The sequence below is a fragment of the Mangrovitalea sediminis genome (assembly GCF_002514725.1).
Taxonomy (GTDB): Bacteria; Pseudomonadota; Gammaproteobacteria; order Pseudomonadales; family Oleiphilaceae; genus Mangrovitalea; species Mangrovitalea sediminis.
Genome location: NZ_NTLB01000001.1, coordinates 567500 through 798185, shown reverse-complemented (window position 1 = coordinate 798185; position 230686 = coordinate 567500). Strand labels below are relative to the sequence as shown.

General features: G+C 59.3%; 208 protein-coding genes and 1 riboswitch (1 of these 209 only partly in view). Of the genes, 103 read left to right on the top strand and 105 right to left on the bottom strand.

All coding sequences use genetic code 11. The features are described from left to right. On the top strand, nt 1–510 hold the 3' portion of the coding sequence (locus CLR77_RS03785) for a methyltransferase family protein (protein WP_227519788.1). Its footprint begins 102 nt before the window's first position; only the last 510 of its 612 coding nucleotides appear in the window; its start codon lies beyond the left edge, outside the window; its stop codon occupies nt 508–510. 15 nt (nt 511–525) lie between these two features. Here CLR77_RS03785 and CLR77_RS03780 read toward each other — a convergent pair whose 3' ends face one another. Then, complete coding sequence (locus CLR77_RS03780) at nt 526–984, bottom strand: winged helix-turn-helix transcriptional regulator (protein ID WP_097459232.1); 459 nt, start codon at nt 982–984, stop codon at nt 526–528. A gap of 135 nt (nt 985–1119) precedes the next feature. Between CLR77_RS03780 and CLR77_RS03775 the strand changes: the two genes are divergently transcribed. The 3 genes from CLR77_RS03775 (at nt 1120) to CLR77_RS03765 (ending at nt 4319) form a co-directional block, all read left to right on the top strand. Further along, nucleotides 1120–2232, top strand: a complete 1113-nt coding sequence (locus tag CLR77_RS03775) for an NADH:flavin oxidoreductase (RefSeq protein ID WP_097459231.1) — start codon at nt 1120–1122, stop codon at nt 2230–2232. Nucleotides 2233–2878: 646 nt separating this feature from the next. Further along, a complete protein-coding gene (locus CLR77_RS03770) occupies nt 2879–3355 on the top strand; it encodes a DUF6714 family protein (RefSeq protein ID WP_097459230.1) in 477 nt (158 codons plus the stop codon). 100 nt (nt 3356–3455) lie between these two features. Beyond that, nucleotides 3456–4319 (top strand): class I SAM-dependent methyltransferase, encoded by an 864-nt coding sequence (locus tag CLR77_RS03765; RefSeq protein WP_097459229.1) that lies wholly within the window; start codon nt 3456–3458, stop codon nt 4317–4319. 682 nt (nt 4320–5001) lie between these two features. Here the strand turns inward: CLR77_RS03765 and CLR77_RS03755 are convergent. Together CLR77_RS03755 and CLR77_RS03750 are read right to left on the bottom strand one after the other, a co-directional pair. Beyond that, entirely contained in the window at nt 5002–6207 is a 1206-nt protein-coding gene (locus tag CLR77_RS03755) for an OmpA family protein (RefSeq protein WP_097459227.1), read from the bottom strand. 161 nt (nt 6208–6368) lie between these two features. Beyond that, a complete protein-coding gene (locus CLR77_RS03750) occupies nt 6369–8603 on the bottom strand; it encodes an ATP-dependent helicase (RefSeq protein ID WP_097459226.1) in 2235 nt (744 codons plus the stop codon). Nucleotides 8604–8866: 263 nt separating this feature from the next. Here CLR77_RS03750 and CLR77_RS20095 point away from each other — a divergent pair, with 263 nt between their 5' ends. The 4 genes from CLR77_RS20095 (at nt 8867) to CLR77_RS03735 (ending at nt 12490) form a co-directional block, all read left to right on the top strand. Further along, nucleotides 8867–9043: a hypothetical protein gene (locus CLR77_RS20095; RefSeq protein WP_158227111.1), complete on the top strand. Its 177-nt coding sequence runs from the start codon at nt 8867–8869 to the stop codon at nt 9041–9043. An 87-nt stretch (nt 9044–9130) separates the two neighbouring features. Further along, nucleotides 9131–9517 carry a DUF2237 family protein gene (locus CLR77_RS03745; protein WP_227519787.1) on the top strand — a complete coding sequence of 129 codons (387 nt, stop codon included), beginning with the start codon at nt 9131–9133 and terminating at the stop codon, nt 9515–9517. A 39-nt stretch (nt 9518–9556) separates the two neighbouring features. Then, nucleotides 9557–11695, top strand: a complete 2139-nt coding sequence (locus CLR77_RS03740) for a tRNA(Met) cytidine acetyltransferase TmcA (protein ID WP_097459225.1) — start codon at nt 9557–9559, stop codon at nt 11693–11695. A gap of 108 nt (nt 11696–11803) precedes the next feature. Further along, a complete protein-coding gene (locus tag CLR77_RS03735; RefSeq protein ID WP_097459224.1) occupies nt 11804–12490 on the top strand; it encodes an ankyrin repeat domain-containing protein in 687 nt (228 codons plus the stop codon). 14 nt (nt 12491–12504) lie between these two features. Here the strand turns inward: CLR77_RS03735 and CLR77_RS03730 are convergent, their stop codons facing one another. Next, nucleotides 12505–13605, bottom strand: coding sequence for an enoyl-CoA hydratase/isomerase family protein (locus tag CLR77_RS03730; RefSeq protein WP_097459223.1), 1101 nt, complete (start codon nt 13603–13605; stop codon nt 12505–12507). A 380-nt stretch (nt 13606–13985) separates the two neighbouring features. Here CLR77_RS03730 and CLR77_RS03725 point away from each other — a divergent pair, with 380 nt between their 5' ends. Further along, entirely contained in the window at nt 13986–14864 is an 879-nt protein-coding gene (locus CLR77_RS03725; protein WP_097459222.1) for an AraC family transcriptional regulator, read from the top strand. Between the two features lie 3 nt (nt 14865–14867). Here CLR77_RS03725 and hemH read toward each other — a convergent pair whose 3' ends face one another. Continuing rightward, on the bottom strand, nt 14868–15911 hold the full coding sequence (hemH, locus tag CLR77_RS03720) for a ferrochelatase (protein ID WP_097459221.1): 1044 nt from the start codon (nt 15909–15911) through the stop codon (nt 14868–14870). A 307-nt stretch (nt 15912–16218) separates the two neighbouring features. Between hemH and CLR77_RS03715 the strand changes: the two genes are divergently transcribed. After that, entirely contained in the window at nt 16219–16551 is a 333-nt protein-coding gene (locus CLR77_RS03715; protein WP_227519786.1) for a c-type cytochrome, read from the top strand. A gap of 46 nt (nt 16552–16597) precedes the next feature. On the opposite strand, the gene ppnN is transcribed toward CLR77_RS03715, so the two are convergent. Further along, nucleotides 16598–17977, bottom strand: a complete 1380-nt coding sequence (ppnN, locus tag CLR77_RS03710) for a nucleotide 5'-monophosphate nucleosidase PpnN (protein WP_097459220.1) — start codon at nt 17975–17977, stop codon at nt 16598–16600. 172 nt (nt 17978–18149) lie between these two features. Here ppnN and thiI point away from each other — a divergent pair, with 172 nt between their 5' ends. Further along, nucleotides 18150–19607: a tRNA uracil 4-sulfurtransferase ThiI gene (gene thiI, locus CLR77_RS03705; protein ID WP_097459219.1), complete on the top strand. Its 1458-nt coding sequence runs from the start codon at nt 18150–18152 to the stop codon at nt 19605–19607. A 14-nt stretch (nt 19608–19621) separates the two neighbouring features. On the opposite strand, the gene CLR77_RS03700 is transcribed toward thiI, so the two are convergent. Together CLR77_RS03700 and CLR77_RS03695 are read right to left on the bottom strand one after the other, a co-directional pair. Continuing rightward, a complete protein-coding gene (locus CLR77_RS03700; protein ID WP_097459218.1) occupies nt 19622–19825 on the bottom strand; it encodes a PA3496 family putative envelope integrity protein in 204 nt (67 codons plus the stop codon). Between the two features lie 159 nt (nt 19826–19984). Continuing rightward, complete coding sequence (locus tag CLR77_RS03695; RefSeq protein ID WP_227519785.1) at nt 19985–20842, bottom strand: SIS domain-containing protein; 858 nt, start codon at nt 20840–20842, stop codon at nt 19985–19987. Nucleotides 20843–20997: 155 nt separating this feature from the next. Between CLR77_RS03695 and uvrD the strand changes: the two genes are divergently transcribed. Beyond that, entirely contained in the window at nt 20998–23154 is a 2157-nt protein-coding gene (uvrD, locus tag CLR77_RS03690) for a DNA helicase II (protein ID WP_097459217.1), read from the top strand. A 4-nt stretch (nt 23155–23158) separates the two neighbouring features. Here the strand turns inward: uvrD and CLR77_RS03685 are convergent, their stop codons facing one another. After that, the gene (locus CLR77_RS03685) at nt 23159–23572 is read right to left on the bottom strand and encodes an acyl-CoA thioesterase (protein WP_097459216.1); all 414 of its coding nucleotides are present in this window, start codon (nt 23570–23572) and stop codon (nt 23159–23161) included. Nucleotides 23573–24047: 475 nt separating this feature from the next. On the opposite strand from CLR77_RS03685, the gene phoU reads away from it, so the two are divergent. Together phoU and CLR77_RS03675 are read left to right on the top strand one after the other, a co-directional pair. Next, nucleotides 24048–24767 carry a phosphate signaling complex protein PhoU gene (gene phoU / locus CLR77_RS03680; protein ID WP_097459673.1) on the top strand — a complete coding sequence of 240 codons (720 nt, stop codon included), beginning with the start codon at nt 24048–24050 and terminating at the stop codon, nt 24765–24767. A gap of 92 nt (nt 24768–24859) precedes the next feature. Continuing rightward, the gene (locus CLR77_RS03675; protein ID WP_097459215.1) at nt 24860–25711 is read left to right on the top strand and encodes a DUF2059 domain-containing protein; all 852 of its coding nucleotides are present in this window, start codon (nt 24860–24862) and stop codon (nt 25709–25711) included. 6 nt (nt 25712–25717) lie between these two features. On the opposite strand, the gene CLR77_RS03670 is transcribed toward CLR77_RS03675, so the two are convergent. Together CLR77_RS03670 and CLR77_RS03665 are read right to left on the bottom strand one after the other, a co-directional pair. Continuing rightward, a complete protein-coding gene (locus CLR77_RS03670) occupies nt 25718–26086 on the bottom strand; it encodes a histidine triad nucleotide-binding protein (protein ID WP_097459214.1) in 369 nt (122 codons plus the stop codon). A 46-nt stretch (nt 26087–26132) separates the two neighbouring features. Then, a complete protein-coding gene (locus CLR77_RS03665; protein WP_097459672.1) occupies nt 26133–27419 on the bottom strand; it encodes an FAD-dependent oxidoreductase in 1287 nt (428 codons plus the stop codon). 194 nt (nt 27420–27613) lie between these two features. Between CLR77_RS03665 and CLR77_RS03660 the strand changes: the two genes are divergently transcribed. Continuing rightward, complete coding sequence (locus CLR77_RS03660; protein WP_097459213.1) at nt 27614–28999, top strand: DegQ family serine endoprotease; 1386 nt, start codon at nt 27614–27616, stop codon at nt 28997–28999. 74 nt (nt 29000–29073) lie between these two features. Here CLR77_RS03660 and CLR77_RS03655 read toward each other — a convergent pair whose 3' ends face one another. The 5 genes from CLR77_RS03655 to mnmH all read right to left on the bottom strand — a co-directional run bounded on the left by CLR77_RS03655 (nt 29074) and on the right by mnmH (nt 35079). Beyond that, nucleotides 29074–29607 (bottom strand): aminoacyl-tRNA deacylase, encoded by a 534-nt coding sequence (locus CLR77_RS03655; RefSeq protein WP_097459212.1) that lies wholly within the window; start codon nt 29605–29607, stop codon nt 29074–29076. A gap of 214 nt (nt 29608–29821) precedes the next feature. Then, complete coding sequence (locus tag CLR77_RS03650) at nt 29822–30655, bottom strand: mechanosensitive ion channel family protein (protein ID WP_097459211.1); 834 nt, start codon at nt 30653–30655, stop codon at nt 29822–29824. Nucleotides 30656–30845: 190 nt separating this feature from the next. Beyond that, on the bottom strand, nt 30846–33083 hold the full coding sequence (selD, locus tag CLR77_RS03645; protein ID WP_097459210.1) for a selenide, water dikinase SelD: 2238 nt from the start codon (nt 33081–33083) through the stop codon (nt 30846–30848). Between the two features lie 133 nt (nt 33084–33216). Continuing rightward, nucleotides 33217–33810 carry a hypothetical protein gene (locus tag CLR77_RS03640; protein ID WP_097459209.1) on the bottom strand — a complete coding sequence of 198 codons (594 nt, stop codon included), beginning with the start codon at nt 33808–33810 and terminating at the stop codon, nt 33217–33219. Nucleotides 33811–33975: 165 nt separating this feature from the next. After that, on the bottom strand, nt 33976–35079 hold the full coding sequence (mnmH, locus tag CLR77_RS03635; protein WP_097459208.1) for a tRNA 2-selenouridine(34) synthase MnmH: 1104 nt from the start codon (nt 35077–35079) through the stop codon (nt 33976–33978). A gap of 133 nt (nt 35080–35212) precedes the next feature. Between mnmH and CLR77_RS03630 the strand changes: the two genes are divergently transcribed. Continuing rightward, a complete protein-coding gene (locus CLR77_RS03630; protein WP_097459207.1) occupies nt 35213–35881 on the top strand; it encodes a class I SAM-dependent methyltransferase in 669 nt (222 codons plus the stop codon). A 493-nt stretch (nt 35882–36374) separates the two neighbouring features. On the opposite strand, the gene CLR77_RS03625 is transcribed toward CLR77_RS03630, so the two are convergent. Continuing rightward, complete coding sequence (locus CLR77_RS03625; protein ID WP_097459206.1) at nt 36375–36785, bottom strand: VanZ family protein; 411 nt, start codon at nt 36783–36785, stop codon at nt 36375–36377. A 106-nt stretch (nt 36786–36891) separates the two neighbouring features. On the opposite strand from CLR77_RS03625, the gene cysZ reads away from it, so the two are divergent. Beyond that, on the top strand, nt 36892–37674 hold the full coding sequence (cysZ, locus tag CLR77_RS03620) for a sulfate transporter CysZ (RefSeq protein WP_097459205.1): 783 nt from the start codon (nt 36892–36894) through the stop codon (nt 37672–37674). Nucleotides 37675–37760: 86 nt separating this feature from the next. Beyond that, nucleotides 37761–38615, top strand: a complete 855-nt coding sequence (locus CLR77_RS03615) for a response regulator (RefSeq protein WP_097459204.1) — start codon at nt 37761–37763, stop codon at nt 38613–38615. Here CLR77_RS03615 and phoR read toward each other — a convergent pair. The 6 genes from phoR to CLR77_RS03585 form a co-directional block, all read right to left on the bottom strand. Continuing rightward, the gene (phoR, locus tag CLR77_RS03610) at nt 38590–39942 is read right to left on the bottom strand and encodes a phosphate regulon sensor histidine kinase PhoR (protein WP_097459203.1); all 1353 of its coding nucleotides are present in this window, start codon (nt 39940–39942) and stop codon (nt 38590–38592) included. The genes CLR77_RS03615 and phoR overlap by 26 nt on opposite strands. A gap of 76 nt (nt 39943–40018) precedes the next feature. Continuing rightward, complete coding sequence (gene phoB / locus CLR77_RS03605; protein WP_097459202.1) at nt 40019–40711, bottom strand: phosphate regulon transcriptional regulator PhoB; 693 nt, start codon at nt 40709–40711, stop codon at nt 40019–40021. 97 nt (nt 40712–40808) lie between these two features. Further along, the gene (ubiA, locus tag CLR77_RS03600) at nt 40809–41696 is read right to left on the bottom strand and encodes a 4-hydroxybenzoate octaprenyltransferase (RefSeq protein ID WP_097459201.1); all 888 of its coding nucleotides are present in this window, start codon (nt 41694–41696) and stop codon (nt 40809–40811) included. Nucleotides 41697–41792: 96 nt separating this feature from the next. Then, nucleotides 41793–42401 (bottom strand): chorismate--pyruvate lyase family protein, encoded by a 609-nt coding sequence (locus CLR77_RS03595; RefSeq protein ID WP_097459200.1) that lies wholly within the window; start codon nt 42399–42401, stop codon nt 41793–41795. Then, nucleotides 42398–44368, bottom strand: a complete 1971-nt coding sequence (locus tag CLR77_RS03590; protein WP_097459199.1) for a cation:proton antiporter domain-containing protein — start codon at nt 44366–44368, stop codon at nt 42398–42400. The genes CLR77_RS03595 and CLR77_RS03590 overlap by 4 nt, the downstream gene beginning before the upstream one ends. Nucleotides 44369–44436: 68 nt before the next feature. Beyond that, nucleotides 44437–44994, bottom strand: a complete 558-nt coding sequence (locus tag CLR77_RS03585; RefSeq protein WP_097459198.1) for a hypoxanthine-guanine phosphoribosyltransferase — start codon at nt 44992–44994, stop codon at nt 44437–44439. A gap of 281 nt (nt 44995–45275) precedes the next feature. Between CLR77_RS03585 and rd the strand changes: the two genes are divergently transcribed. The 3 genes from rd (at nt 45276) to CLR77_RS03570 (ending at nt 47115) form a co-directional block, all read left to right on the top strand. Beyond that, nucleotides 45276–45443, top strand: a complete 168-nt coding sequence (gene rd / locus CLR77_RS03580; RefSeq protein WP_097459197.1) for a rubredoxin — start codon at nt 45276–45278, stop codon at nt 45441–45443. A gap of 38 nt (nt 45444–45481) precedes the next feature. Continuing rightward, on the top strand, nt 45482–46636 hold the full coding sequence (locus tag CLR77_RS03575; RefSeq protein WP_097459196.1) for an NAD(P)/FAD-dependent oxidoreductase: 1155 nt from the start codon (nt 45482–45484) through the stop codon (nt 46634–46636). Nucleotides 46637–46755: 119 nt separating this feature from the next. Beyond that, nucleotides 46756–47115 (top strand): TraR/DksA family transcriptional regulator, encoded by a 360-nt coding sequence (locus CLR77_RS03570; RefSeq protein WP_097459195.1) that lies wholly within the window; start codon nt 46756–46758, stop codon nt 47113–47115. Here CLR77_RS03570 and CLR77_RS03565 read toward each other — a convergent pair. Beyond that, nucleotides 47112–47531 (bottom strand): hypothetical protein, encoded by a 420-nt coding sequence (locus CLR77_RS03565; protein WP_143269359.1) that lies wholly within the window; start codon nt 47529–47531, stop codon nt 47112–47114. The two genes, CLR77_RS03570 and CLR77_RS03565, sit on opposite strands and share 4 nt — an antisense overlap. 307 nt (nt 47532–47838) lie before the next feature. On the opposite strand from CLR77_RS03565, the gene CLR77_RS03560 reads away from it, so the two are divergent. Next, entirely contained in the window at nt 47839–48735 is an 897-nt protein-coding gene (locus CLR77_RS03560; protein ID WP_097459193.1) for an acyl-CoA thioesterase, read from the top strand. Here the strand turns inward: CLR77_RS03560 and CLR77_RS03555 are convergent. After that, the gene (locus CLR77_RS03555; protein ID WP_227519784.1) at nt 48724–51294 is read right to left on the bottom strand and encodes an EAL domain-containing protein; all 2571 of its coding nucleotides are present in this window, start codon (nt 51292–51294) and stop codon (nt 48724–48726) included. The genes CLR77_RS03560 and CLR77_RS03555 overlap by 12 nt on opposite strands. 262 nt (nt 51295–51556) lie before the next feature. Beyond that, nucleotides 51557–52006, bottom strand: a complete 450-nt coding sequence (locus CLR77_RS03550; protein WP_097459192.1) for a flavodoxin domain-containing protein — start codon at nt 52004–52006, stop codon at nt 51557–51559. A 170-nt stretch (nt 52007–52176) separates the two neighbouring features. Between CLR77_RS03550 and CLR77_RS03545 the strand changes: the two genes are divergently transcribed. Then, nucleotides 52177–52656, top strand: coding sequence for an EVE domain-containing protein (locus CLR77_RS03545; protein ID WP_097459191.1), 480 nt, complete (start codon nt 52177–52179; stop codon nt 52654–52656). Here CLR77_RS03545 and CLR77_RS03540 read toward each other — a convergent pair. Beyond that, nucleotides 52616–53743: a GGDEF domain-containing protein gene (locus CLR77_RS03540; RefSeq protein ID WP_097459190.1), complete on the bottom strand. Its 1128-nt coding sequence runs from the start codon at nt 53741–53743 to the stop codon at nt 52616–52618. The two genes, CLR77_RS03545 and CLR77_RS03540, sit on opposite strands and share 41 nt — an antisense overlap. Before the next feature lie 371 nt (nt 53744–54114). Here CLR77_RS03540 and CLR77_RS03535 point away from each other — a divergent pair, with 371 nt between their 5' ends. Beyond that, entirely contained in the window at nt 54115–56643 is a 2529-nt protein-coding gene (locus tag CLR77_RS03535) for a penicillin acylase family protein (RefSeq protein ID WP_097459189.1), read from the top strand. Nucleotides 56644–56647: 4 nt separating this feature from the next. Here CLR77_RS03535 and CLR77_RS03530 read toward each other — a convergent pair whose 3' ends face one another. Beyond that, a complete protein-coding gene (locus tag CLR77_RS03530) occupies nt 56648–56998 on the bottom strand; it encodes a hypothetical protein (protein ID WP_097459188.1) in 351 nt (116 codons plus the stop codon). Between the two features lie 65 nt (nt 56999–57063). Then, nucleotides 57064–57178, bottom strand: a riboswitch (SAM-I-IV-variant riboswitch). A gap of 126 nt (nt 57179–57304) precedes the next feature. Here CLR77_RS03530 and CLR77_RS03525 point away from each other — a divergent pair. The 3 genes from CLR77_RS03525 to CLR77_RS03515 are packed head-to-tail and all read left to right on the top strand — an operon-like array spanning nt 57305 to nt 61589. Further along, nucleotides 57305–58015, top strand: a complete 711-nt coding sequence (locus CLR77_RS03525) for an ABC transporter ATP-binding protein (protein WP_097459187.1) — start codon at nt 57305–57307, stop codon at nt 58013–58015. 3 nt (nt 58016–58018) lie between these two features. Continuing rightward, nucleotides 58019–60382: an ABC transporter permease gene (locus CLR77_RS03520; protein ID WP_097459186.1), complete on the top strand. Its 2364-nt coding sequence runs from the start codon at nt 58019–58021 to the stop codon at nt 60380–60382. Nucleotides 60383–60395: 13 nt separating this feature from the next. Next, nucleotides 60396–61589, top strand: a complete 1194-nt coding sequence (locus CLR77_RS03515; protein ID WP_097459185.1) for an efflux RND transporter periplasmic adaptor subunit — start codon at nt 60396–60398, stop codon at nt 61587–61589. Nucleotides 61590–61645: 56 nt separating this feature from the next. Here CLR77_RS03515 and CLR77_RS19980 read toward each other — a convergent pair whose 3' ends face one another. From CLR77_RS19980 to CLR77_RS03505, 3 genes are all read right to left on the bottom strand, one after another. After that, nucleotides 61646–62170 (bottom strand): hypothetical protein, encoded by a 525-nt coding sequence (locus CLR77_RS19980; protein WP_143269358.1) that lies wholly within the window; start codon nt 62168–62170, stop codon nt 61646–61648. Nucleotides 62171–62397: 227 nt separating this feature from the next. Beyond that, nucleotides 62398–62874, bottom strand: a complete 477-nt coding sequence (mrtJ, locus tag CLR77_RS03510) for a JDVT-CTERM system glutamic-type intramembrane protease MrtJ (protein WP_097459184.1) — start codon at nt 62872–62874, stop codon at nt 62398–62400. A gap of 97 nt (nt 62875–62971) precedes the next feature. Beyond that, a complete protein-coding gene (locus CLR77_RS03505) occupies nt 62972–65524 on the bottom strand; it encodes a DUF11 domain-containing protein (protein WP_097459183.1) in 2553 nt (850 codons plus the stop codon). A gap of 432 nt (nt 65525–65956) precedes the next feature. On the opposite strand from CLR77_RS03505, the gene CLR77_RS03500 reads away from it, so the two are divergent. From CLR77_RS03500 to CLR77_RS03485, 4 genes are read left to right on the top strand one after another with little or no spacing between them, the layout of a single operon-like run. Beyond that, nucleotides 65957–66661 carry a class I SAM-dependent methyltransferase gene (locus tag CLR77_RS03500; protein ID WP_097459182.1) on the top strand — a complete coding sequence of 235 codons (705 nt, stop codon included), beginning with the start codon at nt 65957–65959 and terminating at the stop codon, nt 66659–66661. A 10-nt stretch (nt 66662–66671) separates the two neighbouring features. After that, a complete protein-coding gene (locus tag CLR77_RS03495; protein WP_097459181.1) occupies nt 66672–67169 on the top strand; it encodes a DinB family protein in 498 nt (165 codons plus the stop codon). Nucleotides 67170–67194: 25 nt separating this feature from the next. Continuing rightward, nucleotides 67195–67833 carry a glutathione S-transferase family protein gene (locus CLR77_RS03490; RefSeq protein WP_198962648.1) on the top strand — a complete coding sequence of 213 codons (639 nt, stop codon included), beginning with the start codon at nt 67195–67197 and terminating at the stop codon, nt 67831–67833. 36 nt (nt 67834–67869) lie between these two features. Beyond that, the gene (locus CLR77_RS03485; protein WP_097459180.1) at nt 67870–68268 is read left to right on the top strand and encodes a GFA family protein; all 399 of its coding nucleotides are present in this window, start codon (nt 67870–67872) and stop codon (nt 68266–68268) included. A gap of 30 nt (nt 68269–68298) precedes the next feature. Here CLR77_RS03485 and CLR77_RS03480 read toward each other — a convergent pair whose 3' ends face one another. After that, nucleotides 68299–68922, bottom strand: a complete 624-nt coding sequence (locus CLR77_RS03480; protein ID WP_097459179.1) for a cytochrome b/b6 domain-containing protein — start codon at nt 68920–68922, stop codon at nt 68299–68301. Between the two features lie 273 nt (nt 68923–69195). On the opposite strand from CLR77_RS03480, the gene CLR77_RS03475 reads away from it, so the two are divergent. Further along, nucleotides 69196–69747, top strand: a complete 552-nt coding sequence (locus CLR77_RS03475) for a DUF805 domain-containing protein (protein ID WP_158227110.1) — start codon at nt 69196–69198, stop codon at nt 69745–69747. Between the two features lie 45 nt (nt 69748–69792). Here CLR77_RS03475 and ggt read toward each other — a convergent pair whose 3' ends face one another. Next, nucleotides 69793–71505 (bottom strand): gamma-glutamyltransferase, encoded by a 1713-nt coding sequence (gene ggt / locus CLR77_RS03470; RefSeq protein WP_097459177.1) that lies wholly within the window; start codon nt 71503–71505, stop codon nt 69793–69795. Nucleotides 71506–71654: 149 nt separating this feature from the next. On the opposite strand from ggt, the gene CLR77_RS03465 reads away from it, so the two are divergent. Together CLR77_RS03465 and CLR77_RS03460 are read left to right on the top strand one after the other, a co-directional pair. Next, nucleotides 71655–72872, top strand: a complete 1218-nt coding sequence (locus tag CLR77_RS03465; protein ID WP_097459176.1) for a serine hydrolase domain-containing protein — start codon at nt 71655–71657, stop codon at nt 72870–72872. A 123-nt stretch (nt 72873–72995) separates the two neighbouring features. After that, nucleotides 72996–73262, top strand: a complete 267-nt coding sequence (locus tag CLR77_RS03460) for a hypothetical protein (protein WP_097459175.1) — start codon at nt 72996–72998, stop codon at nt 73260–73262. 41 nt (nt 73263–73303) lie between these two features. Here CLR77_RS03460 and panP read toward each other — a convergent pair whose 3' ends face one another. The 4 genes from panP to CLR77_RS03440 all read right to left on the bottom strand — a co-directional run bounded on the left by panP (nt 73304) and on the right by CLR77_RS03440 (nt 78057). Beyond that, a complete protein-coding gene (panP, locus tag CLR77_RS03455; RefSeq protein WP_097459174.1) occupies nt 73304–74989 on the bottom strand; it encodes a pyridoxal-dependent aspartate 1-decarboxylase PanP in 1686 nt (561 codons plus the stop codon). 418 nt (nt 74990–75407) lie between these two features. After that, nucleotides 75408–75695, bottom strand: coding sequence for a DUF503 domain-containing protein (locus tag CLR77_RS03450; RefSeq protein ID WP_097459173.1), 288 nt, complete (start codon nt 75693–75695; stop codon nt 75408–75410). Continuing rightward, the gene (locus CLR77_RS03445) at nt 75695–77383 is read right to left on the bottom strand and encodes an isovaleryl-CoA dehydrogenase (RefSeq protein WP_097459172.1); all 1689 of its coding nucleotides are present in this window, start codon (nt 77381–77383) and stop codon (nt 75695–75697) included. The genes CLR77_RS03450 and CLR77_RS03445 overlap by 1 nt, the downstream gene beginning before the upstream one ends. Beyond that, complete coding sequence (locus tag CLR77_RS03440) at nt 77380–78057, bottom strand: TetR/AcrR family transcriptional regulator (protein ID WP_097459171.1); 678 nt, start codon at nt 78055–78057, stop codon at nt 77380–77382. Before CLR77_RS03440 ends, CLR77_RS03445 begins: the two co-directional genes overlap by 4 nt. 540 nt (nt 78058–78597) lie before the next feature. On the opposite strand from CLR77_RS03440, the gene CLR77_RS03435 reads away from it, so the two are divergent. The 6 genes from CLR77_RS03435 (at nt 78598) to CLR77_RS03410 (ending at nt 85546) form a co-directional block, all read left to right on the top strand. Further along, entirely contained in the window at nt 78598–78807 is a 210-nt protein-coding gene (locus tag CLR77_RS03435) for a hypothetical protein (protein WP_097459170.1), read from the top strand. A 272-nt stretch (nt 78808–79079) separates the two neighbouring features. Next, on the top strand, nt 79080–80129 hold the full coding sequence (locus CLR77_RS03430; RefSeq protein ID WP_158227109.1) for a lipase secretion chaperone: 1050 nt from the start codon (nt 79080–79082) through the stop codon (nt 80127–80129). 212 nt (nt 80130–80341) lie between these two features. Beyond that, complete coding sequence (gene hemB, locus CLR77_RS03425) at nt 80342–81352, top strand: porphobilinogen synthase (protein WP_097459168.1); 1011 nt, start codon at nt 80342–80344, stop codon at nt 81350–81352. A gap of 44 nt (nt 81353–81396) precedes the next feature. After that, nucleotides 81397–83505 carry a polyphosphate kinase 1 gene (ppk1, locus tag CLR77_RS03420; RefSeq protein WP_097459167.1) on the top strand — a complete coding sequence of 703 codons (2109 nt, stop codon included), beginning with the start codon at nt 81397–81399 and terminating at the stop codon, nt 83503–83505. 56 nt (nt 83506–83561) lie between these two features. After that, nucleotides 83562–84602 (top strand): AI-2E family transporter, encoded by a 1041-nt coding sequence (locus CLR77_RS03415; RefSeq protein ID WP_097459166.1) that lies wholly within the window; start codon nt 83562–83564, stop codon nt 84600–84602. 5 nt (nt 84603–84607) lie between these two features. Next, nucleotides 84608–85546, top strand: a complete 939-nt coding sequence (locus CLR77_RS03410) for a cobalamin-binding protein (protein ID WP_097459165.1) — start codon at nt 84608–84610, stop codon at nt 85544–85546. 15 nt (nt 85547–85561) lie between these two features. Here CLR77_RS03410 and CLR77_RS03405 read toward each other — a convergent pair whose 3' ends face one another. From CLR77_RS03405 to CLR77_RS03375, 7 genes are all read right to left on the bottom strand, one after another. Next, nucleotides 85562–86167: a hypothetical protein gene (locus CLR77_RS03405; protein ID WP_097459164.1), complete on the bottom strand. Its 606-nt coding sequence runs from the start codon at nt 86165–86167 to the stop codon at nt 85562–85564. A 139-nt stretch (nt 86168–86306) separates the two neighbouring features. Next, nucleotides 86307–87923 (bottom strand): gamma-glutamyltransferase, encoded by a 1617-nt coding sequence (locus CLR77_RS03400; RefSeq protein ID WP_097459163.1) that lies wholly within the window; start codon nt 87921–87923, stop codon nt 86307–86309. Between the two features lie 19 nt (nt 87924–87942). Continuing rightward, nucleotides 87943–88191 (bottom strand): YfhL family 4Fe-4S dicluster ferredoxin, encoded by a 249-nt coding sequence (locus tag CLR77_RS03395; RefSeq protein ID WP_097459669.1) that lies wholly within the window; start codon nt 88189–88191, stop codon nt 87943–87945. A gap of 97 nt (nt 88192–88288) precedes the next feature. Continuing rightward, the gene (coaD, locus tag CLR77_RS03390; RefSeq protein WP_097459162.1) at nt 88289–88771 is read right to left on the bottom strand and encodes a pantetheine-phosphate adenylyltransferase; all 483 of its coding nucleotides are present in this window, start codon (nt 88769–88771) and stop codon (nt 88289–88291) included. A gap of 110 nt (nt 88772–88881) precedes the next feature. Beyond that, a complete protein-coding gene (locus tag CLR77_RS03385; RefSeq protein WP_097459161.1) occupies nt 88882–90480 on the bottom strand; it encodes a GMC family oxidoreductase in 1599 nt (532 codons plus the stop codon). Nucleotides 90481–90547: 67 nt separating this feature from the next. After that, a complete protein-coding gene (locus CLR77_RS03380; protein WP_227519783.1) occupies nt 90548–91129 on the bottom strand; it encodes a hypothetical protein in 582 nt (193 codons plus the stop codon). A 50-nt stretch (nt 91130–91179) separates the two neighbouring features. Then, entirely contained in the window at nt 91180–92625 is a 1446-nt protein-coding gene (locus tag CLR77_RS03375) for a coniferyl aldehyde dehydrogenase (protein ID WP_097459159.1), read from the bottom strand. A 333-nt stretch (nt 92626–92958) separates the two neighbouring features. Between CLR77_RS03375 and CLR77_RS03370 the strand changes: the two genes are divergently transcribed. After that, complete coding sequence (locus CLR77_RS03370; RefSeq protein ID WP_097459158.1) at nt 92959–93612, top strand: TetR/AcrR family transcriptional regulator; 654 nt, start codon at nt 92959–92961, stop codon at nt 93610–93612. Between the two features lie 166 nt (nt 93613–93778). Here CLR77_RS03370 and yihA read toward each other — a convergent pair whose 3' ends face one another. After that, a complete protein-coding gene (gene yihA, locus CLR77_RS03365) occupies nt 93779–94447 on the bottom strand; it encodes a ribosome biogenesis GTP-binding protein YihA/YsxC (RefSeq protein ID WP_227519782.1) in 669 nt (222 codons plus the stop codon). Nucleotides 94448–94697: 250 nt separating this feature from the next. Here yihA and CLR77_RS03360 point away from each other — a divergent pair, with 250 nt between their 5' ends. The 3 genes from CLR77_RS03360 (at nt 94698) to CLR77_RS03350 (ending at nt 97109) form a co-directional block, all read left to right on the top strand. Then, nucleotides 94698–95300: a c-type cytochrome gene (locus CLR77_RS03360; RefSeq protein WP_097459156.1), complete on the top strand. Its 603-nt coding sequence runs from the start codon at nt 94698–94700 to the stop codon at nt 95298–95300. A 249-nt stretch (nt 95301–95549) separates the two neighbouring features. Beyond that, nucleotides 95550–96194 carry a thiol:disulfide interchange protein DsbA/DsbL gene (locus tag CLR77_RS03355; RefSeq protein ID WP_097459155.1) on the top strand — a complete coding sequence of 215 codons (645 nt, stop codon included), beginning with the start codon at nt 95550–95552 and terminating at the stop codon, nt 96192–96194. A gap of 60 nt (nt 96195–96254) precedes the next feature. Then, nucleotides 96255–97109, top strand: a complete 855-nt coding sequence (locus tag CLR77_RS03350) for an endonuclease/exonuclease/phosphatase family protein (protein ID WP_097459154.1) — start codon at nt 96255–96257, stop codon at nt 97107–97109. Between the two features lie 120 nt (nt 97110–97229). On the opposite strand, the gene rpmG is transcribed toward CLR77_RS03350, so the two are convergent. The 3 genes from rpmG to radC form a co-directional block, all read right to left on the bottom strand. Further along, nucleotides 97230–97385: a 50S ribosomal protein L33 gene (gene rpmG / locus CLR77_RS03345; RefSeq protein WP_097459153.1), complete on the bottom strand. Its 156-nt coding sequence runs from the start codon at nt 97383–97385 to the stop codon at nt 97230–97232. A gap of 11 nt (nt 97386–97396) precedes the next feature. Then, on the bottom strand, nt 97397–97633 hold the full coding sequence (gene rpmB, locus CLR77_RS03340) for a 50S ribosomal protein L28 (RefSeq protein WP_097459152.1): 237 nt from the start codon (nt 97631–97633) through the stop codon (nt 97397–97399). A gap of 166 nt (nt 97634–97799) precedes the next feature. Further along, nucleotides 97800–98474, bottom strand: coding sequence for a RadC family protein (gene radC / locus CLR77_RS03335; RefSeq protein WP_097459151.1), 675 nt, complete (start codon nt 98472–98474; stop codon nt 97800–97802). Nucleotides 98475–98621: 147 nt separating this feature from the next. On the opposite strand from radC, the gene coaBC reads away from it, so the two are divergent. From coaBC to argB, 4 genes are all read left to right on the top strand, one after another. Beyond that, a complete protein-coding gene (gene coaBC / locus CLR77_RS03330) occupies nt 98622–99818 on the top strand; it encodes a bifunctional phosphopantothenoylcysteine decarboxylase/phosphopantothenate--cysteine ligase CoaBC (RefSeq protein ID WP_097459150.1) in 1197 nt (398 codons plus the stop codon). Between the two features lie 74 nt (nt 99819–99892). Further along, entirely contained in the window at nt 99893–100354 is a 462-nt protein-coding gene (gene dut / locus CLR77_RS03325; protein ID WP_097459149.1) for a dUTP diphosphatase, read from the top strand. Between the two features lie 66 nt (nt 100355–100420). Then, a complete protein-coding gene (locus CLR77_RS20490) occupies nt 100421–103099 on the top strand; it encodes a phosphomannomutase/phosphoglucomutase (protein ID WP_097459148.1) in 2679 nt (892 codons plus the stop codon). A 138-nt stretch (nt 103100–103237) separates the two neighbouring features. Further along, entirely contained in the window at nt 103238–104134 is an 897-nt protein-coding gene (gene argB / locus CLR77_RS03315; protein ID WP_097459147.1) for an acetylglutamate kinase, read from the top strand. A gap of 6 nt (nt 104135–104140) precedes the next feature. Here the strand turns inward: argB and CLR77_RS03310 are convergent, their stop codons facing one another. Then, entirely contained in the window at nt 104141–104605 is a 465-nt protein-coding gene (locus CLR77_RS03310) for a PilZ domain-containing protein (RefSeq protein WP_158227108.1), read from the bottom strand. Between the two features lie 284 nt (nt 104606–104889). On the opposite strand from CLR77_RS03310, the gene CLR77_RS20090 reads away from it, so the two are divergent. The 3 genes from CLR77_RS20090 to argA all read left to right on the top strand — a co-directional run bounded on the left by CLR77_RS20090 (nt 104890) and on the right by argA (nt 109040). Beyond that, nucleotides 104890–106416 carry a hypothetical protein gene (locus CLR77_RS20090; RefSeq protein WP_158227107.1) on the top strand — a complete coding sequence of 509 codons (1527 nt, stop codon included), beginning with the start codon at nt 104890–104892 and terminating at the stop codon, nt 106414–106416. Nucleotides 106417–106523: 107 nt separating this feature from the next. After that, nucleotides 106524–107687 (top strand): acetylornithine deacetylase, encoded by a 1164-nt coding sequence (argE, locus tag CLR77_RS03300; protein WP_406564944.1) that lies wholly within the window; start codon nt 106524–106526, stop codon nt 107685–107687. 42 nt (nt 107688–107729) lie between these two features. After that, nucleotides 107730–109040, top strand: coding sequence for an amino-acid N-acetyltransferase (gene argA, locus CLR77_RS03295; protein ID WP_097459144.1), 1311 nt, complete (start codon nt 107730–107732; stop codon nt 109038–109040). A 7-nt stretch (nt 109041–109047) separates the two neighbouring features. Here the strand turns inward: argA and CLR77_RS03290 are convergent, their stop codons facing one another. Continuing rightward, nucleotides 109048–110175, bottom strand: a complete 1128-nt coding sequence (locus tag CLR77_RS03290; protein WP_097459143.1) for an aminopeptidase — start codon at nt 110173–110175, stop codon at nt 109048–109050. A 334-nt stretch (nt 110176–110509) separates the two neighbouring features. On the opposite strand from CLR77_RS03290, the gene CLR77_RS03285 reads away from it, so the two are divergent. Next, entirely contained in the window at nt 110510–114292 is a 3783-nt protein-coding gene (locus CLR77_RS03285) for a DUF1631 family protein (protein ID WP_097459142.1), read from the top strand. Between the two features lie 153 nt (nt 114293–114445). After that, on the top strand, nt 114446–115312 hold the full coding sequence (locus CLR77_RS03280; protein WP_097459141.1) for a phosphoribulokinase: 867 nt from the start codon (nt 114446–114448) through the stop codon (nt 115310–115312). A 146-nt stretch (nt 115313–115458) separates the two neighbouring features. Here CLR77_RS03280 and CLR77_RS03275 read toward each other — a convergent pair whose 3' ends face one another. Together CLR77_RS03275 and CLR77_RS03270 are read right to left on the bottom strand one after the other, a co-directional pair. Continuing rightward, the gene (locus CLR77_RS03275) at nt 115459–116307 is read right to left on the bottom strand and encodes a pirin family protein (protein WP_097459140.1); all 849 of its coding nucleotides are present in this window, start codon (nt 116305–116307) and stop codon (nt 115459–115461) included. 29 nt (nt 116308–116336) lie between these two features. Then, a complete protein-coding gene (locus tag CLR77_RS03270; protein WP_097459139.1) occupies nt 116337–116939 on the bottom strand; it encodes an FMN-dependent NADH-azoreductase in 603 nt (200 codons plus the stop codon). A gap of 106 nt (nt 116940–117045) precedes the next feature. On the opposite strand from CLR77_RS03270, the gene CLR77_RS03265 reads away from it, so the two are divergent. Then, nucleotides 117046–117969 (top strand): LysR family transcriptional regulator, encoded by a 924-nt coding sequence (locus tag CLR77_RS03265; RefSeq protein WP_198962647.1) that lies wholly within the window; start codon nt 117046–117048, stop codon nt 117967–117969. 27 nt (nt 117970–117996) lie between these two features. On the opposite strand, the gene speD is transcribed toward CLR77_RS03265, so the two are convergent. After that, nucleotides 117997–118788, bottom strand: a complete 792-nt coding sequence (speD, locus tag CLR77_RS03260; RefSeq protein ID WP_097459138.1) for an adenosylmethionine decarboxylase — start codon at nt 118786–118788, stop codon at nt 117997–117999. 348 nt (nt 118789–119136) lie between these two features. Continuing rightward, complete coding sequence (locus CLR77_RS03255) at nt 119137–119559, bottom strand: OsmC family protein (protein WP_097459137.1); 423 nt, start codon at nt 119557–119559, stop codon at nt 119137–119139. A gap of 313 nt (nt 119560–119872) precedes the next feature. Here CLR77_RS03255 and crp point away from each other — a divergent pair, with 313 nt between their 5' ends. After that, on the top strand, nt 119873–120514 hold the full coding sequence (gene crp / locus CLR77_RS03250) for a cAMP-activated global transcriptional regulator CRP (protein ID WP_097459136.1): 642 nt from the start codon (nt 119873–119875) through the stop codon (nt 120512–120514). A gap of 166 nt (nt 120515–120680) precedes the next feature. Further along, a complete protein-coding gene (locus CLR77_RS03245) occupies nt 120681–121790 on the top strand; it encodes a M14 family zinc carboxypeptidase (RefSeq protein ID WP_097459135.1) in 1110 nt (369 codons plus the stop codon). A 62-nt stretch (nt 121791–121852) separates the two neighbouring features. Here CLR77_RS03245 and CLR77_RS03240 read toward each other — a convergent pair whose 3' ends face one another. Then, entirely contained in the window at nt 121853–122770 is a 918-nt protein-coding gene (locus CLR77_RS03240; RefSeq protein ID WP_097459134.1) for a LysR family transcriptional regulator, read from the bottom strand. A gap of 99 nt (nt 122771–122869) precedes the next feature. Here CLR77_RS03240 and CLR77_RS03235 point away from each other — a divergent pair, with 99 nt between their 5' ends. The 9 genes from CLR77_RS03235 to CLR77_RS03195 all read left to right on the top strand — a co-directional run bounded on the left by CLR77_RS03235 (nt 122870) and on the right by CLR77_RS03195 (nt 131125). Continuing rightward, the gene (locus CLR77_RS03235; RefSeq protein WP_097459133.1) at nt 122870–124195 is read left to right on the top strand and encodes an aminotransferase family protein; all 1326 of its coding nucleotides are present in this window, start codon (nt 122870–122872) and stop codon (nt 124193–124195) included. Further along, nucleotides 124192–124893, top strand: coding sequence for a CoA transferase subunit A (locus tag CLR77_RS03230; protein ID WP_097459132.1), 702 nt, complete (start codon nt 124192–124194; stop codon nt 124891–124893). The genes CLR77_RS03235 and CLR77_RS03230 overlap by 4 nt, the downstream gene beginning before the upstream one ends. Then, nucleotides 124883–125536, top strand: a complete 654-nt coding sequence (locus CLR77_RS03225) for a 3-oxoacid CoA-transferase subunit B (protein WP_097459131.1) — start codon at nt 124883–124885, stop codon at nt 125534–125536. Before CLR77_RS03230 ends, CLR77_RS03225 begins: the two co-directional genes overlap by 11 nt. Next, the gene (locus CLR77_RS03220; RefSeq protein WP_097459130.1) at nt 125536–126804 is read left to right on the top strand and encodes an ArgE/DapE family deacylase; all 1269 of its coding nucleotides are present in this window, start codon (nt 125536–125538) and stop codon (nt 126802–126804) included. Before CLR77_RS03225 ends, CLR77_RS03220 begins: the two co-directional genes overlap by 1 nt. Next, the gene (locus tag CLR77_RS03215; RefSeq protein WP_097459129.1) at nt 126801–127976 is read left to right on the top strand and encodes an acetyl-CoA C-acyltransferase; all 1176 of its coding nucleotides are present in this window, start codon (nt 126801–126803) and stop codon (nt 127974–127976) included. The genes CLR77_RS03220 and CLR77_RS03215 overlap by 4 nt, the downstream gene beginning before the upstream one ends. A gap of 54 nt (nt 127977–128030) precedes the next feature. Next, nucleotides 128031–128684 carry an amino acid ABC transporter permease gene (locus tag CLR77_RS03210; protein ID WP_097459128.1) on the top strand — a complete coding sequence of 218 codons (654 nt, stop codon included), beginning with the start codon at nt 128031–128033 and terminating at the stop codon, nt 128682–128684. Continuing rightward, nucleotides 128681–129403, top strand: a complete 723-nt coding sequence (locus tag CLR77_RS03205) for an amino acid ABC transporter ATP-binding protein (RefSeq protein WP_097459127.1) — start codon at nt 128681–128683, stop codon at nt 129401–129403. The genes CLR77_RS03210 and CLR77_RS03205 overlap by 4 nt, the downstream gene beginning before the upstream one ends. Nucleotides 129404–129459: 56 nt before the next feature. Beyond that, a complete protein-coding gene (locus tag CLR77_RS03200; protein WP_097459126.1) occupies nt 129460–130260 on the top strand; it encodes a transporter substrate-binding domain-containing protein in 801 nt (266 codons plus the stop codon). 250 nt (nt 130261–130510) lie between these two features. After that, nucleotides 130511–131125 carry a glutathione S-transferase family protein gene (locus CLR77_RS03195; protein ID WP_097459125.1) on the top strand — a complete coding sequence of 205 codons (615 nt, stop codon included), beginning with the start codon at nt 130511–130513 and terminating at the stop codon, nt 131123–131125. 58 nt (nt 131126–131183) lie between these two features. On the opposite strand, the gene CLR77_RS03190 is transcribed toward CLR77_RS03195, so the two are convergent. Next, entirely contained in the window at nt 131184–132953 is a 1770-nt protein-coding gene (locus CLR77_RS03190; RefSeq protein ID WP_097459124.1) for a GspE/PulE family protein, read from the bottom strand. Nucleotides 132954–133122: 169 nt separating this feature from the next. Beyond that, nucleotides 133123–133467, bottom strand: a complete 345-nt coding sequence (locus CLR77_RS03185) for a hypothetical protein (RefSeq protein ID WP_143269357.1) — start codon at nt 133465–133467, stop codon at nt 133123–133125. 303 nt (nt 133468–133770) lie between these two features. Between CLR77_RS03185 and CLR77_RS03180 the strand changes: the two genes are divergently transcribed. Beyond that, entirely contained in the window at nt 133771–134757 is a 987-nt protein-coding gene (locus CLR77_RS03180; protein ID WP_097459122.1) for a 2-hydroxyacid dehydrogenase, read from the top strand. On the opposite strand, the gene CLR77_RS03175 is transcribed toward CLR77_RS03180, so the two are convergent. From CLR77_RS03175 to CLR77_RS03155, 5 genes are all read right to left on the bottom strand, one after another. Next, nucleotides 134750–135988, bottom strand: coding sequence for an ATP-grasp domain-containing protein (locus CLR77_RS03175; RefSeq protein ID WP_097459121.1), 1239 nt, complete (start codon nt 135986–135988; stop codon nt 134750–134752). The genes CLR77_RS03180 and CLR77_RS03175 overlap by 8 nt on opposite strands. 2 nt (nt 135989–135990) lie before the next feature. Further along, nucleotides 135991–137037 (bottom strand): formylglycine-generating enzyme family protein, encoded by a 1047-nt coding sequence (locus CLR77_RS03170; RefSeq protein ID WP_097459120.1) that lies wholly within the window; start codon nt 137035–137037, stop codon nt 135991–135993. Further along, a complete protein-coding gene (locus CLR77_RS03165; protein WP_097459119.1) occupies nt 137034–137612 on the bottom strand; it encodes an NADPH-dependent FMN reductase in 579 nt (192 codons plus the stop codon). The genes CLR77_RS03170 and CLR77_RS03165 overlap by 4 nt, the downstream gene beginning before the upstream one ends. Continuing rightward, nucleotides 137609–139294: a WD40 repeat domain-containing protein gene (locus CLR77_RS03160; RefSeq protein ID WP_406564946.1), complete on the bottom strand. Its 1686-nt coding sequence runs from the start codon at nt 139292–139294 to the stop codon at nt 137609–137611. Before CLR77_RS03160 ends, CLR77_RS03165 begins: the two co-directional genes overlap by 4 nt. A 63-nt stretch (nt 139295–139357) precedes the next feature. Continuing rightward, nucleotides 139358–139732, bottom strand: a complete 375-nt coding sequence (locus tag CLR77_RS03155) for a hypothetical protein (RefSeq protein WP_097459117.1) — start codon at nt 139730–139732, stop codon at nt 139358–139360. A gap of 462 nt (nt 139733–140194) precedes the next feature. Here CLR77_RS03155 and CLR77_RS03150 point away from each other — a divergent pair, with 462 nt between their 5' ends. Further along, nucleotides 140195–140464 carry a DUF3862 domain-containing protein gene (locus tag CLR77_RS03150; protein WP_097459116.1) on the top strand — a complete coding sequence of 90 codons (270 nt, stop codon included), beginning with the start codon at nt 140195–140197 and terminating at the stop codon, nt 140462–140464. 88 nt (nt 140465–140552) lie between these two features. Then, nucleotides 140553–141365 (top strand): helix-turn-helix transcriptional regulator, encoded by an 813-nt coding sequence (locus CLR77_RS03145; RefSeq protein WP_097459115.1) that lies wholly within the window; start codon nt 140553–140555, stop codon nt 141363–141365. Here CLR77_RS03145 and CLR77_RS03140 read toward each other — a convergent pair. From CLR77_RS03140 to CLR77_RS03130, 3 genes are all read right to left on the bottom strand, one after another. Continuing rightward, entirely contained in the window at nt 141359–143119 is a 1761-nt protein-coding gene (locus CLR77_RS03140; protein ID WP_097459114.1) for a ShlB/FhaC/HecB family hemolysin secretion/activation protein, read from the bottom strand. The genes CLR77_RS03145 and CLR77_RS03140 overlap by 7 nt on opposite strands. Continuing rightward, the gene (locus tag CLR77_RS03135) at nt 143120–146305 is read right to left on the bottom strand and encodes a two-partner secretion domain-containing protein (RefSeq protein ID WP_097459113.1); all 3186 of its coding nucleotides are present in this window, start codon (nt 146303–146305) and stop codon (nt 143120–143122) included. Nucleotides 146306–146582: 277 nt separating this feature from the next. Then, a complete protein-coding gene (locus tag CLR77_RS03130) occupies nt 146583–146798 on the bottom strand; it encodes a hypothetical protein (protein ID WP_097459112.1) in 216 nt (71 codons plus the stop codon). A gap of 388 nt (nt 146799–147186) precedes the next feature. Here CLR77_RS03130 and CLR77_RS03125 point away from each other — a divergent pair, with 388 nt between their 5' ends. After that, a complete protein-coding gene (locus CLR77_RS03125) occupies nt 147187–148470 on the top strand; it encodes an acetate kinase (RefSeq protein WP_097459111.1) in 1284 nt (427 codons plus the stop codon). Between the two features lie 14 nt (nt 148471–148484). On the opposite strand, the gene CLR77_RS03120 is transcribed toward CLR77_RS03125, so the two are convergent. The 5 genes from CLR77_RS03120 to CLR77_RS03100 form a co-directional block, all read right to left on the bottom strand. Continuing rightward, entirely contained in the window at nt 148485–149009 is a 525-nt protein-coding gene (locus tag CLR77_RS03120) for a hypothetical protein (protein WP_097459110.1), read from the bottom strand. A 30-nt stretch (nt 149010–149039) separates the two neighbouring features. Further along, the gene (locus CLR77_RS03115) at nt 149040–149741 is read right to left on the bottom strand and encodes a C39 family peptidase (protein ID WP_198962646.1); all 702 of its coding nucleotides are present in this window, start codon (nt 149739–149741) and stop codon (nt 149040–149042) included. 32 nt (nt 149742–149773) lie between these two features. Next, nucleotides 149774–150127 carry a hypothetical protein gene (locus tag CLR77_RS03110; protein WP_097459109.1) on the bottom strand — a complete coding sequence of 118 codons (354 nt, stop codon included), beginning with the start codon at nt 150125–150127 and terminating at the stop codon, nt 149774–149776. A 71-nt stretch (nt 150128–150198) separates the two neighbouring features. Continuing rightward, a complete protein-coding gene (locus tag CLR77_RS20085; RefSeq protein WP_097459108.1) occupies nt 150199–151410 on the bottom strand; it encodes a hypothetical protein in 1212 nt (403 codons plus the stop codon). Nucleotides 151411–151729: 319 nt separating this feature from the next. Further along, nucleotides 151730–153055 (bottom strand): sigma-54 dependent transcriptional regulator, encoded by a 1326-nt coding sequence (locus CLR77_RS03100; protein WP_198962645.1) that lies wholly within the window; start codon nt 153053–153055, stop codon nt 151730–151732. 639 nt (nt 153056–153694) lie between these two features. Between CLR77_RS03100 and CLR77_RS03095 the strand changes: the two genes are divergently transcribed. Together CLR77_RS03095 and CLR77_RS03090 are read left to right on the top strand one after the other, a co-directional pair. After that, on the top strand, nt 153695–154165 hold the full coding sequence (locus tag CLR77_RS03095; RefSeq protein WP_097459107.1) for a DUF6942 family protein: 471 nt from the start codon (nt 153695–153697) through the stop codon (nt 154163–154165). 80 nt (nt 154166–154245) lie between these two features. Further along, nucleotides 154246–155304, top strand: a complete 1059-nt coding sequence (locus CLR77_RS03090; RefSeq protein ID WP_227519781.1) for a DUF72 domain-containing protein — start codon at nt 154246–154248, stop codon at nt 155302–155304. A 6-nt stretch (nt 155305–155310) separates the two neighbouring features. Here CLR77_RS03090 and CLR77_RS03085 read toward each other — a convergent pair whose 3' ends face one another. Next, complete coding sequence (locus tag CLR77_RS03085) at nt 155311–158007, bottom strand: bifunctional diguanylate cyclase/phosphodiesterase (RefSeq protein WP_158227106.1); 2697 nt, start codon at nt 158005–158007, stop codon at nt 155311–155313. A gap of 277 nt (nt 158008–158284) precedes the next feature. Further along, the gene (locus CLR77_RS03080) at nt 158285–159007 is read right to left on the bottom strand and encodes a substrate-binding periplasmic protein (RefSeq protein WP_158227105.1); all 723 of its coding nucleotides are present in this window, start codon (nt 159005–159007) and stop codon (nt 158285–158287) included. A 403-nt stretch (nt 159008–159410) separates the two neighbouring features. Here CLR77_RS03080 and CLR77_RS03075 point away from each other — a divergent pair, with 403 nt between their 5' ends. Beyond that, the gene (locus CLR77_RS03075) at nt 159411–159830 is read left to right on the top strand and encodes a YybH family protein (protein WP_097459104.1); all 420 of its coding nucleotides are present in this window, start codon (nt 159411–159413) and stop codon (nt 159828–159830) included. A 153-nt stretch (nt 159831–159983) separates the two neighbouring features. Continuing rightward, on the top strand, nt 159984–160406 hold the full coding sequence (locus CLR77_RS03070; RefSeq protein ID WP_097459103.1) for a globin: 423 nt from the start codon (nt 159984–159986) through the stop codon (nt 160404–160406). 78 nt (nt 160407–160484) lie between these two features. On the opposite strand, the gene CLR77_RS03065 is transcribed toward CLR77_RS03070, so the two are convergent. Both CLR77_RS03065 and CLR77_RS03060 read right to left on the bottom strand, forming a co-directional pair. Further along, nucleotides 160485–161153, bottom strand: coding sequence for an NAD(P)H-dependent oxidoreductase (locus CLR77_RS03065; RefSeq protein WP_097459102.1), 669 nt, complete (start codon nt 161151–161153; stop codon nt 160485–160487). Between the two features lie 22 nt (nt 161154–161175). Beyond that, the gene (locus CLR77_RS03060; RefSeq protein ID WP_097459101.1) at nt 161176–162024 is read right to left on the bottom strand and encodes an SDR family oxidoreductase; all 849 of its coding nucleotides are present in this window, start codon (nt 162022–162024) and stop codon (nt 161176–161178) included. A gap of 140 nt (nt 162025–162164) precedes the next feature. On the opposite strand from CLR77_RS03060, the gene CLR77_RS03055 reads away from it, so the two are divergent. Next, on the top strand, nt 162165–163106 hold the full coding sequence (locus CLR77_RS03055; protein ID WP_198962644.1) for a LysR family transcriptional regulator: 942 nt from the start codon (nt 162165–162167) through the stop codon (nt 163104–163106). A 181-nt stretch (nt 163107–163287) separates the two neighbouring features. Next, complete coding sequence (locus CLR77_RS03050; protein WP_097459099.1) at nt 163288–163497, top strand: dodecin; 210 nt, start codon at nt 163288–163290, stop codon at nt 163495–163497. A gap of 102 nt (nt 163498–163599) precedes the next feature. Here CLR77_RS03050 and CLR77_RS03045 read toward each other — a convergent pair whose 3' ends face one another. Beyond that, nucleotides 163600–164007, bottom strand: coding sequence for a DUF1398 domain-containing protein (locus CLR77_RS03045; RefSeq protein WP_097459098.1), 408 nt, complete (start codon nt 164005–164007; stop codon nt 163600–163602). A 494-nt stretch (nt 164008–164501) separates the two neighbouring features. Here CLR77_RS03045 and CLR77_RS03035 point away from each other — a divergent pair, with 494 nt between their 5' ends. The 9 genes from CLR77_RS03035 to CLR77_RS02995 all read left to right on the top strand — a co-directional run bounded on the left by CLR77_RS03035 (nt 164502) and on the right by CLR77_RS02995 (nt 175562). Then, the gene (locus tag CLR77_RS03035; RefSeq protein ID WP_097459096.1) at nt 164502–165395 is read left to right on the top strand and encodes a divergent polysaccharide deacetylase family protein; all 894 of its coding nucleotides are present in this window, start codon (nt 164502–164504) and stop codon (nt 165393–165395) included. 691 nt (nt 165396–166086) lie between these two features. Further along, nucleotides 166087–166770, top strand: coding sequence for a PEP-CTERM sorting domain-containing protein (locus CLR77_RS03030; protein WP_097459095.1), 684 nt, complete (start codon nt 166087–166089; stop codon nt 166768–166770). A 76-nt stretch (nt 166771–166846) separates the two neighbouring features. Continuing rightward, entirely contained in the window at nt 166847–167500 is a 654-nt protein-coding gene (locus CLR77_RS03025; protein WP_143269356.1) for a hypothetical protein, read from the top strand. Nucleotides 167501–167550: 50 nt separating this feature from the next. Further along, nucleotides 167551–172623, top strand: a complete 5073-nt coding sequence (locus CLR77_RS03020; RefSeq protein ID WP_097459093.1) for an RHS repeat-associated core domain-containing protein — start codon at nt 167551–167553, stop codon at nt 172621–172623. Between the two features lie 13 nt (nt 172624–172636). Then, a complete protein-coding gene (locus tag CLR77_RS03015; protein ID WP_097459092.1) occupies nt 172637–173251 on the top strand; it encodes a hypothetical protein in 615 nt (204 codons plus the stop codon). A 208-nt stretch (nt 173252–173459) separates the two neighbouring features. Beyond that, nucleotides 173460–173672, top strand: a complete 213-nt coding sequence (locus CLR77_RS03010; protein ID WP_097459091.1) for a hypothetical protein — start codon at nt 173460–173462, stop codon at nt 173670–173672. A 97-nt stretch (nt 173673–173769) separates the two neighbouring features. Then, on the top strand, nt 173770–174393 hold the full coding sequence (locus CLR77_RS03005) for a DUF416 family protein (RefSeq protein ID WP_097459090.1): 624 nt from the start codon (nt 173770–173772) through the stop codon (nt 174391–174393). Nucleotides 174394–174588: 195 nt separating this feature from the next. Then, the gene (locus CLR77_RS03000) at nt 174589–175041 is read left to right on the top strand and encodes a hypothetical protein (protein ID WP_097459089.1); all 453 of its coding nucleotides are present in this window, start codon (nt 174589–174591) and stop codon (nt 175039–175041) included. 119 nt (nt 175042–175160) lie between these two features. Beyond that, on the top strand, nt 175161–175562 hold the full coding sequence (locus CLR77_RS02995; RefSeq protein ID WP_143269355.1) for a barstar family protein: 402 nt from the start codon (nt 175161–175163) through the stop codon (nt 175560–175562). A gap of 219 nt (nt 175563–175781) precedes the next feature. Here CLR77_RS02995 and CLR77_RS02990 read toward each other — a convergent pair whose 3' ends face one another. Continuing rightward, a complete protein-coding gene (locus CLR77_RS02990) occupies nt 175782–176798 on the bottom strand; it encodes an AraC family transcriptional regulator (protein ID WP_097459087.1) in 1017 nt (338 codons plus the stop codon). Between the two features lie 170 nt (nt 176799–176968). Between CLR77_RS02990 and CLR77_RS02985 the strand changes: the two genes are divergently transcribed. Then, complete coding sequence (locus CLR77_RS02985) at nt 176969–178471, top strand: flavin-containing monooxygenase (RefSeq protein WP_097459086.1); 1503 nt, start codon at nt 176969–176971, stop codon at nt 178469–178471. A gap of 87 nt (nt 178472–178558) precedes the next feature. Then, complete coding sequence (locus CLR77_RS02980) at nt 178559–179380, top strand: alpha/beta hydrolase (RefSeq protein ID WP_097459085.1); 822 nt, start codon at nt 178559–178561, stop codon at nt 179378–179380. Between the two features lie 363 nt (nt 179381–179743). Here the strand turns inward: CLR77_RS02980 and CLR77_RS02975 are convergent, their stop codons facing one another. Continuing rightward, the gene (locus tag CLR77_RS02975; RefSeq protein WP_097459084.1) at nt 179744–182659 is read right to left on the bottom strand and encodes an Ig-like domain repeat protein; all 2916 of its coding nucleotides are present in this window, start codon (nt 182657–182659) and stop codon (nt 179744–179746) included. Nucleotides 182660–182865: 206 nt separating this feature from the next. Between CLR77_RS02975 and CLR77_RS02970 the strand changes: the two genes are divergently transcribed. Continuing rightward, entirely contained in the window at nt 182866–183717 is an 852-nt protein-coding gene (locus CLR77_RS02970) for an FHA domain-containing protein (protein ID WP_097459083.1), read from the top strand. Between the two features lie 206 nt (nt 183718–183923). On the opposite strand, the gene CLR77_RS02965 is transcribed toward CLR77_RS02970, so the two are convergent. From CLR77_RS02965 to CLR77_RS02950, 4 genes are all read right to left on the bottom strand, one after another. Then, nucleotides 183924–184310 (bottom strand): hypothetical protein, encoded by a 387-nt coding sequence (locus tag CLR77_RS02965; RefSeq protein WP_143269354.1) that lies wholly within the window; start codon nt 184308–184310, stop codon nt 183924–183926. Beyond that, entirely contained in the window at nt 184286–185308 is a 1023-nt protein-coding gene (locus CLR77_RS02960; protein WP_097459081.1) for a hypothetical protein, read from the bottom strand. The genes CLR77_RS02965 and CLR77_RS02960 overlap by 25 nt, the downstream gene beginning before the upstream one ends. 337 nt (nt 185309–185645) lie before the next feature. After that, entirely contained in the window at nt 185646–186338 is a 693-nt protein-coding gene (locus CLR77_RS02955) for a DUF2182 domain-containing protein (protein WP_097459080.1), read from the bottom strand. After that, nucleotides 186335–186931 carry a DUF1326 domain-containing protein gene (locus CLR77_RS02950; protein ID WP_097459079.1) on the bottom strand — a complete coding sequence of 199 codons (597 nt, stop codon included), beginning with the start codon at nt 186929–186931 and terminating at the stop codon, nt 186335–186337. The genes CLR77_RS02955 and CLR77_RS02950 overlap by 4 nt, the downstream gene beginning before the upstream one ends. A 251-nt stretch (nt 186932–187182) precedes the next feature. On the opposite strand from CLR77_RS02950, the gene CLR77_RS02945 reads away from it, so the two are divergent. After that, nucleotides 187183–187458, top strand: coding sequence for an alpha/beta hydrolase (locus tag CLR77_RS02945; RefSeq protein WP_198962643.1), 276 nt, complete (start codon nt 187183–187185; stop codon nt 187456–187458). A 39-nt stretch (nt 187459–187497) separates the two neighbouring features. On the opposite strand, the gene CLR77_RS02940 is transcribed toward CLR77_RS02945, so the two are convergent. The 12 genes from CLR77_RS02940 to rpe all read right to left on the bottom strand — a co-directional run bounded on the left by CLR77_RS02940 (nt 187498) and on the right by rpe (nt 197632). Further along, the gene (locus CLR77_RS02940) at nt 187498–187863 is read right to left on the bottom strand and encodes a hypothetical protein (RefSeq protein WP_097459078.1); all 366 of its coding nucleotides are present in this window, start codon (nt 187861–187863) and stop codon (nt 187498–187500) included. 22 nt (nt 187864–187885) lie between these two features. After that, nucleotides 187886–188251, bottom strand: a complete 366-nt coding sequence (locus tag CLR77_RS02935) for a hypothetical protein (protein WP_097459077.1) — start codon at nt 188249–188251, stop codon at nt 187886–187888. Nucleotides 188252–188341: 90 nt separating this feature from the next. Continuing rightward, nucleotides 188342–188713, bottom strand: a complete 372-nt coding sequence (locus CLR77_RS02930) for a hypothetical protein (protein ID WP_097459076.1) — start codon at nt 188711–188713, stop codon at nt 188342–188344. Beyond that, on the bottom strand, nt 188713–189732 hold the full coding sequence (locus CLR77_RS02925) for a hypothetical protein (RefSeq protein ID WP_097459075.1): 1020 nt from the start codon (nt 189730–189732) through the stop codon (nt 188713–188715). Before CLR77_RS02925 ends, CLR77_RS02930 begins: the two co-directional genes overlap by 1 nt. Nucleotides 189733–189939: 207 nt before the next feature. Beyond that, a complete protein-coding gene (locus CLR77_RS19975; RefSeq protein ID WP_143269353.1) occupies nt 189940–190575 on the bottom strand; it encodes a DUF6804 family protein in 636 nt (211 codons plus the stop codon). 162 nt (nt 190576–190737) lie between these two features. Beyond that, nucleotides 190738–191676, bottom strand: coding sequence for a TIR domain-containing protein (locus tag CLR77_RS02920; RefSeq protein WP_227519780.1), 939 nt, complete (start codon nt 191674–191676; stop codon nt 190738–190740). Between the two features lie 356 nt (nt 191677–192032). Beyond that, nucleotides 192033–192842: an indole-3-glycerol phosphate synthase TrpC gene (gene trpC / locus CLR77_RS02915; protein ID WP_097459074.1), complete on the bottom strand. Its 810-nt coding sequence runs from the start codon at nt 192840–192842 to the stop codon at nt 192033–192035. A 4-nt stretch (nt 192843–192846) separates the two neighbouring features. Further along, nucleotides 192847–193884, bottom strand: coding sequence for an anthranilate phosphoribosyltransferase (gene trpD, locus CLR77_RS02910; RefSeq protein ID WP_097459073.1), 1038 nt, complete (start codon nt 193882–193884; stop codon nt 192847–192849). An 11-nt stretch (nt 193885–193895) separates the two neighbouring features. Continuing rightward, the gene (locus CLR77_RS02905) at nt 193896–194501 is read right to left on the bottom strand and encodes an aminodeoxychorismate/anthranilate synthase component II (protein ID WP_097459072.1); all 606 of its coding nucleotides are present in this window, start codon (nt 194499–194501) and stop codon (nt 193896–193898) included. Between the two features lies 1 nt (nt 194502). Further along, a complete protein-coding gene (gene trpE / locus CLR77_RS02900) occupies nt 194503–195999 on the bottom strand; it encodes an anthranilate synthase component I (protein WP_097459071.1) in 1497 nt (498 codons plus the stop codon). A gap of 269 nt (nt 196000–196268) precedes the next feature. After that, nucleotides 196269–196955, bottom strand: a complete 687-nt coding sequence (locus CLR77_RS02895) for a phosphoglycolate phosphatase (protein WP_097459070.1) — start codon at nt 196953–196955, stop codon at nt 196269–196271. Continuing rightward, a complete protein-coding gene (rpe, locus tag CLR77_RS02890) occupies nt 196952–197632 on the bottom strand; it encodes a ribulose-phosphate 3-epimerase (protein ID WP_097459069.1) in 681 nt (226 codons plus the stop codon). The genes CLR77_RS02895 and rpe overlap by 4 nt, the downstream gene beginning before the upstream one ends. Nucleotides 197633–197792: 160 nt before the next feature. On the opposite strand from rpe, the gene CLR77_RS02885 reads away from it, so the two are divergent. Continuing rightward, a complete protein-coding gene (locus CLR77_RS02885; protein ID WP_097459068.1) occupies nt 197793–198875 on the top strand; it encodes a DUF3530 family protein in 1083 nt (360 codons plus the stop codon). A gap of 6 nt (nt 198876–198881) precedes the next feature. Here CLR77_RS02885 and CLR77_RS02880 read toward each other — a convergent pair whose 3' ends face one another. The 3 genes from CLR77_RS02880 to CLR77_RS02870 are packed head-to-tail and all read right to left on the bottom strand — an operon-like array spanning nt 198882 to nt 201381. Next, nucleotides 198882–199640: a co-chaperone DjlA gene (locus CLR77_RS02880; protein WP_227519779.1), complete on the bottom strand. Its 759-nt coding sequence runs from the start codon at nt 199638–199640 to the stop codon at nt 198882–198884. Beyond that, nucleotides 199637–200332, bottom strand: a complete 696-nt coding sequence (gene murU / locus CLR77_RS02875; RefSeq protein ID WP_097459067.1) for an N-acetylmuramate alpha-1-phosphate uridylyltransferase MurU — start codon at nt 200330–200332, stop codon at nt 199637–199639. Before murU ends, CLR77_RS02880 begins: the two co-directional genes overlap by 4 nt. Then, nucleotides 200329–201381 carry an aminoglycoside phosphotransferase family protein gene (locus CLR77_RS02870; RefSeq protein WP_097459066.1) on the bottom strand — a complete coding sequence of 351 codons (1053 nt, stop codon included), beginning with the start codon at nt 201379–201381 and terminating at the stop codon, nt 200329–200331. The genes murU and CLR77_RS02870 overlap by 4 nt, the downstream gene beginning before the upstream one ends. A gap of 226 nt (nt 201382–201607) precedes the next feature. On the opposite strand from CLR77_RS02870, the gene CLR77_RS02865 reads away from it, so the two are divergent. The 9 genes from CLR77_RS02865 (at nt 201608) to CLR77_RS02825 (ending at nt 210674) form a co-directional block, all read left to right on the top strand. Beyond that, nucleotides 201608–204019 (top strand): LPS-assembly protein LptD, encoded by a 2412-nt coding sequence (locus CLR77_RS02865; protein WP_227519778.1) that lies wholly within the window; start codon nt 201608–201610, stop codon nt 204017–204019. Nucleotides 204020–204127: 108 nt separating this feature from the next. After that, the gene (locus CLR77_RS02860) at nt 204128–205447 is read left to right on the top strand and encodes a peptidylprolyl isomerase (protein ID WP_097459065.1); all 1320 of its coding nucleotides are present in this window, start codon (nt 204128–204130) and stop codon (nt 205445–205447) included. After that, nucleotides 205444–206463 (top strand): 4-hydroxythreonine-4-phosphate dehydrogenase PdxA, encoded by a 1020-nt coding sequence (gene pdxA / locus CLR77_RS02855; RefSeq protein ID WP_097459064.1) that lies wholly within the window; start codon nt 205444–205446, stop codon nt 206461–206463. The genes CLR77_RS02860 and pdxA overlap by 4 nt, the downstream gene beginning before the upstream one ends. After that, nucleotides 206460–207275 carry a 16S rRNA (adenine(1518)-N(6)/adenine(1519)-N(6))-dimethyltransferase RsmA gene (rsmA, locus tag CLR77_RS02850; protein ID WP_097459063.1) on the top strand — a complete coding sequence of 272 codons (816 nt, stop codon included), beginning with the start codon at nt 206460–206462 and terminating at the stop codon, nt 207273–207275. The genes pdxA and rsmA overlap by 4 nt, the downstream gene beginning before the upstream one ends. Before the next feature lie 8 nt (nt 207276–207283). Then, on the top strand, nt 207284–208090 hold the full coding sequence (locus CLR77_RS02845; RefSeq protein ID WP_097459062.1) for a symmetrical bis(5'-nucleosyl)-tetraphosphatase: 807 nt from the start codon (nt 207284–207286) through the stop codon (nt 208088–208090). Then, nucleotides 208083–208514, top strand: a complete 432-nt coding sequence (locus CLR77_RS02840; RefSeq protein WP_406564943.1) for a DUF423 domain-containing protein — start codon at nt 208083–208085, stop codon at nt 208512–208514. The genes CLR77_RS02845 and CLR77_RS02840 overlap by 8 nt, the downstream gene beginning before the upstream one ends. 39 nt (nt 208515–208553) lie before the next feature. After that, entirely contained in the window at nt 208554–208754 is a 201-nt protein-coding gene (thiS, locus tag CLR77_RS02835; RefSeq protein WP_097459061.1) for a sulfur carrier protein ThiS, read from the top strand. Between the two features lie 73 nt (nt 208755–208827). After that, nucleotides 208828–209640, top strand: a complete 813-nt coding sequence (locus tag CLR77_RS02830; RefSeq protein ID WP_097459060.1) for a thiazole synthase — start codon at nt 208828–208830, stop codon at nt 209638–209640. A 164-nt stretch (nt 209641–209804) separates the two neighbouring features. Next, nucleotides 209805–210674, top strand: coding sequence for a substrate-binding periplasmic protein (locus tag CLR77_RS02825; RefSeq protein ID WP_097459059.1), 870 nt, complete (start codon nt 209805–209807; stop codon nt 210672–210674). 12 nt (nt 210675–210686) lie between these two features. Here the strand turns inward: CLR77_RS02825 and CLR77_RS02820 are convergent, their stop codons facing one another. The 5 genes from CLR77_RS02820 to CLR77_RS02800 all read right to left on the bottom strand — a co-directional run bounded on the left by CLR77_RS02820 (nt 210687) and on the right by CLR77_RS02800 (nt 217730). Beyond that, the gene (locus tag CLR77_RS02820) at nt 210687–211517 is read right to left on the bottom strand and encodes an inositol monophosphatase family protein (RefSeq protein ID WP_097459058.1); all 831 of its coding nucleotides are present in this window, start codon (nt 211515–211517) and stop codon (nt 210687–210689) included. A 39-nt stretch (nt 211518–211556) separates the two neighbouring features. Further along, complete coding sequence (locus tag CLR77_RS02815; protein WP_097459057.1) at nt 211557–214616, bottom strand: efflux RND transporter permease subunit; 3060 nt, start codon at nt 214614–214616, stop codon at nt 211557–211559. Between the two features lie 10 nt (nt 214617–214626). After that, nucleotides 214627–215733 (bottom strand): efflux RND transporter periplasmic adaptor subunit, encoded by a 1107-nt coding sequence (locus CLR77_RS02810; RefSeq protein WP_158227104.1) that lies wholly within the window; start codon nt 215731–215733, stop codon nt 214627–214629. A 181-nt stretch (nt 215734–215914) separates the two neighbouring features. Further along, nucleotides 215915–216790 (bottom strand): prephenate dehydratase, encoded by an 876-nt coding sequence (locus tag CLR77_RS02805; protein ID WP_097459055.1) that lies wholly within the window; start codon nt 216788–216790, stop codon nt 215915–215917. Nucleotides 216791–216905: 115 nt separating this feature from the next. Then, nucleotides 216906–217730, bottom strand: a complete 825-nt coding sequence (locus CLR77_RS02800; protein WP_158227103.1) for a secretin N-terminal domain-containing protein — start codon at nt 217728–217730, stop codon at nt 216906–216908. A 463-nt stretch (nt 217731–218193) separates the two neighbouring features. Between CLR77_RS02800 and CLR77_RS02795 the strand changes: the two genes are divergently transcribed. Further along, the gene (locus CLR77_RS02795; RefSeq protein ID WP_097459053.1) at nt 218194–219270 is read left to right on the top strand and encodes a 3-deoxy-7-phosphoheptulonate synthase; all 1077 of its coding nucleotides are present in this window, start codon (nt 218194–218196) and stop codon (nt 219268–219270) included. 38 nt (nt 219271–219308) lie between these two features. Here CLR77_RS02795 and CLR77_RS02790 read toward each other — a convergent pair whose 3' ends face one another. Beyond that, nucleotides 219309–221246 carry a methyl-accepting chemotaxis protein gene (locus tag CLR77_RS02790; RefSeq protein WP_097459052.1) on the bottom strand — a complete coding sequence of 646 codons (1938 nt, stop codon included), beginning with the start codon at nt 221244–221246 and terminating at the stop codon, nt 219309–219311. A 243-nt stretch (nt 221247–221489) separates the two neighbouring features. Between CLR77_RS02790 and CLR77_RS02785 the strand changes: the two genes are divergently transcribed. The 3 genes from CLR77_RS02785 to CLR77_RS02775 all read left to right on the top strand — a co-directional run bounded on the left by CLR77_RS02785 (nt 221490) and on the right by CLR77_RS02775 (nt 225914). Further along, nucleotides 221490–222932 carry a dihydrolipoyl dehydrogenase gene (locus CLR77_RS02785; RefSeq protein WP_097459051.1) on the top strand — a complete coding sequence of 481 codons (1443 nt, stop codon included), beginning with the start codon at nt 221490–221492 and terminating at the stop codon, nt 222930–222932. Between the two features lie 128 nt (nt 222933–223060). Then, nucleotides 223061–223534, top strand: coding sequence for a Dps family protein (locus tag CLR77_RS02780; RefSeq protein ID WP_097459050.1), 474 nt, complete (start codon nt 223061–223063; stop codon nt 223532–223534). A gap of 577 nt (nt 223535–224111) precedes the next feature. Beyond that, the gene (locus CLR77_RS02775; protein WP_097459049.1) at nt 224112–225914 is read left to right on the top strand and encodes a chloride channel protein; all 1803 of its coding nucleotides are present in this window, start codon (nt 224112–224114) and stop codon (nt 225912–225914) included. A gap of 77 nt (nt 225915–225991) precedes the next feature. Here the strand turns inward: CLR77_RS02775 and CLR77_RS02770 are convergent, their stop codons facing one another. The 3 genes from CLR77_RS02770 to CLR77_RS02760 all read right to left on the bottom strand — a co-directional run bounded on the left by CLR77_RS02770 (nt 225992) and on the right by CLR77_RS02760 (nt 229672). Beyond that, nucleotides 225992–227116 carry an NAD(P)-binding protein gene (locus CLR77_RS02770; protein WP_097459048.1) on the bottom strand — a complete coding sequence of 375 codons (1125 nt, stop codon included), beginning with the start codon at nt 227114–227116 and terminating at the stop codon, nt 225992–225994. Beyond that, on the bottom strand, nt 227113–228441 hold the full coding sequence (locus tag CLR77_RS02765) for an SAM-dependent methyltransferase (RefSeq protein WP_097459047.1): 1329 nt from the start codon (nt 228439–228441) through the stop codon (nt 227113–227115). The genes CLR77_RS02770 and CLR77_RS02765 overlap by 4 nt, the downstream gene beginning before the upstream one ends. A 157-nt stretch (nt 228442–228598) precedes the next feature. Next, nucleotides 228599–229672 carry a PA0069 family radical SAM protein gene (locus CLR77_RS02760; RefSeq protein ID WP_097459046.1) on the bottom strand — a complete coding sequence of 358 codons (1074 nt, stop codon included), beginning with the start codon at nt 229670–229672 and terminating at the stop codon, nt 228599–228601. 198 nt (nt 229673–229870) lie between these two features. On the opposite strand from CLR77_RS02760, the gene CLR77_RS02755 reads away from it, so the two are divergent. Next, entirely contained in the window at nt 229871–230482 is a 612-nt protein-coding gene (locus CLR77_RS02755) for an MSMEG_1061 family FMN-dependent PPOX-type flavoprotein (RefSeq protein ID WP_097459045.1), read from the top strand. Nucleotides 230483–230686: the final 204 nt, after the last annotated feature.

Sequence of the window (230686 nt, the reverse complement as noted above, 5' to 3'; positions counted from 1 at the left end):
CGGATGGGATTCTCCCATATCCATTATGGACGCCGGGGATCGCGGACCTGGTGGGGCCGACACCTGTTCAATCTGTTCCGGGCCACGATCCTGGTCGTGTGCCTGGTTCGGGTGGTCTGGCCGATCGACCCGTGGCTGGGTGTGGTCGAGCTGCCCTTTCGTCCCTTTATTGAAGTCTCGGGCGTCGTCCTGTTGCTGCTGTCCTTTTACGTGATCGACTATGTGCACGCTTATATGCATATGGACTGGCGTACCGGGATAGACCCGGAGCCCGGACGGTCCTTGCTGACGACAGGCCCCTTCGCGCGTTCCCGCAATCCGATGTTCATGGGCATTCTGCTTGGGCAGCTCGGATTCATGTTGGCGCTACCGAGTCTGTTTTCGCTGATATGCTGGATCGTCGGTGGGGTGGTGATTGTTCAGCAGGCCATGGCGGAAGAGAGAGCGCTGGCTGCGCAATATGGCGAGCGCTACGCCGACTATCGTCGTCAGGTACCGCGATGGTTGTAGTGATTAATGATCGGTTCAGGAACCGGTGTTCTGGCGTTCGTCCACCTGCGTGAAGACATCCCGTACGTCCAGGGCCCGACCGTCACCCGCCAGCACCCGGACTGCCTGTATCGGCGCGCCGTTTTCCCTGTCGCGCAGATCGAGAGGCGGGAATTCCGTCGGAATCCACTTGTCGCCCCACTGGCGCAATGCCACGACGACCGTGAAGAGGTCGCGACCTTTTTCGGTCAGCCGGTATTCGTAACGGGAACCGTGTTCTCCGACATCCTCCTTGCGCAGCACATCGTGCTCGACCAGGCGCGACAGCCGATCACAAAGAATATTCTTTGCGATGCCCAACTGTTGCTGGAAGTCGACGAAGCGACGGGTGCCGTACATGGCCTGCAGGACGATGCGCAGGGACCACCAGTCACCGACCTGATCCAGGGCGCGGGCGACGGGGCATTCGGTATCGAGAAAACGTTTTCGGCTCATGTGGGCAGTGTATCTAATTTGGTTGCATTTAGAAACTCGATTGAATAGAGTTGCATTTTGAAACCGAATTAACGGGCGTTATCGTGTTGCGCGATAGCCCCTTGTCGAAACCGATTACGTTGTATGGAGGCCTTTATGAGCCTGGATCTCGGTCCCCTGTTCCAACCCTTTAGCTGCAAGTCACTGAATTTGAAAAACCGGGTCGTTATGGCGCCGATGACCCGCAACCAGTCGCCGGGCAATGTCCCGGGCGAAAACGTTGCAGCCTATTACCGCCGTCGCGCCGAAGGCGGTGTGGGCCTGCTGGTGACCGAGGGCACCACCGTCAATCATCCGGGGGCCAACGGCTACCAGAATGTTCCGGCCTTTCATGGTGAAGAAGCCCTGGCCGGCTGGCGCCGTGTGGTCGAAGAAGTGCACGCCGCGGGTGGACAGATCGTTCCGCAGCTTTGGCATGTGGGCGCCATCCGCAAGGAAGGCATGGAGCCGGATCCGTCGGTTCCGGGTTTCAGCCCCTCCGGTTTCTATGCGCCGGGCAAGGCCAACGGTAAGGCCATGACCCAGGCGGACATCGCCGACGTGGTCAAAGCCTTTGCCGACGCTGCCCGTGACGCCAAGGCGCTGGGTTTCGACGGCATCGAGCTGCACGGTGCCCACGGTTACCTGATCGACCAGTTTTTCTGGGCCGGCACCAACCTGCGTGACGACGAATATGGTGGTTCCATGGCCAAGCGTCAGCGCTTTGCTATCGAAATCATCGAAGCCGCCCGCGATGCGGTCGGTCCGGATTTCGCGATTATCCTGCGTTATTCGCAGTGGAAGATGCAGGATTATGACGCCAGGCTGGCGGCGACCCCGGAGGAACTTGAAGCCTTCCTGAAGCCGCTGTCAGAAGCGGGTGTGGATATCTTCCATGCCTCCCAGCGCCGCTTCTGGGAGCCGGAATTCGAGGGTTCTTCCCTCAACCTGGCTGGCTGGACGCAGAAGCTGACCGGCAAACCGGCGATTTCAGTCGGTAGCGTCGGACTGACGGAAGACTTCATCAGCGGTACGTTCATGAGCAAGCAGAACACGGTCGAGCAGGCGGGTATCGACGAATTGGTCGAGCGTATGCAACGCAACGAATTCGACCTTATCGGGGTTGGCCGTGCGCTGTTGCAGGACCCGGAATGGCTGACCAAGGTCCGCGAAGGCCGCAACGACGACATCGAAGCGTTCTCCAAGCAATCGATGGCCGTCTTGACCTGAGAAAGGGTGTGGGTGAGGGGAAAGCATTCCCGAACCCTGCCACCCAATCACTCTTTAGCGGATGTCGTGTAAATGAGTGATTGTATGGAGATCAGCCCCGCTATTGCGGGGCTTTTTCTTGAGTGCGTCATGGCGCTTTATTTGCTGAGATGACCTTTCCGCTTTGGCCACGGTGCCTATCTCACGTCAGCCAACGAAGCCTGGTGATGTGATGTCCCTTTTTCGGCCAAAGCCGACATTGGTGAGCCTCCCCCGAGATGTCAGCTTCCAGCCCTTACCTATCCTCACCAAAAACGTTCATTTTCGCCTATTACTCGATATTCCTTCAGCCCTTGGGCGACTAAGCTATCCGCTAAATGGTTCGCTTTTTCCTGAAAGCCGTTAGTATCTTTTTGCGGGTCCGTATATTGCTCCATCGTTTTCTACCGTAGTAATTAGGTGTTTGAACAGAAAAAGGAAATTCTGTATTGAGGCTGAGTGCAGAATGCAATAACACGGACCATCGGGTCCGCACTATTGCAATTGTGTATTTAGCGATCAAGGTGGTAGGCTGCTGATTATCCTAGAAAAGTGGCGAGATAAGACACCTGCCGCTACAAAGTAATATGCGGACCGTAGGGTCCGCTCTATTACACTGTTATGCCTTATGAATACTGAGGATCTGAGAAAGGAAATTGAAGCCACATTCCCCTTTGTAGAAAAACCGCAAGGGCTGGCTTTGTCGTTCCACAAAGACGCTTGCTTTCAATGCGAGTACTTACGGAAAGATCTTCAAAGCTTTAAAGGAAAAGAATTGCCGCCTGAGGGTATCAGAGAGATTCATCAGGAAATGTCATGTTTGTCAGCCAAAGGTTGGCGGTGGGTTCTTCCCTCATACCTTCGATACTCGCTGGCGGAAGATGCAAGTTACGATAAGACAGAAACTGAGTTTTTGATATACAACCTTTCCCCAGGTTTAAAGTATCAATTGGAAACCAAGCAGAGACTGGCCGCGCTGAATGAAGAGCAACTTCTCTGCTTAATCCATTTCCTAGAGTGGTGCCAAGAACACGAACACTGGGGCCAATATTGTGCTGAGGAAATTTCTGCGGGAATTGCCTTTTTATCTACATTGAGGGCATAACCAGGGGCTGCAGCGGACCGCTTTTCCGGCGCGGTGCGCCTCCAAATCGGCCGCTGAGCCCGCGCATCAGGTTCAACGCTTGACCAGGAGAAAAATTTACATGGACGAACAGCAACCCTCATTCGATGCAGCGAAATACAAGAACACGCAGCGGGAGCAATGGAACAAGGATGGCGCAGCGTGGCGATACTGGACTCCCTTTCTGGAACGCTGGTATGGCGAAGTAACCCGCCGGATGCTCGACCTCGTCCGTATTCAGCCAGGTCAGCGCGTTCTGGATATCGCCGCCGGCGCCGGCGAACCAACTGTGAGTGCCGCCGGGCGTGTTGGGCCTGGCGGATATGTACTGGCAACTGACATCTCGGAAGGGATCCTCGAGCTTGCGCGCCAGGTCGCCCATGAACGCGGACTAAAGCAGGTTGAGACTCGCACTATGGACGGCGAAAAACTGGACCTCTCGGACTGTACCTTTGATGTGGTGCTGTGCCGGCTTGGTCTGATGTACATGCCGAACCCAGTGACCGCGCTAAGTGAGTGGCGCCGTGTCCTGAGAGCAGGCGGCCGTGTTGCGGTCGCCGTGTTTTCCACGCCCGACCGGAATGCCTGGGGTGCCGTGCCGGCTTCCATCATCCGCCGCCGCGCGCATCTCTCACCCCCCGTTCCGGGACAGCCTGGACCGTTTAGCCTGGGCGGTCCCGGTGTGCTCGAAGGCATTTTTAATCAGGCCGGCTTTGCCAACCCCGAGATTCGCGCCGTGCCGGTACCCCATCGAGCGGCCACTGCCGCCGAGTACGTACAGGTCGCCCGGGAAGCGTTCGGCGGGTTCAATGCGATGATGGCTCAACTGCCGCCTGAAGAACGCGAGTCCGTGTGGAATGAGGTGGAAAGATCGCTGCGCAGTTTCGAATCGAGAGATGGGTTCGAGGCGCCGGGCGAATGTCTTGTCGCTGCGGCAACGAAGTGATGGTACGCAGACTGCTAAAAAGTCACTCATTCGGACGCAAACTATGCTTCGTTTCGTTTGCGCCGCACAGTCTCAACGTTAGAACCAAAAGGCACCTTGCATCTTATGAACCATAATCCAGTTTTCAAGTACATGAACGCAGGGGTCGCCAAAATTGTTCTTGTAAACAAAACCCTTTGATGGAGTTCACCAACTCTTTCTGATGATCCTCTTGATTTGGCCAGGGTTTGGCTGGGGTCAGGTGGATCTACCATTTGCGTATGCCAGAAAGTACAAAAACGCATCGACCAGCTTTCAAAGGCAATACCTGTTTTCATCCAGTTCAGTGAGGTGGGATAGAGAGCGTCGTGTATATCGGCGCTGGCACACGTCACCCAGGACGCTACAGAAAACCATCCAAAAGGCGATCCGCCCCCTGAATCTGAACAGGCGTGTCACCGCCCACACGTTACGCCACTACTTCGCCACGCATCTGCCGGGTTTTTCTGATAAAGAGCGGTACTAAAACGGGGTTAGGGTCAGCCCTTTGCGGAAACAAAATCCGGCCTTCCCGCTTAAGCGCGATGAACCAATAAAAAGCCCCGCGATTGCGGGGCTTGTATCCATACATTCACTCATTTACTCAGAATTTGAGATAAAGAGCCATGTCATGGTCTTTCCGTTCTGCGAATCCAGCCAAGCGTTACTGCACTTCCTTCTGGATGCGCGCTTCGACACGGCGATTCTGCATGCGGCCCGTGGCGGTTTTGTTGCTTGCCACCGGTTGCGCTTCGCCATAGCCGATGGCGGTAATCCGGGAAGGCTTGATGCCGTACTTGTGGATCAGTACCTGACGAACGGCGTCAGCCCGACGCTGTGACAACTGCTTGTTGTAGGCAGCGTTACCGGTGTTGTCGGTGTGTCCGCCGATTTCCACGTCGGTATCTTCATAAGCCTTCATGAAGGCCGCCAGCTTGCCGATTTCCTGGTCGTATTGAGCCGGGACCTTGGCCGAGTTGGTTGGGAACTGGATGTTCATCCGGATGGTCTTGACCACGGCCTTCTTGCCTTCGCAGCCGTTGCTGTCGACTTTGACGCCCTTGGCGGTGTTGGGGCACTTGTCCAGGTTGTCGGGAACGCCGTCACCGTCGCTGTCCACCGGGCAGCCCTGGCTGTTGACGATAACGCCGGCCGCCGTGCCGGGGCACTTGTCCTGTGCATCGGGCACTCCGTCCTTGTCGCTGTCGACGGGGCAGCCCTGACTGTTGACCGCTGTGCCTGCAGGCGTGCCCGGGCACTGGTCCTGCGCGTCCGGTACGCCGTCCTTGTCGCTGTCCGCCGGCATGGCGGGCGCGGTTTCCATGGTCTGGCTCACTGGCTGGCTATGGCCGCCGAAGCCCCAACTGACACCGACCGACAACATGGTGTCCCAGGTATCGTCGTCCATGCCATAAAACTCGCGGGCGTCGGCGCGCAGGGAGAATGCCGGGGTCAGCGCGTAGCGAAGACCGCCGCCGGCATTGACGCGGGTCTCACCGTGGGTGCGGGTGAAGTTGGCGTGTCCGACCCCGGTGGCCAGATAGGGCTGCAGCGCCTGATCCGGTGTGAAATAGTGCAGGGCATCCAGGCGATACTCATTGAAACTGCTGCTGCCGGAGCCTTTGCCTTTCTTGTAATCCGGTTCAGCGTGACTGAAAACGCCTTCCAGCGACCAGGCATCGCGGAAGCGATATTCCAAACCGGCGCCGTAGGTGGCGCTATCATCGATGCCACGTTTGTGGTCGAAAAGCTGATAGCCGATAAAGGGATTGATATAAACCTTCGGGGGCGTATCTGCGTGTGCCGTCATGGCGCCCGCCGCCATCAGGGCGGACAGGGTGGACATCGCTAGGACGCGGAAACTTTTCATCGGAACCTCCTGTTCTGGACGGCCGTTCGGGCCATTACTCGACACGTCTTACTGCTGAATGGTGCTTCTGGGGCGGAACGGCTCACAAAGTACCAGTACGCGGCCCGTAGTCAATTGGCTTAATCCCGCATTGCGCAAATGTCATTTAAACCAGTGAGTTGTCAGGATTCGAGTGGCGTGAAGTACAGGTGCGCGCTTTTTTTGCTGAAATTCAGGGTCTCGCCGCTCTCGAAGCGGACCTCAAAAGCCCGCTCATCCTCGCCAACAACCTCTCCAGGGCCGAATACCGCATGCTGTAACGACCGGTGATGCCACAACAGTTGACCATCGGCAGCCGATTCGGCGGCGGGTTCTGCGCCGCTCAGGGTTCGGTCATAGTGCTGTGCATAACGGCGCGCCAGGGGCGTGACGGGGGTGCTCAGTGTCAGCGTGCTTTCGTCTTCGCCCAAACGACGGCCGAGTTCTTCGCAGAGGTCGAAGCGGAGTTCGTTCATGAAGCGGCTGGGCGCCTGTTCCGTGTCACCGGGCAGGGCGCGCGCAGGCCGGGTCAGCAGGTGAAGGGCCTCTCGGCTGCGGGTCATGGCGACATACAGCAGCCGCCGCTCGCTCTCGATGAAGGCGGCCAGGTTGTCGCTTTGCCGCAAGGTGTAAGGCAGGTATTTTTCCTGCAGGCCGGGAATCACCACGACCGGCCATTCCAGCCCCTTGCTGCGGTGCATTGTCGAAAGATGCAGGCCGTCGCTGCGGGACTGATTCGCTTCCGCCTGTAGCCGTTCCAGATGCTCCAGGGCCATGGCGGCGTTGACATCCAGGGCGTCCAGGTAGTGACGGAAGCCCGCAACGGTGCCGATACGTTCATCGGCGGTTTCATGGGTCAGAGCCAGGCTGCGTAAACCTTCGTTCAGTTCGGTGGCTTCGGCATAGCGACTGATCAGGTCGCCGGCGCGACCGGGAAAGCCCTGCAAGTCCTCCAGCGCCCGACCCAATTTCCGAATCTTGCGGGCGGGCAGTGCCTTCCATTGCTGGGTGTCGAGATTGAGCAGTATTTTGCCCCAGTCCTGCTCGAACTGACTGAGGTACTCCGCCAGTTCATACATTTCTCCTTCCCGCAGGCCCACGTGAGGAAAGCGTAACAGGCTGCGGGCCGCGCGGGTTCGGGCCGGGCCGTCGAGGTCGGCGAGGCGGCCGCTACTCACCTGCAGCAGATGGATGATGGCTTCCACCTCTCGGGTGAATAGTGCGCCTTTACTGTTCTCTATCCGGTACGGAATGCCCTGGGCGAGGAGGCGTAACTCGATCGCCACACTCTGGCTCCAGACACGGAACAGGACGGCAACCTCGCTAAGGGGGCGCCCTTCGGCCTGATAGTTGCGGGCCAGGCGGACCACGACGTCGGCGTCGTCCTCGCTCACATGCCGATGAATACGGGTATCCGGCGTGCTGGCATGGGCATGACAGAGCACATCCTTGCGGCCTTGGTTGTGACTGATGAGGTGATTGGCCAGCAGTGCAACGCGATGACCGTAGCGAAAAGTGTAGGAGAGCGTCTGCTCGAGCGGCGATTCGAACTCTTCGCCGAAGCGATTGAGAATGAACTCCGGCCGGGCACCGCGAAATTCGTAAATGGTCTGGTCGGGGTCGCCCACCACCGTTACCCGCGCCCGCTCACCGGCGATGTAGCGCAGCAGCAGGTGTTGGATTTCGTTGGTGTCCTGGTATTCGTCGACCAGGATCATGTCCATTTTATTGGCGACCAACTTTTGCAGGGGCGGGTGCTGGTGAATGGCCATGACGGGTTCGTACAGCATGTCCGCGTAGCTGATCCGGCGTTCCCGCTTGCGCCATTGTTCGAAGGCGTGGAAGAGGTCGATCAGGTAGCGGTGACGTTCACCGTAGTCGAGGGCCTCGAAAACCGCTTCTGCCGGTGTCAGGGTCGTCTTGACCCGATCGACGAAGCCGGTGGCGGTTTCGACGAACTCCTTCTTGTTGCGCCGGGCCTCGTCCTGCAGATCTTCCGGCACCAGTTGCCGCAGCAGGTGCCAGACCTGGTACTGGATTTCCTGATCGCTGAGCACATCGCCCTGATAGGCAGGCAGAAAGCCTTCGCGAATAAATCGCTGGTACAGGCGAAAGCCCATGGCGTGATAGGTGCGGATTTCAGGCAGGAGCGTGCGACCGCTTTCGCGGGTGATTTCACGGAGCTTGCGGGTGAAGTCGTCGCGGGCGCTGCGGTTGAACATGAGAATGAGCATGCGCTCGGGGTCGTGCCCCTGCTCCAGCAGATAGCGGATGCGCCAGGCGAGGGTGGTGGTCTTGCCACTGCCGGCAACAGCCGTGATCACGCAGTGCTCGAATCCCTGCGTAATGATGGCGTGTTGTTCGTCGGTCAGTTGCATGAGGCTCCTCGTGCTCAGAAGCCTCGCATTGTACCTGAAGCCGCCCGGTGCGGCGGAACTGTTTCCGACCGTGCCCGCTTATCGCGCGTAACGGCACCGCCGGGAACCCTGTTGGTGCGAAGGAGGCTTCCGGTAGTCATGTTGTCACGACAATGTCATTGGATATCAATGTGATAGTGGAATAGTGGTGCATCGCCTATCTGGCACGTTCTGTGCTCGGTTTGCGCAAACTTCTTTCCCCCTGTCCTGGAGTCTGTGGTCCCATGACGGAAGCTACTGCTGTTCCCGATGAACGTAAATACCGGCTGGCGATGGAAATTGCCCGCTTTGAAATGCGCCTGATGATTCTCGAGCGCTGTCCTGCCATTGAGGCCAGGGCGCTCAGCGAGACCTATCGGAGCATGATTCGCCAGCGCAGGCACCGTCTTTCCGGAGGCTGAAGCCCGCCGACAGCGGTTCTGGGTGCTCAGTGTCCTCCAGTTCGTCATAATGGGGCCTTTCCGCTATCCGCCCAGGGAGAGACCCTAATGCCTGCAATGGATAAGACGACACCGCTGAACGTACTGGGAGAGCCTTTGCAGTCGTGTAGCGCCGACCCGGTTACCGGGTTTTACCGTGATGGCTTTTGCCGTTGCGGGCCGGACGATGTGGGCGTGCATGCCGTCTGCGTGGTAATGACGAACGAATTCCTGGCGTTTTCCCGGGAACGGGGTAACGACCTGAGCACACCGATGCCGGCCTTCGGCTTTCCGGGGCTGCGTGCTGGCGATAGCTGGTGCTTATGCGCCACGCGCTGGCAGGAGGCCTATGAGGCAGGCTGCCCGCCCCGGGTACGAATTCAGGCGACCGGCGAAGCGGCGCTGGAGCATTGCGAGCTGGGTGCCCTCAAACGCTATGCAGTCGATCTCAGCTGAGATGGCCATCGTATCGGTTGAAGGTGCCGGTATTTCACGATGAAGGATCAGCTAGCTGCCGTTCCCGTACTGGCGCAGTCGATTCAGGGCCAGGCGTTGTCGTCAGGTCATCGCCGTATGGTGTTGGTCGAGGGGGCGGCTGACTGGGCTTGCCAGGTTGCTGCCGTCTGGTTGACACAAGTTCCTGCCGAGAGGGCGCTTTGGGTGGGCGATGGGGCCTGTGCAGAGGTGCCCTGTTGCACGCCAGGGGAAGCCAACCGCTGGCTGGGTAGCGAAAGGCAACTGCTGATCTGGAATGGACGCAGCGGCTATGCTCCCGATGCCTTGGCGGCACTGACCGGGACCCTGGTGGCCGGTGGCATCTTCCTCATGTTGCTGCCACCGTTGGAGGATCGGTCGTCTACGTTGTCTGATACGGGCGACGACCTGAAGGCGTCCGCTCAGCGTTTCTCTCATCGCCTGATTCAGAGTTTGCTGGTCGATCCCACGATCTTGCGGTTGCGTCAGGCGCATCCCTGGCCGCAGGTGCCCGTCATGGAGGCTCCTCGCACCCAAGCTGCCAGCGCTATTGAGCCGACACCTGATCAAGTCGAGGCTATCGATGCGGTTATCCATGTGGTCCGGGGACACCGGCGGCGGCCGCTGGTTGTGACGGCAGACCGTGGGCGGGGCAAATCGTCCGCACTCGGTATTGCGGCCGCCAGACTGTTGCAGGAGGATCGTCAGCGTATTCTGGTAACGGCTCCCCACCTGTCTGCCGTGGACAGCCTGTTCCGGCATGCCGCCCTGGCCTGGCCGGATGCCCGCGGTGAATCAGGCCTTTTGCGTACAGAGGCCGCTGAGCTGCGGTTTGTTCCGCCGGACGTGCTGCTGCATGAACGGCCGACGGCGGACCTGTTGTTGGTGGATGAGGCCGCAGCCCTACCGACGGCGATATTGACCGGGTTGTTGCGTGCCTATGCCCGGGTCGTATTTTCGACAACAGTGCACGGTTATGAGGGATCGGGGCGGGGATTCGTCTTGCGCTTCCAACGGGTGCTGGAGACCGAGACACCGCAGTGGCGTCGCCAGGAGCTGTCTCAGCCCGTGCGTTGGGCACCGGGGGATCCGGTGGAAAGCTGGTTGACGCGGACCCTGCTGCTCGATGCCGAAGCGGCACACCAGATCGAGGTGCCTGAGGCAGAGCTTGTCGTCAGGTCCTGGCCGGGGTCCGAGCGGGACCGGGATGAGGGTTTGCTCCGCCAAGCCTATGGCCTGTTGGTGGAAGCCCATTATCGCACGACGCCGGATGACCTTCGGCAATTGCTGGATGACGATACCCTGCACTTGTGGCTGGCCCAGCAGGGCGAGACTGTTGTGGGGGTGCTCTGGGTGCAGGAGGAGGGCGGCCTGGACCCCGCTTTGGGCGACGCGGTGGCCATGGGGCGGCGACGCCTGCGCGGACACCTGCTCCCCCAGTCCCTGGCCAATCATGGCGGTGATCCGACTGCCATCGGGTTGCGTTATGGCCGCGTGGTCAGGGTTGCCGTTCATCCCCAGTGTCGGCGTCTCGGGATCGGCGCCCGCCTGATTGCCGCGGCCCGGGAACAGGCCCTGATGGCGGGCTGGGATGTGCTGGGTACCAGTTTTGGCGCCGACGTCGCCTTGCTGGCGTTCTGGTGTGCCTGTGGTCTCGACGTCATGCGTCTGGGATTGCATCGTGAAGCCAGTAGTGGCGCTTACGCCGTCATGCTGGGTGAAGGGCTTTCGACGGCTGGCCGACGGCTTGTCGAGGCGCAGCGAGCCCGCTTTGCCGAGCACTGGCCGGGGTTGCTCGCCACGCACTGGCGCTGGCTGGATGCGGGCTTGGTGTGTGCGTTGATGGCGGCATTACCGCCCGGCACCGGGCTGGTGCCGGAAGATGAGCGCGAGCTCCACTATTTCGGTGAGGGGCACCGGCAGTTTGAATTGTCCCGGCTGCCCTTGCAGCGACTGAGTCATTACGCAATGCTGAAGGGCATTCCCTCCACCTGGTCGGAGGACGATCAGGCCCTCTGGGTTGCGGCCGTCCTGCAACAGCGAAACTGGGCAGAGCTGCAGGCGGAAGGCGCTGTCGGCGGGCGCCGACAGGGGGAGCAGCGTTTGCGTCATCTGGCGGCGGAACTTTTTCGGACGGTGGCTGATCTCGAAAGACAGTAAGTCAGGCTTCAGGACGAGGCCAGGGAACGGTGAAGTGTGACCGGTTCGGTTTACGCTGTCCCCGGCGCTGGCGGAAAATGCAGTGACTTGGGAGCGAGAACCATAATAATGAGACGTCTAATCAATGCGGGCCTGGTAGCGGGTTTACTGGGGATGTCGCAGCTGTCCGGCTGCGCGTCTTCAGGAGGCGCGTCCAACCAGGCTGTCGAACAGGTAAGCACGCCGACGCCGCTGATGCTGGCAAGCGTCAAGGGGGACCTGGAAAAGGTTCAAACACTGATTGCCGACGGTAGTCCGGTCAATGCGGTCAGTCCGGAGGGAACGGCGCTGAGTCTGGCGGTTGCCAAGGCTCATCACGGCGTCGCCATGGCCCTGTTGCGTGTCGGTGCCCGTCCCGATATCGGCCCCCCAGGACAGCCCAGTGCACTGATGTTGGCGGCCAGTAATGGCGATCACAAGCTGGTGCATGTGCTGCTCGCTGCCGGGGCGGCGGTCAATCGTACCGACAGCAATGGGGACAACGCTGTAGCCTACGCCGCACGTGCCGGTAACCTGGCGGTGGTTCGGGAGCTGCTGAACGACGGCGGCAATGTCAACGTGACCCGGCAGGGTGAATCGCTGCTGATGCAGGTGGTGCAGAACAACGATCTGCTGATGGCTCAGGTCCTGATCGCAGCGGGGGCTGACGTTAATTACGTTGCGCCTGATGGCCGGACTGCTCTGGCGATCGCCCGTGATCATCATAACCGTGACCTGGAAATGCTGCTGGTGCAAGCGGGCGCTCAGTCCTCCTGAGGCCCTCGGCCGCCTTACAGGTGATCCAGTGGATGGGCGTTCCGCCAAGGGGATTCGAAGTGGGACGCTATCCACTCATCCGGTACTTCCCACGGATTGGGGTAGGACCAACTGGGTGATCCTCTGTCCGGATTAAGGCGGGACCAGATGCCGTTGACGGCTTCTTCGCGTTGCAGGCAGTTGACGGTCAGGTTTACTTCCATGCGCAAGCCCGCAGCCAGCGAAAGTGATGCCCCCCGTTGCAACTGTTCATGAATCAGCCGGCTGCTGACAGGACTGGCCCGCCGCAGATTACGTTGAACTTCCGCATACCATGGGCCGTCGTCGGAGCGGGCCTGCAAAGCCGAGATCACGTCGTTGACCCGTGGTGCCCGGCAGTCCTCGATGATGGCGGCCTCATGGTTTGCCATGGGCGAGTTTTCGGCGGTCGCCGATTCCCGGGGAAATTGCTTGAGCAGTCGGTGCAGCCGGTTGTCGTTGGCTGCCATCGTCGTATCCCAGCGGGTTTGCCGCAGTGACTCGAGCAGCGGTTCCAGACTGTCCCCATCCACTAAATTGTCGAGCAGGCCCAGGCGGCAGGCATCCCCGGCCCGTATGCCGACTCCGGTCAGAGCCAGGAAAAGGCCAATATTGCCGGGTAGGCGGTTGAGATACCAGGTCGCCCCGGCCGCGGGACAATAGCCACTGAGGACCTCCGTCTGAGAGAGGCATAGGGACGGTGTGCCCAAACGATAGCGGCAGGCGGACAGCAGACCGAGACCGGCACCATCGGCGGCACCCGAGGCCCAGGCCAAAACCGGTTTGGGATAGGTGTGCAACTGGTGGAACAGTAACGCCAGTTGGATGAAAGTGCTCTCGATGTAGGGCGGCAACGCATTCCGACCGGGGAGCAGGGTTTCGTGCAGGGCGCGCAGGTCGACACCGGTGCAAAAGGTGTTTTCGTCCCCGTGCAGGACGACCAGGGCCAGGGCGGCATCGTCTTTCCATCGCCGGAGCGCTGCGAGACTGTCGTCGATGCCTTTCAGCGACAGGTGGCCACTAAACGGCGGCGAAGATAGCGTCAGAACGCCAATACGGCCTTCGGCGCAGGAAATTTCTCGGGCCACGATTGACATGATGAGTCTGCACGCATTGAAACGCGGTTGACGGGAGTGGGGCTTCCCTTCAAATGCTACGGAAACCGCTTTGGCTTTGGCAAGACAAAAAATGGTGGGAAGGTGGCAGGAGAAAACAAAAGTCGCTGCTAACCAAGCTGTTCGTTTTCCCCAGGGCTTTACACTATTTGCCTCTTGTTCTTATTTTGCCTGCCATTTCTTGTTTTTGTTATGGCGGTCGGCTTATAGCGTCTTCGTTAGCAGCGACGACGTCATTCAAACATACCAAGCACTTGCTCTGGATTGATTAAATTGTCGTATTGATGGATATTATTGTTCTCCCGTTGCTTGATAACACGTCTGTCATAAAGCGTAGTTCCTTGTTTATATAGAAGGTTTTTATGTCGAAACCCTCTCGGTGGCCGCTGGGTCCCGATGGTATCCGATTCATTGTCCCGGACTATATTGTCGAGACATTGCGTCAACACCCCTTGTGTCGGGACCTCTATCCTACGAGTTTCGGCTATTATCCCAAGGCGGGCGGCCACGAGATGCAGCGTGACCTGCATGACGACCACCTGCTGATCTACTGTCTCGGGGGGGTGGCGGATCTCCAGGTGGAAGGTCGTCCTCATCGTATCGGACGGGGGGATCTGGTGCTGTTACCCCGGGATTGCGTGCACCGTTACCAGGCGGATGCCGCCGATCCCTGGAGTATCTTCTGGGTGCACTTCGAGGGTTCCCTGAGCGACGATTTCATCGAGAATTTCGGCTACAGTTTCGAGCAGCCTTCGCTGCCGCTGGGCGTCCAGCCCCGGGTGGTGGAGGATTTCGAAACCCTGCTGGCGGTTCGTCAGTCCGGTTTCAGCCAGAAAGTCTACATCCATGTGGCTAATCACCTGCGGCGCCTGCTGACGTATATCGCCGTGCAGATTGCCAAGGCACGTCACGGCCACCAGCCCCTCAATCTCGATGAAATCCATGGGCAGATGCTGCATCACCTGCACGGCCACCTGGATTTGAACCAACTGGCGGCTCACGTCAACCTGTCGCGTTTTTACTTCGCCAAGCGCTACAAGGAAATGACCGGCAGCTCGCCGATCCAGCGCTTTATCCGCTTCAAAATGGAGCATGCGGCCTATCTGCTGGACACTACCCGCAAACCGGTCGCGGTGATTGCCCGCGAATTGGGTTATGAAGATGCCTATTACTTTTCCCGCCTGTTCAAGAAGATGATCGGACTTTCTCCCCGGGATTACCGGCGCCTGAAGGGCGTTTGACGCTCAGTCCCACCAGCCGCGTATCTGCTGCAGGATCAGTGCGTGCATCAGGCGGGCGTGAACCTCGCTGTCGTTAAGGGCGGGGATGTACTGCAAATCGAGGTTGCGATAAGCGGTAGTCAGTGACTGATACAGTTGGTTGACCGATTCCAGGGTTTCCATGCCGTCGGCGGCGAAACCCGGGCAGATCACGTCCAAGTGAGCGGCGCCCTCTCGAGCCAGGCGTTCGACGGTGGTGGCCGTGAGCGGGGTCAGGCTGGGGGCAGGGCCGTAGCCCGGTTGGTAGCTCAACATCCATTCGCCGACTGGGAGGTCCAGCGCGGTGGCGACCCGTTGCGCAGTTTCCTGGCAGGCAAGGGGGTAGGCGTCTCCTTTGTCGGCATAGGCCCGCGGAATGCCGAGAAAGGAGAACAGCAGCTTGCCGCGCCGGCCCCGGTGTTCCCAGTGGGCTCTTACCGATTGGGCCAGCGCTTCGATATAGAGGGGATGGCGGTGATAGTCGAGCACGAACCGCAGGTCCGGCAGGTTGCGGGTGCGCTGCAGGGCTCGGGCAACGGCATCCCAGGTGGCGCCGGTGGTGGTTGAGGAATACTGCGGATACAGCGGTAACACCACGATGCGCTGTATGCCGCGCTGGCCGAGGAGCTGCAGGGCGGCTTCCAGAGAGGGGCGGCCGAAGGTCATGGCAGGTAGGACCTGCACGTTGAGCTGGTGCAGGCTGCGACGCAGGTGTCGTTCCAGCTTCTGTGCCTGGCTACGGGTCATGCTGCGCATCGGTCCCTCCTCCAGATGCCAGCTGTTCCGATACGCCCGGGTGAGGGGGCCGCTTAGGCGTATGACCTGCAACTGGCGCCAGACCCAGCGCAGCCAGACCGGCAGTTCCACAACACGACGATCGCCCAATACGGCACGCAGATGCTTACGCACGGCGGATGCCGTGGTGGCATCGGGGCTGCCGAGGCCGGTAAGAATCACGCCCAGTTGGTTGCTGGCGTGCATGGCCCCTTGTTGTGATTTCCCGGAATCCTGGTTCAGGGAGGTCTTCATGGCAGATGGGACCCTGTTATCGTCGAATAAGGAACCCCCGAAAGTCGCCGCTGAAAGATGCTTGAATAGGATTCAGGGGTTCCTTACGTTATACGCAAAGGGAGGCCTGAGGTGCAAAGCTAAATTATCGAATGGCACGTGGCTTTCTGGGAATCGGGCCACTTGACTTCGCCACCAGCGGTTTCGGTCGCACGCTGTCCGTTGAGTCATCCCTGTGATATAAACAGGTCCGCTGGAACCGGTTCTTCGATGTCCTGAGTCGGTGACGGCCAAGGATTCTTCATTGTCGGAAACGGGAGCCAAAGCCGTGAGATTTAAAACAATAACCGCCGTTGCCCTGACCTCGGCCGTCGCCACCTTCTCGATGGGTGCATTGGCGAAGGGGGATATCGCTGCCGGGAAAGCCAAGGTTCAGGCCGTCTGTTCTGCGTGTCATGGATTGCAGGGAAAGGCATTGATCCCTTCCTATCCCAACCTGGCGGGCCAGAATGAGCAGTATCTCATCAAGGCGCTGGAAGCCTATCGTTCCAAGCAGCGTCAGGGTGGACAGGCCGTCATTATGCAGGCGCAGGCTTCTCAACTGAGCGATCAGGATATCGAGAACGTTGCTGCCTATTTCAGCAGCCTGAAAGCCCAGTAGTTTGCCGTGACGGTGCCGCCGGATTAAAGCGGCACCGTTTGCCGGTTCAGCTCTCGCGGGGGACAATCCGGTAGCTCGGGCGGTAGGTGCTGCCCGGCAGTTTCATCCGATGCTGCTGCACGAACGTCGTCAGCAGCGTTTCCAGCGGTTCCAGAATGTCGGCGTCGCCTGAGATTTCGAAGGGGCCTCGCTCTTCGACCTGCCGAATCCCATGCTCCTTCACGTTACCCGCCACTATGCCGCTGAAGGCGCGTCGCAGTGTCGATGCCAGCAGATGCACCGGCTGGTTGCGGTGCAGGGCCAGTGCCCGCATGCTGTCATGGGTGGGTTCGAAGGGTTGCTGGAAGACCGGATCGATCTTCAGTAACCAGTTGAAGTAGTAAGCGTCCTGGCAGCGGCGCCGGAACTCTCGTATGACCTCCATGCCGGCCTTCATCTCCCGTGCGACCTGTACCGGATCGTCGATGATGATGCGGTAACGGGATGCCGCCTCGTTGCCCAGGGTGCCGCGGACAAAGTCGTCGATCATCTGGAAGTAATCGGCATTCTCGGCTGAGCCGGTGAAGATGATCAGGAACGGCAACTCGCGATTTTCCGGGTGCATCAGCACGCCCAGCAGGTAAAGGATCTCTTCTGCCGTACCGGCGCCGCCCGGGAACACGATGATGCCGTGCCCCACCCTCAGGAAGCTCTCCAGGCGTTTTTCGATATCCGGCATGATCACCAGTTCGTTGACGATGGGGTTCGGGGCTTCGGCTGCGATGATGCCGGGCTCGGTGATGCCGATATAGCGACCGTTCTTCTCCCGCTGTTTGGCATGGGCGATGGTGGCGCCCTTCATCGGCCCTTTCATGGCGCCGGGGCCGCAGCCCGTGCAGACATTCAGGCCCCGCAGGCCCAATTGGTGGCCGACTTCCTTGCTGTAGTCATATTCCTCGCGGCTGATGGAGTGACCGCCCCAGCAGACCACGATGTTGGGTTGATGGCCCTGCAGGAAAAGTCCGGCATTACGCAGGATCTGAAAGATCAGGTTGGTGATGCCCGCGCTGGTCGAGGTGTCGTCCCCGATCGGGCCGGTCAGTATGGAATGGGTGTAGACGATATCGCGCAGCACGGAAAACAGGTTTTCACGCATCCCGCGGATCATCGCTCCGTCGACGAACGCGGCAGCGGGGGCGTTGATCAGTTCGACCTTGATGCCACGAGGTTGCTGCACCAGGCGTATATCGAAGTCGGCGTAGGTCTCCATGATCGCTTTGCAGTCATCGGTATGACTGCCGCTGTTCATCACGGCGAGGGCACACTGGCGGAAGAGGCGATAGAGGCCGCCTTCGCCATCGTCCTTGAGGCTGTTCACTTCCTGGCTGGAAAGAATCTCCAGGCTGCCCTCGGGAGAAACGCGAGCATTGATGGGCTGATAATCCATAATTTAACCACTGTGACAGGCATGGGAATTGTTATAGCGACCGCTTGAGCGATTGGTCGTGTCGCGATCGGAAATCGTGTGCGCCGCGGGGGCAGGGAAATGCAGCGCCTCGTCTAAACCAGTACAATAAGCGCCCCCTTAATGTTCAGTTTAGTGCTAACCGCAGGCCATCATGAAATTCCTGATCAAATTGTTCCCGGAAATCACCATCAAGAGCCGGTCGGTCAGAAAGCAGCAGACCCGTGTACTCTGCCAGAATATCCGCCGACTGCTCAATCGGATGGACGAAAACATCCGGGTAGTGTCCCTGTGGGATCGGGTCGAAGTCGGCAATGTCACCGACGGCCCCCTTCACGATCAGGTGGCTGAGGCGTTGCAGCGAATTCCCGGTATCGGGCAGATCCTGGAGGTCCATGATTACCCGTTGACGACTTTCGATGAGGTCCTGGAGCGCACACTGCCGGTTTACCGGGAGGTGCTGGCAGGAAAGACCTTTGCGGTCAGGGTAAAACGCGCCGGCAAGCATCCGTTCAGCTCGAAGGACCTGGAGGTCCATCTGGGCAGCGGCCTGATACAGCGAACGGAGGCCAGTGGGGTCAATCTATCCCAGCCGGACGTAACGGTGCGCATCGAAGTGCGTAATGATCGCTTCTATATCGTCGAAAAGCGTTATGCGGGCCTGGGCGGCTTCCCCATCGGCTCCGTGGATGCCGTGTTGTCTCTGATTTCCGGGGGTTACGATTCGACAGTGTCCACCTATATGGCCATGCGCCGTGGCCTGCGCAGCCATTTCCTGTTCTTTAACCTGGGCGGTACCGCCCATGAAGCTGGCGTCAAACAGGTCGCGCTTTACCTTTGGCAGCGCTATGGCGCTTCCCACCGCGTTCGCTTTGTGACTGTGCCCTTCGAAGGTGTTGTCGCCGAGCTCATGCGCCATGTCGATCATTCCCACATGGGTGTTATCCTGAAGCGGATGATGTTGCGCGCCGCGGAGCGGGTCTGCCAGAACCTCAAGGTTTCGGCCCTGGTCACCGGCGAGAGCGTGGCACAGGTTTCCAGTCAGACGCTGGCAAACCTGACGGTGATCGACAAGGCAACGGACATGCTGGTGATGCGGCCGTTGGGCTTGATGGACAAGCAGGAGATTATCCGCCTGTCAGTGGAGATCGGTACCGAGGAGTTCGCCCGCAACATGCCGGAATATTGCGGGGTGATTTCAGATCGGCCGACGGTCTGCGCCAAGCCGGAGCGGGTGGCCGAGGAAGAGGCGCGCTTTGATTTCAGCGTGTTGGATGAAGCGCTGGCGGCTCATCGGGTGATGTACGTCGATGAAGTGCTCGACGCCATGGAAACGCCGTGTGGCGAGGTCGGGCTGGTGCAGACGCCGCGGCTGGAAGATGTCGTGATCGACATCCGGCATCCGGGCGAAGAGGAACGTTCGCCGTTGGTTCTGACCAACAACGAGGTCCTGCGTATCCCGTTCTACGAGCTGAACGAGCGCTTCGTCGACCTGCCTGCGCAGCGGCGTTATCTGCTCTACTGCGACCAGGGCGCGATGAGTCGTCTGCATGCCGGCCACCTGAAGGCGGCCGGACATGGCAATGTGCTGGTTTTCTCGCCGAGCGCCTGATGCGTCACGGGGCGCTAATCGTCGGCCCAGTAGTCGTTGATCTGGCGTTCCAGTTCCTTGCGCTCGAAATGCTGTTCGATGGCGCGTCTTGCCGCGAGTCTGCGCTTGGCAGCGCTTTTGTCGCGGTTGCGTGCTTCATCTGAATGCAGGTCCATGAAGATGTCCAGCAGTTCGGCTTGCACGACTTGCACGTCTGGGGTGTTGTGATCGGAGTACACGGGTTAAACCCTCCCTGTGGGCATACACGCATTTTTTCCGCACGTTTGCGCCGAACCCGACGGCCCGGACCGGCGCAGCAAATGCCTCTTTCGAGGCGGTTCCAGGTGACGCCTTGCCGGAGCGTCACCTTCGAAAAACATAGCGTCCTCTTGTGAAACTTACATGACCGGCGGCAGCTTCAGCGGCTGCAGGCTGCCTTTCACCCGATCCAGGTGGTGATCGATATCCGGACGCTTCTGGAGATAGAGGCCGGTCGCGAGAATGTCGAGTACGACCAGGTGGGCCAGCCGCGAATTCATGGGTGTAAAGGTTTCGTTGTCCTGATTGATGGCGACCGGTAGGGAAATGTCTCCAAGATCGAACAGCGGTGTGCCGGGGGGGCAGAGCGTAATCAGGCAGGCTCCCTGTTCCTGCGCCAGGGTACCGCTCAACATCAGGTTGCGGGTGCGGCCGCTGTGGGAAATCGCGATCACACAATCGTCTGCGGCCAGCGTCATGGCCGACATATGTTGCATGTCGGGGTCCGAGTAAGCATTGGTCGCAAGGTTCAGACGGAAGAATTTCTGCTGTGCGTCAAGGGCGACGATGCCGGAGGCGCCAAAGCCCCAGAAGTCGACGCGCCGTGCCTGGGAGAGTTTCAGGATGGCATGCTGGACGGCTTTCCAGTCCAGGTTGTCGCGTACCTCGGCCAGACAATCCATGCTATTGTTGGCCAGTTTTCGGCCGAGCTGTTCGGCGCTGTCGGAGGCGTCGATAGCGAAGGGGATCTTCACCTCGCGGCGGACCAACTGTTGCGCCAGGGCCAGCTTGAAACCCTGGAAGCTGTCGCAGCCGATCGCCCGGCAGAAGCGCACGATAGTGGGCTCGCTGACGTGGGATTCCGTCGCGAGATCGACGATGCGCATGTGAATCACATCTTCGGGCTGCCGGAGTACATACTCCGCCACTTTCTGCTCCGACTTGCGCAGGTTGTCCCGGCTTTGCCGGAGGACCTGCAGTATCTGCGGTGTTTTCAAAGTTTTGTCGCATCTGAAGGTTCAAGTCACATGATAATCAAGGTCTCGGTGGCGGGCCAGTCGTGTCGGTGGCGGGCTGTTATAATGGACGGTCGCCTGACGTGGTACGGCCCCGGTGCGGGGGTCTGACAGATTTTGTAATGAAAGGTAGCTGAATGGACGTTTCCTCGATTCTCGACTCGCTCAACGAGGCACAGCGTGAGGCCGTCAGTGCGCCTCCTGATCCGCTGCTGGTCCTGGCCGGTGCGGGCAGTGGCAAGACCCGCGTACTGGTCCACCGGATCGCCTGGCTGATGCAGGTCGAGCAGATACCGCCGACCAGCATTATGGCCGTCACCTTTACCAACAAGGCGGCGCGGGAGATGCGCGGCCGCATCGAACAAATGCTGGGGATGTCCACCCGCGGCATGTGGTTCGGTACCTTTCATGGCCTGGCGCACCGCTTGCTGCGGGCCCATTGGCAGGACGCCGGGCTGCCGGAGAACTTCCAGGTCCTCGACAGCGACGACCAACTGCGCCTGATTAAACGCGTGCTGCGGGAGTTGCGCATCGATGAGAGCCGCTGGCAGCCGCGCCAGGTGCAGTGGTTCATCAATGGCCAGAAGGATGAGGGGCTGCGCTCGTCCCATATCGAAGACCATGGCGACCACTTCGTGGCGACGATGCTGAAGGTGTATCGTCAGTATGAAGAGCAATGCCGGCGTAGCGGTCTGGTGGATTTTGGCGAGCTGTTGTTGCGGTCCCACGAGCTCTGGCTCGAGCGGCCGGAGCTGAAGGCCCATTACCAGCGCCGTTTCCGGCACATGCTGGTCGACGAGTTCCAGGATACCAACAGCATTCAGTATGCCTGGCTGCGAGTGTTGGCAGGCGATCAGATACCGATGACGGTGGTGGGCGACGATGACCAGTCCATTTACGGCTGGCGGGGTGCCCGCATCGAGAATATCCAGCAGTTCCAGCAGGATTTTCCGGGCTCGCGCCTGGTGCGCCTGGAGCAGAACTACCGGTCGACCAAAACCATCCTCGATTCGGCCAACGCCCTGATTGCCCATAACCAGGGGCGTCTCGGCAAGCAGCTGTGGACCGACGGCGAAGCCGGCGACCCGATTGCGCTGTATGCGGCGTTCAATGAGCAGGATGAGGCGAACTATATCGCCGACAGCATTGCCGAATGGGTCAATCAGGGTAATCGTCGCGACGAGGTGGCGATACTCTACCGCTCCAATGCCCAGTCGCGAGTGCTTGAGGAATCGCTGTTGCGTCAGGCGATTCCCTATCGGGTCTACGGTGGGTTGCGATTTTATGATCGCCAGGAAATCCGCAATGCCCTGGGGTATCTGCGACTGGTGCATTATCGCCACGATGACGCCGCCTTCGAACGGGTGGTCAATGTGCCCGCGCGGGGGATCGGCGCCAAGACACTGGAAGACCTGCGTGCGGCCGCCCGTCACGATTCGCTGTCCCTATGGGATGCGGCGCAACGTCTGCTCGCTGCCGGCGCTCTCAAGGGGCGCGCCAGCAACAGTCTGCGAGGCTTCGTCGAGTTGATCGAACAGCTTGCCGACGGAGCCGCCGATCTCCCGCTCCAAACCCTGATGCAACGGGTTATTCGCGATAGCGGCCTGCGCGATTTTCACGCGAGCGAAAAAGGCGAGAAAGGACAGGCCCGGGTCGAGAACCTGGATGAGCTGGTCAACGCCATTGGTGAATATGAGGTCGAAGAGGGGGTGGACGCCCTGGCGGATTTCATCGCACAGGCAGCTTTGGATGCCGGTGAGGCGCAGGCCGAGGCCAATGAGGACAGTGTGCAGCTGATGACCCTGCACGCCGCCAAGGGCCTGGAGTTCCCCCTGGTTTTCCTGGCAGGCATGGAAGAGGGACTGTTTCCCCACAGCATGTCGCTGGAAGAGCCGGGGCGGATGGAAGAAGAGCGGCGTCTGGCCTATGTCGGCGTGACCCGCGCCATGCAGCGTCTGGTGCTGACCTATGCCGAATCGCGCAAACTCTACGGGCAGGAAAAATTTCACGCGCTGTCGCGGTTTGTCCGGGAGATGCCGGCGAACCTGATGCACGAGGTTCGCCTGCGCAATACGATCAGCCGTCCGGCTTTGGTGGCGCGGCCGAACCCCAGTCCCTGGGCCGATGAATCGCCGGCCGGGTTCCAGCTGGGGCAGCGCGTCCGCCACCCCAAATTTGGTGAAGGGGTGGTCCTGAGTTGTGAGGGCGCGGGACACCATGCCCGGGTGCAGATCAATTTCGAGGAAGGGGCCAAGTGGCTGGTCCTCGCCTACGCACCCTTGGAGGCGTTATAGAGCCTCAGGCCTTGGCGGTACTGTTCTGCTCAGGCACGGTGCGGATGCGGCCGTTTTCATCGATAGCGACAAAGACGAAGAGCGCTTCGGTCACCTTGCGCGGCCGGTGGGCGTTGCGATCGAGTGTCCAGACTTCGACTTTGATTTTCATCGAGCTGCGGCCAATATCGATCAGCTGCGTATAGCAGCTCACCTGGGAGCCGACGCGCAACGGTGACAGGAACTCCATACGATCGATCGCCACGGTGGCGGTTCGGCCATGGGATATCCGGCCAGCTGTCGTGGCGGCGGCCTGGTCCATCTGTTTGACCAGCCAGCCGGCATAGACATCGCCATTGGCATTGGTATCGGACGGCAGGGGCACCACCATCAGGGACAGTTCACCCTTAGGGGTGGGTTTGTCGTCATCGCTACGCATACTGAACTCCGCTAGTTTTCGAGCGCCGAAGGCCAGCCGCCTGAATGGCTTTGCCGCCGGGGTTCTGTTGCCACCAGGGCGTCGCTGGAAAATGCGAACGGTGACAGATGTTATCGATCCGGTATTGGACATTCCGGTTATGGACGTTCTGGTAAAGGAGAGTAGCACTGAATTGCCCTTTCGCCACGTCGTACAAAGGTCGGTTGGCCCCGAGGGGGCATGGCCGCGGCCCTTTGCAGAATTGTCATGAGCAGGAAATGCCTTTGCCACAGCCTTCGCCGTATTGTCGGCGGGTGCATGTCGCGCGGCTCACGACTACACTGGAAGGCTAGACAGCGCGGCGATCCCTGGCGTTCGCCGCGTCCTGGACCTTTTCGGCATATCCGGGGTCAATAATAACAGCGCATTTTGCGAATAAGGCGCCATCACCGCAATGGAGGCGGGCCGGCGCTATACCATCCAGGGAGACAAGGGCATGAAAATTACACAAGATACCTACCGACACCACATATCCCAGCAATTCAATGCGGAACTGGGCGGGTTGCGCAACCACTTGCTGGTGATGGGCGGATTGGTGGAACAGCAGGTTCAGAACGCTTTGAAAGCGCTGGTTGAGGGCGATTCTGCCTTGGCCGAGCAGGTTCGCCTGGGCGATAAGGAAGTGGATCGCCTTGAGCTGGCGATCGACGAGGAATCGACCAATGTGATTGCCCGTTGGCAACCGGCTGCGTCCGATCTGCGTCTCGTCATGTCGGTGGTCAAGATGGTTGCCGATCTCGAGCGTATCGGCGACGAGGCGAAGAAGATCGCCAAGATGGCGCTCCGTCTGCTGGATGAGGGGCAGGCACCGCGTGGCTATGTGGAAGTGCGCCAGATCGGCCATCATGTGACTGAAATGGTCCGTGATGCCCTCAATGCCTTTGCCCGCTTCGATCCGGAAGCCGCGCTCGTCATCATGAAGGAAGATGACTCTGTCGATGTTGAATATAAATCGGCAACCCGCGCCTTGGCGACGTCGATGATGGAAGACCCTCGTAATATCTCCCAGTGCCTGTCTGTCATGTGGGTGCTGCGGGCGTTGGAACGCATAGGCGATCACGCCTGCAATCTGGCAGAGCAGGTCATTTTCATGGTGGCAGGTAAGGATGTCCGTCATACGCCACTGGATGAAGCGGCCCGTATCGTCGAACGCTAAACGGGTTTCGGTTCCCGCGCATTGCTCCTGCGGTCTCTGGATGGCATAAGTCAGCCAAGGTTCTGGCAAAACGTATCTGGGGAGTAGGGGTGATGACATTCGGATGTGCGGCGTATGGCCGTCGCTGGCGCACAGGCTTCTACGGCAGTCTGATGTTGCTCATGCTGGCGTGGGGTCTGTCTCCGCCGGTTATGGCGGCTGACGGCGATTGGGGCCATCGCCTGGTGCAGGACGCCGCGATTCCACAGCGACTGGCGCCATTGCCGGGTTTTGTACAGCGACAGGTTTCGGCGCAACTGGCCGCTTTCCCCACCATCAGTCCGCAGATAGCGCAGCTATTGGGCGGCGCACTGGCCCAGGCATACGATCCGTCGATCCTGTCCACGAGAGTCAGTCGGCAGTTGGATCAATCCATGACCGACACGGCTTTGCGTCGTGTCGACCAGTGGTACCGGTCATCGCTCGGACGTAAGGTGGTGCGGCTGGAAGTGGCGGCCTCCAATGCGGCACTCAAGGGGGCTGTTCTGGATCAGGCAGGCGCCTTGGCGGAACGTTTCCGGGGTTCGGCCCGCGCCGAATTGTTTCAGCGCTACGATCATGCCCTAAAGGCGACGCAGCGCATCGTCGATACCTCTATTGATGCACAGACCGCGCTGGCAACGTTGGTGCCTGGGCAGGATAAGCGGCAACTGCACCAGCGGCTGACATCACAGCGTCCGGTTCTATTGGCGGAGGTACGCAGGCAGGTCTATGAAGGCTATTTGTATACCTACCGCGACCTGACGATTGCCGAGCTTCGTCGTTACATCGGTTTTTTGGAGTCGGCGGATACCCGGCGTTATACCGACATCGTTGCCAAGGTGGCACATGATGCGGTTGTGGCGCCGATTGACGGTATCGGCCGACAGTGGGAGCAGCTCAAGGGGTTGCAGGGGCTGCTGTAGATCCGTTCAGACCGGCGCTTTGGCGTGATCCGTGAACGGGGGCCAACCCATGATCCGCCCGGCTAGCAGATGCAGGTGGATGTGAAATACCGTCTGCCCGCCATCACGGTTGCAGTTCATGACGACACGGTAGCCGTCTTCAGCAAAGCCCATGTCTTGCGCCAGTTTTGCTGCCACCAGATGCAGGTGTCCAACCAGCTCGCGGTCGGCTTCGGTCATGTCGTTCAGGGTGGCAATCGGCTTGAGGGGGATGATCAGCAGGTGTACGGGTGCCTGCGGATTGATATCGCGAAAGGCCAGGCAGCGGTCGTCTTCATAAACGATGTCGGCAGGAATTTCCCGATTGATGATTTTGGTGAAGATAGTGTCGGCCATAATCGTTCCTTGTCGGTAAGGGGCTAAAGAACAGTGCGCCATCGGATCAGGTGATCGGAAACGCCGGCAAGCGGCGATCCAGCCATCGGAGCAGGCGTGCGGAGAGACCTTCGTCCAACCCCATGGCGTAACGGGCCACCTCGTCGCGGGCGAACGGAAGGTGTCCGGCGAGCGCCAACCCGATGTTACGGGCAAAGTGCAGTGGCGGGCGGGCGTTGCTGAACGCATGATAGAACAGGTCCATGGCGAGCATCATACGCTGGTTGGCCGGTCGGCGTTCGCGCTCGTAAGCGGAGAGCGCCGCCTCGCCGCCGATGTCCTGTCCTTGGGTGCGCGCATTGGTCAGGTGGTGGATCAAGGCCTCTGCGTCCTGGAATCCCAGGTTAACCCCCTGTCCGGCCAGCGGATTGATCGTGTGGGCGGCATCGCCGGCGAGGACGACGCGGCCATTGAAATAGCGTTGGGCATGCCCGCGGAACAGCGGGAAGCTGCCGCGTGCCGTGACCCGTGTCAGATGTGGCAGCTCGGATGGAAACGCCTGCTGAACCGCCTTCAGGAAATCGTCGTCGGACAGCGATAACAGGGTTTTGATACAGTCGGGGTGGTCATACCAGACGAGCGATGCCCAGGCGGTGTCCCGGTCAGCGGCCAGGGGCAGATAGGCCCGCGGCCCGCTGGGCTGGAACGCCTGCCAGGTGATGTCCTGGGCCGGCCCCTCGTGGGCGACGGTGGCAACCAGGGCCTGTTGCGCATACTGGTCGCGGTTCAGTCCGATGTGGGCCATCTCCCGCATAGGTGAGCGGGCGCCGTCCGCCCCGATAACGAGCGAGGCTTTGATAAGTCGGTCATCGTCCAACTGCAGTGTCGCGGTGTCTGGGTCCTGCTCCAGACTGCGGACCTCATGTCCCTGGATCAGCGTTACCCTGGCCTGACTGCGGGCGGCCTCCCATAGGGCACGTTGGGTCACACCGTTCTCGACGATATGGCCCAGGTGGCTGCGGCCGAGTTTGGTCGCGTCAAAAACGGTGCGGTTGAAGCCGTCGGGCAGCAGGCGCGCCAGCATCGGGGATAGTGCCTCCCAGACCGCCAGACGCCTGTAAGGACAGAGCCTCATGGATTCGATGGCGCCCCAGGCCCCCCAGTGGCGCAACAGCCGTTCGCTGCCGGCGCTGAGTGCGGATACCCGTAGATCGGGGGTGCTGTCGGGGTCGAAGGGTGCCAGCGTTTCTCGGTCGATCAGGGCGACCTGAAAGCCTTCCTGGGCCAGACCGGTGGCCAGTGCGGCACCGACCATACCCGCACCCACAATAGCGATATCGAACGTCTGATTCATCTCTGTGTCCGCAACCGATTCTGTGGCATATGACTGGAAGTGCAGTGAAATGGTACTGGAATCCATGGCAGGCGTCTGCGGAAAATCGCCAAGACACTGATCCAGCGCATGCCGAAGGTCGTTGTAAAGCGTTGGCCTGTGTTTCGGAAAACCGTAACATGGCGGCACTGCTGTGTAATTGACGAGAGGATGACATGGCTGCAACTCGCCACCCGATCCAGCAATTCCTGATCCTGTTGACGATCACCGTGCTTTCCCTTGGGCAAGCCTGGGCGGAAATTCCGTCCAAGATGCCTGATGGTACTGAGGTGCCTTCACTGGCCCCGATGTTGAAGAAGGTGTCCCCGGCGGTGGTCAACATCGCCACCTATACCAAGGTTCGGACCTCAAACCCGTTGCTCAACGATCCCTTCTTCCGCCACTTCTTCAACGTGCCGGATCAACAACAGGCGGTGCCGAAGGAAGAGAAGAAGCCATTGGCTGCAGGCTCCGGTGTGATCATCGACGCGGCCAAGGGGTATGTGGTGACCAATCACCATGTGATTCAGAACGCCGACGAAATCGTGGTCACGTTGCAGGATGGCCGTAGTTTCAATGCGGAAGTTGTGGGGTCGGACACGCAGGTCGATCTTGCGCTGCTGCAGATTCCCGCCGAAAACCTGACGGCGCTGCCCATGGCGGATTCCGATAAAGTCCAGGTCGGCGATTTCGTGGTGGCGATCGGCAATCCGTTTGCGCTGGGCCAGACCGTGACCTCGGGTATCGTCAGCGCCCTCGGACGCAGCGGCCTCGGCATTGACCGCTATGAGGATTTCATCCAGACGGATGCCTCGATCAACCCGGGTAACTCTGGCGGGGCGCTGGTCAATCTGAATGGCCAGATGGTGGGGATCAATTCGGCGATTATCGCACCCTCGGGCGGGAACGTGGGAATCGGCTTCGCCATCCCGACTCGCATCGTCAAGAATGTGATGGAGCAGTTGATCAAATTCGGGAAAGTCCGTCGGGGCCGGCTGGGGATCCTGTTCCAGGATGTGACCCCGCAGCTGGCTCAGGCGTTCAACCTGAAGATTACTCGCGGTGCTGTTGTCTCCCAGGTCGATGCAGACAGCCCGGCGGCCAAGGCGGGTTTTCAACCGGGTGACGTGATTACCGACGTCGATGGGCACCCGATTCGCAATGCGCGGGACCTGGATAATCAGATCGGTCTGACCCTGGTCGGTCAGCCGCTACAGGCCCAGATCCTGCGTAATGGCCAGGAGATGACGCTCAATGCCCGAATCGAGCCGACGCCGGCGCAGAAAGTAGCGGGCCAGGATATTCATCCAGAGTTGGCGGGCGTCGAATTCGAGGATGTGGTCGATGAGTCTGTGGGATTGCCGACGGCGGTACGGGTCAGCGATATCGATCCAAACTGCAAGGCGTTTGGCGCCGGATTGCGGAAGAACGACCATATTGTCGCAGTTAACCGGCACCGGGTTCACTCGGTGCGAGAACTGAAGCAACTCTCCAGTGGCGACGATCAGCTACTGTTGCGGGTCGAGCGCGGCGATAACTCCTTCTATCTCGTGGTTCGTTGATCCAGGAGCCACTCCGCAAGGTCCCGCCTGTCGGCGGGACCTTCTCTTCTCTGTTTGGACGCAAACCTTCGGGGTTATACGGCTTCGCGGCGTTCCATGGGTCTTGGCCGTGCGCGTAGCCATTCCGGTTTGGGGGCATCGGGCCGGACAAAACCCCGTTGAATCACGATGGGCATGGCCAGCTTCAGGTAATCACTGACCGACATGAGAATGGACTCGGTGTGACTGCCGGCGGCGAAAGCAATTTCCGGTTGCAGGGTCAAAGCTTCACAGCAGTAGACGTTCATACCGTAAAGGTTGCCGAATGGCGGCATGGCGCCAACCTCACACTCGGGGAAGCGATCCTTGAATTCGTCCTCGTCGGCAAGCTCGATGAAATCCGTATCCAGAACCTGGCTCAGCCGATCCCAGCGAATACGTGTTGTGGCGGGCATGACCAGCATGGCTGGTTTGCCATCGAGTTCGATAATGACCGTCTTGGCGACGTGATCACCCATGATATGGGTGTGATGGGCCAGTTCCTGGGCGGTGAAAGCAGGTGGATGCGCCAAACATTGATAGGCGACACCTCTTTGATCCAGAAAATCTTTGAGTTGTTGTACCGGCATGACAACGACCTCCCAACAGCATCGACAGCCGGCTCTTCCGAGACTGATGCTAGCGTCTACTGGAGAGCCGCCCCTATCGTCTAGCTTAGACCAGGAATTCGTGACTCTGGAAACTCCGTTTTTGATGATTTTACGATCTGGCTGCCGGAACGTGACGTTGGCCACGCTGCTTTCCGGCAGCCGTTAACGCTACTGTTCTCCCCTGGGCCTGTAATTACTTGGCTTGATAGAGGTGAACATCGCGCTGCGGGAACGGGATGGAGACGCCCTCGGCGTCGAAACTTTCCTTCACCTTTTCCTGCATGTTCCAGAAAAACGGCCAGTAGTCGGAGGATTGGGTCCATACCCGTACGCTCAGGTTGACGGAGCTGTCACCCAGGCTGCTGACCACGACCAGTGGTTCCGGGTCTGGCAGGACGCGCTCGTCGGCGGCGATCAGTTTGGTGATGATGGCCTTGGCCTTCTGGATGTCGTCGCCATAGCCAATGCCGAACGTCATGTCGACGCGGCGTTTGTCGTAAGAGCTGTAGTTGATCAGGCTGCTGTTGGACAGGTTGCCGTTGGGAATCACGACCCGGCGGTTATCGAAGGTATTGATAATGGTGTACAGGATCTGGATTTCGTGGACGGTGCCGACGTAGCTTTGTGCTTCGATCACATCCCCCACGCGGAACGGCTTGAAGATCAGGATCAGGACGCCACCCGCAAAATTCGCCAGGCTCCCCTGCAGGGCCAGACCCACGGCCAGGCCGGCGGCACCGAGCGCGGCGACGAAGGAGGTGGTGGCGATGCCGATCATGGAGGCGACGGAAATCAGCAGCAGGGCCTTGAGCAGGATGGAGACAAAGCCACACAGGAACTTGCTGAGCGTGGGGTCTTTCTGATGCAGTTTCTTGTCGATAACCGAGACCATCCGGTTGATCAGCCAGAGGCCGACAAGCAGAGTGATGATCGCCAGAATTGCCTTGGGTGCGTATTCCAGCAGCATGGTCCAGGCGGTTTGAGCCAGATGGGCGAGCTGGTCGTTACCCTCAAAGAGGTTGTTCATGTCGAGCTCCTTTCTTTCGTCGCAATGATCAGGCTGTCATTTCTGTGAGCCGGCCTGTGGCCCGTTCCGGGGCCGAGTGGCTTGATGTCGTTTATAGCAGATTGCCTGGGTATTCTGGCAAGCAAATTCAGGTCCGTGGCAGCGTCTTTTTCGTTGATACGCTGTCCGGGTGAAACAGATGGCCCTGCTGCTATGGGTTCAGCTGGATGTCCGGTGTACCGGCGCTATCCACGCGACCGATGCAGCGCGCCTGGGGATAACCGGCGCTGTGCAGTGCCTGCAGGCAGTCCTCAGACTGCGCTTCGGGAATGCCGGCCAACAGTCCCCCGGCAGTTTGTGGATCGAAGAGCAGCGCCCAAAGCGGATGCTGGTCGAAATCGGCAGCGTTTCCGATCAGGTGCTGGCCACGCAGATTTTGCGGATGGAGGGAGCTCAGCCAGCCGGCGTCCAGGCATTCTCTGGCACCTTTCAGCAATGGCAGGTGGCCAAGGTACAGTGCTGCCGTGCAATTCGAGGCTCTGAGCATTTCAGCAAGATGGCCGACCAGGCCGAATCCGGTGACATCGGTGCAGGCGCGGGCGCCATGTTCGCGAAGTAGCGCTGCCGCTGTCCGGTTGGAGGTGAGCATGGAGGCGAGGGCCTGTTCGACCCAAGGCCCGCGGGCCTGGTGGCGCATGTCTGCGGCAAACAGGGTGCCGGTACCCAGCGGTTTGGTCAGAATCAGGCGGTCGCCGGGTCTTAGGCCGCCTTTGCGCAGCAGCTGGGCTTCATCGCCCCAGCCGTTGAGTGCAAAGCCGAGGGTCATTTCAGCCCCCTCGGCCGTGTGCCCGCCAATCAGGGCTACGCCTTCCCGCTCGAGTACGGTGAGGGCGCCGCTCATCAGTTGCAGAAGATCGTCGGACTGCTTGCGTTCGTCGGCGTAGGGCAGTGTCACCAACGCCTGGGCCGAGTGGGGTTGGGCGCCCATGGCAAACAGGTCCCCCAGTGCATGAGTCGCGGCGATCTGGCCAAAGATCCAGGGGTCATCGACGAGAGCCCGGAAGGCGTCGACGCTCTGTATCAGCAACTTGCCGGGTGGTGGCCGCACAACGGCGGCATCGTCCGGCGTGTCGAGACCGACCAGTATGTCGGTACCATACCGGGGTACCAGCTGTTTCATGACCCGTTCCAGTACCGACTGACCGACCTTGGCTCCGCAGCCTCCGCAGCGCATCAAGGGGCTCTCTTGGCCCTCTGTTTCCTCGGACGCGGCTGCATCTTCCGCTGGAGGCAGCTCCTCATCGAAACGGCGCATAAAGCGACGGTCGATGCGGTCTTTCCAGTCCCAGACCCAGCGACCTTCGAGGGACCAGCCGCTGCGGGATGCCACGGCATAGCGGTCGCCCGTGCTGATCAGACTGAGGAAGGCCTTTTGCGGGCGGTAATGTTGTAACGGCTTTCCCGTCAGTGCGCGTAACAGGTTCTGGGCCAGGGGCTTGCCTTGCCGCACAGCGAAAACGCCTGCCTTGGGGCGCTGGTGATTGATCTGGTCGGCGACATCGCCTGCGGCAAATATTTCAGGATGGGAAAGCGACTGTAAGGTATCGTCCACCTGGATAAAACCGCGCGGGCTCACTTGCAGCCCGGACTCGCCCAGCCAGGCCGGTGCGCTTGCAGACACGGTCCAGAGCATGGCATCCAGGTCGAGGCGTTTTCCCTCTTTTGACAGCAGATGATCGGCCATGATGCTGTCGACCCGGAAATTCCGGTGAACCTGAATTCCCCTCTCCGCCAGTATTCGCTCGTAGCGGCGTCTGACGCCAGCGTTGTGACTGGCGAGAATGCCGTCATCCGGGGTCACCAGATGGTAAACGATATTGGGTTCCGGTAGCGGCTGTATGCGACTGTCCGCCTTTAGGCGGTGCTGGATGGCCAGCAGCACCTCGACGCCGCTGGCGCCTCCGCCGACGGTGGCGATTCGCCAGGGGCGCTGGGGTTCACTTTGAACCTGCTCACGAAAGCGCGTCCACCAGGCGAGGAAAGGCGCGACAGGCTTCAGCGCGACGGCGTGTTCTGCGGCACCGGGCACGCTGGCATCCGGTACGGACCCGGTATCGATGGACGCCAGGTCGTAGCCCAGCGGTGGATGATCGCGACAGAACACCAGTCGCTGCTCCGGGTCGAGCCGGGTGACCCTATCATTGATAAAGCGCACCCCGGCATAGCGGCAGAGGCGAGCCAGATCGATATGTGCCTCTTCATGCCGATAATGACCTGCAATGACGCCGGGCAGCATGCCGGAATAGGGCGTCAGGCTACCATCTGAAATCAGCGTAATGCGCACGCCCGGGTGCGGCTGCATGGCCAACATGCGCAGCGCCAGCGCATGGCTGTGTCCGCCGCCGATCAATACCAGATCCTGACGAATGGGGGTGTTGTCGGTCTTCATGGAGTGCAGATCTTGATTGGTGGCAAGGGGGACGCGTCCATCAAATGTTATGAGGATTCTAACCTAACGAGCGTGTCGATTGGCGGCTGTAAACGTTTGGGCAGAGAAAGCGGCTTTGCATGTGAGAACCTCCCTAGTCCCGCAACTCCAGCCGAATTCCGACCTGGACAAGCCTGCGCCTGATGCGTTGTATGTCGTCGTTGGAGCCTCCCGCCGTAATGAATGGCCGCATAGGCAGGTCGACGCTCAATCCATCAGGAAAGCCGGCCTCAGCCAGCAGTCTGCGAGCTTGGGGGATATTCTCACCGTGCAGCGCGAGCACTACGGCTTCACGCACCCGCGAATCGCTCAGCCGACCATCGTCGCTGTGCGGCCATTTGGCGGTCTCGATAAACAACGCGTCCGGATCTGGCGCCCGAGCGGGAGGTATAGTCTTCGGCGGTTGAGGCGTGGTATCCGGTTCGGCGGGTTGCGCCGAGCTTGGCTGTTGCTCAGACGACTGCGTCGATGGTGTTTGCGTGGACGGAAAAGGGGGCAGTGCGCCGCTGCCTAAATAGATCCCCATCACGATCAGGATCACCCCTGCGAAACCCGACATCCAGCGGCTGGCCTGACCTACCTTACCGGGAACCTCAGCGCCGAACAGTTTGAACTGACCTCCGAGTAGCGCGATTAACAGCAGGATTGCTCCAACGATAACCAGCGCCAGGGGCAGGTTCTGGGGCATCACGACCTCGTCATTATCAGTTGGGCAGGCATCGCGCAGCCTGGACACCCACAATTCTACGTCGACGCCGGAACCGCATGTTGACGGGAGTCAATGGATTGGCCGGCTCGGGCAGGGTGCAATAACCGAAGGGCATTGCGCCGCATGAGGTTAACGCGTGCGCTGTCAGTTAACAGGCTGTGCTGTGAGAGCCCCTTCCAGTAACGACGAATAATCTCCTCGCCGGGCAACCGGGTTCTCCTTCCGAGACAGCTGATAGTCATACATTGGATCGTAATAATCCTTCAGCAACTGCTCGATCCAGGTCCTGTGCAGTCCCAGCGATCCATCCCGGGCCTGTTGTCCCAGCGCCTCCCGCATGATGGCGTCCAGCTCGGTATAACGGTCTCCGCCGAGGCGTTTGCGGATGCGTTGCAGACTGCCCAGCAGGTATTCGCGGAAGTTGTGCCAGCCGGCATCTTCGCCGTCACGTGCGATGAAACCCTTGCTCATATCGGTGACGTAGTCGGCGAGGATATTGTCGATGCGGTCGTCCAGTGAAACTTCGAGAATCCAGAGCCGCGCCTGGGCCATCCGGTAGCGCAGTGCTTCGGGCAAGGCGCAGCGACCGATCAGGTGGCTTTCGTCTTCCAGGTAAATGGGGCCGCCGTTTTGTTCGGCTTTGAGCAGGGCGATGATTACGCCGTTTTCGAAATCGATCTGGGACGGTTGTGGTGTCAGGGTGCGACCGAAGCTGGAGCCGCGGTGGTTGGCGATCCCTTCGAGGTCGACGGCATTGGGGAGGTCGTGCACTAGACGGGTTTTCCCCGTGCCGGTCCGGCCGCTGACGACCACCAGATCCAGGTCGCCGATATGCGCGTCCAGCCAATCCAGCAGAAAGCGGCGTAAAGCTTTGTAGCCACCCTTGATCCGCGGATATTGGATACCGGCTTCGGCCAGCCATTGCTGGCTGATTTGGGAGCGCAACCCGCCGCGGAAACAGTAGAGATAGCCTTCGGGGTGTTCCTTGGCGAAGCGGACCCAGGCAGCGACCCGCTCGGCTTTGATGTCGTCCCGCACCAGTTGGTGGCCGAGTTCGATAGCGGATTCCTGGCCGTGTTCCTTGTAGCGGATGCCAACGCGCCGGCGTTCCTCGTCCACCATCAGGGGTTGGTTGCTGGCGGTGGGGAAGGCGCCTTTCTCGAATTCGACGGGTGCTCGGACGTCCAGAAGCGGCACGTCGTCGAGAAACAGGCGGTGATAATCGTCGGTATCCGGGCGTTCGGTCATGGAGGGTGCTGTCGAGTCGTGACAAAAGGGTGACTGGAGTATATCGAAATCCCTGTGTTTTTGCTCAGGAGTGCGGCGTTGTCGGCGCTTTGTCCGGGGATTACCATGCGTTTCTCTTTTGAGGAGTTGTCCGATGAACGCAGAGCGACTGAACCAACACCTGCGCCGAACCTTGCCGCACGGCCGTGTGGCGCTGACCCATCCGGCCGGTTGCCCGGAACTGGGGCTTTACCTGTTTGATCCCGACGTGCTGGAAGGGCCGCTGACCCACGAACAGGCCCAAGCGGTGGTGGCGGAGCCGGCCTACTGGTCCTTTTGCTGGGCGAGCGGTCAGGTGTTGGCGCACTACATCCTGACGCATCCCGAGGTGGTCGCAGGGCGTCGTGTCATCGACTTTGGCTCCGGGTCGGGCATCGTGGCTGTGGCGGCGGCCAAGGCGGGTGCGGCGGAGGTTGTTGCCTGTGATCTGGATGCTCAGGCGCTGGACGCGGCGAGTGCCAATGCAGCCGCTAATGGCGTCAGTGTGAATCTCTGCTCGGATTGGTTTCAACGTCCAGGGGAATTCGATCTGGTGACCGCGGCGGATGTACTCTATGACCCGGAAAACCGGGTATTTCTGGAGGCGTTCTGCCAGGTGGCTCCGCAGGTTTTGCTTGCTGACTCCCGCGTCAAGGATCTGGGCGATGCACGATACCGGCGGTTGGGGGTCCGGTCCTGTAGCACCTGGCCGGACCTCAATGAATTCGAGGAATTCAATCAAGTCAGGCTCTATGCGGTTGGCGAGGGGTTTCCGGCAGTTTGAAGTGATAATTGGGAAAGGAGGATGATTGCCCGCGAGCAAACATTTCGCCCATAAAAATGGGCGACATAAAGTCGCCCACTGGTCGGAACAGGTCGCAGCATCCTTGCTTATCGAAAACGACACTCCTGTCGTTCGTTCTTCTCCCTATGCCTGTCCCTGGCGCCGGCATCCTAGCCGACCATCCAATTAGGCGTCCCTTAAGCAGAACTTCCGTATAGTCCCTGCTTCCCCTCAAATCCTATGAGGATACCGTCCCTGTGGCGTCCTATCCCTGTCACTCCCTGACGATTAGAACTATACCAGCTCTCCGACGACCGGCCGGTGATGGAACCTGATACGGGGCGCGTACAGATTTCCGGATTTTGGTAACACGGCCTACGAAACAACCGGTTACCCAAGGTGCGGGGTTTCTCTTTCGGTCTTTCGCACAGCACAAAGGGCAAAGTTCCCACGTGAATGTAAGAGATGTCTCACGCGGAATGTGGTCAATGTCCTACTTTGCCTGATGGGGTGTTGGTCGTTTTGCGCCATACCCGATGGGTTCCCTGAGGAATGGCAGGAAATAACACAGGGCCAGGCCGGCAAGAATGCCGATGCTGTCGGCCACCACATCCCAAAAGGAGCAGTCACGGTAGGGCAGCTCGGCCTGAACCAGCTCGATAAAGATGCCGAATGTCAGCATGGCGCCGATCATCAGCCAGGGACTGCGCTTCGGGAAGCCGAGGCAGAAGAGAACGGCCAGGGCGACGAAAGCGGCGATGTGATTGACCTTGTCGATGGAGGAGGCCGGTATCGGATATGGATTGGGGGTTGTCGCCAGGTAAAACACGCCGATCATGGCAAAGAACCAGAACGCACGCCAAAGGCGGTGCAGTGCGAAGAACTTTTCGAGCGCAAGCAGCATGGGTGGTCCCTGAACGGTGTCGGCGTTATCGGAGCATGTTATCCTCCTTCGCCAGTTGATGGGCGGCGCGACGGTGGCCGCGGCAGACGACAGGAGGGTTCTGTGGATGTTTAAAGGCAATTTCCTGCACGGGTTTCGCTATTTTCGCGAAGGCTTCAGTCTTATGTGGCAACCGGGACTGCGCCAGTTCGTCATCTTGCCTCTGATCCTCAATGTCGTGATTTTCCTGCTGATGTTCAAGTGGCTGTACGATCTTTTCACACTCATGATCAACACTGTGATGGGCTGGCTGCCGCACTGGACCTGGCTGGAACCGCTACAGTGGCTGTTCTGGCTGATTTACGGTGCCCTGCTGATCCTGTTGCTGGCATACGGGTTCGTGGTTGTGGCCAACCTCGTTGGCTCGCCTTTCTATGCCTTTCTGGCAGAGCGCACGGAGGAGCGGCTGACCGGACACAAGCCGGGACCTGATCTGCCCTGGTGGCGGGTGCTGGGTGAGGTGCCCAGGGCCGTCTGGCGAGAAGTGCTCAAGCTGCTGTATTACCTGCCTCGGGCTATCCTGTTACTGGTGATCGGTCTGGTGCCGGTCCTCAACCTGGTCTCGACAGCGCTCTGGTTTCTTTTCAACAGCTGGATGATGGCCCTGCAGTATGTGGATTATCCGGCAGACAACCACCGCGTCAGTCTGGCGGACCTGAAAACCGTATTGCGGGCACGGAGAATGACCTCCTTTGGGTTTGGTGTTCCCGTGGCGGTGGGCGCCATGGTACCGATACTCAACTTGTTCGTGGTGCCCGCGGCGGTCTGCGGTGCAACCTTGTATTGGGTGAGGGAAAATGCAGGAGAATCGGTTGGGGCCTCGCCGTCTTCGCGTCCTGAACTATATTGAACCTGGGCATCCGCAAAAAATGTCGTCGGACATGGGGCGAATGCCCACTTTAGACTTCTCTGGGCCACGCAGGCAGTAGATATAACATGGCGATTATAAAGGCGCTCGTTGTGGACGACGCCAGCTTCGTGCGCGATCTGGTCAAACGCACAGTGCGCAGCAAATTCCCGGTCATCGAGCTGACGGAGGCGGCGAACGGTCGCAAGGCCCAGTCTCTGATGAGCCGAACCTTTTTCGATCTCATCCTCTGCGACTGGGAGATGCCGGAAATGTCCGGTCTCGAGTTGCTGCAATGGATGCGGCAGCACGATGCCTATAAGACCTGTCCGTTTATCATGATCACCAGCCGGGGCGACAAGTCCCACGTGATCGAGGCCGTGCAGCAGGGCGTTTCCGAATACCTGGGCAAGCCGTTCTCGCCTGATGCCCTGACCAAGAAGATCATCAAGGTCATGGGGCGCAAGCTGAAGGCGGCGATGTCGGACGGCTCGAAAGTCTCCGCAACCCCGGACGCCTTCCGTGAATCGGCGACGCTGCTCACTCAGGCGACGCGCGGCTCGGCGGAAGTCGATAACGGCGCAGCGGCGCCAGCTGCAGCTGCATCGGGCGGCAAGGACCCGGCTCAGCGGATGCGTGGTGTGGCGGCGGTCCGTTTCGCCGACTCGGTACTCAAATGCGTGATCAAGGATATTACGCTGACGGAGATCCGTGTCATCGCCAAGCGTGACCAGCAGTTCCCGGGCATTCTGGATCAGGCCGTTGTGGATATGGACCTGGGGGATAACCGTGTGGCGCGCCTTAACGGCTATGTGCATCAGATGCAGGCGGTCGAGAAGCGGGTGGATACCGATTTCGTCAGTCTGATCATCCGCTTTGTCGACGAAGATCCGCAGAAGCTGGAAGACCTGTCACGGTTTATTGCCGGCTTTCGGGGGAGTTAGCCAGAACGGTTTCCGCTTCCGTCTCTTCGGTTTCCTCCGTCAGCCGCTGAGACGGAAAATGACAGATGAACTCGCTGCCTGCTCCCGGTGTACTGCGAATCTCCAGTCGCCCATCGTGGTTGAGCAGTACATGCTTGACGATGGCCAGCCCCAGGCCGGTGCCCCCGGTTTCCTTATGGCGACTGGGATCTGCCCGGTAGAAACGCTCTGTCAATCGCGGAATGTGAACGGGGTCGATGCCGATCCCGTTGTCTCGCACCGAAAGATGTGCGCCCTCACTATCCACGAACCAGCGAATCTGTATTTCCCCGCCGGCTGGCGTGTATTTCACCGCATTGAATATCAGATTGGAAAAGGCGCTGCGTAACTGGTGGTCGTCGCCCAGCAGTGACTGTTGGCTGTCGCAGACCAGACTGATCTGGTGCTTGCGATCGCCGCTGAGTGCTGTGGCATCGTCGCGGATAGCCTTCAACAGCGCAGGCACATCGGTCGTTCGGGTGTGAACTTCGCGTTCCCCGGTTTCCAGCTTGGCCAGCAGGATCAGGTCGGCGATGAGCGCTTCCATGCGCTGAGCCTGTTGGGCCATGGTGTTCAGTGGTCGTTGCCAGCGTGGCGGAAACTGGTCGGCATACTCGACCATGGTTTCCAGATAGCCGCTGATGACGGTCAGCGGGGTGCGCATCTCATGGGACACATTGCTGACGAAATCGCGTCGCATCTGCTCCAGTTGGTGCAGGCGGGTGACGTCACGGACAATGATCAGCCGGTCGTCCTCGCCGAACAGGTTGATCTGGATCTGCAGGCGGAGCTGGGCGCGCGAGGGCGAGGGAATCTCCAGCAGGTCCCGGTATTGCTTGGCCTCAAAATAGTGCTTGAAGGCGGGAGTCCGGATCAGGTTATAGATCAACTGGCCCTGATCACTGCCCCGACGGAATCCCAGAAGCTGCTCCGCCGCCAGATTCCACCATTCGAGTACGCCGTTGGCGTCTGTCATGATGACCGCATCGCGCAAGGTGTTGGTGGACTCCTGCACCCGGTTGATCAGGGCCTGCATGCGGTCCTGAGCGCGCAGCTGCACCTGTTGCGCACGGAACAGGGTTTCGAAAAGGTCACCCCAAAGACCGAAGGCGCGGGGCGGCTCATCATCGAAATCCGGCGAATGGACCCATTGGTAGAGTCGCTTGAGTTGCCACAGCACGCTGATCAGGTAAGCGCCGAGGCCGCCGGCCAACACCCAGCCCGGCTGGCCGACCAACAAGCCGACCGCGAGCAGCAGGGCGATGCCCAGCAGCAGGAGCTTGATGTGATCAGACCAGTTGCGGTGCATATATCTTCCGGAAAAACGGCTCGACCACCGTCACCCCGGAAGGCGTCGGTGGCAGAACCTGAAAACAGGGCTGGAATCAGGCGGCGCGGGTCGAGAAACGATACCCGGTGCCGCGTACGGTCTGGATGAGATAGTCGTGCGAGGGACCCAGGGCCTTGCGCAGACGCCGTATATGGACGTCAACGGTGCGTTCCTCGACATAGACATTGCCACCCCAGACCTGGTCCAGCAATTGATTGCGAGTATAGACGCGTTCCTGGTGGGTCATGAAGAACTGCAAGAGTTTGTATTCTGTCGGCCCCATATTGACGGCACCGCCATTGGCGGTCACTCGGTGGCAGACAGGGTCCAGGCGCAGGCCGTCGACGTCGACCGGTGTTTCGACGCCGGGTGGCGTAGTGCGGCGCAGCACCGCCTTGAGGCGGGCAACCAGTTCACGCGGTGAAAAGGGTTTGGTGATGTAATCGTCTGCACCGACTTCCAGGCCCTGGATCTTGTTGTCTTCCTCGACCTTGGCGGTGAGCATAATGATCGGAATCTCCGCCGTATGCTCATCGCGTTTGAGGCGCCTTGCCAGCTCGACGCCGCTGGTGCCGGGTAACATCCAGTCCAGCAAAATCAGGTCGGGCTTGCGATCGACGATCAGGGCGTGAGCCTCACGGGCGTCGCCGGCTTCCAGATAGTCGTAATCGGCCATCTCCAGCGCTATGGCGATCATCTCCCGGATCGGCGCTTCATCATCAACAATCAGAACTGTCTTTCCGGACATGGGTAAGCAACCTGCTTCCGATTCGTGGCAGCCATATTACAAAGAAACCATGTTACATCTATATGACAGCGGCTGCCTCGACTTGAGATCGGTTCGATCAGTGCAGTGCGTAATCCAGGACCAGGCCGACAAAGACCGCAAATCCGGCCCAGTTGTTATTGAGGAACGCGCGGAAGCAGGCCTGCCGGTCACGGTGACGAACCAGATGCTGCTGATAGACAAACAGGCTGGCCATGGCCACCAGGCCCAGATTGAACCAGACACCACGGCCGCATTGATGCCCGACCATGAAGAGCACCACCACCGTCAGTGCTTGCATGATGCCAATGATCAGGCGGTCGGCTTCGCCGAACAGGATGGCGGTGGATTTGATGCCGACCTTGAGATCGTCGTCACGGTCGACCATCGCGTAGAACGTGTCGTAGGCGACAGTCCAGAGCACATTGGCGGTGAAAACCAGCCAGGTCAGGCGCGACAATTGGTCCGCCTGTGCCGCCCAGGCCATCGGAATCGCCCAGGAAAAGGCGGCGCCGAGAAATAGCTGGGGCAAGTGGGTATACCGCTTCATAAAGGGGTAGATGAACGCCAGCGCCAGGCCCCCAAAGGAGAGGTACAGGGTCAGCCGGTTGGTGAACAACACGACCATCGAAAAGGCCGCCAGGCTCAGGAGCAGAAACAGGACGATGGCTTCCCGGGGCTGAATGGCGCCGGTGGCGAGCGGGCGTTGATGGGTGCGCTCAACGGCACCGTCCCAGTCGCGGTCAGCAAAGTCGTTGATGGCACAGCCGGCAGCCCGCATCATGAAGACGCCGAGAACAAAAACGATCAGGTTGCCTATCGAGGGAAATCCGCCCGCCGCGAACCAGAGCGCCCAGAGCGTCGGCCACAGCAGCAGGAAACTGCCGATGGGGCGGTCGAGGCGCATCAGGCGCATGTAATGGGGCCATTTCTCACGAAGGGGCAGGGTGGGTATGCGTACTGTCATTTCGCCTTTCTCTGCAGCGGGGTGGACCGTTAGGGCGGCCGATAAACGGTAGTGGGCCGATTATAGCCCTGGCGTTCCGGGGATTCGAACCTTCACCTATTGGCCCTGTCCCGGATTTCCGGGGCGGGTTTGCCAGAGGACGGCACTGAATTGTTCGGTGATCAGGACCTGCCGATCCTGGTTGCTGAAGCAGGACCTGCGGGTAAAGGGGCCTGATTGCCAGACGTCCGACGGAATGGCCACTTCCAGCGGGCCTCGCTGCCAGCCATGCTCCCGGAACAGGATCTCTCCGATCGGACGTGAGCCGAGGTGGCGCCAGCGACGATGCTTGCCCTGCAACGTGTGTAGGGGGAAAACGGTTCTCGCCTCCACCCAGACTTCACCGTCGCCGACCAGCTCAACTTCCCTTATCCACGCCAGTTCCCGTGTCGGAAGTTGCAGGAGCCGACACTCGTCGAGGGTCGGTTGTGCAAACTGTTCCCGGACGATCCGCACGTGGAAGTTGTGCTGGCTTCGATGCCGCAGGCGTCGTGTGAGGGAACCCCGCGATAGCAGGAGGTCACGCACCCGTGCCGGTACATGCATGGCGGAAATGCGGCGATGGGGGAGCCAGCGGCAGGTGGCGTGGTTGCGCATCAGGGCGACGGACTCGTTCTCGTCATATCGAAGAGGCGCCATCATAACGCCAGACGGCCATGGAATCATCCTGCGAGCAACCTGCGTTCAGCCTTTTCGACGGCGTCATGCGGCCCCTGCAGAACCACCGTGTCACCGGCGTTCAGTTGGGATTCTTCAGTTATAAGGGGCGCCAGGCTGCCGTCCTCCCGGCGGATAGCGTAGATCGGCGTGCCCAGGGTGAGATCCGCGACGGTCTTGCCGCAGGCCCAGGCTTCCGTAGGCAGTCGCACTGGATGCAGGAGTTCCAGGGGTCTGCCATGGGCATCGGTCAGGCGGGACTGCAAACCGTGATAATAACCGTGCAGGATGCTGTAGCGGTCGCGCCGGGTTTCGCTGATATCGCGGAACACCCGTTCGGCGGAAACCCCCATCAGCATCAACACATGGGAGACCAGGGTAAGACTGGCTTCCAGGGTTTCGGGGATGACTTCAGTCGCGCCCAGCTTCTGCAGCAGGGCCAGCTCCGAGTCGTCTCGGGTACGGACCAGTATGGGGGTTTTCAGGCCCTGTTCCCGGGTAAGCGTGATGATTCGCGCGGCCCTGTCGGTTTCGGCGTGACTGATGACCAGCAATTTGGCCCTTTGTAAGCCCAGGGCCCGCAAAATGCTGGCGCGGGTGCCGTCGCCGAAAAAGACGGGTTCGCCGGCGGCGCTGGCTTCCTGTACGCGCACAGGATCGACGTCGACGGCCAGGAAGGGGATTCCTTCGCGGCGCAGGAAGCGGGCGACGGTCTGGCCGACACGACCGAAACCGCAGATCACCACATGGTCGCGCAGGTTTTCGCTGGCCTGATGCAGGTCTCCGGTATCGCGCTCGGCTTTTAACGTGTCGTGATCGCTCAGGCGGCGCAGTAGCCAGGGTGTGACGAAACCGATCAGGACCGGAGTCATGGCGATGGAGATGACGACGGTGGTGACTAACACCGCCTGCCAGGATGGCGATAGCAGGTTGCGCTGTCCCGCCAGGGCAAAGAGGGCAAAGGCAAATTCGCCTCCCTGAGCCAGGTAGAGTCCGGCGCGCAGGGCAGCAGGGCGCTCCAGCCCCTGCCAGCGTGCCAGCAGCACGATAGCGCAGGCTTTGCCCAGCACCAGCAGGCTGGAAAAGATCAGCACCCAGTGCCAGGTGGTTGCCAGGGTGCGCACATCGATCAACATGCCGACACTGACGAAGAAGAGTCCCAGCAGCAGGTCGCGGAAGGGGCGGATGTCGGCCTCGACCTGATGCCGGTAGTGGGTTTCGCTCAGCATCATGCCGGCGATAAAGGCACCGAGGGCCATGGAGAGGCCAAACGTATGGGTCAGCGCGGCGGCAAGAAGGGAAGTCAGCAACACGGTCATGACGAACAGTTCTTCGGAGCGTGCTTTCGCCACTTCGTCGAAGAGGCGCGGCAATACCCATTTGCCCAGGCTCAACAGTACGGCAAACAGGATCGCCCCTTTGATCAGGGTAATGCCGATGACCGGGAGCAGCGCGTCGTGATGAAGCGTATCCGACAGTGCGGGGACCAGTATCAGGAGGATGACTGCCGCCAGGTCCTGGAACAGCAGGATGCCGATGGCCGTCTGTCCATGGGCTTGGTTCAGCTCATGGCGTGTTGTCAGCTCCTTGCTGACCACGGCCGTGGAAGACAGGGCCAGTGCCCCGCCGATAACGGTGGCCTGCTCGGCGGTAGCGCCGGCCAGCCAGGCTGCCGCGAAAATCAGGGCGCCGCAGATCAGGACCTGAAGCCCGCCCACGACAAAGACCGTATGACGAAGCGCCAGCATTCTGGGCAGGGAAAACTCCAGGCCCAGCGAAAACAGCAGGAAGACCACGCCGAACTCGGCGAGGATCTGAATAGTGCTGAGTTGGTCAGGTGCCGGGTGTACCAGCAGGCCTACACAGAGGTAGGCCAGGGTGGGGGGCACGTTGATGCGACGGAACAGCGCAGAGATCAGGACGGCAGCGGCCAGGAGGATCAGTAACAGGTCCAGTCCGTTGCCGTGTATGGGCATAGCGAATCCGCGCTCCTTGTGGTGGTTTCACATCTGCCCAAAAGGGCGTTCAGCGCTCCATCGTCGTGCTACAGGCCTTTTACCGCATAGATCCCGGGTGCATTGCGCCAGTAGCCCTTGTAGTCCATACCGAAGCCAAAGAGGAAGCGGTCTTCCACTTCCAGCCCGGTGAAGTCGCCCTTCAGGTCCGGACGTGCCTTGCGGTCGTGTTGTTTGTCGACCAGCACCGCGGAGAGCACTTCGCTGGCGCCCTGGGCGCGGCAGAAGTCCATGATAGCCGCCAGGGTGGTGCCTTCGTCCAGGATGTCATCGACAATCAGCACGGTACGATCCCGCATGCTGCTGGCAGGCTTGACCTGCCACTCCAGGATACCGCCGGTGGTTTCCTGGCGATAGCGTGTGGCGTGCAGGTATTCGGCCTGGAGGGGAAACTTCAGCTTTGGTAAAAGCTGCCCGGTCAGAATCAGGCCGCCATTCATGACGCAGAAAAGCAGCGGGTTGGATGCAGCCAGGCGTGCTGTGATGGCCTCCGCCATGGACTCGATTGCGCTCTGGACCTCGGTTTCGGTGCAGAGACAATCTGCTTCGTCGAAAACCCGCTGCATTTCGTCGATGGTTTCAGTCATGAAATGATTCCTGTCAGGTGGCGCGTCGTGATTAAAGGCGGAGATTATACCCCAAGGAATGACGGAATAGGCGGCTCAGGCGATGGTCGAAATGACTCAATTTCGTCCCATTGCCGTCACCAATGGCATTGGTTCGCGCCCCTGCAACTCGTATGATGTGCCCCTGGGAAATTTGGTCACCGATTGGCATGGGATCACTGTGTGGATTTTTGGGTGGCAGTAGGATTGTTTGACAATTTTGTCTGAGATGGCTGACACTATGCCCAAGGAGGCATGATTCAATGAAAAAATGGCAGTGCGTGGTTTGTGGTTGGATCTACGACGAAGAGAAAGGCTGGCCGGAAGACGGTATCGCACCGGGAACGGCCTGGGACGATGTACCTGACGACTGGGTATGCCCTGATTGTGGTGTCGGCAAGGAAGATTTCGAGATGATCGAGATCGGTTGATCCCGCGCCAGAGAGTGACTCCCAGCGAGGAATGCAGAATGAGAGAAAGGGCTCCCGTAGTCATTATCGGCACCGGCCTGTCCGGCTATTCCCTGGCGCGCGAATTTCGCAAGTTGGACAAGGAAACGCCGTTATTGATGATCACCGCCGATGACGGGCACAGCTACTCCAAGCCGATGCTGTCCACCGGCTTCACCAAGGGCAAGTTGGCGGATGAACTGGTGCAAAGCGATGCCGGGGCCATGGCGGAGCAGTTGGGTATCCAGGTGCGCACCTATACCACGGTGACCGCGCTGGATACCGATCGGCACGAAATCGCCATTGGTGACGAGCGGTTGCGCTACAGCAAGCTGGTATTGGCCTGGGGGGCGGATGTCATTCGTCTCAACCTGGAGGGTGAAGGCCTCGAGCATGTTTACTCGATCAACGACCTGATGGATTACCGTGCCTTCCGCCAGGCGCTGGAAGGACGTCGTCGCGTGGCGATTATGGGTGCGGGTCTGATCGGTTGTGAGTTTGCCAACGATCTGGTTAATGGCGGCTACGAAGTCGATATGATTGCGCCCTGTACCACGGCGCTGCCCGGATTGCTGCCCGACGCGGCCGGCGATGCGATTGTGCAGGGGCTGCGGGATATCGGTGTGCGCTTCCACTTCGAGACTGCGGTGAGCCGTGTCGACCGGGAAGGGGATGGGGTTCGCCTGGTGCTGGACAATGGCGAAACCGTTGACGCCGATCTCGTCATATCTGCCGTCGGCCTGCGACCGCGGACCGAGCTGGCGAAAGCGGCCGGCCTGACGGTGCAGAAGGGGATCGTGGTCAACCGCGCGCTGGAAACCAGTGCTCCCGATGTCTACGCCTTGGGTGACTGTGCCGAAGTGGACGGCTATGTGCTGCTTTACGTCCTGCCGTTGATGGCCAGTTCCCGGGCGCTGGCAAAGACACTTGCGGGCACCCGGACGGAAGTGTCCTACGGCACCATGCCGGTCGTGATCAAGACGCCCTGCTGCCCCACGGCGGTTTGTCCGCCGCCGCTATCAGCGCAGGGACAATGGGAGATCGAGGGCGAAGGACTGGATATCCGGGCTCTGTTCCGGGACTCGTCCTCCCAAGTGATCGGATTTGCGCTGACCGGCAAATATGCCCTGGAAAAACAGCAGCTTTCCAAGGAAGTGCCCCCCCTGCACTCCTGATCCAGTCATGCCTCCCCTGCCCGCCGGTTCTGCCGGCGGGCTGTCCCCGGTCAAGATATACCGAAGGTTTTCGCGGTAAACTGCTTTTATTCACGCTTCGTTAAAGGCAGGTTCGGTATATGAAAGACAATGCCAAGCAGGATTATTCAGAAATCGAACGCCAGTTGCTGCAGCGCCGTGCCGAATTGGAACAGCGGGTTGATGCGATCAAGGAGAATATCGGTACGCCGCTCGATCATGATTTCGCAGAACAGGCCGTAGAGCGCGAGAATGGAGAAGTGCTGGACGCGCTGGGTAAGGGCGCGGAGATGGAAATCTCTCGCATCAACCGTGCGCTGATCCGCATGGAAGAGGGGCTTTACGGGGAATGTGAGGACTGCGGTGAACGCATCCCGCTGGAACGTCTCAAGGCACGCCCCTTCTCGACACGCTGTGTGCGTTGCGCGAATCTGCACGAAGAGGATGAAAAGCGGCGCTAGAAGCGGTATTGCACGCCGACATCCACCGTCAGGGGCAGATCCTGCAGGCTTTCCGGCAAATCGTTGGCGAGGGGTAATGGGTTGCGTCGTGCGTTATAGGTGTCGTTCTGGGCATTGGCGACCCGCTCGGCTTGTGTGCGGCCCTGCCAGTCTTTTGGCCGGGAGGCGGAGAGGTGTGACAGCCAATGCCAACCGCCAGCCTGTTCCCGCGATGTTGTCGGTTTGGTCTGGCGTATCAGTACCGGAGGCTCATTCTCGGAAGTGACGGCCGGTGCCTGGGTGCTGCGGGGAGCGTCCAGTACCGGATTATAATTCAGGTCCAGAGCATGGCATGGGCCGACCACGAAAAGCAGTGCGACGCCCAGCATCCTGAAAAGCCTGTATCCTGACGGGTGTCCAGCCAATCGGTATTGCATAAGGATAATTCTGATACAACCTGTGTGATGCGAGAGTCGGGTGAACCGAGCGGCTTCATTAAACCATTCATAATACAATTGTATACTGAAGTCTTTTTACCCGTCTTCTTAAAGGGGGTTAGCATTTTCCGCTAGCTTTTAAGCCCACCTGATCGAAAAGGCCAAGCTCGATCCGTGCATTGTGCCATTGCGTCACGCGGTAGTGTCGGGTAGAACTCCATCTCCACAGGTAATGAATCGCGTCGGGTATCTCGTGCCACTGACTACGTCGTAGGGTACGCGCCGCGCAATGATAATGGGAGCGGGTATGCAGGAAGTCGTGCGAGAACTGGTAGATCTGCTGGACCTGGTGCCGACCGGTGACGATAGATTTCGAGGGGACAGTCAGGATCTGGGCTTTCCGAATGTTTTTGGCGGCCAGGTGCTGGGGCAGGCGCTGATGGCGGCCAGTCGCACCGTCGAAGGTCGTCTGCCACATTCGTTACATGCCTATTTCCTGCGTGGCGGGAATCCGTTGGCGCCTATCGACTATGAAGTGCAGCGGGTACGTGATGGCGGGTCTTTTACAGTCCGGCGCATTATCGCCTGGCAGGACGACCGGGAGATCCTTTCGGCGTCGGCGTCTTTCCAGGTAGAGGAGGAGGGTTATACCCATCAGCTCGACATGCCGGCGGCGCCTGAGCCCGAGTCGCTGGTGTCCGAGCTGACCCTGCGTCGCCAGTTACAGGAATACATGCCCGATAATCGACGCGAGCAGCTGACGCGCGAGCGGGCTATCGATATTCGACCGGTGGCGCCGGTTAACCCCCTCAAGCCGGTGGCGACGGAACCGCACAAGCAGAGCTGGTTTCGCGCCATCGATCAGTTGCCGGACGACCAGGTGCTGCATCGCTGTCTCCTGGCGTATGCGTCGGATTTCGGTCTCCTGGGTACGTCCCTGGGACCTCACGGGATTACCTTTATGCACCCTGGCCTGCAAATCGCCAGCCTGGACCATGCCATCTGGTTCCACCGCCCGGTCCATATCGACGATTGGTTGCTGTATGACACCGACAGCCCCAGCGCGTCAGGCGGTCGGGGCTTCAATCGCGGGAATATTTTCGATCGTTCGGGCTCGATGGTCGCGTCGGTCTGTCAGGAAGCCTTGATCCGTCGTCGGCAGAAAAACAGTAAGGGTCGCATTCGCCCGGAGTCAGGCGCGTAAAGAGGCTTGTGTCTGCTGGTGACGATCCAGCCAGACCTTTAACTCATCCAGGGGCAGGGGCGGGGTCAACACGTACCCCTGCACCATATCGCATCCCATGCTATCCAGCAGGTTGATGATTTCCTGCTCTTCCACACCCTCCGCCACAACGGAATAGCCCAGGCTGTGGCACATATTGATGGTGGTCTGCACAATGACCCGGTCGTCTTGCTGATGCAGCAGGTCGGCGATGAGGGAACGGTCGATCTTGATTTCCCGTGCCGGCAGCCGCTTGATATAGGACAGTGAGGAGTAGCCCGAGCCAAAGTCGTCGATGGATACCGGGATCCCCGCCATGTCGAGCGAGCGTAGTGCCCGCAGCGAGTTGCCGGGGTCCTGCATCATCGATGTTTCGGTCACTTCGAGCACCACCTTACCGGCATGTTGACGGTGGCTGGTCATCAGGCGCTTTACGAATAGGGGGAACTCGGTTTCGCGCAGGTTGTGTGGCGATATGTTGACGGAAACGGAGAGATCGTAGCCGTTTTCCAGCAGGTGATCGCGGGCTTCCAGTGCGTGCTCCATCACCCAGCGGGTCAGTGGTTTGATCAGTCCGGTCTGCTCGGCAACTCGAATCAACTCCTCCGGTTGAATGCGGTCCTGGCAGGCCGGCCAGCGGATCAGCGCCTCGACCCCGATAATGCTGTAATCCTTGAGAGACATCTTGGGTTGGTAATGAAGCGCCAGCTCCTTGCGGGCCAGGGCGCGTTTCAGGTCCGACACCAGCGTAAGCCTGTCCGCACTGTAGATATCCAGCTCCGGCTGGTAATAAGCCAGACCGCGATCGCGGGCTTCCTCGCTTTCCTGCGCGATATAGGCTTCCCGGATCAGCGTGTTGGAGTCGACGCCGTGATCGGGATAGAGGGAGACGCCGGCGATGGGGTCGAGGGGGAGTTGCATGCCCATATAGTCGATGGGATCGCGCAGGGCTTCCAGGCAACGGGCAATGCGGCGCGGTTGAGTCCGCGCCTCGTCGGCATCGAGTACGAAGGCAAAGGTGTCGACTTCCAGCGAGGCGACGGCAAAATGGTGCTGTTCGTCCTCTTCCACCAATCGAATGCCGGGTAGCTCAGCCGCCAATTGGTTGAAGCGCTGGGCCGCTGCCTGCATGACCTTGTCGGTATTGGTGTGTCCAAGGGTCTTGTGAATGGCATGGTAATTTTTGAGCTGGAGGACACCAACGGCATGGCGGCCTGTCGACTCGCGTTGAATCAGGTCCCGCAGGAGGATCTCGAAACAGGCCCGGTTGGGCATGCCCGTGGTGGGGTGGTGCAATGCCTGGTCCATCAGCCGCAGTTCAGCCTGACGGCGTTCCGCGTGCTCGCGCAGACGGGCATCCTGGGCACGGACCTTGTCTTCGCGTTCCCGGTAGAGGCGTTCCGCCAGCGCCAGGGTCAGCATCAATGCCTCTATGGCAGACCCCAATTCGATGCTGAATTCGGTGATGAAATTGGTTGGGAAGAACCCGTACTTGTTGAGCGCGGTGACCACACTGCCAAGCGTCAGTACCGCCCAGGCAAGTGAATACAGGCGAGCGGCCCGGCTGCCGCGTATCCATTGTACGGGGCCCGTCACCGCCAGGAGCAGGCAGGTGGGAATCGCCAGTCCTACCGACAGACGGACCGACTCGTTGTAGTCCAGCAAAAAGGTTCCCAGCAGCGCAATGGAGCAGGCATAGATGGACACCTTAACGGCGCGATCGAGCCAGGGATTTTCCCGTTTCAGGTCGAGGAATGAGCGGGCGAAGAGCGCCGAGCCGAGCGCGGCAAGGGGTATCGATACCAGCATGCTCTGGTTCTGCAGCCAGGGTGTATTGGGCCAGAGCAGGGGAAAGGTGGTGCCGCGCAAGGTCGCCATCAGCAGCAGGTAGCCAAAAGTCGCGACGACGTAATAGAAGTAGGTCGCCTCGCGCAGCGCCAGGAAGACGAAGAGATTGAAGACGATGATCACGATAAGAATGCCGTAATACACCGAGTGCAGCTCATCCAGGATCATCAGGTGCTCGAACAGCGGGACCGGTTTCCAGATGCGGATGGGAACCTGCAGCGTACCTTGCGTTTGCACGCGCATCAGGACTTCATAGTGAGCACCCGGCTCCAGCTTCACGGGGAACAGGAAGTGGGGGTGGTCGATGGGTCGATCATGGAAAGGCAGGTGATCGCCGGTGGTTACGCTGTCGACGGGTTTGCCGTCACGCAGCAGGTGAAATTGGATGCTGTCCAGCTGAGGGTAGGCCACCTCGATGATTCTGGGTGTATTGATCTCTTGAACTGCCGGTAGGGAAAATCGGAACCAGTAGGCGTCGGTGGTATAGCCAAAATTGGGGATGTTGTGGGTGAGCGGCTGCCAGTTTTTGGCCGCTTCGACTTCCTTGAGCTTAAGCGCAGGCCCTCCGCCCCTGATCTGCAGATATTGTATTTTCGGGAACTGCCAGCCTTGCTGAGTCAAGGGGGCTGCAGTGGCCGATTGGGTAATGATTAAGGCACCCAGCAGGGTGCACAACAACATCAGGTGGCGCACGGCGTTCAGCTATTATTATAGGGGTGTCCATGGGCATTCTGCCCTGCAACGCTTGGGGCCTCTCGCGTGCCAGCTTCCTTTCCGATCCTGGTGCAGTCGGGGCTGCACGACTTTCCCATCATATTCCGCCATCGTAGCAGTCGTATCGGGCAAGTTCGCAAATTCGGATATCGACCGTTACACCAAATACGCTGGTTATTTCACTGTAGTTCAGTATTGCACGGTCGGCGAGTCCGGCCGGCAACTGTCCGCGGCTGTTTTATCAGTCGAGCCGGGAGGCAAGTTCTCGGATCCAGGTCACGGCCGGTTCTTCAGGATCGACCGTCTCCAGGACGTCGATCAGCAGCATTTCAGCCAGAGGGCGGCAGGCCAGCTCCAGAAACAGCTCATAGAGCTTCTCGCCGGCGCCACCGTAGGTGTCGCCATAGGAGCTGTCGCCTTGGGCGATGACGGCGAAGGGGCGTCCGTTTTGCAGGGGAAGGGTGTCTCTCAGCGTGAGATAGAAGGGCAGAATGTTCTCTGGCAGGTCGCCCTGCCCGGTACTGGACGTGCAGACGAGCAGCACGCTGCCATCATCGCCCAGGTCCTCCGGCTTCGGATGCTCGAAGACCTGTACCTCGTGGCCCTCCGCCTTGAGGGCGGCTTCCACGGCGCGTGCCGTATACAGGGTGGCGCCATAGACGGAGCCGACGAAAATGCGGAATCGGGCCATAGGGTGAGTCAGCGCCTCTTTCGGAGGGTGGCAGTGCGTGATGGGCGCATCTTAGTCAGATTTTGCGCGCTACTCAAATTCACCGCTTGAGTGACTGGACTTGAGGCGAGAGCTTGTAGAGGATGCAGCGGAAGACTTTCTGCTCTGCACCGGACCCAAGGAGCTCCGACATGGCGTATTGGTTAATGAAAAGCGAACCGGATGCCTTCAGCATCGACGACCTGGCTGGCAGCCCCGATGCGACGGCCCCTTGGGACGGTGTACGGAACTATCAGGCGCGGAACATGCTGCGTGACCAGATGCAGGTTGGTGATCAGGTGCTGTTTTACCATTCCAGCTGTGCTGTGCCCGGTGTCGCCGGGCTGGCGGAGATAGTGCGCTCGGGCTATCCCGATCCGACAGCCTGGCTGCCGGATTCGCCCTATTACGACCCCAAATCCTCCCAGGACAAACCGCGCTGGTATTGCGTCGATGTGCGTTTTATCGGGCGTTTCGAGAAGGTGGTGCCGCTGTCGATATTGCGCGGGCAACCTGAGTTGTCCGATATGCCCTTATTGCGGCCGGGAAATCGTTTGTCGGTGATGCCGGTGGAACCTCATCACTGGATGATTATTCTTCACCTTGCCGGGTGGACGGCTCCGTCGCATTGACGGAATCGGTAAGTTGCTGACGCACGCGAGGCACGATCTGGTTACGCCCTTTCATCTTGGCCTCGTAGAGATTGACGTCTGCCTGCTTGAGTAGTTTTTCCACCGAATTTGCCTGGGTGATAGAGCAGACGCCCGCGCTAAGCGTGAGGGGAATGGTCTGGTCCTTGAAGGTGAAGTTGTGCTGCTCCACCTGATACCGGAGGCGCTCTGCCAGTGCCAGCGCCTGCAGCAGTGACGTGTCCGGCAGGAGTACCAGAAATTCCTCCCCGCCCCAGCGCGAAGCAACGTCGCTCTTGCGGCAAACCGATTGCACCAGGTGGGCGAATTCGGTGAGGACAAAGTCGCCGGCGTCGTGGCCGTACACATCGTTGATCCGCTTGAAGTGGTCCAGATCCATCAACACCGCCGAAAAATGGTGCCCGCTGCGCTCGTAGCGTGAGAATTCCTTGGTCAGGTGCTGCAGCATGTCGCGTCGGTTCGACATGGCGGTCAGTTCGTCCGTGCGGGCGGCGCGCTCGTAAAGCGCGGCAAGCTCGACCAGCTCGTTACGGGCGCTGCGCCGACTGTAGTCCAGGACATAGCAGAAGATCGTTTCGAATAGCAGCGTGGCGAAGAAGCGCATCTCGAAGTCCCACGAGTAATGTGCCTCGACGAAGGGTAGCGAGGGGAAACGGAACACGATCAGTGCAAACAGGAGACAGCCGCCTGTCATCATCAACCCGATACGCAGACCAGTGAGATAGAAGACCAGCGGCGGGAACACATAGAACCAAAGCGGACCTGTGTTGCTTTCCCCGCCCGAAGCGATTAGATAGGCAAAGAGGATGGCAACGATCGTCAACAGACCCCATTTCTGACGGAACCGGTTGCCGGTGCGCCGATAATAGGCGAGATTGCCCAATACCAGGGTGGCGAAAAGGAACAGGGATTGTCCGTACACCTCATGGCCGGCGTGCCAGGACTCCAAGCCAATGGCAACCAGGAAGACAACCGCGGTCAGTGATAGCCAGCTCAGGATTTGGGCGGTGCGGCGCTCCTCATCTTCCAGCAGATTCTGGAAGCGGGGACTGTTTTTCCGGTCGGTCATAGTCGGGCTGTCATCTCTCGCCGAGGCGACGGTGGTCCTGCGGGGACACACGGCTCTGGATTGTTGTTATTAGTGGGAACGAAGCGGTGAATCCGCATTGGGGACCCAGACAAGCGCTGTTCCAATGGCCGCATAGTATAACCCGAGAATTCTGCGCTGGATAATTTCTATGCAGCTCATTGAAACGTTTGGGAATCCCGCCGGATTGTGCTTTCCGGGAGACCTCCTGTTCGGGCGCAATGGGGAGAAACCATGGAGATTGCGGCCGCTTCCCTAGAAATATCCACGGCGTTCAGGGACACTTTGACGGCCTTTCGAGCGCATGCGATGGGCAGGCCTGAAGAACAATAACCTTAGAAGGATTCGATGGCATGAGGGTGGGAGAGCGGACGGCTTGGCCGTTGGGGATCCTGTTATTGGTGCTGGTGGGGCTCGCCGTGATCTACCGGTTCCCGCGGGTGCTCTGGTACCCGATGTTTGCTGATACGCTGACACCGGAAGATGGCCATTTGCAGGTGCCGGGTCTCGGGAAGCCCGTGACGGTTCGCCGTGACAAGCTGGGTATACCGGTGATTGAAGCCGCTTCGACGTCAGACCTGGCGTTTGCCACCGGGTGGGTGATGGCCCAGGACCGTATTGCCCAGATGACAAGCTTCTCGCTGATTGCTCAGGGGCGTTTGGCGGAGATGGCTGGACCGGTGGCGTTGCCGATGGATGAGTATATGCGGGCGCTCGATCTCGATGGCGCCGCCCGCAAGCTGCTGGCATCAGAGCCTCCAGCGATGCGGCAGCTTTTGCAACGGTTTAGCGATGGGGTAAACGCCTGGGTCCATATGCACCGGGACCGCCTGCCGATGGGGTTGGCCCTGGCCGGGTACCGGCCCGAGCCCTGGACGCCGCTGGACTCCCTGCGGGTTTATACAGTCCTCACAGAAGGCTTGAGCGTTAATGTGCAGGAGGAGTTGGCGTTTCTGGCCGCCGCCAAGCGCGTCGGGGTGCACAAGGCGGCCTGGTTGTTCCCGATCTACCCCGATGAACCACTGCCTTTTGCCGAAGCCGATAAATTGAAAGGCGTCGACCTGAGTCAGGTGCCGACCTCGCCGGTACTGGATGCGGTGGCGGCAACGACGCGCGTCTGGTCCCAGGGGCTGGCTGCTTCTAACAACTGGGTCATTGCCGGTAGCCACACCGTCAGCGGCAGGCCCATCCTTGCCAACGATACCCATCTGATGCTGTCCCAGCCGCCACTTTGGATGCTGCTGGAAATGCGCTGTCCCCAATACAAGGTCGGCGGCATCGCCATCGCGGGGATACCCGGGATCGTTGCCGGTAGCAACGGCAAGGTGGCTTGGGGCATGACGATGGTGATGGCGGACACCCAGGACCTGTTCCTGGAAAAGACCCGTCGGCGGGAGGGGAAGCTGGAATATCTGTATCAGGGGCAGTGGCTGCCGGCGACGGCACGTCAGGAAACTTTCCATGTGAAGGATGGTGCAACGCTGACCAAGACGCTGTGGAGCACCCGGCATGGTCCCCTGCTGAATGGGTTGGTCGGCGACAGCGCCGTCAACCGCCTGCAACCCATCGCGGCACCGTCGTCCTATGGGCTGGCGCTGAAGGACGCGCTGCAGGTGCCGGACCAGACCCTCGACGCCATCTTCAGGTTGGGGCAGGCACAGAACTTCGACGAGGCGCAGGCCCAGATCCGGCGCATTCGCTCCATCCCCCTCAATATGGTCTTTGCGGACGCGCAGCATATCGGCTGGCAGGTGACCGGACGTTATCCGGTTCGCAAGCACGGTACCGGACAGCTGCCGTCACCGGGATGGACCGGCGAGTACGACTGGACCGGGTTTGCGCCGGATGCTCTTCGCCCGCACGAGGAAGACCCGGCGACCGGTTTCATTGCCACGGCCAACCATCGCACGGTAAAGGGCGGCCCGATTCACCTCAGCAGCTCCTGGTATTACCCCGAGCGCTTCGAGCGCATCCAGCAGGTTCTCAGCGAACCTCATCTGCACGATGCCGATGAGACCCTGAAGCTCCAGTTCGATCGCCACGATCTGCTGGTCCCCACGGTTGATCGCATGTTGTCCCAGCCGGCCATGGCCAAGGCGCTCGACGCCGCTATCGCCAGACTGCCTGAAGCCCAGGCCGCCAGTGCCCGGCGCACACTGAAGGTCCTGCTGGGCTTTGATGGCGATATGCTGCCCGAATCCACGGCGGCGTCCCGTTTCGGGGTCTTCGAATATCTTTTTGTGCGGGGTCTGTTCCTCGATGAGCTGGGCCCGGACACCAGCCCGGCATGGCGGGCATTGATGGAAGTGAGCGGTATCACCTATTCGGCCGAGGAAGATCATCTGCGCGGCCGGGACGACAGTCCCTTCTGGGACGATGTCCGGACACCGCAGAAAGAGACCAAGGCGGATATCCTGGCCCGGGCGCTAGCGGGCACTGAACCTTATCTGGCGAAGCATCTGGGCCGCAGTCCGGCGGAGTGGGCCTGGGGGCGCTTTCATACCTACACCTGGGAGTCGGGAACGACCCAGTTCGCCGCGCACATGCCGCCGTTCGAGGCGGCGCTGGCTCGCTGGGTGGGGCGTTTTCAGGACCGCGGGCCCTATCCGGCGGGGGGCGATCGCAATACCGTGAATGTTGCGGGCTATACCACCGGTGAAAACTTCCACGTCTGGGATATCCCGGCGATGCGCCTGATGGTGGACTTCGGTGCCAAGGAGCCCCTGCATGTCATTAATAGTGGCGGCCAGTCGGGTAATCCGCTGAGCCCTCATTATGACGACGGCATCCCGGTCTGGTTGCACGAGGGTACCCGCCCGATGCCGCTGAAAACGGCGGATATCGATAAGCAGTATACCCACGTGATGACGCTGAGCCCCTGAGGTGTCAGGCGGCCGTTGCCCGCTGCTCGTCGGTTGCCCGGCCGAGCGGTCGGGTCCGGGTTTGGTCCGCATCGAGTCCGGGGAGCGGCCAGTAGGGCAAATGGCTCTGGATAAAAACATGCAGGGACGCAGAATCACGGAATTGCATGCGGGTATAGCGGGCGGCCCCCGAGGCGTCACGGTATTCGATATACAGGAACAGCAGCGATCCTTTACCGCGAATGCGGCCCTCGCAGCTCCAGTAATAGAGTGGACAGTCGGCCTCGCAATGCTGTATCCGGCCCTGTACCGAGCGGGCGGGTGGCTCCGACTGGCGACGTGCCGAGGCGGCAAAAATCCAGGCTTCTTCGAACATGGGTATCCTCCAGTATAAATTGCTTGGAGGACTGACAGAGTAGCGTCAATGACGCCAAAGGCGGGATCTTCCTGTGGGATTGCCGATCCGGCCACATCCCCCGGCAGGTTCATCCGGGGCACCACCTTACCCGGGAGCGGCAGGTTGGTGAGGAGGTCAGTCCTTCTCTTGATGCAGCCGCTAGCATAACGCCACGAGCCTGATCGGGCAATGGTCCGGGGTGTTCTCCGCGCCACTTTGACTTGAGGCAGTGTCTGGCGCCAGGTGCCATGCCAGAATGAGACGGAATCCGCAAAGGGCTTAACGATGGGGCAGGGCTGGGTATTTCGGACAAGAGACCTGACCAAGGTTTACGACTTGGGCGAGGTCAAGGTCGAGGCGTTGAGGGGGGTGGACCTGGACCTGTACGAAGGTGAACTGCTGGTCATGCTGGGGGCTTCCGGATCTGGCAAGTCGACGCTGCTCAATATCCTGGGAGGACTGGATACCGCCACCGGCGGGCAGGTGTTCTATCGGGATATGGACCTGACTCGGGCGTCGGAGCGTGAGTTGACCCATTACCGCCGCTACCACGTGGGGTTTGTTTTTCAGTTCTACAATCTCATCCCCAGCCTGACGGCCCGGGAAAATGTGGCGGCGGTTACCGAGATCGCCGAACAACCCATGACCCCGGAAGAGGCGTTGGCGCTGGTCGGCCTTGAAGCGCGCCTGGACCATTTTCCGGCCCAGCTTTCCGGTGGTGAACAGCAACGGGTGGCGATCGCCAGGGCCATTGCCAAGCGCCCGCAGGTCCTGCTCTGCGACGAGCCGACCGGCGCCCTGGACTCGCAGACCGGTGTGCTTGTGCTTTCCGCCCTGGAGCGCGTCAATCGTGAAACGGGGACGACGACCGCAATCATTACTCACAACGCGGTGATCGCCGAGATGGCGGATCGGGTCATCACCTTGTCCGATGGACGGGTCTCTGGAGAGCGACGGGTCGAAAGTCGCCGCTCCCCGGAAAGCCTGAGCTGGTAAGTCATGTCGGCACTCAACGCCAAGCTGCGACGGGAACTCTGGCATCTGCGGGGACAGGTGCTGGCGATTGCACTGGTGATTGGGGGTGGGGTGGCCGTCTGTCTCATGTCGCTGGTCAACTACTTCTCCATGCAGGCGACCCGTGCCGATTACTACGCGCGAAACCAGTTTGCCGATGTCTTCGTGAATCTGAAACGAGCCCCGCTGCAACTGGTACCGCGGCTGCGGGCCGTGCCGGGGGTGTTGCGTCTCGAGCCGCGTATCGAAGCACATGCGAACCTGGTGCTGCAGGGTTTTGACGAGCCGATTTCCGCGCGTTTTCTGTCGCTGCCGGCCAGCGGTCAGCCGGCGGTGAACCGGCTCTATCTGCAACGGGGGCGTTTGCCGGATGCCCGGCGTAGTAACGAGGTGGCGGTGATCGGCAGCTTTGCCGAGGCCCATCACCTGAAACTCGATGATCATTTCGATGCCATTATCAACGGTCGCCGACAGACCCTGCGGATTGTGGGGATCGTGGAATCGCCGGAGTTCATCTATGTGATTCCGCCCGGCGCCATGCTGCCCGACTATCAACGCTACGGCATTTTCTGGATGCCGGAAAAAGCACTGGCAGCGGCAATGGACATGGACGGCGCCTTCAACAGTTTGGTGCTGCGAACGACATCCGGAGCCTCGATCAAGACGTTGATATCGCGTCTGGATGTCCTGCTGGAGCCCTATGGCGGGAGCGGCGCCTACAGTCGCGACGATCAGTTTTCCCACCGTTTCCTGAGCGACGAGTTAAGTCAGCTCAAGATCATGGCGACCCTGTTTCCGCTGATCTTCATGAGTGTGGCCATGTTCCTGCTGAACGTGGTGGTCGGACGCCTGATCAGTACCCAGCGGGATATCATCGCCGTGTTGAAAGCGTTCGGCTATTCCAACCGGGCTATCGGCTGGCACTACACCAAGCTGGTGATGGTGATCGCGGGTGCGGGTCTATTGCTGGGTACGGTAACCGGGCTTTGGCTGGGCCGGGCACTGGGGGTGATGTACCGCCGCTTCTACAGGTTTCCCGATCTGCTGTTCAGCCTGCACCCGGGCTGGCTGCTGCTGATTGCTGTGACGGTCCTGGTGTTTGCCTGGCTGGGCGCGTTCGGTGCCATCCGGCGGGCCACCCGTCTGGCACCGGCTGAAGCCATGCGCCCGGAGGGGCCGGTCCGCTTTCATCAGACCCTGCTGGATCGTCTGGGGGGCGGCCGCTGGTTCTCCGCACCGAGCAAGATGATTCTGCGCCAACTGGACCGCCGGCCCGGGCGCACCCTGTTTTCGGTGCTTGGCATGGCCCTGGCGACAGGCATCATCGTGGTCGGCAATTTCCAGTTCGACTCGGTGATGTTCATCGTGCATACCCAGTTCGCCAAGGTGCAGCAGCAGGACCTGGGGGTTAGTTTCAGTGAGCCGATCAAGGCCTCTACGCTGGACGACCTGGTGCGGGAGCCCGGCATCCGGTATGCGGAGGGGCGCCGTACGGTGCCCGTCGAACTGCACCATGCCCAGTCCCACTGGCGTACGGCGATTACCGGCATCCCGGTCGGTGCCCGTTTGCAGTCTGTGATCGACGAGCGTTTGCAGCCTGTCGCGTTGCCACCGGGCGGGCTGCTGCTGACCGACTATCTGGCGCGCAAACTTCATGTGGGTGTTGGGGATCGGCTTTCCATCCGTATTCTCGACGGAACGGGAAAGGTTGTTGAGGCGAGGGTTGCCGGCGTAACCCGGGAATTTCTTGGCGTGCAGGCCTATATGCGCCTGCATGCGCTGAACCGGCTGCTCGGTGATGGGCCGCTGATCAATCAGGCCTTACTCAATATCGATCCCGCCCAGGCCGAAGTGGTGTACCGTTCGCTTCGGGATCGCCCCAAGGTCCTGGCGCTCAACCTGCGACAGGCCATGCTCGACAGTTTCTTCCAGACCCTGGCCAAGACGTTTCTCACTTTCACCTTTTTCAACAGTCTTCTTGGGGGTGTGATTGCCTTTGGGGTGATCTATAACACGGTGCGGATCTCGTTGGCGGAGCGTGGCCGCGAGCTGGCCAGTTTGAGGGTGTTGGGATATACCCATCGGGAAGTGGCGCATATCCTGTTGGGCGAGGTTGCTGTGTTGATGTTGCTGGGGATTCCCTGTGGCTGGCTGGTGGGGTGGGCGCTGGCTTCCGGATTGGTGGTGGGACTGAGCACGGAGCTGTATCGCATCCCGCTGGTGCTGACGGTGCATACCTATGCCCTGTCGGCGTCGGTGGTGATGGGCTCGGCATTATTGTCTGGATGGGTGGTCTGGCGACGTTTGCGGCGCCTGGATCTGGTGGCCGTTTTGAAAACGCGTGAATGAGGGAGGCTGCAGCATGCGATGGGGACGATGGCTGTTCTGGGGCGGGATGGGGCTATTGGTTGTGGTGGCCGTCTTTTTCACCCTCCGGCCGCAGCCGGTCTGGGTCGAGGTGGCGACCGTGGCGACCGGTCCGCTCAAGGTCACCATCCGGGAAGAAGGTAAGACCCGGGTCAAGGATCGGTATGTGATTTCAGCGCCGGTGGCGGGTTACCTTCGGCGGATCAATCTTAATGTGGGTGACCCGGTAAAGGCAGGGGAGCGCCTTACCGACCTGGAGCCCTTGCGTTCACAGGTGCTCGATGCACGTTCAAGGGCCGAGTCGCGGGCGCGCATCGCCGCTGCAGAGGCAGCCCTGAAAGGTGCGGCCGAGCAGGTTACTGCCGCTCGTGCCAGCGCCGAGCAGGCGGCGGCAAACTATGCGCGCCTCGAAAAGCTCAGCCATACCCATTTCGTGTCGCAAGACCAGCTGCAGCAGGCTCGGGCAGAGGATCAACGGGCTGCCGCTGGATTGCGTTCCGCCCATTTCAATGCCGACGTGGCCCGTCACGAGGTGGATGCTGCACGTACCCAGCTTGCCTACTCTGCCGCCGACACGCCCCAGGCCGATCTCAACGAGTTGGTGCCGATTCAATCTCCCGTCAATGGTGTCGTCCTGAAGCTGGTTCGCGAGAGCGAAGGCGTTGTCAGCGCGGGGGAGTCATTGCTGGAAGTGGGCGACCCTGCGGCCTTGGAGGTTATCTCCGATGTGCTGAGCTTCGATGCGGTCAAGCTGCACCCCGGTATCCCTGTCGAGCTTGAAGGGTGGGGCGGCCGCACCCTGAAAGGCGTGGTCAGCCTCGTCGAGCCCCAGGGGTTCACCAAGGTCTCAGCGTTGGGTGTCGAGGAACAGCGGGTTCGCGTGGTGGTGGCTATTACCAGTCCTCGCGATGAATGGCGTAACCTTGGGGACGCTTATCGTATGGACACGGTATTTGTACTTTGGTCATCGGAAAAGGTGTTGCAGGTGCCCTTGTCGGCCACCTTCGAAACCTCAAAGGGTCGCGCGGTCTTCGTGATCGATCAGGGGCGCGCTGTAGAGCGCCAGGTTACCTTGGGGCACGATGACGGCTTTATGGCTGAAGTGCTATCAGGACTTAAGGCCGGTGAGCAAGTGGTTCGTCATCCCGATGGTGATCTGGCATCGGGAACGCGGGTGCAGTGGAAATAGCGGATCCGGAACCGCTTGGTGTTCACCAATGGGTTCCGAATCCATTGTCGAGAAGATTAGCTGCCGCCGCTGCCGGCGCCACCACCGCTGCCCGCGCCACCGCCGCCGGATCCAGCGCCGCCTGAGCCACCGCCCGCACCGCCACCTGAGCCACCGCCGGAACCGCCGCCCGAACCACCACCCGAGCCTCCATTGCCGCTGCCGGAACCGCTATTACCCGAATTGGCAGGGGCATTCATTTGGGTTCGGTCGCGATCCCTGTCCCTGTCCCTGTCCCTGTCCCTGTCCCTGTCCTGGGTTTTGTCTTGTTCGTAGGTTTGGTCGCGGTCTCTATCCCGATCCCGATCCCGATCTTGATCCTTGTCCATATCCTGTGTCTGATCCATGTCCTTGGTCTGGTCCATGTCCTTGGTCTGGTCCATATCCCGGGTCTGATCGCGGTCCTGGGTCTGGTCGACGTCTTGGGTCTGGTCCCGGTCCTGGGTTTGTAACTGATCTGCCGCCAGTAGCGGTGTCGACACCGGTAATGCCAGAGTGCAGCCCAGCAGGGAAGCCAGGGCGAGATGTTTGAATGTGCGCATAACGATATCCTCAATGAGTCTCTGGAACGACGGGACCCAGGGTTCAGGACGGCTATGTCATGAATTCAACCCACGGGTTACAACGGCTTTCATCTCTACTCCATTGATCATATTTCTTTCGTCAATGTCTAAAGTTGTTTTGGGTCAATTTGTTCGGGGTCCGGGGGACGGTGGGATAAGCAGTTTCCGAAGGCGTGTCCGGTGAATACGTGCCGGCAGGTAGCTCGCTAGGTGAGAAGGGTTGGTACCGCCCAAAAATAAGCCAGGTTCCAAGTCGCATGCGTGAGGAAGGCTCCACCGATATGCTGGTGTCGCTCCCTTAGGTAACCGAATACCAAACCCGTTGGCATCATCGCGAGGGCCCAGGCAGGTGGATGGTGTATTGTGTGGCTCAGGGCGAACGCCAGCGCCTGTATCAGGTTGGCTGTGGTCAGCTTGTGCCAGCCTTTGTGCCGGGTCATGTCGCCGAGGGCATTTTGCAGGATTCCCCGGAAAACGATTTCCTCGGTGAGCGGTTGCCAGAGTGCCAGACCGACCAGCCAGGCTCCGGCTGCGGGCACGGCGGGGAAGAGGGCCGGATAGGCATTCCCTGCCGCTAATGCCAGCAGGGCGCCAGCGAGGAGCAATGCCCAAAGGTGCCCATCCCTCAAAAATCCCGCGGTAACACCCAGGCCGCAAGATCTTAATAAGCACAGTCCATTCATCAGGTTTTGGTTCCGCCATAGTCCGTCACTTCCGTGTTGGGATGGTTGTCTCCGGAGAGGTCAGCGAGCCCCGAAAGGGGCTCGCCTTTACCTCCCGTTATTTGGGGCGGTGCGGGGTGTTCCTGCGCAGAATCAGGCCTCCGATGCCGAGAAGGAGCAGTGCCGGCATCGTCGGATCGAAGGGCGACTTCGGATCGAAACTGCAACCGCCCCCCCCATTATCCCCTTCTGTCACACTTGCTGTGACGGTAGCGCTGTTGTTGGTGGCGTCAGGATCGGTCTCCGGTTCTGCCAGTGCCTGTGCCTGGAAGGTCAGTGTGGTCGCCCTGTTAACGGTCACGCTGACGTTGATGACAGCCGAAGCGCCGACGGCCAGCGTATTCAGATCGCAGACGTAGCCGTCATCGGCGATACGGCAGCTACCCTGAGAGCTGGATATCGACTTCAAGGTGACATCGCCCGACACGGTTCCGGCAAAACGCGGGGAGGTGGCCGCATTGGGACCTTTGTTGAGGATGGTGAACTGGCCGATGGCCTCATGGAAGACATAGAGCGGCGGATTGCTGATGGCGCCGCTCAGGGCCAGGTCCGAACTACCGATGACGCTGATGGTCGCACTGGCTGTGTTGTTGGTAAGGTTGGCGTCGGCAGGTGCGCTGGCGCTTACGTGCGCGGTCAAGGTGCGTGTGCCCACGGCCGTGGGTGTCAGGCTGAGCGAAACCTGCGCGGTTTGGCTGGCGGTCAGGGTGCCGATTGAGCAGGTCACGGTCTGGCTGCTGATCGAACAGGCGTTGGCCGTGGTACTGCTACCGACGGTGTAGGTGGCACTGTTGATCGTGACGTCTGCGGGCAGGGCATCGGTCGTCAAAGTGACGCCAGTGGCACTTTGTGTTGTGTCGCCGTTGAGCAGGGTGATCGTCACGGCGGTCGTTGCATTTTTTGCTACTTGGTCCGGTGCGACGAGATCCTTGATCTGCAGGTCGGCGGTAACGATATAGGTTTCATAGGCGCCGATATCGCAGTGGACAATACCGTCGAGGTTGCCGTCCGCAGGGCGCAGGGACTGGCGTTGGTCGTTATTCGGGCAGCCGCTGTCGTTGGCCGCATCGATAGCCGGGCTGGTGACGCTATCCCCGGCTTGGATCGAGGGTAGTGCCCGGGTATCGCTGAGTCCGCCATTGTTGGCGAGCGCCTTCAACTGGGGCGCCGTGTTCGGTAGATCGCCTGTGGCGTTCAGCGAGCAGGTGTTGGCGTCCTCCAGGTTATGGCCGAGGGAGGAAAATTGGTGGCTGGAGGTGCATTCGCCACCCGTACAGCCGCAGTTGGCGGTCGCGTCGGCGCTTTGGTTATTGGACAGTAGCGTGTTCTTGAGTTGGAAAGTGCCGCTGCCGAAGCTGTTCAGGCCAGCGCCGCCGTTGGCCGAATCGCTGCCGGACTTGTTATCGGTCACGGTGGAATTCAGTAGGTTCACGGTGCCGTTGGTGGTAATGCCGCCACCTACATCGCTCCCGGTATTGCCGTTGAAGGTCGAGTTGGTAATGTCGACTTGGACCAGGCTGCGGGCCGCGATGGCGCCGCCGCCGGTGGCCGTGTTGCCATTCATGGCTGTGCGGAGGATCGTCGAGGTGTGTGAGCCGGTGTCGAACAGGCCTCCGCCATTTTCCGCCGTGTTGGCGGTGGAACTGGTATTGGTGGTCAAGGTGCCGATGGAGGAGTCCGTCAGGGTCATGGCGCCGTCGTTGTAAATGGCACCGCCGTTGGCACCGGCGGTATTGCCCCACATGACCGAGCTTTCGATGGTGATCGGGGCAGTGTTATAAAGGCCGCCGCCATCGGAACCGGAGCTATTGTCCGCCAAAACCACATCGTTGAGCGTGGCGCTGTCGATGGTGTAGGCGCTTTCACCGCCCGAAGAACCACCGTTACCACCATTACCGCCCGAGCCGCCCGAGCCGCCGTGTGCCGTCGCGGTATAGAGCGATACGGCATCGCCCTTACCGAAGGTGATAGCTCCGCCGAAGCGCTTGAACTGCCAGATACTGCCGTCGCCATTGACCTGGAGGTTATAGGGGTTGGCTGGGTCTGTGGAGTTGGGAATGCCGACGCTGCCGTTCATGATGGTCAGGCCGGAAATATACACAGTGATGTTGCCGGTCAGTGCCTGAGCCTGGAAGACGCGGTCCCCCGTGGATGGGTCGCCGTCGGTCCGTGAGGCTGCCGACCACTCGATAATGGTCTTGCTGCTGCCGGCACCGACAATCCTGATGGAGTCGGTAATGTCGAGATCGCCTTTTGAAGCGTCAGGTGTGTCTATGGCTTCGAAAGGTGTCGTGGCCGAACCCGTCGTCTGCCAGGTTTCGTCCGTACCATTGATGGTCAGGATAATGGGGTTGTTCGGGTCGTTGATCTGCGACAGGTCGACGGTATCCTCGCCGGCGTGTGCATTGGCTTCCTGAATGGCTGCCCGCAGCGTGCAGCGTCCCTGGCTGTCGGCGCAGATACCGTCCCCGACGTTGGCGTCAGGTGCATCTGCAGTACTGTCGACCGTGATTCCGTTTGAAAAGTCCGAGTCCGACGCCCATGCCGGAGCGCTCAGACAGGCAGCGCCGATAGCTGCCACCAATACATGCGCCCTTGATATTAGTTTCATGGGTTCTCTCCCAGTAAGAGGTCACAGATTGAGGCTGCAGCGACCAGGCCGATGTGGGCCCGTACAGAAAGCTGTCACATCATGGTGACGAGTTGACGGCGATCTTGGGTTGATCTGTATCAACAACAAAATTGGATTTAGGGAACCTCCGGCGCCCTGTTTTTACAGCATCAGAAGCGGGTTTCTGGCAGGGCGGATGTCGTTTTGGACGGTGTCACGTTTAATGGCTTGAAGTGATTAAAAAATGATTGGTTTCGTCATTATTGATAGGCGTCAGAGGGCTGTGCTCGCGCAGTGAGGCACCAAAATGGGCCATGGCGTATTTTTCGGGCGTCCCGTCCGATGTCGACCGTTCTGATAGGGTTCGCTATCATCCTTGGATGCCATGATCCTTGGCTATGCCAAATGAAACCCTCATCGGACAGTGCTGTGATGGAGCCTCTCAGCGACGCGCGTATCGTCGAATCCTGGTCAAGAAATGCGATCCCCTGGACCGAGGCGGTACGGGGAGGGCAGATCCTCAGTCGGGAGCGAGTCACCAACCAGGCGATCATCGAGACGGTGTTAAGGCAGGCGCCAGCGTCGGTGCTCGATATGGGATGTGGTGAGGGCTGGTTGTCCCGCGCGCTTGTCGCGAAGGGGATTCGGGTGCTGGGGGTCGATGCGATCGGTGCATTGGTGGAGCGTGCCCGAGGAGCCGGCGGCGGCGAATTCCGGCAGTTGTCGTATGAGGCCATTGCGGAGGGTGCGTTGGACGTAGCCATGGATGCGGTTGTCTGCAACTTTTCGCTGCTGGGGGAAGCGTCGGTTGAGGCGTTACTGGCAGCGGTTCCGGATCTGCTCAATCCCGGGGGTACGTTGATGATTCAGACTCTGCATCCCGTGGAGGCCTGTGGTGATGCGCCCTATACGGATGGGTGGCGGCCTGGTTCCTGGTCTGGTTTCAGCGATGCGTTCAGCGATCCGGCGCCCTGGTATTTCCGAACCCTGGAGAGTTGGGTCGCGCTGCTGAACCGGTGCGGTTTGCGCTTGTCGGCGATGCGTGAACCCCTGCATCCGGATACTGGCCGCCCGGCCTCAGTGATTTTCGTGGTGAAGCCGGTGCTTTTCGTGCAAACAGGTTCCCTGACAGGTTGAAGGAGTGACGATGAAAGCACACTTTAAGATGATGGCGGCATACAACGAGTGGGCAAACGAAAAACTATACGCTATGGCGAAGACCTTGCCGGATGCGGACTACCGGAAGGATGTCGGCGCCTATTTCGGTAGCCTTCACGGTACGCTCAACCATCTGCTGACGGCCGACCGGATCTGGCTGCGCCGTCTGACCGGCACGGGCGATCATCCGGATGCGCTGGACGCTGTGCTGTTCGAGGACCTTGGCGAGCTGCATAGGGCCCGTCAGGAAGAGGATCGTCGTCTTTCGGCCTTTGTCGAAGCGCTCGATGCTGCGCAATTCGAGCGGGAATGGGAATACCGCACACTCAATGGGCGCTTGCACCTGCAACCCTTGTATCAGCTCCTGGGTCATATCTTTAATCATCAGACCCACCATCGCGGTCAGGCACATACTATCCTGACCATTCTCGGCCTCGCCGAACCCGATCCCCTGGACCTGCTCTACATGTTACGGGAACGGGGATAAAACCATTGCTGCACAGGGAGGTTCCATGATCAGGCTCTATCGTTTCCCCTACAGCTGCTATGCGCTCAAGGTCCAGTACTTGCTGGATGCCTTACACCTCGACTACACGCCGCTGGACGTCCCATTCTGCGACCGCTCCGATCTCGTTGAACTAACCGGCGGCCGGGTTGTGGTACCGGCTATCGATCACGACGGCAACGTGGTCGTCGAGTCGCGGGTCATCTGCCAATATCTGCTGGGTCTGGTGGAAAACAGGCTTGTTCCCGAACCGCTGGCTGCACTGGTCTGGGCCTATGCGGACTGGTGTGATTCAACGCTGGAAGACATATTGTTCCGGGTGGCGTCGCCCGGTATCCAGGCCCGCTTCGAGACGCCTTTCGAGAAGGCGTTGTTCGCATTTATCAAAGAGCGGAAATTTGGTGCAGGCTGTATCGACGCCTGGAAGCATGAGCAGGCTGAGCTCGTCGCCAAAGCCCGGGAGCTCATGGCGCCAACACTGGCGTCTATTCGCTCGCAGGGTTTTGTCGCGGGGCCTGAATTGACCTTTGCCGATATCAGCCTGCTCGGTCAGCTTGCCATGGTGGCCTATGCCGACCCCGCGCTGGTGGCGGCCATCGGCGACCAGTTGCCCGAGTATATGGTGCGGGTAAGCCAGTCCTTTTGAGGCCCGGCCGGTGCTTTATTCAACAGGGAGAACACCATGATCCATAAAGGGCGCTGTCTGTGCGGGCGGGTTGCCTACGAGATCCACGGTGAACTGACGGACGTTCTCAACTGCCATTGCTCCATGTGCCGAAAGCTGCATGCGTCGGCTTTTCGCACCCGCGCGAAGGTGGCGACGTCGGCGTGGAAAACGGTGCGGGGGGAGGGATTTATCAAGTTCTATGAGTCGTCCCCGGGTGAGCATAAGGGCTTCTGTTCAGAGTGCGGCTCCAGTCTTTTTACCCGTTTCGATCAGCAGCCGGAGGTCTTGGGTTTCCCCTTGGGGACCCTGGATACGGACCCCGGGGTAAAGCCGACACGGCATGTCTTTGTGGGCAGCAAGGCTCCTTGGTACGACATCGCCGACGATCTGCCGCAATACGAGGACATGGACTGAGGCCGCTGCAGTCGCAGCGGCCGGAAACGTTCAGGACTTGTTCTTGCGGCCGGTAATCATGGCGCGAACGAGGTTTTCCCGATGCAGTCGGCTGGACACGAAGACGCCGGCAATATGCAGGAAGACCAGCGCGAGCGTCAGGTTAGCGGCCGTTTCGTGGATTTCCTCCCAGGCGCTTTCGCCGCCCTCCATGCCTTCATGGTCATTTTCCATTCCTTCGTTATCTTCGTCGGCGTAGGCTGAGGCAATCGGCAGCGAGGTGCCGTCGGCCAGAGGACCGTGTCCTTCGGCGCCATAGGCGGCGAGTCCGCTGTAGCAGGTGACGGCCAGGGCAATCAGCAGCGCTATGACCATATAGCCCCCGGCGGGATTATGACCGAGATAGTGTTGCGGCTTGCCGCCGGCAAGGCTGCGTAGATAAGCCACCACTTTGCCCGGGCCTGTCACAAAGTCGCTAAAACGGGCATGCCGGGGGCCGACGATTCCCCAAAGAATGCGAAAAGCGATCAGTCCGCTGACGACGTAACCGGACAGCACGTGCAGCTCGCCTTCCTCGTCCCCTGTCAGATAGGCGATGGCGAAGCTGACGACCAGCGACCAGTGAAACAGGCGCAGCAGCGGGTCCCAAACCTTGATGGTTGCCGATTCGTTCATTCTCAACCTCCGGGCAGTCGTACGTGTTATCCGGATTATTCTCGGCCAGGACTCCACCGGACATCTTGATCTTCGACAAGATGTGGGTGGCATTGGATGAAAGCCGCGCGGCACGGGGTGCCCTTATCGGGTGACTTTGCGCCAGTCCCCAAATAGATGCTTTTCCCCGCATTGCTGCGTGAACCTGGGCTAAAATTGCGTTCGGCGGCTCCAGACAGCGCTGATGGAGCGGCCTTACTGTTTAGATGGCCAATAAAAGGGAGTAGGTGTTTTATGGAAAATATTGATCCGTACAGCAGTCCGGAAAGTCGTTTGGACGTGGGCGTAACGGTCGAAACGTACCAGCCAAAGTTCTTTGCGTTGAAGGGACGTATCGGACGGATGCGTTATCTTGCCTACGGTATGGTTGTCAGCGTTATCGGCTGTCTCCTGATTTTTCCACCGATGATTATGATGATCGCCAGTGGCGAGCGGGCGAGCCCCGATCATATGTTGCTGGCGTTTCGGCTTTCTTCTCTGATCCTTGCACTTCCCAACATGATTATCATGAAGCGGCGGCTCAACGACCTGGATCACTCCGGGTGGTGGGCCCTGTTGTTTTTCGTGCCTATCGTGAATGCGCTGCTGGGGCTTTACCTCCTGTTTCGGCCAGGCAGAGAGGCCCTCAATCGGTTTGGCCCCCCTCCGGCTCCGAACACGCGCGGCATCATCTTCCTTGGCGTGGGGGTTCCCATTCTGGTTATGTTGATGGGGATTCTGGCGGCAATCGCGATTCCCCAGTATCAGGCTTATATCAAGCATACCCATCAGATGCAGCAGCACTAGCGGCGTTGGGGGATGGTTGAACCCATCCCCCTGGCTCTGATCCCTTCAATATCCCACTGCCTTACCGGCTGGCCGGCGATCATCGTTGGCGCCCTCACGTTCCCCGGTTTTCGGATCGACTAATATTGCCTCGTCAGCTCCCCAGGGGTGCTGGACCTTGAACCGATAGCCCATGGCCGATAGCTTGGCACGCGTGTCTGCGGATAGGGCGCCCGGCTCCAGGAAGACCTCGTCCGGCAACCACTGGTGATGGATGCGTGGCGCGTCGACGGCGGCCTGGATATCCATGTGATGGTCGATCACGTTGAGAATGGTCTCCAGGGTAATTGTGATGATGCGGGAGCCGCCGGGGCTTCCGGTCACCATGAACAGCTTGTGGTCCGGATTCATCACGATGGTGGGTGACATCGAACTCAGCGGCCGCTTTCCAGGTGCGATGGCGTTGGCTTCCCCCTGCACCAGGCCGAACAGGTTGGGAACGCCGGGTTTGGAGGTGAAGTCGTCCATCTCGTCGTTGAGGAAGAATCCGGTATTACCGGCGATCTTGCCGGTGCCAAACCAGTTGTTGATGGTATAGGTGACCGCTACGGCATTGCCGTCCTTGTCGACGATGGAGTAGTGGGTGGTGCTGTGGCCTTCCTGCAGCAGTACCTTGGGACCCAGTTCGCTGGAGGGTGTGGCCCTGTCCGGGTCGATCTTGGCGCGGATTGCGGCGGCATGGGCCGGGGAAAGCAGCTCCTGTAGCGGGTTCTTGACGAAGTCGGGATCACCCAGCTTGGTGTTTCGGTCCACATAGGCGTGGCGCATGGCCTCCACCAGATAATGCACGGACTGGGCTGAGTGGAATCCCATAAAGCCCATGGGGTAACCGTTCAGGACGTTGAGGATTTCGCAGATCGTGGTGCCACCCGAGCTGGGAGGCGGTGAGGAGTAGACGGTGTAGCCGCGATAATCGCACTGGATCGGCTTCTCCCATTCCACGCTGTAATCCCGGAAATTCTGCAGGCTGAGGCGTCCGCCGTTGGCGTCACTGGCCTTGACCACGGCTTTGGCGATAGGGCCGTCATAGAAGGCCTTGGGGCCGTCCTTCTCGATCAGCGACAGGGTGTGGGCCAACTGAGGCTGCACCAGTCGCTCGCCAGGTTGGTAAGGCTTGCCGTGATTGAGGAAGATCGCCGCAACATTGGGCTGGCCGGCGAACTCCTGTGTTCGGCGGTTGAGAATATCGACGTCGCCACGGGCCAATACGAAGCCGTCACGGGCATAGCGGATGGCGGGTGCCATGACCTGGGAACGGGTCATGGTGCCGTATTTGTGCAGGGCCGTATCCAGCCCGAGCACGGTGCCCGGAACTCCCACACCCAGGTAGGTGTCTATGCTGGCACCGGGAATCACGTTACCCTGCTTGTCCAGATACATGTCGCGGGTTGCCTTCAGCGGTGCCTTTTCCCGAAAATTCAGGAACAGGTTCTTGCCGTCAGCCAAGTGGATCAGCATAAAACCGCCGCCGCCGATATTGCCGCAGCAGGGATGGACCACGGCCAGGGCATAGCCCACGGCGACCGCGGCGTCCACGGCGTTACCGCCCTGTTTCAGGATATCCAGTCCTACCTGCGAAGCGAGGTGCTGGGAAGTGACGACCATGCCATGTCTGGCGATAACCGGTGGCGGGTAGACCGCAGCGGCGTCGCGCCAGAGGCAGAGGCCCAGCAGTAGACTGAACAGTTGCAGCAGGCGTCGACGTTGTACGAAAGCCATGTCGGATTTCCTTCCTGATGGGAGAGTCCAAAGGCGGGAGCGCCCAAACCCCGTAGACGATAACCCAACATGCCGTTTCTGGGTATCGCTGGTCATGCAACGCATTCGCGAATAGTCGTGGATAACCATAGTTAATAAGAGGATTGAGGATGACGCAGTCTGCCGAAGCCGTCGGTTTGTCCGGCGCCGCACTGAACCGCATCGAGGCTCACCTGGAGCGGGAGTACCTGGCCAAGGGTCGTTTTCCAGGCACGCTGACGCTGGTAGCCCGTCATGGCCAGATTGCCTATCTTAAGCCCCAGGGGCTGATGGATGTCGAACGCCAGAAACCGATGCGACGCGACACCCTGTTCCGCATCTACTCGATGACCAAGCCGATCACGGCCGTTGCCATGATGCAACTCTACGAGCAGGGGCGCTTCCTGCTCGACGACCCGGTCCACAAATACATCCCGTCCTGGAAGAACCTGCGGGTCTACAAATCCGGCCTGTATCCGAATTTCCTGACGGTGCCGGTGACCCGTCAGATGACCATCCGCGACCTGTTCACTCACATGTCCGGTTTGACCTACGGTTTCATGAATCGCACCAATGTCGATGCAGCCTACCGGGAATTGGGACTGGATGGCAGCAAGGGGCTGACGCTCGACAGCTTTATCGAGAGACTGGCTGAATTGCCCCTGGAGTTTTCACCAGGATCGGCCTGGAATTATTCCGTGTCCACTGACGTCCTCGGTTATCTGGTGCAGCTGATTTCCGGCAAGCCCCTGCCGGACTACTTCCGCGAGCATATTTTCACGCCGCTGGGGATGTCCGATACCGGCTTTACGGTGCCGGCGGAGAAAATCGAGCGTTTTGCCGCCTGCTACCAGTACCAACCGGGTAACCGCTTTGTCTTGCAGGACGATCCGCAGGATTCTCACTTCACCCGGGAGCAGACATACTTTTCCGGTGGCGGCGGGCTGGTGTCCAGCATCGACGACTATTTTCATTTTGCACAGGCGCTGGCGAATGGCGGCGCCTGGGAGGGCCAGCGCATCCTCGGCCGCAAGACCCTGGAATTCATGCGCCTCAACCATCTGCCGGGCAATCAGGATCTTCCCGGGTTATCCGTCGGTGCCTTCAGCGAAACGCCCTATGAGGGGTCTGGTTTCGGGTTGGGCGTTTCGGTCAAGATCGATGTCGCGAAATCACAGACCAATGGCTCTCCGGGGGAATTTGGCTGGGGCGGTCTGGCCAGCACCAATTTCTTTGTCGACCCGGTTGAGGACATGGTGGTGATTTTCATGACGCAGCTGATTCCGTCATCGTCCTATCCGGTGCGTCAGGAACTGCGGGCGATGGTTCAGGGTGCGCTGGTGGACTGACGCGGGTCGGATACGCCGATGGGGAGGTCTTGCCTGCCCCTGTGGCGCTTTCGGTGGTTGCGGGCGGGCAAAGGCGGGTTATAGTGATAGGGTCCTTTATTTTGGCCTCAGGAGTAAGCCCGCATGAGTACTGTGGATGAGAGCCGTCAGCTCAAGATCATCAATGAACTGCGCGTCTTTATCAAAAAGGTATTGAGTGATCCGACCATCGCCGTGAAATCCATGGAGATTGCGCGCAAATACAGAGATGACCCTGACGCGGACGAAAAAATCGCGCGGGAAATCGGCGCCAATACTTCGGTGCGCATTCCGGAAAAATTCAGCGATGCCGACCGCATGTTCCTGGAAATTATCCAGGAAGTCCTGGATGACGAGGGGGCGCTTTACTGAGTTGACGGCCCTGGCATTGAAATGCCGGGGCCGTTTTGGTTTCAACCGGTGGCGGCAGGTGGCTGTTGTCCCTGAGCGTTGCCCAGGACGCGATCGGCGATGATGTTGAGCGCGTCCATTTCTTCCTTGATGTCGGCATCCGCCGCGATTTCCACCTGTTCCTGCAGGATGGCGCGCAGGATATCCGTGGTCGTCATCGGATTGGCCAGAACGACGCGGAACACGACGACCGGATAGCGGTGGTAACGAACCGGTTCGAGCCTGGTCCGCGAAACGAATGCCTTGCCGCGTTCACGCTGTGTTTTCTGGATGAACTTCGTCACGCGGTTGAGCGAGGCGTTGAGGCGTTCCTGCTGCTCGGCGCTGGCTTTTGCCAAGGCCTCGCGGACCTTCGGCGGGCAGTAGCGATAGGTCAGGATGTTGAGCTCCGGCCGCGTCACCAGCTCGAAATCCTCGTGATGATCGATCATGTCGGCAAAGGTTTTTGCCTTCTCGATCCCCTGATTGATCAGCAGCTCGTATCCCTCTCGCGCGATGATGCGCAACCCTGAATGGATCAGCATCGCCATCCCCGGGCGGGACCCTTCCAATGTTGTACTGCCGAGGTCGCGGGATCCCTTGCGGATGACATACTGGGCGTGATGCTCGATTGCGCTGGCCAGCGTCGGGTCGCGGAACACCACCATGCCGGAGCCCATCGGCACATACAGCTGCTTATGGGCGTCGATGGTTACCGAGTCCGCTTTTTCGATCCCTTTGAGCAGATGGCGATAGCGGCGGGAGAAGAGGGTGGGGCCGCCCCAGGCCGCATCGACATGAAAATAGGCACCGAATTCGCGGGCAATGTCAGACAGGGCATCGAGCGGGTCGACATGGCCGGTCTCAGTAGTACCGGCGATGCCCACAACGGCCAGGATCTTGATCTTTTGCTTTTGCAGTTCCAGGCACTTTTCGCGCAGGGAATCCGTGAGAATGCGGTTATCGTCGTCGGTGTCGATGGCGATCAGGGCGTCGCGGCCCAGGCCGAGCAAATCGGCGGACTTGCGCAATGAATAGTGACCCCGACGAGACACCAGTACCGCCGCGCCCTCGTAACCATAGAAACGCAGCGCGCGGAACAGCCCCTCGCGATGAATGCCGCGGAAACTGCCCTCGGCGGGGAACGCCTGATTGCGCGCGACCCACAGGGCCGTGATGTTGGCGATGGTGCCGCCGGAACACATGCTGCCCAGCGCGTGATGGGGGTCATGCATCCACTTGCGGTACCAGGCATCGTCCTGTTGATACACCAGTCGGTGCATCATGCCCAGAACCTGACGCTCCAAGGGTGTGAAGGCCTTGGAGGTTTCGATCTTCACCAGGTTCTGGTTGAGGGCGATCATGATCTTCGAGAGCGGCAACATGAAGTACGGCAGGGCCGATGTCATATGGCCGATAAAGCTGGGTGAAGCGGTGTGTACCGAGTTGGCAACGAGCTTATCGAGCAGGAACTGGGCCTGTTCGGAGACGAAGATCGGCTTTTCCGGGATGTGCGCATCGGAGAAGTCCTTCTCCATCTCTGCCACATCCTTTTGGACCGCCACGATGTGATCCTGCAGAAAGCCTGCAAGATTGCGGGAAATGTCCTGGTCGACGCGGCTCAACGTCGATTCCGGTGCCTCGGGCACCGTAAACACCCGATACATCGCCTCCAGGGAGGCCTGAGCCGCTTTCTGTTTGCCGGTCATATGCGCGCCACACGTCAGGTTTGCCACTCACGTCAGGTTTGCTACTACAGACCCTTCGGCGAGGGAATCTCTCGTATCCCTGTTCGATAATACGCGGACGTTTCCGGGCGAATCCGATGCCCCTGGCCTGCGTCCCGGTATTGCCGGGGCGCGGTCTGATGTCCACTCTGATGGCGTCGAGCGATCGTTGGAGGCGGGTGCGTGGAGCTTGCAGCCGCCACGGTCCAGCGCCGTGGTGACGTCCGACGAACGAACAGGGACAGGTCGAAAGTCCCAGTCGTCCCAGTATCTCTCAAACCCGGCCCGCGCAACAATGCGGCGCGGTGCGATCGGGGCCGATTCGGCAGCCCCGTTCGGGCGTCAGGGCGCGTAGTATAAGCGTTGATTAGCGGTCAAACCAGTAGGAAAGCGTCAGGTATCAGGCCCATTCGAAACGGGTGTCGAGAATGGGGGCATCGATGCGACTGGCAATGGCTTTCTCCACATGATCCAGGCGCTGCTGAATCTGGGCGGGCGAAGTGCCGACAGCTGCGATGCTCCAAGTGGCGGCGCCCAGGTCCTCCAGGTCGCCGGTTTCGCAGACTGCGAGGTCGGATTGGCGCCCCCATTCGTTGCGCAGGAGCGCGAAGCGGCGGCGCTTGTCTTTGAGTGTCGTGCAGCCGTAGAGCTGAAAGTCCAGCGTGAGTATGCCGATATGCAGTCCCATCAGCCCACCATGGGCGTGGCCCGCTGGATCAGCGCCTTGCAGTCCACACCGGATGGCAGGTTGCCATAGTTCAAGCCACCGCTGGATTGCAGGCGCCCCGCACAGAATGCATCGGCAACCTGGCTCTGGCCGGTCCTGATCAGTAGTGATGCCTGCATCGCGAGGGCCAGCCGGTCGACCAGGTTGCGTGCCCGGTAGGCGATATCGTCGGGATGGGCGGCGAAATCGGTTTTCAGTTGGGTCAGGAAGGCGTCGAACAGGCGGTTTTCGCCCTGTGCGGCGCTGACTTCGCTGAAGAATGCGTCCAGTACGCCGGGCTCTTTGTCCATCGCGCGCAGTACATCCAGGCATTGCACGTTGCCGCTCCCCTCCCAGATGGCGTTGACCGGCGATTCGCGGAACAGGCGGGGCATGATGCAATCTTCCATGACGCCGCTGCCGCCGATACATTCCATCGCCTCGTAGGCGTGGTTGGGGGTGCGTTTGCAGATCCAGTATTTACCTACCGCCGTGGTGAGGCGCAGTAGCAGGCGCTCCTGTTCCGAACCCTGGTGATCCAGGGCGCGGGCCATGCGCATGGTCAGGGCCAGCGCGGCTTCGCTTTCCAGAATCAGGTCGGCGAGCACGTTCTGCATCAGCGGCTGATCGGCCAGATGGGCGCCAAAGGCCTTGCGATGCCGGCAGTGGTGAGTGACCTGAGCCACGGCCTGACGCATACCGGCTGAGGAGCCGATCATACAGTCGAAGCGGGTCATGGCGACCATCTCGATGATGGTGGGAACGCCACGGCCTTCCTCGCCGATCAGCCAGGCGGTGGCGCCGCGAAGCTCGGTTTCACTGGAGGCATTGGCGACATTGCCCATCTTGTTCTTGAGCCGTTGTATCTGTAGCGGATTCTTACTGCCGTCCGGCCGCCAGCGCGGTAGCAGAAAGCAGGACAGGCCGCCCGGCGCCTGGGCCAGGACCAGGAAGGCATCACACATGGGGGCGGAGACAAAGTACTTGTGCCCGACCAGCTCGTAAGCTCTGCCGGGGCCCGAGTCAGCGACCGGATAAGCGCGGGTGGTGTTGGCCCGGACATCCGAACCGCCCTGTTTCTCCGTCATGGCCATACCGATGGTGACAGCTGACTTCCCGCCGTCCGGCACATTCCTGGGATCGTATTGGCGGGACAGGATCTTGGGTATCCAGCGTTCGCCGAGGTCGGGCTGCTTGAGCAGTGACGGCACCGCAGCGAAGGTCATGGTGATCGGGCAACAGTGGGCAGCTTCCACCTGGCTGTGCATATAGTATTTGGCGGCGCGTGCAACGTGGGCGCCTTCGCGCGGTTCGCTCCAGGGGGAACTGTGCAGGCCCTCTTCGATGGCGATGCGCATCAGCTCATGATAAGCCGGGTGAAACTTGACCAGATCGACCCGCTCACCGCGGCGGTCATGGGTATGCAAAACCGGCTTGTTCTCGTTGGCCAGGAAGCCCAGTTCAATGGTGGCCGCGTCGCCAGCGATGCCACCGAAACGGACCAGGTCGTCATGGGCCCAGGACGCACCTTCGCGGACTATCGCCTCACGCAGCGCGGTATCCTGCTCGAACAGGTTGTAATTCTCGAGTACCGGCGATTGGTTGAGGACCTCGTGGGTCGTTGCGAGAAAACGGTCTTCCTGTGTTTTGACATCCACTTTGGCGTTCATGATGAAGCACCTTCGGCAAAAGATTGCGGGGAGTTATCGGTGTTCAGCGCTTTGCCTGTCAGTGCCTGCAGGCAGAAACGGACGATGCCCTCGACCAGGTGGTGTTGATGGGACGGGCCCGAGGCACCCAAAGCGGCGTGGCTGCCAGGCGACAGCGGGCCGACCAGGACTTCGGCGATGGTTCCGACCAATGCGGTGGCACTGATACGCGGGTCCTGAGGGGGCAGCTCGCCAGTGGCAGTGCCCTCTTCGATGGCACGTTGGAAGAGTTCGGCGTAGGCCAGTCGGTACTGCAGGCGGTCGGCATCCACTTGGGGGTCGACCGGCTCGGCGATCAGCGACCATGCCAGTGTGGGGGCTTTCAGTGCCCGCACTGCAAAGGTTCTCAGGGCGCGCTCAAGCCGCTCCAGCGCTGAGCCGGGTGTTGCCAGCGCCTCACTGACCTTATCCACCTCCTTCTGGGTGGCTATGCGGAACACTTCTGAAAACAGCTCGCCCTTGGAGGCGAAGTGCCTGTATACAGAGCCGGTGGCAACGCCTGCCAACTCGGCAACCTGGGAAACCTGAGCGTTGCGGAATCCGCCTTTTGTCACCAAGGCAAAAGCCGCTGCGATCAGCCGGCTGCGCGCTTCTGCTTTGCGCGCACGAACGCGATCTGTTTCTCGATAGGCCATAAGTGTGAATCACGATTCATTTTATGTTTAGTTGATCACTTATTGCATTAACAGTCAAGTTTGGCCCGTGAATATCGGGGCGGCAGGAAAGGCGTGGAACGCAAAAAAAAAAGCGGGGTGCGAACACCCCGGAATACGTTTCCATACAGGGAAGGGAAAACGACTAGGCTAAAGCACAGCGGCGGGTACAGCAGAGGCCCTCCGCCTGAATTTGAGTGTAGTGAGTTCTGGGCGGGCTGCCCGCCCAGATTACAAATCGCTACAAACTGGAGCAGGCCGCGACATTGGCACTGGCGTGGCTAAATTGTGATCGGTCATGACGTTTTTGAGTTAGGTCAGCTTTCTGGAATGAGTATCATGAGATGTCTCCAGTGTACTGAAATCAAAGTGATTGTCGGGATACAAAAATTCACAAAAATGTGTATCCTTGCACTGGCGAAATAGACAGTCAGGTTTTATATAGAACGCAAGAAACCGTTGATCGTCGGCGGCTTCGCAGTCAATGACCCTTTTTTATCGACTATCTAGTGGAAGTGTCTTATGAGCGTGGAAGAAATCCGGATGGAGGAAAATGGTCCGGAAGAGAGTGAGGTTGGCTCAATGGCGAACCGCACTCGCATCCGGGATCAGTTGAATGCGGACATCGAGGCGTTCCTGCAGCAGGGGGGTGCCATTGTCCGTGTTGAAAACGATGTAAGGGCCGACCCTCCCAAGAAGCCCGACGCCAATTACGGAAGTCTGCCTATCTGACCGTGCTGACGGGAAAGGAGTGCGCAGTCCCTTTCCCGTTGAATGTTGTGCCACGCCCTTATGGCCGTTGCCATATGCCGTTCCGGCCCCCCTTTTTCCTGTAGCCCTGTCTTTTGTGAACTGACCGACGGTCATTGCTGTGCCGTTTCAGGCACACTCGTGCCATTTTAAGGCTGAGTACCTATTGCCGTCGGGCGATATCGGCCTTGCTCCAACAACAATAACTATCGCCCGCTTTTGCTGGTGGCGCGATGACGGGGGAGTCCTTTCTGATGCGTCGTCAAACGGTCCTGTACGCGGGGCTATTGAGTGCCCTGTTTATCGGCGTGGTCGCCGTGGGATCCCTGTTGCCGCTGGGGCCGCAGGCGGACAAAACCCACGATACGGCTGCAGTACCGGCTGCCAGACCGGCATTATCCGGTAAGACCAAAAGTATTCCGGTACTGATGCGAGAGGCCGCAAAGATCGATCCCGGCCCCTTGCCACGCTCGCTGCGCGGTACCCAGGCGCCGGATGGATGGCTCCAGGTCGAGGACGGCCAACTGGAGCCGACACCCCAATTACGTGAACTCTTCGAATACTATCTATCCGCCCTGGGCGAGGAGTCGCTGCAGACGATCGTGGCCCGTATTCGAGCGGCCCTGTCAGTACTCCCTCTGGGCCCGAGACAGCAGGCGCTGGAAATCCTGGGGCACTATCTGGACTACCGTCTGGCTTTAACGCAGTTGGGCAGCGGTAGCGAGGGTGCGGTGGGGCCCGGCAGCGATCCCTCCGCCATCGCCGCGCAATTGGCCAGGGTGCGGGACCTGCGCCGCAGTACCTTGGGCGAGTCCGTGGCAGAGGCTTTCTTCGCCCGGGATGAGGCTTTGGATCAGTACACGCTCTCCCGGCTGAGGATCGCGAAGGATGATAGCCTGACGCCCCAGCAGAAGGAGGAGCAGTTGGCCGCAGCGGCGTCGCAGTTGCCGGAATCGATGCAGCAGTCGCGGGCGGCAACGCAACGGTTTGAAAGCTACCAGCAAAGCCTGCAGAAGCTTCGTAGCAGTGGGGCTTCAGCCGCCCAGATCGACCAACTGCGACAGCAGACCTTCGGCGCCGAAGCGGCGCAGCGGCTGGCGGCACTGGATCAGCAGCGTGCCGACTGGCAGCGGCGATGGAAGCAGTACCGCGCCGCGGTGGCCCAGGTCGATGCCGCGGGACTTTCGGCCGACGAGAAAGCCCAGCAGCAAAGTCAGTTGCGCCAGCAGTATTTCTCCTCGAGCGAGATCGCTCGTGTCGAGGCATTGGATTCACTACAGAAACCAGTGAGGAATAGCCCGTGAGCGGTTAACGCGGGTGACCCCGGCCGTTTCTGTTTGATTCCGGGTCGTTGGTTCCGGCTTTTCATCAAGCCGTCATGTGAATGCGGCAATTTGCTGTTTATAATGGTTGGATGTGCCCGTTCCAGGGTGCCTTCATGTCAGCGACGTTCCGCCGTGTTGACCGGCGTCCGGCTCCGCGGTAGCCGTCGCGCGTCTGACGAGGAGATCCAACGTTGCCTGTCGTTTCCCGTTCCTTCCCTGCTTCCCGCCCGCGTCGTAATCGGCGTGATGATTTTTCCCGTCGTCTGGTTCGTGAGCACCGCCTGTCGGTTGACGACCTGATTTACCCGGTCTTTGTGCTGGATGGCGAGCAACAGCGGGAGCCTGTGGCTTCCATGCCGGGTGTCGAGCGCCTGAGCATTGACCTGCTTCTGGAAGAGTGTGCTGAACTGGTCCGCCTCGGTGTGCCTGCCGTCGCCCTTTTCCCGGTCACGCCTGCCGATCGCAAAAGCCTCCTGGGCGAAGAGGCCTACAACCCGGACGCAATTGCACAGCGCGCGACCCGCGCCATCAAAGCGGCCTTCCCTGAACTGGGCGTTATTACCGACGTCGCGCTGGATCCGTTTACGGTTCACGGGCAGGACGGCATTCTGGACGACAGTGGCTATGTGCTCAATGACGTGACGGTGGATACGCTGGTCAAGCAGGCGCTGTCCCATGCCGAGGCCGGTGCCGACGTCGTGGCGCCGTCGGATATGATGGATGGTCGTATCGGTGCCATTCGCCAGGCTCTGGAGTCAGCGGGATACATTAATACCCGGATCATGGCCTATTCTGCGAAATATGCCTCCAGCTATTACGGGCCCTTCCGCGATGCCGTGGGTTCGGCGGCAAACCTGGGTAAGGGCAACAAGGCGACTTACCAGATGGACCCCGCCAACAGCGACGAAGCCCTTCATGAAGTGGCCATGGACCTGTCGGAAGGTGCCGACATGGTAATGGTCAAGCCCGGTATGCCCTACCTGGATATTGTTCGACGGGTCAAACAGGAGCTGATGGTGCCGACCTTTGTGTACCAGGTCAGCGGCGAATATGCCATGCACATGGCGGCGGCCCAAAATGGCTGGCTGGACGGTGACGGCGTGATGATGGAAAGCCTGTTGGCCTTCAAGCGGGCCGGAGCTGACGGTATTTTGACCTACTTCGCCAAACGGGCGGCAATCCTCCTCAAACAGCGCGGCTGAGCCGCCGCTGACAGGAAACGGACGACAATCAGGACACGGGAACCATGAACGAAGCAGTTACCGAACAGGCTACCGAAACGGTTGAGGCAGTGCCGGATTTCAATGCCCATGAGAACTTCTTTAACCGGGAGCTGAGTCACCTGCAGTTCAATTACCGTGTCTTGCAGCAGGCACGCGACGAAACGCATCCGCTGCTGAATCGTCTGATTTTCTGCTGCATCTTCAGCAGCAATATGGATGAGTTCTTCGAGATCCGGGTGGCCGGTCTGCGTCAGCAGATCAAGTATGGCCGGGAAGCCGTGGGGCCTGACGGGCTGTTGCCTGAGCAGTTGCTGGGGGATATCGGCCGGGTCGCCCATGAGTATATCTACGAGCAGTACGACATCCTCAACAACATCCTGATTCCAGCTATGGAAGAGGCGGGTATCAGTTTCGTCCGGCGCCGCGACTGGACACCGGCTCAGGCGGAGTGGGTGGCGCGGTACTTCGAGGAAGAGATTCTGCCGGTGGTCAATCCACTGGGCCTGGACCCTTCGCACCCGTTTCCCCGGCTGGTGAACAAAAGCCTCAACTTCATCGTTGAACTGGAAGGTAAGGACGCTTTCGGCCGCGAAACCGGAATGGCGATCGTGCCGGCACCGCGTTCCCTGCCGCGTCTGGTGCGTCTGCCTGACGAAGTCTGCGATGGCGGCGATAACCTGGTGTTCCTGTCGTCGATGATTCACGCCCATGCGGACCAGCTGTTTCCCGGCATGGAAATCAAGGGGTGTTATCAGTTTCGCCTTACCCGCAACGCCGACCTGGAGCTGGAGGACGACCTCGAAGACCTGGCGTCAGCATTGCGAGGCGAGCTGCTGAGCCGCCGTTTCGGCGACGCTGTGCGCCTGGAAGTGGCCGACAACTGTCCGCCGGAGCTGGTGCAGTTCCTGTTGCGCGAGTTCGGTCTGAGCGAGCGTGAACTCTATCAGGTGCATGGGCCGGTGAACCTGACCCGCCTGCTGGCCGTGACCAGTCTGGTCAGCCGTCCGGACCTGGTCTATCAGGGCTTTTCGCCCTCGGTGCCACGCAACATCCGCAACAAGGATCTGATCTTCGACGCGATACGTCAGCAGGACGTGTTGATGCTGCATCCTTTCGAAAGCTTCACGCCGGTCATCGATATGCTGCGGCAGGCCGCCAAGGACCCCAGCGTGCTGGCCATTCGCCAGACCCTGTATCGCACGGGGGCCGATTCGGAGATCGTAGAGGCGCTGGTCGATGCTGCGCGTCGCGGCAAGGAAGTGACCGCCGTCATCGAACTGCGTGCCCGTTTCGACGAGGCCGAGAACCTGGAGCTGGCGAGTCGCTTGCAGGAAGCTGGGGTGATTGTGGTGTATGGCGTGGTGGGCTACAAGACCCACGCCAAGATGATGCTGATCGTGCGGCGCGAGGAAGGCCGTCTCAAGCGGTATGTGCACCTCGGGACCGGTAACTACCATGCCGGTAATGCCCGGTTATACACCGATTACAGCCTGATGAGCTGTGACGATGCGCTGGGGGATGACGTCAATAAGCTGTTCCAGCAGCTGACCGGTATGGGTAAGGCGCTGAAGATTAAGAAGCTGTTCCATGCCCCCTTTACCCTCCACTCGAAATTGATCGAGCTGATCGACCGCGAGGCGCGTTACGCCGAGGCCGGAAAGGAAGCTGCCATTGTGGTCAAGGTCAATGCGCTGACCGAGTCCGAAGTCATCAAGGCCCTGTTCCGGGCGTCCCGCGCGGGTGTTCAGATCGACCTGATCGTGCGTGGTATCTGCTGTCTGCGGCCTGGCGTGCCGGGACTGTCGGAGAATATCCGCGTCCGCTCGATTATCGGGCGCTTCCTGGAGCACAGTCGCGTCTATTACTTCCGCAACGATGGGCGCCACGATATCTATTGTTCCAGTGCCGACTGGATGGTGCGCAATCTCCTCAATCGGGTGGAAGTGTGTTTCCCGGTGGAAGACCCCGCGCTGTCGGCTCGACTTCGCGATGAGCTGGGCGTCTACCTGAGTGACAACTGCCAGAGCTGGATGTTGCAGGCCGATGGCAACTACCTGCAGAACCAGCCGCCCTCCCCTGAAGAGCGGTTCGCCGCCCAGTCGGTCCTGATGGAACGGTTGGCGACGAAGTAGGTGTCGTCAGCGTTTTTTTAGGCCGCCTTCGTCCCACAGAAACGGATTGGTATTGGATGAATCATTTGCAGGGATTTTCCGCAGGCTCCAGGGCGCTGATCACGCTGGCGGCTTTTGTTATCGTCGTTGCCGGTATGAAAGCCGCCGACGCCATCATGGTGAATATTCTCCTTTCCGGTTTCTTTGCCATCCTGTGTGCGCCGCCGTTCATTTTCCTTCAGTCCCGCCGTGTACCCGACTGGCTGGCGCTGCTGATCGTGATTGTGGTCATCACCGGGGTTCAGCTGGCGCTGGTCAGTTTGATCGCGTCGTCGGTGGCCGACTTCACCAAGGAACTCCCTCAATACCAGAGTAAGCTGCAGGCGATCACGGATCAGGCTTTCGCCTTTTTGGGGCGCTGGGGGATACGGCTGCCGAGTAATGTCATCCACCAGTATCTGGACCCGTCCCTGACCTTCAAGGTCGCGGCCAATGTGTTGGGTAACGTGGGTTCGGTGCTATCCAATGTGTTTCTGATCGTACTGACGGTCATCTTTATGCTGCTGGAAGGCTCCAGTTTCCCGCGCAAGATCAAGGTGGCCTTCGGGTCCGACCGTCACCTGGCCGGAATCGAGCGCTTCCTCGATAACGTCAAGCGCTATATGGTGATCAAGACTCTCATGAGCCTGCTGACCGGGGTCTTCGTGTACATCTGGCTGGCCGTGCTGGGTGTCGATTATGCCAAGCTCTGGGGCTTGGTCGCCTTCATGCTGAATTTCGTCCCCAATATCGGTTCGATTATTGCGGCGGTGCCTGCGATTCTGCTGGCATTGATTCAATTGGGTTTTACCGACGCAGCGCTCACCCTGCTGGGGTATCTGATCGTCAACATGGTGGTGGGCAATGTGCTTGAACCTCGCTATCTGGGGCGGGGGCTGGGCCTGTCGGCACTGGTGGTTTTTCTCTCCCTGGTATTTTGGGGCTGGGTGCTGGGGCCGGTGGGTATGCTGCTGTCCGTGCCCTTGACGATGTTGCTCAAGATCGCTTTCGAGACCAATCGGGACACCCGCTGGCTATCGGTATTGCTCGGGCCGGATTTGCCGGCGGGTGATCGCTGACCGTCATGTTACGCCTGTTGCCGCTGCTTCCGGGTGTCCGGCGCCTGTTGCTGCATGCCTGTCTGCTGGGCTTCGTACTGGTTTCTTCTTATGCCCGGGCGGAGATTCGCCTGAAAGATGATGGCGGGCAGTTGGTGACACTTTCCCGGCCCGCTGAACGTATTGTCAGTCTGGCGCCCAACCTGACGGAGCTAATGTTCGATTTGGGCGCGGGCGCGCGGGTGGTGGGCACCAGCGCCTACAGCAACTATCCCGCCGCAGCGCGGCAGATCCCCCGGGTGGGCGGTCATGACCGCTTCGATTTCGAACGCATCGTTGCCTTGCATCCGGACTTGGTCCTGGTCTGGAAAAGCGGCAACGGTATGGATACGGCGAAGCGCTTGCGGGAATTGGGGTTGCCCACCTTTGTCGTGGCTTTGCGATCGCTGCCGGATGTCGGCAGGGCACTTCGACACCTGGGCGCGCTTACCGGTCGTGTCGCCCGTGCGGAAAGGCTGGCAGCTGATTACCGGAAACATTTGACGGCATTGACGGCGCGTTTCGAGCACCGTAAGCCGGTATCGGTCTTCTTCCAGGTTTGGCCGCAACCTTTGATGACCGTCGGCGGCCCCCAGTTCCTGACGGATATCCTGCGGCGCTGTGGCGCGCGAAACATTTTCGCGGACCAATCCGCGGTGGCCTTCTCGGTCAGCCTCGAGGCGGTTATAGCACGACAGCCCGAGGCGATTGTCGCGGTCGCCGGCGAGAATGATGATCCGCTGGCGCGCTGGCGCGACCTTCCCGGTATCACGGCCGTGCAGGCGCATCACTTGATCGTCGTGCACTCGGACAGCCTGTCGAGACCGACGCCGGCGATCCTGGACGGTATGACGCAGTTATGCCTGGCGCTGGATGCTGTGCGGAAGCAGGAGGCGGTTATGTCGCCGCCAAACGCCCACAACTAGCCGGCGATTTGAGTGTTACTGCTGATTGTCCGGTGTCCCGGTGTCGCCCTGGCCGGCATCCGGGGTGGCGGCTTTGTCCTGCGGTTTCGGGGCGGCGCTGGTATCAGCCCAGTTTTGCAAGGTCTTGATGCGCTTCTGGCCCTGGGCAATCACCTTGTCGAGGGCGTCGCTATAGAGGTCGAGCCAGGTCCGCGAACCCGGCACCATGTTGGCCAGATCGTGCATCCCATTCTTCATGCTGCGGACAAACAGCGCAAAACTCTTTTCCTGACCGATCAGCGTCTCCCGCATCATGGCCGCGCCGCTCCCTACCGGTGACTGGTTGAGCGCCTGAACCTGGGTTTTTAACTGCTGAATTTCCTGTTTCTGTTGGGCCACGGTGGCGTCCAGCTTCACCAACTGTTGCTGCATCTCGCGGAAATGGGGTGCACTCAGGAGTTGGGCGTCTCCACTCATTCCTCGTACCACGGCAATAGTGATGGTGACGGAGAGGGCAACAATGATAATGAGGCCGACGGCCAACAGGACAATTTTGTTGAGGCTGACGCTGCGCTCCAGCAACGCGAGGCGTTGCTCCTCGGTCAGGAGTGTTTCTTCGGAAGAGTGCTCTGTTTTGGTCATGGGGTGATCCAGCAGTTTAAAAACGACAGGCGGCCCACGCCTCTACATTCTAAATCTATCAGAAAAACAGAAATGTGCGAGGATCGTGCAGGCGAGGCGACCTTTGCCTCACCGGTGCCTGAGAGGCAGGTTATCGGCATTATTGTGGCTGATGGACAATGGCCTGACCGATGCCGCGTTCATCTGACTGGGCATCGACGGCAGGCTGGGGCGCAATAAGGGTATCGACCCATTGCACATTACCCAGCGGCCCGGCGGCGACCTGCGGGCGGTGGCCCAGCGCCTGCAACTGGAACAGCTGCTCCCGGTCGAACGCGCGGCGCTCATAGTCGAGGCGGTCGGGACTGCTGCGCTGGACGTAACGCGGTGCCTTTATCGCCGCCTGTGCTGAGTGTCCGTCCAAGAAGTCCGTGATGACCGTAAACAGAATGGCGGGACTGTTGCGGCCGGCGGCGGCACCGGCGACAAGCGCACCATTGGGCAAGTCGGCAATCAGGGGTGTCATGCTGGAGAGCGGGCGACTGCCGGCAGGCAGTGGCATGGCGGCAGATGGATGAGCATCGTTCAAGGCGTCATTCAGCAGTATGCCGGTTTGCGGCGAGAGTAAACCGGAGCCGAATGGGCGACCCAGGGTGAGGCTGACCGAGACGCGATTACCCCGTTTGTCGATGATCGAGACCTGCTCGCTTGCATCGTTTGGCAGGAGCTGCGCCAGGTGCGTTGAGGGTGTCGCCTGCAGGGGGTCTATAGTGCCGGCCGATGCGCGAAGGCGTTCTGTCGTCAGCAGTTGTGGGAATGCGTTTTTCAGCGTCGAGTCGTTCATGGCGGGAATCGCAGGCAGCTCGGCGCGGCGCATGACCTCGGCAAGGTGATGTATCCGGCCGATGTTGTCCGACCGGGGTATCGGCGAGAAACGCAGGATGCCGAACATACGGGCCAGTTGGATGCCGCCGGTTGAGGGCGAAGGTACGGTCAGGAAGGTCGTGCCGTGGTAATGAAAGCGCAGCGGCAGTTGTTCGCTGATCCGATAGCGGCTGAGTGCTTCCGGTGTCCATTGCGCGCCTGCCCGATTGGCATCCTGTAGCAGGGCGTGGCCAATGCCGCCCCGATAGAAATTGTCGTCGCCACCCCTGGCTAGGGCCTGTAGCGTTCGGGCAAGGGCTGGCTGGCGGATGAGGGTGCCTTGCGGCGGAACCTGACCGTTCTTCAGGAAGACCCGTGCGGCGGCGGGATTGGTGCTCAGGCGTGTGAGACTTGCCGCTGCCATTCTCTGATAGCGTGCATCGACGATAAAACCGCTGCGGGCCAGGCGGATGGCGTCAGCCAGGTCCGCCTCCAGCGGGCGTTCCGCATAGTAGCGACCGACATAGGTCAGCGCTGCCGGCAGGCCGGGGATTGCTGCGGCTGCGGCACTTGTCGTCACCGGGCTCTTAAGGGTACCGGGTGCGGCTTCCCGGGCGTCGATGACGACCGATTTGCCCTGGTCGTCCTGTATCAGCCAGAAGGCGCCACCGCCCAGCCCCGCATGGTAAGGCGCTACAACGCTGAGCACGGCGGAGGCTGCAATGGCGGCATCGTAGGCGTTGCCGCCCTGCTCGAGGGCGCGTAATGCTGCCTGGGTGGCCAGCGGGTGTGGGGTGGCGATTGCTTCCGGTTGCGGCGGCGGGGGCTGAATCGAAGCGCAGCCACCGAGCAGGAGAAGTGCGGCGATGATCAGGTGCCGGTATCGACGGCGGCCGTCCCTGGCTCGGTGCATAGATGGGCTTCCGAATAGGCTATTTGCCAGTCAGTTTATGGTATTTCTCGAGCAATGCTTCGCGGCTTTCCGCCCGATTCGGGTCCAGCGGGATGCAGTCCACGGGGCAGACCAACTGACATTGGGGTTCGTCATAATGCCCCACGCACTCGGTGCATTTGTTGGGGTCGATCACATAAATCTCTTCGCCCGGAGAAATGGCCTCGTTGGGACACTCCGGCTCGCAGACGTCGCAGTTAATGCATTCGTCCGTAATCATCAAAGCCATGTCGGCTACCTCAAACAACAAAAGGCGGGAAATCACCCGTTTTGGATGGTCGCTATTCTACCTGATTTCCCGGTCTGTCCGAAGCGCCGTTCGGTTTTCAGGACTTCGCGAAATGTGCGTACAGGGCGTCCGCTACGACCGCCGGTACGAACTCGGAGACATCGCCGCCGAGTGAGGCGATTTCGCGGATCAGGGTTGAGGAAATGTACGACAGGTGATTGGCCGGGGTGAGGAAGATGCTCTCGACCTCCGGTGCCAGTCGCCGGTTCATGTCGGCGAGCTGAAACTCGAATTCGAAATCGGAGACGGCGCGCAGCCCGCGCAGGATGATATTGGCCTTATGCTCATGGACGAATTCGGCCAGCAGGTTGCTGAATCCGGTGACGGTCACATTGCCCAGGTGTGCCGTGGATTCCTCGATCAGGCGAACGCGGTGCTCCAGTTCGAGTAGCGGTTTTTTCTTCGGACTGGCAGCAACCGCCACGATGATATGATCGAACAGGCGGGAAGCGCGTTCGATAAGGTCAGCGTGCCCGTTGGTGACCGGATCGAAGGTGCCGGGGTAGACAACCGTATTCATGGGCTCTAGTCCTTGTAGGCGCGTAAAACACCAGAAAGCCGAGAGGAGCCGCCAAACTGGCGGCCGCGTAGCGACGGATGTTAACCAATGCGCCGCGCGGCCACAATGGGTCAGGCCTTATCAGTCAGGCGCCCCGCCAGGTGCGTCGCGTTGCGCGCGGCAAAGGCGTAGACCGACAGTTGCGGGTTGGCGCCGATGCTGGTGGGGAAGGTCGAGGCATCGTGAACGCTCAGATTCGCCACGTGGTGATGTTCGCCGTAGCTGTTGACGACCGACGTCTTGGGGTCTTCGCCCATGCCGCAGCCGCCCATCTGGTGTGCCGTGAACAGCCGCGCGCGGTGGAGTTCCAGTGGAATATCGGCAATGGCGGCCTTGGCTTCCGGCCAGCGGGAAAAAAGCGGCGAATCCATATGGACCAGGCGAACGCCTTTGGCGCCCGCGGCGAACTGGGCTTCCGCCATGGTCAGGTAGGCGTCTCGGAAACCTCGCCAGAGGTAATCCGTCACCGGGTAGTCCAGTACCGGACTGCCGTCATCGCGTAGGCTGACCTGGCCGCCCTGACTTTCCTCATGGAAGCCGTCGCGGAGCAGGGCAATGATCGATTGCATGTGCGGCAACTGGTGTATCTGCTCGTACAGCGCTTCACCGTGCGCCGGCAACACGCCGGCGGACATGGCCGGATGCAACGGCGGCACTTCCAGTTTATAGCCGACGGGACCCTCGACCCCTTTCTTCCAGACGAATTCGTCGGAATAGATCGATTGTGGGGCGCCGTAGAAGGGATTGACCTCGTTCGGCATGATGGCCACGGTGGCGTTGACCGGGTGCAGGAAGGTGCGCTTGCCAACCAGGCTGTAGGGATCGGGCAGCCCGGATCGAAGCAGCAGACCCGGCGAACCGATGGCGCTGGCGGCGACAACAAAATGCTTGGCGCGCAACGTCACTTTGACGCCCGTGGGATTGAGGACGTCCTGATCGAGCGCGGTCGCCTCCAAGTGGCTGAGACGATCGCCCTGCATCACCAGGCGTTCGGCACGCAGGCCGTGATACAGGCGTGCACCTTTGTCCAGTGCGCCCGGCACTGTCGTCAGCAACATGCCCTGTTTGGCGTTGGTCGGACAGCCGAAACCGCAGTAGCCTGAATTCCAGCAACCTTTTACGTTGCGCGGGATGATGGCCCAGGCCCAACCCAAGCGCTCCGAAGCCCGCTGTAATGCGGCATTGTTTTCGTTCGGTGTGACGGTCCAGGGGTGAATGTTGAGCCGCTTTTCCCGGTTGGCGAACCAGGGGGCCATGTCCGCATGACTGGCGTTCTTGACGCCGAAACGGTCTGCCCAGTACTTCAGGGTTGGGTCCGGTGTGTGAAAGCTGGATGTCCAGTTGACGGTGGTGGAACCGCCCACGCAACGTCCCTGCAGAATCGAGATGCCGCCATCGGCGGTGACCCGGCTCATGCCTTCCTGGTAGAGGTGGCTGTAGGAGAACAGCTCATCCATCTTGAAATCTTTCTGGTAATACAGCCGGCCTTCCTCGACGAGAATGACGTCCAGGCCCGCTGCTGCCAGGATCTCTGCCGTAGTGCCGCCGCCTGCTCCGGTGCCGATGACGACGACGTCTGCTTCGACGACCTGATTCGCGGTGAGGGTGGAAGCGTCGGTCACTTTCCAGCCGCCGGCAAGGCCGGCGCCGATAATGTCGTACTTACTCATGGATGGATTCCACAGGCGATTCTTGTTGTGAGATGGCGGGTCTTATCGGGTTTTCACCAGGGCGAAGTCAGGACGCCTGAAATTGCGGCAGCGTTTGCAGTTCGGGCTGGGGCGGTCCCGGGTAGCCGCTGAGGTGCCAGTTGGTCCGATAACCATAGAAGGATACGTTGGTTAGCTTGGTCAGGCCGATGTAGGCCTTATTGAAAAGGCCAATGTTGCTGTCGCGCCAGCGGTTGAGGAAGGCGTTGACGGCCTCCGGGCTGGCATTGTCCCAACTGGACCAGACTCGAGCCAGCGTGACACGGGTGACGCTGAAGTTGAGCAGGTCGAACAATTTGCGCAGTTCATGCTGGTTGGCCGGACCAAAGAAGTAAATGCCTTGGTCCATGCGGGCGATGGTGCCATCGATGGCAGCCTGTCGCGCGGTGGGGTCCTGGGGCAGGCCAGGTGCGACGATCACGGGGACCAGGGCCCGCAGCAGGACCAAATCGTCCCGGGTCAGGAACCGGTACTCGGCAGTGGCGCCGCTGGCGTGCGCCACTGTGCCTGCCGGTGTCGTCGCGCAGCCCGACAGGCTGGCGCCGAGGCTGATGGTGGAGAGCGCGGCGGTTCCGAGCAAACCTGCACGCAGGAAGCCGCGTCGGTCCATCGCTATTCCTTCTGAAGACTGAACACCCGATGCCATCGAGAGCGGCTCCATCAGCGTATGAACAGTGAGTAGACGAAACGGTGCAGCAGGGTGCCGTGCGGGGCGTAAACCATCTTCCCGCTGTTGAGGCGCTGCTTGCTGAAAACGCCGCGGGCATTGGAGAAGGTCAGGAAGCCTTCCTTGCCGTGGTAATGGCCCATGCCCGAGGTGCCTACGCCACCGAAGGGCATATCGTCCTGGGCGACGTGCATCAGGGTATCGTTGATGCACATGCCGCCGGAATGGGTCTGATCCATCACATACTTCTGGGCGTTGCGATCATAGCCGAAGTAGTACATGGCGAGCGGCCGCGGCCGGTCATTGATATAGTTCAGGGCCTCGTCGACGCTGCCGTAGGTCACAACGGGCAGCAGCGGCCCGAAGATTTCCTCCTGCATGATCAGCATGTCGTCGCTGACGTTCAGTACCAGGTGTGGCGCCAGTTTGCGGGTGCCGTCATGCAGGTTTTCGTCGGCCGGGTTCAGCTCGATGATGCGGGCACCTTTCTGGCGGGCGTCATCCAGGTAGTGTTGCAGGCGCTGGTACTGACGTTCGTTGATGATGCTGGTGAAGTCCGGGTTGTCGCGCAGCGAGCCATACATCCGGGCAAAGGCGCTACGGAATTCGTCGACGAACTCGTTCACGCGGTCTGCGGGGCAGAGAACGTAATCCGGTGCCACGCAGGTCTGGCCGGCATTGAAGGTCTTGCCGAACGCCAGGCGCTCGGCGGCATCGCGCATCGGAACATCGCTGGCGATCAGGGCGGGCGATTTGCCCCCGAGTTCCAGTGTCACCGGTGTGAGGTTTTCCGCGGCAGCGCGCATGACGTGACGACCGACAGCCGTCGAGCCGGTGAACAGCAGGTGATCGAAGGGTTTGCTGGAGAAGGCCGCCGCCACTTCCGCATCGCCGTTGACCACGGCCACCAGATCCTGCGGGAAGTGTGCTTCAAGGATCTCTTTCATTAGAGCCGAGGTGTGAGGCGTGAATTCCGACATCTTGATCATCACCCGGTTACCCGCAGCCAGGGCGCCGACCAGCGGACTGATGGCCAACAGCAGCGGGTAGTTCCAGGGCACGATGATGCCGACAACACCGAGAGGCTGGTAATACACCTTGTTGGAGGCTGGTTGGAAGACCAGCGCCACATGGCGGCGGGAGGGCTTCATCCACTGCTGCAGGTGCTTTAACGCATAATTGATGCCCTGTACCGACGGCATCATTTCGGCCAGAAGGGTTTCGTCCGGGGAGCGGCAGCCGAAATCCTGGTCGATGGCGGCCAGGAAACGTTCCTGGTTGGAGAGCAGGGCGCGTTTCAGGCGTTTCAGGTTTTCCTTGCGCTCGGCCAGGGAGGGCATGACGTTGCGACGGAATGCCTCCCGTTGTTCGACATAGATGCGATTGAGCTGTTGGACCTGCTTCTTGCTTTCAGTAAGACGAACAACATTGGCGACCATGGGATTTCCTCCTCTATGCGTACCAGCGCCGGTGGGACGACCTGGCCGGGCTCGCGCTAGCCGGCGAAACGTCAGGATGGACGCCTCGCGATCAAAAGCTGTATGAAAAGTGGCCTATTTGCCATTTGCTGTATTATTAGAGTATATACTCTAACACGTCAAGCCTGACCGAAGTGGTGGCCCGAGAGGCCAGGATGGGGATCGGTGTGAGTCCGGCTTCATGGTGCCCTGATGCGACTCGTCACGTTTTGGTACCGCCGGCCCCCGGCACCTTTATTCCAGGGGTGCGCTTCGGTTAGCCTGTTGCCATGCGTCCTATCAGGCTCTAACTGAATGAAAACAAGAGATAAAATTATCCTGGCTAGTCTGGAACTCTTTAACGAGAAGGGCGAGCGCAACGTTACTACCAATCACATTGCTGCTTTTCTGAATATTTCTCCGGGCAACCTCTATTACCACTTCCGCAATAAGTCGGACATCATCTACGAGATTTTTCTCGAGTACGAAAAACTCGTCGATCATTACCTACAGATCCCTACCGATCGCCCTTTGTCGCTCGACGATATGGTGTTCTATCTGGAGTCCGTGTTCGACGGACTCTGGAGCTATCGCTTCTTTCACCGTGACCTGGAATACCTGCTGGACAGCGATACTCGCCTCCGCCGTGACTATCGGTCCTTTACCTTGCGCTGTCTGGCAGCCATTCGCTGCATACTCGACGGTCTTGTCGAAGGCGAGGTGATTCACTTGCAGCCTGACGCCATGCGGGACGCCATGTCCCTGAATGTATGGCTGGTCATTACGAACTGGATGGCCTTTCTGAAGACGGCGCATGCCGGTGAGGATAATGCGGCGATTACGCGGGAGCAGCTCAAGCAGGGCATCTACCAGGTGTTGACGCTGGAGGTACCGTATCTGACGGAAGCTTTTGAGGAGCCGGTCCGGCTACTGCGGGAGAAATACCGTCCTGACGGCTATCTGGGCTGAGTCGACGGAACTTTATTTTGAGAGATTTGTCACAAAGTATGACGCGGTTGAGTTGAAGTCGCTTAAAACGCCGTGTCTTCCCGGATTCAGCTCCGGGAATAGCCGCAACCAAACCCTGACGATGTTCTCCCGGCCCTGCAAAAGCCGGGAGTTTTTTGTCGGCGCCTCAGTTGGCAGGAAACTCCGGCTCCTCCACCGTTTCCTCGACCAGGGGGGGCGCTTCCAGCCAGAAACGCAATTGTTCGCTGGCTTCCTCGATACCGCTACGCTTCAGCGATGAAAACAGCACGACCTTTTCCACGACGGGGAAGGCGGCCAGTGTTTTGCGAAGGTTCAGCATGGCCTGCTTGGCGGGACCGAAACTGAGCTTGTCCGCCTTGGTCAGCAGAATCATCATCGGCAGCTGATGGTGTTGGCACCACTTGACCATCATGTCGTCGAAGTCGGTCATGGGGTGTCGGATATCCATCACCAGCACCAGCCCGCGCAGACATTCCCGTCGGCTCAGGTAGTTGTCCAGGTGTCGCTGCCAGTCCTCCTTCATATCCCGCGCGACCTTGGCGTAGCCGTAACCCGGCAGGTCCACCAGGCGAGTGTTTGGCCAATTCAGCGAGAAGAAGTTGATCAGGCGCGTGCGGCCCGGTGTCTTCGAGGTGCGTGCCAGGCTGCCAATATTGGTGATGGTATTGATCGCACTGGATTTGCCGGCATTGGAGCGGCCGGCGAACGCCACCTCCGCACCTTCGTCCGGCGGGCATTCGGCCAGACGCGACGCACTGGTCAGAAAGCGGGCGCTGTTGAAGGAGATACTCTTGAGGGGCGGGGTGTCAGTCACGATTCGGATCAATCCTGGAGCTTGGAGGTGAGTCAGGTATATTATCACAACGGCTGCCATTGCTGACTGGACAGCCGGCCGTCACAATGGAATGGGCATTGCGTTGGCTGGATATCGTCACCCTTTGTGATGGATCAATAACGATATTCAACATAACAGGCTATATTTCGGGCAGGTGTTAGATGTCCAGGTACATGAGCTGTTGACCCGGATTCGTCGTTTGTTGACCAGAATTCTAAGTGGGAAGCGCATGAAAAGACTCATTGCAGGCTTGGTAATGACCGTCGGCATGGCCGGCTTGGCGCACGCGGCAGGGAATGCTGACGCGGGTAAATCCAAGACGGCGGTTTGTGCGGCCTGTCATGGTGCCGACGGAAACAGCGCGTCGCCGACCTTTCCTAAATTGGCGGGGCAGAATGAACAGTATCTGCTGAAGCAGCTCCACGACATCAAGTCCGGCAAGCGTAAAGTGCTGCCGATGACGGGTATCCTGGATAACCTGAGCGAACAGGATCTGGAGGACGTTGCGGCGTACTTCTCGTCCCAAACGACGACCATCGGTCAGGCTGATCCCAAACAGGTTGCCATCGCCCAGCCCCTGTATCGTGGTGGTGATCTCGCGACCGGCGTGCCTGCCTGCTCTGCCTGTCACGGTCCTCGGGGGCTTGGCAATAATCCGGCGGCCTTTCCACGTCTGAGTGGACAGCACCCGGAATATGTTGCGTTACAGTTGAAGAACTTCCGCTCCGGCGAGCGGGATAACGACCCGGCGATGATGATGCGCCAGATTGCGGCCAAGCTGACCGACGCGCAGATCGAGGCTTTGAGCAACTACGTTTCCGGGTTGCATTGATGCAGGATGATCCAGATAACGCTCTATTCGTCTTAATGCTTGCAGCTTGATCGCGGCGGGCTAAACTGGCCCCTCCTCCCAGCCTTTTGTGGGCGGGTTTGAGGGGCCTTTTTGTCAGAGGCCGGTGTTGCCGACCGTCCAAGGTTCGGTGGCCGGAGATGAGGGAAGCCGGGTGACCGAAGTGTGCCGGCCAGGTAAGGCGAAGACCCCGTCGAAGCGGGGCTCGGAACCAGGAAAACGGAGAATCGCATGGTAAAGCATTGGCTGTTGGGGGTGGTGTTCGCCCTGTTGTTGCCCGCCGCCGCGCAGGCTGAATCAGCCGCGCCCTATAAGGCCGGCGATCAATATGAGGTGCTGGATTATCCGATACCGGTCCAGGATCAGAGCAAGATCGTGGTTACAGAAGTCTTTTGGTACGGCTGCCCTCACTGTTACCACTTCAGGCCGATGATTGAGGCTTGGGTGAAAACGTTGCCCCCGGATGTGGAATTCCAGATGTTGCCCGCCGCCTTGGGACGGACCTGGACAGTGCATGCCCACGCCTTCTATACGGAAAAGGCGCTGGGGGTATTTGATAAGATGCATGATGTGCTGTTCGATGCGCTTGCCCGCGATCACGAGCCGTTGGATGATGAGAACTCCCTGGCCAAGTTCTTTGCGCAGCACGGTGTGGATGAACAGAAATTCCGTCAGGCGTGGGAAAGCTTTGGCGTTAATGCCGAGGTACAGCAGGCGGCCTCCAAGGTGCGCGGCGCCATGATTACCGGCGTGCCGACCCTGCTGGTCGATGGCAAGTACAAGATCACCGGCGAGAGTGCCGGCAGTCAGGAAAATATGCTGAAGGTGGCGGATTTCCTGATCAAGAAGGAACGTGAAGCTCGGCAGTCCAAGTAACAGCAGCCGGCTGTCGATTCGTTACCGGGGTCGTGTCGGCCCCGGTCGGGCAGGTGGTGGATGTACGATAAGTTACGCAATCGCTTGAATGTCTGGCTTGGACGCGAGCATGTGCCCCGTGGTGCCTGCTCGGGGTTCGAACATGTACCTCATTTTGAAGCTCACCGGCATATCCGTCTTCTGACCTACAACATACAGGTCGGTATCTCCACTTCGTCCTATCATCATTACTTCACGCGCAGCTGGCAGCACGTGCTGCCTCACCGCGGGCGTAGCGAAAACCTGGATAAGATTGCGCAACTCCTGCGGAACTATGATGTCGTGGCTTTGCAGGAGTGTGATGGCGGCAGTCTACGCAGCGGTTATGTCAACCAGGTACAGTATCTGGCGGAGGCTGGCGGTTTCCCCTATTGGTATCAGCAGCTCAACCGTAATCTCGGGCGCATCGCTCAGCACAGCAACGGCCTGTTGAGCCGCTTTCGGCCTTTGGATGTGGAAGAGTACCGCCTCCCGGGCCTGATTCCCGGGCGAGGTGCCATTGTGGCCCGCTATGGTTCGCCGAAAGATCCGTTGGTTCTGGTGATTCTACACCTGTCGTTGGGTGCGGCGGCGCAGCAGCGGCAGCTAGGGTTCGTGCGGGAACTGATCGCGGATTATCGCCATGTGGTTCTGATGGGGGATATGAATGCGCATGCCGAGCGGTTGCTGACACAGACGCCGCTGAAGCAGACCGACCTGGTGCCCCTGCCGGCGTCGGCTCACAGTTTTCCCAGTTGGCGACCCGAGAAAGCACTGGACCATATTCTGGTCAGCCCCTCCCTGGAAATTCGCGAAGCTCGGGTTATCAGTTATCCGGTATCGGACCACTTGCCGATCGCGATGGATATCGCGCTACCGGAGGGGTACGTTTCCTGAATGCTGCCGGGGCGTCGTTGTAGTGAACGCGTAAGAAGGTTTTCAGTGCGAAAAAAAACCGGCGGTGCCGAGCTCGTCTTATTGACGGGCCGGCTGCGCCGGTTTCGGGGAGGCCAGGAATTACTTGATCTTGGCTTCCTTGTAAACCACGTGCTTGCGAACCACCGGGTCGTACTTCTTCATTTCGACTTTTTCCGGGGTGTTACGCTTGTTCTTCATCGTGGTGTAGAAGTGCCCTGTGTTGGCACTGGATACCAGTTTGATTTTCTCGCGCATGATCGGGCTCCTTAGAATTTCTCGCCGCGGGCACGCATATCCGCCAGAACGGAATCGATGCCTTTCTTGTCGATGATGCGCATGCCTTTGGCAGAAACGCGCAGTTTTACGAAGCGCTTTTCACTTTCCACCCAGAAACGGTGCGTTTGCAGGTTCGGCAGAAAGCGACGCTTTGTGTGGTTCATCGCGTGGGATACATTATTACCGGTAATCGGACGCTTGCCGGTTACCTGACAGACTCGGGACATACCTTGCCTCCAACCTGGGCGTTGGTTCTCTAAAATATGAATGCGTTTATCGTGCCGCTGGCTTACCTTGCCTACCTGCCAGACGCCTCCGAAAGGCCCGCCTTTATACCAGAATGCCAGGGTAAAGGCAAAGAATTGATGCAGGATTGAACAGGATCGTCGTGTTTCAGCAAAGGCCGCGTTCAGCCAGCGATACGACGCTTTCGTGGCCGACGATCATGTGATCGAGCACTCGCACGTCGATCAACGCCAGGGCATCCTTGAGTCGGCCGGTAAGGTTGATGTCGGCGCTGCTTGGCTCGGCTTCACCTGAGGGGTGATTGTGGGCCAGAATCACCGCAGCGGCATTATAGTCCAGCGCGCGCCTGACCACCTCCCTCGGATAGACGGCCGCTCCGTCTATGGTGCCCTGGAAAAGCTCTTCGTAACGGATGACCCGGTGCCGGTTGTCCAGGAACAGGCAGGCGAAGACTTCGTGCTGACGGGTTACCAGGCGCAGCTTCAGGTAACGCCGGGTTTCCTCGGGAGACGTGAGGGGATCGCCGGTGCGCATGGGTTCGTCGAGGACTCGCCTCGCCATTTCCATGGCTGCCTGTAACTGGGCAAATTTGGCTGTGCCCAGCCCGTTGATGCGGCAGAAGGCGGTCGCCGATGCGCCAGCCAGACTGCGCAGGCCGCCGAACTGTTCGAGCAGGTGGCGTGACAGCTCCAGTACGGGCCTCTCGCGGGTACCGGTGCGGAGGAATATCGCCAGTAATTCGGCGTCACTGAGGTGGCCGGCACCAAAGGCCAGCAGCTTTTCGCGGGGGCGCTCTGCCGTCGGCAGGGATTTGAGGGACATGCTTCCATTCTCTTGGTGGTTTCCGGGTGGCCGGGGTCTTCCATTGACGACGGCATTCTAACGGAATTCTCCGTGGCCTGTGCAGATGGTATCGTAAGACGCTATGCACGATATGGGCGGGTCTTGCGCCGCGAAACAGGAGTATCCATGGCTTCTCGACAAATTCTGGTAGGCGTCACTGGTGGTATTGCTGCTTATAAAAGTGCCGAGCTGGTGCGCCTGCTGGGGAAGCAGGGGCATAGGGTGATCGTCGTCATGACGGAAGGTGCCAAGGCCTTTGTGACGCCTTTGACGTTCCAGGCACTGACGGGGTCGCCGGTGCGTGACAGCCTGCTCGATCCAGAGGCGGAAGCCGGTATGGGGCATATCGAGCTGGCGCGCTGGGCTGATCTCGTCCTGATCGCGCCCGCTTCAGCGGATTTTATGGCCAGGCTAAATGCGGGGATGGCTGATGACCTCCTGAGTACACTCTGCCTGGCGACGACGGCGCCGATCGCCCTGGCGCCTGCGATGAATCAGGCCATGTGGAGCAATGCCCGAACCCAGGCCAACCTGGACCGCCTGTCGCAGGATGCCCAGATCCATGTCTGGGGGCCTGCCGCTGGCGATCAGGCCTGCGGTGATGTCGGGCTTGGACGGATGCTGGAAGCCGCCGAATTGGCGGAGCGGGTGGCGGGATTTTGGGAGCGCCCCCTGGCTGGTATGCATTGGGTGATCACCGCCGGGCCGACGCGGGAATCTATCGATCCGGTGCGCTATATCAGCAACCACAGTTCCGGCAAAATGGGATACGCACTGGCCCGCGCCGCCGCTGATGCGGGTGCACGGGTTACCCTGGTCAGCGGTCCTGTCGGTCTACCGGTGCCGGCTGGCGTCGACCGGGTCAGTGTGGAAAGTGCCGAGCAGATGTATGAAGCCGTTCATGCTGCCGTTGCCGATGGGGGCGACCTGTTCGTGGCTGCGGCTGCGGTGGCGGACTATCGTGTGATCGATCCGGCGGCGCAGAAAATCAAGAAGTCCCGTGATCGCATGACCATCGAGCTGACACGTAACCCGGATATCCTGAGCTCGGTAGCGGCCCTGCCGTCGCCGCCCTTTACTGTCGGATTCGCGGCTGAAACCCACGACGTCGAGCACTATGCGCGGGACAAACTGACCCGTAAGAAGCTGGATATGATTGTCGCCAATGACGTTTCCGATCAGCGTATTGGCTTCAACAGCGATGTCAATGCGGTCACTGTCATCTGGGACGGCGGCCAGCAGCAGTTCCCGATGAGCGCCAAGACGCAGCTTGCCGAGCAACTGCTGGAATCCATCATGGCGCGATACCAGGCAAAACCCTAACTGCGGGCCACGCCGATGCGGCGGCCCGGTTTCAAGATCCCCGCTGAAAGGGACAGAAAGGAGAGCAGCATTTCATGAGTCGACAGACCTTCCAGGTTCGTATCGTCAATCCACTGCTGGGTCGCGATATCCCCATGCCGGAATATGCCACTGCCGGTTCTGCTGGCCTCGATCTGCGGGCCTGCCTGGATCAGGCGCTGGTCCTGGAGCCGGGCCAGACAAAACTGATTCCGACCGGATTGGCGATTCATATCGCCGATCCCGGGCTGGCGGCCATGATCCTGCCGCGTTCGGGTTTGGGGCACAAGCACGGTATCGTGCTGGGTAACCTGGTGGGGTTGATCGATTCCGATTATCAGGGCGAGCTGATGGTGTCCTGCTGGAACCGGGGCCATACGACTTTCACCATCAACCCTGGCGAGCGGATTGCCCAGATGGTGTTGGTGCCGGTGGTGCAGGCCGACTTCGAGATCGTTGACGCTTTTGCGGAAACTGATCGTGCCGACGGGGGCTTTGGCTCCACGGGACGGCACTGATAACCATCCTGTAGAGACGTTCTATACTGGTAACTCCATGCGCACTCATCAATAAGGGATGATGTGATGAAATTTGGCAAAAAGAAGTCGGCGGACGCTGCTCCGGAGGCCAATGGGCAGCCGGCGCCGGCCGCTGTAAAGCCAGCCAATGGCGGGAATGGGAAGGCGGCGCCTGCTGGCGGTAAGGGGAGCTTGACCTCGATTCTGCTGGGGCAGGTCCTGGTGGTCCTGGTGGTCGGCGTGCTCTCCGTGATGGCGGTCAAGATGTTGGTGCTGTCTCCCGGTGAGCAGGCGCTGCAATCCCGCAACAATAAAGTGCAGGCCGACGCCGCTCTGGCTCGCGTTGAACAGCGGGTGGCATTGCTGCAGAACATGGTCAAGGGGTTTGCCGCGGAGCCGGGTGTACTCCAGGCCATGAACGATTCCGCGCGGCGGGACCGGTTGGCCATGGCCTTTGCGGGCAGCCTGCCGGGAACTCAACAGGCGTTCGTTTTTCCCGTCGGGCAGATCTCGCAGCAGACGGATAGCGGCTATGTTCTCAGCTTCGCCAGTCTCGATTTGCTGCATAAAGCGGAGCGGAACGAACAGACTCAGCCGGACGCCTTCCTCGACGATCAGAAGCAGTGGGCCATCCAGATTGCCGCACCGGTTATTGACCCCAAGAATCTTGCTGTCGTAGGCACTGTGCTGGCGATTTTCGACACGCGGGTGTTGCAGCCGACGTTGCAATCCACCGGAGCCCTGGCTGGCGAACTGTCGTTGACCCAGTCGATCGATGGCAGCACCCAGGTCATCGTGGGGAGTGCTCACGCCATGGCGGCGGCGACAACGAAGGTGACGCTGCCCAACACCCATTGGCAGTTGGCCTATGCACCGACAGGGAGTAGTGACGCCGTTTATTTCAATAGCGGCGTCTTATGGGGCAGTGTCCTGGTCGTTGCGTTGTTGGGCATGATTGGGGTGGCGATTCTGTTCCTCGCGGCCCAGCGTCAACTGCGTCAGGACGTTGTGTCGCTGACGACCTGGGCACAGAAGGCCTTTTCCGGGGAGCGTGTGCGTCTTCCGAAACTGAATCTGGGCATACTGGCAGCGCTGGGCGAGTCGTTGGGCCGGTTGGCGCAGTCTGTCGACAAGCGCGTTGTCAAAGCGGAAACCGCGTTGCGTGAGGCCAAGCGCAAACCGGCCGCGCCTGAGCCCGCGAGGGCGCCTGTGGCAGACACTGCGGCGGCGGTGGAAGATGAGGAGCCCCTGTTCCAGAGCAAGAACGTGCTGGACATCGATATGCTGGACGGCGACGAGGATGTCCTGGGACTGGGTAGCCATGGCGGTCTTGGTGGCGTCGATGGGCTGGAGGTGGCCGAGGTGCCGTCGGTGGACGTGCCTGCAGGTATTTTCCGGGCTTACGATATCCGGGGTATCGTTGGTGAAAACCTGACGCCGGAGATCGTAAGCCTAATCGGTATGTCGCTCGGCAGCGAGGCTCTAGCGCTTGGTCAGAAGGCACTCTGTGTCGGCTATGACGGCCGGCATTCCAGTCCAGGACTCGCGGAGGCGGTCGCGCGCGGCATCCTGTCCACCGGCTGCGATGTGATTGATATCGGACGGGTGCCCACGCCCGTGCTGTATTTTGCAACCCATCATTTGGGGACGGGCTCCGGCGTTATGATCACCGGCAGTCACAACCCGTCAAACTACAACGGCCTTAAGATGATGCTCGGCGGCAAGACGCTTTCCGGCGAGGATATCCAGAAGCTGCTTGCCCGTATTCGCAGCAGCAACTTTGCACGGGGGCAGGGGCAGCGTAGTTCGGAAGATGTGCGTTCCGCTTACCTGACGCGCATCGTTGACGATATCGCCGTGGCGGCTCCGCTTAAAGTGGTCCTCGATGCCGGTAATGGCATCGCCGGCGAGCTGGGTCCGAGGTTGATCGAGGAGCTGGGTTGCGATGTGGTGCCCTTGTATTGCGAAGTCGATGGTGACTTCCCGAACCATCATCCAGACCCTGGCAAGCCGGCCAATCTCAAGGACCTGATCAGCAAGGTTCAGGAAGAAGGCGCCGATTTGGGGTTGGCTTTCGACGGTGATGGCGACCGCCTGGGAGTGGTCACCAATACAGGCAAGATCATCTGGCCCGACCGGCTGCTGATGTTGTTTGCGCGGGATGTGGTGTCGCGCAACCCCGGTGCGGACATCATCTACGACGTCAAGTGTTCACGCCGACTGGCCAGCGTGATCAACGAGTACGGGGGGCGTCCCGTCATGTGGAAGACCGGCCACTCCCTGATCAAGGCGCGGATGAAGGAAACCGGCGCCTTGCTGGCCGGCGAAATGAGTGGGCATATCTTCTTCGCCGAGCGCTGGTTCGGTTTTGACGACGGTCTCTACTCGGCTGCCCGCTTGCTGGAAATTCTCGGTGTGGAAGATCGCTCCAGCGATGATGTCTTTGCCGATTTCCCGGAAGACGTCAGTACGCCGGAGCTGAACGTCGAGGTCAGCGAGGACAACAAGTTCGCTATCGTCGAGAAACTGGCGAAGGATGGACAGTTCGGCGAGGCGAGTATCAGCACTATCGACGGTATCCGGGTGGATTACCCCGACGGCTGGGGGCTGTGCCGGGCGTCGAACACCACGCCCGTGCTGGTACTGCGTTTCGAGGCGGAATCGGAAGAGGCACTGGAGCGAATCAAGACAATATTCCGGGAGCAGCTGCAGCGGGTCGCGCCTGATATACCACTAAACTTCTGAATACCGTAAACCCCGGGGCGCGGGCATGTTGCTGAAGCCTGGGAACGGGTACAATACCCAGACCACAGCCGGTTGGCTGTGGTTTTTTTGTTGGAGCGGCTTTTGTTCGACTACGCAGATCAGGAGGGACGGCGTCCAATGGCTCTCGACCGCGATACCGCCATGCAGGTGGCTTCGGTGCTCAGTAAGGGGCTGCCTTACATCCAGCGTTTCACCGGCAAGACGTTTGTCATCAAGTACGGTGGCAACGCCATGGAAAACGAGGACCTCAAACGTAGCTTCGCCCGCGATATCGTGTTGATGAAGCTGGTGGGGATCAATCCGGTTGTCGTACACGGCGGCGGCCCGCAAATCGGTGACCTGCTCAAGCGCCTGAATATCAACTCCCATTTCATCGACGGTATGCGTGTGACCGATGCCGAAACGATGGATGTGGTGGAAATGGTGCTTGGTGGGCTGGTCAACAAGGAAATCGTTTCCCTGATCAACCAGCATGGCGGTCTCGCTATCGGTATGACCGGCAAGGATGCGAACCTGATTCGCGCCCGTAAGCTGGAGGTGGTGAAGCGCTCACCCGAGATGACCAAACCCGAGATCATCGATATCGGCCATGTAGGCACCGTGGATCGCGTCAATACGGACGCCATCGATATGCTGGTGCGCAGTGACGTGATTCCGGTGATTGCTCCGATCGGCGTCGGTGCGGACGGCGCTTCCTACAACATCAACGCCGACTTGGTCGCCGGCAAGGTTGCCGAGGCACTCAAGGCGGAGAAACTGATCCTGCTGACCAATGTTGCCGGGCTGCAGAATCGCGAAGGCAAGGTGCTTACCGGGCTGACCGCCAGTCAGGTAAACGATTTAATCGATGACGGCACCATCCATGGTGGCATGCTCCCCAAGATCCGCTGTGCACTCGAAGCGGTCGAAGGCGGCGTACGTTCCTCGCACATTATCGATGGCCGGGTTGCGCACGCGACGTTGCTGGAGATTTTTACCGACGAGGGTGTGGGGACGCTGATCACTAAGAACTGAGCCGGTTCAGGATTTGGGACGGGTTGCAGGAGGTTCCTCCAGTGATTCGTTCCAGCCAGCCTGCGCGTAGCGATCCGCGAAACGGGTAATCCACTCCGCAGCGGCCTCCTCGCTGGAGAGTTCCCGGCCTTCCTGGCGAAGGACATCTCTTCGATATTGCTCGATACGGCAAATCTGTTCAACCATGCGGACCTTGTATGCCTCTGCCGGCGACGTAAAGGCAAGGCCGACCTCGTAGTGGGTCCCATTGGGTTCGCACCAGACGACGCGGCCCTTGATCTTGAGCAGGTCCGGGATGTGGATGCGAACAACCACATCCTCGTCGACGGTCAGGGGGCGGTTCGACGAAAAGGCAAGACCGCCGGCGCTGAGATTGCGCAAGCCGTGACGGCTCTGACGACCACGTTGCCGCCGGACCTCGATGGGGATATCGACGGGGTGTCGAATGAAGGCACGTTCCTGCGGGCTCATGATTCCCTCCAGTCTGTGGACCCTGATGAATGGCTGAATAAGTCGCCAGTCTTTTGCATCCTTGTCTATTCTACGTGGGGAACCTTGTTGCGGCTTCAAGGGCCCGACATGATGGGTGATCTTTCCGGCATGCCGATCCAGGTCTGCTGGCATTGTAGCGAATTCTTGACTGTCGGCCGGAAACCCGTCAATAGCGGGTGATCCTGTATCGAAATTGGGGTCGGTGCGGTGCATCGGAGGTCTGGCGTATAGTGTGCCGGACAGGATGGAGTGGATAGGGCGTCATGAGAAAACTGGTTTTTGTGCTGGTCCTGGTGTTAGCCGTGCTTGGCGTTTACAAGGCGGCGGTTTGGTATGGAACGATGAACTGGCTGAATGTGGCTCAGGCCAATATTGAAAGCGCTGGGGTGCTTAGCTGGGATAGCATTGATTCCACCTTGGGCGGGGAGGTCACGGTCAATGGGCTGCGGCTGCAGTTGTTCGATCTGACGCTGCCGATCCGTGTCGGCGCAGTCTCGTTTTCCCGGCCGACGCCCTGGGCATTGCTGAAAACGCTCTATGGCGATCGGAAGACGCCGCCCCTGGACTGGAAGCTGACCGTCAACGACCTCGATATGGCCCTGGTGCCCGGCCTGTTCAAGTCGTGGGCCACCGGTGCCGACGGACAAGGGGCCCGTGACGCCTTTGATCCCTGGGGTCTCTATGCCTGCGGCGCCACTCATACCTTGAGTATCGAGCAATTGATCGCGATAGGGATTCACCAGGTGCATGGTAGTGCCTCCCTGGTCTACCGGACCGACATGCAGGAGGGGCTGATTCGCAGCAAGCTCTCGGTGAATGCCGGTACCCTGGGTAGCCTCGATCTCAATGTCGTCATGCCGCCGCCGAATCGCTGGGATAGGTTTGGCGATCCATCGGCCTGGCCAATTCCCCAATCTTTGCAGTTGGTGCTGCGCGACGGCGGCTTCATGCGCCGGGTATCGGCTTACTGCTCCCAGCAGGGGTATGACTCTGAGCACCGATGGTCACAGTCGGCAACAGGGGCCTGGCGTGAAAATCTGGCCAAGCACGGTATCGTACCGGGTAAAACCCTGCTCGATCTCTATGAGAACTGGATGGAAAATGGGGGTGAGCTGAGCCTGGCATTGCAGCCGCAGGACGACGTTACCGGTAAGAGCCTGCTTCAGGATACGCCGGATCAGGCTCTGCAGGCTCTGGGGTTCAGGCTCGCCTACAATGGTGCCCCTGTACAGTCGCCGTCTGTATCACTGGACAGGGGCACGCTGACCCGGAGTCTTGCGCCACCGGCGGCACAAAATGAGGCTTCTGCGCCACCCAAGCCCAAGGTGCAGCCGAAGCCCGACTACCTCGATACACCGGTTGCCCAGGCGGCAGCTTGGGTGGGACGCATGGTAAAGGTGACCTATGGCGGCCGAACACTGGAAGGTCGGCTGGATCGGGTGGATGACAATACGCTGCAGGTTGCCCAGAATGTGCAGGGTGGCGTCGTGGAGTATCCGGTGCCGACGGCGCAGGTGACAGCGCTCAAGGTTTGGCGGACATCGAGTGAGACGCCGCCACATCCTCTTCCGGCTCCGGCTCCGGCTCCGGCTCCGGCTCCGGCTCCGGCTCCGGCTCCGGCTTCGGAGCAGGCAGTGCCGTCAGCAACCGCTGCGCCCGCAGCTGAAAACGCGTCTGCAACGACTCCCGCAGCGTCAGCCGACAGCCCGGTCACTGAGGCACCTGCGCCGGAAAACAGCGCGCCTGCGGTGGATACCGATACCGCAGCGCCTTCCGGCAACGGACAATGAGCCGCTAGACGTCAGGCTACTTTTTGGCGTCCAGTTTCGCCGGCGGGTTTCGGGGCCGATGTGTTGGCCGGTGAACGCCGGCGTTCCTGTTTTCGATGGAGGGTGGAATGATGTCTGATCCCGTACCCCATATTCGCGATATGCTGGGGCAGTTGATTGCTGTGCCCTCCATCAGCAGCGCTTCGCCCAAGTGGGATCACAGCAACGAAGGTGTGATCTCGATCCTGGCCGGTTGGCTGGAGGACCTGGGATTCACCGTCGAGGTAATGCCGGTCCCGGGCCTGAAAGGCAAATCCAATATGATCGCCACCCTGGGCCAGGGTCCAGGCGGCCTTGTGCTGTCCGGTCATACCGACACCGTACCCTTCGACGAATCCCGCTGGGGCAGCGATCCCTTTCAGCTCACCGAACGGGACGACCGCTGGTACGGCCTCGGTACTTGCGACATGAAGGGCTTTTTCCCGCTGGCCATTACGGCAGCCCGCGAATTTGTCGGCAAGCGCCTGCGCCAGCCGCTGATTATCCTGGCCACGGCCGACGAGGAAAGTTCGATGGAAGGTGCTCGGGCACTGGCCCGTGCAGGCCGGCCCAAGGCGCGGTTTGCCGTGATCGGTGAACCGACCGAGCTGCGTCCGATCCGCATGCACAAGGGCATCATGATGGATCGTCTGGTCCTGAGGGGGCAATCCGGTCATTCGTCCGACCCGTCGCTGGGGCGTAATGCCCTGGAGGGCATGCACGCTGCCATCAGTGAAATACTGACTTTGCGTAAACAGTGGCAGGAACGCTATCGCAACCCGGGCTTCCAGGTTCCGGTGCCGACGCTCAATCTCGGGCATATTCACGGGGGAGACAATCCCAATCGCATCTGTGGCGAGTGTGAACTGCATTTCGACCTGCGACCGCTGCCCGGAATGGATCTGGATGGCTTGCGGGAAGCGATTCGCCAGAAGCTGGCGCCGGTGGCTGAGGCGCGGGAATTGCAGTTCGAGCTGAATCCGCTTTTCGCCGGTGTGCCACCATTTGAAACGCCGGCCGATGCCGAGCTGGTGCGAGTCTGCGAGCGGTTGACCGGGCATGCCGCCGAGGCGGTCGGTTTTGCCACCGAGGCACCCTTTCTGCAACAGCTCGGCATGGAAACCCTGGTCATGGGGCCGGGAAGTATCGATCAGGCCCACCAGCCGGACGAGTTCCTGGCGCTGTCGCAGATTGATCCTGCCCTACAGCTCCTGCGGCAACTGATTGATTACGCCTGTTTGCAAGACCGTTAACGGCACTCTGATGATTCGCAAGACCCTTTGGGAGGCACTGCATTGAGCACTAGCGACTGGTTGCACGGATTTCGCCATTCGTCCCCCTATATCAACACCCATCGTGGTCGAACCGTGGTGTTGACGCTGGGTGGCGAAGCCTTGGCGCACAGCAACCTGATGAACATTATTCACGACATCACGTTGCTCAGTAGTCTGGGTGTGAAACTGGTTCTGGCCTTCGGTGCCCGCCCGCAGATTCAGGCGCGTCTCGAATCCGTGGGTGTCACCTCGGATTTTCACCGGGGCTTGCGTGTGACCCGGGAGGCGGATCTGCCACTGGTTCTGGAGGCTGTCGGTGCGCTGCGGGCCATGCTGGAGAGTCGCCTGTCGATGGGGCTCGTGAATTCACCCATGCATGGCGCCCGGATTCGCGTCTGCGGAGGGAATCTCATCACCGCCAAACCGGTGGGAGTGCTCGACGGTGTCGATTTCGGGTATACCGGGGCGGTGCGCCGGGTTGATGTCGCCGGAATCGAGCGCCTGCTGGAGCAGGGCAATATCGTGCTGCTGCCATCGATCGGTTATTCGCCGACCGGCGATGCCTTCAACCTGTCCTATGAAGACGTGGGTAGTCAGGCGGCCAGTGCCCTGCAGGCAGAGAAACTCATTATCTTCAAGGACCACCAGGGTATTCTGGACGAGCATGGCCATCTCGTGCGCGAGCTGACGGTGCGTGAAGCCTGTAATCGCCTGGTGGAAGGACGGCTTGAGGGACATGACGCCGCCTTGCTGCAGGCTGCGTGTAATGCCTGCACCAAGGGTGTTCGTCGCGCCCATATCATCAGTTATGTGCGGGACGGTGCGCTGCTCGAGGAGCTTTTCACCCGAGACGGCTCAGGCACCATGGTGAATGACGACAATTACGAGCAGGTGCGCCGGGCTCGTTCCGAAGACATTGGCGGTATTCTTGGGTTGATCGAGCCGCTGGAGCGCCAGGGCATTCTGGTGAGGCGTCCGCGAGAGTTGATCGAGACCGAAATCGATCGTTTTGTCGTCGACGAACGGGATGGCACGGTGGTGGGGTGTGCCGCTTTTCATCCCTATCTGAATGACGGTATCGCTGAATTGGCCTGCTTCGCGGTGAATACGACATACCGGCGTTCCGGTCGCGGTGACCAGATTCTCCGTATGATCGAGAAGATGGCGCTGGATCAGGGCATCGAGCGACTGTTCGTCCTGACGACGCAGACCGAGCATTGGTTCCGCGAACGTGGCTTCGAGCCGGCGACGCTGGCCGAGCTACCGGAAGAACGCCGTGCGGGGTACAACGCCCAGCGGAACTCCAAGATCTTTGTGAAGCGTCTGGTCTGAGGCTCGGTTATGGCTGGCCGCAAAAGGTGCCAGCTGGCTCTGCTGCGCCCTGTTGCAGCTGCTGGAGGGCGCCGCGCCGCGCCTTTGGGGCGCGTTCTGCGAGCTGCCGGGCAGCGTTATAAAATGCCGGTAGCTGACCGTTACAGTGTGTGAGCAGGGCGCGGAAGGCTGGTACGTCGCCGGTATACTGCTGCAGTGCCATCAGCTTGGCATTGTTTAGCGGCGTATTCGGCCAGTCGCTGCTAACGCCCGGCCAGCGGGTGATGAGCGCTCTCAAGCGGGTTTGTGCCTCCAGCAGGATGTGTGCTTTCCGCCGGCGCTTTTCGTGATAGTCCAATGAGGCGTCCCCATAAAGCTTTTGCAGTTGCCGGACGGTCTCTTTCTGCCACTGGTCGATTTGTGCCTGCCGTTGCTGCCCGCTTAGCCAGGCCTGACGCTGTGCGGGCGTTCCACGCTGCTCTAGCCAGCGGCGCACTCCTTCCTCCTGTACCGTAGTTGCGAAACTCTCGTTAAAGGTCGTATCGCCCTTCACAAACAGCACCCGGTGTGCCAGTTCGTGGAAGACCAGGCCGGCCCGGGCGGTCTCCGGATAATCCCAAAAGGTGCTGAGCACCGGGTCATCGAACCAGCCCAGGGTCGAATAGGCCGGAACGCCGCCGACCCAGGTATCCAGGCCTTTTGCCCTAAGCTGGTTGGCCAGTGCCTGAGCGTCCGCCTGGTGGAAGAACCCGCGGTATCCGTGACAGCCGATCACCGGGTAGCACCAGGTATAGGCTTTCAGGGCCAGCGGCTGTGAGGCCACCACATTCCAGGCAACGTAAGGCCTGTCGAGGGCGACATAGGTGGAGTAATTGTCACCAACGGGCAGGTCCAACTGGTCCCGTGCGAACCGCCGCAGTTGTTGGATCCCGGCAAGATTCCTGCGTAGCGGCGCTGGCGTGGAGGGGTTTTGCAGGAGCTTTGGAATGGGTTCCCGGGCAGAGAGCAGGCTGAGCTCGCCATGCACGGCCTGACCGTAGTAGGCGATCTCGCTGCAGCCGCCCAGGCACAGCAGGACAAACATCAGCAGAATGTTTCGCGCCCCAAGCCGGCTCCGGCATGGCCGGGCCCTATCGGTAACAGACTGATGGCTCATTTCCAAAGGATTACCCCGCTGGCCGGGACTAAGTCGTGGGGCCGTCTATACTGAGAAAGCGCCGATTACTCAGGGTTCCCTCCGACGGGATGTGAACGCGTTTCGGCGGTCGCGTACGGCCAGGAACGGAGTATGTTCAGTCCGTTCCCTTTGGCTAATAGGCGATAGGTGGGCGACATGTCATGATTGCCGTCCTTTGGGGCTGGGTATGGTCTGACCTTTTCGGCCTGCCCACAATAAAAACGCACGTGACCGCCATCGATAGGTACACGCCTGCATAATAGCCCGATCTCGGATTTTGCTGACAGAAACATCAAGGAACCGGAACCGCTAAATGGAACCGCAGGACCGCCGCTCAAGTCCCCGCAGGCCGATCAAGCTTGCCGCACAGTTGTCGTTAGGCCGCCATAATTGGTCATGCCAGATTGCCGACTTCTGTGCGGAAGGCCTTTTTATCCGTTATTCCACCGATACGGGACGGCAACTGGACAGCGTGTTGGAGCGGGAGCCGACACCCCACGATTTCGACCTGATCTTCCAGGAGCCTGACAATGCCCGTGAACACCGGATGCGGGTGCGCCGGGTGCGCGCGATCAATGGCGCCATGGGGGTGGTATTCAGCCAGATATCGACGACCACGATTGATGCCATGTTGCGGCTTTGCGGCAGCAGTGGCGAGCAGGATGCCTCTGTCCTGCGGTCGGGTTCCGACCGGGGACAATTCATCCTGCGGCAGTGTACGCGAGCCATCGTGCAGCACATCGAACCGCTGATGACCGAGTGCTTTAAAACGCTGGAGAACGAGCTGCAGAATGCCGCGACAGCGGCCATCAGCGACCAGGTCGCCAATGAGATGATGGACGCTGTGGTGCAGATTCGGGCCCGGCAGCGACCGCTTTGGCACCAGATGGTGATTGCCCTGGAATCGCCGGTAAAGGCGGGGCGTCAGGCGGGGGGTGTTGCCCAGGAGCTGTCCCTGGTGGACAAGGGTGAGTTCGAGGATTGGTTGACGCTCAAGGTCATGGTGACCAAGGCCGAGACCCAGTACCGGGGTGAATTGTTGCAGTTGCGGATGCGGCTGGACAAGCTCGGTGTGATTAACGCGACCGGACAGCAGAACCCGCTGGGTCCGGTGCTGGCGTGTGACGCCTTCCGTCATGCCCTTGAAATCCTGCGTTTTTCCCGTGCCGTGGAAAAAATCTGCCTGCGCACCTTCGAGCAGGTCGTGCTGAAGTCGCTGGGCGAACTGTACGCGGAATTGAATCAGTTGCTGATCCGGCAGGGTATCCTGCCTGACCTGGATCTGAGCCGCTATCTGGCCGACCGCAAATCCGGCAAGGAGGCCGGGACGCCCGTCGAAAAACCAAAGAAACCGGAAGAAAAAAAGGCGGAAGCGCCTGCGGAGAAAAGTCCCGAACCCGCGGAGCGCAGCACTGCCGCTACTGGAACGACGCCGCGCCCAGGTTCGGTGCCGGGCGATAGCAGCCGAACCTTCCATCAGCATCAATTGCAGGCGCAGTCCGCATTTGCCACGGTCCGCAACCTCCTGGGAACCCTGCAGAGCGGCCGTATGCGGCCGGCAGAACCCTCTTTCCCGACAACAGCCAACCCCTTGTCTGCCGGAGAGTTGCAGCGGGAGTTACAGGGTTTGCAGGTCGATGAGGCCCGTCAGGAAGCGCCGCCCGAAGAAGGTTTGCGTTCGCGCATACTGGCGCAGATTCGCTCGGCCGGAGACCGCGGTCTCAATGAAGAGCAGTTGGCCTCGCTGGATGTGGTCGACCGCTTCTTCGGTAGCATGTTGCACAGCCCGCGTTTGGGCGAGACGGCAAGGGACCAGTTGCGGCGCCTGGAAGTGCCTGTCTTCAAAGTGGTATTGCGCGATCCCCAGTTCTTCGAGGATGAAGAAAACCCGGTAAGGGCGGTCATGAATCGTGTGGCGGAACTGGGTGTCAAGGGTGGCCGCATGAGCAGCGTGATACAGCGGCGCGTGGAGGGACTGGTTCAGCGTCTCAATACGGAATTCGAACAGGATACCCAGGTTTTCGGCGATGTGCTGGGGGAGCTCGACGAGATGATCGAGCGTCAGAACCTGGTGTACCGACGTAATGTGGAGCGGGTTACGGCCGCGGCTGAAGGCGCCCAGAAGGTTGAGGACGCCAAGTTCGCCGTTGCCGAGGAAATCGATCGCCGCCTGTCGGGTCGTAAAGTCCCCAAGGCCATGATTTCCCTCCTCAATGGCGGCTGGCGCGACTTGCTGTCCCTGACCTGGATTCGTCAGGGGCCGGACAGTGCGCTCTGGCAAGATTATCTGGCCGTGCTGGATACCCTGCTGGGGCTGGGCAACGACCCCTCGATCCCGGTGAATCTGGCAGAGCTCTTGCGCACTATTCAGGAAGGACTGGCGTCGATTTCCAGCAACCACATGCCGTCGGGGCAGATCCGTGACGAGCTGAAGAAGTTCCTGGTCGGGCGGCATGAAGGTTCCCAGGAAATGATCGAGATGCCGGAGCGGTCGGAATCCAGCTCTTCGGTGCCGGTCGGGATGAGCGAAATGCAGCAGCGCAGTCTGCAGCGATGGATATCCCGGGCTCAGCGGTTACAGGTGGGAGACTGGCTACGTTATCAGGAAGATCCGGCAAATCCCCAGTACATGCGCCTGGTTTGGGTGGCGCGTGAGCTGACGCGATTCGTTTTCGTCAATCACCAGGGGATGAAAGTGGTCGAGCGCGACGTGACGACGCTCGCCCAGCAGCTCCAGCAAGGGCTGATCGTGCCGGATCCCAACTACGACCGCCCCATCGTCGACGAGAGTATCGATCGTATGGTGAAGACGGTGTACGACCAACTCTCCTGGGCCAGCAGTCATGACGATCTGACCGGCTTGGCCACCCGCCGGGAATTCGAACGGGAATTGGACCGCTACCTCGAGCGTTGCGGACATGAGGGTGATACCACGCTGGCCTGGATCGATCTGAGGCAGTTCCGCCTGCTTAACGATACCGCCGGTTCGGCGGCTGGCGATGAGGTGTTGCAGCAGGTGGCCAAGCGCCTGCGGGGCCATGTTGGGGCGGATGGCAGTGTGGCAAGACTGGGTGGTGATGAATTCGCCATCCTGGTGCCGACAGTGGATGCGGAGTCGACCCTGTACACCCTGATCCATGAGATCGAGGGTATGCAGCCGATGTATGGTGGCCGCACCTACGAGATTTCAGCCAGTGTCGGTTGTGCTGCCAGCTCGGCGGTGCTGTCCAGTGGCGACCGTTGGCTCAAGGCCGCCTCTGAAGCCTGCCGCCTTGCCAAGCGCCAGGGTAACGGCCGTATCGACTGGGTGAAGGTTGCGGCCGATGAGCAATCCCAACGCGAACGCATTGCCGCCAAGATCGCCGGCATGGGGAACCTGGACGAAGAACGCATCCTGCTGCGAGCGCAGAAGATCATCCCGCTGCATGGCGAAACCCGCATGGGAACGCAATACGAAGCGCTGATCAGCATGTATGACGATAACGGCGAGTTGATCTCCACCGGAGAATTTGTCCGTATGGCGGAGCGCTACAATCGGATGCAGGCGGTCGACCGCTGGGTGGTGGGGCATGTCCTCGATTGGTTGCGCAGCCGGCCTCAGGGGCTGGAAAGGAACGGTGGCGTCTGTATCAACCTGTCGGGTCATTCGCTGAACGACGAAGACCTGCTGGAGTTCATCTACCATCGTCTCAGCGAACGGGATGCGCCCATCGAACGTATGTGGTTCGAGATCACCGAGGCTGCTGCGATCAATAACCTGCATGGTGTGATCGACTTCGTTAAGGAGCTGAAGGAACTGGGATGCCGGTTCTGCCTGGGCAATTTCGGCACTGGTGCCACTGCTTACGAGTTCCTGCGCAGCCTGCCGGTCGACCTGATCAAGATCGACGGCAGCTTTATCCGTAACATCCATCACAACGACACTGACCGGGTCATGGTGCGCTCCATGGTCGAGATGGCGCACTTCATGGGACGGGAGGTGATCGCCTCCCAGATTGAGGATAAGGCCGCTCTCGATATCCTGCGCGAGCTGGGCGTCGACTATGGCCAGGGCTATATCATCGAAAAGCCGAAGCTGCTCAGCAGCATGGATTGATTCCGCCTTCCGGCGCCGGATGACATAGCGGGCCCCGGCTGTCTCGTGCCACAATGCGCCGAAACGCGGAGGGACGGGCAGCCAGCGGCGCACTTGTCCCCCGGGAAATCGTCGATTTCCCAGAAATCCAGATGGCTGTATGAGTCCGATGCGATGTCCAAACGCTATCCGATCATCGCGGTGACCGGCTCTTCGGGGGCGGGCACCACGACGGCGTGCAATATCTTCAACAAGATTTTTGCCGGTGAGAATATCCGTGCCGCCATGGTCAGCGGCGACAGTTTCCACAAGTACACCCGGGAACAGATGACGCGGTTGGCGGCCAAGGGCCAATATGGCGAGCGGAACCATTTTGCGGCTGCGGCCAACCACATCGACAAGCTCGAGGCCTTGTTCCACGACTACAGCGCTTCGGGTATGGGGCATTTTCGTCATTACGTGCATGATGACGACCTGAGCCTGATCGAGGCGGGATACAAGCCCGGCACCTTTACGCCCTGGAAGGCATTGCCGCCGGATACCGACGTGTTGTTTTACGAGGGGCTTCACGGTGGCATCATCACTGACCAGTACAACCTGGCGCAGTATGTCGACCTGCTGATCGGGGTGGTCCCCATCGTCAACCTTGAGTGGATCCAGAAGATCTACCGGGATACGCGGCAACGGGGTTACACGCAGGAAGCGGTGGTGCAGACCATCATCAAACGTATGGATGACTATGTGCACGATATCGTGCCGCAGTTTTCCCATACCCATATCAACTTCCAGCGGGTACCGCTGGTGGATACGTCGAACCCCTTCATCGTGCGCGATGTGCCGAGTGACGATGAGAGCATGATCGTCATCCACTTCCGTGATCGCGGAACGGTGGAATTCCCCTACCTGCTGCAGATGATTCCCGGTAGCTCCATGTCGCGGCACGACACCATGGTCATTCCGGGAACCAAGTTACCCTTGGCGATGGACCTGATTGTGCGGCCCATGGTGCTGGAAATGATGGCGCACAAGCAGTTTGCCTGAGGTGGGGCCTAGTCTCGGTAGTGGAGTCAGCCTCGGAATAATCCCCTTTCCCCTCGTGGGATAGGGTTAGGGAGAGAGGGAAGCGGATTCCGGAAACACAAAAAAGCCCGCGGCTCAAGGGGCCGCGGGCAGTGTTGCGCTCCCCATCAGTCGGTCAGCGTCCCGTCCCGATAATCCTGTAGTGCCTGTTCCAGTTCATCGACCGTGTTCATGACAAAAGGACCGTATTGCGCCACCGGTTCCCGCAGCGGTTTGCCTGCCAGCAGCAGGGCACGAAGACCGTCAGGCCCGGCGGTGATGCGCACGCTGTCACCGTCGCCGAGTACGCCTGCGGCACTGTGCGGCAGTGCCTCCTGTCCGATCCGGCCGCTGCCGTCATAGGCATAGACAAAAGCGTTGCGGTCGCCTGGCAATGCCGTTTCGAAGACGGTATCCGGCGGCAGGTTGAGGTCAACGTAGAGTGCTTCCGTGCTGAGTCCCTGAACCGGCCCGGCAACCGTGTCGCCGGCGACGTCGATGCTACCGGCAATTACCTTGGCCGTGCCGCCTTCAGGCAACGTGGCGACGGGAATCTCCTCCGCCGGTATGTCGCGGTAGCCTGCCGCCTTCATTTTTTCGGCGGCGGGCAGGTTGATCCACAGCTGGAATCCACGCATCAGTCCTTCGCTTTGTTGCGGCATTTCCGAGTGGATAATGCCGCGGCCGGCCGTCATCCACTGGACCCCTCCGCTGCGCAGGTTGCCGCGGTTGCCCAGATGGTCCTCATGCAGCATGTGGCCGTCGAGCATGTAGGTGACCGTCTCGAATCCCCGGTGAGGATGTGCCGGAAAGCCCGCGATGTAGTCGTTGGCATCGGCGGAGTAAAACTCGTCCAACATCAGGAAGGGATCGAGTCGTGCCTGCTGGCTCTGGCCCAGCGAACGCTTTAGGCGAACGCCTGCGCCGTCGCTGGTTTCCATGCCGCTGATAACACGTTGCAGTGGTCGCATACTCATGGTGTCCTCCTTCCGGGAATCGTTGCTGATCAGGCGGACAGTCGCTCGATATGATCGGCTGCCTGTGCCAGGGCTTCACGCTTGTTATCTTCGCTGACATTGAGGCCCTCAGCATAGATAAACTTCAGATCCTTCAGGCCGATGAAGTTCAGGAACGTCGTCAGGAACGGCGCCTGGCTATCAGTTGGCGTGTCCTTGTAGAAGCCGCCGCGGGCAGCCAGGATGTACACCGGGCGGTCCTCCAGCAGTCCCTCAGGGCCGTTTTCCGTATACCGGAAGGTCACGCCGGCGCGCGCAATATGGTCGAAGTAGGCCTTCAGTACCGAGGGTACGCCGAAGTTGTACATGGGAACCCCCAGTACCACGGCTTCCGCCTGACGCAGTTCTTCAACCAGGGCATCGGACTCGTCCAGGATGGCCTGCTGTTCCGGCGTGCGGCTTTCCGGCTGGCTGAACAGAGCGCCAACGCGTTGTCCGTCCAGGTGCGGCAGCGGGTTCGTGGTCAGGTCGCGGACTACGAGCTTGGTGCCCGGGTTTTTGCGCAGGTACGACTGCACGAATTGGTCGGCCAGTTTGGACGAGTTGCCATTGTCGCCGAAGATGCTGGATTTGATCTGAAGTAAGGTTGCCATGGTGTTGGTCTCCGTGGTTCGTTGTCGATGAGACCAGTAAACTATTTATTGATCAGATAAAAAACGGTATAAAATCGGGTATAAGCATCGAACGAATAGATAGATTATGGCGATGACCAACACACCCAATCCCAAAATCACCCTGGAGCAGTGGCGAACCCTGCTCGCGGTGGTCGATGCCGGGGGCTATGCGCAGGCTGCCGAACGGCTGGATAAAAGCCAGTCGTCCGTCTCTTACGCGGTTCAGCGGATGGAAAAGACGCTGGGGTTGAATATCTTCCGCATCGAGGGGCGGCGGGCTGTCCTGACCGATGCCGGGCAGGTGCTTTATCGCCGGGCCCGTTTCCTGGTCGACGAGGCCAGTGAACTGGAGGGGGCCGCCTGCGAATTTGCGGCGGGCACCGAGGCCCGCATCGGACTTGCCGTCGAGCAGTTGGTGCCGGCGGACATTGTGCTCTACGGGTTGTCGCGCTTCGCCGAAACCTTTCCCCATACCCAGATTGAACTGTACGAATCGGTGCTCAGCGGCACCGAGGACGCGCTGCTCACCCGGCAGGTGGATCTGGCGATCTGCACCACGGTGCCTGTGGGATTTCTCGGCAGCGTCATCATGCGCAGTCATTTCATTGCGGTTGCCCATCCCGATCACCCCTTGCATCAGTTGGGGCGCGAGGTGACCTATCGCGACCTGCATCAGCACCGGCAGATTATCCTGCGGGATTCCGGTGTCCACCGCAGACGGGATGCCGGCTGGCAGGAGACGGACCAGCGTTGGACGGTGTCGCACATGACGACCAAGATCAGCGCACTGAAGGCCGGTCTCGGCTTTTCCTGGATGCCAAGGGAAATGATCGAGCGGGACCTGAGTGAAGGGCATCTCAAGCCACTGCCTCTGCGCGAGGGCGCGGAACGACAGTCTGAGATATTCCTGGTGTTCGCAGACCGGGATCTGGCAGGCCCGGCGACCCGGGCCCTGGGAGAAATATTCCGCAGCGAAGCGAAGGAGTGCGTACGCCGATTGCGAAAATAGGGCAAGGCGGCCTGGCAGCCGCCCGTGTCAGATCAGATTGCGCGAGTAGAAGATTTCCAGCATTTCCCGCTGCAGGCGGTCGCGGATATTGTCCGCTTCCTTCGGATCCAGCTCGTTGGCGTTGACGCCAAAAACGTAGTTTTCCAGATTGAACTCCTTCAGGATCATCTTGGTGTGGAACAGATTCTCCTGGTACACGTTCACGTCGATCATCTGATAGGCGTTCTGCGTGTCTTCGCTCAGGTAGTTCTGGATCGAGTTGATATCGTGATCGATGTAGATCTTGGTGCCATCCACTTCGCGGGTAAAGCCGCGGACCCGGTAATCCACGGTGACGATGTCGGAATCGAAACTGTGGATCAGGTAGTTCAGGGCCTTCAGCGGCGAAATCAGGCCGCAGGTCGACACGTCAATGTCCGCACGGAAGGTGCTGATGCCTTCGTGAGGATGGCTTTCCGGATAGGTGTGCACAGTCACGTGGCTCTTATCCAGGTGCGCCACGATGGCGTCTGGCAGGGGGCCTGGTGATTCCTCATTGGTGCCCGGGGCGGGAGCCAGCTCGTGCTCGGCGATCAGCATGGTGACGCTGGCGCCGTGCGGCTCATAGTCCTGGCGGGCTACGTTGAGGATGTTGGCTCCGATGATCTTGACGACGTCAGTCAGGATCTGGGTCAGGCGCTCGGCGTTGTACATCTCATCGATATAATCGATGTAAGCGCGGCGCTGGTCCTCGGTCTGCGCATAGCAAATGTCGTAGATATTGAAGCTCAACGACTTGGTCAGGTTGTTGAAACCGTGGAGTTGCAGTTTCGTTTGCATCAACAGCCTCCCCAATAAACAGGAGATGAATGTCTACAAGCTCTTAATGAGCGCCGCGGCGGTTGCCAGTGTGGAGGGCGCGATATAGCGCTCTTTGCTGGCCCCGTACGCCAGGGCTCACTCCGGCTTGCCAAAGACCGCCAACGAAGTCTGATCGTGAGCTGATCACGATTTGCGCAGACAGGCGGAGAGGGTGCGTATTATGCACACTCAGCAAGCCGCTGAACAGGGTTCCCCGTGACCTTTTTTTCGTCGAAGGGAACCCGCTGCCCGGGCCTTTGCTGGTGCGGGATTGCGGGAGCTCCGGATGTTTCCGGCAAGTGCCTGAATTTTGGGAACCCGGCGCGGTCAGGATGCGTCGCGAATCTCGTAGTCGTGGGTAATCTCAACGCCGCCTTTTTCCAGCATGATGGAGGCCGAGCAATACTTCTCCGCGGACAGCGCCACGGCGCGTTTCACCTGGGCTTCCTTCAGGTTGCGGCCGGTGACGATGAAGTGGATATGGATGCGTGTGAATACGGAGGGGACCGCGTCGGCTCGCTCTGCGGTCAGCTCTGTCACGCAGTCCGTCACGTCCTGACGGGATTTCTTCAGGATGCTCATGACGTCGAAAGAGGTGCAGCCACCCAGACCGAGCAGCAGCATTTCCATGGGTCTTGGTCCCAGGTTCTGGCCGCCATGATCGGGCGGGCCGTCGATCACGACACTGTGGCCCGAGCCGCTGGTGGCCTCGAAGCTGGCGCCGCCGGTCCATTTGATAGAGGCTTTCATTGACATGATCCCCGGTCCAACGATGAATTTGGGGCGAAAAGATAACATACCGCCGTTATGGCTGTCTGCGTCGGGGGCGGACCGGTGATCCTGGAAAACTGAACAGCAAGACATTCTCAAGTCTTGATCTATACTCACTTTTACGGGGTGGGGGAGTGCCATCGCATTCCCCGCAGGCTTGCCGCGAGTTGTTGTGACAGAATCACAGGATTGTTATAAAACCGACCTTCCGCTTTTTTCAGGACACGGATGTGGTTGGCCATAATAAAGACAACAGCAAGGGCAGGCAGTCAGAGGAGACAGGACGCGTATTATGGTAACGATCGTCAAACCGGTGGAGCAGAAAACCAAACACCTGGATTATTTCCTTTCCCAGTGCCATCGCCGTCGTTATCCCGCCAAGAGCACCATTATCTATGCGGGCGACAAGAGCGATTCGCTGTTTTACATCATTAAGGGATCGGTCACTGTCATTATCGAGGATGATGACGGCCGAGAGATGATCATGGCCTATCTTAATGCCGGCGACTTCTTCGGTGAGATGGGCCTGTTCGACAACATGGATTCCCGTAGTGCCTGGGTCAAGGCCAAGACGGAGTGCGAAGTCGCGGAGATCAGCTACACCAAGTTCCGCGAAATCACCCAGCAGGATCCGCGTGTGCTCTACTTTATCGGCGAGCAGATGGCGACCCGGCTGCGTCAGACTACCCGTAAGGTGGGCGATCTGGCCTTCCTGGATGTCACCGGCCGTGTGGCCCGCACGTTGCTGGACCTGTGCAAGGAACCGGATGCAATGACGCACCCGGACGGTATGCAGATCAAGATTACCCGCCAGGAAATCGGCCGCATCGTCGGCTGTTCCCGCGAAATGGTCGGCCGAGTCCTCAAGACCCTGGAAGACCAGGGGCTGGTGCAGGTCAAAGGCAAAACCATGGTGGTGTACGGTACCCGCTGATTCCGCGACCAGGGACGGGGTCCGTTTACGGGTCCCGTCGACTTGGCTTGTTCATCGAACTTGTCCCAGATCCAGCTTGCAACCTGACTGTAACACGCGCTCGCCCCCAATCCGCTAAGCTGAGATTATCGATAGATAATCTTGCCCTTGTCGCGGACCTTCCCTGATGACAAACCGGAATGCCTTCCCGGAGCACAGCGCTCTGATCGTTGCTGAACAGTCCCGTCGCGACAGTCGACAACGACGCTCGGTCGCCAGCTTCCTTCCCGAACTGAACCAGTTGGAGCGTTTGCTGCTGGATGCGCCCGAACGGTTTCGCGCGCGCACGCTGCACCATGTCGAAGTCGAGGATATGACGTTGCCGCTGTATCGGGTCGATGTCGGCAGTTCTGATCCCGACGCGCCTGCGCTGGTGCTGGTTGGTGGTGTGCACGGTCTGGAGCGTATCGGCACCCAGGTGGTGATTGCCTGGCTGGAAAGTCTGTCTGAACGCCTGCGCTGGGACGAGAACCTGGCCAGTTTGCTGGACCGGGTGCGGGTTGTCGCCTTGCCGCTGCTCAACCCCGGCGGCATGTATCTCAATCAGCGCAGTAACCCGAATGGCGTCGACCTGATGCGCAACGCGCCGATCGAAGCCCAGGGCAAAATCACCTTCCTGCTGGGTGGCCAGCGAATCTCGCCGCGCCTGCCCTGGTACACCGGCGATGCCCTGGAAAATGGTATGGAACCGGAAAACCGGGCGCTGGAATCGGTGATCGAGGAGGCGGTCTCCGGTCATTCCTTCGGGTTGTCACTGGACTGTCATTCCGGTTTCGGCTGGCAGGACCAGATCTGGTTTCCCTACGCCTACCGCCGGCGACCCATGCGGCGTATTGCTTCTGTAATGGCACTCAAGCTCTTGTGGGAGCGGACCTATCCCCATCACAACTATGTTTTCGAACCGCAGTCGACCCATTACGTGACCCACGGCGACCTCTGGGATTACTTCTACAAAAGGGTCAACCGCCATCGCAACACGACGTTCATTCCACTGACCCTGGAACTGGGTTCCTGGCGCTGGATCAAAAAGCGGCCGCGCCAACTGTTCTCGATCCAGGGGCTGTTCAATCCGTTGGTGCCCCATCGTCACGAACGAGTGCTGCGCGGGCACCTGATGCTGATCGATTTCCTGCTCAGTGCCACCGCCCATTACCGCAACTGGGTGCCGACGGCGGAGCAGGAACCGCTGCTGCGTCAGGCTGCCATCATGCAGTGGTACCGCCAGACCCACTCCTGACGCAGGGCTGAGTCGCCGCGAGCTTGATGGTGGCTAACCTGTTGCGGTGAACGACGCTTCGACTATCGCCACGAGGTGTAATCCGTGGCCATTTCCCGCCCTTTCTGCCGTATCAGCTTCACCACGTTGGATTTTTTCCAATTTTCCCGGTACACCAGGCCAAAGCCGAAGTTGACGGCCGGGCTGAAGGGGCGCAGCGTCACCGCCTCGCTGTTTCCCAATTGGTCTTTCGCCGTGATGGGGTTCATCACGCTGATGCCGACACTGTTGGCAACCAGCGCGGCGATGGTGCCGATATTCGCTTCCGTCTTGCCCGCGATGCTGATGCTGTGCTGGGAGATCAGGTTCAGGAGGGGATCGGTACCCACATTGGGCTGGTTACTGATCACCAGGTACTGGTCACTCAGGTCCTGGATATCGATCTCCTTCTTGGTACAGAGCGCATGCTTCGCCGGCAACAGGCACATGGCCTGGGTGCTTAGCCAGTCTTCCACGATGAGCTGGCGGGAGGTGACCGGCGAGGTGACGACGCCAATGTCCGCATAGCCCGATTCCACACTCCGCACGACGTCATGGCTCGACATCATGTCGAAGCTGATGCTGAAGCCGCGGTTGTGTTCCAGGAGCGCGGCGATCAGATGCGGGATAAAGCCGAAAGACAGGCCGGGTATTGCCGCAATCCGCAGGCGAGAGGTGCCGAATTCCTTGAGCGCCAGGATGCTGTGGCGCATCTCTTCGACGTTCACCATCAGCCGCAGGATTTCCTCATAGAGTTCGCGGGCTTCGGGCGTGGCAATCAGTCGATTCTTTTCGCGCAGGAACAGCAGGATGCCGAGATTCTGCTCGAGTTGTGCCAGTGAGCGGCTGACGCCGGATTGCGTAATACCCAGCGTCCTGGCGGCTTGCGACGCCGTGCCTGCCTCGAACAGCGTTTTGAAAATCGCCAGTGCCTTCAGTGAGTGAATCGTAACGTCAGTCATGACTAAAACTCATCGAATTCGGTAAAAACATCATATATTGAAATAAGTACGTAAAGCTACGTAGACTGGGGTCACTTGGATATAAATTGGACAATGTCGATGACGAACTCGCCCCTGTTCTATCAAGCCGGCCCCGCTCTGCCGAATGTGAGTCATGGCCAGGGTGTCTATCTCTGGGATGAAAACGGCAAGCAGTATCTGGACGGCTGCGCCGGCGCAATTGTCTGTAGCCTGGGCCATGGCCGCACCGATATTCGCGATGCCATGACCGCACAGCTCGATCGCGTCGCCTTTACCTACCGTACCCAATTCGAGAATCCGCCGGCGGTGGCGTTGGCCACCAAACTGGTGGAATTGACCGGCGGCGCGCTGGAGAAGGTGTTCTTTGTGTCCAGCGGGTCCGAGGCGGTCGAATCCGCCCTGAAGCTGGCGCGTCAGTATTTTGTTGCCCGCGGTGAGTCGCAGCGAAAGCGTTTCGTCTCCCTGCGTCCCTCCTACCACGGCAGCACCCTCGGCGCCCTGGGCCTCACCGGCTATCAGCCGCTGGAGGCGCCTTTTGACGACATCACGCCGGCCTCGATCAAGGTTCCGGGTCCGGATTTCTATCGGCGTAGCGAGCGGGATCTGGGTGAGCACGTGCGTCAGATCCTGGACGAAACCCGGGCGCGGATCGAGGCCGAGGGTGGCGATCAGATCATTGCGGTGGCTGTCGAGCCGGTGGGTGGCGCCAGCACCGGTGCCCGAATGGTGAATAAGCAGTACCTGGAAGGGCTGCGCAGCCTGTGCGACGAGTTCGGTTGCCTGCTGATCTTCGACGAAGTGCTGACCGGCGTTGCCCGTACCGGTGCCTGGTTTGCCTACCAGCACTGGGGTGTGGTTCCCGATATCCTGACCACTGCCAAAGGGCTTGGTGCGGGCTATTACCCGGTAGGTGCGATGCTGGCGCGGGAGCATATCGTCGAGGCGGTCATGGCCTCCGGCGGTTTCCAGCATGGTCACACCTATGCTGGCAATCCGCTGGCCTGCGCCACCGGTCTGGCGGTGCTTGAGGCGATCGAACGTGAGTCGCTGCTCGACAATGTCGCCGCTCGTGGCGAGCAACTCCAGGCAGGACTCAAACAACTGCAGGCGCGCTATCCCTGGATCGGCGACGTACGGGGTCTGGGACTGCTCTGGGGTGTCGAGCTGGTTGCGGATGCTGAGCGCAAAACGCCGTTCCCTGCCTCGGCCAACCTGTTCAGTCGTGTGACGGCCCTGGCGAAGGAAGAAGGGTTGTTGATCTATCCCCGGCGTACCTTGAACGGCCTGGAGGGCGATCACTTCCTGATTTCGCCGCCGCTGACCATTGCCGCGGACGAAGTGGATGTGCTGTTGGAGCGACTCGGTCATGCGCTGGAGCGTCTGGACCGGGAGGTCAATGCATGACGCGTCTCGCGCAAAAGCTGACAACGGTCGAAGCGGCCATCGCCCGCATCCCCAGCGGTGCCACGCTGATGGTCGGTGGTTTCGGCTCGCCCGGTACACCCTTCGCGCTGCTTGATGAGTTGCTGGCGCAGGGGCAGGACGGTCTTACCCTGATCAAGAACGATGCCAACGAACCGGGTATCGGCATCAGCCGCTTGATCGAGGCCGGGCGGGTGTCCCGCCTGATCACCTCGCATATCGGCCTCAACCGTGTCGCCATCGAGGAAATGAACGAAGGGCGGCTCAGCGTGGAAATTTATCCCCAGGGCATTCTCGCCGAGAAGATCCGCTGCGCCGGCGCCGGTCACTATGGGTTCCTGACCGATATCGGCCTGGAAACGGATATCGGTATGCCGCGCCGGGAAATCGAATGTGAGGGGCGTAACTGGGCTCTGGAGCCGGCATTGCGTGCCGATTTCGCGCTGGTGCATGCGGGACTGTCGGATCGATACGGCAACCTGATCTACAACGGTACGGCGGCGAACTTCAATCCGCTGATGGCCATGGCGGCCGACGAGGTGATTGCCCAGAGCTTTCAGGTTGAAGAGCCGGGAGCGTTGAGTCCCACGACGGTCCATACACCCTGCGCCTTCGTCAGTTATCTGGTGCAGGTGCCCATGTCGTCCAGCGAGCAGGGGAGACGTGCCCATGCCGTATGATCAGCAACGCATCCTGGCCCGCGCGGCGAGGGAGATCGAGCCGGGGCAGATCGTCAATCTGGGGATCGGCCTGCCGTCGCAGCTTTTCAACTATATCCCCGATGAGGCCCAGGTGCTGGTGCACTCGGAGAATGGCATTCTCGGGGGACGCCCCTGTCATCCCGATGAGGCGATCGACTACGACATGATCGACGCCGGGGGTGCCTACATCACTACCTGTCCCGGTGCCAGCCTGTTCGACAGCAGTATGTCCTTTGCGATGATTCGCCGGGGGCGTGTCGATGTGACCTTTATGGGTGCCTTCGAGGTGGACGAGGTGGGCAACCTTGCCAACTGGAAGATTCCCGGCAAATTCTCGCCTGGTATCGGCGGGGCGATGGAACTGGCCCAGAAGGTCCGCCGCCTGGTGATCATGTGCTCGCACAATGACAAGCACGGTAATCCCAAGATTCTGCACCGCTGCCGCCTGCCACTCACGGCGCCCCGCTGTGTGTCTCGGATCATCACCGACAAAGCCGTGATGGACGTGACGCCGCAGGGCCTGGAGGTCGTGGACATTGCCGAAGGGCTGAGTATCGAAGAACTGCGTGCCGCCACTGAGGCGTCGCTGATCATCGACGCCTCGCGGGTGGGGAGCTACTGATGCTGAGTGCTGACGAAAAACGCCTGCTGCAGAGCTGCGATGCCGTTTTCGACACGACCCTGGAACTCACCGAAGATCTGGTCCGGGGCTACAGTGTACTGGGCAACGAGCAGGATGCCCTGAAAACGATGGAGCAGTGGCTGCGTGCCCTCGACCTGCCGGTCGAACGGGTCCCTCTCGACGCACCGGGGTTGGCGGACAACCCCCACCATGCGCCGGTGGACTGGTCCAATGAGGGGCGATACAGCCTGGTCTCGCGTCTTAACCCCGATGCTGCCGGAAAACATCTGGTTTTCAACGGACACCTGGACGTGGTGCCCGCCGACCCGGTCGATGCCTGGACACGTCCACCCTGGGAACCCTGGCGCAAAGATGGCTGGCTCTATGGGCGCGGCTCCGGTGATATGAAAGCCGGTATCGCGGCCATGGTCATGGCGGTCGAGGCGGTGCGCGAGTCCGGTCAGGACATCGATTTCCCGCTGACCCTGCAAACCGTGATCGAAGAAGAGTGTACGGGCAATGGTGCGCTGGCTTGTCTGCACCAGGGCTACACCGGTGACTTTGTGCTGATTCCCGAGCCCTTTGGGGCTCAGATCTACAGCGGTCAGGTAGGTGCGCTCTGGTTCCGTATCAAGGTGAGAGGTGTGCCGACCCACGTCCTCGATCCCAGGGCGGGAAGCAGCGCGATTGCACGGCTGCAGCAATATATTCCGGCACTCGAGGCGCTGGAAGAGGAGCTGAATGCCGCTCGTCAGGCTCCCTACGACTGCTTCGAACACCCGTTCAATCTCAATATCGGCAAGATATCCGGTGGTAACTGGGCGTCCAGTGTTGCCGCGTATGCGGAGCTGGAGGGTCGGCTGGCCTTCCCGCCGGGCATGACGCCGGCGGAGATCATGGATCGTGTACGAACGGTGATCGATGCCCGGCATGCCGTGATCGCCGATGAGAGCACACCCTCGCCGATAATCGAGTTCCATGGCTTCCGCTCCGAGGGCCATCTGGTCGACCTGCAGGCGCCGGGCATCAAATTGCTGTCCGAATGCCACGAGGCCCTGACCGGCGAATTGCCCCGGGAGTACCTGTCCACCTGCACCACCGACCTGAGAGCCTTCCATGTGGAGGGCGGTATCGCCGGCACCTGCTATGGCCCCATCGCCAAGCACATTCACGGCGTTGACGAGTGCGTGGATATCGAATCCATCCGCCAGACTCTGCAGACCTACGCGTTGTTCATCAGCCGTTGGGGCAAGGGGAATCGCTCATGAATCAGGCCTATCTCGTTGACTATGCCCGCAGCGCCTTCAGCCGGGCTCATCCCCGCAAGCCGGAAGTGGACGACTGGGCGCAGACTCGCGGTGACGAACTGCTGGCGCGCCTGATCGATCACCTGCTGGAACAACGGGGCCTGCCGGTCGATGCGGTTGAAGATCTGGCGATCGGTTGCGCACTGCCGGTCAAGGAACAGTGGAATTTCGGCGGACGTTATCCCCTCTGGCTGTCGCGACTGGGTAACGGATGCGCCACCCGGATGATCGATCAGCAATGCGGCTCCGGGCTGGCGGCCCTGCGCAGTGTCGCCCGTGAAATCCAGGTGGGAGCAGCCGAACTGGCGATGGCCGGTGGTTATGAAAACATGACCCGTGTGCCGATGGGACCGACCCTGTTCAATGAAGGCGTCCTCACGACGCCGGAGGCGTTGACCGGGGTGCCGGGGCTGGAGCTCAAGGTCGCCATGAACATGGGGCTGACCGCTGAGCGCCTGGCGAAGGAAGCGGGCATCTCCCGTGACGCCATGGACCGCTTTGCCCTGACCTCCCACCAGCGTGCCGATGAGGCGGAACGGGCCGGTCACCTGGCCGGCGAACGGGTGGCTCTGCCCAACGGCGCGGGTGACATGGTCCGGCAGGATGCCAATATCCGGGCCAGCACCACGCTGGAAAAACTTGAAACACTGAATCCGGTCTTCGTCGAAGACGGACAGATTACCGCGGGTAACAGCTCGCCTCTGACCTCGGGTGCCGCCGCCGTTACCCTGATGTCGGAGGAGGCTGTACGCCGCTACGACGCCACCCCCATGGCACGCATCGTCGGTTTCGCCGAATGCGGCGTGGCGCCGGAGATCATGGGAAGCGGTGCCGCTCGCGCCATCGAGCGGGTACTGGCGCAAACGGGACTGAACGCCGGACAGATCGATGCGTGGGAGATCAACGAGGCCTTCAGCGTTGTGCCGCTGTATGCCATCGAGCAACTGAGGCTGGACGCCTCTCGGGTCAATTGCTGGGGCGGCGCCCTGGCACTGGGCCATCCATTGGGCGCCACGGGTATTCGTCTTGCCGGCACCCTGGCACGGATTCTTGAGCATCGTCAGGGCCGGTACGGCTGCGCGGCAGCCTGTATCGGTGGCGGTCAGGGCATAGCGATGATACTGGAGCGCTGACCGATCCGGCGGCGGGCCATGACACATCGCTGAACGATATAGGATAAAAAAGACATGACATCGTTTCTGCATGATTTTATTGCCACCTTCCCTTCCTTTTTGGAGGCGGCCTGGATGACGTTGAAGCTGACCGGCGTGTCGCTGTTTCTGGCGATGATTATCGGTCTGGTCTTCGCCATGATGAAAGTCTCCAGGTTCAAGCTGCTGCATACCCTTTATGGGGGCTATGTCAGCCTTATTCGCGGAACCCCACTCATCGTACAGATCATGTGGCTCTACTTCGGCATCACCCAGTTTGTGGTGCTGACGGCCTTCTGGGCTGGCACCCTGGCGCTGGCCATCCATAGCGGCGCCTATATCGCCGAAATCTTCCGGGGTAGCATCCAGTCTGTCGACCGCGGCCAGATGGAGGCCGCCGAGTCGCTGGGCATGGTGCGCTCCCTGGCCATGCGCCGCATCATCCTGCCTCAGGCTTTCAAACGGGCCATTCCGCCGCTGGGCAACCAGTTCATTATCGGTCTCAAGGACTCCTCCCTGGTGGCCTTTATCGGCATTACGGAAATCTTCAGCCTGTCGATGAATCACGCTGCCGTGACCTTCAAGCAATTGGAGTTCTACTCCATCGCCGGCCTCTACTACCTGTTCATGGTCATGGTGTTCACTTTCCTTCTCAATCGACTTGAGAAACGTCTGGATACAGCCAAATGATCAAAGTCAGAAACCTTCATAAGTATTTCGGCGACCTGCACGTCCTCAAGGGTATCGACCTGGATGTCGATGCCAGTGAAGTGGTCGTGCTGATCGGGGCCAGTGGCTCGGGCAAGAGCACCCTGCTGCGCTGCCTGAATTTTCTGGAAATGAAGAACGAAGGCACCATTTCCCTGCTCGGTGAGGAAATCGACCCCAAGAAGACGCCCCTGCACAAGGTGCGTGAGCGCGTGGGTATGGTGTTCCAGCATTTCAATCTGTTTCCGCACATGACCGTGCTGGAGAACATCATCGAAGCGCCGGTACATGTTCGGCGCAAGCCCAAGGCAGAGGCCATCAAGCAGGCCAGGCATCTGCTGGAGAAGGTCGGTCTTGCCGACAAGGGCGACTATTACCCGGAGATGTTGTCGGGCGGCCAGAAGCAGCGCGTCGCCATCGCCCGGGCACTGGCCATGGAGCCTGCGGTCATGCTGTTCGATGAGCCCACCTCGGCGCTCGACCCGGAACTGGTGGGCGAGGTGCTCGAGGTGATGAAGAGCCTCGCCGCCGAGGGCATGACGATGGTGATCGTCACCCACGAGATGGGCTTTGCCCGTGAAGTGGCCGACCGCGTGATCTTCCTCGACAACGGCACTATCGCCGAACAGGGCGAGCCCGAAACCTTTTTTACCTGCCCCACCCACCCGAAGGCACAGCAGTTCCTGAGCCGGGTGCTTTGAGCGCCCGATTCGTGTCCTGCATATAACATCTGTTACGACAACAGGAGAGCATAATAATGAGCACATTCCCAAGACGATCTAACCTGACCCAAACGCTGTACAGAAAACTGTTCGCGACCTGTGGCGCACTGGTACTGGCGCTCAGCGCAACGCTGCTGCCGGCCGGACATGTCCAGGCCGAAGGCAAGACGTTTTCCTTCGCCATGACCGGTCTGTACCCGCCGTTCAGCTACCGTGACGGCAGCAAGCTGGAGGGTTTCGATGCCGACATCGGCCGTGCGCTGGCCGCCCAGATGGGTATGAAGGCGGAGCCTGTGGCTCAGCCCTGGCAGACACTGATCGCGGCCCTTAAGGCAAATCGCTTCGATGCCATTATCGGCAGCATGGCAATCACGCCGAAGCGTCTGGAAGCGGTCAACTTCTCTGACCCCTACTACAAATCCGGCGCTCAGGTTTTCATTAGCGCCAACAACCAGAACCTCCATTCTGTCGACGATCTGCACGGCAAGACCATCGGGGTGCTGGTTTCCAGCACCTTCGAGGCGACGGCCAAGAAATACACCAGCCACATCAAAACCTATACCGACGATGTCACCGCGCTGCACGACCTGACGGTTCCGGGTCGTCTGGATGCCGTGATCACCGATGAGCTGGTGGGCTCCAATGCCATCATGAAAGCGAACCTGGCCGTCAAGCGTCTGGGTGCGCCGCTGGACCTGGACAATATCGGTATCGCCGTCAACAAGAACAATCCCGAACTGCTCAAGAAGATCAACGAGGCCCTGGCAGCCATCAAGGCGAACGGCAAGTACGCCGAAATCAGCAAGCGCTACTTCGGACGTGATATCTCCAAGTAACGGGTTGCAACACCGGGGGAGTGCCTGCTTCCCCGGTTTCCTTTTTCCATACGCAATAACGCATCTTTCCCATATCCCTTGCCCTGTCGGTGTGCGGATTGTGAAACGGGATTCCGCTTGACGGATGGCGCCCCGCGGCGGCAGTCTTGAACCTCACGATTTTCCCTCCAGCGTCGGTGCTCCCGATGTGCCCGCCAGGTCCGGCGGAGAGGGTCGCTAACCAACAACAATCCGCGTGTGGGGTTATCCGATGAAGATCTATGAAATGAAAGTGGCGCCGAATCCCCGACGGGTGCGCATGTTCCTGGCTGAGAAAGGGATTCTGGATCAGGTGGAGTTCGTCGAGCTGAACCTGCAGAAAGGGGAAAACCTGACGCCTGAGTTTTCAGCCATGAACCCCATGAAAAAGGTGCCGGTGCTGGAGCTGGACGACGGTCGCCATATCGCCGAGACCATGGCGATCTGCCGCTATTTCGAAGAATTGCACCCGGAACCCGCGTTGCTGGGTCGAGACCCTTTCGAGAAAGCACAAGTCGAACAGTGGCTGCGTTGGATCGAACTCTATTTCTTCATGCCGACGGGCATGTGCTTCCAGCATTCATCGGGCTATTTCAAAGATCGCATGACGCCGATCGCGGAGTGGGGTGCCGAGTGTCGTAAGCAGGCAGAGGGCTTCTTCCGCTTCCTGGACCGGCACCTGGAAGGCCGTGAATTCATCGTTGGCGACAGTTTCTCTGCCGCCGATATCAATGCGCTGTGCACCATCGACTTCAACAAGGTCAACAGTCTGCGCATCGACCCGGAGCAAACGCATTTGAAAGCCTGGTACGACCGGATATCGAGCCGGCCTTCCGCCAGGGCCTGATCTCACGGCCAGCTGTAGCTGCCCGGGCAGGAAGACCTGTCCGGGCTTGTTGTGTTGGTTAAAGGCGAACCCGGTAGACCTCCGCCAGCGATATGTGACCGTCCCTGGCGAGCTTGAGGGCGCTGTCGGTCAGGCGGGTCATGCCATCCCTGACGGCTTGTTGTTCGATGACATCCGCCGCGACGTCCTGCCCAATCAGTTTGCGAAGTTCCGGCGTGACTTCCAGCAACTCATAGACCGCCATCCGGCCGCTGATGCCAGTGCCATTGCAGTGGTCGCAGCCGAGGCCGTGGAAAAAGGTTTCGTCTTCCGGTACGCCGAGAATACGGCACATCTCCGGGTCCGTCGGCTCCGGCGCCTTGCATTCCGGGCAGGTGCGACGGACCAGCCGCTGCGCCAGGACACCAATCAGGGCACTGTTGACCAGATAGGGTTCGACGCCGATTTCGATCAGGCGAGTGACGGAAGTGGCCGCGTCGTTGGTGTGCAGGGTGCTCAGGACCAGGTGGCCGGTGAGGGCGCTTTCCACGGCCATCTTCGCAGTTTCCTGGTCGCGGATCTCACCCACCATGACGACATCCGGGTCATGCCGGAGAATGTGGCGCAGCGCCCGGGCGAAGGTGTAGTCGGTGGCATGGTTGACCTGAATCTGGGTGATCCCGTTCAGGTGGTATTCCACCGGGTCTTCAACGGTAATGATGTTGACGTTGCTGTTCTTGAGATGACCCAGTGCCGTGTAAAGGGTGGTGGACTTGCCGGAGCCGGTCGGGCCGGTGACCAGGAATATGCCATTGTTGCGGGTCAAAAGGTGGCGCAACCGCTGAGCGTCGGCATCCTCGAAACCGAGCTGCTCCAGGTTCTTGAGGGCGAACTGGGTATCCAGCAGGCGGATGACGACGCTTTCCCCATGAATGGCCGGAATCACAGACAGGCGCAAATCGACGGTTTTTTGCATGTAATGGATGCGGGTGCGGCCGTCTTGTGGAACCCGGTGTTCAGAGATGTCCATGTTGCCCAGGATCTTGAGTCGACTGACGACGGCCGGCAACAGCTTCTTATCGAATGAGCGGACTTTCTGCAGGACGCCGTCGACCCTGAAGTAGAGATCCACGCCGGATTCCTGCGGGCGAATGTGGATGTCTGAGGCCCGGCGGACCAGGGCCTCGGTGATCATGTTCTTGACCAACTGAACGATAGGGCGCTCATGCCCCAGCTGTTCCTCGGCATTGACGTCCAGGTGAAACGGCTCTTTCTCGACGACAACATCCATATCGTCGAGTGCGCTCTGCATTTCCTGTCCACCATAGTGGGCGGCAATGGCATAACCGATATCGTCGGGCGATGAGATACACAGCTCCAGCACCTTGCCGGTGATAAAGCGAAGCATGTTGACCAGGTCGGTGTCGGTGGGGTCCTGCAGGGCAATCAACAGGCGGTCGCCTTCCAGCAGAAGGGGAACCACCATGTGTTTGCGGGCGAAAGAGGCCGGCACGCACGCCAGCGCCCTGGTTTCGACGTCGAAATGGCGCAGGGTGATATAGGGAACCCCGAAATGCTCGCTGAAACCGCGGAGGATCTGTTCCTGTGTGACGATGCCCATCTGCTGCAGCGTCTCTCCCAGCCGGAGATGGCTGATTTTCTGCTCTTCCAGGGCTTCGCTCAGCTGCGCGGTAGTGATGATCTGCATATCCAGCAGGACCTCACCCAGCGGCCGTGGCGTGTAGCGGTACTGGGTATTGTGATGGCGACGCAACTCATCAGCACTGGTAATCACCGGCTGGAAGGGATGATGGAATTGTGTGCTCGAAACCTGCTGTATATCGGTCATTGGCCATTACCTGCTGGATAACACTGACTCTACTTATAGTGTGGTCGCTGTTTGCATGTCTGTCAGTGGTTACTCTGTAAACAATGGTGATAGATAATGTCGGAATGCAGCGAAGTGATGTGGTTGGGGAAAGCGTTGGGGCCGGTGCCCTCATGGAGGTCTCCGGTATCTAGGGGATCTTCCCGTTTCGTGTCACGAAGGCCCATTGAGTGTCGCTATCAGATACGGTTTTGTCCGGCGCCTGAAAATGGGCGTCCAGCATATGGGATAGGCGCGAGAGCCGGTTCGCGGGTCTGTCATCACCCTTCAGCGCGGGCAGTTCCTTTTCGTCCAGCGAAAATCGTTCGCAAATCAACATGTAGGCCCTGGCGCAGTAGGCACAGTCGTCCCGTAGCGCGTTGGCGGCACAGCTCATGATGGCGGCGTAGATATAACCGCGCTCCACTTCCCCCGGGTCTGTCTTCAGCGTGAAACGATCGGTAATCCAGTGGCCGTTGGCACAACGAGTCTCCACGTTCATTCCTCCCTTCGATGGTGTCATCAAGGCGTGGCCGGCCCACAGGGCGCCTGCAAGCCCAAAGCGCCAACACTGCCAGAATGTCTCATCTTCTGGCTGCATGATGGCCTATCGATGATCGCTGTGCCACATCTCCGGCATGTTGAAAATGCGGCTCGACTCCAGTAATCGGCGGCACGGCGGCTGGCCGTCAGTCCCGTTTTCCTCGGGCCCTTGCTGCGATAGACTCGCCTGAACAGGCTTTCTCGATGTGATGTTGAGAAGAAGTCTTTCCTTCCTACCGATAAGGCGGAAAAGCGCGTGAATTCCATCGATATCGTCATCGCCAGCGCTGGCTACCTGACCATTCGCCAGTATCTGTCGCAAGCCATGCCGGAGGCCCGGGTGCAGGCCCTGGATCCCGGCACGCTACGCCGCGACGGCGCCAGGGCTTCCGTTCTGATTCCGACCATGAGCCAGATCGACGGAGCGCTGATGGATCGCATAGCGGGATTGCAACTGATCCAGCAGTGGGGCGCGGGACTGGAGCGGGTCGATATCGAGGCCGCGACCCAGCGGGGCATCGCCGTTGCCAATGTGCCGACCCATCGCAGTGGCAACGCAGAATCGGTTGCGGAATGGTGTGTCATGTCCGCCATCGCGCTCAGTCGCCATCTCTCCACCTTGGCGCGGGGCATGCGAGAGGGCGCCGCCTGGGGCGGCCCCATGGGACGAGCCCTGTTGGGGCGGACGGCAACGGTGATCGGGCTCGGCGGGATCGGTCAGGCGCTGATCGAGCGGTTGAGGCCTTTCGGCATGCGGCTGATTGGTGTCCGCCGCCATACCGACGAGGCTCAGGCATCGGCGTTGGGACTGGATCGCCTGGCCAGCCCGGATGAGCTGGACGACATCCTGCGGGAAAGTGACTACGTTTTCCTCTGCCTTCCCCTGAATGAGCAGACGCGGGACTTGATCGACGAGCGCCGGCTGGCGCTGATGCCGGACGATGCCTGTATCGTCAACCCGGGGCGCGGCGGCCTGCTGAGCGAGCGCGCCCTGTTGGCCGCCCTGGCGTCTGGCCGCCTGGTGAAGGCGGCGCTCGACGTCTTCGAAACCGAGCCGTTGGCAGCCTCATCGCCGTTGCTTGGTTATGAGCAGATCCTGGCGACGCCCCATATTGCCGGTTCGACGGACCGTTCCTACGAGGGTATCGCCGCAGCCGTCGCGGAAAACGTGCGTCGCGTGATGGCGGGCGAGCTGCCGAAAAATGGCGCGAATCTGGAGGCGCTCGGGATGCCTGTCAGGTAACGCTCAGCCCGATCCCCCGAATAAAGGCTTCCGCCGCGTCCTCTGCGGCTTCCCGGGACGGTGCGGCCGTCATGACAAAGCCGATCCGGTCGCCGTTGTTCCGGGGTGGCTGGACCCGGCTGCCGGCCCGGTGCACGACGTCGTGGCAGGCAACCAGCGGGTCGATATTGGTCGGCAGGTTCAGGGCGCTCAAGGTTCCTGACCGGTCGGCAGCGAACCAGCGGGAAACCGCATGTCGTGAGGCCTGCTGCGGTAGTTCAGGCTGTTGTCCCAGGTGCAGTGCCACCAGGTCGGCATGAATCGAGCGTTGAAAGGCAAGATTCAGCAGGCGGGGAATCCGGGCGCCCACGAGTCGGGGATTGATTTCCACCAGCATCGGACCCTGTGCGCTCACCACGATTTCGAGATGGGCCATACCCCAGTCGAATCCCACCGCATCCAACACCTGGGTCACATAGTCTTGGATCGTCTCGCTGTCGAAACGGTCAGAAGGGAAGCAGCTGCCGCGAATGGCGAAGGATGGCGGAGGAAAATACAGCTTTTCGTTGATGCCCAGAAAGCGATGACGACCATTGATGCTGAGGGTGTCGCATCCGATCATGGGGCCGGGGATAAACCGCTCCACCAGCAGGCGATCGTTGGCCCAGACGCCAAAGCCATAATCCAGGTGTTGGGGCAGGAAATCATCAACGGGGCCCAGCAACGGATTCAGGTCCTCGGCATCGCGCAGCAACACCACGTTCTGTGAACCATAGCCGTCGGTGGGCTTGATGATGACCGGCAATCCCAGCGCCTCGGTGGCGGTTCTCAGTTCCCGGTTGTCGGTGGCCAGTCGATAGAGGGGCTGTGCCAGGCCCTGTTCGCTCAGGCACTGGCGAACCGCATATTTGTCACGCAGCAGCCGGGCGCTGTCCGGGTTGAGAAAGGGGAGCGACAACCTATGGGCAAGACGGCTGGCCTCGATCATCCGGATATCCACCAGACACAGCACACCGGCAATCGGATGCCGTGCATGCGCTGCCAGAACGGCGGTTTCCACGGCGGCATAGTCAAAGCCTGAAACTTCAAGGATGTTCCTCGCCCGTTCGAGGCTGGGTATGACGGCGGGCCTGGCCCGGTAATACGCGAGATCTGCGGTCAGAAAGGTAAAGCTGTGCCCTTGGTCCAGGATGGCGTCGATGATGTCGGTGTCGTCACCACCGGGCAATTCCATCAGTAGCAGGTGCGCCATACCTAATCTCCGCTCGGTGCTGCCAGTGGGGAAACATCTTCCGCGAGGCGAAAGCCCATGGCGTAGGTCGCCGAGCGGGGATTGTGGCCGTGGCGCCGCCGGGTCCGGGCCAGGTCGCGAAAACGGGCGAAGCTGCCACCGCGGGCAACCTGATAGGTGCCGTGGATTTCTGTCAGGTGATCGGTGATGGCCTGTCCACCGGGGTAGGGGGCATAGCGGTCGGCGACAAATTCCTCCACGTTACCGGCCATGTCGGCGATCCCAAAGGGCGATATTCCCGTTGGGAAAGCGCCGACCGGCGAACTGTCGAAAAGGCCGGTCTCTGCGGTATTGGCGCAATCGGCTTCGTAGGCATCGCCCCAGGGGAACTCCAGTCCCTCGGGTCCGGCAGCGGCAAACTCCCATTCGGCTTCGGTCGGCAGGCGGAAACGGCGGCCGGTCCTACCGGAGAGCCAGTCGGCATAGGCTTGCGCGGCCAGGGGCGACACCGTGTAGACCGGGTGATTGGCCCGCTCGTGGGGATAGCGCCCAAAGACCCAACTGGTGGGGATTTCTTCATAACCCGAATCCACCAGGAAGTCCCGGTACTCGGCGTTGGTGACCGGAAACCGGGCCAGGGCATAGGCGTTCAGGCGAACCTCATGACGAGGGCATTCTTTCACGATCCAGTGGGTTTGAAGGCCCAGTCCGCCAAAGCGGGACAGCACATCCTCGACTTCCTCAGCGGGCAGGCCGATCCGGGTCACGGCGCCTGCGATGGTGACCATATCCGGCTGATCCGTGCGGATGCGGGGGTCGCCCGACAGCGCGAGTAACCGGCCGGCGACGAGTCGTTCCAGTAGCGGGCACCGGGTATCCTGGAGAGCGTTCAGCCATGTTTCCCGGGAGCTGTAACGCAGGCGCTCAACAGCGGCGGGCCACTCACTCTCGAAGCGGGTGGGCTGGAAACGTTCGGGCAGGCCGAGCCGTTGCCGGTCACTGACCGCACCGCACAGGGGCTGTTCGAAATGGGGCCAGTGCCAGCCGGCCTGCCGGTCCGGTGTTGTCATGCAGGTATCTCCTGTGTCATGGCCAGGAAGCGTGTCATCACACGATCGATGTGCTGCTGGAAAACCGGGTCGAAGTCGTAGGTGGCGTCGCTGTCGTTCCAGGCTTCCCGGGCATAGGGCACGCAGATCTGCTCCCCCATCACGTCAGCGCCCAGGTAGGCGAGCAGCGTACGTAGGGTATTGAGTCCGACGGCGCCACCGCTCCATCCCGTCGTCGCCGTGCACAACAGTACCGGCTTGCCACGGAATGGCTGGGAGACTTCCGGCAGCAGGAAGGCCAGCCGGGATACCCAGTCGATCAGGTTCTTGAGATAGGGGCTTGGCAGGCAGTTGTACTCGGGCGAGGCGATCACGATGCCTCCAGCGCGGGTAAACCTTTGGTGGAGATCCAGCACCTGGCCGACAACCAGCGGTTCATCTTCCCTGTCCTGATTGAACAGCGGCAGGTCGACTTCCGTGGCGCCGATCTCGTCCACTGTGCTGTCGGGCGGCATTCGCGTGCGAATGTGCTGGAGTAACCGGGTGTTGAACGATTCCCGGCGCTGGCTGCCGGAGCAGAGGAGCAAGGGTTTCATAGGCTGATCTCATGAACGTTGCCGTCGTAGGCGGCGGCCACAAAGTGGGAGCGGTTGGGATTCCAGTCGATGGCGGCGATGCCGGAGGCGGTGGGGCGCTGCAGGGGCAGCCAGCACCGCTGTTGCAGATCGAAGGCGGCGAGGGTGCCACCATAGCTGCCGGTCATCAGGAAGCGCTGACCGGTATCGATGGCGATGGCCTTGACCGAAAATGCATGAGGCGTGGCATAGGTAGCCTCTTCATCGCCGCACCACAGGCGCAACGTGCGATCCCGTCCCACGCTGGCAAAGCCTCGTTCACCGATAGCGCAGCAGGCGTTGGCGATGCGTGTGTGCGCCTTGTGCTGTTGCCGGACCGGCTGCAGCGTCTGCACGTCGTGCCAGCACACATCGCCCGAGGCGCCTACGGAAAACAGGTGGCAGCCATTGGCTGCCACTGACTTGACGGCATTGGCATACGCCTTTGTCTGTTGCACCGGCTGGAGGCTGCCGTCGTCGTCATTGAGTTGGAAAACGAGGAGTTCCCCGGTGTAGGTACCGACGGCCAGATAGCGGTGTCGGTCGCGGACAAAAAGGGTACCGCAGTTGAGGGGGGAGTGGTGCTGGTACAGGGCCTCCCCGGTATGTCCGTCGAACAGCGTGCCCAGCAGACCGCCACAGAACAGCCGGGTGCCGGAGTGAGTGATGAAGTTACAGAGGCTGCCCATCGCCGCCTGAGGCAGGCCGTCGCGCAAGACCATCCCGGCATCCCCCACGCTGTAGATGTGGGGGCCTGCGACGGTTATTCCATTGAGGGCTTTGCCCGCTGCGACGCCGGTCAGATCCCACTGCGCAGTTTGCCAGTCCAGCACCGCATAGGTTCCGCCGAAGGTTCCTACCGCCACCCGGCGGTCATCCAGAAACGTGGCTGCCCGGACCCAGATGCTTGCCGGGCAGGGATGACGGCAGATCTCTTCGGGCTCACCGTTGTCGTGGATGCGCCAAACGCCGATGAAGCGGTCATAGCTCAGTGTCAGCAGATGGGTTCCGGCCGGGTGTAATACCAGTTTCTTGATGCCGGCCCTATGTGCCGGCCAGCAGCGCATTGCACCGTCCAGCACACGGACGATGCGGCCGTCGTCGTCTCCGGCCCAGATCCGTCCGCGCCGGTCTATGACGACTGAATCGGTGCGCATCCCGAGGTGGTGAGTCTGCAGGGCCCGGCCCTCTTCCACGGACCATTCGCGTAAAGTGCCATCCACGCTGGAGGAGACCAGACGGCGGGAATCCTGACTCCAGGCCAGCGAGAGGACGTTGCCGGTATGGCCTGCCAGGCTGAACAGGCAATGGCCGTCTACGGTAAAAATCCGGACCTTGCGGTCGAGCGCACAGGTTGCGATCAAGCGGTCATCCGGCGAAAAGGCCGCCATATCGACATCATCCTCGTGACCGCCGAGCACGGCTTTCAGTCGCATTGACGGTACGTCCCAGAGACGGGCCGTGTAATCGCTACTGGCGCTGAGCAGCAATGTGCCGCTCTGGTTGAAGGCGCATTGGTTGACCAGGTGATCATGGTTACCACGGGCGAGCGCCTGCCGCCGGTCGGCGTCCCAGAGAATGACGGTGTTGCAGTAGCCGGCTGTGGCAATCAGGTTGCCGTGGCTGGCGATGCCTGCGATGGGGCCCCGGTGATGCATGGTCAGTGTCCTTAGCTCAGAAGTGCCGGCGCCAAAAAGGCCGCCGGCTATAGCAGCAAAAACCCAGTGTCAGACCGAAACGTTGATGTTTTGGCCAGGGTTGCCCGCCGCAGCGGCGCGAGCCGATCCATCACCATCGCCGTCGCCCGCCGCCTTGGCGGTGCCGCCCCCGGTCAGAGAGGCGATGAGGGACTGTGTCGATTGGATGTTTCCCGTCTGAAGCGCCTGACCCAATCTCGCGATAAAGCTTTTGGGGTCGCTGGTTACCCCGGCAGGGTAGGTGCTGGACAAGGAGCTGAAGGCCTGTTTGGCGGCATTCAGATTCCCGGTTTGAAGGGCCTGTGACAGTGCATCAAAACTCTGTTTTCGCTGCTGCCAGACGTTAGCCCCCTGCAGTTGCTGTGTTGCGCCGCTGCCGGCAGCGCCATTGATGGGCATTCCCATAGCATTAAGTCCCTTGTTTGAAGACAGTGTGGAGAGATGGCGCTCGAGACTCATCGAATACCGACACGCTGGAACACGGCTCTCCACGCGAACCCTGAGGAAGAAGTCCTCGGAGGGGACGGTTCGACATCAATGCCCGAACGGTCCCGGTGGCCTGAGAGCAAAGGCTGTACCAGCTCCGGTTAATAGCGGAATATCGTGGCGTTAGGTGAGGTTGGATGCGGGTAAATCTTTATTTCTTAAGAGTATTTTAAGATAACTCGAGGCGCTGGCGTGACGGGCGGAAGGCGTTTGCCTTCGTATGGCAATCTTTGTCCGAGGTTGTATTCCGGACAAGTTTCTCGCAAACCCCAACGTAAGGCGCCGAATGTCCGATGTCGCGACAAGTGTTCCTGTTTTGTCGCTGGGCTAGAATGCAGCCCCAACGCAGAGACGCGAACCACACAGAAGGAAGGTCGCAGTATGAGGCTAAGAAAAGCAGGCTGGGGTATTGCCGGAATCGTGGCATTGGTGGCGCTGGCGGGTTGCAGCAAGCTGACCCAGGAGAACTACGACAAGCTCAAGGTGGGAATGAGCTACAGTGATGTCACCCAACTGCTTGGCAAACCCAGCGAATGCAGTGACGCCCTGACGGTGAAAAACTGCAACTGGGTGAGCGGCGACAGCCACGTCAACGTCAAGTTTGTGGGTGACAGTACGGTGCTGTTTTCCGGCAAAGGGCTGGGCAAGTAAGGGGGCCGTGACCGGAAAATATCCGGGCGAGGGCTACACTGTAAGCCAATAGAGCGCTTCGGCGCGCTGGAGTCTGGTTTTACAGCTGTTGGTTTGGCGGCTTTCGCCGAGGAGTACCGTTATCGACATATCCCACCGAATCCTGACGCTATGGGATGACATTGCCGATTTTGATGCGGCCAACTCCGACGAGGCGTTTCGGCACCTGATGGAGTTCCTGTGCACTGAACTCCGTGCGACCAATGTTTCGTGGCTTGTCTCGATGCACCTTCCGGATATTGCCCCGGGTGATCCGCTAAAGGGCTGGCGACCGAGGGGGTACGGATTCTTGCACCCGGCACCCCAGCTGGAGAGTGTTGGCGAACGCTATATCGACATCGTGAAATCCGGGGCAATCGACATTACCAGCGTCCGCAACGTGGCCGAGGCCGGGCAATGGCGGGTCAATCTGCTGTCCGATCTTGCCGATCCGGAATGGTACCAGTCAGCCTTCTATCAGTTACATTACCTGGCTATCGGCCGGGCTGACGCCATCTGGGCCGGTTGCCCGGTCAATGAGGACACAGAGCTTTTCTTCGGTGTCTCCCGTTCGCCGGAGTGTCCCCCGTTTACCGCCGCTGAACGGGATGCCATGGGGATCATCGTGCGTGGCCTCAAGTGGTTTTACCGTCAGTTCCTCCTCAGTCACGGCTACTGTATCGCCAGCGCTCCCTTATCCGTATCGGAACGACAGGTGCTGCAGGGCCTCCTCTGTGGCTCTACGGAAAAGGAAATTGCCCGCGAACAGGGACTGAGTCCGCATACGGTCCATGATTATGTGAAAGCGATCTACCGAAAGTTCGGTATCCGTAACCGGGCAGCCCTGATGGCGTTGTGGCTGGGGCGCTCGATCTCTCAATAGGACAGGGTCAGCGCGAAATGGATCTGCACGTGGCCTTTCTGCGTCACGGGCCCGTCTTTCAGCGGCACGCCGAACGAGAAACGCCCCTGTGCATAGCGGCCGTACTGCAGGCTTAGCCCTGCGCCCAGGCTGTAGAGGTGGATCGTTCTATCGCCTGGGTTGTTGTGCAGGTTCCATAGTGTCGCCCCATCTGTGAACAGGTACGGAGCCACCTGGTCTGTAGGGCCGCTATGCAGCAGGCGTGATAACAGCTGCACCGCCGGGAACCTGAGTGTGGCAGAGGCAAGCACCCCGTTATCCGCGTAGGCTTCGTTCTCCGCATAGCCCTGGACAGCGGAATAGCCACCACCGGCAAACTGCTCGCTGGACAGCAGGTTCGTGGACGCAAGCTGTCCGGACAGGGCCAGGCCGGCTGTCAGGTAGCGGTTCAGGGCATGCTGCCCCTGGGCGTTCAGCTTGAGGTAGGCGTATTGTGCGCTGGCACCTTGTCTGGCCAGGCTATAGTCGTTGTCGTCGTTATGGGGGCCGATGTCGCCGGGGCTCAGGTAGAGGGTGCCGTCAAATCCCGTCTGCCAGCCTGTGCCCTGGGTCTGGGCGTTATAACCGACGACGAGCTGGGCCACTCGGGTTACGGTATCGTTCACCGGGACGCCGGAAAAATTCAGCTGATAGTCGGAGTACTTGTAGTCCGCGCCCATCACCAGTCCCTGGGACAGCGCTCCTGAACCCTCCAGGGGCCTGTGCCAGCGACCTTCGACCTGCCAGGATTTCCCGGTGCTATCGAAGGGTGCGGTCATCGAGGGCTTCATTCTCGAGTAGGCGGAAGACAGGTCGACATCGCCACCCTCCCGGTTGAAATGCGTGTAGCTCAGGGAGTGGCTCTGGGACCGGTCCAGGCCGGGGTCGGTCTTGTACTGATAGGTCATCAGGTCCGGCAGGCCGAAGGGCCGCCCCCAATCGAAACCGGCCATGATCCGGTTAGCTCCCGTGTTGCGGGTGCCGGTATTGTCGACGCCGGTAAAGAGTCGGAATGGGTAGCGCTCCCGGACCTTCAGCGCCAGTTCTGTGGTGCCCGGCCGGGTACCTGCGGCGGCCTCCAGTCTCGCGTGGCGGAAGGGGTTGCGGTTGATGTAGGCCAGTCCCTTATCGATCTGCCGGGTGTCGATCCTTTTTCCCGTCTTGAGACCCAGCGCCTGCCGGTAGCCTTGTTCACTGAACCACTTTGCGCCGTCCACCTTGAGCTCGCCGTCCAGTGTCGCCAGGCGGACGACGATCTTGATCGTGCCGTTGGCGACGGTCTGACGAGGCAGGTAGATCAGGGCAAAGGGATAACCTGCCTGCTTCACCTCCCGGCGAATGATAGCGATGGCCCGATGCAGCGATTCCAACGTTGCCATGTGGCCGAAAAAGGGTTGCAGTGCCAGCGCCAGGGCTGAGTTGCCCTTGAGCTTCTCTACCTCGATCGAGAGGCCTTTAGGTACTTTTTCCAGGTTGATATGTTCATCGGGCACCAGCGCAAGTCCCTGCAAGCGGTCGAGCACCTTGTGCTCGCCAGGTTGCCCGGGCACCGCTTCCCCGCCGGACTCCCGGACCGTTGCCGGTGTCTCTGGCAACAGCGCGGGAGGGCGTGCTTCGGGTGCTGCATTGCGGAGGGATGTCTCTGCCAGCGTCGACAGAGGGGCACAGAGCATCGTCAATAATAGGGCATAAGAGCTCCCGACGGAGCGCCGCCGCAGACGGATCGATTTCATCATTTAATTCCCGAACATTTCTGCGGCGACTTCGAGGGAGGCCATGGACAGTTCTGAGCGCTGAGTCTGCGAACCACCCCCTTTCGATACAAGCTCATGGGGGTTGCTGATGCTTTTCGAGTTGAGCGACACGAAATCATCGTATGCAGCCTTGTTGTTGCCGGACTCGATCTCGGCACTGACCGCCATGGTGGTCAGTAATACGGCTGATCCAATCACAATGCCGACCGGGCCACTGGCAGCTGTTGCGGCTTCGATCGTTGTGTCGACGGCAAGTGCTCCTCCTCCCGCGCCAGAGGCGTGGACGAAGATGGTTGCGGCATTGGCAATGACTGCCGCCGCGGCGGCGGAGCCTGCACCGGTACCGGTCAGGGCGGCGACGCCGCCTATGACCGCGGTTTGTTCGGAAATGAACTGTTGCCGTGCCTCCGTGTAGATGTCCGGGAAGTAGTTTTCGGCGAAAAGCGCGGTCATGCCTCGCGTTTCGCTTTTCTGGCGCTTTTTGTAGGCAGCAAGTCGCTGTTGAAGGATTTGCAGTTGGCGCTGTCGGTTCGCATTGACCCGGCCTGCCACCTTGGCCAGCAGCAGGCGTTGGTTGTTGGTCAGCGTGCTGGGGTCTTGTTGCGAGAGAAGGTCGATCAGCTGCGGCATGATGCTCATGACGTACGTCTGCGCGGTGGCATTGCCGTTCCTGGCATCCTGAATCACTTGGTCGAGTGTGATGGCGCCGGTTTGGATCTTGCCAAGATACTGCTTGGTGGCCGCATCTATCGGCTTATCCGCCGGCCAGGCTTTCAGTACCGCCTGGACATGATCCTTAATCGTCTGGGACGGTACTCCATGGAATGCCGCCTTCAGATCATCGGGCGTCGCTTTTTCCTGTGTAGGTGCATAGCTGATGACAATGGAATCCGTATGTGTCGGTATCTTGACCGGTTTCGGCTTCAGCTTCAGATTCACGGTTATGGTCGTGGTCGTCGGTCGTGTGACGAACGGGTCGTCATTCCCCGTGGTGGGTGAGGTTGTCGAAGCTGCATTGGGGTTGGCGCCGGAGAAGATGTAGTAGTTATTCAGCGGGTCGAGCTTCCCGGCGGGCGCCGACTGATAGCTATAGTTGAAAAGGCTCTCTCCACCGCTGAGTCCACCGGCCTGCGTGCGATGGTAATCGGTGGCGTAGATCCGGAAGTTTGAGTAGAGGTGCCCGAGCAGTGTGGTGTATGGGCCGAAAGTGAAGGCGCTCGAACTCAGGGTCTTATTAATAACGGCCCCGTCACTGGTTGCGAGCACCAGCTCGCGGCAGCCGCCGCAGGGTTTGGTCCGGGCACTGGACGGAGGCGGACTCGTCGCAAAGGAGAGGGACGACCCTGCATCGAGAATCAAGTCGCCGACGGTGCGGAAACTGAGCAACGGCGATGTGGTATTTGCCTGGTTCAGGGCGACTTCCAGGCCATCCGCACTGTCCACAATCTCGACACTCCCGGTCACCGGGTCGTCATGTAACCAGACTTTGCCGATCTGGTTCGCGGGATTGACCGCGGAAATGGAATTGACCCCGGAGCCGTAAAGGTTGAGGGTTCCTACCTGTAGCTTGCCGTTGAAGATCTCGTTGGCGTTGTCGCTGCTAACGGCAGACATGGCCTCCAGGTTATCGACCCGGATGGTGGACGCGTCACCCTGGGTAATCCCTGCGTCGTCATACAGCACCAGTTTGCTGCCGGTGCCGCCGGTGATGGAGCCGTTGACCGCGATAGTGGTGGCCGCCAGCATGAGGTATTGCGCGCTCCCCCAGGTGATATCCGAGTTCACGGTCAACTGATTATGGGCGGTAACCTGCACGTTGGTGCCGGCGTTGAGCAGGGCTTCGATGGTGGCTGTGTTCAGGGTAGAGTCGAGCAGTGTGTTGCTGCTGGTCCTCAGGTACGTGGCTGAACCTGAGCTTGGGCTGGTGGTCGTGATATTGGTATCTGCACCGCTGGACGTGATGGTGAGATTGCCAGGATCCAGCAAAAGGGTTCCTGCGTTACCACCAGACGCATTGAGATTGATCGTGGCTGGCCGAAAATCGAGCACCCCTCCGGAAACCTCCGCAAAACCGCCGTTGGCGGTGCCACCGCGAGCTGTCAGACTGCCAAGGAAGGTGGTGCCCTGATCCGACCAGACTGCGACCTGCCCGCCGTTCCCGTCGGAACCGGTCGCCGATGCATCAATCGTGGCCGAGGGTGAAATGAGGGTATATGCCGCGTTGGGAATGTTGGCGTCCGAGTTGCCATGGACGCTGCCACCGATAAAAATGTCGCCGCCGTTCGAGCCCTTGTGTGCGCCAAGCGAGCCCGACACCTGAATATTGCCGCCGTCGGAACCAAGGACGATGCGTCCGCCGATGTTGTTCACGGCATCCGCGCGGATCACGCCGGACTGGTTTACCGCCACAGCATAGACGTCGCCGCCTGCTGCCCGAAGCTCCGCCTGGGCTGCACGGATTACCCCTTGGTTGTCGACACCTGTTTCGCCATTCCCTACCTTGATGCCGGAACGAATCAGTATCGGATGGGGCTGGTCTGGCACGTACAGTACGTCATTGCCTGCCGCCAATCCGACGCTGCCATTGGGCGCGCTGATAGTGCCCTCGTTCAGCACCTGATGGCCGATCAGCATCACGTTGCCGTCCGCCGCTTCGATGGTGCCGTAGTTCACGATGCTTGCGGTGGACGATCCCAGAAAATCCAGCGGGCCACCCTTCAGGAAGGCTTCGTTTGAAATGTCGCGGGTCGACGCCAGAAAGCCCCGCGTGTTGATCTCCGCCCCCTGGCCGATCACGATCCCGTTGGGATTGATCAGGAAAACCCGACCGTTTGCGGAGATATGACCCAGGATGCTGGAGGCACCGGTCCCGGTCACCCTGTTCAGGATGCTGGAACTCCCATCGGGCATCGCAAAGTTGACCGACTCCGACGTGCCGACATTGAAACTCTGCCAGTTCAGGATGGCAGCATGAGTCGTTTGCTGAACCGCTGTCAGACCCGGTGCGGGGGTCGTGACAGCCACCTGTCCGGCCTGCACGGCGGCGCCCTGTGGTGATGCCGATACCACAGAACTCAGCTCAATGCCGACCATGAGGGCAAGCAGCTTCAGGGACCAGGGGCGGTTAAATCGCAGGGGGATGGGGCGGTCACGAAGTGGGAGATTCATAATGCTTGTCGATCTCTCTGATCGATGCTCTCGAGCATCCAATGATTAAACTTCTGTAACCTAACGTGGTGTCTATCGAAAGGGAATCCCCTGAACAGGGGGGGATACTGTGACGTGTAGGGCGGGATGACTGAGGGGAGCGGGGACTGGTTATAGCAGCAAAGCGGTAGCCATGAAGTCCAGGATGTCGTGTCGATAGTATCCCGGCAATCGTGTTGCCTGTGGCAGTGAGACGGACACCTGAACTCAGATGGCGCCGGATGCCCGTTTCGTGGGATCAGTCCCGATCGCGACTGATGTATTGAACGGTCCCCAGAAACCCAATGAACAATGAAGTCAACGCCAGGATAAACAGCAGGAAGCCGACATAGACCGGAGCACCGGTTTGTCCGGCATCGTGGTGAACCACGCGGGAGAAAATCACAATCAGGGCGGCACCGATAATGAAAGCCTTGCCGAAATGGTTGCGGACGATTTTTTGAACAATGTTCACCAGGGCTCGTCTCCGTCAATAGGGGCATGAAATGAGGGGCCATGCTTTCCTGGGTTCCTCCTGCGTTCACGCAGGAAAACATACAGGAGGGCTTATGCAGTGCATTATCCCATTTTCGGCAGGCAAAAGCCTTCGCACCTTTGACGACATCCTCCCATATTGTCGCTGTCCGGCATTGTCCGTGTGTGCTCCTCCAATTGAGCGCCCGATAGCGATTTCATCGGCCGGTGTTTTCCCCTTGATCCGTATCAATGTCTTGGTACCCTCCGCCGGCTTATGGTGAAGGCCATAATGGATCTCTGTTCGCAACGTAACAGGGGTGTGTTCCATGACTTTTAAAGGTGGTTTTTTGAGGTGAATCTTCTCCTGATGACAGGGAGGTTCGGATATGGTCGGCTCAAGGGTCATTGTGGCCAGTCTGGTACTGGGGGTGACAGGTCTTAACGGTGTTTCGGCCGCCGAAAAATACTCTTCGTCCCAGCTCGATCAAATTCAGCGTCAGTTGATTCGTCAACAGGAAGCGCTGCGCAAAACTCAGGACCAGTTGGAACGGCAGTCTCGGGCGTTGGACGATACCCGGAAAGCGCTTGAGCGCCTTAGGGGGAAAAGCAGCACAGCTGCATCATCCGAGCAGAAAGCCGAACCGAAATCCTCGAAGGGTTCTGTGGCGGCATCGCCTGCCACCGGAACATCCCCGTCACCTGTTGGTCGCCCACCTCAACCCACATCAGAAAGTCAGCCTGCCGTTGTGGAGGCTATCAGCGATCGTCTGGGGGTGTTGACCCCGCGTGGGAAGTGGGTGCTGGAGCCCTCGTTGGAATACTCCTACGCAACCTCCAACCGTGTAACGTTGGTGGGTTACACCATTATTCCCGCGATCACCGTCGGGGTGATTGACGTGAGAGAGGTGAACAGCGCTACGACGGTGGCCGCCATCACCTCCCGTTACGGTATTACGAATCACCTTGAAGCCGAGATAAAGATTCCCTACGTCTATCGTGATGATCAATCGGTTACCCGACCGCTCAATCAGGGAACCAACGTTGATACGGTGTATAACGCCAACGGAGATGGGATCGGCGATGTTGAGCTTGCCTTCCGTTACCAGTTTAACGATGGCGGCCAGGATCGCCCGTATTATGTGGGCACCATGCGTTTCAAAAGCCGCACAGGGAAAGGTCCGTTCGAGGTCGAGTACCAACAGGGGTCGACTTCCGGCACGGGCTTTATTCAGTCCGAACTGCCTACAGGCTCCGGGTTTTATGGTGTGCAACCTGGGTTGGGTATCATTTTCCCGAGTGATCCGGCGGTGTTCTTCGGCGGCGTAAATTATCTGTGGAATATTAAACGGGACGTGAACCGGGATATCGGCGGCCAGCACATCGGGACGGTGGAGCCGGGCGATGTGCTGGGTTTCAACCTGGGGATGGGGCTCGGGCTGAACGAGCGCTCCTCTTTTGGCATCGGTTACGAACACAGCGTCGTCGGTAAAACCCGGATAGATGGTCAAACCAGCCCCGATGCGGTGACCACGCAACTGGGTACGTTGCTCCTCAACTGGGGATACCGCTACGGTTTGACGAATTCAATCAACCTGACGCTTGGTGCCGGACTCACGCGGGATACGCCTGACGTCCAGATTACGCTGCGGACGCCTTTCACATTCTTTTGAGCCTGTTGCCGGGGTCAGTTCCGAGAGCGGGAGAGTGCATCGTTGAGGGCGTTCGACAATGCCAGGCCAGACAGGAAACCGCGTGAAGCGACGGTGGCGTCGATGATGGTTGCGTTGGCAATGGTTTGATTGTCCAGCGTGTTTTGCAGCACCGTCAGGGATCCATGCGCCAGGTCATTTAAGGCGGGTGAGAAGGTATTACCCGGCCCATTCTGGATAATCTGTGGCGAAGCCTGTAATGACGTTAACCCACTGAGGTCGGCGCCCGCGGGACCATTCAGGTGGGTTTCGGCCACCAGCTGGCCGTTGACGTAGGTCACCTGTTGAATGGCAAATGATACTTCCAGACCCTGAGAAGCGCTTCCAAAAATGAAGCCTCCCCTTAGCTCGGCAAGGCGACTGATACTGACCGGAACGCCAAGCGCATACAGTGCGTGCTTATCGGCCGCCTGTACCGCAGACGGCATAACAACAGCGGTGATGAACAGCAGGCCGAGACATTTTGCAGATAAACCGGCAATCCGTGACAGTTGTTTCATGGCGTCCGCTCTCCCAGCGTCTGCTCGTTCTCAAAAATCGCCTGGTCGCGATAACAGTAATGTTGCGTTGAGCATATTGTTGTTGGCGACGGCCTGGGACAGCGGCGCTTCAGGGCGTATGCGCCAGTCGGCAACATTGTTGAATATCGCCTGATCGCCGTGATTGGTGACGGCCAAAAGAATCCTGACATGCCAGGACGCCTCAAAAGCCGCTCGGGTCATGATGCGGGTTCCCCGCGCCGGATCGCCGAGCACAACGTCCTGGCTGTCCAGTCCTTTGATGACAACGAAATGGGCGTATCCGTTTTCGGTTATCAGGGCAATTGCCGGTAATCCGGCGGTTATCAGGCGTTCCAGTGGGACTTCATAGCCGTTCGCGGTATAGCCGCGAGACTCGAGATAGGTTTTCATGTCCCACATGGAAAAACCTTCACGACGAATAGCTTCCTGATTCCCGAGTTTCCACATTGCCTGGAAAACCTGGGATTCGGAGACCGGGTCGTGAAACTGGTAGGTCAATAAGGTCGCGACGGCGGCGGAGCCGCAGCTGTAGTCATATTGCTGGTGTATCGTGGTTTTGAAGCGTAGCTCCTGCAGACTGGTGACAGGCGCGCGGAACTGTCCGAAGCCGGGCGCAACCAGATTAACGTCTCCAGCCGGACTGGGTGTGCTGTAAAGCGCTGTCACCACCATCAGTAAGGGTGCATAGCGTTTTAGCGTCTTCGGTCCCATGTTACTTCTCCGCTCGCACCAGCGTTCCTCATTCATTGCAGCTTTACGTTGAGTATCGTTGCGTTCTGAATGATGACGTTGTTGCCGGAATTCTGGACGACGGTTGCATAGCCGGACATGCCGGAAAATGCGCTGGTCGAGATGGTATTTGTCCCTGTAACGTTGGCGATGGCCTGATTTTCGTAAAGCTTGGCGTTCAATTCGTTGGTGTTGAACGTCGTTTCATGGCCGCCTCGCTTGTCCGCCAGTAAGGTGTCCGGAACCGCTTTCCCCAAGAGCGCCTGGCCAGCATCATGCTGATGGGGCGGTGGTGCGGCCCACAGCTGTGATGGCAGCAGCACCAGCGTGCTGAGCGTCAGCACCTTCAGCAGTCCTGTTGCAGTCATGGTCTGACCCTCGTTCTGTCCGATGGATTAACCGGGGGCGCGAAATTCGCACCCCCGGCATTCTGAGGGCGTTATTGCAGTGACAGGTTCGCCTGCACGGTCACGCCTTGCTGGATCAGCGAGTTGGCCCCGGTGTTCTGGCTGAGCGTTGTGATGCCAGCCGAGTTCGAGAGGCTGCCGCCACTGATCGAGTTGGACATATCGAAGGTACCGGCTGCGCCACCGACGGCATCGCCACCGTGTCCGCCACTGCCGCCGTTACCGGTTGTGGCTGTGGCCAGGGCTTGACCGCTGGTTGCTGCACCACCCATTGCACCGGCGCCACCGCCACCGGCATTGCCGTTGGCCGTCGAGGTACCGGTGGTATTGGTGCCGCCGGCACCGCCCGAGCCGGTTGCCTGAGCGTTGCCGCTTGTAGCCACGCCGCCGTTACCGCCGGCTCCGCCACTACCGGAAGCCGTGGACTGTCCGCTGGTCGCCGTGCCGCCGGCCCCGCCAGTACCGCCCGCACCTGCCGTACCGGTACCGCTACCTGCGCCGCCAGCACCACCGGCCCCGCCAGTGCCGCCAGCGCCACCACTGCCAGCTGGAACACCGCCCGCACCACCGTTGGCAGAGCCGCCGACGGAATCGCCGCCGGTACCGCCAGCCGTAGCACCGCCACCGCCTCCGCCTGCACCCGCCGGTCCAACGCTGAGACCACCGGAGCTGCTGAAGCCGCTGCCGTGGCCGCCGAAGCCTCCATGGCCACCGTCGGCGTGACCGCTGGAGGCGCTGCCGTTGCCGGCGCCGCCGTTGGAGCCCGTGCTGCTTCCGCTGTAAGAAGTGGCGTAGCCGTCGCCGCCGGTCCCTCCGTCGCCTCCGCTGCCCGCATGTGCCGCGCCGCTTAAGGCGCTGGCGCCCGCATGTCCGCTATTGCCTCCAAAGCCGCCGTTGCCGCCATAGCCCGCAGAACCGCCCTGGTTACCAATACCGGATACGCTGCCGCCGGTCACACTGCCGCTAAGCGAGGTCGACGCTGAGACCTTTTTCATGGTGAAGGTCATGGTCGAGGTGTGGGTCTGGTTGCTCGTGTTCGTCGAGCTATCGTTGTGGCTATCTTGATAGGCCGTAGAGTTCTCGTTCGCCAGAGCCCCTGCGCCCGTTTGCGTTGAGGTTGCGGTCGCTGTCTGTTTCAGTGCTGATTTGGTCTGGCCGCTGTTGTTGTTGGTGGGGTTGGCCATCGCCTGGCCTGCAAGGCCCAAGCTGGCCGCAATTACTGTAACAAGAAGTGTCCGTTTCATGGTTGTCCCCCAAGGATTAGGCGTCGTGGGAAGCGGCCCAATGCCACTTCCGTATCCACCCCTTTAGCGAGGTTCATGCCAGTCGTGCGAAAGTTGCTGATTGATTTTTAGTTGACTGATTCTTATAGGCTTTTTTTGATGACGTGTGCGGGAAATGGAAATGCAGGTAACCGATACATGTTTCAGTTTTGATACAGAGATTTTCTGGGTTCGGTCGGTTATTTTGGGGATTATGGCAAAAATGTCGAAAACTCAACTAAATGCGTGTGGTTGGTGCAACGGATGGACATGTTCCATTTATGAAACAATCAGGGCCGAGTCATTCCCGGAGGTTGTGTTTATCCAGCAGGCGGTAAAGCGTGAGCCGGCTGACGCCAAGCGATTTGGCGGTTATCGAGATGTTATTGTTGTTTTGACGCAGGCAGGTTTTGATGACATCTTTTTCGGCACTGTCCCGGGCTTCGTGCAGTGACTGCGTTTGACGGACGGTGTGGTGATCGAGGCCCAGTTCGATTGGGGTTATCAGGCGTCGTTCACACATCACCATCGCCCGTCGGACGCGATTGACCAGTTCCCTGACATTTCCCGGCCAGCCGTGTTGGCGCATGATGCTGGTGGCCTGATGACTGAAACCCTTGACGGACAGGTTTCGTTCGTTGGAGAAGCGGTCAAAATAGTATTGTGCCAGCGGCTCTATATCCTCGATGCGATCGCGCAGCGGCGGCATCGTCAGATTGAGGACGTTGAGTCGATAGTAAAGGTCCTCCCGAAAACGCCCTTCGGCGACTGCTTTTTCGAGGTTGACGTGGGTGGCAGCAACGACTCGGACATCCACCTGAATCGATTCATGTCCTCCAATGCGCTCGATAGTTTGCTCTTCCAGAAATCGGAGCAGATTGGCCTGTAAGTCCAGGGGAAGGTCGCCGATTTCGTCCAGGAACAGGGTTCCCTCATTGGCGGCTTCGATGCGACCAATTTTGCGACGGTTGGCGCCGGTAAAGGCGCCGCGCTCATAGCCGAACAACTCCGATTGGATCAGGCTCGATGGCAGCGCGCCGCAATTAATGGTGACGAATACTTGCTGACGCCGCGCAGACTGGTGGTGTACTGCGCGAGCCGCAAGCTCCTTACCGGTTCCACTTTCCCCACGAATGAGAACGGGTGCGTTGGCCGTGGCCATCTTTTCGATATGACGTAGGGTTTTCTGGATAACGGGGCTGTCACCCACGATCTGGTAGTCGCTATTGCATTGTTCTGGGGGAACTATCGGATCCTTAAGTCGGGCCATGCCAAATGCATGACCCAGTTGGGCATTTAGCAGCGGGTAATTGACGGGCAGCGTATGAAAATCGAAAAATCCCCGCCCAATCAAGTGGCGATAGTCGGAGCGCAGCAACCCTTCCTGAGGGAGGGCCGCGACCCAGGCTGTTCGCGGCGAGGCCAATATCAACTCTTCGTAGGCTGCCGGTGTTGATGTCCCTCCATTCAGCACTAGAAGGCCGACGCGAAAATTGCTATCCGATGCAACCTCGCAGGCTTCCTTGATACTTGAGGCCGAATAGATGCTCCACGTGTTAGCCAATACGGCAGGGTCGATTGGACCCGCTACCACCTCTGAAAGATAAAGTAAGTTGCGCTTTCCCACGGTCCACCTCCTCCTTGAAGGAATGACTCCAAGGAGTTCCTTTTCCCTTCATGGCACACTATCGTGCGAGCGACCGACTCAAGCCGCTGAAACGTCCTTTTGAGCTGTCAATGCCGATGGATGTCAGGCGTCTCTGCTTTGGTCATTCGGGCAAATCTCCTTATAAGCGCTTAGCGCGGCAATTCAGACATCAGGCTCATTCCTCGCAGCGAAGTGCGCCTCGGTGCATACCGCCCGCCGAAAAGCACAGCCTTGGGCGTTTGATGTCACGCAGAGACATGCCATGCCTGGCGATAGGGAGGGCGATCTGTTTGTGCAAGGTAAAGACCTTGTTATGACTGCTGGGCGTGTCCATCTTCAGTGTTCTGTGCCTGGGCGCGCAGCGCAGCGCCGTTCGTATAGAGACAGAAATAGGGGACTAAAGCCAACAGCAGTCCAAGGGCTACCACCTCTAAGGAAATGTTCCTGGCGGGGCCACCTCAAGCTTGGTTATAACCATACGTAATCCCAGCGGCTATGCAGATGACTTGGGTCAAGATAGAGTGATGTCAGCAATGGGCGCAGCATCGCTTCAGGGCGGTTCTGGCCACTTTGTATGGCTCCCGCGTACTTCATAGATTGAGTTTGAGTAACCACGCTATGCTCCCCCCTGACTCCCTGGGCCCGTCCCATCCGAAACTGGTGCTTTACCTCCCTCATCGCCCGAATGGCCTTGAGCAGTTCCGGGATCGCCCCAGTGCCCAGGCTTTGGTCGCCGCCAACTCCAACCACTGGCGCAAGATCGTGACGCTGTTGGCCAAAATTACCTGCCCGGTCGCGAACGACTGGCGCACCTTCAAAGACGACGCACTCTTCCAGCACACGGCGTTATGCTTCGCCCCGCAGATAGGGGACCTGCCTGTGTGGCATTGGATTGGCGGCAAGGACAACCTGCAACGCTTCGAGTTCCTGCAGCACCAGGCACAGCCCCTTGCCGATGCCCCTGAGGTGCTGGTGGATACCAGCAAACGTTTGCTGCTGACGCCTTACCCGGATTATCGGCAGCTCAGCAATCGCCTTGTCGGCCTGATTCGCACAGCCCTGGGTGCCGAGGGATTCTATGATCACTGAGGCCGGGTTATGCCTGCTGACGTACGTAATCGATAACGGCGCGTAACGTCCCCCCAACGCTAGTGGCTGACGCCCCGAAGATGACGCCGATCGCCTGTGGTCGGAATCACTACAATCTGGATGATCGCAATGACGATACCCTGATCGACGAACTGGCGGGGAGGGCATGCGCTGGCGCATTCATCCAAAAAGCAGCCCAATGGTCGGTTGAATCCATGAAAGAAAGGGTAGAATGGCGATTGGACGGTCGCCGGACCGACATCCTTACCTCTGCTCACAACCATCGCTGGATAATGGCACAACCCTACTTCCTCGGCTGTCCACAGTGGCAACACCCTGACTGGAACGCACGGCTCCCAGCCGGTCGAAGTCCGCTGGAGCGATACAGCAAGGTGCTGAACTGTGTCGAGGGCAACACCACCTTTTACGCGACCCCCAGCCGTGAGCAATGCCAACAATGGCGCCAGCAGGTGCCCGACGACTTCCGCTTCCTGTTCAAGTTTCCCCGCCGGATCACGCACGATCTTCTATTGACCAGCGTCGATAAGCAGGTACTGGATTTCCTGGAAATCCTTTCCCCGCTGTCGGATGTACTTGGCCCTTTTCTCGTGCAGCTTCCGGCGGCTTTTGGTCCTACCAGCCTTGATCACCTGTGGCGACTGATCGATACCCTGCCTGCGCCGCTGACCTGTACCGTCGAAGTGCGTCATCCGGCCTTTTTCAGCAAAGGTGAAGAGGAAAGAGTCCTCAATCGCGGCCTACGTGAAAGGAACGTTGCCCGGGTCTGCTTCGACAGCCGGGCCCTTTTCGCGGCAGCGCCGGAGGATGCGGCGACCATTGATGCCCAGCGAAAGAAGCCCCGGGTTCCGGTTCACCTGCTACCGGTTGAGGCCGCTCCTGTCATCCGCTATATCGGTCATCCCGACCTGGAAGCCAATCGTGCTTTTCTGGCGCCCTGGGTGGAGCGGGTGGGTCGCTGGATCGAGGCGGGGGCACACCCCTTTGTTTTCATGCACATGCCGGATAACGGAGATGCGCTGTCGCTGGCGACGTTATGGCATGGATTGCTGAGTGAAAGGGTGGCGGGCGTGGAAGCCCTGTGCCTCGACGAAGAGCGACCGCAGATGGGGCTGTTCTAGCCCCTTTCAGACCTGTCCCTGGAGGTCGGATGCCCCCGCAGTTCTTACAGGAACTCCGTTCTGGGCATAGGCAATGAAATCCTCCAGCGGCATCGGACGGGCGAACAGGAACCCCTGGCCGTAGTTGCAGCCGTTGATCCGTAGCAGGTTGAGTTGCTCCTCGGTTTCGATACCCTCTGCGACCACCTTCAGGTGTAACCGGTGGGCCATGGCGACGATGGCGTCTGCGAGGGCGCGGTCCCAATGCATCTCCGACAGGTGAGTGATGAAATCACGGTCGATCTTGAGTGTCGATACTGGAAAACGTTTCAGGTAGCTGAGAGACGAATAGCCGGTGCCGAAATCGTCAATGGCAATGTTGAAGCCACGCTGACGGAGGTCTTCGAGGGTTTGAGCGGCCTGGCGGCTGTCCTCCATCAGGACGCTTTCGGTGATCTCCAACTGCAGGGTTTTCGGTGTCACGCCTTCTTCGCGGGCGATCTGTTCCAGCTTCAGGGCGAGGTCGGGCAACTGGAACTGGCGTGCGGACAGGTTTATCGACATGGTCAGGGGGCGGCTGCACTGACGCTGGAATTCCGCAAGGGCCTGGCAGGCATCCCGGAAGACCCAGTAGCCGAGCTCGCAAATACGGCCGGAACTTTCTGCCACCGGAATGAACTGGGCCGGCGACAAAGGACCGAGCAGCGAGCTGTTCCATCGCAACAGGGCTTCGGCGCCAGTAACGCTATGGTTTTCCAGGTCGATAATGGGTTGGAACAGGGTATGGAATTCGCCGTTTTCCAGGCCTTGGGGAATGGCGTTCTCGATGGCCAGATTGTCTGCCAACTCCCGTTCCACCGCGAGATCGAAAAAACAGAACTGGCTGCGGCCTAGACCTTTGGCGCGGTACAGGGCCATATCTGCCCGTTTTAGGAGGTCGCTGGTTGCGGTGCCATTGATGCCGGACAGGGCGATACCGATGCTGCCGCTGACCGATACGGATTCTCCCTCCAGTGGGACTGGCTGGCTGATGGCCTCCAGCAGGCGTTGCGCCAATTCGCGGCAGTCGGCCGTGGCGGTGCTGGGGGTCCGGCAGGTGGTGAGGACGGTGAATTCGTCTCCCCCCTGGCGGGCCGCGAGGTCATTGGGTCCCAAACTCTGGCGAATGCGCTGGGCGACCTCAACGATCAACTGGTCCCCGGCGTCGTGGCCCAAGGTATCGTTGACGCGCTTGAACTGGTCCAGGTCCACAAACATGAGCGCAACGACATAGCCCTGGTCGAGGGCCTCCTGCTGGCGGGTTTCCAGCAGACGCCGGAACAGGTAACGATTGAGCAGCCCGGTCAGGGTGTCGTTGTAAGCAAGGAGTTCGAGCTGCTCGGCATTGGCTTTCTGCTCGAAGGTAATGGCGGCCAGATGAGCGCCGGTCCTGAGCATGTCCTGGCAATCGTTGGTGAGCGGGTCTGCCTGGGTTCTGAAGACGAGGATGCCGCCCAGGATTTCGCCGCCGGACGATTGGACCGGTTCCAGATGCAACCGGGTATATGCCGAAACGTCGGTTTGTGCCAACGCCTCCCACTCCAATGGCACCTCGTCTGCCAGATTCAGCTCGATAGGTTGTCCGTTGAGCAAGGCCTCCCGTATCGGCGTGCCCAGTGACGGCGCTTCCAGAAGCTTGGTGTTGGTATCGGTTAACGTCCGAACGGGTGTCGTGACCGGTCCCTGTTGGTGTCTCCATATGACGCAGTGGGTGCCGGGCAGCAGGTCTGTGATCGATGCCACCAGTTCTCCCAGTACATCGTTCAGCGGCTCACCCAGGGCCAGTTTTTCCAGCAGCCGGTTCTTGCTCTCCAGCAGCCGGTGTTGCCGCTCATTTCGCACCAGCGAAAGGTTAAGGTGGTTTACCACGCCAACCAGGCGCCGGAAAACGATATATCCGAACCCCAGCGCCAAGAGCAGCAGCGGCAGCAGCATCAATCCCAGTATGGTCACACGGTGGCCAATCTCGGGCGGATGCCAACTGAGCCAACCGGCATTGCCGGTGTAATCGTTGCGGATAGGAAGGCTGACCAGCGATGAATCCGTCGGCTCCTGTATCGAGAACTGCAGGCCTTCGACACCGAAGCGTGTGGCCAGGTCGTTCATCGTCTTGCCGGTCAACTGGTGGCCGAAGACCATCGCGCCCCGCGGCGCACTCTGAAATCGCGCGCGTGGCATATCCACCGGCGAGAAACCGGAAACGGCATATAGCCAGAGTTTGCCGCCTTGCGTGATCACCGCAGCGGCGTGGGCCTGTGGTTTATCGATGGGCGTGGTGCGAGCCTGCTGGATCAACGGCGCAATGCTTTGCAGTACCTTGGTGATGGTCGCACCGGACTTGTCGTTACCGACGTAGCCATAAATCGGCTTTCCACGACCGTCGAGGATAATCACACTGTCGACGTCAAGGCTGACCATGGTGGGTAAGGCGAAATTATGGTCGATCCATTCCAGGTCGGGTTTGAGCATCATCTTGTCGATGCCTTCATCCCACCAGGCGTTGTCCACGGCCAGTGATTCCAGCTTGGTGCGAACGGCGTGCAGGGCGCCCTGCACAACATGGGTGGACTGTTCCCGAGCTTCCTGGCGAACGGCCCCAACCGCCAACACAAAGGTCAGGACCAGCACGATCACGGTCAAGGCCGCACCCGCAACGAAAAACCAAACAACGCGTTCCGATTTCACCTGACCTGGACTCTCGGCAGTACGACAATATGAAGTTGTCATTATAGGACAACGGTACACAATGCCGTGAGTCGACTTTGCAAACCGTTGTAATGTTGTTACGCAAAGGCAAATGGTGAGGTGAGGCGGTTCCTCTACCTGGACTCGGTGAGCCCCTGCCGACGAAACAAAGTGGCTTATTGCGGGGGAGTTGGATGGCTCTTCGTCTTGGGGCGCAGTGCGTGGCTGTTCCCTTAAAGTGGTTGAGAATACCCGGCTAAAGCCTGCAAACAACTTTTCAGTGGGTTTCCGGCACCGTTGCGTGCCATTTGCCGTTCTCCGCTACGCGTTGTTGCCAAGCTTGGGTTATTGCACGGTAGCTGCCGTTGGCGATGACCCGGATATTGGCTTTCTCCAGGCGCATAAACAATTCTTTGGAGACGCTGGCCTTGCTGAACGCCATGAAGTCGGGCACCGAGGAGACAACCAGGGGAACCATGGTCAGCGCCGACCATTCCGGGTTGGTGGCCAACTCGTACCGGGCGTTCTCCTCCATATCCAGTACCGCCGTGACACGCCGGTACGTCAGCATTCGGTACTGTTTGGCCTCGGTGAGCGGAACTAGCTTTGCGTTGAAAGTTTTGTTGCGTTTAATGGCTCCCATCAGTGGCGGACCGAAAAGGTCTCCCGTTTCGTAGGCGATCTTACCCGGCAGGTTCAGCACATCCTGAAAGTTCTTGGGGTGATTGGCGTCGTCCTTGCGCATGACCAGCACGGTATCCTCGTTGTGCCCGTACCATAGAAACCAGTAGTCCCGGGCTCGTTCGGGGGTGAAGTTAACGTTGATCATGCCGTCTATACGACCACTCGCGAGATCGACGAGGCTTCGTTTCCAGGGCATTGACACAAAATCCGCCACACACCCGGCCTCGTGTAGCAGCGCTTTCATTCGGTCCACTCCGAGCCCAACCCACTGGCCATTTTTTTCCATGTATTGCGGTGGCACCTGGTTGACACGCATGCGCAGCCTGCAGCCAGCGTAGGCTTGGCCGGATGTGAGTATGAGAACACTGATGACGAGGACTGATGGCAAAATTCGCATAAAGAACCTTTTCTCATCTGTCTTTACAAGACTAGTACGAAATGGATGACGAGACGGTTTGACTCAGGGTGGCTTTGACAATGATCCGGAATATTTCGTGCTACCCGGATATCGGGCATCGCCGACGCTTACCCCTTCGGCCCTGTATTCCGCACGCCTGAGACGACTCGGGATAGCTCAGAATTGAGCATTATCCACACGAATCCAATCGGTATAAGCTGGTAGCTGCAGGTGGGAGTGCCCGGGTGGTGAGGTAAGCCTTTAACGGGTCGGTTGTCGCTGCGATAGGTCTTAACATTTCGCCACCGAAGGAGATCACCTCATGTCCACTGAAGATGAAGTCCGCAATGCATCCCAGCAGTTCTATGGCGCGCTGAATCACATGCTCAACGGCGATCCTCAGGCGCTCTCCGAAATCTGGTCACATGAGCCGGATGTCACCGCGATGCATCCCATCGGTGGTCGACGGCTAGGTTGGAACGAGGTCTGGAAATCCTGGGAACAGGTTGCCCATGCGTCTTCTGACGGCAAGGTAAAACTCAAGGACCAGTTCATACACGCTGTTGGAGACATGGCCTATGAGGTTGGCGTCGAGCAGGTCGCATTCAAGCTGGGCGGCCAGGCCATCACCGGTGAGGTTCGTGTCACCAACGTCTATCAACGCGAGGCCGGCCATTGGAAGATAAGGCATCACCATACCGATATTCAGCAGAACATGGTCGAAGTACTCCGACGCATGTAGTGGTCGACTGCAGCGTTGGACTGCCCCGGGGCAAGGTGTCGGCAATGGCTTGTTCCAGATCAGCTCATGCGGTGAGGTGGGCATGCTAAGTTTAGGAGGATGAGCCGCGACACGCTCGGGAGCATTCCCTGAAAAGACTGATCGGTGTCCGTCATGTCCTACGAGCGGTTATTTGACGAGAGCTTTGCCCGGGTCAATGCAATGACGCTGGAGGGCACGGACTTCTTCGAAGCCTTCTATCAGCGCTTTCTGCTTGTCTCGCCCGCTGTTCGCGAAAAATTCAAATCCACGAATATGGCCCGCCAACGCAGGATGCTGAAAAAGTCTTTCTACAGCCTGGTCGCGTTCTATGCCAGCGGATCGGCGGACAGTGTGCTGGAGAGGATTGCCGAATCCCATTGCGCCGGGCGACTGGATATACCCCCTGAACTTTATGATCTCTGGCTGGAATGCCTGATCGAAACCGCCGCCGAGTTCGACGGCGGTTTCGATGACGAGGTCGAATTGGCCTGGCGGCTGGTATTGAATCCGGGGATCGTCTACATGAAATTCAAATACGCCCACTCGGGGGCCTGATCGATGTGATCGATGCGATCGATTTCAAATCGATCCCCCCCTTTTGTTGACGCGCGACTTCAGCGCCAGACACCCGGTTCAATAACGTCCCACTTCAATACCGGCCTCAGACTCGATCGCCCGCAGCCGACGCTCCCAGTCGGCTAAAGCCTGAGTGCGCTGGGCATCGTCCATATGTGCCGGGCCGAAGACCTGTTGGCTGGCGAGCACGTCGAAACCCAGGAACTGCAGCATGCCCCGTTGGATCGGTCGGAGAATGGCGTCAATGTCGCCGTTGAAACCGTCCTTCTGGTAAGCGGGTGCTGGACCGCCGGTGGTGAAACTGAGCAGGGCCTGTCGGCCGCGGAAACGGCCGGTGTCGTAGATATGCCCTCCGCCGTAAGTGCGGCCCATGGCGAATACCCGGTCCACCCAGCCCTTGAGTATCGCCGGCAGGCCGAACCACCACAGGGGGAACTGCCAGATCATCAGGTCTGCCGCTTCCAGTTTTCGCAGCTCTGCTTCGATGTCGGGTGCAAAGCCGTCCTGTTCCGTCGCGAGCATTTCTTCCGCCTGGGGCTTCAGGTAGTCCGGATTGGCTACCGTTGTGAAGTTGGCGCGGCTGGAAACGGGGTTCCATTGCAAGGCATAGAGGTCGCTCAGAGTCACACTGTGGCCAGCATCCCGCAGCGTTTCCAGGGCGGTACGGGTCATGGCGCCGTTGAAACTGCGGGGTTCGGGGTGAGCGTGCACGATCAGAATGTTCATAGGGTGGCTCCTATCCCTGCGGTTAGTGCCAGGTTTCGGCGTAGTCGCCGGCGAACCCGTCGAACGGACGGGGAGGGCGGCCGGTAACCGAGGCGACCGTATCCGTGACCTCGGCGGTATGGCCATCCCGGGTTGCCCGGTGCAGGCTTAGCATCCAGTCAACCAGCCAGTCAGGGGCTCCCTGGTCCGTCATGGCCTGGCGCGCGGCCTCGTCATCCACCGGGACATAGGTCATCTCGCGCCCCAACACCGTTCCGATCCGGGCCATAGCCGTGGCGTTGTCGAGGGCTTCGGCGCCCGTCACGGTGAGAATCTCACCAGCGAAACGCTCAGGATTAGCCAGGACTTCGGCGTCCACCGCTGCGATATCCCGGGCGTCGACGAAGGCGGTCTTACCCTCGCCCTGAGGCAGGTACAGGCTACCCCCGCGGATCATGTCACTATAGTAGGTGGCAAAGTTCTGCATAAATGTAGATGGGCGAATCAGGGTCCACGACAGTCCGCTGGCCTGGACCAGTCGGTCGATTTCACCGTTCAGGCGCAGCAGGCTGTAGGGCGATGCGGGGTCGGCGCCGGCCCCGGAAGAACGCACGATATGCCGCACGCCAGCCGCTTTTGCTGCCTCGATAGCGTTGCGGGCCCATTGCAGCTTGTCCGCCGTCAACGGTAGCAGCAGGAACAGCACCTGATGACCGGCGAAGGCGCGCTCCAGGTTGGAGGGATCGCTGTAGTCCAGGGGGCGGCTGGGCAGGCCGGGTAGCGGGCGGCTGTGGGTGCCCCAGGTGATGTTGAGTTCGGATTGTGACAGCGCGTTTTGCAGTGCACTGCCGATGGTGCCGGTGGCACCGGTTACAAAGATGGATGCGCTCATGGTCGGTTATACCTCTGCATTGTCTCGGGTCTGGCTTGAGATCATGGGATTCCAAACCGCTTGATGGGCAGTATGCGCCGACCTTTTAGATAAAATTAGTCCATAATGTGTAAGTTAAGTTTCAACCAATGGTTGTTAATGTGGATATCAATCGCGCCATCGAAGCCTTCGTTCAGACCGTGGAAAGCGGCAATTTTGCCCGGGCCGCCGTGCAGCTGGGCGTGACGGCGGCCGCCGTGAGCAAGCAGATTGCTGCGCTGGAGGCCCATTTGGGCGTGCGTCTTTTCCAGCGAACCACCCGCAGCCTGCAACTGACCGAAAGCGGTGAGCGACTTCTCCGAGAGGTGCGCGAACCATGGACTCGCATGCGTGATGCCCTGGCCCGTTTACGCCAGACCGAGGACGAGCCCGAGGGGACATTGCGGGTCAGTGTGGGCACGGCGTTCGGACTTCAGCATGTCCTGCCTTTGCTACCGGCCTTCCTGGAGCGTTATCCGCGGCTGAAGCTCGACTGGAGTTTTGAGAACCGGCGCGTCAACCTGGTGCAGGAAGGGTTCGATGCTGCCATTGGTGCCGGGCTAGACCCGGACAGCCGTGTGGTCGCCCGTGCGCTTTGCCCGGTGGATGCGGTGATTTGTGGCGCTCCCGGCTATCTGGCAGGCCGGGAAAGACCGCAGACCCCGGCCGACCTGCAGCAGCACGATTGTATTCTGCTGCGTTCCGCCACCACCGGCAGGGCCCGGGACTGGATACTGGAGCGGGCGGATGAGCGTGTGGTGGTGCCGCCTCGGGGCCGCCTGTATTTCACCGAACTGGACGCCATCCGCGAAGCCGTCCGGCAGGGTATGGGGCTGGGGTTGTTGGGCCTGCACCATATGCTCGATGAGCTGGAGGCGGGCGAGATCGAGCCGCTGCTACCTGGCTGGCAGGCGCCGCGCCTGTGGATCAGCGTCTATTTCGCCAGCCGGGAATGGCTCGAACCGAAAGTGCGGGTATTCGTCGACTATCTGGTGGCAGCCTTCGCCGACTCGAACCTCCAACAGCGTATGGCGCAGTGGCGTTGGTCGGAAGGGTCGCCCTAAGACCTTTATCGGCACTGTGTCGTGGGGCCGCGTAGTGGGGCCGCCTTTTTACATCGACGGAGACCATCAGGGTATTAGCGAGTACGATGTAAGGAAGATCGTTGTCGACAACCAGCGCGCACTTTCCGGCTACGCCTTCGGCGATGTCCGGCGTGTGCGAAGCAGAAAAGGGGGAGACAGCATGTCCAAGCATCATGTGTACAAGAAAATCGAGATTGTCGGTTCCTCCGAAAAAAGTATCGAGGATGCCATCGACAATGCCCTGGCCGAGTGTTCGAAGAGCGTCAAATGCATGGATTGGTTTGAAGTCGTCGAAACCCGCGGCCACATCGTCGATGGCAAGGTGGCCCATTATCAGGTGGCGCTGAAAATCGGGTTTCGCATCGAGTAAGCCAGCATCGGCGACAGGGCTTCACCTTGATGGCTGCGATTAAGGGCATGCCTATGCCCATGATTGCGGTTGCCGGTATAGGACCGTTAGAGCAGCTGCCCATTATGGCGCCTGCACGGCGTCCGGAAACCTCTCGATAAAGTAATCATTTGCACGCCCAATATACATCACGCAGCGCCCCGTCAGGCTAACGATATAGCTGACACAGCCCACCGCCGCGATGCGGTCGCAGAATTCGGTGTAACTGATGTCGCCGCGCTGGATCGCTCGAAGAGCCTGCTCGACACCTTCCGCCGAGAAGAGTTCAGCGGCCACAGACGTGCGGTGGCTTGGTACGGTTTCAGTTTCTCCGTCTGGCAAATAATAGGTTTTTCTGCCGGCGATGAGATCCGTGTGGTAGCGCTCGACGCCGACGGCCATTAATGCTTCTACCACCTGCGGAAAGGGCATACGGTTTTCATCGGAAGCTCGCGTCACTTCATGTATTACATCGCGTGTTTGGGTGTTCATGGGATGTCTTCTCCGGCGTTTCAAAACGTTGTCCATGGCTAATCAGTAGGGATTGTTCTCAAACCTTTCCGATGAACAATCTCCTTCATGGCGGCCTTGATCATCTCGCGCGTGGCAGGTGCGAGATGCCCAAAAAATTCCTCATCGTTTAGGTCGGCGAGCGCGGCCAAAGCGGGGACGACAGCGTATCCCCGGGCCGTTAGCGACAGCCGCTTCGTCCCGGTCGAGGTTATGACTACGCTCAATCGCTGGACCGAAAACCCTGTCCAATGCGCTATCCGACGCAAAGCAGGTCTATGCCGGGTACCATCCTGGCATTTTGAGATCGATCTGCCCCTCTTTATTGACCCCTGTGATCTCAACATTGGACCTCGCTGCAAAGGTCTTCTACTCTTTCTTTAGGTGTTTGTATATTCGGGAAATTCCGATAGAGTCTCGCTCTAGATCGGCGAAAGTCTCTCAGCATTGTCGACGTCAATAAGGCATTAAGCTCCATGAATCTGGATCGTTACCCCCTGTCCCGACGACGAGTCGTCCGTGGGCTGCTCGGCACTGCTTTGTCAGGATTGGCCCCCACTCTGATATTTCCAGAAAAGGCCTGGGCAGACTCGATTCCGCCGACGGTTGCGATCATTATCGACGATATGGGTAACTCTGAAGCGCTGGGCAATCAGTTGCTCGGCATCGATTACCCCATGACGTTCTCCTTCCTGCCGTTCCGTCCCTTCGCGCGGCAGTTGGCGGCGCGGGCCCACGCGCTTGGCCATGAAGTGACCCTGCATATGCCCATGGCCAGCGTACACGACCTGAAGCTGGGTGCTGCCGGACTGGAACCTGGCATGGATCAACTGACCGTGACCACCCTGGTTCGCCGTTCCTTGCAGGATATTCCCCACGTCCAGGGTGTGAACAACCATATGGGCAGCCTGCTGACGCAGGAACGCCAGCCAATGGAATGGGTGATGCGCGAGGTGTCCCGCTACCCACTCTATTTCGTGGACAGCCTGACTATCGCCTCGAGCGTGGCGGCCGATGTCGCCTCGGAGCATCGCATTCCCAACATGACCCGCGACGTTTTCCTTGATGACATCAAGACGCCGGCAGGCGTCGACGCCCAGTTCAAGCGCCTGATCAGGTTGGCGAAGGAAAAGGGCTCGGCTGTCGCCATCGGCCATCCGCACCCGGTCACCGTCGAATACCTGACCCGCCACATGCGCGATCTCGACCGCGAAGGTATTGCCGTTGCCACGGCCAGCTCGCTCTGGCAAATGCGCAACAACACCGGGAGTATGTTCGCCGGCGAGCAGAAGGAAACCGTCATCCAGAGCCAGGCCTCCTGGCGGGATGTGTCGCACGAGCTGAGGTCGATGCGGCGTTCGGTGGGGTAGGGTGTGAAGCTCTTCCGGGAATATCCGGCTCGCTGCAGATCGACGTCGTGTTTCACGAAAGAGCGGCAAGTGGCTTCGTAGGCGCTACCTGCAAGCTACTAGCCGAAGACGGTCGCCACAGATGCCCAATATGGGGAAAAATCACCCATTTTAGGTATCTCTGGCTGCTCGACTCGTCGTAACTGTCGTCTCGACCAAGGGGTGAAAGTTAGTCTGTCCCGGCTTTCGCGCATAACCCTGCAGAAAAGGATTTTGATGATGATTTGTCGCGTAGGGAGGTTGGCTGGTTGCGCGCCGGCGTTGGTTTTTCGTTCAGTCTCTGGCAGCTGATACCGACTGCTCACGTTTAGATATGCAGAAAGTTTTGGCCACCCTAATCTGAGTTCAGAGGACAGGCAAAAGACTATCGCGAAGTTTTCACGCACCCTGACTAAACCTAGGCCTACTCGTCAACATCTGACGACGCAAAGTCATCCGAGCTGTCTTTTTTGGGGAGATGACCTACGTCAAGATTAAAAATTCGCTTGTTGCGACAAGTTAAAAGATTTGTAATCTTTTGTGCAAATAATGAACTCGCTAGGTAAGAGGGCATGTAACTCCCGACGTACTTTTCGGCCAATACTGCTGAGTTGACTGATGTTAAGCACGATGATGGATTATCAATGAGGCACCCTTTCCAAGGAGGGAACACATGACATTCGGTTTGCAATCCCGTAGGTTTCTTTTCATTGTGCTGGGCGTTTTGCTTGCACAATCCGCACAAGCGTCGCTGATTCAGCTTTTCAGTACCAATAACCTCTCACCAAGCGACACAATTTTTTCGTTTGCCGGAACGGATGGTGAGTCTTTCGGCGCGAGTGCTCAGTTTTCCGATGCCAGCAACACGTTGAGGGTGACAGGTGGCGATCTAACTGGTTTTGTCGTTGGCAGCGATTATTTGTTCACAGCCTTTCCGGACAACACCCCCATTCTCTACGGCTACGACCCCATCGCGATCTCACCTTTGACGCTGAGCTTTTCCCATGGGATCTCTGAAGTAGGCTTTGAGATCGAGTCTGCATCCTACGGGTTCGGTGCCTACTCGCTGAACTTCACCGCCTTTAACGGCAGTCAGGCACTTGGCTCCTTCGATGTATCAGGAGACTTTCCGAACTCGCTCGGTTTCTTGGGGATTGATGCCAGCGGTGGTGACCAGATCACGAGCCTGACATTGAATGCCCCCACTGGCTATGAAATCGCCTTAGGGGCGGTCCAGTTTGCCAACGCGGGCTCAGGGGGGACAACGGCGGTTTCGGAGCCATCCACAGTTGCCCTGATGGGATTGGGATTACTCGGCCTGATCAGCCTGCGGTTCCGACCGAAATTTTTCCCTTAGCACCCTTCAATCCGGCTAGCACTTTTCAAATAGTATTCGCACTGAATACACCGTTTGGAACAGGGAAAGGGTTGGTGTGACACAACATCTTAAATACGTGAAGCCGACACAGATGCGACCGCTTCTTCGCGTTGCGCTGGCTCTGGCTATCTTGTTTTCCGCCGGGCTCGTCGATGCCAAACCCTTTGATTGTGCCAATCATCAGTGTGGGCTGCTGACAAAGGGAAATAATCGGGATTTGGTTGTCGGCACGGTGGACGGCGTTGCAAGCCGCCCAGAGATGCGCAAGGTGTTTGCTTGGGCCCACCGCCATGGGTACTGGTCTTCCTTGCCGGATAAGGGAGCAGGCTATCTCAAATATATGCAGCTCATCTCCCTATCGGTTCCGGTTTCCGGTGAGCGCCGCTCCGTCACGGTCTTGATGACCCGGCAGGAATTTGAGTCCGCATCGCTACAGATAGGGGCTTTTGTACGCTATTCACCCCATGACTCCGCCCACGATGCGATTTCATATAAAAATCCGGTACATGAAGCTTACTGGGTATTGGTGGGATGTGTTGCACAGTTGTGTGCTCCTGGCGATGACGACTGCAGGTCTCGTTATCGCGCAGGACGTTTCGATCATAAAAGCGGCCACCAATTGCGAGTGGCTAACGGAAAACCGCTTACAGATGGGATTTTCATTAATCCGCTGACATTGCTGCCGGTTAAGGCGGGATCAAACCAATAAGAATTCGTTTCGAAGAATCTTAGACAAAAATCACGGAAACAGGAGGGAGCATGTCCATGGAGCGCTGGATTGTCCGTTGGTTAGGGTTTGTTCTTCTTTTCTGCTTGGCCAATCTGGCCCTGGCGATGACCAAGTCCCCTGTGGACCGGGTCGTCACTTATCAACCTGATCGTTATGGTGTGTTTGCAGAAGGTTTGGTGCCCTTTGGCACGCCGAGCCAGACTGAAACACGAGCGCTTGAAAAGAGCATCAAGCGCTACAAGCGGGCAGGTAACCCTCTTCATACACAGGCGCTGGACGATTTTCTTAAGCAGCATCCCCATTCGGCTTGGCGGGTGTCCGTCCTGACCAACGAAGGTCTCACCTATGCGACCGCGGGTGAATACTCGAAGGCATTGCGTGTCCTGGATGAAGCTTGGGAGTCCGGCCGTCTATCAATGGGGCGGCAACAACGAGCCTTGGCGGAAAGCGCATGGGGAAGGTTGATTGAGCTGCAAACGAACTTTGCTCACGGGAAACAGGTCAAGCGACTACTTGGCGAAGTGAAGGGGCGCACGCTTTCGGGTTCTGCCACCGTTGCCAAGACCGAGGCACTCGAAGGCTTGTGGACATTACAACACCAGCCGGGTGTTTCTTACCTGTGTGGCGTTGTTGCCTTGCAGGAACTGTTGAGCGCCGATAAAGACCCCGCCGGCGCGAACAAGCTGAAAACCATGAAAGCCGTTCCCGGGGGGATGACGCTCGCCCAGTTGCAGGCGCTATCGTCGCGAGTTGGCCTGTCGACCGACATGATCCACCGGACTGCGTCTCAGCAGGTGCCGGTTCCGTCAGTGGTTCATTGGAAGGTGGGGCATTACGCAACCGTTGTAGGGGCGGCAAATGGACGATTCCATATCCTGGACGGCGCGATGGAGCGCGATTACTGGATCACTCGGGAAGCGCTGCAAAGCGAATCCAGCGGCTACTTCCTGATTCCTTCGAAAGGCGACTCGGGTACCTGGCGGCAAGTATCTTTGCGTGAAGGCCGATCGGTCGTTGGAGGCGGTTACACCAGCGGTAACAACCCCTCGCAGACCTCCAAGGACGACCCCAACGTCATCGGTTGCGGGTCCTCGAAAGGGATGTGCCAGTACGCCGTCAAAGGCATGCTGGTCAGCTTGAATTTGTATGATACCCCTGTCGGTTACAAGCCTCCCGTTGGCCCCGCGGTGCCGTTCGAGGTGGTCTACAGTCAGCGGGAGGCCAGCCAGCCTGCCAACTTCACCTTTTCCAACATTGGGCAAAAGTGGACGACCAACTGGCTGTCCTATGTGCAGGATGATCCGACGTCCGCCGGCAACGAAGTGATGGTCTACCTGCGGGGTGGCGGTTCGCGCTTCTATCACGGCTATAACAGCAGCACCGGCACCTTTACCCGGGAGGAGCGCACGGGGGCGCAACTGGTCAGGGTTTCATCCTCGCCGATCGAGTATGAGCGTTTGATGCCTGATGGAAGCAAGCAGATTTTCAGCACCTCCGATAAGAGTACCTATTACCCCCGTCGAATCTTTTTGACGCAGGTTGTCGATCCTCAGGGCAACAGCGTCAATTTGACATATGACGCGCAGATGCGCCTGACGACGCTGACCGATGCGATCGGTCAGCAGACGACCCTCCACTACGACGACAGCCAGTATCCGCTTCAGATCACCAGCATTACGGATCCCTTCGGTCGGTCGGCAACATTGTCATATGACAGTACGGGGCGGTTGATCACGATTACCGATACGATCGGTATGCAATCCCATCTCGCCTACAACAGCGGCACCTTTATAACGGCGTTGACGACGCCTTACGGCACGACGCAATTCTCCGCCGGACAAAGCGGTACCGATCGCTGGCTGACGATTACCGATCCCAAGGGTAACGAGGAAAAGGTCGAATACCGGCACAACGCACCCGGCATGCCCTTCAGTGTAAGCCCCGTCCCGTCGGGTATCAGCACGTTCAATGCGTATATGAACGACCGCAACACCTATGTCTGGGATAAAACCGCCATGAAAACGGCGGCGGGGGATTACACCAAAGCCGACGTCTATCACTGGTTACACGAACGGGGGCCGGACTACTACGGCCTGACCGCCGGTGTATTGGAAAGTGTCAAGAAGCCGCTGGAAAGGCGGGTGTGGTTCAACTACCCCAACCAGCCCTGGGCGGGAGGGACCGGTGGATTCGATAAACCTTCGGCCGTTGCACGGGTGCTGGCCGACGGGGCGACGCAGCTTAAGCGATTCAGCTACAACCCCGAAGGGCATGTCACCAGGTATATCGATCCCAAAGGTGAAGAGTTCGACTATACCTATGCGTCCAACGGCATAGACGTTGTCAGTGTTGTCCGGAAAACACCGACGGGCGCGACAACCATCGCGCAATACACCTATAACAACCAGCACGAACCGCTGAGTCATACCGACGCCGACGGCAACGTTACCCAATACACCTACAACACGCGTGGTCAGATCACCGAACGCATTGATGCGTTGGGGCATACGACGCAATACAACTATGACGGTAACGGTTACCTCCTGAGCGTTATCGATCCTAACGGAAATACCGTGGCAGGCTTTACCTATGATGGCTTCGGCAGGGTGGCGACAAGGACCGACGCTCTAGGCAGGGCCTACAAGTACAGTTATGACGCCCTGGACAGGCTGACTCAGGTCGATTACCCCCAAGGACAGCCGGTCAAGTTGGGATGGGACAAACTGGACCTGGTCTTGTTGACCAACCATCAGGGACAAACCACGCAGTTCGCTTACGACAGCGTCCGTAATATGGTCAGCAAAACGAACGCTGCCGGGGCCGTTACCGACTACGAATACTACGCGAACGGTAAGCTGAAAAGCGTTACGGACCCCCTCGGTAACGTTTCGACCTGGACGCGGGATCTGGAAGGCCGGGTCACCACGATTACCCGTCCCGACGGTACGGCGCAACATTTCGACTACGACCTGACGGGACGTCTGAAAGACAAGATCGATCCGAGCGGGCAGACCACTGATTTTGGCTATGACGTCAGAGACACCCTGGTCAGCGTCACCGATCCCCGGGGTCTGCAAACCACCTACACCTACAATGTCGCCGGCCAGAGAACTGCCGTCCATAGCCCGGATACCGGCGACACGGTCTTCAGTTATGACGCCGCCGGCAACATCCTTCAGAAAGTCGATGCCCGCGGTGATGCAACTGCTTACGCCTATGACGCGCTGAATCGTCCGATTAGCGCCATCTACGACGACGGCAGTCAGGTCAGCTATCAATATGACCAGGGGCCGAACGCCATCGGTCACATGACCTCGATGACGGATGCCTCCGGCTCGACGAGCTGGACCTACAATCCGCTGGGCCAGGTGCTTACCAAACAGCAGGTTATCGGCGGCCTGTCCTTCACAATCCACCGAAATTACGATGCGCTGGGACGTCTGGCCAGTCTCACCTATCCCTCCGGCAAAACGGTAGATCTGTCCTACAACACCGACGACCAGCTAATGAAAATGGTGTTGGCCAGTGGACGCCCGATTGCCCAGAACCTGAGTTATGCGCCGACCGGTCAGCTGGCAAATTGGCTTCTCGGCAATGGTGCCTATTTCAAGCGCACCTTCGATAAGGACAGCAGACTCTCCGGTTACAGCCTGTGGTCGCACTTTTCGCCATTCACGACCCAGCTGACCTACGATCCGAACGGACGGATCACCAACATCAACAACCAGTTCATGTTGCCGAGTTCGGTCATGCCGTCCCGCAGCTACAGTTACGATGCCCTGGGCCAGCTGACCAACTATCAAGCCGACAGCGATCAGCGAAGTTACAGCTATGACGGGGACGGTAACCGGCTGACGCAAACGAACACCTCCGCCAGTACAACGTATAACTACGCGACTGATAGCAATTGGTTGCTGAACGACACCGGCACGACCTACCAATACGACGCCGCAGGCCATATGACGGAGAAAAAGCTTGCCGGCGGCCCGGACTATGTCTTCACCTATAACGCCCGCGGTCGTATGGCCAAGGTCGTCAATGGTAGTGAGGAGACGGCATATGGTTACAACGGCCTGGGCCAGCGTGTCGAGAAGCAGGGCTATGGTGCCGGCGCCGTGGCAGGGCATGCGCGATACTTTGTGTACGGTTTGGGTGGCCAGCTCCTGGGCGAATACGACGGCAATGGTCAGCCGATAGAAGAAACCGTATGGCTGGGAACCATGCCGGCAGCGATTCTCACCGATGGGCAGCAACCCTACTTCATTTATACCGATCATTTGGGTGCGCCGCGACAAATCGCCAATGGTGGCCCGGCTACCCTGGTGTGGCAGTGGAATCACGGTCCCTTCGGCGAAGCGCAACCTACCGGAAGCTTCACCTACAACCTGCGTTATCCGGGCCAGTATTACGATCAGGAAACGGGTCTCGACTACAACTATAACCGGGACTACGATCCCGCTCTGGGGCGTTATATTCAGAGCGACCCGATTGGGTTGATGGGCGGGCTGAATACATACGCCTATGCCGGTGGAGATCCGGTGGCGTATATCGACTGGTTGGGACTGTGTGCCAATACGAATCCGAGCTTGTGGCACTTGCTGGCTTCGAATCCGTGGCTGGCGGCCACTATTCTCGGGACGGAAGTAGTAGGTCTCGGACCGGAAGATCCGCTTGCGGATGCGGCGGTTGCTGGGGAAATCGCTGCGGCGGAGGCTGCAGAAGCGGCTGAGGCAGCGCAGGCCGCTGAAGCCGCAGAGGCAGCGGAATCCGGTGAAGTCGCTGAAGCTGAAAATGCGACCAAAGGGGCTGATAATGTTAGCGGTGACGGAAATGCAGGGGAGCAACCTAACCGTATATACTCTGCTCGAGAATTAGTTCGTCGCGCAGAGGAATCCGGACCTAACCATAATTTTCCTGAATCGTTTAATAATCAGATATTTGAGCAGGGAGAACGAAGTTCTATAAGTGATAATTATGTGCAGTACGAATTGAAAGGGACATTAAACGGCAGATCTGGAACCTACGAAATTGGCGTGAGGCCGTCGGCTTCAGGCCGCACAGAGGTAATAACCCATCGATTCTTCAGACCTGATCCAAGGTAAGGAACGAAAGCAGATGGAATTAAATGTTCTGGACTATTGGAATGATTATGAGGTTGGTCCGTTTGAAAGCGTATCTACCGAGAAGCCCCTATATTTGTTCGAGCTTGAACGTGAAAATACGCCTCAAACGGGCCAGTTGAATTTAGAAGTTCCAATAAAATCCACTGATTGGTTAATGTTAAGTATAACTGACAATGAAGGGGCATGCTGGGTCGGCCGATTTGAACCTGGCGTAGAGGGTATTACTGGTTTATTTGCAACCCCGAATGAGAAAGTAATTTGTGTTGTGGTAAAAGGGCAAGGCTATTGGGTTCCTATTAACGCGCCGATGCAGTATGAGGTAATACCTTCATCACCTATAAAGGAGGTTTTGTCTATCCCCGAAAGTAATGTCGTAGTTTTCGTTGACTTCGTGCGTTTAACAGCATACGGAAGAGCTGGTTTAACTTGGCAAACGCCGGATGTATCTTGGGATGGCATAAAGGTCGTTGGCATTGATCAAAATATTATTCGGGGGATTGGGTGGGATGCGCCGAAGAACTGTGATGCGCCATTCATAATTAATGCTGATGACGGTAAATGTGAAGGTGGGTCTAGCCCTCAAGCATATTCCAGTAATAGGACCTAATTAGAATTTAGAAAAAGGGCGGTCTCCAACACCAAGTGGATCAACAGTTACACCTGTCTCAGCGGTGAACCGGTTGATCTATTTTGGCATAAATAATAGATGTTCCCAAAGTGATGCAAGCCGATGCAATTATCTTTATTCGTTTTCTTACGCCTGCGGAGGGGGGCGCCACACTTCAATAGAAGGAGATGGTTATGGGTGTCCAGTTATGATGGACGATAAAAAAGGGTTCGATTGCAGATTTGTTTTGGAGGGTTTTACAACCTTCGAACTTGGTAAAGAATATGAGATTGCAGTTGGATTTCTCAATCCAGAAATTGCTTTGGAAAATTTGTATGAAGGAAAGAGGATATCTCTTTGGGAAGGCAAAAAAATTGCTGTTGGAGTAGTTAAGGAAATTTTGGGTGGTTCTCAAAATTAGGTTGTCATATACGGCGCAGTCGAAGTCATAAATAAAACCAAAGAGGATTGCATGTCTAAAATTTAGGAGTGGGTTGGAATGAGCTGGAGAAATGTAAATGCCGAAAATGACACCAAATCAAGAGAGGTTAAAAAGGCAGCTAGGAGTCATGGACAATCGACGCAAGGCGGCCTTTGGAGCTGCCTGCTGTGAGCGTTTACTGCCGAATTACGCAGCGTTCATGGAGCAGGCAAATTGGGGCAGCTTAGAACCAATACGCCAGGGATTGGATTTGGTCTGGCTATACGTGGATCAAGGGTTAGCAGACAATAACAATATTATGCGGGCGGTAGTGTTGTGCGAGGAGATGGCTCCGCACTCTGATGATTTCAGTTTCCTGTTGGTCACTGCTGCACAAGATGCATGCTTTGCTGTATGTGCCTTACTGGATTTTTTGATGGAATTCGACGTTGAGAAAGTGGTGCAGGCTGCCGAGTATGCCACCGATTCTATTGACCTTTATGTCCAGGAGATCGAAAGCATGCCTCCTAATAGCCCGGACTTGGAACAGCGGATTCTTAACCATGTCCTCATGCAGCGTGAACTTAGTCAACAGCAATTGGACATTGAATTTATTAAAAATGCTTCAACGATAGGTCAGGAGTTTTCCAAGAGATTACGACAACTCTGGCCGCTACCTGGCCAGGGGAACCTGGGATTGACTGACGTCGTTGGACTATAGAAAACGAAGATACTTTGAGAAAATTAAAGTGATGTAAACTAAAGCAAAATAAATTGACTATAGTCTATGGTCGCATTTCACTATCCAGTCGACCGATAATCACTTCATGGTGTCGAGATCCGTCTGCTTTCCTATGACCGAATCCATTAAACTGTAGTGAATTGTTGGGCTGGATCATTCGTCAAGATTAATTTGATGTTTAATCAAGAGAATATCGAAGAGCTGCTGGATCAACTGGACGGCTCCGGATCAGACCGGGAGTTTAATGCAGTGAATGAGCTTAGGAAGCTTGATAATGAGCTTCCTAAGCTACTGTTGGAAAAATATAAGCTTTCTAAGCGGTGGCCAGTGAGAAGCTCGTGTGTCTACCATGCTATCCGCTATGCGAGATCATCAATGGAGTCAGTCCAATTGGGAAGAGAGGCGCTCTTTGATAAATCAAAAGTGGTTCGCTATAGGGCGTGCATGTTATTGGCATGCGCTCTCGATGAATCGACCATGGTTAACTTAAAAGAAGCATTGGATACGACAAAAGACCCAGAGACCATAGCGGACATTGAGGCAGCTATTGATGCGGTGAAAAATCGCAATAGTGATTATTTTGTAGATCGAAAGCACTCTGGGAAAATTAAGTTAAAGGTTAACTGAAATATAGACTTAATAGGGAAATCTATATTGGTATAAATAACTGAGGCTTAAACCTATATTTGTGGGTGGGTTGATGTGTTTTCGCGGCCTTCCGTTTTAAAAATTATAGGTATTTATGTGTGGATAATGGTGTAGGCGTTTTTTCCTTTTCAAGGCAGAGTATTGAGAAAAGCATAGAAGAGTACCGCCTTCAAGGATGGAAAATATACTATTTGCCAAAATTGATGGTGACGAAGGACCAATTCTTTGAGGGCATCCGGGAGTCGTTGCCGCTTGACCCTCCCTTGGTAACCAATCGAAGCTGGGATGCGCTGGCGGACTCGCTCTGGAATGGCATGGATGGTCTGGCGGAGGACAAGATTCTCATAATCTGGCCTGATTCCATGGAAATGGAATCGAAGGAACCGGAAACCTTTTCCATTGCCAGCGCCATCCTGGCGGATTTAACGACGCTGTTTGCCGACAATGAAATCACGAACGACAGCGTTAAGAAAATCATGGTACTTCGAGAGCTATCATAGCGGGGCGTGCAATAAACGCTTTTGCGGAGAAAAACTTAATGCCTGGCTGATGCACCTGGAACACCGGAATATGGCGGCTTTTATGGCTGCCTGTTTCGAGCTGTCGCGAACACTCTGAGCACTACTCGGTCGAAGGTGCGTTCGGGTAGAAAGTGGATGCTCCCATAAGCATGACCCCGCCAGCGCAGGTCAACCTGCACGAATGAAAGCCTATTTGGCTCACTGGCCCAGCAGTTTCTGCCGGTAGGCCTTGGGTGTCAGGTCGAACCAATCCCGGCAGGCCCGGTTGAAGGCGGACTGCTCCGAATACCCCAGCAGCCCGGCAATCTGACTGAGCTTGAGGTTGGGCTCCGACAGGTACTGGCGGGCCATTTTCATGCGTTCTTCATTGAGTAATTGCTCGTAGGTCGCGCCTTCCCTGGCCAGCCGTCGCTGCAGGGTGCGCTTATGCATCGACAGGTGCGAAGCGATGGTGTCGCTGCTGCAATGGCCGGTGGGCAGCAGTGTGTTGATCAGGCGGGTGACATCCTCATACAGGGAACTGGCATTGGGCGCCTGCTGAGAATCCAGGTAGCGCTCGGCCAGTTGCCAGGTCTGGTGGTCTGCGCTGGAGAGCGGCATCGCAAAGATGGACGCCGGCAGGTAGAACCCGCTCCAGTCCTGTTCGAAGTAGGCTTCACAACGGAAGACCGAATGATACTCGGTTTCATCGGCCGTTCGCTGATGCCTGAAATGCACCGACAGCGGGTAAAAATCATCCCCACATAACAGCTTCATCACCTGCATGGCATTCGCCAGACTCAGTTCGTAGGACTGGATTCTATAGCCGGCGCCTTCATCATCGATCAGGAACACGAACTGGATGGCGGAATGACCTTCCACGCTACACCGCGAGGTCGTCAGCCCGAGAGCCGGGCAATGCAGATGCAGGTAGCGGGCAATATTGTGGACGGCGTCGCCGACGGTGAGTGAACTACGGGCGATGACCGAGATGGGCCCCAGGATATCCAATCCCTGGTACTCCGCCAGGCTCATACCAAAGGCCGGGTCATTGAGGGCTTCGGCCGTGTCTTCCAACAGGGCATTAACGTGCTTGAAGACCAGAAAGCTGAGATCGTCCCGCTGCGCTTCCGGTGGGATATGGTGCCGGGCCAGCAGTGGTAAGGGGTCTCCGCCCTTACACCGGACCTGTTCGTCGTAGCCCCATAGATTGGTGGCCCGGATAAGGCTGGACACGCAACCTCCGAAAGTCATCTTGTCGGCGACTGTGCCGTACTGCGTCTTATGGTCGTGTTTGAAAACTGTCGCGATTTGTCAAAAAGATGTCCGCATTCGTCAATATTGTCAAGACACCAATCTGAAATAGTATGGGAGGAAAGCGCGAGATTAATAATAAGGAGAACGCGATGACGATGCCCCATTTCGACCTCATTATCATTGGTGCGGGTCTGTCCGGTATTGGCAGTGCCTGTCGTATTGCCCGGGAGTACCCGAACAAGTCTCTGGCCATTATTGAGCGCCGCGAGAGCATGGGCGGTACCTGGGATCTGTTTCGTTATCCGGGTATCCGGTCTGATTCCGACATGGCCAGCTTTGGCTACAATTTCAAACCCTGGTATTCCGACAAGGTATTGGCCAAGGGGGGAGACATCCGCAACTACGTGGTGGAAACCGCGCGCGAATTCAACCTGGCGGACAAGGTGCACTATGGGCTGCACATCACCAGCGCCGACTGGTCCAGTGTCGACCAGCTTTGGACCCTGACCGCCACCCATGAAAAGACCGGTGAAACCCGTCAGTTCACCTGCGACTTCATGCTCAACTGTGCCGGTTACTACAATTTCGATCACGGCTACCGCCCCCACTTTGAGGGCGAGGAAAACTTCAAGGGCGACATCATCCATCCGCAGTTCTGGCCTGAAGACCTCGATTACAGCGGCAAGAAAGTGGTGGTCATCGGCAGTGGTGCTACCGCTATCACCGTGGTACCCGCCATGGCGGAGAAGGCCGGCAGTGTGACCATGCTGCAGCGTTCACCCAGCTACGTGATGGCGATGCCGGACACCGACAAGATCTCTATCACGCTGAATAAAGTCCTGCCCAAGAAGCTGGTGTTCAAGATGGCGCGTAAGCGCAACATCCTGTTCCAGCGCGGTCTCTATCTGGCCTGCCAGCGCTGGCCCAACGGCATGCGCAAACTGATGCTGAGGCATATCCGCAAACAGGTGGGGCCGGATTTCGACATGCGGCATTTCTCGCCCACGTACAACCCATGGGAACAACGCCTGTGTGCCGCGCCGGATGGGGATTTCTTCAAAGCATTGCGTTCCGGCAAGGCAAGAATCGCCACGGATCACATCGATCACTTTTCCGAAAACGGCATTGTGCTGAAGTCCGGCAAGGTTTTGCAGGCGGACATCATCATCACGGCGACCGGCCTGGAAGTGCAACTCATGGGCGGCCTGCAGTTACAGCTGGATGGCCAGGACGTGGATATGCCGAACAAGATGACCTACAAGGGCATCATGCTGCAGGATGTTCCCAACTATGCCTGGATTTTCGGGTACACCAATGCGCCCTGGACACTGAAATGTGACATCGGTGGCCAATACATCTGCCGCCTGTTTGCCGAGATGGACAAGCGGGGAGTCAAAGCTGTTCGCCCGGTTGACCACGAAGGAAACGATTCTGGAGAGGGCATGCTGGATGAATTTGCCCCGGGCTATCTCGTGCGCGCCAAGGATCGTATGCCCCGGCAAGGCCGCGGCGGTCCGTGGAAAGTGACCATGCACTACGGCAAAGACAAAAAGATGCTAGTGGAAGACCCCGTTGACGATGGCTGTCTCCAGTTCGAAAAGCCGTCTGCTGTCGCTGTCGCGAATGGGCAACTGGCAGGCGCTTCTGCCTGAAGGGATCGATAGCCGACATTAGGTGCCTGCCCGGATAACCGCAGGGAGTCCGGAAAGCGATCCAGGGCAGGCGCCGGGAGACACAGCATGACAGAGAACAATAAACCACCGGTTATCCTGATCCACGGCATGTGGAGCGACGGCGACACCCTGCATGATGTGCGCGATGCGTTCACCGAGCAGGGCTATGAGGTGGATTCTGTAACGTTGCCTTACCACCACACCCTTGCCGACCATACCGCCGCCAGCGTAGCGAGCCTGGCGCGGTCCAGTCTGCAGGACTACGTGGCGTTCCTGGTGGATTGTGTTAAGCGTCTGGATCGCGCGCCCATCCTGGTGGGGCACTCCATGGGTGGGTTGCTGGCCCAGCTTACCGCCGCCCGTGTGCCCTGCGAGCGGCTTATCCTGCTGTCGTCGGCGGCGCCGGCGGGGATCAACGGGTTGGGGTGGTCGGTATTCCGCACCCTCGGCCGCAACCTGTTCCGCTTTCCATTGTGGAAGCAGGCCACGGTCCTGAAACTCGCCAACGTGCGATACGGCATCGCCAATTCGCAAACCGACGCTATCCAACGGGACATCTTCGACCACTGCGGCTACGAATCAGGCCGGGTGACCTTTCAACTGACCCTGGCGGCCTTCAGTAATAAAGGGCCCGCAGCGGTGGCACCAGACAGCATTCGCTGCCCGATCCTCATCATCGGCGGCACCGCCGACCGCATCACCCCCATCCGCATTCAACGCCGCATCGCCCAACGCTACGGCGACCGCTGCAAGCTGGTGGAGATTGCCGGCTGCTGCCATTGGACGGTGGGTGGGCATTTCTTTGGCGAAGTGCGTGGTGCGATGTTTGATTGGCTGGAAGAGGGGCAGACCGAGGCCCGCCGTTCCGAAGCCTTGATGACAGGCTAAAGAATGGGCGTGGTTCTTTAGTGGAAATGAGCCGTGGCGACAATGGAACGCTGTGCCGGATTAGAGGGTAGGGCGCAATAACCAAAGGGCATTGCGCCGCATGAGTATGCCGCATCGCACCTGGAGCAAGGCACAAGCGCGTGTCTGCAGCTAGAAAACGCCCCGGGCCAAATCCAGCAGCACCAAAATCCTGAGCCAGCCTCCCATTCGGCGCAATGCCCTTTGGTTATTGCGCCCTACGGTGGCTCAGTACCGCGATTTTCCGATGGCCTGGACATCGAACATAAAGGGGGCGGGGGGCCGCAGGGTTGTGACCGCGTCAGGTACTGGGCCCCCAAAATAGATCAGTCCCGGTTTCCGCGATCAGAACGGCAGACTGACTTTTCCAAAGATGCTTTGTTCCTCGACTTGTCCGCCTGACGCCGAAAGTTGATAGTCCGCCTGAACACTGACGCGGTCGGTCAGGACGCGTAGTCCGATGCCGGAGACGATTTGGTTGCTCGATAAGCCCTGGTCCGTCACCGTGTACACCGTTCCGCCGAGGAGTTGGGCATAGCTCAGCTGTTGGTTGTAGCTCCCCTTCAGCCGGGACCGGTTCTCAAGTCGGGCGGCAACCGAGAGTCTGCCCCAGGATACGGGGATGCCGTAAGTTGCGCGCGAGCCGATCGCTCCACTTACTGCGTTGGTTGTCATTTGCTGATAGCTCAGTGCCCAAAGCGTCGATCCTGTTTCGGTATAGGGGGCGAGCATCATGTGGACGGCGTCTAGGCGTAGGTATGGCGCCAGTTGAAGGGAATCCCATTTCTTGTCAATCGATAGTGCCGCCGAACCGAATAGCAGTTTCGCGTTACGTGAGCCATGGAGGAAGACATTCCCCGCTGATGAATAACGCTCAGAACTCAGCGTGGCGTTGCCGTAGCCGATGATGGCGTCCAGAAAGGTAGAGGGCAGCGCGTGGTAACTCGCATAGAGCGCCGCCGAGACGGCCCTGGCGTTGCTGTGCGTTCCATCCGACCCAATAATCGTCTTGTCGGAGGCGTAACCGACGGCAAGTCCGCTCTGAAGCCGGTCGCGGATCTTACCGTCGATACCCAGGGTGACGCCCGATGTGGTGAAGGAGTGATCGGTGCCACCAGATTGGGTGAAATCGCCGAAGTTTACTGATCCGCCGACCCAGACATGAAAAGGCAGGCGGGCGCCGGCATGGTTGATGGCATCTGTCGCCGCCATGGCTGCCATCGTCCGATCATTCGTCTGCTCCGGGCTTCCACCGCCACTTGTGAATGCAACCATCCGGAAATCTGAGGGCGGATACGCCGCCGGATAGGCCTGCGGGCGGGCGCCTGACAGACTGGCTGTAGACCCGTTGAAGGCCGTTCCGAAGCTCGAGGATGCGTTGCCGCTACTGACAACGTCATGCAATTGGCTGAGCCGGTTCTCGAGATTATCGATTTGTGCCTGACCGAAACGCTGTAAAGCCGAGACCTGTGCGTGGGCCGTGCCGACCACATCGGGGTCATGTGATGGATCGGGGAGTGCTGTTACCGCAACAGAGACAACACTTGAACTGACGGACAGGTTATTGGCATCGCCATTGTAACGTGCGCTGACGTTGTGAACTCCCGTTGCAAGCGCTTTGGTGGTAACCGTCGCGGTCCCACTTTGCAGTGCTGCGCTCGCGAGCGTTGTAGCACCGTCCAAAAAGGTGACCGTTCCCGTTGGGCTCAGGCCCGTTACTTTGGCCGTCAGGGTCAACGGTGCGCCAGACACAAGCGTGTTGGTCGACACCGAAAGACTGATCTTGGTGACACCCTTCGTGATATTGAAACTTTGATTGACCGGTGTCGCCGGAGAGTACGTCGAGTTTCCTCCCTGCGACGCAGCGACAGTGCATTGGCCGGTGGTTACCAGTGTCACCGTGGTGCCGGCTACAGTGCAGGTCTGTGGCGTCGCCGAAGCGAACGTCACCGTGAGGCCTGAGCTCGCGGTCGCCGAAAGGCTAAATGAGCCACTCGCGAGCGTGTGGTCAGTCAGCGGGGCAAATGAAATGACGTTACTGCCCTGCGTCACCGCAAAACTGTTGGACACCTGCGTTGCCGCGACATAGTTGGTATTTCCCGGCTGGTCTGCATGGATCGTGCACGTACCTGTCGAGACGAAGCTGATGGCTCCGGCGGAAGTCACCGTACAGACGCTGGTGGTAGCGGAGCTGTAGGTTACGGCAAGGTTGGAGCTGGCTGTGGCACCCGGTGTTGGTGGTGAACTGGAGAAGGCGGTCGCCGGGAGGGTAGGAAAGGTAATGACGTTGCTGCCCGGTGTTACCGTAAAGCTTTGCGATACCTGCGTGGCCGCTGTGTAATTGCCATTGCCCGCCTGATCGGCGTGGATCGTACAGGTGCCTGTCGAGACGAAGCTGATGGCTCCGGCGGACGTCACTGTACAGACGCTGGTGGTAGCGGAGCTGTAGGTTACCGCAAGATTGGAGCTTGCTGTGGCGCCCGGCGTTGGCGGCGTACTGGAGAAGGCGGTATTCGGAATTGCCGGAAAGCTTATGGTCTGAGCCGCTTTGTTAACCGTCTGTGTGTAACTGCCGGCACTGGAAGCATTATTAATGTCCCCGGGGTAGTTTGCGACGATGTTGTGGGTGCCAACCGCAAGTGATGAGGTGGTGATGGATGCGGTTCCGCCGGAAAGCGTTGCTGTGCCGGCACTGTTCCCATCCACCGTGAACGAAACGGTTCCGGCTGGTCCGCCAGTGCCGCTGACCGTTGCGGTAATGGTGACAGTCTGGCCGTAGGTCGAGGCATTCGGCGCGCCACTCACAGTGGTTGTCGTCGCGGGGGCCGGTGTACATGCCCAGGAAATATCTAATCCGCCGCCATTGTTGTTTACATTGATCGATATTGTGTCCGAGGTGTTTGCTGGGAACGAATACGAGTTGGTCGTGATGGTGGGACCCAGGAGATTTGTCGCAGAGGTGCTGTCTCGAACTGCATAGCTGGAGCCGGCATTTCCCGTATTGTTGACGGTCACTGTAATCTTGTCGCCGGCGTTAAATCCCGATGCGCTGGATGTGCCGTAATATCCGTAGCTCGCAGCGGTGAAGCCGCCTGAAAAACTGGAGCAAGCTGTTCCGGCCACGGCGATCTCTGAGTTGGAAAGCAGCAACAGTACGACAAAGCCGACACTGAAATGAATAGGGTTGTAGGCGCAAAAGAATGAGCGGAAGAAGCCGAGAACGCCAGCAAACGGCCCGATGGGTTCGATTTTTATTTTCATTTTTTTTTGTCAGCGAAGTTTTTTAAGCGGCGAAGCCTATTACATAGCGTTGGAGATAACAACCGGCCGGACTGGGGCTTTGCGTCCGGAGTCCGCCGGAAAGGCAGGCAGTAGAATTCTCTGCAATGTCACCCGGAATCAACGGCGCTGCTTGGTTGTGAACATGCCAGGGGCTAAGCTAGCACCAGTGACCGAGGAACCCCCGCATGAATGACAGTTTCCAACTCAAGCGTCTTCAGGATGGCCAGATATACCCGATAGACCGGCCTTCCATGCTGGTTGGGCGTGGTGGTAGTTGCCAAATCCCCGCGTCCGAGGGTTTCCCGTCCCGAGAGCATGCCCGGATCATTCGTCGCTCAGAGGGGCTGTTTGTAGAAGACCTGCAATCGACCAACGGAACCTACGTTAACAACCGGCGAATCTCTGAGGTCGTCAAGCTGCGCAGTGGCGACGTCATTAAAATTGGCGACGAAGGCTATCTGGTCGTCACAGAAACCGATCCGGATTCCACCGTCATTTCCACGAAGCTGGCTCCGGCTCTTTCTCAACTGGGGTCGACCGTCGTCTGCGCAGAAGCCGATGATCCGGACGGCACCAGCGTCCAACAGCGATTCCCCCTGCCGGCAAGCTGGACAGCTCAGGATCGCGCGCAGTTTGAAGGCGGGAATAGTTCCCATCCGGCTATCCATCGTGGTGCACTGGATCAGAAGATTCTGGCAGCGCTGTCCGGTGCGTCCGAGCTATACAGCGCGGCAATAGTGGTGATGTCAGGCAATCGCCCGGCCAGTGTCCACGGCCTTTCGTTGGAGAAACACGGGAAGCAGTGGACGATTGGGCGCAAAGCCGACGCTGATGTATTGATCGATGATCCCAGTATCTCCGAACTTCATGCCGTACTCCGTTATGACAACGGCCAATGGTGGCTGAAGGATAATCAGTCCACCAATGGGATGCGTCAGAATGGCAGACCGTGTCAGGACATACGGCTTGAGGATCTGATGCGGGTGCGTCTCGGGCGGGTAGAGGTTGTCTTTCGTGTACTCGGTTTTGTTGGGTAATTGGCGGGCCGTTTGACGTTTTTAATCGAAGCAAGGGTTTCCCGGTAGCCTGAATCGCTCGTTAGTGTCGGGTGGGAACCGTGCGAGGTGACGGAGTATCAAGATCAACCGACGCAGGCCCTATCGGCCCAGGTAGGGCGCAATAACCGAAGGGCATTGCGCCGGCATTATCTATCCACCGCCTGCAGACAGCTTTGATCTCTATTTCAAGTACTCGTCAACAGGCCTCCGATTACGGCAACGACACTGAATGAATAGCCGGCAATGAGAAAAACGAGGCCGAGTTTTTTGTCGATGGGTTTCGCATAGCTACGTACCGTGGATACGTCGATAAATGGTTCGTCGGCACGGTGCAAACGTGGGTTGTTGGAGGCAATTGCGGTGGCGTACCAGAGTACACGTAGCCCCATGGCATCCCAAGGTGATGGCCGAGACAGGCCGTCTTGACGCATTTCGCGCTCAATTCGTGCCATGGACAATCGGGCGAAAGCGATCCACGATGCAGCCATGATGAAGAAGAGGATCAACCCGGCGGTGAAAAGGCAGTCCTTACCAAATGAGGTGAGTATCATTTGTCTTTGTCCCAAAGCCATGCGGAAATATTCTTTCCGAATGTGTCGCCAAGTGATCCGGCCTCGTAACCAATCACAAGTCCAGCTCCAACAATAACAGCGAGGGCTATCCACGCAACTGGTCCGGCGGTAATCAACCCTACGTCAACGGCATAAGCTGTAGCACCGGACATTGCCGCCCGGCCTACCATTGCGCCCGCTGCGCCGCCAAACCCAAATCCGGCCAACTGCATCGAGCTATCACGCAGCCATTTGCCGCCGGTTTCATAGGTACTGTAAACGTGCTTTGCACGAAGCCCCGCGTCTACGACCACCCCCAAACTGCCTAACCACCCCAAAAAGCGGGTGAACTCGCCCAATCGGCTGGCCTGAACGGCATCGGCTACAAATAGCTCTGGATCAGCTTTTGCGTTTGGTCTGCGCGAAGCAAGGGTAATGCCACGCTCGGCGTTGCTTAACGCATTACCTCGATTTTTATAGCGCAGGGATACTGGGGCAAATCGACTTAATTCTGTTTGGAAGGCCTTTCGTAAGTAGGCGAAGGTACTCCGCGCTTGCGCTTCGGCTTTTGCACGCAATTGCCCCGCCTTCGCTCCGGTGGCCTTCTGGACTGCTCGCAATTCGAGTAGGGTTTTTTGGTACGCCACGACGGCTTTTTGAAAAGCGTTGAGGCGATTGCCGACCGCCCCCGTGGTTGCACCAACCAACGAATTCATGGTCGCTATTTGCTTGTCAGAAAGGTTCTGGTCGAAGAACGCGAAAAGACCGTGAAGCTCGTTTCCCATTAGGTTGGTACTCTGAGCGAGAGTGCGACGTTCCTGCTCTGGCAGATTATTGATCTTGCTCACAATGGCAACGGTTTGCGGATTATCGTAATCCAGGGAGAACGCCTGCCCGGGGCGTAGCAGTCCGCCCATGCCGATATTGTTGGCTTCGCTGAAAGCTATGAGCGAGTCGGGGTCGTCACCTATCAAGTCTCGGGGAGAGCATAGGGTTCTGGAGAAGAAAATCCGGGGCATGCACTTAATCCTTTAAGTGGTTTACGGGCAATTCCTTTACCGGTCGACAGGATAAATGCCTGTCATGGCGAAGTCCAACCGTGGGGCTGTGCATTGGTTCTCAGATCAAGGACTCTAACCCTGTCGATTTGACATGCCCTTTGGTGGGGCTGGTTGATCAAAAGAAAATCGATCTGGCACTTTTAGCTGCTGAATACCCAATCAGGGTAAATGTGTGCCCATATTGGGTATTTCGGGTGCTTGGCTCGTTGCCTGTGTTGTCGGGGCTTGTGGCGTATTCTGGTCACCGGTCCCGAAAAATAGATCCGTCCCGGTTTTCTTGGCGGACTGACCTCTGTCAGGCGGCGACCAACAGCCAGCCGCCCCACACCGCCAACCCGGCACCAACTACCCGGTCGAGCGGCCGCCCCAGTGGCAACAGGCGCTCCAGCAGGATATAGGCGGCGATGGCCAGCGCCGCCACAAAACTCATGGTGCCCGCCACAAACAACACCGCCATCAGCAGCCAGCAGCACCCGACACACCAACCGGCGTAGCGCAGCCCCATCAACAGCGCCCCACGGCTGCCCGCCTGCCACTCATTGAGCAGGAAGCCCAGCGGCGACCGGCAACGGGCCACACAGCGCCCCTTCCACGGCGACCACTGCCAAAGGCCCGCCACGATCAGCAGTACGCCGGCGGCGACCGGTTGTGCAAGGGTCAGGTCTGGCGCCATGAATCCCGACCGTCGCAACGCCCATTGCACGCCGGCATACAACAGGCCGATACCGGCCCACACCGCCAGATACCCGGTCAGATAGAACCCACTATGCCACCGCTGCGGCGCCATCCGGCTGTACATCAAATAAGACGGGGCGGCGGCTGGCACCATCATCGCCACCATCATGACCACCCACATCAGCGCCAGCATGGCCGGCCCCATGGCCATGCCGGACATCATCACGCCCTGCGCCCCCAACTGGATGAACCCGCCCCAAGCCAGGCCGCCGACCACCAGAATGGCGATCAGCGGCCACCAGCGCGCGTTCATGCGGCGTATCTGAAGGGGGAATAGAAGCCGTTGCGTTCCGACAGCTCCCACTGGAAGCCGTAATCCTGATAGCGCAGGTGATGGGAGCGGGCGGTGACGGCGGTCTGGCCGGGCGCGATGCACAACGGGTGATTGGCGATGGTCACCTCTGCCCCGTCCTGTCCCTCGATGGCCTCGATGCTGACCTCGACTTTGTCGGCAATCGACAGGCTACGCTGACGCCCCTCCGCCACATAGTGGATGGGCACACTGGCAACCCCGAGAATCTTGCCCACATGCTCCGCCAACCGGGCCGGGTGGCCACCCTCCTGACCGGAAAAAATGCGCAGCAGCGCGTCCCGCTGGGATTCGTCGGCACTGGCATCGAGGTAAACCGCAACCTCCCATTTCACCTGGGCCATATGCCCTGGCGAAAACACCGAAAATGCCACATTCAGGCCATTCAGCGGGACCTCGCCCAACCGGCCCCGATCAATGTGCCAGGCCACCAGTGCCGTGCACTGACCTTCGCTGGGATTGCTGAGAAAAACGCAAGGACAGGCTGCCTCGCAATTACAGCTTTCGAAATAGGTACCCTCGATTTGCCAGCTCATCTCTCGTCCTCCTTGCCGTTATCGGGCTCAACGAGTATTGAGATTGCCCCCCCCCTCCTGTAGCAGGGCAGGGCGCCAACGAGTCCTATCGTTATCATTAGATACCCATTCGGCGGACCTGTCCACGCACGGTTACCGCGATAGAAGGACCACCAATTCCGCGCCCTTCACGATGACGCCCAATGTGGGCTGGTTCCGCTCAAGCTCAATGATGGGCGCAGACCGTGGGTGACAGGGTCAGGTCTTGCCTGTTGTTCAGCAAAAAGGGGCCTGCGGCTGTAGCGCCGGACAGCATTCGCTGCCCGATTCTAATCATTGGCGGCATCGCCGACCGCATCACCCCCATTCGCATCCAGCGCCGCATCGCCCAGCGTTATGGCGACCGCTGCCAGCTGGTGGAAATCCCCAACTGCTGCCACTGGACGGTGGGCGGACGTTTCTTCGGCGAAGTGCGTGATGCGATGTTCGGTTGGCTGGAAGACCAGCCGTCCAATGCCAGCGTTTCCGAGGCTTTGATGGCTGGCTAAAGAAAGGCGCGACAACCGGTCGCGCCTTCCCTCGTATTCTTAGTTGCCGATCAACCATCCACCAATAGGGAGGGTGATTGAGCAAAGCGTCGCCGAAATGACAAAGGCGATGCTGAGTTTTCGATCAAACGGCGTCGCGTAATGACGAACTGCTGCGACGTTGATAAAGGGCGCGTCGGCGCGATGCATGCGTGGGCTGTCGAAAGCAATGGCTGTTGCGTACCAAAGCACTCGTAGCCCCATAGTGTCCCATTGTGCTGGTCGGGGTAGCCCGTCGCGAGACATCTCCCGTTCAATTCGCGCCATTGATAAACGAGCAAATCCGATCCAGCAAATGGCCATGGGTATAAAGAGGATTCCGCCAAGAATGCAAAGGAAGTTTCCAAGTGATAGGTCAGTAGGCATACAGCTGCGTTCCGCCGATCTCCTACAAACCAAGCAGCCATGCACCGACCAGTCCGACGACACAGAACGAATAACCTGAAATCAGAAAAGCGATACTGAGCTTTCGATCAAACGGCGTCGCATAACGCCGAATCGCCTCCACATCGATGAAAAGCTTGTCGGCTCGGTTCATGCGTTGGCTGTTGAAAGCGATGGCGCTTGCATACCAGTGCACACGTAGTCCCATTGTGTCCCAGTGCGCCGGTCGGGGGAGTCCGTCTTGCCGCATCTCCCGCTCAATGCGTGCCATGGATAAACGGGCAAACCCGATGTGACAAATGGCCATGGTCATAAAATGAATGACGACAAAGATGATAAACAGCGCTTTGACTGGATGGGATTCGAACATCTTTAGTTATTCCGGTTCCAGCTAGAAGACGACAGCCTCCGGCCAAGGTGCCCCGCGCTAGAACAGCTGAATTGGCCTTCCCTAGCGGAGTTACAGGCCGATCAGCAATCCACCCACTAGACCAACAACAAGAAATGAATAGCCCGAAATGAGAAAGACCAGTCCGAGCATACGGTCAAAGGGCTTGGCGTAACGACGCACTGTGGCGACATCGATAAAAGGCTCATCGGCGCGATGTAAGCGAGGACTATTGAAGGCAATGGCTGTGGCGTACCAAAGAACGCGTGCGCCCATCGCGTCCCAAGGAGACGGGCGAGAAAGTCCGTCCCGATGCATTTCCCGCTCGATGCGAGCCATGGATAAACGGGCGAAACTTATCCAAGTAATGGCAGTTGGGATGAATAGCACGCCAACCAAAATGTAATAGATGTCTTTTGAGTAGGTAGATGTAATAAGCGCCATCAATTCCGGTCCCAAGCCAACGCTGAAAGTTTCTGTCCTGCTGTATCAAAAATTGAGCCGGCTTCGAAGCCAGCGATAAGCCCAGCTCCGACGATAATGGCCAGAGCAAACCACCCTACTGGCCCGGCGACGATCATTCCTGCTTCCATTGCATAAGTTGTTGCTCCCATTATTACGACTCGAGTGGTAAGCGTACCGGCTGCGCCGCCAAGTCCAAATCCCGTCATCTGCATCGAGCTATCACGCAACCATTTGCCGCCGGTTTCATAGGTACTGTAAACGTGCTTTGCACGAAGCCCCGCGTCTACGACCACCCCCAAACTGCCTAACCACCCCAAAAAGCGCGTGAACTCGCCCAATCGGCTGGCCTGAACGGCATCGGCTACAAATAGCTCTGGATCAGCTTTTGCGTTTGGTCTGCGCGAAGCAAGGGTAATGCCACGCTCGGCGTTGCTTAACGCATTACCTCGATTTTTATAGCGCAGGGATACTGGGGCAAATCGACTTAATTCTGTTTGGAAGGCCTTTCGTAAGTAGGCGAAGGTACTCCGCGCTTGCGCTTCGGCTTTTGCACGCAATTGCCCCGCCTTCGCTCCGGTGGCCTTCTGGACTGTTCGCAATTCGAGTAAGGCTTTTTGGTACGCCACGACGGCCTTTTGAAAAGCGTTGAGGCGATTGCCGACCGCCCCCGTGGTTGCACCAACCAACGAATTCATGGTCGCTATTTGCTTGTCAGAAAGGTTCTGGTCGAAGAACGCGAAAAGACCGTGAAGCTCGTTTCCCATTAGGTTGACACTTTGAGCGAGAGTACGACGTTCCTGCTCTGGCAGATTATTGATCTTGCTCACAATGCCAACGGTTTGCGGATTATCGTAATCTAGGGAGAACGCCTGCCCGGGGCGTAGCAGTCCGCCCATGCCGATATTGTTGGCTTCGCTGAAAGCTATGAGCGAGTCGGGATCGTCACCGACCAAATCATGAGGGGAGCAAAGGGTTCTGGAGAAATAAATCTGGGGCATGCACTTAGTCCTTTAAGTGGGATACGGGCAACTCCTTTACCGGTCGACAGGATAAATGCCTGTCATGGCGAAGTCCAATCGTGGAGCTGTGCATTGGTTCTCAGATCAACGACTCTGATCCTGTCGATTTGACATGTCCTTTGGTTGGGCTGGTTGATCAAAATAAAATTGATCTGACCCCTTTAATCTAGCGATCTCGGGTTCACATCAGTTCGAATACAACCCAGCGCCACAGCTCTCGCAGGTCATGATACCGTTCTCGAGCGAAACATTTTCGCTATCGCAATAACAGCAGCGCCCCAAAGTGAACTGTGAGCCGTACCATTCAGAAGAAGGCACATCTCTTAACGACCTCAAATACCACCAAGCAATCGACAAAACCACATAGGCAAAGAAAATTCCGGTCAGCAGAGCGATCCAGTCTTGAGACCGTATTATTTGCGGCAATCTCCAGCCTAAGATTAATGATCCAATCATTGTAATAGATAGTGCTGAAAATATCCTGTTGGTGGCCCGCGATGTATATTTTCCTTCATTAATTTTTTTATAAAAAATAGAATAAACGGCGATAATTATAGTCGCTGAATTTACGACGACCCAAACTGGTCGATGGAGGTGAACTTGAACAATTGGGTTGTAAACCGCAGCTAATAATGCAAATGCCAGCGCAAATAAATTACTATCATATTCAAGGTTTCTTATTGTCAAATAACCAAAAGAAATTAAGCAAGACCATCTAATAAATTGGTAATATTCGTAAGGCTGTCTAGTCATCATTCCAGCGAAAACAGTAAATATAGCAACAGATTGCGGCAACCAGTCCTTCCAATTCATATTAAGCATTTTAGCTTTATCCTAATCTTGTTGTCATACCCTCTGTCGTCAGCCATTTTTTAATGGCACGATTTGCCTCCAAGCACCTCTTAAAGCCAGCCATCACCGGTGGCAAAGCCGCAGCGAAGCGAAGGTTTTGGCATCCGGTGCATGGTTTGGTTAGATTTTCGCTCAAACCTGGTACCCAGCGGCTTGGAGGTCTTTTATAAGCTCTTGTTTCCAAGCACCTTGCTCATCCATCGATATGTAAACCATACCGCTAATATCGTTTGGAGTCTCGACATTGCCTTTGACTAGAGCGGCGACGCGAGGACGACCAAGTTTCCCGATAAGAAAACCATGCTCAAAAACAACATTTTGCCGCGCTCGATACCGGCCATTGGGTTGACCAGCCTTGGCTCCAATATCGCATGGGGTGTACAAAACGATTCCAAAACCAACATTTGAGTAGTACTCAATTTTTTCTATTATTGTCCGACTCGAGCTGGCCTGCATATGAAGTATGATTGGCTCCAATCCAAGCTCAGCAACGAAGTCCTTCATTTCCAATTTGGTGATTTCATCGTGTCCATGGACAATAAAAACCTGAGAAGCGTTGAACTCGCCCGGGGCCGTAGGAATTATAGGTGGCTGACTTGCCACTCTATCCTTCAATGCTTGAGAAGCCTCCACTTGTTGGGGCGTGAAATATCCCTTGCGGACCAGTATGTCGAATAGTGGCTCATCTTTAATGGCCCAATGCGTTCTCCCCAACTCCCATCGGCCAAGATCAAAATCAACACGCAAGGCCTCAATCGCACCGATAGGCAAACTGGGCAAAATTGTATCTATTTCAAAGTCGAAAACTACTGTGGATTGCCTCAAGCGTACATTGGTTATATACCCTACTCGCGACTCCACCTGCTCATTTTCAGCGACAAATAATGAGGGGAAGCTTTTTAGCTCTTCAATAGCCTTGTCGTCTAGGAACTTATATCGTTCACTAATCTCGTCAGCGGTGTACTCAATGGCCACCCGGCTTCTTTCCAGCTCGAAAGGAGAGTTCATCCAGCTTTCTGGACCTTGAGAAATCAATAAGTTAAACAAAATATCTCCTTCCGATTGACTCACCTAAAAATCTAACAGTGATTAGACCGCCGTCCGCGATATTGCAAAAGAGTGACTTCTAGATAAGTCCGCACATCGTATCTTTCGGCTTTACCTGAATTTATCAATAAAACAATCGGTTATGGCATGTTCAAGCCAGCCCCAACGTATTCGCGAGACTTCTCGTTTTTGCACATTGAATAACACCTTACACAAAACCCGGTATAGCGGCTACATGCCGCCGGGCGTGTTTTGAGTTAGAGCATTGTTGGAGGGGCGATTTGTGGCGATGAAGTGCAGTTGGGGCAGGTAGGAACAGGGCCCGGCGTCACTGGCCAAGCCTCGTCAGTAGGGTAGCGGTTAACGGGTTCGCAGGTGGCTCAGGAAAAAAACATCTCCCTCAACTTCTCCCCAGGCTCCTCCGCCCGCATAAACGACTCCCCGACAAGGAAGCCATAAATCCCATGAGCTTCCATCGCCACAACGTCGTCGCGAGTCAGGATGCCGCTTTCAGTAACGGTTATGCGGTCCCCCGGAATCCGCTCATGCAGTTTCCAGGTCGTCTCCAATGACACCTCAAACGTATGCAGGTCGCGGTTGTTGATTCCCACCAGCGGCGTGTCCAGCGTCAGGGCATCTTCCAGCTCTTCGGCGTTGTGCACTTCCACCAGTACATCGAGCCCATGCTCCTTGGCGATGCCGGTGAATTCCTGCATCTGGTCTTTGGTCAGGCAGGCGGCGATGAGGAGGATGCAGTCGGCGCCGATCATGCGGCTTTCGTGGATCTGGTACGGGTCGACCATGAAGTCCTTGCGGATCACCGGCAGGTCGCAGGCGGCGCGGGCTTCGCGGAGGTATTCTTCGCAGCCCTGGAAGAAGTCCCGGTCGGTGAGGACGGACAGGCAGGCGGCGCCACCAGCGGCGTAGCTCTTGGCAATCTCGGCCGGATGGAAGGGATCACGCAGGACGCCTTTGCTCGGGGAGGCCTTCTTCACTTCGGCGATGACGGCGGGCTGCTTTTGTTGGACGCGGCGGCGCAGGGCATCGGCGAAGCCTCGGGTCGGTGCCTGTTCCAGGGCGCGAGCCTTGACGTCGGCGAGGGAGAGCAGGCGCTGGCGGTCGGCGACTTCCTCGTGCTTGCGGGCAACGATCTTGCGCAGGATGGTGGGGATCTGGTCGTTTGTGCTCATGAATCTATTCCGCGTCGAAGCAGCGTGTGAAGTCGGCGAGTTCCTGCATTTTTCCCAGGGCGAGGCCACTGCCGATGGCGTCGGCGGCCATGTCGATGCCTTCCTGCAGGGTTTGGGCGATATCGGCGGCGTAGATGGCCGCACCGGCGTTGAGGACGATGATGTCACGGGCCTTGTTTGCCCGTTCGCTGTGGTCCTTGCCGAGGGCGCCGCGGATCAGGTCCAGGGATTCTGCCGAGCCTTCCACGGACAGGCCGACCAGACTCTGGCTGTGGATGCCGAAGTCTTCCGGCACGATGTCGTATTCCCGGATCTCGCCATTCTTGAGCTCGGCCACGTGAGTGCGGTTGGCCAGGCTGATTTCGTCGAGGCCGTCGTTGGAGTGGACGACCAGGATGTGTTCGCTGCCCAGGCGCTTCAGTACTTCGGCCACCGGCCGGCACAGCTTGGCGCTGAACACGCCGACCAGTTGGTGGCGGACCCCGGCGGGGTTAGTCAGCGGGCCGAGAATGTTGAACAGGGTGCGCATCCCCAGTTCCTTGCGCGGACCGATAGCGTGTTTCATCGCGCCGTGATGCGCTGGCGCGAACATAAAACCCACGCCGATCTCGTCGATGCAGCGGGCGATGGCGTCGGGTTTCAGGTCCAGCTTGATACCGGCAGCTTCCAGCAGGTCCGCGCTGCCGCTCTTGGAGGAGACGGAGCGGTTGCCATGCTTGGCGACATGGCCACCGGCGGCCGCGACCACAAAGGACGAGGCGGAGGACACGTTGAACAGGTTGGCGCCGTCGCCGCCGGTGCCGACGATATCGACCATCGGCGTGGCGGTGGCGTGTACCGGCGTGGCCAGTTCGCGCATGACTTCGGTGGCGCCGACGATCTCATCGATGCTTTCACTCTTCATGCGCAGGCCGACCAGGAAGCCGCCGATCTGGGCGTCGGTGGCCTCGCCGCTCATGATGGTGCGCATGACGGCTTTCATTTCGTCGGTGGTGAGGTCCAGGTGATCGACCACGCGGGCCAGTGCGGTTTTCATGTCCATGGCATGTCTCCTCAAGGCGCCGGGCGGGTGCCGACCGGGGGCAGTTGCAGGAAGTTGCGCAGCAGGTCATGGCCCTGGGCGGTCATGATCGATTCGGGATGGAACTGCACGCCTTCGATGGCGAAGGTCTTGTGCCGCACACCCATGATCTCCTCGACGCCGCCGTCGGGATTTTCGGTCCAGGCGGTAACTTCCAGGCAGTCGGGCAGACGGGTCTTGTCGATTACCAGCGAATGATAGCGGGTGGCCCGGAACGGATTGTCCAGCCCGGCGAACACGCCCTGGTTGGTGTGATGGATCATGGAGGTCTTGCCGTGCATGACCTGTCCGGCGCGGATCACATGGCCGCCGAACACCTGGCCGATGGACTGGTGGCCCAGGCAGATGCCGAGGATGGGCAGCTTGCCGGCAAAGTGGCGGATGGCGTCCATGGAAATACCCGCTTCATTTGGGGTACAGGGGCCGGGGGAAACCACCAGCCGTTCCGGCGCCAGGCGCTCGATCTCGTCGATGCTGATCTCGTCGTTACGGTAGACGCGCACGTCCGCACCCAGTTCGCCGAGATACTGCACCACGTTGTAGGTAAAAGAGTCGTAGTTATCGATCATCAGCAACATGTCAGTGCTCCCGGTGTGCGTCATCGAGTCCACGTTCTGCCAGGGCAACGGCCCGGAACATGGCGCGGCGTTTGTTGAGGGTTTCTTCCCACTCGAGTTCGGGCACCGAGTCGGCGACGATACCGCCACCGGCCTGCACGTGCAGTTCGCCGTTCTTGATCACGGCGGTACGGATGGCGATGGCCGTATCCATGTTGCCGTTCCACGCCAGGTAGCCTACCGCGCCGCCGTAGATGCCGCGCTTGACCGGCTCCAGTTCGTCGATGATTTCCATGGCCCGGATCTTGGGCGCGCCAGAGAGCGTGCCGGCGGGCAGGATTGCTCGCAGGGCCTGCAGGGCGGTGAGATCGGACTTCATGTGGCCGATGACGTTGGACACGATATGCATGACGTGGGAGTAGCGCTCGATCACCATGCTTTCGGTGACTTCCACCGAGCCGATGTCGGAGACGCGGCCGACGTCATTGCGGCCCAGGTCGATCAGCATCAGGTGCTCGGCCAGTTCCTTGGGATCGGCGAGCAGGTCTTCTTCAAAGGCGATGTCTTCGGCTTCGGTGGCGCCGCGCGGGCGGGTGCCGGCGATGGGGCGCACGGTGACGATGCCGTCTTCGACACGGGCCAGTACTTCCGGCGAGGAACCGACCACGTGGAAGTCGCCAAGGTTGAAGAAGTACATATAGGGCGCCGGGTTGAAGCAGCGCAGGGCGCGATAGAGGTCGATCGGTTCCGGCTTGAACGGGATCGACATGCGCTGGGACGGCACTACCTGCATGCAGTCGCCTGCTGCGATGTATTCCTTCACCTTGTTCACCGCGTCCTGGTAATCCTCCTTGGTAAAGGTGGACTGGAAGGAGCGGTCCTGCAACGGTACGGCGCTCATATCCAGTGGGCGGTGGACCGGTGTCGGCTGGCGTAGCTGATCGATCAACTGGTCGAGACGGTTATGTGCGGCTTCGAAGGCGCCTTCACGGGATGGATCGACCAGGACAATGGGGTAGAGTTTGCCGGCGAGGTTATCGAACACCACCACCTCTTCAGAGATGGTCAGCAGGATATCCGGCGTGCCGATGGTGTCCGGGTTTGGGCAGCGAGCCAGGCGCTTTTCCACGTAGCGCACGGTGTCGTAACCGAAGTAGCCGACCAGGCCGCCGGTGAAGCGGGGCAGGCCGGGCACCGGGGCGACCTTGTAGCGGGTCTGGAATGCTTCGATCCAGGCCAGCGGGTCTTCCACCGTCGTGTTTTCCACTGCCTCGTCATTGAGGATCAGGCTGACCTGATGATCGTTGACCACCACCCGGTTGCGGGTCGGCAGACCGATCATCGAATAGCGGCCCCACTTCTCGCCGCCGGTCACGGATTCCAGCAAATAGGAATAGGGGCCATTGGCAAGTTTGAGGTAGGTGCTCAGAGGGGTGTCGAGGTCCGCGAGAACTTCACGGAAAACGGGAACACGGTTATAGCCCTGTTGGGCATACGCGGCAAACTGTTCGGGTGTCATGTCGGAATTTCCTGAAAAGACTGACCGTAGTCTGGCCGCCTTCTGTTACCTTGTCGGCGGCCACGATGTCGTTCCATCGCCCGGGTGCGGGCTGACGGAGGCTGAGCGATTCAGCCGTTACGCCATCGCCACCATCGCGTTGCGCGCGTCACGCAAACACCACGAGTTGCAGTCGTTTTCAGTCCCGTCACCAGGGTGGGCTCCGCAGCCAGTTTGAAGGGTTCAGCCACCGCCACTCGGGCGGCGATAGAGAAAAGATTCGCCGTAGGTTACAAAAGGTCCATCAGCGAATCAACCACAATATCCGCTCCCGCCGTGGAAATGTCGTGTCCGTGATTGTAACCATAACTCACGGCGACCACCGGCATACCGGCGGCGTGGGCAGCCTCGACGTCGTTGATCGAATCGCCGACCATCAAGGCCACGGCGGGCGGGACGTCCAGGCGGGCCAGTGCATGCAGCAGCGGCGCCGGGTCCGGCTTCTTCACCGGCAGGGTGTCGCCGCTGACGACGACATCGAACCAATGGGTGAGGCCCAGCGAATCCAGCAGGGGCCCGGTGAAGGCCGCGGGCTTGTTGGTCACTACGCCGAGTCGGCAGCCCCGCTCGTGCAGGGTCTGCAGGAAGCTTTCGATCCCCGGATACGGCACCGTACGGCGGCCGTTGACGAGGTGGTAGGCCTCGAAGAACTTGTCCAGCGCCGGTCGCCAGACGGCTTCTTCCAGCGCGTTGACCGCGTCTGCATCCATGGTGCCGGCCAGGGCGCGTTTCACCAGCATGGTGGCGCCATTGCCGACCCAGCTGCGAACCAGTTCCTCACCGGCCGGTGCGCGGCCGAGGGCTCGCAGCATGTCATCGATGGCCTGGGCCAGGTCCGGGGCGCTGTCGACCAGGGTGCCGTCCAGATCGAAGAGGACGGCGCTGGGTAAGTCTCCAAATAACGCAGGTAAACTCATGCGGCGGATCCCGCCGCCGCGATTTCCGCGTGCATCCGGTTGATGACGTCGGCATAGTCGTCTGCGCCGAAGATGGCAGAGCCTGCGACGAAGGTGTCGGCGCCGGCTTCGGCAATGGCGCGGATGTTGTTGACCTTGACCCCGCCGTCGATTTCCAGCCGGATGTCCTTGCCGCTGGCGTCGATCTTCCGGCGGGCTTCGCGCAGCTTGTCGAGCGCGGTGGGGATGAAACTCTGGCCGCCGAAACCGGGGTTGACGGACATCAGCAGCACCATGTCCAGCTTGTCCATCACGTAATCCATGTAGTTCAGCGACGTGGCCGGATTGAACACCAGGCCAGCCTTGCAGCCGCCGTCGCGGATCAGTTGCAGGGAACGGTCGACATGCTGGGACGCTTCCGGGTGGAAGGTGATATAGGTGGCGCCGGCATCGATGAACTGGCGGATCAGGTCGTCGACCGGCGACACCATCAGGTGGACGTCGATGGGCGCCTTGACCCCATACTTACGCAGGGCTTCACAAACCATCGGCCCAATGGTCAGATTGGGTACATAATGATTGTCCATGACGTCGAAGTGGACGATATCCGCGCCGGCCTCGAGGACGGCATCGACCTCGGCGCCCAGGCGGGCGAAGTCGGCGGACAGGATGGACGGGGCAATCATCGGCTTGTGCATTTACAACCTCTTGGGATCGGCGGAGACGGCGCAAGTCAATCGTGGGCGACCAGGACCGTTACAGGGTCGCTAGTTTACCAGAGCTGACGGGATCGCGTACCCGTGATGAAGCTCCAGAGCCAGTATCCTGGGTGTGTGGGAGAGAGACAAGGTGCCTTCGATGGATTTTCAGCGTTTTGGGGCGGGGTTGCTGTTGGTGTTGATGCTTGCCGCCGTCTCGGTCAGGGCCCAGGGCGCCCCTGCGGCACCGTCACCGGCTCCCGCTGGGGGCAAGGATGCCGCTGGTAATACTGCCGACGCCCCGTCGGATCAGCGCTACATGATGGGGCCGCAACAGGCCGACCAGGTGCTGGCGGATCAGTTTCCCGATCAGGCCCAGTGGCTGACGGCCGGTCAGGACCGGTTCGTCGGGCTGACCTTGCCGGAGACCACGGGTAATCCCCAGGGGGCGGTGTTGATCATCGCGGATGTGGGCCTGAGCGCCGATAGCGGTTTGGCGGGAGGCTTGCGTCGCAAATTGCCCGATTATGGCTGGTTTACGCTTTCTATCGGTCTGCCGCCGTCGCCCCTGCCAACCCTCCCGGCCCGGTCCCTGCCTGCCAAGGTGTCCGGGGCGGCCAATGCGAAGGCGGCCGCCGATGGCAAGACGGACAAAACCCAAAATGGCGCCCAGGATAAAGCGGCAGACACCGCCAAGAACACAAAGGATGGGGGTATTACTATCGATGTCGCCCAGGCGGGTGGCGATCAGGCGATGCCCGGTAGTGCGAAGGATTTTATGACACTGGCGAAAGCGCGTCTGGCGGCGGGGCTGAGTTATCTGCAGGGAGCCGGTTACGGCAATATTGCCTTGATCGGTGTCGGACGTGGTGCTGACGTGATTGCGCATTATGCGGCGGACAACAGCAAGACCCTGCCCCGTGCCGGCATGGCGATGGTCTGGGTGCGTGCCGACATGACGGGCGACGCGGCGAAAAATCTGGGTAAGGCCTTGGGCGACGGATTCGCCATGCCGGTCCTGGATATCGTCAACAGTGACCGTTCCCTGACGTTCGCAGATGCCCGCCAGGGCGCTGCACGACGGGCTAACTTTGCCAACTATCAGCAACAGTGGCTGCCGTTGGACGACAGCTTCGGACTCGGCGCTGCCGACAACGTCGTCTCCCGGGTCAGCAGCTGGCTGGAAATGAACCTCAAGGGCATGAAAGCGAAAGCCTACCCGGCCAAGGGTAGTGGTGGCTGAGCGTTGTCAGCGGGACTGGTGACGGTAGCGGATGCGCTGCCAGGCTTCCTGATAGCGCAGCATCTGTTCCTTGGCGGCCGCTTTGGCGGTCGGTGACAGGTTTGCGTCCAGCTTGTCGGGGTGATACTGGCCGACCAGCCGGCGGTAGGCCTGCTTCAGCGTGGTGAAGGAGGCTTGCGGCGATTCGCCCAGGATGCGGCAGGCTTCGTCGTAATTCATATCGCCGCGGCCTTCGGGGCGGGTGACCCAGACCTTCTGCCGGTAACTCTCCAGGATATCCTGCACCACTTCGTATGGCAGACCGATTTGCTCGACGGCCTCTTCGACGCGCTGTATCCGGACGAGCGCTCCCGGTCCATTCAGTTGTCCGGCGTGACATAGCATGAAGGCGGTTCGCAGTGCGGGTGCCGGCCAAAGCGGGAGCAGCAGGCGTAACCGGCGGCCCAGCGAGGAGGGGAGTTCAGCCAGGTCCTTGCCCTGACGGAAGGCGGCAATGGCACGGCGGCGCCGGTGATTGGAGAAACCGAGAGCGCGTATCAGGCTTTCGGCGAACTGAATGTCCTTTTCGGTGACGCGGCCCTCGGCACGGGCGACGTAGCCGAGCAACTGGAACAGGGGCAGTTGTGCCGGTCGCGGTAACCCGGCACGACCGATCAGCTCTGCAGCCTGATGGCCGCAGGCCTGGAGTTCGCGGAGCAGGTTCTTGAATTCCTCGCCGGCGCGCCCGGAAAGCGTGCCGGTCATGTTCTCGATGTTACCACTCACGATAGGGTTTCCCGCGTCCTGTTCAGCCAGTCTTCCAGTGCCTGCAAACGTTCCGGGGTGCCGATGTCATACCAGTGACCTGTATAGAGTGCGCCACGCACGGCGTTCGCTCCCATGGCCTTGCGCAGGACAGTGCCCAGGCGGTCGGGGGCGCCCCCGGTGGCGGTATCGAACAGGTCTCTGTGCAGCAGGCTGATCCCGGAGAAGGTATAGCACGGGCTGGCATCGGTCGTGACTCTGCCTTGAGTGTCCAGCCCGAAATCGCCCGCCGGGTGATGGGGCGGGTTGGGTACGAGCAGCAACCACGCCAGCGCATCGGCGGGTGGTGCCGGCAGGTCGCGGAAATCGAAATCGGTCCAGATGTCGCCGTTGATCACCAGGAACCAGTCCTCGCCGGCATCGGTCAGCATCGGCAGCGCGCGGCGGATGCCGCCGGCGGTTTCCAGTGGCGTGCCTTCGCGGGAATAGCGGATGTGGGTCGCGTAGCGACTGCCGTCTCCCAGTGCTGTTTCGATCTGGTCGCCCAGCCAGGCGTGATTGATGACCAGATCCCGCCAGCCGGCGGCGGCCAGCTTTTCCAGGTGATAGACGATCAGTGGTTTGCCGGCAACCGGCAGCAGCGGTTTGGGGCAGCGTTCGGTCAGCGGGCGCATCCGTTCGCCTTTACCGGCGGCGAGGATCATGGCTTTCACGTGGTGGCAGCCCCGTCGCCAGTCACTGCCGGTTTCAGGTCGGTGCGGGCCAGGGCGGGCCGGATGCGTCCGGTCAGCCAATCATGGAAGGCGCGTAGCGCTGGTTGTTGTGCGCTGGCCTCAATCAGGTAATCCAGTGTCAGCGGTATATCCTGCAGGTAGCCGGCTTTGCCGTCCCGCTGCCAGAGGCGGGAGAAGATGCCGGCCACTTTCAGGTGGCGCTGCATGCCCATGAGCTCGAACCACTGCAGGAAAGTCTCCGGGTCGGCACGGTGCAGGCCGGCCTCCAGGGATTGCTGCCGGTAACGTTCCACCCAGGCATTGCGGCGCTCTGCCGGCCAGAGGATATAGCAATCCTTGAGCAGGGAAACGAGGTCGTAGGTGATGGCGCCTTCCACGGCGTCCTGGAAGTCGATAACGCCGGGGCGCCCGTCGGGCAGCAGCATCAGGTTGCGGGAGTGGTAGTCGCGGTGCACGGAAACCTGCGGCTGGGACAGGGCCGCTTCGCGCAGGAATGCGCAAGTGGTATCGAGCACGCAATGCTCCTGGTCACTGAGTTCCAGCCCCAACAGGCGCTCCAGGAACCAGTCGCGGAACAGCCCCATTTCCCGGTCGAGCAGGGTGGTATCGTAGGGCGGTAACGGGCACTCCTCAGCCTGAGCCGGTAGCTTTTGGATCTGTAGCAGCGTGTCGAGCGCGGCGCCGTATAGCTCGTCGGCCGTGTCCTCGTTGAGGTGTCGGAGGAATAACTGGTCGCCCAGGTCTTCCAGCATCAGGAAGCCCTGACCGGTATCCTCGGCTTCGATGCGGGGAACATGGATGCCGTGTTGGTGCCAGTAACGGGCAATCCGCAGGAAGGGCGCGCAGTCCTCATGGGATGGCGGTGCGTCCATGAGAATGTGCGATGTCCGGTCAGCATCGGGCTGGTTCGGCGTCACGCGAAAATAGCGGCGAAAGCTGGCGTCACCGGCGACCGGGGTGACGCTGACATTCTGGGTGCCGAGCTGTGCTTGGGACCATGCCGTCAAGGCCTGCAATCTGCGATCCATAGATTCCTCAAACTGGGGCGCGCCATCAGTATGCGCGACGATCACAGGCAAATTAGCAGAAGGTAGCGACGGCGGCAAAAGCTCCGCGATGGGTGCATGAAAGAAGCGCAAGGTGGATAGCCGTTAACAAGGCCAGATGCGATGTGTAAACTAAGCGCCCTACTGTCCTCTATTATTCCGCTGGCCTTGTCAGGGGCCCGCCCACCCACTTGCAGGATTCGATGACGTGCCGCAGCCGACCGCACGCCCAGACATGACAATCAGCAGCCGCAAGCGGTCAACGGTCAGGCGCCTCTTGGGCACCATCCTGGGCGGAACGCTGCTGGCGGCCGCCGGGCCGGGCCAGGCGGCACCGAGTGCCGCGCAGATGGATTGGGTGCCCAAGGACAAGTTACCTGCCGATATCCGCGCCACGCTGCCGCCCTATTGCGACGGCACCTATGTCCAGCCGCCGCTGTCGCCGTTGCCCGCGGGTGCCGACACGCCGGATGCGGACGGCAACCTGCCGGTCTTTGCCAGTGGTGATCATGCCCGCTACGAGATGAACACCAAGGTTTGGTTGACCGGTAACGTGGACATCCGCCAGGGCAGTTTCCAGGTCAAGGGCGGTTCGGCCGTCTACGACCAGAAAGACGGCAAGGTCTCGGTGCAGGGGCCTTTGGTCAGCCGGGGGCAGGGTTTCCTCCTGACCGGCGATAAAGGCACGTACAACGTCCATAACGGCCACCTGAATATCCAGACGGCGTCCTTTTTGATCCACGCGGCGGACATGCGGGGCGATGCGGAGAGCCTGGATCGTCCCGCCGCCGACCAGATCGACATCAACGATGGTTCCATGACCACCTGCGGGCCGGGGCACAACGACTGGTCGCTGGTGGCGTCCAAGATCCACCTGTACAAGAAGGAAGGCTACGGTACGGCGACCAACGTGCGCCTGCATGTGGAGGATGTGCCGGTCTTCTATTTCCCCTGGATCAGCTTCCCCATCGACAGCCGCCGTAAATCGGGTTTTCTCTATCCCGCTTTTGGTACCTCCAATACGGGGAGCGGCTTATTCGCAGCGGTGCCTTACTATTTCAACCTGGCACCCAATTACGATCTGACCTATACCCCGCAATACATTAGTGGCCGCGGACTGCTCTCCGAGGTGGAAGGGCGTTACCTGAACCGCTACGGGCCGTCGACGCTTTCACTCGGGTATATCAACCGGGACAAGTACTACGGCCAGCAAAATCCGGGGAAGGCGTCCGATCGTTGGGCGGCCAGTTTCCTCAACAATTCCAGCTACGGTAATGGCTGGAGTTCCAATATCGATTACTCGGTGGTCAGTGACGACAACTACCTGACGGACCTCAACCGCACCCTGGTTATCAACCGCACCACCTACCTGGCGCGGCAGGGGCAGGTCGCCTACACCGGGCAGCATGTGTATTTCGAAACGCTGGTACACGGCTATCAGGTCCTCGACCCCAATCTGACGCCGGCGCAGCAGCCTTATTCGCAGTTACCATCGATGCTGTTGTCCATGGACTGGCAGAAAGGGCTGTTCGAGTTCAGCACGGACAACGAGTATGACTACTTCTACCGCGACAATGCCGACCTGACCGGGCTGGCCCGCGCCAACGGCAGCCGTCTGCGTACGGTGCCCAAGCTGCAGCTGAATTTCGACCGGGTCTGGGGCTATGTGCATCCATCGGTGCTGATGGACTACACCCGCTACCAGCTGGTGGGCGGGGGCGAAGTGCCGACGTCGATCAACCGTAGTGTGCCATTCTACCAATTGGATGCCGGCCTGTACTTCGACCGCCGCACGGAGCTGTTCGGCAGCCCCTACAACCAGACGCTGGAACCGCGCCTGTACTATGTGTATTCGCCGGCGCGGAACCAGGACAACATCCCGGTTTTCGATACCACGTTGAAAACCTTTAATTTCGACGAGCTTTTCAGTCGTGACCGTTTTTCCGGCGGTGACCGGGTTGGTGACAACAATCGCCTGACGGTGGCCCTGACGACCCGTTTCAACAACCTGGATACCGGCGATGAACGGGCACGGTTCAGTTTCGGGCAGGTCTTCTATTACGGCGACCGCACCGTCGGTCTCAATGGAACGGGTACGGGAACCCGCAGTGATTCGCCGCTGGCGGCGGAGGGTTTGGTGAGGCCGACGAATAACCTGGATCTCAGTGTGTCGGAGCTCTGGGACCCGCGTACCGGCAAGACCCAGCAGAACCGGGCGATGATGACCTTCCACTCCAAGGATTATCGCTATCTGCTCAATCTCGGTCGCACCTACGACACCACCTCCAGGGTGGAACAAACGGATGTGAGCACGGTCTTTCCTGTCACCGACCGGATCAGCCTGATTGGGCGCTGGCTCTGGGATAGTGTGACCAATCGCACCGTGGGCTCCCTGGCGGGTATCGAATACACCACCTGTTGCTGGAGTGCGCAATTCGTCCAGCAGGGCTATCTGACGGGCGACAACAAGCTGGAAAACCGGCTTTTGTTCCAGGTGACACTCAAGGGGCTGGGCAGCGGTGGCGGTGCCGGTCCGCAGCTCGATGACGCCATATACGGTTACCGCGAGCGGGAAAAATTACGTTACGCCAACGTAAAGGGCACTTCCGCGCTGCCCTGAGGCATAATAGGCGGCTACCGGCCCTCTGCATTGCCGGTGTTGTCGGTATAGTCGCGTGAACACGCCGGACGGTAAAACGTCCGAGTCCGTTCCATGATTGGGGATCTTATGAAGTCTAGAATCCAGGCCGTTTTCGGTGTCATCGCCATGGGCCTGCTGTTGCTGTCCACTTCCGCAGCGGCTGAGCAGAAACTGTTGGACCGCGTCGTGGCCGTCGTCAATGACGGTGTCATTCTGCAATCCGGGCTCGATGCCCGAATCCAGACGGTGGAATCCCGCCTCAATGCCCAGGGTACGCCATTGCCGCCGGCAGATATCCTCAAGAAGCGGGTGTTGGACCAGCTGATCCTGGATCGTATCCAGTTGCAGATGGCCGAACAGGCAGGTTTGCGGGTCAGCGACAACGAGCTGAACGACACCATGCAGAACATCGCCAAACGCAACGGCTATACCCTCGATCAGTTTCAACAGGCGCTGGCGTCGGAGGGGCTGACGTACAAAGAGGCGCGTGAGCAGATCCGTCAGGAAATGCTGATCAGCCGTATCGAACAGCGCAAGGTTGACCCGCGGGTGCGCATCACCGACCGCGAGGTGCAGACCTACCTGACCTCCCAGGCTGGCAAGCAGCATACCGGCGAGCAGTACCTGATCGGCCATATCCTTATCTCGGTCAACGATTTCAATAACGCCGACCAGGTGGCCAAGGCGAAGCAAAAGGCGGAGGACCTGCTGGCCCAGTTGAAGAAGGGGGCCGACTTCAAGCAGATGGCCGTTGCGAATTCCGACGGCAGCAACGCCCTGAATGGCGGTGTTCTCGGCTGGCGCACCCAGGAGCAGTTGCCGAGCCTGATCGCCGGTGTGGTACCGAACATGAAGGTGGGCGATGTGTCCGGACTTCTCCAAAGCCCCAGCGGCTTTCATATCATCAAGCTGCTGGATACGCGCGGCGGCAAGCAGCACATCGTCGAGCAGTACAAGGTGCGCCATATCCTGATCAAGCCGTCCGAAATCCTGACCGATGCGGAAGCCCATCAGAAGATTGAGGATATCTACCAGCGCATCAAGAAGGGCGCTTCTTTTGCGGACCTGGCCCGCCAGTATTCGGACGATCCCGTGTCCGGCTCCGATGGCGGCGAGTTGGGCTGGGTGAGCCCCGGCGAGATGGTGCCTGAGTTCGAGAAGGTGATGGACGCAACGCCGGTGGGGCAACTGAGCAAGCCGTTCCATTCCCAGTTCGGCTGGCACATTCTGGAAGTGGAAGCCACCCGCAAGAAGGACATCGGACAGCAACTGCAGGAAAATGAAGCCCATCAGATCCTCTTCCGTCGCAAGTACGAAGTGGAACTGCAGAACTGGCTGCATGAAATCCGCAGCGAGGCTTTCGTCGAATTCAAGGCACCTTACGATAAGTTGGAAAAATCTTCATGACAGCAAGCCGGGTAGCGCTTCCTCTGGCCTTGACCGCGGGTGAGCCGGCGGGTATCGGCCCGGATCTTTGCCTGCAGTTGGCGATGGAGCACCGCACTGCGCCAGTGGTGGTGGTGGCCGATCGCCAACTGCTGGAGGAGCGTGCCCGGCTGCTCGGCCTGACCCTGGACCTGTTGCCCTGGGAGCCGGGGGCTGATGCCACCTGCCAGGCGGGGGCCCTGTCGGTCCTTTCGCTGCCGCGCTCGGCACCCACGGAAGCGGGACGCCTGGAACGGGCCAATGCCGCCTATGTCCTGGAAACATTGCGGGTTGCCGGGCAGGGTGCCCTGGCCGGCCGCTTTGCCGGCATGGTCACGGCGCCGGTGCATAAGGGCGTGATCAACGACGCGGGTATTGCCTTCAGCGGTCACACCGAATTCCTGCAGGCCCTTTGCGGCGTGCCGCGGGTGGTCATGATGTTGGCGACGGAAGGATTGCGGGTGGCCCTGGCCACGACGCACCTTCCCCTGAAAGACGTGTCTGCGGCCATCACGCCGGAGCGGTTGACCCAGGTGCTGCGCATCCTGCGCGGGGACCTGCAGCGTCATTTCGGTATCGCCCATCCGCGTATCCTGGTGTCCGGCTTGAATCCCCATGCGGGGGAGGGCGGCCACCTCGGGCGCGAGGAAATCGACGTCATCGAGCCGACCCTCGACCGTCTGCGTACAGAAGGGTTCGACCTAACGGGCCCCTTGCCTGCCGATACGCTGTTCACCCCGCGCTGGCTGGCCGAGGCGGACGCCGTCCTGGCCATGTATCACGATCAGGGACTGCCGGTGCTCAAGTACAAGGGCTTCGGTAATGCGGTGAATATTACGCTGGGGCTGCCCATTATCCGGACCTCGGTGGATCATGGCACGGCGCTGGATCTGGCCGGTACCGGTCGGGCCGACGCCGGCAGTTTGCATGCTGCCTTGCGTGCCGCCCAGGACATGGCGGCACATCGTCAGGCCGAGGCGTCCGGAGAAGTCTCATGAGTCGTTCGCCTGCTGGCCATCAGGCCCGTAAACGTTTCGGACAGAACTTCCTGCATGATCCGGCCGTGATACACCGTATCGTCAGTGCCATCCGTCCGCAGCCCGACGATGCGCTGGTGGAGATCGGGCCGGGGATGGGCGCCTTGACGGAGCTGCTGCTCGAGAGCAATCCGTCACTGCAGATTCTGGAGCTGGACCGGGATCTGGTGCCGATTCTGCGTACCCGTTTCTTCAATTATCCTGACCTGCGCATTCATGAAGGCGATGCCCTGCGCTTCGACTTCCGCAAGCTGTATGACGGCCGCCCGCTGCGGGTCGTCGGCAACCTGCCCTATAACATTTCGACACCACTGATTTTTCATCTGCTGGAACAGGCCGATATTATTGGCGACATGCACTTTATGCTGCAGAAGGAAGTGGTTCAGCGGTTGGCAGCCGTATCCGGCGATTCAGCGTACGGGCGACTGGGGATCATGACGCAGTACTACTGCCGGGTTCAGCCGTTGTTCGAGGTTGGCCCGGGTGCCTTCCGGCCTCAGCCGAAGGTCGATTCGGCGATTGTGCGGCTGGTGCCGCACCAGCAACTGCCGCACCCGGCTGACGATATCAAGATGCTGGAGCGGGTCGTCCGCACGGCGTTCAACGCCCGCCGCAAAACCTTGCGCAAGGCGCTTGGAGATCTGGTTCCCGCCGCCGTTTGGGAAAAGCTGGGCATCGATTCGGGGCTGAGGCCCGAGAACCTGTCCCTGGCCGAATTCGTGGCGGTTGCGAACAGCCTCAGCGCTGCCGGCAATATGCCGGATCCGGCATAGGGGGGCGCATGGCCGACTATGCGATAGGTGATATCCAGGGGTGTTACGAACGCCTGCTACAGGTGTTGACGCTGATAGAGTTCGACCCGGCGAGAGACCGGCTCTGGGTGGCCGGTGACTTGGTCAACCGCGGGCCGGATTCGTTAAGGACGCTGCGCTATATCCATGACCTCGGCGAGGCGGCGACCGTGGTGCTGGGCAATCACGACCTGCACCTTTTGGCGGTAGCCTTTGCCGGTCATAACCTGCGCCGGAACGACACCCTCAAGGATATCCTCGAGGCGCCGGACTGCGACGAACTGCTGGAGTGGCTGCGGGCCCAGCCTCTGGCCTGCTATGATCAACGGCGCGATTTGTTTATGGCCCATGCCGGCCTTCCGCATATCTGGTCGGCGCCCGAGGCGCTGGCATTGGCCGACGAGGTCGCCGCTGTCCTGAAAGGTCCGGATGCCGAGACCTTTTTCGCCGGCATGTACGGCAACGAACCGGCCTGCTGGGACGACAAGCTGCGGGGGATGGCGCGTTGGCGGGCCATTACCAACTATTTCACCCGGATGCGTTTTATCCGGGATGACGGCACCCTCGACCTGGTGACCAAGGAAAGCGCCGACAAGGCGCCCGAAGGTGGGTTCCGTCCCTGGTTCGATTGGCCGAGACAGGACGCGACACGCGTCGTCTTTGGCCACTGGGCGGCGCTGCAGGGCAATACCGGCAGCGAGCGTTATATAGGATTGGATACCGGTTGTGTCTGGGGCGGAACCCTGACCGTCATGGATCTCGATACCGGCCGTAAGGTGAGCTGCCCCTGTGATTGATGCCAAAACCAACCGCGTTAACGAGGTGGGCTGGCTTCAGTTTGCGGCGTTGCTTGGACTGTTCGCGGTGCTGGCCGGCGCCTTTGGCGCCCACGCGCTCAAGGGGCACTTGAGCGCCCAGTGGTTCGATGTCTACCAGACGGCTGTCAGCTACCAGATGTACCATGCATTGGCGATGCTCGGTGTGTTGGCACTGGGCTCCCGCGTCGATCCCCTCTGGCGTCGCCGCAGTCTCGCCCTGTTTGGCATCGGCACGGTGTTGTTCAGCGGCAGTCTCTACCTGCTGGTGCTGGCGGGGTGGCGGCCTCTGGGCGTGATCACGCCGCTGGGCGGTCTATGCCTGATTGCCGGTTGGGGGTGTCTGGTACTGGCGGCCCGCAGGGCCTTGCGGACGCCGGAAATCCTGTCCGGGAAAGATGACTGATCAACGGTGCCGACCGTTGCCGCAACACCGAGGAATACCATGCAAGTGATCGTCAATGGCGAACCCATGACACTGGCCGATGCCAGCTCTGTCGCCGACCTGCTCAATCAACTGACGCTGACGGGCCGTCGTATCGCGGTCGAAGTCAATCTGGAGATCGTGCCCCGTAGCCAGCATGACCAGCACCGACTGCGCGAAGGTGATCGCGTCGAGGTTGTTGGCGCTATCGGTGGCGGTTGATCCGCCGTTCGATCCTATCCCATGGGTCGGCCCTGTCCGGGCCGCTCTGCCATTCTATCCGGAGGGTTATCTCATGAGTGCAGTACAGGAACACCCCTCTCTTCCCGAAGACAAGCCGTTGGTGTTGGATGGGAAACGCTATGAATCTCGCCTGCTGGTGGGAACCGGTAAATACCGGGATCTCGAGGAAACCCGGTTGGCGATCGAGGCCTCAGGTGCTGAAATCGTCACGGTGGCCGTGCGTCGCACCAACCTGGGACAGAATCCCGACGAGCCGAACCTGCTCGATGTCCTGCCCCCTGAGCGCTATACCATCCTGCCGAATACTGCCGGCTGCTATACGGCAGAAGACGCAGTGCGCACCTGCCGCTTGGCGCGCGAACTGCTCGATGGGCACAATCTGGTCAAGCTGGAAGTGCTGGGCGACGAGAAGACCCTGTATCCGAACGTGACGGAAACCCTGGCTGCGGCCGAAACCCTGGTGAAAGACGGCTTCAAGGTGATGGTCTACACCACGGACGACCCGCTGATTGCCCAGCGTCTGGAAGAGATGGGCTGTATCGCGGTGATGCCGCTGGGGGCACCGATTGGTTCCGGTCTGGGTATTCGAAATCCCTACAATATCCGGATGATTCTTGAGAATGCGAAGGTGCCGGTGCTGGTCGATGCGGGGGTGGGGACCGCGTCTGACGCGACCATCGCCATGGAACTGGGCTGCGATGGCGTTCTGATGAATACGGCCATTGCCCAGGCCGGGGACCCGATACGTATGGCGCGGGCGATGAAACTGGCGATAGAGAGCGGTCGAGAGGCCTGGCTGGCGGGGCGGATGCCGCGCAAACTGTACGCCAGTGCATCGTCCCCGCTGGAAGGGACTTTCTTTTAACGGCGGGATTTTTTCTTTTAAAAAGGGGCCTCCAGGCACCTGAATCAGGGCAGGGAACGCCCCATCGCGACAGATAGCCGGGTCGTTGCAAATAGCGGCGTTTAAAAACGGAAAAAACGTCTCATCAAGGCTACACTGTGCATAAATGCAGGCGAGTGACTTGAATGAGCCCGGAGCTTCACCCCATCCCTATAGGCAAAACTCACCACCAGACCTCGCGTTTCCATGTATTGGGCGTGTGTGTCTTGGGGTTGCTGAGCTATTTCTTTGCGATAGCGCAGGTCTGGGCAGCGGAGGTCATCGAACCGCCGAAAGTACTCCCTGACGATACGGTCTATATCACGACGAACGACTGGCCGCCCTACGTGGACGTTGGTGCCCCTGACCTGGGCCCCCTGGCACGCGTCATCAACCGTGTCTTCAATGAGGCAGGGTACAAGGTTAAATACGTCGTCCAGCCCTGGAAGCGGGACAAAAAGCTGGTCGTCGACGGCCATGCCGATGCCCTGATGCCCGCCTATTGCTCTCCCGACCGAGTGAAGTACTACCTGTGTAGCGAACCTCTGGTGACGGGCAAACTGGTGTTGTTTCACCGCACGGATTTCCCCTTCCAATGGAAGACGGTCAAGGATCTGGAGGGGCTGAAGATCGGCGCGACTCTGGGGTATTACTACGGAGCCGATTTTGAACGCATGGAGAAAGCCGGCAAGCTGCAGATCCTGCGAATTGCGAGCGACGAGACGAATATGCGGCTGCTGATGATGGGGCGGATTCAGCTTTTTCCGCAGGACGAAGCCGTCGGTTACGCCATGATCAAGCAACTGTTCCCAAGGGATCGTTGGCACGATATCACCAATGCCCCGCGTCCCTTGCATCGTGAATCGCTGTACCTGCTCTTCACGCGAGCCACGCCGCGTGGTCGTCACCTCATGGACGTCTTCAACAAGGGGCTGCTGAAGCTACGCAACCAGAACCAGTTGCAGGATATGCTTCAGAAGCTCACTCATCCCGAGAAAATGCTGCATCAGCCATAGGGCGGAGAACGTTTACCGGGAAATGCCTTCGCTGGAGGCTTCCTGTAGCAACGTTTGAAGCGGCTCGTAGAGCGCCGGCGCGGTGATCAGCAGGTTCTGGCTCCAGAGCTCCGGATTGCGGCCTTCCGGTACCGGCAGGAAATGCCCGCTGCGTGCGCCGGCTTCCTGGGCGACCAGCGCTGCGGCGGCGCAATCCCAGGGACTCACCGTTTCGTAGTAGGCATCCAGACGGCCGGCAGCGACCCAGCAGATATCGAGGGCGGCCGAGCCGTTGCGCCGAATGTCACGGCAATGATGGAGGACGGCGTCGAGCCGGCGGATCAGGGGGGCCAGGCGGTCCTTGCCGTAGGGAAAGCCGGTCGCCACCAATGCCTGACTGAGCCTGTCGCACCCGCTGTGCCTGATCGGCCGGTTGTTCAGCGTGGCGCCCTGTCCCCGCACAGCTTCGAAGGTTTCGCCCTGAAACGGACAATGCACGATCCCGACCTGAATCTTGCCGCGATAGCCCCAGGCGATCGATACGGCGACCTGGTTGTGTCCGTAGGCATAGTTCACGGTGCCGTCGATGGGATCGATGATCCACAGTGGCGAGTCCAGATCTTCCGCCTCTGCAAGATCGGGGTGGGACTCTTCCGACAGGATCCGGTGCGACGGGTACTGCTCACGAATCGCACCGGTAATCAGCGCATCGGCCTTGAGGTCGGCGCTGGTGACCAGCTCCTGTTGCGCCTTGTAACGATGTTCCAGGGCATCGCCGGCCCTTTCCTGTGTGATGATCTCGCCAGCCTTCCGGGCAATATCCCGGGCAAAGGCGGCGATCTCAGCGATCATCGGTTCCGTCATGAATCACCTCGTTGTCGACGGTTCTGCCCACCGCAGCGGTCAGGCATTCGCGGGCGGTTCCGCATTGTCCAGGTGACGATGATGATCGGCGCCGAGATACATGTACATGGTGGGAACCACGAACAGGGTGAACAAGGTGCCGATAGATAAACCGGCGGCAATCACCAGACCGATATCGAAGCGACTGGCCGCACCGGCACCGGTGGCGATGATCAGGGGGATCACACCCACCACCATGGACGCTGTCGTCATCAGGATGGCGCGCAGACGGATACCGGCGGCCCGTTCGATAGCCTCACGCTTGCCGATACCTTCCTGCACCTGCAACTGATTGGCGAACTGCACCATCAGGATGCCGTGCTTACTGATCAGGCCGATCAGGGTGACCAGTCCCACCTGGGTATAGATATTGATAGAGCTGGCGCCGAAGGCGATTGGCAACAAGGCTCCCACCAGCGACAGCGGTACCGCAATCAGGATGATCAAGGGATCACGGAAGCTCTCGAACTGGGCGGCCAGGACCAGGAAGATCAGTATCAGCGCGAAGAAGAAGGTGAACAGCAGTGCATTCCCCTCCTGCTCGAACTGGCGGGACTGGCCTGCATAGTCGACGGCGACTCCTTTCGGGAAGATCTGCTTGGCCTGGGTCGACAGGTAGGTCAGGGCGTCCCCCAGAGACACACCAGGGCGCATGACGCCTTCGATCATCATCGAATTCAGCTGCTGGAACTGGCTGCGCTGGTTCGGCTGCACACTGTGCTTCAGTGAGGTCACCGTGGACAGGGGGATACTCTTCCCGCTGGCCGTTTTTACGTAATAGTGCTCCAGGTCCTCGGCGGTGGCGCGGAAGGCCCGTTGTGACTGGGGAATGATCTTGTAGCTGCGCCCCTGCACCGTAAACCGGTTCACGTAGCCGTCGCTGAGCATGGTGGTCAGCGCCTGACCGATATCCTGCATGTTCAGCCCCAGTTCGTTGGCTTTGGCGCGATCCACATTGACGGTCACCGTCGGTCGGTCGAACTCGAGATCCGAACGCAGGAAAATGAATTTTCCGCTCTTGTTCGCCTTATTGATCAGCTCTTGTCCCAGCTGATAGATAACCTTGTAGTCGTCCGGCGACACGATGACGAATTGGATGGGCAGCCCGCTGGCGCCGGGTAGGGTCGGCAGGTTGAAGGAGACCGACTGGAAGCCGGCAATCTTGTCCAGCTTGCTCTTCATTTCCGGTACCAGTTGCATCTGGCTCTTGTCACGCTCGCTCCAGGGCTTGAGCAACAGACCACTGATGGTCGTGGTGATGTCGCCGTTCATGCCCTCGACCATGAAGAAATCCTGGCCTTCCTTGAACGACTCAAGCGTTTTGACCAGCTCCGGCGTAAAGGCGTCCACGTAGTCGAACGTGGCATTCTGCGGGGCATGGGAGATGCTGAAGATAATGCCCTGGTCCTCGGGGCGCGCCAGCTCCTTCTTGGAGTACACATACAGGAAGCCGCACAGGAACAGGATGGCGATGACCATCAGGAGGGTGACCGGACGGAACTCCAGCACTCCGTGCAGGCGCCGCTGATAGCGGTTGCGCAGGCCGTCGAAGAGATGGTCGAGCTTATCCGCCATGGGACTGTTGGTCTGTACCAGTAGCTTCGAGCACATCATGGGCGACAGGGTCAGGGCTATGACCCCGGAAAGGATCACCGCGCCGGACAGGGCAAAGGCGAACTCCTTGAACAGGCCGCCGGTGAGTCCGCCCATGAAACCGATAGGGGCATAGACCGTCGCCAGCGTCAAACTCATGGCGATAACCGGGGTGGCAATTTCCCGTGCGCCGACCAGGGCGGCCTGATAGGGCGTCAGGCCTTCCTCGATGTGTCGGTGTATGTTCTCCACCACCACGATGGCGTCGTCCACCACCAACCCTATGGCCAGCACCATGGCCAGCAGTGTCAGCAGGTTGATCGAGTAGCCCATCATCAGCATGAAGAAGCAGACACCGACCAGCGACAGCGGGATGGTGACCACCGGAATCATCACCGAGCGGACCGAGCCGAGGAACAGGAAGATAACGAAGATGACGATCACCGTCGCTTCGCCCACCGTCTTGATGACCTCGTCGATGGAGTCACGGATAAACTGGGTGGCGTCATAGGCGACCTTTACCTTCAACGCCGAGGGCAACTGCTGCTCGATGGCCGGGAGCTGCTTGTAGACCCGGTCGATCACATCCAGTGGATTGGCGTCGGGCAGGGCGGTGATGGCGACGAAAACGGCCCGCTTGCCGCTGAAGTAGACGGCCGAATCGTTGTTTTCCGCGCCCAGCTCGATGCTGGCGACGTCTTTCAGGCGAACCAGCTTGTTGGCTTCCCGCTTGATGACGAGATTCTTGAATTCCTCCACCGATTTCAGGTCGGTATTGGCCTCCACATCGATGGCAACATACTTGCCTTTGGTCTGCCCGGCAGGCGTCAGGTAACTGTTGGTGTTCAGCGCCTGGGAGACAGCCTGGGGCGTGAGGTCATAGGCGGCCAGCTTCTGGGGATTCAGCCAGATACGCATGGCGAAAGTTTTGTCGCCAAGGATCTGAGCCTGGGCGACGCCATCCAGCGTCTGCAACTGGGGCTGGACCACGCGTTTCAGGTAATCGGTGATCTGCGCCTCATCCATCTGGTCGCTGAAAAAGCTGATATACATCAGCGCCGTGGTGTCACCGGTCGACTTGCTGATCACCGGCTCCTGGGCGCCGGATGGCAGGTCGCGTCGCGCCTGGGCCACCTTGGCGAGGACTTCGGTCATCGCCTTGCTGGAGTCGAAGCCGAGCTTGAGGTGCACCTGGACGGTGCTGCTGCCCTTGGTGCTCTTGGATGTCAGGTAATCGATCCCTTCGGCGCTGGCGACGGCCTGCTGGATCGGCGTGGTGATAAATCCCTGGACCAGATCCGAGCTTGCGCCGGGATAACTGGTCTGGATGTTGATGACGGCATTCTCCAACTGCGGGTACTGGCGCAATTGCAGCTCGCGCAGCGCGTTCAGGCCAAGCAGGAGGATGATCAGGCTGACGACCGATGCCAGCACCGGTCGTTTGATGAAAATATCGGTGAATTTCATGCGGCCCCCATCACTGCAGTTGAACGTCGTTGTTGATGACGACGTGAGAGCCGTTCTGCAGCTTCAGCTGGCCGGCAGTGACCACGGTGGTGCCCGCCTTCAGCCCCTTGGTGATGCGGACTTCGTGGGCGCGGGTGTCGCCGGTTTCCACATACTGTCGCTCGACGGTCAGCACCGGTTTACCCTGGGCGTCCTTCTTGCCGGTGTCGGTGACCACAAAGACGGAGGTGCCGTAGAGCTTGGCGTCGATGGCGGATTCGGGCACCGTCACGACGGCCATGGGAGCGCCTGTAATCAGGCTGACATCGGCAAACATACCCGGACGCAAGGCGTGATCGGGGTTTTCGAAGGTGCCCTGCACGGTGAAGTTACGGGTGTTCTCGTCGACCCTGGCATCCACTGCCGTGACAGTGCCGCTGAAGATGCGGCCGGGGAACGCCGGCACGCTCACATTGACGGTTTGGCCGGTTTTGACGGCGCTGAAGTCCTGTTCCGGCAGGTTGAAGTTGACGTAAACCTTGTCCAGAGCCTGTAGCGACACTATCGGTGTGCCCGGTTGCAGGTATTCGCCGATGCTGATCTGGCGGATACCCAGCGTACCGTTGAAGGGCGCGGTGATGGTCTTCTTGCTGATAACCGCTTTCTGGCTTTCCACCTTGGCTTCGGCGTTACGAAGTTGCGCCTGTGTAGTTTCGAAATCGGTGGTGCTGGTTGCGCGTCGCGCGAGTAGCTTCTGATCGCGCTTGAAATTGGCTCTTGCCAGCTCGGCGGAAGCTTCAAAACCCTTCAGGTCAGCCTTGTCCACGTCGGTGTCCAGCTGCACCAGGACCGTGCCCTGCTTGACCGGGTCGCCGGAATGGAACGAGATTTTCTGGACCTTGCCTGCGACTTCGGTGGTCACCGTAATTTGCTGAGTTGCGGCAATGGTACCGATCGCCGTGCGCAGGCTTTGCCATTCGGCCTGTTTTGCCTGTGCTGTTGCTACGGTTGCAGGCGGGAGCGTCATGTGCGCGAAAAAGTTGTTGATCATCTTCGGCTTGAAGAAGGCGAAGAACCAGACAATGCCGCCGACGACGATTGCCAGAATGATCACCATGATGGTCATGCGTTTTGCCATGACTGACTCCCCGTTCTTTGTGTTATATCCATTGCGAACAGAGCGACCCATATCCTGGAGGTCTTTGGGACTCTGACGCGCAGCGCCATCCCGCTATAAAAAGCGGATCCAAACCGTATCGGTCGATATTACCGCCGATCATAAAGGAAGGTTGTGACGGTAATAAAGCGATGTTTGCGGATCAATCGTGGAAGGCGCGGCTCTGTCGGAATGGGTGGGCGCGGTAGGTGCCGAGGATGCGCACATCCTCTGCGAAAAAACGCAGTTCTTCGAGGGCGAGGCGCAGGCCACGCTCTTCGACGTGGCCTTCGATATCGACATGGAACTGGCTGGCGTTGAGTGAACCGCCGGGGATGTAGCTTTCCAGCTTGACCAGGTTGATGCCGTTGGTGGCAAAGCCGCCCATGGCTTTATACAGGGCTGCGGGAATGTTGCGCACCCGGAACAGTAGCGAGGTCATATAGGCATGGCCGGGTTCCAGCGGCGGCAGGGATTCCCCGCGGGCAAGAATGATGAAACGGGTGGTGTTGCCGGTCTGGTCCGAGAAGTGTTCGCGCAGGATATTCAGCCCGTAAAGTTCAGCGGCGAGGCGCGAAGCGATAGCGGCGCGGCTCGGGTCCGGGTTCTGGCTCAGCGCGAGGGCCGCGCCAGCGGTGTCCAGGTGGGCCTCGGTCTGCAGTCCCAGTTCGGCAATATGCTCGGCGCACTGCGCCAGGGCTTGCGGGTGGGAGGAGACTACCCGCAGGGTGTCGATTTCGGTGCCGGGGGCTGCCATCAAACAGTGATTCACCGGTTCGAAATGCTCGCCGACGATATACAGCTCCATTTTCGGGATCAGCCGGTAAATCTCCTCGACCCGTCCGGCGGTGGAGTTTTCCAGGGGAATCATGGCCACGTCGGCCTTGCCCGCCTCGACGGCCTGCATGGCTTCCAGAAAGGAGGCGCAGGGGTAGGTCTTGTGGGTGGGGAACACGTGACGGCAGGACAGGTGTGAATAGGCACCTTCATGGCCCTGATAGGCGACCAGTGGGGTAGTGGCTTCCTGGGAGTTCGGCATACCGGAATCTCGTAATATCGACGGGGGTGCTGAGCAGGGCGCAGAGACCGCCCGGCCGTCGCGTGAGCATATCAGGTGGCGGGCGGTGCGCCCAGTGGTGAGGCGCGGCAGGGGATTACATCAGGTCGACGCGCACCTGATAGGTTTTCTGGTCCTGCTGGCGGCCTCCGGCCTGGTAGGTGATCCCTTTGCGGTGTTGCTGGGCGTTCTTCTTACTGGCTCCCAATGTGACCCAATGGCCCGGTTCGACACGGCGAATGGTCATGACGGCAGCGGTTTCATAGCCGTTGCTATCCCGTTCCGGGTGATCGTTGAAGCTGACGATATCCAACTGGATCTGGCGTTCGCTGATCACCTGCGGGCGAACCAGGAACCCGTGCTTGATGTCGACGGACTTGAGGATCGCCGCAGGATTCTCTCCGCCCTGTATCGCGATGGGAACCGTCTCCACGCGACCGGCGCTGATGTGGGCGGTGGCGCCATCCTGTACCACCAGGCTTTGTTCGCTGTGCGTGGCCGTGGTGATGGTCCGGCTGCCGGCGCCCGCGCTGACGGAGTGTCCGTCACTGCTGATGCCGGCGCCGTTGGTGGACTGATCCCCCCCACTGAAAACGCGGACGGTGATACGTAACTGGTGCTGGGGTACATCCAGGCGCTCGATCAGCTGACCGATTTCGTCGAGCGTGCCGGGCTCGCCGCGAACCATCAATTGCTGCCCATCGTTGGTGACCTGGACCTGACCGCTGGGGTAGAGGGTCTTGATTTCCTGGGACAGTTGTCCGGCAGTGCGGTTCTGCAGCGTGTAGACGCGGGTCTCAGGTGTGGCCAGAGCCCAGCTGCTGCTCAGAATCAGGAAAGCGATCAGGACATGACGTATCACGGACATGGGGGCCTCGGTGATGGTTGCATTATGACGGGCTTGGGTTAAGATGTTGGACATGAATACGCCAACACGCAACCCACTTTGCATGCTTGACATGCCAACGCCGGCCGAAAAGGCTCCGGGCGTTGTTCAGTTTTGGTGGTTTGGCTTCGGCTATTTTAGTCGACGGCCAGCCCCTGTGTGAGCGCGATTCACTGAATCGCGGAAGGCTGGCCCAGAGACGAGGCTGCCTTCCGGAGAAAACCCCGATCGGCAGCAGGCAGATCGGGGTTTTTTCGTTTCAGGCTTCCGTTAACGACGGATAGAACATCGGCCAGGTGAGCAGATGAAGGCGACAGCAGGGACATCAGACAGTAACGATCCGATCCAGCTTCAGGCGGCGCTCGGCCGCTGGTCGTGGCGATTTAGCGGAGCGCGATATTGGGCGTGATCCCCAATATCGCAGGCACCGCCCGGACAGCCATCAGGATGATCCGGTTTCGAACCCCAGCACGACATGCAATGATGATCGGAGTTGAAGATGAACATGCCCATGCCCCAAACCGACACTGCCGCCGCACAATCACTGGATGCCGGCGCCAAAGTTTCGCGTAACCGCGCCCATGCCCTGCCGACACCGGCAGAACTGAAAAAGCAGCTGCCGCTTCCTGCGCTATTGGATAGCCGAGTCGCCACCCAGCGCCGTCATATTGCCGATGTGATTCAGGGGCGCGACTCACGCTTGCTGGTGATCGTTGGTCCCTGTTCGATTCATGACGAGGATGCGGCACTGGACTATGGCGAGCGTCTGGCGACGCTGGCGGCGGAGCTGGATGACCGTCTGCTGGTCGTGATGCGGGCCTACCTGGAAAAACCGCGAACTACCGTTGGCTGGAAGGGTTTGCTGTACGATCCACAGCGCGATGGCTCAGCGGCGCTAGAGCAGGGGCTGGTACGTTCGCGCCGTTTGTTGATGCGCCTGGCCGATCTCGGGCTGCCGCTGGCGACCGAAGCGCTCAATCCGCTGGCTTTCTCCTACCTGGACGACCTGCTGGCCTGGACAGCCATCGGTGCGCGGACGACGGAATCCCAGCCCCATCGCGAACTGGCGAGTGGCCTGGATATGGCGGTCGGCTTCAAGAATGGAACGGACGGCGGCGTTGAGGTCGCTATCAATGCCATGCAGGCGGCGGCGCGACCGCATCATGGTCTGGGCATCGATGCCGAGGGCCGTGTGGCCATGTGCAGTACCGAGGGTAACCCCGATACGCATGTGGTGTTACGAGGTGGCCGCAACCTGACGAATTATGATGTCGACAGTATCGGTGCTGCACAGGAAATCCTGCGTGGTGCCGGACTTAACCCGCGGGTGATCGTGGACTGCAGTCACGACAACGCCTGCAAACAGCCTGAGCGCCAGCCGGGCATTGCCCACGAGGTGCTGGCACAGCGTCTGGCAGGGAATCAGGCTATCGCCGGTGTCATGCTGGAAAGCTTTCTTGAGGACGGACGCCAGGCAGCAGAGGAGCCGCTGCAATACGGCGTTTCCATTACCGATCCCTGCATCGGCTGGGCTCGTACCGAAGCCCTGCTGCGCGAGTTGCACGACCGCCTTTGAGGTGCGAGGCGTCTCGGTGAGACGCCTCGGGAGAAGGGTCAGATACGGAAGCGGGCGAGGTTCTTTTCCAGTTCCTGCATGGCTTCACGCATCTGCTGACTGGTGGCCGCCGCCCGGTTGATGGCCGCGGTGGTGGTTTCCGCCGCTTCGCTGATATGCAGGGCGTTGCGGTTGATTTCCTCGGCAACGGCGCTTTGCTGCTCCGCCATCGAGGCCACCTCCGTCGTCATATCGAAAAGCTGCGAGATGGACTGGTTGACGCTGTTCTGCAAACGGTCCGACTCCGCGAACGCGGAGCAACCCTTGGCCGCCATGTCCGAGGCCTGTTCGATGGAGCTGACCGCCGATTGGCTGCCTTGCTGCAAGCTTTGAATGCTGCCCCGGATTTCGCTGGTGGAATCCTGTGTCTTGCTCGCCAGCGCCCGCACCTCATCCGCCACCACGGCAAAACCACGACCGCTCTCGCCGGCCCGCGCGGCTTCAATCGCCGCATTGAGCGCCAACAGATTGGTCTGCTCGGCAATCCCCAGAATCACATCCAGCACTGAGCCGATAGTGCCACAGTGCCTGTCCAGGGTATGGATGACGTCGACGCTCTCGGTGACGCGGGCTTGCAGTTGGTTGAGCTGGCCAGTGACGTCGCGCCCTATGGCGGCGGTGGATTCGGTATCGGAGCGAATCGTATCCACGTGACTGGCGGCGGACTGGATACTGGCCGCCATCTGCTGGATCGAGGCGCTCATTTGATGAATCGCGGTAGACACCTGGGATAACTCGGCGCGCTGGGTTTCGGCAGATTGATCGGCTTCTTCGGCGGCACTGGCCAGCGAGGCAATCAGGTTGGTGGCTGCGCCGGTGGCGGAATGCACTTCCTGCAGCGTCTGTTGGGTACGTTCAACAAAGCGGTTGAGACCGCGTGCTGTCTCGGTCAGTTCGTCACGGCCGGTTTCCGGCAGGCGCCGGGTCAGGTCGCCGTCGCCTTCTGCGATATCCCAGACCGCGTCGCGGAGGTTGTTGAGACGGCTCACGATGCGGCTGGCCATGAGGATTGCCAGGACCACAATCAGGGCCAGCGCGGCGATGACCATCATGGCACTGAGCTGTTCGATGAGGGCGCCGGTTCCTTGACTGATGGTTTCAGCAACCTTTGCCGTGGCGTCGGTCAGGTGTTGTTTGGTGGCGCCCAGGGTGTGTGTCAGTGGCTCCGTAACGCCCTGGGCGGCCTGGTTCATGGTCTGGGTGGTCTGGGTAGTAACCTGCTTGATAAGTGCCGAGAAGCGTTGTTGCAGTTCTGCCGTCTTGGCTTCGATACCGGCTTTACTGACGCCCATAATGAACTGGCCGATGGCAACGCCGTCGGACGTAACGTCGACCTTGACGACATTCAGTTTCGTATCCTGGGGGGCCGCTGCCAGCAGACTCAATACGGAACTGTGCAGCGGGTTGTCGCCGATCAATTGCTTAACTTCGTCTTTGGTGCGATCGAGATAGCGGGTCAGGGGTTTTTTGTCGCGATCCAGGAAGACCGCAAAAATCACATTGGGGTCGTTCTGGGCCATGCGGGCCAGCCGGGTCAGCTCGGGCGTGTTGCTGTTCCACACGGAAGGAACGGCAATTTCCGCCAATACGTCGGCCAAGGTCTTGCTCGAATTGGCCAATGACGTCTGGAGCGTGTCGCTGACGGTAGCACCTTCCTTGTCCAGGTGTGTTTTCAACGTGGACTGAAGGTCACTGTTGACCTGCTGGGTCATTCCGGTGATCAGACCGGTGATTTTTTGCCGGGTCTGATCCATCTGGCGGTCTATCGCGGCCGTCGTGGTTTCCAGGCGGCTGTTGATGCCATTTCTCAAGGCGTCGACATTGTGGTTCGTCATCACCACGACGAAGGCGACCTGCACGGCCGCCATAATCAGCAGCGCGAGATAGACCGGCAGGACCAGCCGGCTGGCAAAAGGTTTCAGGAGGTTGCTTTGCATGCTATTAATCCTGTTCTGGTGTCGGGCTCATAATCCAGATTCCGTTCCGAGACAGGCCATTTCCTAAGCATAGTCGATAGGTTTGAGTGGCATCTATTTGGATGCAATGATTGTAAAAATAGCAAAAGCAGGGCCAGTTTCAGTCTGTCTTCGACCTTTATCGAGGATGGGTGTGGCCGGGTTTGAATCGGTAACGGGCATCGATTCTGATAAGACGATGGTTCAACGGTGTATGGAGGGAGTATGGAAACGAGATCAGTCGATGTTGCCATCGTAGGAGGCGGGTCTGCCGGTATGGTGGCCTATAGCGCTGCCCGTAAGGTCACGGACAAGGTAGTGTTGATCGAAGGCGGCGTATACGGCACTACCTGCGCCCGAGTGGGCTGTATGCCCAGTAAGTTGCTGATCGCCGCCGCGGAAGCGGCTTACAGCATGACGCACGCCGAACAGTTCGGCGTGCGTAGCCTGGGCGTTGAGATCGACGGCCGGGCGGTGTTGGAGCGGGTCCGTCGGGAGCGCGACCGTTTTGTGGGTTTCGTTCTGGACACCATCGACCGCATTCCGGATGAGCATCGCGTGCAGGGCATGGCACGGTTTGTCGATGCCCGTCACCTCATCGTCGACGACCATCTGGACATTGTGGCGGACCGGGTTGTCATCGCGACGGGTTCCAGCCCCTTTGTGCCGGATGTGCTCAAACCGGCGGGCGATCGCCTGCTGATCAATGACAGCCTTTTCGAATTGGACACCCTGCCGGCGTCCGTCGCCGTCTTTGGTCCAGGGGCCGTTGGCCTTGAGCTGGGGCAGGCATTGAGCCGTCTCGGCGTGGACGTCCGACTGTTCGGGACCAGCGGTAAAGTCGGCCCCCTGCGCGACAAGGCCATTCAGGCCTATGCACTGAAACAGTTCAACACCGAGTTCTATCTCGATCCGGCTGCCCAGGTCGAGAGCGTCAGCCGGACCGGGAATGGCGTCGAGATACGTTACCAACACCGTGAACGTGGCGAGGTGGTGGAAACCTTCGACTACGTCCTGGCCGCGACCGGGCGGCGACCCAATCTGGCGGGTCTCGACCTGCAGGCCGCCGGACTGGCGCTCGACGAGCGGGGGATACCGCTGTTCGACCCCTATACGTTGCGCTGCGGCCAGAGCTCCATCTTTATCGCTGGCGATGCGAATAACGCATTACCCCTGTTCCACGAGGCCATTGATGAAGGGCGTATCGCCGGCGCCAACGCTGCACGTTTTCCCGATGTGCGCGTCTCGCATCGCCGGACGCCCTTGGCGGTTGTGTTTACCGAGCCACAGATTGCCCAGGTGGGATTGTCGTTGGATCAGATCGAAGCCCGTCATCCCGGTTGCTTCGCCATTGGGGAGGCGTCTTTTGAAAATCAGGGGCGTAGCCGGATCATGGGGGCAAATCGTGGATTGATGCGCCTATATGGCGAGCAGGGCAGTGGCCGCTTCCTGGGCGCGGAGATTTTCGGACCGGAAGCGGAACATCTTGGCCACTTGCTGGCGTGGGCGGTACAGAAAATGATGACGATCGGCGATATGCTGATGATGCCTTTTTATCACCCGGTGGTCGAAGAGGCGATACGCTCAGCCTTGCAGGACCTCAATCACAAGTTGCAGATGGATGAGAAAATCCTGGAAAAATGCCTGGAGTGCGGGCCGGGCATCTGACGTTCGGCTACAGAGCGCTGATAACCATTCGCTATCACTTTTATTTTTATAATTGATTTAATGTTTTTGGAGCCGGCAGTTAAGGTAGAACCAATTCGCAAATACATCCGGCAAAGGAGATTGCAATTATGACGAAGAATGCGATTGGTCTCGATACCCAAAAAACGGCGGAGTTGGCCGACGGGCTGAATGATCTGTTGTCCAACTATCAGGTCTTTTATATGAACGTGCGCGGCTATCACTGGAATATCAAGGGCGACAAGTTTTTCGAGTTGCACGCCAAGTTTGAAGAGCTGTACAACGACCTGCTGTTGAAAATCGATGAAATCGCCGAACGGGTGCTGACGCTCGGCCATCGTCCCGCGCATGCCTACAGCGCATACGTCGAACGTTCTGAGATTGACGAGCGCAAAGACGTCAGTAGTGGGGTGGAAGCGGTGCGTAACATCGTCGACAGCTTCGCCTGCCTGCTCGACAAGCAGCGTCGGCTGCTGAAACTGTCAGACGAAGCCGATGACGCGGGGACCAATTCGCTGATGAGCGATTATGTGACCGCACAGGAGAAACTGGTCTGGATGTACCGGAGCTTCCTGGGGGAATGATACCTCCGCACCCATAAGCAGGAATGCACGGAAGGCTTTGGCCTTCCGTTTTTTGTGGGCGGGCGTTAGGTAGAGCTTTGCAAAGGGGCGTGGGCCAAGGGTCATTAATGCTCTGGCTTATCCTGTCGCCTGGATTTTGCGGAATCGGGTGTTTATGCTCTGTCAGGGCTGAGTGTTTTCAGTGCAGTGATCTGAACCGTCTCCTGCCCGGAGATGCGTGCTTTCAGGCCGTCGTTGCGAGAGCGATCCTGTCTCGCGTGAGCGTCGGTGACTCCGGTTTTTCGCCCAAGATCAATAATAACTCTGGTTATGAAACGGTTGCGCCGCGCTATCTTTCAGTATGTGATCTCTGGTGTGTGGAATTTTCCTGGAAGGGATGTTCCCGGGGTCTATCGTCTGATAGGCCTATCAATGAAAGGAGTCTTCTGCCGCTAAAGAATCACGGGTCTCCAGACCCGTCAGCTTTGAAAGAGGGACGGCAGGAAGCCGGCCCGCTGGCGCCTGCCGTGGCGGCACCTGTCTGCCGAGTGTTCCGTCGCAATAACAATAACGTTCAGGGAGGACTTAAAAAGGAACGATGATGCCGAAACTGCGCTCAAACACCGATTTACCGCTCCAATTCGCTTTGCTCGCCGTTGCAGTCGGGATTGCCGCCGGCTTTGGTGCCCTGGTCTTCCGGGCCCTGATTGCCTTCTTTCACAACCTGTTTTTTCTCAAAATGGTGTCGCTGCACTACGACGCCAATGTGCATACGGTGCTGGGGCCCTGGGGTGCCTGGGTCATCCTGGCGCCGGTGGTAGGGGCTGTTCTCGTCGCTTTTCTGGTCAAGAACTTCGCGCCGGAAGCGAAAGGGCATGGTGTGCCAGAGGTGATCGGCGCCATCTACTATACCAACGGTGTCATCCGGCCCGTCGTGGCATTGATCAAGTCCCTGGCATCTGCGATCTCCATCGGTAGCGGTGCTGCGATCGGTCGTGAAGGCCCGATTATCCAGATCGGCTCCGCCTTTGGTTCGACGCTGGGGCAGATGATCAACATGCCGCAGTGGCAGCGTTTCACCTTGATTGCCTGCGGCGCGGGCGGCGGTATTGCCGCGACCTTCAACACGCCCATTGGCGGGCTGCTGTTTGCGATAGAACTGATTATGCCGGAGGTCAGCGCCCGGACGCTGATTCCGGTGGCGTTGGCCACCGGTGCGGCGACCTTTGTGGGACGAAGCGCCTTCGGTGACCATCCGGCGTTCCAGATTCCAGCCTTGGTTCTGGGGCCGACGCACCTGGCGACCACCGCCACCATCGTGGCCTACCTGCTGTTCGGCCTGCTGCTGGGTCTGATGTCCTGGCTCTACATCCGCGCCATCTACCAGTTTGAAGACTGGTTCAGCCGGATTCCCGGTAATTACTACAGCCGCCACGTTCTGGGCATGCTGATTGTCGGGATCATGATGTATTCGTTCATGCACTTCAGCGGCCAGTATTACGTCGAGGGCGTCGGGTATTCCACGGTGCAGGACGTACTGACCCACACGCTGGGTAATCCGTGGTTTTTGCTGCTGCTGTGCTTCGCCAAGTTACTGGCGACCTCATTGACGCTGGGGTCTGGCGCTTCGGGCGGTGTGTTCTCTCCCTGCCTGTTTATCGGCGCCACCCTGGGTGGGGCAGCAGCCGTGCTGTTCAATCAGCTCTTGCCCGGAGCCCACCTGGATATGGCCAGCATGGCGGTGATCGGCATGGCCGGCATGGTGGGGGGGACGACAGGGGCTGTGGTGACCGCCATCGTCATGATTTTCGAAATGACCCGGGACTACAACATCATCATTCCGCTGATGATCACCGTTTCGGTCGCCTTCGGTATGCGCCGGTTGTTGATCAATGACAGCATCTACACCCGCAAACTGTCGCTCAGGGGACAGCATGTGCCGGATAGTCTCCAGACCAACCTGTACCTGCTGCATACTGCGAGCCAGGCGCTCAGCCGTCCGGTGCATTGCGTGGATGCCCAAGCCGATATTTCTGAGATTCGCTCCCATGCAGGGCAATTGTCGCGCTCCGACCTGGTACTGACTTCAGACGGAAAACCGACCGCGATCGTGCTCAGCGAGTGGCTGCCGGCGCTGAGGAAACTGCCGGACGGGCCGGTTAGGGAAGTGCTTGAGCCCTACCTGGATGATGCCTTCATCGTCGTCGGCAAACAGGAAATGCTGTTCGATGTTGTCGGTCGCATGCGACGTTCGGCGTCTGGCGCGGCGCTGGTGTCGAATGACCGGAATGACAGCCGGCCCGAAAGTCTGCTCGGCGTGTTGAGTTGGGAAGATATGTCGCGCAACAGCAAGCTGCCGGTCTCGTTGCTGCAGAAACAGCATCCGTCCGAGACGAACTGACGAGACGTTCCCCTCGCCCCGGGCTGGGGCGGGGGCGACCCGCCATCGTCTAATGCCGGTGCTTTCCCCGCCAACCTTCAGCCTGCCTTCAGTGCCGGTACTTCCGTATGCAGGAACCAGCGGTTGGTCACCACATGGCGGGTGAACCAGTGCGATCGCATCAGTCTCGCTGCGATGCGGGTTTTCGCCCACTCTGGCAGATCCCAGCCAGACTTGCGGTCGGCCGACCGTAAGCCGAAGCGCTGAGCGATCGCCGTGGCATAGGATTGCAGCGACGAGGTGCTGTAATCAGGCAATGTCTGAATGATGTCGGCAGCGATCAGGGCAGACTCGATGGCCGGACGAATCCCTTCACCGCTCTGCGTATACGCCAGACCGGCTGCGTCGCCGATCAGCATGATACCGTCTCCGATCAGCGGCCTGTCCGCATGCTCGTAAAGCAGGTACGCGTGTCCCTTGAAGCGTGACGGCATATCGTCGGGAATGCGTCCCTTGGCCTTCATTTCGTCGACAAAGGCGTTGAGATGATCGGTCAGGCGGTGATTATCCTCGCGTCCCAGGCCTATATTGAGGTAGCGGCCTTTGCGGAAAACCCAGGCATAGCCTTTGAGGTCGTCGCAGAACCAGAGCTCCGGGATATCCTCTCGGACGCCACACCGTGCTGCCTGCTCGTCGTTCATTTCGAACTCAATTTCTTTTGCGGCCACCGCCGTTTCGTGCTTGCCTGGACCCTCGCCAAGGTGCCGGGCCACCGGGCAGAAATGACCGCCGGCGCCGACCAGGAGAGGTGCCCGGTACTCGCCGTTGATCAGCCACTGTCCTTCCTGGCGTTCGATGGTTTTGACGCCGGTCCCCAAGGCCTTGTCGACATCCACCCGGCTTAACAGGTAGTCATCGAATTCGCAGCGGCGGATGCCGTAGCTGACCGGCTTGTCGCCATGGTCGTTTTCCACCGCATCCTGACCCATCATGCCGATACGGAATCCGTGTATCGGCTGCATGATGTTGCTGGCGGCGTAGTCATGGCGGTCCACCTGCAAACTGTCGAGCACCGCCGGCGTCACCCAGCCGGCACAGGTCTTGTCGCGGGGAAATGTCTGTTTATCGATGATCAGCAGGCGTTTGCCGCTGTCGCGTAAAGCCCATGCCAGACTGGAACCCGCAGGGCCTCCGCCGACGATAATCAGGTCATAGTCGGTCATACGTCCCCCTCTGCCGGGCTGGCCGGAGTGGCGTAGAGGTGTTTCCGGTTACGCGGCACCTCGTTGTTTTCGGCGTGGGTAAAGACGGCCTGGAACAACTGCAGCGATCCGACATTGAAGGCGGCGATCGAACCGGCGAGGTAGAGACGCCACGCCCTTACGAAGGCTTCGTCATACATGTCGAGGACGGTCTGCTCGGACTCGTCGAAGCGTTCCAGCCAGTGCTCTATCGTGCGGGCATAATGGAGACGCAGGTTTTCCACATCCAATACCGAGAAGTCGCCGGCTTCGCAGATGCTCATCATCTCGGTAATGCTGGGAGGGTATGAGCCGGGGAAAATGCGCTTCTCGATCCAGGCATTGACCCGGGACGGCTGATTGCGGCCGATACTGTGCAGCAGAGCCAGGCCGTTCGGCTTCAGGGAACGTTTGATGACGGCGGCCAGCTCCGGATAGGTCTCGACGCCGACATGCTCGAGCATGCCAATGGAGACGAAGGCGTCGTATTGGCCCCGGATGTTGCGGTAGTCGTCCTCGACGTACTCGATGCGACTGCTGAGCCCCTGCAGCTTGGCCTGCTCGCGGGCAAAGCTCAGCTGTTCCTTGGAGATATTGAAGGCGCGTACCTTGACGCCGTGATGCCGGGCCATGTAGCGGGCGAGTCCGCCCCAGCCACAGCCGGCTTCCACGACGGTCTGGCCGGGCTTCAGCTGTAGCTTGCGGCAGACATGTTCCAGCTTGGCCAATTGTGCCTGTTCGAGAGTGAGGTCCGGCGACTCGTAGTAGGCGCAGGTGTACTGCATTTCAGCCCGGTCGAGCCAGAGCTTGTAAAAGTCGTTTCCGAGGTCGTAGTGGTGCTGGATGTTGTTGCGGGCGTCGTTGAGGCTGGTTGAGCGCGGTGCATGATTGCGCCAAAGGGGCTTGAGCCAGATCGGCATGTCGCGTTCGGCCTTGCTGGTCGCCATGTAGATCTCGCCGAGCAGGTTCGGCAGATCCCCCTGCACGTCCAGGCGCCCGGCGCTATAGAGGTCGCCGAAGGCCAGATTGGGGTTTCCCATCAGTTCGTAGAGTGCGAGACGGTCTTTGAGCTTGATGACGAAATCGGGGCGTGCATCGGGGGCGACTATGCGCTCTCCATCCCAGAGTTCCAGTGCCAGGGGCGGTGCTCCTGCCAGGCTCAGTAACTTCTCCGCGAGCCAGCGTTCCGGCATCAGCGGGGCGCCGGCGAGCCGGTGTTCCGACATGGGGATGGAAAGAATATGGTCTCGGCTCGAATCCATTTGTTCAGCGTGCTTCGAGCCATTGGACGTGGCCTGCTTCTGCATTGCTGTATCTCCCTTTCTCTGCTTCCAGCGAGTGGGTCGAACGCGGTAAACCTCAACGAATTCCGGAAAAACACGACAAAAAGTATACGAATCTCATTCGCCTTAGCTCAAGCGGACTTTCTTATTTAGGTCATACGTTAAAACTATTGCCGGGTCTCTACCATAGTGTCAATTGATCGGCCCCGGGGCGTCGGAACAGATCGGTTCGCAGTGCGGAGGGCTCGCGCTGGTTCAGTGACAGCTTCCGGCATTGGCGCGCGAAGCGCTGACGCAGAAGCTCTGCATAAGGGCCGCTGCCGGCCATGCGTTTGCCGAAGGTGCTGTCGTAGACCTTGCCGCCGCGCAGGTCCTCCATACGGTGCATCACATGGCGGGCCCGATCGGGAAAGTGATCTTGCAGCCAGGTTTCGAACAGCGGGGCGACTTCAAGCGGCAGACGCAGAAGGACCCAGCCGGCCCGTTGGGCGCCTGCCTCTGCGGAGGCATCGAGTATGGCCTCCATTTCATGGTCGTTGATAAATGGAATAACCGGGGCTACCAACACGCCGGTTGGAATGCCGGCAGCCCTCAGCTCGCGCACCACCTTCAGGCGGGTGCCCGGTGCCGCCGTGCGGGGCTCCATGATGCGCTTCAGGTCGTTATCCAGCGTCGTGATGCTGACGAAAACACTGCAAAGGCGCTCCCGTGCCAGTGACGACAGCAGGTCGATATCTCTGAGGATCAGGGCGCTTTTGGTGATCAGGCTGACGGGGTGGCGATATTCCCAGAGCACCTCCAGCAACTCACGGGTGATGCGTCGTGCCTTTTCGACCGGTTGGTAGGCATCGGTATTCACGCCGAGGGCGATGGGTTTGCATTGGTAGCGGGGTTTGTCGAGGGTTTGACGCAACAGGTTTGCGGCATTGGGTTTTGCGATCAGTTTCGTTTCGAAGTCCAGTCCGGGAGAGAGGTCCCAGTAAGCGTGGGTCGGTCGCGCAAAACAGTAGATGCAGCCATGTTCGCAACCGCGATAGGGATTGATCGACTGGTCGAAAGGCACGTCCGGTGAGCGGTTCGTACTGATGATGGTGCGGGCCTGCTCTTCGACAACGGTGGTGGCGATGGAATCAGGCGTTGCCCAGGTATTGTCCTCCGTGGCGGCAACGAAGTGCGGGCGTTCGTCCGCCACCGTTTCGATGCGGCGCGGTTGATAGCGGTTGTGTGGATTGTTACCGGTGCCTCGGGTTTTCATAGCGCCAAATGACTGGTTATTTGTACAGTGTTTCAATGCTACGCCCGGTTGACGCCGGGCGCAATAGCTTCTCGCCTAAGCCGCCCTTCACCCGTTATTATGGGCCCGATCCTGGGGCAGGCCTGAGTGAACCGGTAGCGCGCGAGGTCAGGGCGGCTTGACGTGCCGTAGGGCAGAGTGTGAGTGAAGAGGCATAATATGGATATTATCGAGTCGTTCGATCTCATCAGGGATATTCTGGGCACACCCAATCCGGCAACCTATAAAAAGATTCAGCCACGCCTGAACGCACGGATGATGCGTTTTGTCGAAAAATCGCCGTTGGCCATGTTCGCTACGGTGGATGCTGAAGGGTTTCCTACCATCTCGCCAAAAGGCGATGAGCCCGGTTTCATCAGGGTTCGCGACGCCCATACGCTGTTGTTGCCGGAGCGCAAGGGCAACAAGCTGGCCTTTTCGCTCGAGAACCTGATGAGCCACCCGGAAGCTGCCTTGATCCTGATGGTTCCCGGTACGCCGGAAACCCTGCGCATTCACGGCCGTTGCCGGGTTGTCCGTGATGAAGTGCTGAACCGGGAGCTGGCATCGGCGACGCAGGACGCTCTGTTGGTGATGGAGATGAGCGTGGTCACATGCTACTTCCAATGTGCCAAGGCCTTCCTGCGGAGCAAAGCCTGGTCCCCCGCGTCCTGGGGGCCGCGTGAGAAGATTTCTTTCGGCGAGGAGATTTTCGGAACATCTGCAGATGCGCGGGATGCCGTGCAGTCGCTGGATGCCGGGGTCGACGAGCGCTACAAGACGGACCTGTGACGGTGCGGCCCGGGCCCTGAGCGCAAGAACGTACAAAACGCTTCAGGCCATCTGCGTTATCCTGTTCCGGCAGAGGCTTCAGGTTGATTCGGCATGACACAGGCGTTGAAAGATCAGGCTCAGTTCTTTAGGGCGGAAGACCTTGGTGGCCTGGCGTTGCTGTAGGCACGCTATCATCGACAGCGTTTTCACGGCGTTCCCATG

Bases quoted from the DNA above. Each gene is read 5' to 3' on its own strand.
- CLR77_RS03450 (WP_097459173.1), bottom strand. From the start codon at position 75,695: ATGGGACTGCATATCGGCATACTCACGCTGGACTTTCAGCTCTACGGC.
- CLR77_RS03230 (WP_097459132.1), top strand. From the start codon at position 124,192: ATGACGCGTCTCGCGCAAAAGCTGACAACGGTCGAAGCGGCCATCGCC.
- CLR77_RS03740 (WP_097459225.1), top strand. From the start codon at position 9,557: ATGAAGGATCAGCTAGCTGCCGTTCCCGTACTGGCGCAGTCGATTCAG.
- CLR77_RS03495 (WP_097459181.1), top strand. From the start codon at position 66,672: ATGAAAGCACACTTTAAGATGATGGCGGCATACAACGAGTGGGCAAAC.
- CLR77_RS03030 (WP_097459095.1), top strand. From the start codon at position 166,087: ATGACATTCGGTTTGCAATCCCGTAGGTTTCTTTTCATTGTGCTGGGC.
- CLR77_RS03500 (WP_097459182.1), top strand. From the start codon at position 65,957: ATGGAGCCTCTCAGCGACGCGCGTATCGTCGAATCCTGGTCAAGAAAT.
- CLR77_RS03270 (WP_097459139.1), bottom strand. From the start codon at position 116,939: ATGGCAACCTTACTTCAGATCAAATCCAGCATCTTCGGCGACAATGGC.
- CLR77_RS03200 (WP_097459126.1), top strand. From the start codon at position 129,460: ATGAGCACATTCCCAAGACGATCTAACCTGACCCAAACGCTGTACAGA.
- CLR77_RS03550 (WP_097459192.1), bottom strand. From the start codon at position 52,006: ATGGCCCGATTCCGCATTTTCGTCGGCTCCGTCTATGGCGCCACCCTG.
- trpC (WP_097459074.1), bottom strand. From the start codon at position 192,842: ATGAGCACAAACGACCAGATCCCCACCATCCTGCGCAAGATCGTTGCC.
- CLR77_RS02820 (WP_097459058.1), bottom strand. From the start codon at position 211,517: ATGACGGAACCGATGATCGCTGAGATCGCCGCCTTTGCCCGGGATATT.
- CLR77_RS02800 (WP_158227103.1), bottom strand. From the start codon at position 217,730: ATGTCCAACATCTTAACCCAAGCCCGTCATAATGCAACCATCACCGAG.
- CLR77_RS03360 (WP_097459156.1), top strand. From the start codon at position 94,698: ATGAAAAGACTCATTGCAGGCTTGGTAATGACCGTCGGCATGGCCGGC.
- CLR77_RS02940 (WP_097459078.1), bottom strand. From the start codon at position 187,863: ATGCCTACTGACCTATCACTTGGAAACTTCCTTTGCATTCTTGGCGGA.
- CLR77_RS03445 (WP_097459172.1), bottom strand. From the start codon at position 77,383: ATGAACGCCAAAGTGGATGTCAAAACACAGGAAGACCGTTTTCTCGCA.
- CLR77_RS03405 (WP_097459164.1), bottom strand. From the start codon at position 86,167: ATGACCAAAACAGAGCACTCTTCCGAAGAAACACTCCTGACCGAGGAG.
- CLR77_RS03475 (WP_158227110.1), top strand. From the start codon at position 69,196: ATGGAAAATATTGATCCGTACAGCAGTCCGGAAAGTCGTTTGGACGTG.
- CLR77_RS03310 (WP_158227108.1), bottom strand. From the start codon at position 104,605: ATGAGCCCGCAGGAACGTGCCTTCATTCGACACCCCGTCGATATCCCC.
- CLR77_RS02815 (WP_097459057.1), bottom strand. From the start codon at position 214,616: ATGAAATTCACCGATATTTTCATCAAACGACCGGTGCTGGCATCGGTC.
- CLR77_RS02765 (WP_097459047.1), bottom strand. From the start codon at position 228,441: ATGCAGAAGCAGGCCACGTCCAATGGCTCGAAGCACGCTGAACAAATG.
- CLR77_RS02870 (WP_097459066.1), bottom strand. From the start codon at position 201,381: ATGGATCGCAGATTGCAGGCCTTGACGGCATGGTCCCAAGCACAGCTC.
- CLR77_RS03240 (WP_097459134.1), bottom strand. From the start codon at position 122,770: ATGACTGACGTTACGATTCACTCACTGAAGGCACTGGCGATTTTCAAA.
- thiS (WP_097459061.1), top strand. From the start codon at position 208,554: ATGCAAGTGATCGTCAATGGCGAACCCATGACACTGGCCGATGCCAGC.
- ggt (WP_097459177.1), bottom strand. From the start codon at position 71,505: ATGGCTTTCGTACAACGTCGACGCCTGCTGCAACTGTTCAGTCTACTG.
- CLR77_RS03515 (WP_097459185.1), top strand. From the start codon at position 60,396: ATGCGATGGGGACGATGGCTGTTCTGGGGCGGGATGGGGCTATTGGTT.
- CLR77_RS03525 (WP_097459187.1), top strand. From the start codon at position 57,305: ATGGGGCAGGGCTGGGTATTTCGGACAAGAGACCTGACCAAGGTTTAC.
- CLR77_RS03665 (WP_097459672.1), bottom strand. From the start codon at position 27,419: ATGAATCAGACGTTCGATATCGCTATTGTGGGTGCGGGTATGGTCGGT.
- CLR77_RS03430 (WP_158227109.1), top strand. From the start codon at position 79,080: ATGCGTCGTCAAACGGTCCTGTACGCGGGGCTATTGAGTGCCCTGTTT.
- CLR77_RS03670 (WP_097459214.1), bottom strand. From the start codon at position 26,086: ATGGCCGACACTATCTTCACCAAAATCATCAATCGGGAAATTCCTGCC.
- trpE (WP_097459071.1), bottom strand. From the start codon at position 195,999: ATGACACCCGAACAGTTTGCCGCGTATGCCCAACAGGGCTATAACCGT.
- CLR77_RS02925 (WP_097459075.1), bottom strand. From the start codon at position 189,732: ATGCCCCAGATTTATTTCTCCAGAACCCTTTGCTCCCCTCATGATTTG.
- CLR77_RS03655 (WP_097459212.1), bottom strand. From the start codon at position 29,607: ATGCCGGTACAACAACTCAAAGATTTTCTGGATCAAAGAGGTGTCGCC.
- CLR77_RS02860 (WP_097459065.1), top strand. From the start codon at position 204,128: ATGAAGTCTAGAATCCAGGCCGTTTTCGGTGTCATCGCCATGGGCCTG.
- CLR77_RS03595 (WP_097459200.1), bottom strand. From the start codon at position 42,401: ATGATTCCATGGCCGTCTGGCGTTATGATGGCGCCTCTTCGATATGAC.
- CLR77_RS03490 (WP_198962648.1), top strand. From the start codon at position 67,195: ATGATCAGGCTCTATCGTTTCCCCTACAGCTGCTATGCGCTCAAGGTC.
- CLR77_RS03075 (WP_097459104.1), top strand. From the start codon at position 159,411: ATGTCCACTGAAGATGAAGTCCGCAATGCATCCCAGCAGTTCTATGGC.
- CLR77_RS03385 (WP_097459161.1), bottom strand. From the start codon at position 90,480: ATGAGTAAGTACGACATTATCGGCGCCGGCCTTGCCGGCGGCTGGAAA.
- rsmA (WP_097459063.1), top strand. From the start codon at position 206,460: ATGAGTCGTTCGCCTGCTGGCCATCAGGCCCGTAAACGTTTCGGACAG.
- CLR77_RS20085 (WP_097459108.1), bottom strand. From the start codon at position 151,410: ATGAAACGGACACTTCTTGTTACAGTAATTGCGGCCAGCTTGGGCCTT.
- panP (WP_097459174.1), bottom strand. From the start codon at position 74,989: ATGACCGGCAAACAGAAAGCGGCTCAGGCCTCCCTGGAGGCGATGTAT.
- CLR77_RS03415 (WP_097459166.1), top strand. From the start codon at position 83,562: ATGAATCATTTGCAGGGATTTTCCGCAGGCTCCAGGGCGCTGATCACG.
- CLR77_RS03020 (WP_097459093.1), top strand. From the start codon at position 167,551: ATGTCCATGGAGCGCTGGATTGTCCGTTGGTTAGGGTTTGTTCTTCTT.
- CLR77_RS03370 (WP_097459158.1), top strand. From the start codon at position 92,959: ATGAAAACAAGAGATAAAATTATCCTGGCTAGTCTGGAACTCTTTAAC.
- CLR77_RS03015 (WP_097459092.1), top strand. From the start codon at position 172,637: ATGGAATTAAATGTTCTGGACTATTGGAATGATTATGAGGTTGGTCCG.
- cysZ (WP_097459205.1), top strand. From the start codon at position 36,892: ATGTTTAAAGGCAATTTCCTGCACGGGTTTCGCTATTTTCGCGAAGGC.
- CLR77_RS02755 (WP_097459045.1), top strand. From the start codon at position 229,871: ATGGATATTATCGAGTCGTTCGATCTCATCAGGGATATTCTGGGCACA.
- CLR77_RS03190 (WP_097459124.1), bottom strand. From the start codon at position 132,953: ATGACCGATATACAGCAGGTTTCGAGCACACAATTCCATCATCCCTTC.
- CLR77_RS03660 (WP_097459213.1), top strand. From the start codon at position 27,614: ATGGCTGCAACTCGCCACCCGATCCAGCAATTCCTGATCCTGTTGACG.
- CLR77_RS02825 (WP_097459059.1), top strand. From the start codon at position 209,805: ATGAGCCCGGAGCTTCACCCCATCCCTATAGGCAAAACTCACCACCAG.
- CLR77_RS03730 (WP_097459223.1), bottom strand. From the start codon at position 13,605: ATGTCAATCGTGGCCCGAGAAATTTCCTGCGCCGAAGGCCGTATTGGC.
- CLR77_RS03290 (WP_097459143.1), bottom strand. From the start codon at position 110,175: ATGAGCCATCAGTCTGTTACCGATAGGGCCCGGCCATGCCGGAGCCGG.
- CLR77_RS03725 (WP_097459222.1), top strand. From the start codon at position 13,986: ATGTCGAAACCCTCTCGGTGGCCGCTGGGTCCCGATGGTATCCGATTC.
- CLR77_RS03685 (WP_097459216.1), bottom strand. From the start codon at position 23,572: ATGCGTAGCGATGACGACAAACCCACCCCTAAGGGTGAACTGTCCCTG.
- CLR77_RS03675 (WP_097459215.1), top strand. From the start codon at position 24,860: ATGACATTCGGATGTGCGGCGTATGGCCGTCGCTGGCGCACAGGCTTC.
- CLR77_RS03235 (WP_097459133.1), top strand. From the start codon at position 122,870: ATGACGAACTCGCCCCTGTTCTATCAAGCCGGCCCCGCTCTGCCGAAT.
- coaBC (WP_097459150.1), top strand. From the start codon at position 98,622: ATGGCTTCTCGACAAATTCTGGTAGGCGTCACTGGTGGTATTGCTGCT.
- CLR77_RS02935 (WP_097459077.1), bottom strand. From the start codon at position 188,251: ATGTTCGAATCCCATCCAGTCAAAGCGCTGTTTATCATCTTTGTCGTC.
- CLR77_RS20095 (WP_158227111.1), top strand. From the start codon at position 8,867: ATGACGGAAGCTACTGCTGTTCCCGATGAACGTAAATACCGGCTGGCG.
- CLR77_RS03505 (WP_097459183.1), bottom strand. From the start codon at position 65,524: ATGAAACTAATATCAAGGGCGCATGTATTGGTGGCAGCTATCGGCGCT.
- CLR77_RS03095 (WP_097459107.1), top strand. From the start codon at position 153,695: ATGCTCCCCCCTGACTCCCTGGGCCCGTCCCATCCGAAACTGGTGCTT.
- CLR77_RS03540 (WP_097459190.1), bottom strand. From the start codon at position 53,743: ATGACCGACCGGAAAAACAGTCCCCGCTTCCAGAATCTGCTGGAAGAT.
- CLR77_RS03045 (WP_097459098.1), bottom strand. From the start codon at position 164,007: ATGAACACCCAAACACGCGATGTAATACATGAAGTGACGCGAGCTTCC.
- rpmG (WP_097459153.1), bottom strand. From the start codon at position 97,385: ATGCGCGAGAAAATCAAACTGGTATCCAGTGCCAACACAGGGCACTTC.
- ppnN (WP_097459220.1), bottom strand. From the start codon at position 17,977: ATGGATTATCAGCCCATCAATGCTCGCGTTTCTCCCGAGGGCAGCCTG.
- CLR77_RS03780 (WP_097459232.1), bottom strand. From the start codon at position 984: ATGAGCCGAAAACGTTTTCTCGATACCGAATGCCCCGTCGCCCGCGCC.
- CLR77_RS03530 (WP_097459188.1), bottom strand. From the start codon at position 56,998: ATGTTCGAAGAAGCCTGGATTTTTGCCGCCTCGGCACGTCGCCAGTCG.
- CLR77_RS03170 (WP_097459120.1), bottom strand. From the start codon at position 137,037: ATGACAACACCGGACCGGCAGGCCGGCTGGCACTGGCCCCATTTCGAA.
- CLR77_RS03125 (WP_097459111.1), top strand. From the start codon at position 147,187: ATGGTCGGCTCAAGGGTCATTGTGGCCAGTCTGGTACTGGGGGTGACA.
- CLR77_RS03355 (WP_097459155.1), top strand. From the start codon at position 95,550: ATGGTAAAGCATTGGCTGTTGGGGGTGGTGTTCGCCCTGTTGTTGCCC.
- CLR77_RS03535 (WP_097459189.1), top strand. From the start codon at position 54,115: ATGAGGGTGGGAGAGCGGACGGCTTGGCCGTTGGGGATCCTGTTATTG.
- ubiA (WP_097459201.1), bottom strand. From the start codon at position 41,696: ATGACAGTACGCATACCCACCCTGCCCCTTCGTGAGAAATGGCCCCAT.
- CLR77_RS03570 (WP_097459195.1), top strand. From the start codon at position 46,756: ATGAAAGACAATGCCAAGCAGGATTATTCAGAAATCGAACGCCAGTTG.
- CLR77_RS02810 (WP_158227104.1), bottom strand. From the start codon at position 215,733: ATGGCAAAACGCATGACCATCATGGTGATCATTCTGGCAATCGTCGTC.
- rpe (WP_097459069.1), bottom strand. From the start codon at position 197,632: ATGCACAAGCCGATGATTGCCCCGTCCATCCTGTCCGCCGACTTCGCC.
- argB (WP_097459147.1), top strand. From the start codon at position 103,238: ATGGCTCTCGACCGCGATACCGCCATGCAGGTGGCTTCGGTGCTCAGT.
- CLR77_RS03460 (WP_097459175.1), top strand. From the start codon at position 72,996: ATGAGTACTGTGGATGAGAGCCGTCAGCTCAAGATCATCAATGAACTG.
- CLR77_RS03630 (WP_097459207.1), top strand. From the start codon at position 35,213: ATGAACGCAGAGCGACTGAACCAACACCTGCGCCGAACCTTGCCGCAC.
- CLR77_RS03225 (WP_097459131.1), top strand. From the start codon at position 124,883: ATGCCGTATGATCAGCAACGCATCCTGGCCCGCGCGGCGAGGGAGATC.
- CLR77_RS03060 (WP_097459101.1), bottom strand. From the start codon at position 162,024: ATGAGCGCATCCATCTTTGTAACCGGTGCCACCGGCACCATCGGCAGT.
- CLR77_RS02780 (WP_097459050.1), top strand. From the start codon at position 223,061: ATGACGAAGAATGCGATTGGTCTCGATACCCAAAAAACGGCGGAGTTG.
- phoB (WP_097459202.1), bottom strand. From the start codon at position 40,711: ATGTCCGGAAAGACAGTTCTGATTGTTGATGATGAAGCGCCGATCCGG.
- phoR (WP_097459203.1), bottom strand. From the start codon at position 39,942: ATGCACCGCAACTGGTCTGATCACATCAAGCTCCTGCTGCTGGGCATC.
- CLR77_RS03220 (WP_097459130.1), top strand. From the start codon at position 125,536: ATGCTGAGTGCTGACGAAAAACGCCTGCTGCAGAGCTGCGATGCCGTT.
- crp (WP_097459136.1), top strand. From the start codon at position 119,873: ATGGTAACGATCGTCAAACCGGTGGAGCAGAAAACCAAACACCTGGAT.
- CLR77_RS02795 (WP_097459053.1), top strand. From the start codon at position 218,194: ATGAACATGCCCATGCCCCAAACCGACACTGCCGCCGCACAATCACTG.
- uvrD (WP_097459217.1), top strand. From the start codon at position 20,998: ATGGACGTTTCCTCGATTCTCGACTCGCTCAACGAGGCACAGCGTGAG.
- CLR77_RS03205 (WP_097459127.1), top strand. From the start codon at position 128,681: ATGATCAAAGTCAGAAACCTTCATAAGTATTTCGGCGACCTGCACGTC.
- CLR77_RS03150 (WP_097459116.1), top strand. From the start codon at position 140,195: ATGAGGCTAAGAAAAGCAGGCTGGGGTATTGCCGGAATCGTGGCATTG.
- CLR77_RS02975 (WP_097459084.1), bottom strand. From the start codon at position 182,659: ATGAAAATAAAAATCGAACCCATCGGGCCGTTTGCTGGCGTTCTCGGC.
- CLR77_RS03480 (WP_097459179.1), bottom strand. From the start codon at position 68,922: ATGAACGAATCGGCAACCATCAAGGTTTGGGACCCGCTGCTGCGCCTG.
- speD (WP_097459138.1), bottom strand. From the start codon at position 118,788: ATGCAAACGAAACTGCAACTCCACGGTTTCAACAACCTGACCAAGTCG.
- CLR77_RS03255 (WP_097459137.1), bottom strand. From the start codon at position 119,559: ATGAAAGCCTCTATCAAATGGACCGGCGGCGCCAGCTTCGAGGCCACC.
- CLR77_RS03590 (WP_097459199.1), bottom strand. From the start codon at position 44,368: ATGCCCATACACGGCAACGGACTGGACCTGTTACTGATCCTCCTGGCC.
- CLR77_RS02885 (WP_097459068.1), top strand. From the start codon at position 197,793: ATGGATTTTCAGCGTTTTGGGGCGGGGTTGCTGTTGGTGTTGATGCTT.
- CLR77_RS02955 (WP_097459080.1), bottom strand. From the start codon at position 186,338: ATGAACGCGCGCTGGTGGCCGCTGATCGCCATTCTGGTGGTCGGCGGC.
- CLR77_RS03065 (WP_097459102.1), bottom strand. From the start codon at position 161,153: ATGAACATTCTGATCGTGCACGCTCACCCCGAACCCCGCAGTTTCAAC.
- CLR77_RS02960 (WP_097459081.1), bottom strand. From the start codon at position 185,308: ATGCCCCGGATTTTCTTCTCCAGAACCCTATGCTCTCCCCGAGACTTG.
- CLR77_RS03625 (WP_097459206.1), bottom strand. From the start codon at position 36,785: ATGCTGCTTGCGCTCGAAAAGTTCTTCGCACTGCACCGCCTTTGGCGT.
- CLR77_RS02930 (WP_097459076.1), bottom strand. From the start codon at position 188,713: ATGGCGCTTATTACATCTACCTACTCAAAAGACATCTATTACATTTTG.
- CLR77_RS03035 (WP_097459096.1), top strand. From the start codon at position 164,502: ATGAATCTGGATCGTTACCCCCTGTCCCGACGACGAGTCGTCCGTGGG.
- CLR77_RS02845 (WP_097459062.1), top strand. From the start codon at position 207,284: ATGGCCGACTATGCGATAGGTGATATCCAGGGGTGTTACGAACGCCTG.
- CLR77_RS03070 (WP_097459103.1), top strand. From the start codon at position 159,984: ATGTCCTACGAGCGGTTATTTGACGAGAGCTTTGCCCGGGTCAATGCA.
- CLR77_RS03485 (WP_097459180.1), top strand. From the start codon at position 67,870: ATGATCCATAAAGGGCGCTGTCTGTGCGGGCGGGTTGCCTACGAGATC.
- CLR77_RS03195 (WP_097459125.1), top strand. From the start codon at position 130,511: ATGAAGATCTATGAAATGAAAGTGGCGCCGAATCCCCGACGGGTGCGC.
- CLR77_RS02760 (WP_097459046.1), bottom strand. From the start codon at position 229,672: ATGAAAACCCGAGGCACCGGTAACAATCCACACAACCGCTATCAACCG.
- CLR77_RS03435 (WP_097459170.1), top strand. From the start codon at position 78,598: ATGAGCGTGGAAGAAATCCGGATGGAGGAAAATGGTCCGGAAGAGAGT.
- mrtJ (WP_097459184.1), bottom strand. From the start codon at position 62,874: ATGAATGGACTGTGCTTATTAAGATCTTGCGGCCTGGGTGTTACCGCG.
- CLR77_RS03265 (WP_198962647.1), top strand. From the start codon at position 117,046: ATGGCGATGACCAACACACCCAATCCCAAAATCACCCTGGAGCAGTGG.
- CLR77_RS03280 (WP_097459141.1), top strand. From the start codon at position 114,446: ATGTCCAAACGCTATCCGATCATCGCGGTGACCGGCTCTTCGGGGGCG.
- CLR77_RS02985 (WP_097459086.1), top strand. From the start codon at position 176,969: ATGACGATGCCCCATTTCGACCTCATTATCATTGGTGCGGGTCTGTCC.
- CLR77_RS02775 (WP_097459049.1), top strand. From the start codon at position 224,112: ATGATGCCGAAACTGCGCTCAAACACCGATTTACCGCTCCAATTCGCT.
- CLR77_RS03575 (WP_097459196.1), top strand. From the start codon at position 45,482: ATGAGAGAAAGGGCTCCCGTAGTCATTATCGGCACCGGCCTGTCCGGC.
- CLR77_RS02970 (WP_097459083.1), top strand. From the start codon at position 182,866: ATGAATGACAGTTTCCAACTCAAGCGTCTTCAGGATGGCCAGATATAC.
- CLR77_RS03080 (WP_158227105.1), bottom strand. From the start codon at position 159,007: ATGCGTGTCAACCAGGTGCCACCGCAATACATGGAAAAAAATGGCCAG.
- CLR77_RS03745 (WP_227519787.1), top strand. From the start codon at position 9,131: ATGCCTGCAATGGATAAGACGACACCGCTGAACGTACTGGGAGAGCCT.
- CLR77_RS20090 (WP_158227107.1), top strand. From the start codon at position 104,890: ATGAGAAAACTGGTTTTTGTGCTGGTCCTGGTGTTAGCCGTGCTTGGC.
- CLR77_RS03110 (WP_097459109.1), bottom strand. From the start codon at position 150,127: ATGACTGCAACAGGACTGCTGAAGGTGCTGACGCTCAGCACGCTGGTG.
- CLR77_RS03245 (WP_097459135.1), top strand. From the start codon at position 120,681: ATGACAAACCGGAATGCCTTCCCGGAGCACAGCGCTCTGATCGTTGCT.
- CLR77_RS03050 (WP_097459099.1), top strand. From the start codon at position 163,288: ATGTCCAAGCATCATGTGTACAAGAAAATCGAGATTGTCGGTTCCTCC.
- CLR77_RS03640 (WP_097459209.1), bottom strand. From the start codon at position 33,810: ATGCCCCAGAACCTGCCCCTGGCGCTGGTTATCGTTGGAGCAATCCTG.
- CLR77_RS03615 (WP_097459204.1), top strand. From the start codon at position 37,761: ATGGCGATTATAAAGGCGCTCGTTGTGGACGACGCCAGCTTCGTGCGC.
- CLR77_RS03410 (WP_097459165.1), top strand. From the start codon at position 84,608: ATGTTACGCCTGTTGCCGCTGCTTCCGGGTGTCCGGCGCCTGTTGCTG.
- rpmB (WP_097459152.1), bottom strand. From the start codon at position 97,633: ATGTCCCGAGTCTGTCAGGTAACCGGCAAGCGTCCGATTACCGGTAAT.
- CLR77_RS02980 (WP_097459085.1), top strand. From the start codon at position 178,559: ATGACAGAGAACAATAAACCACCGGTTATCCTGATCCACGGCATGTGG.
- CLR77_RS03520 (WP_097459186.1), top strand. From the start codon at position 58,019: ATGTCGGCACTCAACGCCAAGCTGCGACGGGAACTCTGGCATCTGCGG.
- CLR77_RS19980 (WP_143269358.1), bottom strand. From the start codon at position 62,170: ATGCGCACATTCAAACATCTCGCCCTGGCTTCCCTGCTGGGCTGCACT.
- CLR77_RS03375 (WP_097459159.1), bottom strand. From the start codon at position 92,625: ATGGTCGCCAATGTTGTTCGTCTTACTGAAAGCAAGAAGCAGGTCCAA.
- CLR77_RS02905 (WP_097459072.1), bottom strand. From the start codon at position 194,501: ATGTTGCTGATGATCGATAACTACGACTCTTTTACCTACAACGTGGTG.
- CLR77_RS03400 (WP_097459163.1), bottom strand. From the start codon at position 87,923: ATGCACCGAGCCAGGGACGGCCGCCGTCGATACCGGCACCTGATCATC.
- CLR77_RS03765 (WP_097459229.1), top strand. From the start codon at position 3,456: ATGGACGAACAGCAACCCTCATTCGATGCAGCGAAATACAAGAACACG.
- CLR77_RS02895 (WP_097459070.1), bottom strand. From the start codon at position 196,955: ATGAGTTTACCTGCGTTATTTGGAGACTTACCCAGCGCCGTCCTCTTC.
- pdxA (WP_097459064.1), top strand. From the start codon at position 205,444: ATGACAGCAAGCCGGGTAGCGCTTCCTCTGGCCTTGACCGCGGGTGAG.
- argE (WP_406564944.1), top strand. From the start codon at position 106,524: ATGATGTCTGATCCCGTACCCCATATTCGCGATATGCTGGGGCAGTTG.
- CLR77_RS03120 (WP_097459110.1), bottom strand. From the start codon at position 149,009: ATGAAACAACTGTCACGGATTGCCGGTTTATCTGCAAAATGTCTCGGC.
- CLR77_RS03140 (WP_097459114.1), bottom strand. From the start codon at position 143,119: ATGATGAAATCGATCCGTCTGCGGCGGCGCTCCGTCGGGAGCTCTTAT.
- CLR77_RS02770 (WP_097459048.1), bottom strand. From the start codon at position 227,116: ATGACCGACTATGACCTGATTATCGTCGGCGGAGGCCCTGCGGGTTCC.
- CLR77_RS03155 (WP_097459117.1), bottom strand. From the start codon at position 139,732: ATGGGAATGCCCATCAATGGCGCTGCCGGCAGCGGCGCAACACAGCAA.
- CLR77_RS03000 (WP_097459089.1), top strand. From the start codon at position 174,589: ATGTTTAATCAAGAGAATATCGAAGAGCTGCTGGATCAACTGGACGGC.
- CLR77_RS03285 (WP_097459142.1), top strand. From the start codon at position 110,510: ATGGAACCGCAGGACCGCCGCTCAAGTCCCCGCAGGCCGATCAAGCTT.
- CLR77_RS03770 (WP_097459230.1), top strand. From the start codon at position 2,879: ATGAATACTGAGGATCTGAGAAAGGAAATTGAAGCCACATTCCCCTTT.
- CLR77_RS03210 (WP_097459128.1), top strand. From the start codon at position 128,031: ATGACATCGTTTCTGCATGATTTTATTGCCACCTTCCCTTCCTTTTTG.
- rd (WP_097459197.1), top strand. From the start codon at position 45,276: ATGAAAAAATGGCAGTGCGTGGTTTGTGGTTGGATCTACGACGAAGAG.
- CLR77_RS03165 (WP_097459119.1), bottom strand. From the start codon at position 137,612: ATGAAACCCTTGCTCCTCTGCTCCGGCAGCCAGCGCCGGGAATCGTTC.
- CLR77_RS03545 (WP_097459191.1), top strand. From the start codon at position 52,177: ATGGCGTATTGGTTAATGAAAAGCGAACCGGATGCCTTCAGCATCGAC.
- CLR77_RS19975 (WP_143269353.1), bottom strand. From the start codon at position 190,575: ATGCTTAATATGAATTGGAAGGACTGGTTGCCGCAATCTGTTGCTATA.
- radC (WP_097459151.1), bottom strand. From the start codon at position 98,474: ATGTCCCTCAAATCCCTGCCGACGGCAGAGCGCCCCCGCGAAAAGCTG.
- phoU (WP_097459673.1), top strand. From the start codon at position 24,048: ATGAAAATTACACAAGATACCTACCGACACCACATATCCCAGCAATTC.
- CLR77_RS20490 (WP_097459148.1), top strand. From the start codon at position 100,421: ATGAAATTTGGCAAAAAGAAGTCGGCGGACGCTGCTCCGGAGGCCAAT.
- CLR77_RS03465 (WP_097459176.1), top strand. From the start codon at position 71,655: ATGACGCAGTCTGCCGAAGCCGTCGGTTTGTCCGGCGCCGCACTGAAC.
- CLR77_RS02785 (WP_097459051.1), top strand. From the start codon at position 221,490: ATGGAAACGAGATCAGTCGATGTTGCCATCGTAGGAGGCGGGTCTGCC.
- trpD (WP_097459073.1), bottom strand. From the start codon at position 193,884: ATGGACATGAAAACCGCACTGGCCCGCGTGGTCGATCACCTGGACCTC.
- ppk1 (WP_097459167.1), top strand. From the start codon at position 81,397: ATGAACGAAGCAGTTACCGAACAGGCTACCGAAACGGTTGAGGCAGTG.
- coaD (WP_097459162.1), bottom strand. From the start codon at position 88,771: ATGAATACGGTTGTCTACCCCGGCACCTTCGATCCGGTCACCAACGGG.
- CLR77_RS03275 (WP_097459140.1), bottom strand. From the start codon at position 116,307: ATGAGTATGCGACCACTGCAACGTGTTATCAGCGGCATGGAAACCAGC.
- CLR77_RS03395 (WP_097459669.1), bottom strand. From the start codon at position 88,191: ATGGCTTTGATGATTACGGACGAATGCATTAACTGCGACGTCTGCGAG.
- CLR77_RS03010 (WP_097459091.1), top strand. From the start codon at position 173,460: ATGATGGACGATAAAAAAGGGTTCGATTGCAGATTTGTTTTGGAGGGT.
- CLR77_RS03175 (WP_097459121.1), bottom strand. From the start codon at position 135,988: ATGGCGCACCTGCTACTGATGGAATTGCCCGGTGGTGACGACACCGAC.
- CLR77_RS03090 (WP_227519781.1), top strand. From the start codon at position 154,246: ATGACGCCGATCGCCTGTGGTCGGAATCACTACAATCTGGATGATCGC.
- CLR77_RS03440 (WP_097459171.1), bottom strand. From the start codon at position 78,057: ATGGCCTATCGAGAAACAGATCGCGTTCGTGCGCGCAAAGCAGAAGCG.
- CLR77_RS03775 (WP_097459231.1), top strand. From the start codon at position 1,120: ATGAGCCTGGATCTCGGTCCCCTGTTCCAACCCTTTAGCTGCAAGTCA.
- CLR77_RS02805 (WP_097459055.1), bottom strand. From the start codon at position 216,790: ATGCCGAACTCCCAGGAAGCCACTACCCCACTGGTCGCCTATCAGGGC.
- thiI (WP_097459219.1), top strand. From the start codon at position 18,150: ATGAAATTCCTGATCAAATTGTTCCCGGAAATCACCATCAAGAGCCGG.
- CLR77_RS03115 (WP_198962646.1), bottom strand. From the start codon at position 149,741: ATGGGACCGAAGACGCTAAAACGCTATGCACCCTTACTGATGGTGGTG.
- hemH (WP_097459221.1), bottom strand. From the start codon at position 15,911: ATGAAGACCTCCCTGAACCAGGATTCCGGGAAATCACAACAAGGGGCC.
- selD (WP_097459210.1), bottom strand. From the start codon at position 33,083: ATGAAGACCGACAACACCCCCATTCGTCAGGATCTGGTATTGATCGGC.
- CLR77_RS03135 (WP_097459113.1), bottom strand. From the start codon at position 146,305: ATGAATCTCCCACTTCGTGACCGCCCCATCCCCCTGCGATTTAACCGC.
- CLR77_RS03005 (WP_097459090.1), top strand. From the start codon at position 173,770: ATGCCGAAAATGACACCAAATCAAGAGAGGTTAAAAAGGCAGCTAGGA.
- CLR77_RS03560 (WP_097459193.1), top strand. From the start codon at position 47,839: ATGCAGGAAGTCGTGCGAGAACTGGTAGATCTGCTGGACCTGGTGCCG.
- CLR77_RS03750 (WP_097459226.1), bottom strand. From the start codon at position 8,603: ATGCAACTGACCGACGAACAACACGCCATCATTACGCAGGGATTCGAG.
- CLR77_RS03585 (WP_097459198.1), bottom strand. From the start codon at position 44,994: ATGACTGAAACCATCGACGAAATGCAGCGGGTTTTCGACGAAGCAGAT.
- CLR77_RS03650 (WP_097459211.1), bottom strand. From the start codon at position 30,655: ATGAACAACCTCTTTGAGGGTAACGACCAGCTCGCCCATCTGGCTCAA.
- CLR77_RS03565 (WP_143269359.1), bottom strand. From the start codon at position 47,531: ATGCAATACCGATTGGCTGGACACCCGTCAGGATACAGGCTTTTCAGG.
- mnmH (WP_097459208.1), bottom strand. From the start codon at position 35,079: ATGACCGAACGCCCGGATACCGACGATTATCACCGCCTGTTTCTCGAC.
- CLR77_RS03215 (WP_097459129.1), top strand. From the start codon at position 126,801: ATGAATCAGGCCTATCTCGTTGACTATGCCCGCAGCGCCTTCAGCCGG.
- CLR77_RS03755 (WP_097459227.1), bottom strand. From the start codon at position 6,207: ATGAAAAGTTTCCGCGTCCTAGCGATGTCCACCCTGTCCGCCCTGATG.
- dut (WP_097459149.1), top strand. From the start codon at position 99,893: ATGAGTCGACAGACCTTCCAGGTTCGTATCGTCAATCCACTGCTGGGT.
- CLR77_RS03735 (WP_097459224.1), top strand. From the start codon at position 11,804: ATGAGACGTCTAATCAATGCGGGCCTGGTAGCGGGTTTACTGGGGATG.
- CLR77_RS03380 (WP_227519783.1), bottom strand. From the start codon at position 91,129: ATGGACCGACGCGGCTTCCTGCGTGCAGGTTTGCTCGGAACCGCCGCG.
- CLR77_RS03350 (WP_097459154.1), top strand. From the start codon at position 96,255: ATGTACGATAAGTTACGCAATCGCTTGAATGTCTGGCTTGGACGCGAG.
- CLR77_RS02790 (WP_097459052.1), bottom strand. From the start codon at position 221,246: ATGCAAAGCAACCTCCTGAAACCTTTTGCCAGCCGGCTGGTCCTGCCG.
- CLR77_RS02950 (WP_097459079.1), bottom strand. From the start codon at position 186,931: ATGAGCTGGCAAATCGAGGGTACCTATTTCGAAAGCTGTAATTGCGAG.
- CLR77_RS02830 (WP_097459060.1), top strand. From the start codon at position 208,828: ATGAGTGCAGTACAGGAACACCCCTCTCTTCCCGAAGACAAGCCGTTG.
- CLR77_RS02965 (WP_143269354.1), bottom strand. From the start codon at position 184,310: ATGGCTTTGGGACAAAGACAAATGATACTCACCTCATTTGGTAAGGAC.